Origin of the sequence: Ensifer sesbaniae (assembly GCF_013283665.1) — a bacterium.
GTDB classification, from domain to species: Bacteria; Pseudomonadota; Alphaproteobacteria; order Rhizobiales; family Rhizobiaceae; genus Ensifer; species Ensifer sesbaniae.
In genome coordinates this window covers 1-228,589 of sequence record NZ_JABEKU010000001.1, presented here as the reverse complement: position 1 = coordinate 228,589, position 228,589 = coordinate 1, and the positions used below count along the sequence as shown (strand labels likewise).

Here is a 228,589-nt window from a genome sequence, read left to right as displayed (position 1 = left end):
TCGATGGTCCCGGAGGTGCCGAAAATACCGCTCCGCACAACGCCCCTATCCGCGCCCGCCCTTTATCCGGGGTGCCGGTTCGTTGCCCAATCGCGATCAGCAGCCGGAACTGGATATCCATCACATAACGGCGGTCAGCGAATGCGCGGCAGGCAGGCAGTGAGGCTCTCGCAATTGCCGTCACCAAAGTTCCGCACGCCGGCTCGAACCATCAGAATCGTGCAATCTCAGCGTCTAGGCGGCAAAGACCTTGGCACGGCGCAGCGTAACGAAACCATTGTCGCCGGATGTCACGGCGCGTTCCGGTTCCAGGTCGAGTTCCAGATGCACGCCGTCGCGAGTGGTCGCAATCACCCGGCGACCGCCCGGCCGGTCCATGACCCGACTGATCGTGGCCGCGATGCCTGCCCCTTGCGGCGCCCAGTCGAGATCGCCAGGACGGGCGTAGAGTTCGGCCTTGCCATCTGCCAAACCCGCCGCGTCGATCACCGCGCCATCGGCATAGGCCTTGCCGTCGCGCACGTCGGCGGCGAGCATGTTGGCATCGCCCAGGAACTTCATGACAAATGCCGACTTGGGATCGCGGCAGACCGCCTCCGGCGTTCCCTGTTGGACGATGTGGCCATCCTTCAAGATCACGACGCGATCGGCGAGGTCGAGAGCCTCTTCCTGGTCATGGGTGACGAAAAGCGTCGTGATGCCGAGCGTGGTGTGGATCTCGCGCAGCCAGCGGCGAAGCTCGCGCCGGACGTTGGCGTCAAGCGCGCCAAAAGGTTCATCGAGGAGAAGCACTTTTGGATCGACCGCGAGCGCACGCGCAAGCGCCACACGTTGACGCTGTCCTCCTGAGATCTGCGCCGGAAACCGGTCACCCAGCCCTTCGAGGCGTACCAGCCGCAAGAGCTCCTTCACCCGCGCACGGATCGCGGCCTTCTCGCGTTTCACCTTCGACACGTCCATGCCGAAGGCAATGTTTTCCGCAACGGTCATATGTGGGAAAAGTGCATAGTGCTGGAACACGAAGCCCACGCCGCGGTCGCGCACCGGGATGTCGGTCGCATCCTGATCGCCGAAATAGATGTTGCCGCTATCGGCGAATTCGAGGCCTGCAACCATGCGCAGGATGGTCGTCTTGCCGGAACCGGACGGCCCAAGCAGCGCGACGAGCTCGCCGCTTTCGACCTCCAGGGAGACGTCCTTGACGGCACGAAAGGTTTCGAAAATCTTGACGACGTGATCAAGGCGGATTTTCATTATGCTTTCTCCGCAGGATTGACTGCCGGACGGACACGGCCCGCACCGCGGCGCTCCAGCGCCAGCTTGGCAATGATGGTGAAGACGGCGATGAGCGCCAGAATGGACGCGGACGCGAAGGCGCCTGCCGCCTGGTAGTCGTGGTAAAGCAGCTCGATATGGAGCGGCAGCGTGTTGGTTTGGCCGCGGATATTGCCCGAAACAACCGATACCGCGCCGAACTCGCCCATGACGCGAGCATTGCAAAGAACGACGCCATAAAGCAGCGCCCATTTGATGTTTGGCAGCGTAACGGAGAAGAAGGTGCGCCAACCGGATGCCCCGAGCGAAGTCGCGGCCTCTTCGAGATCCCTGCCCTGGGCCTGCATGAGCGGAATGAGTTCGCGAGCGACGAACGGCGCTGTGACGAACATCGAGGCCAGGATGATGCCGGGGATGGCGAAAAGGATCTTGATGCCGTGGGCGTCGAGCGTCGGGCCGAATATGCCTTGCAGCCCGTAGACGAAGAGGTAGGCGACACCCGCAACGATCGGCGAGACCGAGAACGGGATTTCGATGACGACCAGCAGGAAGGCTTTGCCGCGGAAGTCGAATTTGGTGATGGCCCAAGCCGCGGCGATACCGAAGGCGGTATTGACCGGAACGGCAACGAGCGCAGCGAGCACTGTCAGCATGATCGCGTGCCGGGTGTCGGGATGAAGGATCGTGTCGCGATAAACCTGCCACCCCTTGGCAAAGGCTTCGACGCCAATGATCAAGAGGGGTGCGAGGATGAGGAAGGCACCGACGACAAGGACGATGCTGATCAGCATGCGACGGAAGAAGGGTCCGTCGCCGACGCGGGGCGGAGTGCAGCCGGTTCGTTTTCTCACGGTCAGGTCCTCAGCGTGTAGCGCAGCGCTCTTGCCTGCAGCCAATTCGTGATGCCGAGCATCAAGAAGGCTGTAAACAACAGGACGGAGGCGATCGCTGCCGCGGCCTGATAATCGTATTCCTCCAGCCGAATGAAGATCAGCAGGGCGGTAATTTCGGTCGACATCGGCTGGTTGCCGGCGATGAAGATGATCGCGCCGAATTCGCCGAGGCAACGGGCAAAGGAGAGCGACACGCCCGCCAGAAGCGCTGGCGTGAGGAGCGGAAGAATGACCTTGCGGAAAATCGCCCAGTCCGAGCCGCCAAGCGACTGGGCCGCCTCTTCCAGCGACGGGTCGAGATCTTCCAGCACCGGCTGCACCGTGCGCACGATGAAGGGCAGCGAAGTGAAGCACATGGCGATCATGATGCCGAGCGGAGTGTAGGCAACCTTGATGCCAAAATCGCTGAGGATGGAGCCGAACAAGCCGTTCGTCGTGAAAAGAGCCGTCAGCGAAATGCCGGCGACTGCGGTGGGCAACGCAAACGGCAGATCGACCATCGCATCAACGATGCGCCTTCCCGGAAAGCGATAGCGCACCAGGGTCCAGGCGAGCGCCAGGCCCAAAAAAAGATTGAAGAAGGTCGCGGCAAGAGCGGCGAGCACTGTGACGCGATAGCTCGCGAGAGCCCGCGACGACGAGACGATCTGCCAGTAATCGGCAGGGCCAAGGCTCGCCGCCTTGAACACGAGTGCTGCCAGCGGCAGGACGACGATCAAGCTCACATAGAGCAGCGTCACACCCAGCGACAGGCGTAATCCGGGCAGGACATTGCGTCTCAAACGGCCACTTCCTTGTCATGGTGAAACCCGGCAAACGGTTCGTCCGCCGGGCTGGCTGAAAGCGAAATCGGGTGGCGCTTAGCGGCTGCCGTAGAGCTTGTCCAGGACGCCGCCGGAGGCGAAGTGTTCGGTCTGGATTTTGCCCCATCCGCCAAAGACGTCGTCGACGTTCACCAGGCGGATTGCCGGAAACTGATCCTTGAACGCGCCGGCCACCTTCTCGTTGCGGACGCGATGGCCGAATTCAGCGGCGATGCGCTGGCCTTCTTCGGTGTAGAGGAAATCGAGATAGGTCTTGGACAGGGCTTCGGTGCCGTGCTTCTCAGCGACCTTTTCGACGACGGCGACGGGGAATTCGGCGAGCAGGCTAACCGATGGGATGACGCTCTCGACCTTGTCGGCACCGTACTGCTTGACGATGCTGCGGGTCTCGGCCTCAAACGTGATCAAGACATCGCCGGTCTCGCGCTCGACAAAGGTCGTCGTGGAGGCGCGGCCGCCGGTGTCGAAGACCGGTACGTTGTCGAAGATCTTGGTGATGTAGGCTTCGATCTTCGCTTCGTCGCCCTCGTAGGCCTCCTTGGCCCAGGCGTAAGCGGCGAGATAGGTGTAGCGGGCGTTGCCGGAAGTCTTCGGATTGGGGAAGACGGCATGAACATCGTCGCGCGCCAGATCGCTCCAGTCCTTGATGTTCTTCGGATTGCCGGTGCGCACCAGGAACGACGGGAAAGAATAGAACGGCGAGGCGTTGTTCGGGAAGGCCTTGGCCCAGTCCTTGGCCACGAACCCGTTCTTGGCCAGGAACTCGATGTCAGTGGTCTGGTTGAAGGTCACGACGTCGGCCTCGAGACCTTCGAGGATCGAGCGGGCCTGCTTCGAGGTGCCGGCGTGCGATTGGTCGATCGTCACGCCCGGATGCTGCTTGATGAACGCCTCGTTCTCGGCGACGAAAAGCTCTCGCGAAACGTCGTAGGAGGCGTTGAGGAGCTTCGTAGGCTCCTCGGCCAGCGCAGGAGTCACGAAGTGCGCGGCAAGGGTAGCGCCGAGAATGAGGAGGCGTTTCATGCAATTCTCCGGTGTTGTTTTCCCTGAAAACCTATCGGCGTGCGTGTTGTCGCGCGAGGGAGCGAGCACCTTGGTTGTGCAAGGCCTTAGAAATTCCGTCTAGTTTTCGCCACAATTTGCAGAGTTTTTGCCTGCGGGCCTTGTACGGGTCAGCGCGGACAGGGTCGCCGGGCAAGCCGTATACGCCGAACCCGTCCACATGCGCTGCCTCCTTTCTAGCGCCTGGAAAGACCCGCTTCGTGAATAGGATGGCTTCCCTCGCCAGCGGTAGCCGCTGAGCGGGTGCTTTCTGGAAATCACGCCGACCAGGCGCTCGTTGCGATTGCCCGCCGGCAGCGGGAGAACCCCGCACTTGTCGCGCACGGCGTTACTGCTCTCTTGCTCCTCCAGGCAATATCTGACATCGAACGTCACCACGTCGCGAACGCTTGCAACGCCGCTCGACGGCCGCTCAGAGATCGTGTGGCCGATCTTCGCGAACATCACGAATTGCGCGGATGTCTGGGATGCAGATGCGACGTCGATCCCTGCTCCGTAGGAGGGGCTCGGCCTATTGCCGACGAGGTCCGTCTTTGCAGACCAGAGCGATCGGCCATGTCTCTGCCAATGGTCGCCCGCAGACCTCATCGAGGCCACCATCATGCCGGTTGCGTTCGGGAGGTTGCGATGAATGTCGGGGAAGTGATCGTGTTTCCTGACGTAGGAGGCCATGAGGTAGCGCGCATCATGTCCGTCCAAGCGGGCGCGGCCCATATACTGCACCCGAACCGGGGCGGTCCCACGGTGTTTCAGGTCCAGCATCTCCGCTGCCCTCCTGGAAACGTCGATGATGCGGCCCTGATGAAACGGACCACGATCGTTGACGCGCAGGATGAGCGAAGAACCGTTGTCGAGATTGGTCACCCGCACGTAGCTGGGCAAGGGAAGGGTCGGGTGCGCCGCGGAAAGTTGACCCGGGTTATAAACCTCGCCGTTTGCGGTCAAGCGCCCACGAAAGGCCGAGCCGTACCAGGAGGCGAATCCATTCTTGTCGTAGGTTGGATCTTCCTTCGGAAAATAGCGCGTGCCTTTCATCCGATAGGGCTTGCCGATAATGTAGCGACCACCGCTCTTGCGAATGTGCTTGCTGTGGGGGGCTCGGAGGCCCGCCTTCACGCCGTGGGCCTTCTCGGAATATTCCTTGATGTGGTAGCCGCCCGGAGCTTGTGTGATCGTGCAGCTGGCGCAGCAGGCGCAGACCATTACGATCGCCAGGCATCGCGCGCCTCTGACGGCCTTACCGACATCGATAACCATCTTTCCTACGCTGGCGACGGCCTTTCGCGCATCCGCGAGATCTCTCGACACGAAGGTTCATGCTGATTGCACGCTCGAAGCCAGATCGAGCGACAGACTGAAAGGCAGCCGAAGCATGCGTCGACGCATTGCCGAATCCGGGAGCGCGCCATTGATTCGCTCCATCCTTGATACGGTCGCCAAATCGGGTCTGAGGGCGAAAGTTCCATTGGGACGCACGAATTTTGCGCCGTCCTGTTGCCTGGATGGCAGCCGGGAACGCCGGCCGCCTATGCGACTGCACTTTCACCCGACCGCAAAAGCCGGCTGCCATGGCGCGAGACTGGTTCGCCGGTTGAAAGGCTTGGTACGTTTCGCCTGCGACCGCTTGTAAAAAGCAAGCCTGGGCCTCGTTGACGGGGCGGCCGCTCACCCTCCGCTGTTTTGGACGATCCTGCCGCAGCGAAGGCGGCGCACCTCTCGCCGCCTTGAAATGCTCCAGGCTACTACAAAGAGCGAAGACAGGATCCCAACCCGAGCATTGCCTTTGCGCGGGCCGGTCTGACTATTTCCCGACTGCATTTCCCGATTATTTGGTGGCTGCCTTCAGCCTTCCTTCCCGCAAATCCGCCTCATCGGCAAGAATGGCGGCAGCCTCGTCCAGCAAGACATCCTTTGCGTTCTTGCGGGCATTCTCAATGGCAAGCTCAGCACTCAGGCTGCGCTCGTTTGCATTGAGGCCATCGTCTTCGCCGGCGTCGCCGCCATCGCTTGCTTGCGCTCGAGACTTGAACCGATTTTCTCGGGCGGTCATTTCTTTGCGGCGTTCGGCCTCGTTGAGGGAGATAGTCCCTTTCTCGCGTTGCGCCTTCATGTCCGCAATGTCTTTCAACAGGCGTTGGAAGTCTGGATTGCTCTCGACCCGTGCGTCATGGCGGCTTTGCAGTTTCGGAAGCAGCGTCGCTACACTGTCTGCGGGCGCATATTTCGCGGGCTTGATCTGCGTCCACGGCAAAGCATTGTCGTAGCTAGTCTCGCCAAAGCGTGTCGGATCAGAAAGTCCCGGCAAGTTGATGTCAGGCGTCACACCGCGCAACTGCGTTGTACCGCCGTCGATCCGGAAAAACTGGGCAATTGTCACTTTCAGCTGGCCGAATTCGGGTTTGCTGTTGCGGACGAGCTGGTCGAGGTCCACGACAGTTTGAACGGTGCCCTTGCCGAAACTGGGTTCGCCTATGATCACGCCTCGACCGTAATCCTGTATGGCCGCGGCAAAAATCTCCGAAGCCGACGCCGACCCGCGGTTGATCAGAACGCCTACAGGGCCTGTCCAGACGGGCGCCGGAAAGTCTGCACTTGTTACAGCGACCTTTCCGTCGCTGCCACGCTGCTGAACGACCGGCCCCTTGCCGATGAACAGGCCGGTCAATTCAATGGCCTCGTCCAGTGAGCCGCCGCCATTGTTGCGCACGTCGACAAGAACGCTGTCGACTTTTTCGTACTTCAGTTCGTCGAGAAGCTTTCCGACATCGCGGCTTGCGCTTCTAAAATTCTTGTCTCCTTTGCGCCGGGCTTCAAAATCCTCGTAGAATGCTGGCAGAGTGATCACCCCGATCTTGCGCGTGGTTTCGCCCACTTTCACAGACAGCACCCGCTTCTGGGCCGCCTGTTTTTCGAGGCTGATTTTGTCACGCACCAGGGTCACCACGCGATGGGTGGCATCTGCTCCGGCATCCGCCGGCAGAATGTCCAAGCGTACGACGGATCCCTTTTTCCCGCGTATCATTTGCACGACTTCATCAAGGCGCGTGCCCACTACTTCTTTTATCGGCCCATCCTTGCCCTGGCCAACGCCGGTAATGCGGTCTCCGACCGCAAGCTTGCCGGACAATTGCGCCGGCCCGCCAGGCACGAGTTCACGGATGGTCGTGTAATCGTCGCGTTCCTGCAGAACCGCACCGATACCGACCAGCGAAAGCTTCATGGCGATATTGAAGTCGGCCGAGGCGGCGGTGCCGAAGTAGTCCGTGTGCGGGTCGACCGACGTTGTGTAGGCGTTCATGAACGACTGGAAAACGTCATCGCTCTTGTACTTGTAGGCGCGCTCGAGAGCGTTTGTGTATCGTTTGGCGAGCGTCTCGCGAATAGCCGCATCGTTCTTGCCGCCCAGTTTCAACCGCAACCAGTCGCTTTTTACGCGTTTGCGCCAAAGCTCATTGCTCTCGGCTTCCGATTGCGGCCAAGGCGCGGTGTCGCGCAGCACGGAATAGCTCTCCTGCGCGCGGAAATCGAAGTCCTGCTTAAGCAAGTCGCGCGCGTAGCTCATGCGGTCGACGACGCGCTTCCCATAGGCGTTGAAGATCTCAAACGGGATCGACAGATCTTTCTGCTTGATGGCGTCGTCGATCTCGCTGCGCTCAGACATGAACCTGTCGATGTCCGCTTGCAGGAAGAGCACGCGGTCTGGATCGAGTGATTTGATGAACCGATCCATGATCGTGGCCGACAAGGCGTCGTCGAGCGCAACGGGCTTGTAGCTGAAACGCGTAAGAAATTTTGCACTCAGTTGGGCAGCTTGTGCCTGTTGCTTGACCGGCTCCAAAACGGGCGGAGGCGCAACTTCGGCATAGGCGGAGTGCACGAGTGCAAGAAATGCACCAAGGAAGACGTGTGATATGCGCATTCAGCGTTAACCCAATTCTCAAATGCCGAGTGTAGATGCCAATCTTGGTGAAACAATTATGGTTTTTTGGCAACCGGGGGATCACACGCGGCAGCGGGCGTTCGACCCACGCTCGCGCAAACGCGCCATTAGGTCGGCATCGTCGTGGATACGAAAGAAGAGCGCGCCGCCCGCAGGCGAAGCCTCACTCTCGCCACTGCCGGGATCATGACGAAGCGAAATGACATCAAAACAATTTGCCATTGAAGAAACTATACAATTGTATAGCAATGATCTTGCGAGGCGGCCGTGCCCGGTTAATCTGGGCTCGCCACGCGTTGCGGCTGGCCGCCGAAAACAAATTCTTATTCATGGTAGTGACGATGTCCCGAGACCCCCGCTTCGACATTCTCTTTGAACCCGTCAAGATCGGCCCCGTCACGGCGCGCAACCGCTTCTACCAGGTGCCGCACTGTTCCGGCATGGGCTACCGGTATCCGAACGCAGAGGCGCAACTGCGCGGCATGAAGGCCGAGGGTGGCTGGGCGGTCGTCTCTACCCAGGAGGCGGAAATCCATCCAACCTCGGACCTGACGCCGGCCAACGAAGCGCGCCTTTGGGACGAGGGCGATCTGCCCGCACTCTCCGCAGTCACCGAGCGCATCCATCACCACGGAAGCTTAGCGGCCATCCAGCTCGTGCATAACGGTTTGCATGTCGCCAACCGTTTCAGCCGGATGATCCCGCTTGCCCCGTCGCATGCCATCACGGACAGCCTCGACCCCGTCCAGGCGCGCGCCATGGATAAGACCGATATTGCAGACATGCGCCGCTGGTATCGCAACGCCGCATTGCGTGCCAAGAGAGCCGGTTTCGACATCATCTATGTCTATGCCGGTCACGACATGAGCGTGCTGCAGCACTTTCTGTCGCGCCGCCACAACCAGCGCAGTGACGAGTATGGCGGCTCCTTCGAGAACCGGCTGCGGCTGTTCCGGGAGATTATGGAGGACACGCGCGAAGCGGTCGGCGATACCTGTGCGCTCGCCGTGCGCCTCGCAGTCGACGAGCTGATGGGGCCTTCCGGCATCACCAGCGAAGGAGAAGGCAAGGACATCATCTCGGCGCTCGCCGATCTTCCCGACCTCTGGGACGTCAACCTTTCCGACTGGTCCAACGACAGCCAAACAGCGCGCTTCTCCGAGGAAGGTTACCAGGAGCCCTATACGCGTTTCGTCAAATCCGTCACGACCAGGCCGGTGGTCGGCGTCGGGCGCTATACCTCGCCGGACAGCATGGTGCGGGTGATCCGCCAGGGCATTCTCGACTTCATCGGCGCGGCAAGGCCGTCGATCGCCGATCCTTACCTGCCGAAGAAGATCGAGGAGGGACGCATCGACGACATCCGCGAATGCATCGGCTGCAACATCTGTGCGTCCGGCGACAATACCAACGTACCGATGCGCTGCACGCAGAACCCGACGATCGGCGAAGAGTGGCGCAAGGGCTGGCATCCGGAAATCATGGCACCATCACGGGCGCCCGAGCCGGCGCTCATCATCGGTGGCGGTCCGGCCGGCCTCGAAGCGGCGCGTGCTCTTGCCCAGCGCGGCGTCGACGTCGTGCTCGCGGAAGGAAGCGGAGAATGGGGTGGTCGGGTCGCGCGCGAATGTCGCCTGCCGGGGCTTGCGACCTGGGGCCGTGTGCGCGACTGGCGCGTCGGTCAGCTAAGCACGCAGGTGAATGCCCAACTCTACCTGCACAGCCCGTTGAGCGCCGACGACGTTCTGCAATACGGCATGCCTCACGTCGCGATTGCGACCGGCGCGCGCTGGCGATGCGACGGCGTCGGCCGCACGCACCGGCAGCCCCTCGACTTCATTTCGCAGGGCGCTCTCGTTTCGCCCGATGCCCTTCTTGCCGACGGCGTCGCGGCCGTATCCGTCGACGGTCCGGTCGTAATCTTCGATGACGATTGCTTCTACATGGGCAGTGTGCTTGCTGAGCTGCTGGCCAGGGCTGGCCGAACCGTAACCTTCGTGACGCCCGAATCTCAGGTGTCACCGTGGAGCAAGAACACGCTGGAACAGGGACGCGTGCAACGGCGTCTCATCGAGCTCGGCGTGGACATCATCCCCGCCATGGCGCTTGCCGGCCGCACGAAGGATCGGCTCGAGCTCTCCTGCATCTATAGCGCAAAGACGCGACAGATCGACTGCGGCACACTCGTTCCGGTCACGGCACGGCTACCCGACGAAACCTTGTGGCATGAGCTGAAAGCACGGGAAGCGGAATGGGCCGATGCCGGCATCAAGACCGTTGTCCGGCTAGGCGACTGCCTGGCACCCGGCCTCATCGCTGCCGCCGTCTATTCGGGTCACGAATATGCCCGAACCTATCAGGAGCACGTCGACAGGGACATGGTCCCCTTCCGGCGCGAAGACATTGCGACCCTTCACGACAGACCTGGCGAGATTGGGATTCGCTAGGCCAAGGTGGGGCTTCATTCTATCGAAAGGACAGAGGGGCTGAGCGCTGGCGACGAGCCGCCCTTCGGTCCGCCTATCCAGTTCGAGAGTGAGAACTCCACCCTGCCGGTCGATGTCCAGATAGCCAATCCAAACGACCGCGTCGCGGCGCTCGCACGACGAGCGCCGGCATTCGGCGGCAGATTGGATGCAACCGGTCGGTTGCAGCCAAAGCGGCGCCGCCGTCACGGGACAACAAAACGCCGAAGGGCCATGGCTCAGCGCTTGCGGACGAACTCGGTACGCAGCACCAGGCCCTTGATCGTATCGTGGCGGCAGTCGACCTCTTCCGGATTGTCCGTGAGGCGGATCGACTTGATGACCGTTCCCTGCTTGAGAGTCTGACCGGCGCCCTTGACCTTCAGGTCCTTGATCAGGACGACGGAGTCGCCGTCTGCGAGAACGTTGCCCGATGCATCGCGCACCTCGGCGGCTTTTGCCTTTTCTGCAGCGATTTCGGAGGCGGGTCGCCACTCGCCTGTTGCCTCGTCATACACATAGTCGTCGTTCTGATCGCTCATTTCTTCCCTGCATCGTATCGAATTGCGCCGTGACTCTTGGTCATGCGGACGGCTCCAACCGGAGCGGCCAATGAGTGCCTCTATATCGAATGCAGCGCCGAGGCAAATCTCGGCCGAGTTGGCGTCAGATACCGAGAGGCCTTTACGCGACTTCACGTTTTGAAATGAACGGTCATTTAAAATGACTTCCCATTGCGAGCCATTGTGGTCATGTGACGATCAAAGTTCGTCTGAGCCACCGCTCGACGACCAACGGACCGAAGAGCTGACCGCATGGAAAACCCGATCGCATTCAACCGCCTTGCCGAAAACAACGTCTTTCGCAAAGGAGATGTTTTCGTCCTCTTCGGCGAGTTGTTCGGTCGCGGATACGCGACTGGCTTGCTCGACGAAGCCCGGCGGGTTGGAATGGAGATCGTGGGAATCACGGTCGGACGGCGCGACGAGAACAATGCGCTGCGTCCTCTTAACGCCGAGGAACTCTCTGCCGCCGAAGGCCGACTCGGCGGCAAGATCATCAACATACCCCTGATGGCCGGCTTCGACCTCGACGCTCCGGCAGGCGGCCCTACTGCGACCGATCTCCTGGCGAACATGACGCTGGAGAGCTGGCAAGACGACAGGCTCGACTGGGACTACCTCGAACAGTGCCGCAATATCGCCACCGAGCGGTTCACGAATTCGCTCAAACAGGTCATGGCCGTCCTCGACGGAATGATTGCCGACGGCCGTAACGTCTTTTTCGCCCATACGATGGCCGGAGGCATCCCGAAAGCGAAGGTCTTCCTGGTCATTGCCAATCGAATCTACAAGGGTCGCGGTGCCCGCCACATGTCGTCGCAAGCCCTGCTCGACAGCGACATGGGCAAGCTCATCCTGCAGAATTTCGACGAAGTCTCCGCAATCACCTTCCGGCATCTCATCGACTTCAGCACGGCGATCCGGCAGCGCATCGAGGCATCGGGCGGCCAGGTCCGCTATACGGCCTACGGCTACCACGGAACGGCCGTCCTGATTGACGGGAGCTACCGTTGGCAGACCTACACCAACTACACGCAAGGCTACGCCAAGATGCGGCTCGAAGGCATCGCGCAGGAAGCCTGGGAGGCGGGTATCAAGGCAACCGTCTACAACTGCCCCGAGATCCGGACCAATTCGTCCGACGTCTTCACGGGCATCGAGCTTCCCTTGATACCGCTGCTGCTTGCGTTGAAGAAGGAGAACGGCGGCCAATGGGCGGAGTACCAGTGGCAGGCCTGCCAGCAGCTTCTGGCAGATGGCTTCACGATGAAGGATGTGTTCCAGAAGATTACCGATATGCAGGCCAACGAGGTCATGCGTCCGTTCTACGACTTCTCGGCGTGGCCCATGGCGAACAGTCAGGCACAGTCCGACCTGACCATCGGCACGTCCAACGAGATCACACAGATGCATCGCGACAGCAAGGTGATGATCAGCGACCACCTGAGTGCTCTCGTGGTGGAGGCGACGGGGCAGCTGATCTTCGGCGCGTCTTCAGAACCGTCCGGTCCCGTCCAATGGCTTAACCACGATATCGTGGCGCGCCGGCTCAATGCTTCCCACCTGCAATGGGAGCCTCCGGCTCCGTCGATTGCGCAAGCGACGAAGGATACTCAGGTCGAGGTGGCCTAACACCTTCCCAGTGCTGGATCGGAAGCAGACATCTCCCCGGGAGCTTCAAGGGCCCGGGAGGGTCGCGCCTGCCTTCGCCTGAATGCTACGCTCGGGATCGGCATGATCCACTTCGGTCAGGATGCCGAACAATATAACTATCCCTGAAGGCCGGGCACGATTTCTCCATCGATTGCGGTGGATGTTACATGTATTGCACCGGCGAGGCGCATGACCCCTCCTCGCTACTTCGGAATGATTAAAGACCAGCCTCCTCTACCTGATGTAGAATCAGGATTCCCTAAAAAACAGGAGGAGTGCGATATGCCGAAGAGTACTCTGTGCGTCTTAACGGCGCTGACCCTCTCCACATGTGGCATTGCCCATGCGGAAACGGATGCTGTGCAGATTGCGGGCCACAAATTCAAAACCGCGGAGAATTGCGAACGCCGGGCGCCCATCGGCCAGTTCGATCAAAAATGCGACATCCCGGCTGCCGGATGGCGTGGAGCCGAGGGCATTTGGCTCCCAAATGTTTCCCAAGGTGCCGGGTAAACAAGCAGCAAATCACAAGCGTCCTCGTGCGTGGACGGATGGCCTGATGAGCTTTGGCGGTTCAGCCCTTCACTTCGATACTCCGCGGTGTCCAAACTCGCGGCTCGCGGTTGGGATTGCTGAAGAGGCGGCGCTCACCCGGCTAAAGCCGCAGTTTCTGCCCGGGGCGCTTCAACGCGATCGTTGGGAACGCCGGCAGCTCCAGTAATTTTCGCCCTTTGCCTGGACCGCGCGCCCTGGGAGCAGCCGACGCGTCAGGACGAATGGCGGACTGGGAACTCCAGTGGGATCAGCGGGGCTTGACGGTCAGCGACAGCAAGTGCGCCCTCAACGCATCAAGCTCGAGCCCGCCGACTTTTGAATCGGCGGTCACGTAGGAGAGCCATGCCCCGTCGGCCGCCAGCCGGACCACGTTAAGTGTTAGGTCGTCATCCGTGGCTCTGTGCCGTTCCAATCTTTCGCCGAACCATTCACCCCATCGGCGGCGCAGCACCGAATCGCCGATCACCGCCACAAACAGGGTCGACCACGGGGTTTCGAAGCCAAATGCCTTCCCGACAAACACGGATTTCACATAGGCGCGCGTGAAGCTTCCGTAAGGGACAGGGTCTTCTGCGATGGACGAATCTATTTCCGCGTCGAGTTTCTCGAGCAGCGCGTCGACCATACCGTCCAGCAGCGCCTGTTTCGACGGGAAATGGTGGAACAGCCCTCCCTTCGTGACCCCGGCACTATCGGCGACAGCCTGCACCGTGACGCCGGAAATTCCCTGATCCGCAGCGATCTTCGCAGCGCATTCGAGCAAGGCACGCTGTACCTGTTCCGGCTGCTTCTTTCGACTGTAGCTCATCGCCTAGTGCACCGCCGTCTGCGAGAACAGGTTGATCACGAAAACGCCAGAGACGATCAAGGCGATGCCGACGATCGCGGCGAAGTCGAGAGCCTGTCTGAATATCAGATAGCTGGCCGTCGCCGTCAGGATGATGCCTGCCCCGCCCCAGATGGCGTAAGCAATGCTCAGCGGGATTGCCTTGATTGCGTGGGTCAGGGAATAGAACGACCCCGCATAGAGCGCCACCATGGCAAGTGTCGGCCACAGGCGCGTGAACTGGACGGACTTCTGCAAGAATACAGATCCTGCGACCTCCAAGATGATTGCGAGCCCCAAAGCCGCATAGGCGAAGACGGCGGAGTTCATGGCTTTCCCTTTTTCTAACCCGACAGCCGTAAACATACCGCGCGGTCGGTATCTTTGCAAGAGGCGTTCTTTGTCGCGTATCAATGTCGATGACCGACGGGCCTGGCGCACCCTCTCAGCGCGCTCGCTGACTTAAATCGTGCTGAAGTTGCGCGCCCATAGTTCGCGCAGGTCGGGATCCGCGTCGACACGCAGCGCGATACCGAGCAGCTTTGGGCAATTTGCCGCCAGCCAGTCACGTCCCGGTCGCCAGCGCGTCATCGCTGCGATCCAGATGTCAAGCGCCGAGAACGGCTCTCCGAGCGCCCACGGCGCAGGTGCAATCTCGTCCTCCCACTGTCGCCACAGGTCCATGCGACGTCCGAGCACTCTGCCCCGCAGCTCGTCAGGCATGCTCGGAGCCCAGCGTTCCGGGTAGTCAGCGTAGGTGAACGTCCCGTACAGGGCAGTCACGAGCCAGATCAGACGACGGAGAAAGACGGGGCGAAGCGGGTCCCCTACCGGCGGTGCAAGTCCGGCTTCCGGATAGGTCTCCGCAAGATGAAGGAGTATGGCCGCGCTCTCCGTCATCACCGTGCCATCGGGAAGGACGAGCACCGGCACCTGTGCGAGCGGGTTGACGGCGAGAAGACGGTCCCGGGCCGGTCCGGGCCTATCGAACCCCGTGACGTCCTCGAGCGTATAGGGCAGCCGCGCGCGCACCAGCACCGCTTCGACAAGAACGGAGCCCCAGCCCGGAACGCCGTAGAGGCGGTAATGTGCTTGCGTATCGGCCATCGTTATTTTCCTCACAGCGCAAGGTGCCAGTTTGATCGCTACCCCGCAAGGTTGTGCCAGAAAATCCGGCTCACACATCGGCGCACGCCAGGATTGGGATCAGGAGCGGTCGCCATTGAACCTCTCCGCGCCAACGGAACAAATTTCCAGGCCAGGCGTTCTGCGCCGAACCGGAGGTCACGCAAATGCAAGCTATGATTTGGGATCGCCCCGTCAGGGTTGGCGAGAAAGGCGAGCGCTACATCAACGGGCCACAGGATGCGCTGCAATATCTCAGCGAAATGCCGCAAGGCGGATGGTTCTACGAGCGGGCAAGAAATCGCTGCCATGCTGCCTTGGAGCGCGGCGACGAGCTTCAGCTCTCGCGGAAAGCCTTCATTGGCGCAGCCATCGAATCGTCGTTCCCGGTCTCGGACGACGACGTTCCATCCTAAGCCGCAACTGGTCGCGACCACACGGGTGGCGACGATTGCTACAGGTTCTCTCCCTGCGCGCCTGCCGCCCACGCCATTGAAGGCATTGAGCCGGAACCGCACCTCGTCCCGGCGGATCAATTGACCCGCGTGCCATCGGCGGCGAACAGATGGATCTTGTCCGTCTTTGGAGCGATGTGGATCTGCTGATCGGGTTCGAGGTCCACCCGGCGATGCAGTACGATCCCAGCTGTCTGTGTACCGACCCGCACCGAAAGATGAGTTTCCGCCCCCGTCGGTTCGACGGTGAGCACCGTTGCCGGGACGCCCGTTTCGGCGAGATCGAGGTCTTCCGGACGGATGCCGTAGGTGCGGGCCGCGCTGTGGCCGATGGCAGCCGGCAGCGGCAGAAAGAGTCCACCCTCGATGCGGAAGCCATCGTCGCTTATCGCGCCGTCAAAGAGGTTCATCGCTGGTGAACCGATGAAGGTGGCAACGAAGGTATTGCCAGGGCGATCATAAAGCTCGAGCGGCTTGCCGACCTGCTCGATGCGGCCGGCGCGCATGACGACGATCTTGTCGGCCATGGTCATCGCCTCGATCTGATCGTGCGTGACGTAGACGATGGTAGTCCCCAACCGTCGGTGCAGGTCCTTGATTTCGCTGCGCATGGTTACACGCAGCTTCGCATCGAGGTTCGACAGTGGCTCGTCGAACAGAAACACCTTGGGATGACGCACGATGGCGCGCCCCATGGCGACGCGCTGGCGCTGGCCGCCGGAAAGCTGTTTCGGCAGACGGTCGAGCAACGGTTCGAGGGCCAGGATGCCGGCCGCCTCGTTCACGAGCTTGTCGATCGTCGCCTTGTCGCGGCCTTGGAGTTTCAGGGCGAAACCCATGTTCTCGGCGACCGTCATATGTGGATAGAGCGCGTAGCTCTGGAACACCATGGCTATGTCCCGTTCCTTTGGCGCCACCTCGTTGACGACGCGCCCGTCGATACGGATCTCACCGCCGCTGATGTCTTCCAGGCCGGCCAGCATGCGCAGAAGCGTGGACTTGCCGCATCCCGAGGGTCCAACGAGCGTGACGAACTCGCCGTCCTCGATATCCACGGAAACGCCGTGGATGACGGACGCTGCGCCAAATTGTTTCAGAATGCGATCGATCGCTACCGATGCCATTTTCTTCCTCCCTCAAAGCTTGAGTTGCCAGATTTTTGCGCTCACCTCGGCAGCGGTCAGCGTTGCCGAACGCGCCGCGGAAAATCCGGGGATGCGCTTGGTGCCCGTCCAGCGCCCATTGTCGGCGAAAACTTCGATGGAGCCGGCGTCGAGGAAGATGCGCAGTTCCGAAGGTTTGGCGCCGCACGCGAGGTAGCGCGGAGGCGCTTTCCCAGTACCGGCATCGAAGACGATCGCCAGGCCATCGCCATCAAGCTTCACGCCGAGCTCGACGTCCGGATGATCGAAAGTGAGCGCAAACGCGGTACCGGGCTTGGGTAACGAGAGCGCGATCTCGACCGCGCCGTTGCCGAGCGGAACCGTCTCGCCGGCGCCAAGCGCCGTTTCATCGAGCAGCACGTGGCGGAGGCTCTCGGCTGCTGCGACAGGCGGCGTCAGGACAGCGTCCCCATCGAGAAGCACACGACGCGGCAGGGTCATGGCCGTCGGAAAATCGTCCTTCTTGGAAAAGTCCGTCCAGTTGGCGAGCCAGGCAATGCCGACCGGCTCGTCGCCATCGACGAAGGCCTGGAAGGCATAGGCGTCGGAGCCGAAATCCAGTTCCTGCTCGAACTGCGCCGTGAAAGCGCGGCCATCGAAGCGGCCGACGGTGACGGAGGTGAGGTTGCGGCGCCCGGTGGCGGGGTCGCGGCTCGTGAGCAACCCGAAGATCAGCGCCCAGCGGGTATCCGGGTCTTCGGCCCTGCCGCCGACCGGCACCATGCAGGGGCATTCCGCTGCGGTCATACCGAAACGGTCCTCGCGATGAATGATGCCAAGGAACGTCCAGCCGGTGGCACCGTCAGGGTCCGTCGTCTCATAGAGCAGGACGACGCCGCCCGCCCTGTCGCGGCTGCCGAGCAGCATCTTCCAGCGGCCGTCCGGGCCCTTGAACACATAAGGGTCGCGGAAATCGGTGGTGAGGTTCAGGCCATCCGGACGCACTGGCAGGACCACCTCTGATTGACCGGCGACGATACCGTCGCGGCTGAGGGCGGAAAGCTGGATCTGTTCTTCCGGCTCGCGGTCACGGACATGCTCGGTATAGAAGACGCGGATCTCCTCCCCCTTCGAGCCGGAAATGGGGATGGCCGATCCGGAGAAGGCGCCGCCGCGGCCGTCGTCCGTCTCGCAAAGATGGTCTGCCGGGAAGAGGAACATCGGCAGGTGCGTCCAGCGGATGAAATCCTTTGAGACGGCATGGCCCCAGTGCATGGTGTTCCAGCGCAGGCCGTGCGGATAGTGCTGGTAGAAAAGATGACCGCGGCCGGCAAATCGACCAAAACCGTTCGGGTCGTTCATCCAACCGAAGGGCGGCCGGAAGTGATATCCGGCCGGCAGTTGCGGCGGTGCCGTGCGGGTATCGCAGAAGAGCACATGGATCCCCTCCTCCAGTACCATCTGCGGATGAAAGGCATAGGCGACGGAAACCGCCGTTGTGGTCGCGTCGCAGGCGAGCACCGTGCGCCCGCCTGCCTCCAGAGCGACCGCGAAGAATTCGAACTCCGCTGCGCGATGGGTCGACGGAGAGGCAAGATCATTGCCGCCAACGGTGACGAAGAGCTTCGCTTCGCTGCCAGCCGAGCGCGCCTTCAACCAGAGATGCAACACCGTCCCGGCAGGAAGGTCGGTCTCTATGATTTCAAGTGCGGCGTTCACAGGTTTTGCTTGGAGAGTCATAGTCAACCTTTCACGGCAGAGCCGACGAACGAGCTTACGAACCAACGCTGGAATGCGAGGTAGAGGATGAGGACGGGGATCATCATCAGGACAGACGCGGCCATGGCGCGGTCCCAGTAGATGCTGTCCTGTCCGAAGAAGGTCGCGATCGCGACGGCAATCGGCCTTGCATAATCGGTCTGGGTGACGAGCGTCGGCCAGAGATACTGGTTCCAGCTTTCGATCCCCATGAGGATCGAAACCGTCGCAAGCGCCGGCAGACTGAGCGGCATGTAGATCGATCGATAGATGCGAAAGATCGAGGCCCCATCCATTTCTGCGGCTTCGTAGAGTTCCTTCGGCAGTTGCGCGAAGAACTGATAGAAAAGGAAGACGTAGAGCGGGCTCGCCACCCAGGGCAGAATCTGTACGGCGAAGGTATCCGTCAAACCCGCCCGAGACATCATGACGACGAGGGGCATGATGATGCTCTCCTGCGGGATGACATAGAGCGCGACGACGAGCGCAAGCAGGATGGCTTTGCCGCGCAGTGAGCCCCAAGCCAGCACGAAGCCTGCCATGGAATTGATGATCAGTCCGGAAACGACTGTGACGACGAGGATCACCAATGAATTGAAGAGATAGCGGCCATAGGCGAGTTCGCCGGAGAAATTGGCGATCTCCCTATAGTTCGAGAGCGTCGGATCATTCACCCAGAAGGCTCGGAAGCTGCCCATGTCGGCGAGGATGCGGAAGCGATCATCCTTGAGGCTGGCGATGAGCAGCATGAAGAGCGGCGAGATCATCACCAGCGCGATAATGAAGATGCAAACGGTCTGGACGATACGCAGGCCGGTCTTGCTGTTGCCCCGGGATATGGCCAGCGGGGCGGGCTGGCTGAGCACGAGATCAGACATCGAAGCGCCTCAGGAGTTTGCGCTGGAGAAGCGCGATCAGGAGAACGATGACGAACAGGATGACGGAGACGGCGGACGCGTAACCGAGCTTCTGTTCCTCGAAACCGGCGCGCACCATGTAGTGCACCACGGTCTCCGTGCTTTCCTTCGGCCCACCCTGGGTGAGGATCGCCACCTGGGTGTAGAGCTTGAAGGCCTGGATCGTGGTGATGACTAGCACGAAAACATGGGTGGGGCGCAGCCCCGGCATGGTGACGTGCCAGAACCGGCGGAGCGCGCTTGCCCCGTCAATGCGGGCGGCGTCGTAAAGCTCCTCAGGAATACCCTGCAGGCCTGCGAGGTAGATGATCATCTGGAAGCCATAGGCCTGCCAGGCGGAGAGCAACACGATCGAGAACATCGCCCAATTCGGGTCGCCAAGCCAATCGATCGGCTGGATCGCACCGGCGGAAAGGAAACCAACGATCTGATTGAGAGGACCGCTCGGATACTGGAACAGCGTGCCCCAGATCACGCAGACCACTACCATGGAGGTGATCGCCGGCAGGAAGAACATGCCGCGTAAAAGATTGCGCATCGGCAGCTTCTGGTGGAGCAGCAGCGCCGTCAGGAAAGCAAGGCCGCATTGAACGGGCAGCACCCAGACCGTGAAACGCGTGACGTTCCAGAGCGACGTCCAGAACAACGGGTCGGTGAAGACCCGCTGAAAGTTCAGGAGGCCGACGAAACGCACCGGCGTCGGGCGCGGCACGAGCGGTTGGTTGGTCATCGCCGTCCAGAAGGACAGAAGGAACGGCGTGATCAGGAAGGTTGCGAGCAGCAGTACGGCGGGCGCGATCATGGCAACTTCCTGCCAGAACCGCTGCCGGTCGTGCCGCCTGCCCGAGCGCGGAATGGCCGGCGCGGACGTCTGTTGCAAAGTCATGGTCTCCTCCTCATCGCTCATCCTCCCGAGTGGCTGCGGGGCCGGCCAACTCACCGGCCCCGCAAAAGCGCCTTAGTGCTGTTCGTCGAAGGGCGGATAGCCAGCGTTGTCCTCGATATCCTGGTCGATTTTCTTGGCTGCAGCCGTCAGGGCTTCCTGTGCGTCGCCACCGTTGAAGATCTTGTCGACCGCCTGCATGAAGGCCGAGGTAATCGTCGGGTAGGCCGGGTGCGGCGGACGCGCGACCGCCGTCTTCGAGGCCTGTTCGAAGGCCACGGCAAGCGGCCCGCCTTCTGCGTAGAGCGGCGATTCCGCCGCGAAGCTCTTGAGGCCCGGATAGGCCGACTGGGTCTTGGCGTATTCGCGGTATTCCTTGTCCTTCAAGAGGAAACTCAGATACTTGCCGGCGGCCTCAGGGTTCTCGGATGTCGCCGAAATGCCCCAGATCCAGGTACCATTGGGGCTAACGCCCCTCTCGCCGATCTTCGGCAGCGGCATGACGACGATATCGTCCTTCATCGCCGCGGCGGCCTCCGCGTAGAACCAGTGCCCGCCCATCGCGAGTGCGGCCGGCTGACCTTCGGCATAGAACTGGTTGGTGCCGGACGACGTGGGGACGACCCAGCCATTTTTCACCCAGGTTTGCATCATGGTGAGCGCCTTGACGCAGGCTTCGCTATCGAGCGTGCCGCTCGCAGTCCAGGTCTTGCGATCGATCAGATCGCAGCCGGCGCTTTCGAGGAGCGGGCCGTAAGCATAGGTGATCCATTCCGTCTTGATGCCGTAACCGCGAAACGTGTCGATCGGCCACTTCACGCCTTCGAGCTTGGAGAGCTTTTCGAGATAACCTTCGAACTCCTCGCGCGTCCAAGCGTCATCGACGGATTTTGGAATGCGCGCGCCGATGGCCTCGAGGTATTTCTTGTTGCCATAGAGGACGACCGAGGAATCGGTGAGGCCGATCGCATAGAGGTCCTTGTCGATCGGATAGGTGCCCTGCGAGATGTTCGAGCTCGTCATGTCATCGAGGAGATCCTGATCAACGAGCGGCTTGATCGGCTGCAGGTAGCCAGACCAGACGTAGTTTGCCAGGAACGGCGCGTCGAGTTCCATTACGTCCGGAAGCTGCTTGGCCATCACCGCAGCGCTGAACTTTTCGTTATAGGCGTCGTGCGGTGCGTAGATCATCTCGACGTCAATATCCGGGTTTGCCTCCTCGAAACGTTTGGCGACATCGCCGTAGGCTTTCACCCAGCCCGGATCCCCCTGGTGCATGACATGAACGACAGTCTTTGCCTCGGCCATACCGGCAGCCCCAAGGAGCGCTGCAGTGGCAAGAAGTGTGCGAAGTAAACGATTACCCAATTGCGCAGTCATGAAAGTTCTCCTCCGTTTGAATGCGATTGAAACTGATTCCTAGACTGATGCCCGTTCGACCAGGTGGAAGGGCAATTTCCGCAGATGCGGCGGTTCAGGTTGCCCAGCCAGAAGGATCTCCATGGCGAGGCGCCCCATGGCGCGGTGCGGCAGGGCCATCGTGGTCAATGGCGGATCCAGCCGGGAGGCAAGTTCGACCTGGTTGTCAAAACTCGCCACTGCAATATCGTCAGGAATGCGACAGCCAGCGCGGGCAAGCGCCGCATAGACTTCCATTGCCACGCGGTCGTTGCCGCACAATATGGCGTCCGGCTTTTGACCGGAAGCGAGCAGCGCGTCCACATGCGAAGCGACAAGACTTGGCGCGCGGTCGCTGTAGACGCTGCGGCGCACCGCCGGGAACACGCCGAGTGGCTCAATGCTCGCCTCCTCAAGCGCAGCGCGAAAGCCCTTCTCGCGCAACGTGCCAGCGAGAATGCCCGGTAGATTGATGAAGGCGATGCGGCGTCGACCGGCGGCCAACAGGTAGCGGATGATTTCGCGCGCCCCACCCTCCTCGTCGGGCACCAGTGACGTCACCCGCCCGGCAGCCTCACGGCAATTGATCATCACGCCGACTGCGCCGGCCAGTGTCCCGGGTAAATCAACGTCCTTGTGGTACATGGCGGCGTAGGCAACGGCGCGCGGCCGGAATTGCTGCACTTCGTCGAGCACCGAGCCGATCGACTGTCCGGTGCTGTGATTGACCGCGAAGACGGCCATGCCGGCGCTGCGGGCCGCGCCGTCCAATCCCCGAACGATCTCAGTGGCAAACGGCGAGGTAATCAGCCCATCGGAAACGACGCCGACGAGCGGCAGCCACCCCTGCCGGACACCACGAGCGGCAAGGTTCGTGACATAGCCAAGTTCCTCGGCAATCGCCTTGACCTTCTGGCGCGTTTCATCCGACATGCGGGCGGAGCCGCCATGCAATGCACCGGAAACCGTCTTCACCGAGACGCCCGCACGCTCCGCGATGTCAGAAAGCGAGATTGTCAACTTGGCTCTTTCCGTTGGGTTATCGATTACCCAATATTCCAAGTATATGGCCATTGTCAAGCACCACGAACCGAACCGACCGGCCTTGAACGTATCTGTCGCCGCTGGGATTGATGCCTATGACGAGGCGGGCGTCGTGAAAGGAAGAAAAACCAAAGCCGGCGGCCCACCAAAAGCATGATAGCAACGAGGCAATAGGCTCGCTTGACGGTCGGCTTTCACCGTCAAGCACACTTCCGGAAACGCCCGCTTGTCCACGGCCGCCGTTTCGTGAGAAAATGAACTGAGTTGGAAGTTGCCCGAAGCCCTCAATCGGGAAGTTGGGCCAACTCCAGTCGCGTATCAGCCTGTTGTCGACAGCGCCGCGCTTCTGATTAGACGCGCAAAGGTCGCTGTAGCATTTTGAATTGCTGCATGTTTTTGTCCTTTAATCGCGTACGATTAAAGGAAACATACAGTAGAGCGCGTCGCGATCCTTCAAGTTCGCTTCTTGCGCTTTAGGTTTTTGATATTCCGCATGTCGTGGGCGCAAAACCGTTGCACACGTTGCGCGACATGCTCTAGGTGGCCGCGGAACATGGAAGTTCTCTTCGCCCTTGGCCTGATCGCCATCAAGATCGCGTTGCTGATCGCAATGCTGCTTCTCCTGCCTTTGCCTTTGACCTGGCTGGAACGCAAGATTGCCGGCCACATGCAGCAGCGGATGGGTCCCATGCGCGTCGGGTGGCATGGGCTGCTGCAGCCCGTGGCCGACGGTATCAAGCTCCTGACGAAGGAAGACCACATTCCCGCAGAGGCCGACCGTTTCCTGTTCAAACTGGCGCCAATCCTGGCGCTCGCGCCACCCTTTGTCGTGTTCGTCGCCATTCCCTTCGGCGAGACGATCTCAGTGCTCAATGCCGAGATCACCCTCTACGTTTCCAACCTGAACGTGGCGCTGCTTTTCGTCTTCGCGGTGATCGGGCTGGAAGTCTATGGCGTCATCTTCGGCGGCTGGGCCGCCAACAGCAAATACGCGGTCCTGGGCAGTCTCAGGACCTGCGCGCAGATGATCAGCTACGAAATCCCCATGGGTTTCGCGGTCATCGGCGTCGTCATGCTGGCGCAGTCGATGAGCCTCGTGGACATTGTGCGCGCCCAGAGCGACCTCTGGAACATCGTGTATCAGCCGATCGGGTTCTTCGTCTTCTTCGTCGCGGGATTGGCCGAAGCGCAACGCATTCCCTTCGACCTGGCCGAGGCGGAAGGGGATCTCGGCGCCGGGTTCCACACCGAGTACAGCGGTATCCGTTTCGCGTTCTTCATGGTCAGCGAATATGTCATCGTGCTTTTGGTATCGGTCCTCTCGGTCATCCTGTTTTTTGGCGGCTGGAACGGCGTCTTGATCCCGTTGCCGCCGCTTCTGTGGTTTGCGCTCAAGGTAGCATTCTTCATTTACGTATTTATGTGGTTCCGCTTCACCTTGCCCCGCTATCGTTATGACCAACTGATGGCGATCGGATGGAAGGTCTTGCTTCCTCTGTCGATGGCGAACATAATTATTACTGGTATTGCTTTTACTTAGGAGCCATGGCGGCTTCTCCACGTGTTTCCCTGGATCGGTGTCGATCTCAGGAAAGAACGTGCAGCGATCGAAGGGACTACAGCGACCCTCCTGCGGTGGAACGCACGCCGCTGTAGAACGACGCAACGATGTCACGCATAGTCGACAGAGCTGGAACATGGATCGGCTGGGCGCTTTTTGTCGATCTGGCAAAAGCTTTCATGCTGACCTTTGGCTATATGTTCTCCAGGCCCGTGACCATGCAGTATCCGGACAAGGAGAAATGGCTCCCCTACTCGCGCTATCGCGGCCATCACTTCCTGAAACGGGATGAAGAGGGCGAAATCAAATGCGTCGCGTGCGAACTTTGCGCTCGCATCTGCCCCTGCGATTGCATTGAGGTCGTCCCCTATGAGGACGAAAACGGCAACCGCCACCCAGCAAAATTCGAGATCGACACGGCCCGGTGCCTGTTCTGCGGCCTGTGCGAGGACGCTTGCCCGGCGGACGCCATCGCCCTTGGCCAGCAGTATGAGTTCTCGAGTTTCTCGTCACGCGACCTTGTGATCGGACGTGATGATCTGCTTGGCAAACCTGGAAAAGCAATGACCGGCGGTGGCGTCGTCGCTGCGCGTCTGAACACGGAACAGGATGTGCTGGTCGAGACGAGCGAGCCGCATGGCTACAACTGGTGGCGCAACATCCGGCGAACGTGAAGGAATCAAACCGGGGCGCGAAGATAGGAGGCTCAGATGTTTGTCGGTGAAATCGTGAAGGACAAGGGCGTCGGGGTGATCACAGTCGCTCCCGACCAGACGATGGTGGAGGTCCTGCGGCTCTTTCGTGACAACAACATCGGCTTCGTGGTCGTCAGCCACGCGCCAGGAAGGTATCTCGGCACGCTGTCGGAACGAGATTGCTGCAACGCGCTTGCGGAATACGGTCCCGAGGCAGCGCTGATGCCGGTTGCCGACATCATGAACCGCAATGTAGCGATCTGTTCCACTCTGGATGGCCTGCCCCTGGTGATGTCGATCATGACCCAGCGGCGGACGCGTCACGTGCTGGTGATGGAGGAGGAGGCCATTGTCGGCGTCGTCAGCATCGGTGACGTGGTCAAGCATCGGCTGGACGAGGCGCAGCGCACGGAGCGGCATCTGCACGAATACATTGCTGGCGCTGGTTATCATTGATGTCGCTTCGCGCCGGCTGGATAACGCCACGCCTTGCGAGTGTTTCGTGCCCAATCCTCACGCTCCGCGCCAGATTCGGGCGCTGGCGTCGATCTCGTGCGCAGCTTGCGCCTTTTGAACCTCGACCGGACACGGGTATTCACCTCGCCGCATCAGGCTGTTGAGGCGCAAAGACCGATAGTTTTCGGGAACGAAGACGAGGCCCTTGGGAAACGCCTTCTCGACTTTGAGCCGCGCCGTCAGCGCCCCGCGGGTCGAACGAACGACCACCTGATCGCCGTCCGAAAGGCCGAGCTGCGCAGCATTCTCAGCACTCAAAGCGACATAGGGGTCGTTGGCGACCGTGTTCAGGACCTCCGAGCGCTCCGAAAGATACCCATTGTGGAACAGGCAGTTGCCCGTGACGAGCATGAGCCCGTCGCTCGCCTGTAAGACAGGTGGCGGAGCGCGGAAAGCGCCCGCCGGCGGCGTCGGACCGGCCTTGGTAAAGGCACCGTCGGCGCCAAGCCCGGCCCAAGTCAACGCCTGATAGGCCGGGATCAGCCGGGCGATCTCTTCGAAAATCTCGACCTGCGTCGAATGCTGCAATGTTTGGCCGCGCGAAGCTGCGACAAGATCGAAGATCGCGAGATTGCCTCGCGCCTCGAACACCGGTTCCCGGAACTTGCGCACCTGTTGGACGCGTCCCTCATTGTTGGTAAAGCTGCCGGCTTCTTCACCGTAGCCCGCTGCCGGCAAGACGACTTCGGCGAGACCCGCCGTCTCAGTCAGGAAACTGTCCTGCACGATCAGCAGATCGACGGCACCGAGCGCCCGGGCCACGAACTCCCTGTCCGGATAGGCGATCAGCGGGTCGGCTCCGACGAGATAGAGCACGCCCATCTGCCCAGCGGCGCAGAGATCCAGCATCCCGTCGAGATCGGCGCCCGGCTCATGGCGGATTTCGGCCGCCAAGTTCCGGGCAAGAGCGGCACGCACCGTATCGTCGGCGATCGCCTGCAGCCCCGGCAAGGCACCCGCTGCGACCCCCATGTCCCAGGCGCCCAATTGGTTGGCGCGGTCGAAGAGGATCTGCAATGCCGGGGCCTTGCCGAGGAGGCGGAGAAGTTGCAACAGATTGCTGAGCTGCAGCAACGACGCGCGCGCTTCGGATGACCTCAGGAGGTCGACACTGACAAGCACGGTGACGGTGCTGCCTTCGTTGAGCGCGGCGGCCAGACGATCCGGTCCGTCGCTGCCATTGCCCGCCGGCCCGCCGTTTGTCACGCCCATCTCGTCAAGAGCGTCGACCGTCAGTTTCTCACCGGCCGCCACCGCAAGTCGAGCGACCACGGCCGCCAGGCTCGCGGCCTCCCCGCCGGGGGCCACGCGAACCACGACATCGGCATCGGCGTCGAGACGGGACGGCCGCGTCGTGAGCATGAGCAATCCGGTGCGCCGCCGCCGGGCGGCATCCCGCAGCAGATATTCGGTAACCGGGTTTTCCTCCGTCACATTGCCACCGATGACGAGCACGCGATCGACGCCGATCACCTCCTTCAGCGGCGCACGCGTGTAGTTCGCCATCACCGGGCCGAGCGCATCGAAGGGAGTAGACCAGCGCGACGAGCAGTCGATGTTATTGGTTCCGAAGACAGTGCGCATCAGTTTCTGGAACTGATAGAGCACCTCGTTCGGCAGGCGCGGCGAGACAATTCCGCCAGCTGCCTTGTTTTCGACCGCTGCCAGCCGCCGACGCAGATAGGCTCCTGCTTCATCCCAGGAAACCGGAACCAGGACGCCATCGCGACGGATCATCGGTCGCTTGATCCGATCATGTCCCTCGATGAAGTCGAGGCCGAAGCGGCCACGCACGCAGAGCGTTTCGCGGTTGACGCCGTGCTCCTCCTTGGAGCGGACCCGCATGAACTCGCCTTTGCGCGCCCCGACGGTCACCTGGCAGCCGGTGCCGCAATGCGGGCAGACGGTGTCGGTCTCGGCGAGGTCCCAGGGCCGTGCCTTGTAGCGATAGGGGAAGCTCATCAGTGCGCCAACCGGGCAGACCTCGATGCAGTTGCCGCACTGGTCGCAACTGGCGAGACTACCCTCGAACCCGGTGACGGCCGTATCCATGCCTTTCTCGACGGTGCCAAGGGCGACCGCGCCGACGACCTCCTCGCACATCCGCACACAGCGCTGGCACTGGATGCAGCGGTTGACATTCATGATGACGACTGGGCTCAGCCGAATGTCGCGGGAGTGGAAGACGCGCTTGGGATCACGAAAGCGGCTTTTCCCCGGGCCATAGGCCATCACCATGTCCTGAAGTTCGCATTCGCCGCCCTTGTCGCAGATCGGACAGTCGAGCGGGTGGTTGGCGAGCAGCATGTCGAGCATGGATGAACGCGTTTCATCAATCAGCGGCGTGTCGGTTCGCACGACCATGCCGTCCGTGACCGCGGTGGCGCAGGACGGCTGCAGCCGGCGCAGTCCCTCGATCTCGACAAGACACATGCGGCAGGAGGCAAGCGGCGGCAGGCGCTTCAGGTAGCAGAAGGTCGGAATCTCGATGCCCAATCGCTGCGCGGCCTGCAGCACCGTCGTGCCGGCATCAACGTCGAGTGTTTGTCCATTGATCGTAACGCTTACCATGACTTACTCGCGCCCTCGCGGAGGGCGTCCCTCAAACAAACGGGCAGCGCCGCTCCTCGATATGGGCGACGAATTCATCGCGGAAGTGCGTCAGCGAGGCCCGCAAGCCCATAGCCGCGCCGTCCCCCAGGGCACAAAAGGTATTGCCGAAAATGCCCTTGCACAGCATGTCCAGCTGCTCCATGTCGCCGGCTGCGCCCTCGCCAGCCTCGATCCGGCGGAGCACTTTCACTACCCAGTTCAAGCCCTCGCGGCAGGGCGTGCACTTGCCGCAGGACTCGTGGTGAAAGAACTCGATGATCCGGGTGGCGACCCTGACCATGCAGGTCGTGTCGTCGACGACGATCACCCCGGCCGAGCCGAGCATGGAGCCAACGGCGGCAAGCGAGTCGAAATCCATCCCGACGTCCAGGCCCTGCTCCGGGATCACCGGCGCGGAAACACCGCCTGGGATCACCGCCTTGATCTTGCGCCCGGTCGGCGGCCCGCCGGCATGATCCTCGATGAGCTCGCGAAGCGGAATTCCCATCGGCAGTTCGTAAAGCCCCGGTTTGCGCACATGCCCGCTGACGCAATAAAGCTTCGGGCCGGGGCTCTTCTCCGGCCCGATGCCGCGGAACCAATCGGCGCCGCGCGCCACGATATGCGGCACGCAGACCAGGGTCTCGACATTGTTGATGACCGTCGGGCTGGCATAGAGCCCCGCGACCGCCGGGAACGGCGGCTTCAGGCGCGGCTGCGCTCTCTTGCCCTCGAGCGAGTCGAGCATCGCTGTCTCCTCGCCGCAGATATAGGCGCCAGCGCCGCAGTGGACGTGCACGACGAAATTGAAATCCGAGCCTAATATCCGCGCTCCGAGATACCCCTTGGCCTCGGCCTCTGCGATCGCCTGTTCCAGGCGTCGGATCGCCAGCACGTACTCCCCGCGGACGTAGACATAGGCGACCTCGGCCCCGATCGCGTAGGCGCTGATGGCCATGCCTTCGATCAGCTGATGCGGGTCCCGCTCCATGATAATCCGATCCTTGAAGGTTCCGGGCTCTCCTTCGTCGGCGTTGCAGCAGAGATATTTCGGCTTATCGGCCCGCTTCGGCACGAAGCTCCATTTCATCCCCGTCGGAAACCCGGCTCCGCCGCGGCCGCGCAAGTTCGATCTCTTTACGAGCTCGACGATGTCGTGGGGCGTGTATTCCTTGAGCGCTTTCTCAAGCGCCCGATAGCCGCCGCCAGCCTCATAGGTGGCGATGAGATGTCCATCCGGCACGTACACGTTCTTCAAAAGAACCGGCTCGAACATGGCGCTATTCCCCCGGTGGTTCCGCAGCCGCAAGATCGGCGCCGATCGAGTGGGGCACCGTCGCGCGCAGCCGTGCGAGGAGCGCATCTATCCGCGCAATGTCGAGATTGCCGTGATAGTCGTCGCCGACCTGCATCACCGGGGCCATCTCGCAGGCCCCCAGGCATTCGACGGTCGAGAGCGTGAACAGGCCATCCGCAGTCGTGCCGCCCTTCTCGATCCCGAGAACGTCCTCCAGATGCCTCAGCAGATCCTCCGATCGCCGCAGCATGCAGGAAACATTGTCGCAGAGCTGCAGATGAAACTTCCCCACCGGCTCGGTGTGGAAAAGCGTGTAGAAGGTCGCAAGCTCGTAGACCCAGATCCGCTCGACACCGAGGATTTCTGCCACCTCCTCCAGCACCGGCCCAGGCAAATGGCCATGTTGCCGCTGCGCGATCAGAAGCGCGGGCATGATCGCCGACCGCCGATCGGGGTACCGCGCCGCCGCCTGTTCGATCTTTTCGCGCATCGTCATCACGTCCAAATCCCCGCTACTTGTCTACCTCCGCCATCACGGGATCAAGGCTGCCGAGCACGGCGATCATGTCCGCCAGATAACGGGCGTTCGTCACCCCGAAGACGGCCTGGAGGTTGACGAATGAGGGCGCCCTGACCTTCATGCGGAACGGCTTCGGCGAGCCGTCGCTGATGATGTAGAAGCCCAGCTCGCCCTTGGGCGCCTCGATTGCCGAATAGACCTCGCCCTTCGGCACGTTGAAGCCATAGGCCGACAGGTCGAAATGCTGGATCAACGCCTCCATCGAGCAATGCACGCGCTCCTTGTCGACGGGGAATGCGACGGTCGGCATGTCGATCTGGAACGGCCCCTCAGGCATCTGCTCGATGCATTGTTCGATGATCCGGATGCTTTCACGCATCTCATCGACCCGGCACCGCCAACGCGCATAACAATCGCCCTCCTCGCGGGTGACGACATTGAATTCAAGCCGGTCGTAAATCTCGTAAGGCTCGTCGCGGCGGATGTCCCAGTCGACGCCGGAAGCCCGCAGGTTGGGGCCACTCAGGCCGAGATCAATGGCGTCCTCGGCAGCGATCACCCCGATCCCCTGAGTGCGCTTGAGGAACACCCGGTTTTTCTCGAGAAGCCGCTCGTAGTCGCGAATCCGGTTCGGGAAGATGTCGCAAAACTCCCTGATCTTCGCAAAGAACCCGTCAGGCAGGTCCTCGCGCACGCCGCCGACCCGACAGAAGGAGGTGTGCATGCGCGCGCCGGTGATCATTTCCAGGAGATCCATGATCATTTCGCGCTCGCGCATGACGTAAAGCAGTGCGGTCATGGCGCCGAGATCCATCGGCAGCGCACCGGTGATCAAAAGATGACCGGAGATGCGCGCGAGTTCCGCCATCATCACGCGGATATATTGCGCCCGGATCGGCGCCTCGATGCCGAGCAGTTTCTCGACCGCGAGCGCGAAGGCCAGGTTGTTGGACGGTGGGCAGAGATAGTCGAGCCGATCGGTCAGCGGGAAGATCTGGGTATAGGTAAAGCTCTCCGCCAGTTTTTCGGTGCCGCGATGCAGGTAGCCGATATGGGGATCGACGCGCTCGACATACTCGCCGTCCAATTGGAGGACGAGCCGGAGGACCCCATGGGTGCTGGGGTGCTGTGGTCCGAGGTTGAGAAGCACTTCCTTGCTATTGAGCGCTTCACCTTCCGGTCTCGTGAGCTCGGTGACTTCGGTCATCTCAACTCTCCGGCGTCGATCGGCCCGCGTAGTTCACGATGATTTCGGATCCGTCCGAACGGAAAACCGCGCGCACCTTGCCTTCTCCCTCCCTATGGAATGTCCCGGGTGGCGAGGTCGGGCTGTGTCGGCGGCGGACCTTCGGCACCAAACGGGTTCAGCTTGTCCTTGTAACCCCTGAGCGGGAAATCCTTGCGCTGGGGAAAGCCCTCGAAGCCCTCCCACATGTAGATCCGGCGCAAATCGGGATGTCCCAGAAAGCGGATGCCATACATGTCCCATGCCTCTCGCTCGTGCCAGTTGGCGGTGCGCCAGACCCCGGTGACAGAGGGGACTTCGGGCGGATCGCCAAGTCGACACTTGATGCGGACCCGCCAACGATTGGGCAGTGAATAGAGGTGGTACACCGCCTCGAAGCGCGGTGTTTCGGGATAGTGGTCAACCCCGCAGATGTCGGAAAGGAAATTGAACCGGAGCTCCGGCTGGTCTTTCAGGAAACGGCAGAACTCGACGATCTTTTCAGGCGGAACGGCAAAGACATCGATGTCATGCGCGGTGCCGAGATCCTCGATCGCTTGCCCGAAGCGCTCCAGGATTGGAGCGCGATTGAGAGACGGCTCCACACTCATGATGCCGCAGCCCGATCGAGAGGCGTTCCGGCCAGTGCGCGGGACCTCTTGATCTTCTCTTGCAGCAGCAGGAAACCGTGCATCAGCGCCTCGGGGCGCGGTGGACAGCCAGGCACGTGCACATCGACCGGCACGAAGGTCTCAGAGCCTTGCACGACGGCATAGGTGTTGTAGACGCCGCCCGATATGGCACAGGTGCCCATGGCGATCACCCAGCGCGGCTCGGGCATCTGGTCGTAGAGCCGGCGCACGACAGGAGCGAATTTCCGGGTGACGGTGCCGGCGATGATCATCACGTCGGACTGCCGCGGCGACGGGCGGAACACCACGCCGAACCGATCTAGATCATAGCGCGCGCAGCCCGCCGAGATCATTTCGATCGCGCAGCAGGCGATCCCGAAGGTTTCGGGCCACAGGGCCGATCTTCGGCTCCAACTGATGACGCTGTCGGCCGTGGTGAACAGGACGCTATCCTGGATCGTGTTTCCTATTCCTCCCATTCCAGCGCTCCCTTCAGCCAGGCATAGGCGAAACCCACGAGAAGCAGCACGATGAAGACGAACATCTCAAGATAGCCGACGATACCGATCTCTTTGAGGACGACGGCCCAGGGGAAGAGAAACATCGCCTCGACATCGAAGACGACCAAGAGGATCGCGAGGATGAAGAACTGCACCCTGAACCGCCCGCCGGCTGCCTCGCCTGATGGGTCCATGCCGCATTCATAGGGCATGTTCTTTTCGGGGTAAGGATTGGACGGCCGCAACAGCGAGGAAACAAATAGCGTCACCCCCGCCACCAGAACAATTCCGGCGATCATGATAAGTACCGGCAGGAAATCCGCTGCAGACATATCGCGCAGCCCTGTCACCTATCGGGGGGCGTTGCACAAGCCGCGATCGACTCATTCAGGCCGGTAACGCGGTCGCCCCAGGGAAGCGACGAAGGGCATTCCTTTCCTAAACTGCTAGTTTATTCCGTCGGATAGGCCAATGCAAATCCGATCGCTCAGCCGCCGAAGGCCGACTGCTGCGCCAGCCTTAGAAACCACGCAGGAAACAAACCGATGCCGACAGTGCCGGCGGCAGTGACGGCGAGAGCAGCACCGACCAGGGGCGTTAGCGCCGGCTCGAACTCCCGCGCCGGCTCGCGCATGAACATCACCATGACGATACGGATGTAGAAATAGGCGGCAACAGCGCTCAAGAGCACTGCGATCACGGCCAGCAAGACGAAACCACGTTCGACGAGCGCCACCAGCACATAGAACTTGGCGAAAAAGCCGGCTGTCGGCGGAATGCCCGCGAGCGAGAACAGATAGAGCAACATCAACAATGCCAGCCCCGGATGCATCTTGGCGAAACCCGCATACTCCTCGATAACCTCGCCCGAGAAATTGCCGTTTCGCATCATGATGACGGCACCGAAGATACCGAGATTCATGAAGGTGTAGATCAGCAGGTAGAGCATCACGCTGGCGATCCCGTCGGCACCGCCGGCTACGATGCCGAAAATGGCAAAGCCAGCATGGGCGATGCTGGAATAGGCGAGCAGGCGCTTGAAATTATCCTGCACCAGCGCCACGAAACTGCCGAGCGCCATCGTCACCACCGCGATCACGGCCAATATGATCCAGACATTGGAGCCGGCAACAAGGGGGTTGAGGAACACTCTGAGGATCACCGCGAAGCTCGCCGCCTTGGGCCCGACAGACATGAAGGCGGTTATCGTCGTCGGTGCGCCCTCGTAGACATCCGGCACCCACATGTGGAACGGTACCGCGCCAATCTTGAAGACCAGTCCGGCGACGATGAAGACCACCGCCAGCAGCAGGCCCGGATCGAGCGGATCGCCGGTGACGGCCGCCGCCATCCGGTCCAGTTGCGTCGTGCCGGTGAGGCCGTAGACCAGCGAGACGCCATAGAGGAAAATCCCGGTCGAGACCGCGCCGAGGATCACGTATTTCAACGCCGCCTCGTTTGACCGTTGTTCACGCCGCAGGAAGCCGGTCAGCACGTAGGTGCAGAGCACCATCAATTCGAGGCCGACATAGATCGACAGGAGATCGATGGCCGAGGCCATGATCATCATGCCGGAAAGTGCAAGGAGCAACAGCACGTAGTATTCGCTGCCGCCGATCCCCTCAATGTCGGCATAATTACGCGAGAGCAGAAACGTCAGGACGACCGCCAGGTAGAACAGCGACTTGAAGAAGACGGAGAACGGGTCGGCCACGAACATGCCCGCATAGGCCGGCGGCCCACCCGACAGCGTGAATGTTGCCAGGGCGGCAAAGAGCACGACTGCGACCGAGGCCCAGACAATGATGGCTTCCTGTCCCTTCGGCACCAACTGTCCGACGATCAGCAGGATGCAGGCTCCCGCAACCACGGTGATTTCGGGCAGGCTCGCTAGGATCGACGGAAGGAGCGCTGCGGCGGTCATGGGCCGCTCCCCTTGTCGTGGAGTTGCTGCAAGAGATGCATCGCCGAGCTATCGATGATGGCGAGAAAGGGCTTTGGGTAGAGCCCGACCCAGAGCACGAAGACGGCGAGCGGCAGGATCGCTGCCATCTCGCGGCCATTGACATCGCGGACCTTGAACCGCGCACCGACGTTCGCCGGGCCAAGCGCCACTCTCCGATACATGCCGAGCAAATAGGCCGCGCCCAACAATGCCCCCAAAACTGCGATCGCGCCAAGGGCAAGGTTGGCCGCAAACCCGCCCGACAGCACCAGCAACTCGCCGACGAACGCATTCGTCCCCGGCAGTGCCATCGAGGACAGCACGAACAGCGCCAGAAATCCGGTGTAGACAGGCGCGACCTTCATCAGTCCGCCATAGTCGGCGATGCTGCGGGTGTGGGTCCGCTCGTAGATCAGGCCAACGAACAGAAACAGCGCGCCGGTCGTCACGCCGTGATTGAACATCTGCAGGATGCTGCCCTGGAGGCCGAGCGGGTTGAGGGCAAAAATCCCAAGCGTCACGAAACCCATGTGGCTGATGCTGGAATAGGCCACCAGTTTCTTCAGATCGTCCTGCGCCAGCGCAAGCAGGCCGCCATAGACGATCGCGAGTGCCGAGAGCGCCATCATCAGGGTCGAATAATATACCGAAGCCTCCGGCAGCATTGGCAGTGAGAACCTCAGGAAGCCGTAGGCGCCCATCTTCAGAAGCACTCCGGCGAGGATGATGCTGCCCGCCGTCGGAGCCTGCACATGGGCGTCCGGCAGCCAGGTATGGAACGGCACCATCGGCACCTTGACTGCGAATGCCACGAGGAAGGCGAAGAACAGCCAGGACTGAACCTCGAACGGCAGGTCAAGCGCCATCAAGGCGAGGATGTCGAAGGTCCTGCCGCCCTCGAAGTACAGCACGATGATCCCGACCAGGAACAGGAGGCTGCCCGCCAAGGTGTAGAGGAAGAACTTGAATGCCGCATAGACCCGACCGTCGCCGCCCCAGACGCCGATGATCAGATACATCGGGATCAGCATCGCTTCCCAGCAAACGTAGAACAGGAAGAGGTCGAGCGCCGAGAACACACCCAGCATCAGGGCCTGCATCGCCAGCAGGCTGATCGTGAACTGCTTCACCTTGCGGTCGATGGCGATCCATGAGGCGAGCACCGAGATCCAGCCCAGCAGCGCCGTGAGAAACACGAAGAGCGCGCTGATCCCGTCGACGCCGAGCGCAAAGGTAATGCCGAGCGCCGGCACCCATGGGCGCCTCTCGACGAATTGCATCCCGGAGGTCCCGGTGTCGAAACCGGCAAGCATCACGATGGCGAGCGCCAGGTCGAGTAAAGTGACGGTAAGTGCCGCCCATCGCACGAGATCGTCGCTGCGCAGGAACATCACAACCGCTGCCCCGGCGGCGGGTACGAGGACGATCAGGCTGAGCAGAGGGAACGCCATCACACCTCCTACTGCCACACGACGGCAAAAACGGCGACCGCCGCGATCACACCGGCGATCATGGCGAGCGCGTAGTGAGTGACGACGCCGGTCTGCAGACGCCGGAGCGCGCCACCGCCAACAAGGATCGCGCGGGCGAGGCCATTCACGGCGGCATCGACACCATTGAGATCGACCCGCAGTCCGGCCCGCGCCGTCCCGTGCAGGAGCGGCAGCGCAACGGAGTCGGACACGTTGCTCACTGCCTTTTCATAGCGCGCCAGCGGCTTCTCGGCGAACCACAGGAAGGCCTGCGCGCCCTTTCGGTAGAACCAGTCCGTGTCGATGCTAACAGTGTTTTCCGGATCGAGCGCTTTCAGGAACAGGACAAAGCCCAGCGCCGTAAACATCAGCAGAGCGAGGCTCTCGGTGACGTGGGCGTCCGTATAGGGCTCGAAGGCGACAGGATGGGGAAGGAGCGCGTAGAGCGGCCCCGGGAACACGCCAATCACGATGCAAAACACCGCCGCAATCGCCATGGCAACCAGCATGTTGCGAGGCGGCTCGCGCCCTTCCAGCTTTCGATCGGTTCCGAAAAACATGTAATACGGCAGCTTGAGGCCGGTGTGCAGGAACGTCCCCGACGATGCCATCGTGAGCGCCAGAACCACGAGCGCCCGGTGGTCCTGCCCGGCGGCAGCTATAACCATCGACTTGGTGACGAAACCCGAAAAGAACGGAAAGGCCGAGATCGCGAAGGCGCCGATCATGTAGAGGGCAACCGTCAGCGGCATGGTCTTGTAGAGCCCGCCCAGTTCGGTGAGCTTGCGCCGCCCGGTGACCTCGATCACCGCTCCCGCTCCCATGAAAAGAAGCGCCTTGTAGAGGATATGGGCGAAGGCGTGGCTGGCGGCTCCGTTCACGGCCATTTCGGTACCGATACCGATGCCCGCCACCATGTAACCCACCTGGCTGACGATATGATAGGCGAGCAGCCGCCGACAGTCGTTTTCCAGCACCGCGTAGATGACGCCGTAGAGCGCCATCACCGTGCCAAGCCAGACAAGAAGCTCGGTCCCCGGAAACGCGCGCGCCAACACGTAGACGGCCGTCTTCGTCGTGAAGGCGCTCATGAACACCGCCCCCGTGACGGTCGCTTCAGGATAGGCGTCGGTCAGCCAGGCGTTGAGCGGCGGCACGGCGGCATTGAGGAGGAAGCCTGCAAGGATCAGATAGCCGCCGATACCCATCGTTCCCGCAATCGGGCCGAAGAGCAGTGAGCCGGCGGCGAGCCCGTGAAGCACGATGCCGCCAAGCAGAACGACACCACCCGTGACATGAACCATCAGATAGCGGAAGGCGGCACGGATCGCCTGTTCGCCCCCTTGCGCGAAGACCAGATAGGCCGAGGCGAGCGCCATGCCTTCCCAAAAGAGGTAGAGCGTCAGGTAATCGCCGGCGAAGACCACGCCGAGCGCGCCGCCAACGTAGACGAAGGCGGCCACATGCTGGCCCGCCGTTGGCAGATGCAGCGCGTAGATCGTGCCGATCAGCGCCATGATGGTGAAAACAGTGGCAAAGACGATGCTGAGCTTGTCGACCTTTGCAAACAGGATTTCCTGCCCGATGAATTGCCCCGCGCCATGATTGCCTGGCTCCATCGTGAGGACCGCGACGATCGCCAAAGCGGGAACCAGCACCAGGTAGGCCTTGCGGATCGATCCCTTCAGGAACGGGATTGGCACGGCGCCAAGAATGAACAGAAGTGCGGGATGGACGAAGTCAATCATAATAGTCCTCGCGCCGCATGAGCCCGCCCTGATGGCCGAGGAACTTGGAAACGAAAATAAGCAGCACACAGGAGCCGAAGCCGTAGGCGGCGGACCAGCCAGGCAAACGGTCCCATAAATATTCGGCGTGTTCGCGCGCAACCAGAAGATCGGCGACAACGACCAGAACGAGCATGAGATAGAACAATCGGCGGCGCGACCTCGCATGGCCCTCGTCACCAAAGAAATCGACGACACGCTTGATCATCTGACCACTCCTTCCGCCAAGGCGAGGAAGTAACCGGGGAAGATACCCATCAGCACCGACAAGGCCGCGGTCGCGACCAGCGGGATCGTTACCAGCGGAATTTCACGGACCGGCTCCACCGCTCCCGGCGCGTCCGCTTTGAAAAAAGCGATATAGCTCACCGGCAGGAAGTAGGCGGCGTTGAGGACCGAACTCGCCAAGAGGACGGCCAGGAAAGCCATCTCGCCAGCTTCGACCGAGCCGAGCGTCAGATACCACTTGCTGACGAAACCGGCGGTCGGCGGCACGCCGATCATGCTGAGTGAAGCGACGAAGAACGCCCCCATCGTCCAGGGCAGCCGGCGGCCAATGCCGGCCATGTCGCTGATGTTTCGTTTTCCCGAGGCGCAGTAGATCGATCCGGCACAGAAAAACAGCGTGATCTTGGAGAAGGCGTGCACCGCGATATGAATGATACCGCCGACCATCGCGACGGGGGATAAAAGCACCGCGCCTAGCACCACGTAGGAAAGCTGGCTGACGGTCGAATAGGCGAGCCGCGCCTTGAGGTCATCCCGCGTCAGTGCGTAGATCGACGCCATCAAGATGGTGAAGGAGACGAGATAGGCCGTTGCAATTCCGAGCCCCAGCCTGCCGACCAAATCCACGCCGAAGACATGGAACACGACCCGCAGCACGCAGAACACGCCCATCTTCACCACCGCCACGGCATGCAAGAGCGCACTGACCGGCGTCGGTGCAACCATCGCAGCGGGCAGCCAGGCATGCATCGGCATCACTGCGGCCTTGGCGAAACCAAAGAGGTAGCAGAAATAGATAATCGTCAGCAGCGGCGCCGAGGCATCGGCCCTCGCCAGCAACCCGCCGGGTAGAAAGTCGAGCGATCCGGCAATTTGATAGGTCAGCGCCAGCGCGGCGAGAAGCACGCTCTTTGACGCCCCCATCAAGTAGACGAGGTACTTGCGGCTTCCCGCCCAGGCCTCTTCGTCCTCATGGTGATAGACGAGCGGATAGGTCACGAGGCTCAGCACCTCGTAGAAGATCACCAGCGTGAAGAGATTGGCGGCAAAAGCACCACCGACTGCCGCCGCGAGACTGGTGGCAAAGCAGGCGAAGAAGCGGGTCTGTGCGTGCTCGTTCAGGTGCCGCATGTAGCCGATGGAATAGACTGCCGCGACAATCCAAAGGAGCGACGAGACGGTGGCAAACACCATGCCGAGCGCATCGACCCGGAAAGCAAAGTCGATCCCCGGCAGGATCTCGAACAGGCGCTGTTCGACGGTGCGGCCCGCCAGCACGGTGGGCGCCATCGAGATCACGATCGCGAACATGGCGACCGCGGCCGGAGGCGAGACGGCATCCCGGATTTTCTCATGCTTGTTAAGAAGGAGAACTGCAAGTGCCGCCAGCCCGGCGATGGCGACGGCAAGTAGCGGCCGGACTGACAGCACCGGTTCCAAGCCGCTATCCTTTCATCGTCGTCACGTCGTCGATCTTGAGGGTGGACTTGTTCCTCACGAGGGCGACCAGAATGCCGAGGGCGACGGCAACCTCCGCCGCGGTGATGGCGATGACGAAGATCGCGAATATCTGTCCGCGAAAATCATCGTAGTAACGTCCGAAGGCAATGAAATTGATGTTGACGGAGTTCAGCAGCAGCTCGAGCGACATCAGCACGACCAGGATATTGCGCCTGAGCAGCACACCCGCGGCTCCGATCACGAACAGGACCACTGCGAGCGAAATGTACCACCAGAGCGGAACCATCACCCGGACTCCTTGCGCGCCAGCACGATGGCACCGACGAGTGCCGCGAGAAGGATGATCGAGGCGACTTCAAACGGCAGGAGATAGTCGGCGAAAAGTGTCGTGCTGAGCTGCCTGACTTGGTCGCCGCCACGTGGCGCGATCGGCTCAGCCGCCGAAAAGCGCCCACTCCAGAACACCAGCGCAAGCATCTCGACGCCAAGCAGGAGGAGCAGCACCAATGCAGGCAGATTTCGCCCGGGCAGAAACCGCTGCAGCATTGCTTCGCGCACGTCGATCATCATGATCACGAACAGGAAGAGGACCATGATGGCGCCGACATAGACGAAGATCTGCACAACCGCGAGCAACGGTGCCTCGAGCAGAACGAAGATTGCCGAGATTTGCAGGAAACATGCCATCAGCGCCAATGCGCTATGAACCGGGTTGCGCGCCAGGACGACTGTCAGGGCAGTGATCACGGCCCCCGCAGCAAACAAAAGGAAGAACCCCTGGCCCATTGACGCAGCCTCTCCCGCGCGAACCATTCTGCGGCGCGTGACGGCCGGAATTTAGATAGCGCCGCACTTCAGTTGCGTTCATAAATTGTGCCTTAGGGAAGGGTTTTTCACAAGAATATTGTCGGCAACACAATTCAATGGGGCCGCACTGAGCCCAAGCCGGGTTCCCATAGGCGATCTGCCGGTGCGCGACCGCCAGGACGACCTCCGTCTTGGCCAGTCTGCGCGCGCTCCAAAACTGACGATTTCATGAGCCCACGCAAATTTGCGGTCCCTTGCGCCGGAAGGCTGAGCGCTACTCGCTCTGGCGGAAATTGCGGATGCGATCGAAAAGGACCGCGAGAATCGTCGCACTGCCGATGAACGTGCCCTGCCAAAAGGCGCTGATGCCGAGAAGCCCAAGACTGTTGCGGATCACCTCGATCAGTGCTGCACCGACGAGCGCGCCGAAGGCAGTGCCGACGCCGCCGGCGAGATTCGCCCCGCCGATCACGGCGGCGGCGATGACCTGCAGCTCCATGCCGGCGCCGATATTGGTTGTCACCGCCCCGAGCCAGCCGGTTTGGATGATACCGGCGATGCCGGCCGAGAGCGCCGAGACCATGTAGACACAGACCTTGATGGGCAGTACCGGGAGGCCCGTCGCAACGGCCGCCTGCTCGTTGCCGCCAATGGCGTAAATGTAGCGGCCAATCCGCGTCCAGCGCAGCACGAACCCGGTCAAAAGTGCCAGCACGATCATGTAGATCACCGGGTTGGCGATACCGAAGACGGACCCGCCGCCGAGCGCCAGCAGCTTGTCGTGGTCTGGGCCGAACTGGAAGACCACGGTATTGTTGGACGCGACCATCGCCAGGCTCCGGGCAATCGAGAGCATGCCGAGCGTCACGACAAAGGGCGGAAAGCCGAGATAGGCAATGAGGATGCCATTGAACGCGCCGATCACCAGCGCCGTTGCGACAGAGACGGCAATTCCCGTCTCGATGCCGTATCCCGCGTGCATCGTGACCGCGAGCACCATGCTGCACAGGCAGAGGACCGAGCCCACCGAGAGGTCGATCCCTCCAGTGATGATGACGAGCGTCATACCGAGTGCGATGATTGCGACGAAGGTGACGTTGCGGGTGATGTTGTAGAGGTTCTTTGCCGTCGCGAAGCTGTCGGTGGCAAAGGACAGAAAAATGCAGGCAAGGATGACGGCAACCAGAACCCAGAAGGTCTGATTGCCAAGGATCGCTCCTCCGAGCGTGCGCTGCCTGCGGGCGATCGTCTGGTCCAGCGTCGTTGCCATCGTTCCTCCCGTTCCTCCGGTGCAGACGATTGAGTTTGCCTTCCCCTCATCCACCCTCGATGGCGCCGGTAATCAGCCCCGTCACCTCCTCCGGCGAGGTCTCTGCGATCGGCTTGTCCGCCACCTTGCGGCCCCGGCGCATGACGACGACTCGATCGGCGACCTCGAAGACATCGGGCATACGGTGGCTGATGAGCACCACCAGGATGCCGCGATCGCGCAGTTGCCGGATCAGATGCAGTACTTCGGCCACCTGGCGCACGGAAATTGCCGCTGTCGGCTCGTCCATCAAGACGATCTTCGCCTGCGAAATCATCGTACGCGCAATCGCCACCGCTTGCCGCTGCCCACCCGACATCTGCCGCACGAGGTCGCGTGGCCTGGTCTCAGAGCGGAGTTCCTTGAAGATCTCCCCGGCGCGGCGGTACATTGCCTTATAGTCTAGCACGCGCAAGGGGCCGATACCGCGCCTCAGTTCGCGGCCGAGGAAGACATTCGCGGCCGCGGAGAGGTTGTCACAAAGAGCCAGATCCTGGTGAACGATCTCGATGCCGAACTGCCTTGCCTCGATGGGGCGATGCAGGACGATATCGTTGCCGTTGAGACGCATGGTTCCGTGGCTCGGACGGAAATTGCCTGCGATCATTTTGACAAGCGTCGATTTGCCGGCGCCATTGTCGCCCATAAGGCCGACAACCTGACCGGCCTCCAACGACAGCGAAATGTCGTTCACGGCCTGTATGGCCCCGAAGTGCTTGGAAATATTGCTGAGTTCTAGCAGCACGACCAGCCTTCCAGACTCGCCAAGACGCGCCAATCCGCCAGGACGCCTCGCCGTATGCCCGCCTCCTCGCGAGCAAACGGCTGCTTATTTACGCAAATCGTCATGAACGCGTCAATGATCTCTCACCCGATAAACCTGTTTTGTATGACAAATAGACATTGACGGGCGAAGCAATCGTATATTAGCTAGTGCTTGGGAGATGAGCATGCTTATCCTTGTCACCGGGGCAACTGGCAAGGTCGGGCGGCACCTCATAGCAACGCTGCTTGATCGGCCACGTTTTTCGCAAGCGCGCATTCGCGCGCTTTGCCACAACCGCGTGCTCGCTCCGACCGAGCGGCTTGGCATCATCCGCGGCTCCATAGCCGATCGCGCGGTCGCAGAAGGTGCGATTGCCGGTGTCAGCCACGTCGTGCATCTCGCGACCTGCAAGGAAACACCCGCCGACGTCATGGACGTGACGGTCAAGGGCCTCTTCTGGCTGCTCGAAGCGTTCAGAATGAGCCCAACAGCCCGGCAGTTCATCCTGATCGGCGGCGACGCAGCGGTCGGCCATTTCTTCCATGCTCATGACGGACCGATAACCGAGGCGACACCGCACCGCGCCTATCCCGGCTGCTACGCGCTCTCGAAAGTGCTCGAGGAGGTGATCGTCGAGCAGTACGCAATCCAATACGGGATGAACGTCTGTTGCCTTCGGGCGCCGTGGATCATGGAAAAGGACGACTTCAAGTACTCGCTCTCCTTCGGCGACGACGTGTTCGGCGGACCCGACTGGAAGACTTATTTTGCGCCCGACGAAGCCAAGCGTCACGCCGAAGCCGGAACGGTGCCGCTGCTGCGCGATGCCGATGGAAGGCCGCTCAAGCGCAACTTCGTCCACGTCAGCGATCTCGTGTCGGCAGTGCTTAGCGCGATCGACAATCCGCGCGCAGCGCGCCAGTGTTTCAACATCGCCATGGACCGCCCGGTGGATTATGGCGAGGTCGCAAGCTACCTCAAGCGCACGCGCGGCTTGCCGTCCGTCGACGTTCCAAGCCATTTCCACTCAAACTGGATGGACAACAGCAAGGCAAAATACCTGCTCGACTGGCAGCCAGAATACGATCTCGAAAGGCTTATCGACCAGGCCTGGCAATACGAGCGTCCGCAAAACGATCCTCGCATCGTCTGGTATCCGGGTTGATTTGTGCCGCGGACGGATAGTGTCCGCTTGTTCAACGGGAGGATAGAATGAGGAAAGCATTGGTGCTTGCAGTTGCAGCACTCGCGCTGGCCACCGGCCCCGCCGGAGCCCAGTCGAAGAAGCAGCTCGTCATTGTCGTCAAGGGCCTCGACAATCCGTTCTTCGAGGCAATCAATCAGGGATGCCAGAAGTGGAACAAGGAAAACACAAGCTCGGAATATGAGTGCTTCTATACCGGCCCTGCGTCGACCTCCGACGAAGCCGGCGAGGCGCAGATCGTCCAGGATATGCTCGGCAAGTCCAGCACGGCTGCGATCGCCATTTCGCCATCCAACGCCAAGCTGATTGCCCAGACACTGAAGACAGCCAACCCGACAATCCCGGTCATGACACTCGACGCCGACCTCGCGAAGGAGGATGCGGGCTTGCGCAAGACCTATCTCGGCACCGACAACTACATGATGGGGGCGCGGATCGCCGAATACATCAAGAAGGCCAAACCGAACGGCGGCAAGATCTGCACGATCGAAGGCAACCCTGGTGCCGACAACATCCTGCGGCGTGCCCAGGGAATGCGTGACGTTCTCACCGGGAAAGAAGGGCTGACCGAACTGAAGGGCGAAGGCGGCTGGACGGAGGTCGCAGGTTGCCCGGTCTTTACCAATGACGACGGCGCCAAGGGCGTGCAGGCGATGACGGATATCCTCGCTGCCAATCCCGATCTCGACGCCTTCGGCATCATGGGCGGCTGGCCGCTTTTCGGGGCACCGCAACCCTATCGCGACCTGTTCAAACCGATGGCGGACAAAATCGCCAAGAATGAATTCGTCATCGGCGCGGCAGACACGATCGGCGAGGAAGTGGCGATTGCCAAGGAAGGCCTCGTAACTGCGCTCGTCGGCCAGCGCCCGTTCGAAATGGGCTACAAGGCGCCGTCGGTCATGATGGACCTCATTGCCGGCAAACCGGTGGAAGATCCGGTATTCACGGGTCTCGACGAATGCACCAAGGACACGGCGGACACCTGCATCCAGAAGTAAATCGCCGCCGGGGCGCCCTTTGACGAGTTCCCCGGGCCATCGCCCTATCCGCTACGACCGCGGTCAGCGCCCCGTCTTGCTGGCTGGCCGCGGCAACCTGTAACGACGCCGCTTGGAAGATCCCCCTTGCGAACTATCATCGATAGGGATCATCCACCAATCTTGCAGGATATGGAGAATACAATGAGCAAGCGGATCATCTTCACCGGAGGCAGCGGCAAGGCCGGCCGCCATGTCGTACAATACCTCGTCGAGCACGGCCACCAGATTCTCAACCTCGACACAAGGCCCCTCGACAACCCGAAGGTGCGCACGCTGCTCACCGACATCACAGACAGCGGCCAGGTGTTCAACGCGCTGTCGAGTTACACGGGCCTGCACGAATTCGATCCGTCGCTCGCACCACAGCCAATCGATGCCGTCGTCCACTTTGCCGCAATCCCGCGCATCCTGATCGCCCCCGACAACGAGCTCTTCCGCGTCAATGCGATGGGCACCTACAATGTCATTGAGGCGGCGGTAAAGCTTGGCATCCGCAAGATCGTCATTGCATCGAGTGAGACGACCTACGGCCTCGTCTTCGCCAACGAGCCGCGGAACCCTCGCTATTTTCCGCTCGACGAAGACTATGATGTCGACCCGATGGATAGCTATGCGCTTTCCAAGGTCGTCAACGAAAAGACCGCGCGCGCCTTTGCACTCAGGAGCGGCGCCGACATCTATGCGTTGCGGATCGGCAATGTCATCGAGCCGCACGAATACCATCTCTTCCCAAGCTGGTTCGCGGATCCGGGCTTTCGCAAGCGCATTGCCTGGAGCTATGTCGATGCGCGCGACCTCGGCCAGATCACGCTCAAGGCCGTGGAAACCGATGGCCTCGGGTTCCAAGTCTTCAACGCGGCAAGCGACGATACGTCTTCCGACATTCCCACCCTGGAACTGATCGACCGCTTCTACCAAGGCGTGCCGGTCAAGGGACAGCTCGGCGAATACGAGACGCTCTTATCAAACCGCAAAGCACGCGCGATGCTCGGTTTTCAACCGCAACACAGCTGGCGGAAATATGTTGCCGTCAGATGACGCAATGCGCGGCAGGGCGGCATAGACGCGAGAAAATGACGAAAATGGCCGAACGACAATCAGGAAAAGTCTCCACCGGAGCGGCCGCGGTGGAGGCGGCGCGTGCAAGCCGACGTCTCGACGCGCCGCGCATGTCGGGACCCAGCGTTCACATGTCGCTTGCCGATGACATAGGGCTCAAGATCGTGCGTGGCGACTATCCGCCTGGATCGATCCTGCCGAACGAGGCGCAATGGGCGGAAATCTTCGACGTCAGCCGCACTGCGGTCAGAGAGGCGATCAAGATATTGATGGCTAAGGGGCTGCTTGCCTCGCGCCCGAAAATCGGAAGTTGGGTCGAACCGAAGGAGCGTTGGAACCTGCTCGATCGCGATGTGCTTGGTTGGTACGCGGCCTCACCTGACCGACTGCAGTTCCTCAAGACCGTGCAGGAATTTCGCCACATCCTGGAGCCGGAAGCGACGGCGCTTGCTGCCACCCGCCGAAGCAGCGAGCAGATGGCCGAAATCAACGCGGCATTGAGAGACATGCAACAGGCGTCAACGTTGCAGAGCCGCATCCAGGCTGACACGCGCTTCCACCTTGCAATCCTGCATGCCTCCGGAAACGATCTCCTGGTACCACTGGGGGCGCTGATCGAATCTGCGCTCAACCACCTTTTCCAATTGGTAACTCGGGAGGACAGCAGCTCCGTCCATGCCCTGAAACTCCATGAGAACATCGAGAAAAGCATTCGCCTTCGACGCCCGAACGCGGCCCGCACCGCCGTGCGGCGGCTTCTGGCCAATACCGATGAACTCATTGCGCAGCCGGAGCGCAAGGTGTGATCGTGAGGTCATACGACAGGGAGGCGTGAGCGGCTGGCCTTGCCGCTTGCTCACGGTCGAAATCCAGACGCCAGCCCCAGAATCCTTCTTCAGTTCGCTCTCGAATATATTATAATCTACTCATATAACCTTGGAGAGAGAACCATGAAGGACTCCGAGATCACAATGAACGCCGAGTTCCACGGCAGCGCCGTCAGTGTATTGTCGAGCGACCCGCTTCTGGGCACTTTCGAACTCGCCGGCTCGACCGGCGGAACAATCGAGGTCTTGCTCGATCGCTACAGTGCGGAGGCATTGCTTTCAGCCCTGACGCAATTCCTCGCTCATGATGAGGATGCACGGGCATCCTGGTTGCAGTGAAGGAGTTGGTTTGGACTGGCTGAACAAGCAGGTTTAACTTTTACACTCCCCGAACGACTTTACGCTCCGGATGCCGTTCCCCGCCCTTTCGGATCATAAGAAGGCGTCACCGATAGCGAAGCCGGTGATCGCGTTCGCATCCGGCGCTTGGCGGCGAGAAGCCCGCAAGGTGATCCCGCGGGCTACGCGCAGAGTGCGGCAATCCGATTGCCGCCGAAGTCATCTATTGCTGTGCCGGAGCCGTCTTTTGAAGTTCTGCCTGGACCTTCTTGGCGACGGCCGGATCGCTCTGCGCCGCGGTAAGGATCGCCGAATATTCTTCGACCGAAATGGACGGCGAGGCCTTGACGGCTTCGACCATTTTCTTGCTGCCTTCGGTCTCCAGCGCTTTCTTTGCCGCCGCGTCCGATGTCGCTTCTATCTTTGCGGAATATTCCTGCCTGACCTTGTCGACCTGCAGATAGGCAACAGCAAAGGCTTCGATCTTTTGATCGCTGATGACGGCCCCCGTGCCCTTGTTGTCGGTCTGTCCCTGCGTCGGCTGCGTCTCTTGCGCCTGAGCAATTTCAAGGGCAGATGCCGGAGTGAAGACCATGACGCTGAAGATTGCAGCCGTCAGCGACGCAATGGATGTGTAACGAGTCATCATATTCGTTCCTCTGTGATGTGCATGACGTGATCGGCAGCGGAACTGCCTTCAATCGCCCCTCACGTCGGCCGGATACCGAACGCGGCCGGAACGATGAAGCCCTTGCAAGGGCTCGCTGCGGCGGTACCGGGGCAATTTGCTGACCATTGAACGGCAGCTTTGTGGCTCACGGGGCGAGCCAGAGCAGAAATAGTGGGGGGCTGGACCGGCATTCACAGCCGGTATCTGAGTGGTTTTGCAGAGTTCGTTGCTTGATCGGGTCGATCATCACTTCGCATTCCTGTGATCGGCAATAACCAGCAGGCGGCCACAGGAGGTCATCAGAATCTGCATCGCCATGCGGCTTTTCATGCGCATGGCGATGCAGATTTCCGTTACCGCTGCGCCACTGGGCGCACCAGCGGTGTCACGCGGCGGATGGTCACACGGCGGTTTTCCTCCTCCGGCTCCTGCGTGCGGATCTTCAGGAAGCGCTCACCATAGCCTTGAGTGACCAGGTTTTCCGCCGGGATGCCATAGACCTCGGTCAGGAGGACTGCGACGGACTCGGCGCGCTCGTCGGAGAGCACCAGGTTCGAGCGGTCGGAACCGACAGCGTCCGTGTGCCCCTCGATGAAGAAGGTTTCACCGGGATCCTTGTCGAGGATCTTCTGCATTGCGTCGGCGACCTTTCGCAGTGTCTTTGCCTGGGACATCGATACTTCGGCGCTACCCGTCGCGAAGTGGATCGTGTCGAGATCGATGCGCCGGACCTTGTCACGGAGGCGGGCCGAATTGCGGACCTCATCGATCGTATAGACTCGCTCGACCTGTTCGACCGGCGGCTCGGACAGAAATTCGTAGTAGTCCAGATCCGGTTCTTCCGAGTAATCGACGATGTACTCGTCGACCGGAATCGTCAGGCGCATCGGCGGCAGGTCGTAACCGACGTCGATGATCGCCGGACGTTCCTCCTGATAGTCCGGTGCGTAGATCAGCACATATTCGTTGCCGTCGCGGTCGATGCGCGAACGCTGCAGGATGTTGCCGTACCGATCGTAGACCGTGACGATCTGGTAGCCACCCGGGCGAACGATCGTTTCACGAACGCGGCCGCGCGACAGCTGATCGTAGTAGCTCTCCTCGGAATCGCGGCGGAGCCTCGGCCGATCGTCGCCACGCACGAAGATCTGGTCACCGACGCCGAGGACAACGCGATCGTCGACCCTCTCGACCACCTGCACCTCGGTCACGTTCGTCGTGTTGTTGACCGTCGTATTGTTGATCACCGTGTTGTTGACAATGTTCGTCGTCTCCGGGACGGCGAAGGCCGGCGCCGCTTCGACGCGCTCGCCCTCTTCCTTCATCGCAGCCGCGATCCTCTTTGGAGCCGCCTGCCGCACCTCGGCCGGAATCTCCGCCTGGGCCGCGGCGTCGTCGGTCGGCGGTGCTACGTTCTTCTCCTGGGCGCGCAGTTTTTCGCGCTGTTTGCGCCGGGCCTCGCGCGCCCGCTCGCCACCGGCGTTGTCGGCGTCCTTGTCACTGTCGAGCACAGCCGCGCCGTTATCGACGGGAAGCACCACGGTTTCGTCGGTCGCCGCAGGATCCTGGGCGATCTTGCGCTTCTCTTCCTTCGTGCGCTTGTCGACGACGATCGGAGCGGGCTTGGCCTGAGGTTCCTCACCCTGGCGCTGCTCGGCCGTTGCGGGTTGTTCGGTCCCCGGATCCGGCTGCTGCTCACCTTCGCCGGTCTGCGGCGTTGGCTGCTCGGCGGAGGGTTGAGCGGTTGCGCCTTTCGGTGAGGCACGCTGTTCGATGGCCTTCTGCTCCTCCGGTTGCTGTCCTTCAGCCTGCTGCTTGCGCTTCTTGGGCACAGGTACCTGCTGTTCCTCGGCCTTCTGAGGGGTGCCTTCCTCTACGCCGGGCTGCTGTTCTTCGGCCTGCTGCTGGCGCTTCTTCGGCACAGGTGCTTGCTGCTCCTCAGCCTGCCGCGGTGCGCTTTCCTCTACGCCGGGCTGCTGGTCTTCGGCTTGCTGCTTGCGCTTCTTGCGCGCAGGTGCCTGCAGTTCCTCAGCCTGCCGCGGTGCGCTTTCCTCTACGCCGGGCTGCTGGTCTTCGGCTTGCTGCTTGCGCTTCTTGCGCACAGGTGCCTGCAGTTCTTCAGCCTGCCGGGGTGCGCTTTTCTCTACGCCGGGCTGCTGTTCTTCGGCCTGCTGTTTGCGCTTCTTGCGCACAGGTGCCTGCAGTTCCTCAGCCTGCCGCGGTGCGCTTTCCTCGATGCCGGGCTGCTGTTCTTCGGCCTGCTGTTTACGCTTCTTGCGCACCGGCTCTTCTACCTGGCGCTGCGGCTCATCGGCCTGTGGTTGCTGCTGTTCTGTCTGCCCTTCCTCGGCGGCACGCTGCTTCTTGCGCTTCTTGAGCAGCAGCAAGTCCTCGGGCGACGGCTGGTCGGCCCCTTCCTGCGCTACCTGAAACGGCGCCTTCAAGCTCTCCGCCAGCGCCGGCTGCATAGCGAATGATACGGCGAATACAGGCCATGCCACCGTTGCGAAAAGTTTGGATCGAATCGACATGATCTTTCTTCCTCTTATTCTGAGGTCCCCGCGCCAGTTGCGCTTATCGCCCGCGTCAAAGCCGATCGGGCGGCGCGCCTGTTCGCGCGTCCCAAGGGGGCCATGACCCGCGGCTCCGACTTTTTTGTGTCAGCCACCGGCTAATCCCAACGCCGCAACAACCGATCGGTTCCGCTTGCGGGCCGATCCCGGACCTGCTGAAAGCAGATCGCTTCGTCCGTCGTATTGTTCCAAAAGGTGAAAATGCGGAGGCTGCCGGTCGGGGCGCGCGGGCGGGTCGCCCCGCCCATGTTGGCCGACACACCTGCCTGTGACCAACCCGCAACAGCGGTGAGGTCCGGCCGCCTACGATTGTCAACAAACCTAATGTAAACAGTACGCATAATTGTCGACAAAATCGTTGACAAACCATCCCTGTGTGCGATGGTGCCATCAGCAAGACACGAGCTAGGGAGGAGCCAGTGTTAATGCAACGTCTTTGCAGGAACATCGCGACCGCGTATCCGCGGGACTTTTGGCGACGGCCGCACATGCCGACACGCTCCGCCGGGCCGGCCCGCGAGACATCTCTCATTCGATCCCTATTCCCACGCCCGACATCGAACCGCGCGTTCCTCAACCACATTCATGAAGGATTGGTGCGGGAACGAGCCTGAGCTGAAGGTGGTGTCTGCGCCGGCTATCGACTGGCCGTCGATCGACGACGAGCTTCGACGCCTCAAGCTGTGCCAGAACGTCAAATGACGGTGCGGATTCCAACGCTGACGATTTGATGGCCTCGCTGGCCAAGGAACTCGACCGCCAAGAGCGTCTGGCATCGAAACGGCGGCGCCTAAGCTGGTGGCCAGGACGCATGATCCCGCTGCTCCTGCGGCCGATGGCCGACAGGATCGAGCAGGTCATGTCCGCGCCGACAACAAGTCGCGACACTGGCCGACCCGTGTCGCCGATTAGACATACGGCTTGCGGGTCGTCCTTGCCTTCAAAGACGAAGATCCCCCTTCACGGGATAGGTAACCTCAACCAGGGAGAACTGCAGAATGCTCAAGAAATTGACCCTCGCGGCCGTCATGTCGGCCGTGCTTTCCGCGGCTGGCCATGCGGAAACGCTGAAATGGGGCGCCTCGCGCGACATTTATTCGCTCGATCCCTATTCCTATGGTGACAGCTACACGCTGTCCTTCCTCAACCACGTCTACGAGGGGCTTGTCCGCTACGACGCCAATCTGAAGATCGAGCCGGCGCTGGCGACGTCCTGGGAAACCGTGTCGGATACGGTCTGGCGGTTCCATCTGCGCGAGGGCGTCAAGTTCCACGACGGGGCCGACTTCACCGCGGACGACGTGATCGCCTCTCTCACTCGGGTCAGCGATCCAGCCTCTCCGCTCCGCGGCAACCTTCCGGCCTACAAGTCGGCAAAGAAGGTCGATGACCACACCGTCGATATCGAACTCACCGGCCCCTATCCGCTGCTGCTGAACGACCTGACCAACATCCACATTTTCGATCTTACCTGGCTCACCGACAATAACTCGCTGAAGCCGACGGACGTCGGCAAAAAGATTGAAGGCTACGCCACCTACCACACCAACGGCACCGGTCCGTTCAGGCTCGAGAGCCGCACACCTGACAGCAAGACCGTCCTCGTCAAGAACGCCGAGTGGTGGGACAAGTCGCAGTCCAATATCGATCGTATCGAGTTCACGCCGATCGTTTCGGCCGCAACGCGGGTAGCCGCGCTGTTGTCGGGCGAGATCAACTTCACCGAGAACGCGCCCGCACAGGATATTCCGCGCCTTGTCGCGCAGCCGAATCTGAAGGTCATGGAGCGCACCGACCTGCGCACCATCATGATGGGCTTCAACCGCAAGCCGAAACTGGCTGACGGCGTCGACAACAAGTTCAACGACCTGCGTGTCCGCCAGGCTGTCGCCCATGCGCTCGACAAGGATCTCATCCAGAAGCGGGTCATGCGCGGCAAGTCTAGGACGGCGGGCGCGATCATTGCACCGGAGATTCCGGGATATGTCGAGGCCCTGGACACGGTGGTACCGTACGATCCCGAATTGTCGAAAAAGCTGCTCGCCGAAGCCGGCGCCAGCGATCTCCCCTTCACCCTCGTCTGCACGAACGAGGCTTATGTCAACGAGGAGGAGCTTTGCCAGAGCATCGTCAACATGCTGAGCCGCGCCGGTTTCAAGCCGCAGCTCGACATCGGCCCGACGGCCGCACAGGCGCCCAAGCGCACGGGTGGTCTGTCTGACGTCTACATCATCGGCTGGGCGAACGAGCCGATGCTCGACAGCTACTCGATCCTGCTCCAGATGATCGAAACGCGAAGCGACAAGGCGGGCGTCTTCAACTGGGGTGGCTGGAGCTATCCAGAGATCGACAAGCTGATCATCCAGGCATCGACCGAAATGGATCGCACGAAGCGGCTCGAGCTGCAGACCAAGGCACTCCAGATGGTCAAGGACGAAATGATCATGCTGCCGTTGCACCAGCAGCCAATGGCCTGGGTGATGAGCAACAAGATCGACCGGGTCGCCCAGCTGGCGGACAACAAGCCGCGTCACTGGCTGACTCATTTCACGGAGTAGCCCGAATGCGGAGCTGGAACGGCAATCGTTACAGCTCCTGCTCAACTTGCGAGGCTTCGGCGTGCGCCGTGGGTCGTTCTTGCCCGTGGCGATCACCTCGCATTTCTTGACTGCCACCTGCCGCATGGACGCCCCGCGGCCCCCACGGACCTTCAGTCCACACAGGGATGCCCGGCCGAAGGCACCCTCGCACGCCACTTACGCAAATAACGTATACAATACTTCCATACTATGTTGACAATACCATACATTAGCGCTTCCTTATTCTGATCCGCCGCGCCATTCGTGCCGGATGCCAAAAATGGGGAGTGAGATGATCAACAGACGCTCGACATTGAAATCGTTGGCGCTCGGCGCCGTTTCGATCCTGGCAATTGCAGTCGCAAGCACTCTTCCCGCACAAGCGGAAAACAAGGAACTCAAGATTGGCTTCGTCGGCGTGACCAGCGGTCCCGCCGCGGCCTGGGGCACATCCAACGTTCGCTCGATGCAGACACGCGCAGATTGGCTCAACGAGACTGGCGGCGTGAAGATCGGCGAGGACACCTACAAAATCACCATCGTTACCTTTGACGACCAGAAGGATCCCAAGCGGGCCATCGCCGGCATGGAGAAGATGGCCCAGGAAGGCATCCATTTTGTCGTCGGTCCGAACGTCGATGACGGCGCGGCAGCCGTTCGGCCTGTGGCGGAATCCAAGGGGATAATCTATTTCCCCTACGCGTTCCCGAAATCGCTTTATGTCGCACCTGCCTCGAATGCGATTCTCGGCATGGTCGCCAATTATCAGTCCGGGCCGGCGATCTATAAATATCTGAAGGAAAACAAGGGCGTGAAGAAGGTGGCCTTCATCGCCGCCAACGAATCCGACCCGATCAGCCAGCGCGACAGCGGGGTCGCTGCCGCTAAGGAACTGGGGCTGGAAGTTGTCGCCGAGACCGACACCTACCAGAACGACACACGCGACTTCACACCGGTGTTGACGCCTATCGTCCAGTTGAAGCCGGATCTGCTCGTCCTGTCCGGTGTGGCCCCCGCCAACGCGCCGCTGTTGATCCGCGCCGCACGCGAACTCGGTTATGAGGGTCTGATCTCGGCGGAAACGGCGCAGGACGCGACCGTGCTGCAGGAAGGTGCCGGCGAACTCGCCAACGGCTTCATCTCAGTCGGCGGCGCATCGACCCCGGAGATCCGTACGCCCCTGATGGAGGAATTCATCGAACGCTACACCAAGAAGTTTGGCGAATACAACGATGAGTCCAACACCAAGGTCTACGCGCTCGAATACATCATTGAAACGCTCAAGGCGAACCCAAAGGCGATCGACAACGTGGAGGAGTTCAAGAAGACCATCGACAGCTTCTCCGCACCCAATCCCTACGCCAAGGACAGCACGCTGAAATATGTCGGCAGCACCTCCTTCGGCCAGAAGCGCCAGCTTTCGGTACCGATGGTGGTGACCGAGTTCGAAAACGGTACCTTCAAGACTTTGTTTGTCGGCGAAGTGGACTGACGTGACCTGATTTAAAGTCAATCGAGGTTCGGGACCGGTCCCGGACCTCCCGTCGACCGGATTTGCAGCCATGGAACAAGTCATTGCCAACGGTCTCTATCTGGGTGCGCAATATGCGCTGATCGCGCTCGGTCTGACGCTGATCTTCGCGCTCATGAACGTTCTCAACTTCGCGCACGGACAAATGTACGTGCTGGGCGGCTTCGTGACATACTCGATTTACGGCCAGCTCAAGCTGCCTTTCGTGGTCGCGCTGGTCTGCTCGGGGGTGACGCTGGCGGTCGTCGGCGCGCTGATGGAGAAGTTTCTTTTCCGGCCGGTGATCCAACGCAGCAAGCGCGAGGAAAGCACGATGCTGCTCGCCGCTGCCACCGCCTTCTTCCTCGATGCCATCATCCTGCTTCTGTTCGGCGAGAAGCAGCGTGGCGTGCCGAAGATCATCAGCGGCGTTTTCATCTCCGACCGGGTGATCTTGCCTTATGATCGCATCGTCGTCGGCGTGGTCGCGATACTGATGATCGCAGCCTTCATGCTCTACATGCAATACAGCAAACCGGGCCGCGCCATGCGGGCGCTGGCGCAAGACCGCATTGCCGCACAGCTGATGGGGGTCAAGGTCGAGCGCTATTCCATGATCGGCTTCGCGCTCGGGGCGATGCTCGCCGGGGTCGTTGGCGGCTTGCTGGTGACGATCACCGGCGTCAATTCCGGTATCGGCGGACCGATCTCGATCAAGGCTTTTCTGATGGTGATGATCGGCGGTGCCGGTGTGGTTGCCGGTGCCATTGCCGGCGGCTTCATCCTCGGCATGATGGAATCGGTCGGCCTTACCGTGCTGCGCGAATACGGTGACGTCACCTACCTCGCCATTTTCGCGCTGCTGATGATCTTCCTGAGCATCCGCCCGAACGGGCTGATGGGCAAGCCGTGGGGCTGATGCGATGAAACCATCCGCAGCTCCAAAGATCGTCTCGGCCGCACTCTTCCTCATCGCCCTTCTCGTCGGAGTGCCGTTGCTCATCAACGCCACCGGGCGGACCGATCTCTATTACACGCTGACCTCGGTGGCGCTGCTCAGCATCATCAGCGCGGGCGTGTGGATCACTTTCTATATCGGCCGCATCAATATCGGCCAGGGCGCCTACGCGCTGACGGGCGGCTATGTTTCCGCCATCCTGGTGATGAACTATGGCGTGTCCTTCTGGCTGACCCTGCCTCTGGCGGGCCTCTTCTGTGCCGCGGCGAGCGTTCTCATCGGGCTGCCCATTCTGCGCCTGCGCGGCGTCTATTTCGCCATGGTGTCGCTGGTGCTGACGGAAGTCGCGCGCCTGCTTGCCCTTGCCATACCGATCACCAACGGCGCCAAAGGCATCGTCAGCATCCCGCTGCCGGGCGGCATAAGTTTTTTCGGCATCACTCTCGTTCCGGATTTCTCGAGCCTCGCCAATCCCCGGCTCGCCTTCTACATCGTCGCCGTATTGCTGATGGCGCTGTGTTTCCTCGGTCTCTATCGGCTTGCCCATTCGCGCATCGGCCAGCTCTGCCAATCACTGCAGCAGAACGAGGAGCTCGCCTCTTCGATCGGCGTCAACGTCGCCTATCTGCGCGTCGTCGCCTATGCGCTCTCATCCTTCCTCGGTGGTCTGGGTGGGGCGATGTTCGCAGCGATCTCCCAGTCAATCTATCCGTCGAGCTTCACGGTCGCCGACTCGGTGAATTTCATGCTCAATTGTTTCCTTGGCGGGCTCGGCTATGTGCTCGGGCCGATGCTTGGAACCTTTGTCCTCTATTTCGGCTGGGACGTGCTGTTCCAGACGGGCGAATACCAGCTCTTGATCTTCTCGACCGTGCTGATCGTGCTGATGCTGGTCCTGCCCAACGGTCTGTTGAGCCTCGCCTTGCCCGGCAAGAGGAGCCTCTAGCGCCATGGCCGACATTCTCGAAATCATCGGCCTTACCAAACGTTTCGGCGGGCTCGTCGCGGTCAACGACGTCTCCTTTTCGGTGCGTGAGCGCGAGATCCTTTCGGTCATCGGGCCAAACGGCGCCGGCAAGTCGACGCTGTTCAAGCTGGTGGCCTCGTTCCTCAGGCCAACCGAAGGCGAAGTAAGGTTCAATGGGAAGAGAATCTCCGGCCTGTCGCCACACGTCGTGGCTCGCAAGGGCGTCGTGCGGACCTTCCAGGAGACCACGATCTTCAAGAACATGACCGTGCGCGACAATGTCGTGACGGCGCATCACTTGCGCTCGAGCACCACCCTCGCCGGCTTCTATTTCGGCAGTGCCTCGGCACGCAGCGATCTGGACGCGTTCGGGAGATCCGCGGACGAAATCCTCGACTTTCTCGGGCTGGGAGCGATGCAAAGCGAGATCGCCAGCAACCTGCCCCACGGGCATTTGCGGGCGCTCGGCATCGCCATCGCCCTTGCCACCGATCCGTCTGTGATCCTGCTCGACGAGCCATTCGCGGGCATGAATCACGACGAGACCAGGCGTGCGGTCGAGATCGTGAGAAAGCTGCGTGAGCGCGGCCTTACCGTGCTCCTGGTCGAACACGACATGCCGGCCGTCATGAACATTTCCGACCGCATCGTCGTCCTCAACTTCGGCCTGAAGATCGCCGAGGGTACTCCGGCGGAAATCAAGCAGAACCCGAAGGTCATCGAGGCCTATCTCGGTGTCGAAGACGAATCGATCGGATTGTAGGCCATGGAACCGCTCCTCAAATTCGACGACGTTGAACTCTACTACGACCACGTCTATGCCCTGAAGGGCGTGTCGATCGAGGTCAAAGAAGGGGAAACCGTCGCCCTGATTGGGGCCAACGGTGCGGGCAAGTCGTCGATCCTGCGGGCGATCACCGGTCTCAGAAAGATTCGAAAAGGTGAGATCCGCTATCGCGGCAATCGCATCGACGGCGTCGCGCCGGACGAGATCGTCCGCATGGGTATCTCGATGGTGCCCGAAGCGCGTCGCGTCTTCCCTTTCATGACTGTGCGCGACAACCTGCTGATGGGCGCCTTTACCCGCTCAGACAAGGTCGAGATCCGGCAAAGCATGGACATGGTGCTGACGCGCTTCCCGCGACTTAAGGAGCGCTACACGCAACAGGCGGGCACGATGAGCGGCGGCGAGCAACAGATGCTGGTGATCGGGCGAGCCCTGATGGCGCGCCCGCGCCTGTTGCTCCTCGACGAACCGTCACTCGGCGTCGCGCCGAAGCTGGTGCAGGACATCGCGCGTTCGATCGTGGCCATCAACCGCGACGAAAAGGTCAGCGTTCTGCTTGTCGAGCAGAACTCGCGCATGGCGCTGCGTATCTCCCAGCGCGCCTACGCGTTGACGACCGGCCGGGTTGCGCTCAGCGGAACCTCGGCGGAATTGCTGAGCGACGATCGCGTCAAGCATCTCTATCTCGGCGGCGAAGTGTAGTCAGGACCGAATATGCGCATCCTCGTCATAAACCCCAATACGACGACCTCCATGACCGGCAAGATCGGCAAGGCCGCAAAAATCGCCGCGTCGGCCGGAACCAGGATCATCGCAGTCAATCCCAAGGACGGTCCACCAAGCATCGAGGGCTATTTCGACGAGGCCTTCGTGGTGCCTGGCATTCTCGCCGAGATGTTCGAGGCAGGTGATATGGACGCCTATGTGATCGCCTGTTTCGACGATACGGGTCTCGATGCGGCGCGCTGCGCTACGAGCGCGCCGGTGATCGGAATAGGTGAAGCGGCGTTTCACATTGCAACGCTGATTGCCGGCAAATTCAGCGTCGTCACCACGCTCGCGCGCTCGGTGCCCGCGATCGAGCACAATCTATCGAAATACGGCCTGTCTTCTCGCTGTGCCAAGGTGCGGGCATCGGATGTCGCCGTCCTTGACCTCGAAGAGCCGGGTTCTGAAGCCCGTCAAAAGATCTCGGTTGAAATTTCCCGTGCGATCACCGAAGACAAGGCGGAGGCGATCGTACTCGGTTGTGCCGGGATGGCCGATTTGGCCCACCAGCTTTCCACCGAACACGGGGTGCCGGTGATCGACGGTGTGGCCTGTGCGGTCAGGCTTGCCGAAGCCATATCGAGCTTGGGCCTGAGAACCTCGAAGGTCGGCGGTTATGCCAGCCCGCTTGCCAAGCAATTTGCCGGTCACTACGCGCCATCGTCGCCGGGGTTGAACAAGCTGCGATAAGGATGCATCGCGATGTCCAAGGACGTTGTCCGCCGGCGCAAGAGATCAGAGACGAACCCGCCAGAAGCGCCGGATATGTTGGCGGCACGCGATCCGGAACCCCATAGTCGGATACCGGCCACGCGTTGGTCGCCGATTTATCACGGCCTCCGGGACGCAATCGTCGGTCATCGGCTCGCTCCGGGCACGAAGCTGCCGGAAGACGAGCTCGCGTCGATCTATTCGGTCAGCCGCACGGTCATCCGCGCCGCTCTTCAGGCGCTCGCCCACGACCGTCTCGTGCGCCTCGAACCCAATCGCGGCGCCTTCGTCGCCCAGCCGTCAACCAGAGAGGCGCGCGAGGTTTTCGAAGCGCGCGCGCTGATCGAACCCAGGGTCGCCGCCCTTGCGGCGGAAGTGGCCAAGCCGGAGGACATCCTGCTGTTGCGGCACCACCTCGACAAGGAGCATGAGGCGTTGCATGCCGGCCGCGACAGCGACGCGATCATGCTGTCGGCGCGATTTCATGTGGGCATCGCGGAAATTGCCGGCCATTCCGTCCTGACCAGCTTCGTGCGTGATCTCGTTTCCCACTCCTCGCTGATTATCGCGCTCTACTGGAAGCGGCGCGACACGACCTGCGAAAGCCACGCGCATCATGCGCTCGTCGACGCCATCGAAGCAGGTGAAGCCGCCAAGGCCGCCGAGTTGATGAAGGAACATCTGCTCGACCTCCTGTCGGGCCTGGAGCTCTCCCCGCCGGCAAAGAAGCCGGAGAGCCTCGCAGAGATGCTGTGCTGATATCGCCGCCGGACCGTCAACAGGTCTAGCCGTGGCGGATCAGAAATTCGGCGATCTCGCTGGCAATTTCGGTTCGCGCCAATGAAACGCCGGCCGGGGCGGCAACGATGCGCCGTAGCTCAACCGGCAGGACGCCCCCGCGCTTCGCCATGAGGTCATCGAAAAACGCCGGTGCGAATTCCGGATGCGGTTGATAGGTGAGCGCGCGGTCGTCATAGCGAAGCATCGCATTGGCGCAGAACGAGCTTGAACCGATGACTTCCGCCTCAGGCGGCAGATCGACAACCTGGTCCTGATGCCAGGCGAGCAGCGTCTGCATCTTGCCGAGATCGTGCCGGTGATATTGGACCGGGCCGACCGACCATCCATCGCCGTATTTCTCGACCCTTCCGCCGAGCGCCTGCGCGATAATCTGGTGGCCGAAGCAGATGCCTACCATAGGAAGGCGCTTCGCATAGATCTCGCGCACAAGGTCTTCCAGCGGGGCGATCCAGGAATGCGGCTCGTAGACGCCGAACCTGGAGCCGGTAATGAGCCATGCATCCGCGACGGTCGCATTCTCCGGAAAGCATCCGTCAACGACGGCATAGGTTACGAACTCCACGTCGTTGCCGGCCAGCAACGCCATGAAGAAGGTGTCGTAATCACCGTGTTTTTCAATCAACCCATCCGGAGCATGCCCGGTCTGGAGAATGCCGATTTTCATCTCTACCTGCCTTGCCTTGTAGCGGCCTTGTGGACGGGAGCAAAAATCACTATCGAAGGCCATGTTTCCGTGTGTCGATCGCCGCCGTTCTATGCACGCCCGTCAAGGGTGGCAATCGGACCGTAGAGTTCGGGACGGCGATCGCGGAACACACCCCAGGAGCGGCGCTGCCTTTCGATCGCATCGAGATCGAAGGTCGCGGTGAGTACCGTTTCGTTCTGCCGGTCGGCTTCCGCCACCTTCATTCCGGTCTGATCGGTGATGAAGGAAGAGCCGTAGAAGGTGATTTCCGTTCCCGCCTTGCCGGCCTCGTTGCCTATCCGGTTGGCGGCGACGAGCGGCATGATGTTGGCGGCGGCACTGCCCTGCATCGTTCTTTGCCAATGACCGGACGTGTCCATCTCCGGTGCTGGCGGCTCGGAGCCGATCGCCGTCGGATAAAAGAGGATTTCCGCGCCGAGCAGCGCCATGGCGCGAGCGGATTCGGGAAACCATTGGTCCCAGCAGATCCCGACGCCGATCGCGGCATAACGGGTCCGCCAGACCTTGAAGCCTGTGTCGCCCGGCGAGAAATAGAACTTTTCGGTGTAGCCGGGGCCGTCCGGAATGTGGCTCTTGCGATAGACGCCGAGAATGCTGCCATCCGCATCGACAATGGCAGCGCTGTTGAAGTAGGCCTTGCCTTCGCGTTCGAAGAAGCTGATCGGCAGGACGACCTCGAGCTCGGCGGCGAGCTTGGCAAAATGCTCGATCAGCGGATTGCCGTCCGCCGGATGGGCGAGATCGAAGAATTCACCGCGCTGGTCCTGGCAGAAATAGGGCGTCTCGAACAGTTCCTGGAGCAGGATGATCTGGGCGCCGCCGTCGGCTGCTTGCCGCACCAGCCGTTCCGCGTTGGCGATGTTTGCCGCCCTGTCCCAGCTACAGGCCATCTGTGTTGCCGCTATCGTGACGTTCCGCATTCGATTGTCCTTCCGTGAGAAATCAGAGACCGAGCCTGTCGCGCAGCCCGTACCACCAGGCGCCGATCATGGTGAACGGCACGCGGAACCTCTTGCCGCCGGGAAACGGCAGGTTCGGCAACGAGCTCCAGATGTCGAAGCGCTCGGCATGGCCGGCGACCGCCTCGCCGAGGATCTTGCCCAGGAGATGCGTGGTCGTGACCCCATGGCCACTGTCGCCGTGGGAAAAGTAGACGTTGTCGCTCAAGCGGCCCATATGCGGGATGCGCGTCAAAGTCAGCGCGAAATTGCCGCTCCAGGCATAGTCGATCTTCACCTTGGCAAGCTCCGGGAAGGTCCTGAGCATGTTCGGACGGATGATCGCCGTCAGATCCTTCGGATCCTGCCCGCCATAGCCGATGCCGCCGCCATAGAGCAGCCGATCGTCGGCGGTGCGACGGTAGTAGTCGAGAATGTAATTGGCGTCCTCGACACAATAATTGGCCGGCAGAAGCCTTCGGATGAGTTGAGGATCGATTGGCTCGGTCGCCATCACCTGGCTCGACACCGGCATCATCCGGCCGCCGATTTCCGGCAGAAGCGTGCCCAGATAGGCGTTGCCGCAAACGAGCACGTATTGCGCCCGCACCGCCCCTCGCTCAGTCCGCACCAGCGGCTTTGCGCCCTTCTCGACGCTGGTCACGCGGGAGTTTTCGAAAATTCGCCCGCTAAGGCTTTCGACTGCCGCCGCCTGCCCAAGCACCAGGTTGAGTGGGTGTATGTGGCCGCCGAGCCTGTCGATCATGCCACCGACATAGCGGCCGCTGCGGACATAGTTGCCAACTTCGGCCTTCGAGACCATTTCCAGCCCGTCGTGGCCATGCTTTTGCCAATGGGCCCGGTGCGCCTCCATTTCACGCACCTGTTTTTCGGTGAAGGCGGCGAAGAACCCACCGTCGACGAGATCACAGTCGATGCCGTATTTCTTCACGCGGTCGCGAATGATCCTGCCGCCTTCGAGCGACATCGCGCCAAGCTTGGCGGCCTTGTCCTGGCCGTAACGCCCGGCGATGGTTTGAAGGTCGCGGCTATAGCCGTTGACGATTTGTCCGCCATTGCGGCCAGACGCGCCGAAGCCGATCCGATCCGCTTCAACGACGACGACCGAGTAGCCTCGTTCCGCGAGCTCCAGAGCCGCGGAAACACCGGTGAAGCCCGCGCCGATGATGCAAACATCGGCCTCCACCTGTCCCTCGAGCCTGGGGCGCACGCGCTTGTCGCGGGCGGAAGCGGCATACCAGGATGGCGCATGGCCGGAATTGGCCGTGGTTTTCGATGTGAAGGTCATATCGTTCATGTCACACAGTCCTGATATAGGCGTCATATTCCACGTCGGTCACTCGCAACGAGAACTCGGAAAGTTCCTGCTGTTTGCACGCGGTGAAGAGCGCCCGGTATTTCTGTCCGAGCGTGGCGTATGCGAAGCCGGAACGCGCGAAACGCTGGAGCGCGTAGTCCCAGTTTGTCGGTAGAGGCTCATGGCTGACGGCATGGTCGTCGCCGGCGATGGCCCCGCCGGGATTGATCCGCTCGCGCATGCCGCAGAGTGCCGCGTTGAGGATCATCGCGAGCGCCAGATAGGGATTGGTATCGGCGCCGGCGACGCGATGCTCGATCCGCGTCGCGGGTTTGCTCGCGGTGATCACCCGAACTGCCGCCGAGCGGTTGTCGAAGCCCCAGGAGGCGTAGGTCGGCGCGTGTTCACTGGGCCTCAGTCGCCTATAGGAATTGGCGTGCGGCGCAAACACCGCCATGCTCTCTCCCATGTTGGCAAGCAGCCCGCCGACCGAATGCATGAGCGTTTCGGCCGGACCATCTTCACCGACATAGATATTGCGGCCATGCTCGTCGAGGACACTGAAGTGAACATGCATGCCGGAGCCGGCCTGCACACCATAGGGCTTGGCCATAAAGGTGGCGTCGAGATCATGCTTGCGGGCAACGCCCTTGACGACGCGCTTCAGCAAAACCGCATAGTCGGCCGCCTGCAACGCATTGGGCACATGATTGAGATTGATCTCATACTGGCCCGGTCCGTTTTCGCGCAGGGTCGTGTCGGCGGCAACTCCCTGGGCCCGGCAAGCAATGGCGATGTCATGAAAGACATGCTCGAAATCCTGCAGCTCCGAGATGGAGAGGACTTGGGTTTGGCCCGTGTGCCAGCGTCCTTCCCGGCTGTTCGGCGGACGCACCGGATCGAGCGCCGAGCGGACCGGGTCGATCAGATAGAATTCGAGTTCCGTCGCGACGACAGGCGTCAGCCTAGCCTGCGCGAACCGTTCCAGCACGTCTGCCAAAATCTGGCGCGGGTCACCGTAGAAGCCGGTACCGTCCGGATTGCGCATGGCGAGCATGACCTGAGCCGTTGGCCGATTGAGCCAGGTGACACGCGAAAGCGTGTTGGGCACGGGGAAGCACAGGCCGTCAGGGTCGCCCGTCCCCTCTGCGAGGCCCGCGCTGTTGACGTCACGGCCCCAGATATCGAGGGCGTATACAGAGCGCGGGATGGCCATGCCCTTGCTCAGGACATCGAGCGCTCGCTCGCGTGGGATCCATTTGCCTCGCGGCACGCCGTTGACGTCGATCACGAACGCTTCAAGCACTTCGATATCGGGGTTTTCGCGCAGGAAGTCCTGCGCTTCGCTTTCATTGCTCATATCGCACCAGGATGGACGCGCGGGTTTTCAGGCCGAGGCGGGTTGCGCGCTGCCGCGCCGTCGGTCGCCGTTCCTCACATTTCGAGTAGCTTCGGCGCTGACAGGCTCCGGAGAACCTGCCTGCTTTCCGTGGTGTCACGCTACGTTCCGTAGCCGATGACGCCCTTTACCTCGAGGAAGTCATCAAGTCCGAACTCCGCATATTCGCGTCCGTTACCGGATTGCTTGAAGCCCCCGAACGGTGCGCCAGTGTCCCAGTCCGGATAGTTGATGTGGACGTTACCTACCCGCAGAAGGCGTGCGACCCTGCGGGCGCGACCGAGGTCGGCCGACTGGACGTAGGCCGCCAGTCCGTAGGGGGTATCGTTGGCGATGCGGATTGCCTCCTCTTCGCTGGCATACCCAAGGATGCAAAGCACCGGCCCGAAGATCTCCTCACGCGCGATCCTCATGTCCGGATCGACGTTGCCGAACACAGTGGGCTTGACGAAGTGGCCGCGGTCGAGCCCTTCGGGCCGCCCTACGCCGCCCGCCACAAGCGTCGCGCCCTCGTCGATACCCGCCCGGATCAAGGCCTGGATTTTGGCGAATTGCACATCGCTGACCACAGGTCCGAGATCCACGCCGGGCCGATCGGCCGGACCGACATTCGGCTCGGCGGCGACCGCGCGCGCCACCTCCAGCGCCTCTGCCATGCGATCCGCCGGCACCAGCATGCGGGTCGGCGCGTTGCAGGACTGGCCGGAATTGTCAAAGCAGTCGAGCACCCCCTGGCGCACGGCAGCCTTCAGGTCGGCGTCATCGAGGATGATGTTGGCGGACTTGCCGCCGAGTTCCTGGTGCACGCGCTTGACAGTGTCGGCCGCCGCCTTCGCCACCAGCACACCGGCCCGCGTCGAGCCGGTGATCGAGACCATGTCGACATCCGGATGGCGGGCGAGCGCCTCGCCGACGGTCGGGCCGTCACCGTTGACAAGATTGAAGATGCCGGCAGGGACACCCGCCTCATGCATGACCTCGGCAAAGATCATCGCACTCACGGGCGCGATCTCGCTCGGCTTCAGCACCATGGTACAGCCGGCCGCCAGCGCCGGCGCGACCTTGCAGGTGATCTGGTTGAGCGGCCAGTTCCACGGCGTGATCATCGCAACCACGCCCACGGCCTCCTTGGTGATGAGCGTCGAGCCCTTGAGCCGATCGAAACGATAGGTCTTCAGCGTCTCGATCATCGTGCGGATATGCGCTGCCCCACTCCCGACCTGGTTGTTGAGCGCCATTCGGCGCGGCGCCCCCATTTCCTGCGAAATCGCCAGGGCGAGGTCAGCCGATCGCTTCTCGTAAGCCGAAAGAACGCGCTCAAGAAGATCGAGGCGCTCCTCGCGGCTGGTCAGCGAAAAGGCCGGAAACGCCTGGCGTGCCGCGGCCACGGCGCGATCGACATCCGCCGCGCTGCCGAGTGCAATGGTGGCGAACGCCTCCTCTGTGGATGGATCGATGACGTCGAGCGTGACCGGATCGACCGGATCGACCCAGGCGCCGTCGACATAGAACTGCGGATAGTTACGCATTTTGATATCTGCCTTCGTGTCAAAATTGTAGAATTCAGGCGGCCCTCGCCTCGTAGGTGAAACGCCCATCGCAGATGGTCGCCAGCGGTCGGATCGCCGCGAGCCCTTCATAGGGTGTCGCTTCGACGTCACCATCGAGAATGACGATGTCGGCGAGATAGCCAGGCTTCAGCACGCCCTTTCGGTCTTCCATGAATTCCACCCAGGCGCCGGTGCGGGTGTAGGCGGCGAGCGTTTCGAGGAGGCTGAGCCGCTGGTCCGCCATGCCGTTCTTCCAGGTCCTGCGGGTCATCGCGTCGTGGATGCAGCTCATCGGCGGCAGCGGCGAGACCGGCCAGTCGGTGGAGAAGACGATCTTCGCACCGGCGTCCGTTAGTGTCCGCCAGGCGAAAGCATAGGGCCAACGTGCCTCACCGATGCGGCTGAGATAGGGCTCGAGCGGCAGGCCTGCGGACCCCGGCGGATGGGTCGGCTGCATCGAGGCGACGGCCCCGAGTTCGGCGAAGCGTGGGATGTCGTCCGGATGGACCACCTCGATATGCTCGATGCGGTGGCGGCTGTCGCGCCTGCCATTGGCACGGGCCGCCGCTTCGTAACCATCGAGAACCAGCCGGACGGCGCCGTCACCGATCGCGTGGACTGCGATCTGGAAGCCCAGCCGGTCCGCCTCGATGGCGATGCGGGCGAAATGCTCGCGGGCGAATAGCGGATCACCGCGCCAGCCCGGCTCGTCGGCATAGTCGTCGATGAAAACCGCGGTCCCGGATTCCGTGACGCCGTCGGCGAAGACCTTGATGAAATCCGATCGCAGCCGATCGCCATCGAAACGCGCGCGCCAGGCGGCGGCCTTTTCGGTCAGGATATCCAACGACATGAAGTTCTTCATGTGGAAAGGAATGCGGGCACGCACCGGCAGCCCGCCGTCGTGCTCGATCTCTTCAAGCATCTCGAGCTGGTAGAGATTGCCATCCATGTTCTGGATCGAGGTAATGCCGAGCGAGGCGCAATAGTCGAGGCCGCGGCGGATGGCGGCAATGTCGCCGGCGCGCGCCTCGGCCGTCACATGATCCGGCTCGCCGCCGGTACCGATGCCAAGCCCCTCGCGGCCGCCGCTCTCGCCGAGCTCAGCCACCGGCGTGATCGCATTGGTTTCCTTTAGCTCCCCGTTGGCAAGACCGTCGGCTCCCATGACGATTTCGTTACCAACGCCGACATCGCGGCCCTCGAGGATTCCAGCCGCCTTCAGCGCCGCCGTGTTCGCCCAGGCGGTGTGGTGATCGGGCGCGATCAGGAGCAATGGCCGGTCGGGAAGGATGCGATCGAGATGATGGCGCGTGACCCGTTCCGTCTCCGACAGGATCGTGTAGTCGGCGTACTGAGCGACAAGCAGTTTCAGCGCAGGATTGGCGGCCGCATAGTCGCGCACGGCGTCCTGCAGGGCGGCAAAGCCATGTACGCCGAACAGCGAAAGCTGCGTGAGCCCGACCGAACCACCGAAGATATGCATATGCGCCTCGTTGAAGCCCGGCAGCACTGTGCCGCCATGGGCGTCGAAGACCCGGGTCTTGGACCCCGCGAGGGCCATGATCGTTGACTCGTCACCGGTGGCGAATATCCGGTTGCCGACGATTGCCAGGGCTTCGGCGCGCGGCGCCTCGGTGTCCATCGTCAGTATGCGACCGTTACGGATGATGATGTCGGCGATTTGCATGAAGAGCCTCGTCAGATCGGGTGCGACTGGCGCAGCCGGCACGGGACGCGCCGGCTGCGGTTTCCATCAATGAAGGGGCGCGTCACTTGCGCAGGTTGGTCCAGATCTTGTTGTAGATCTCGACGACCTCGGCCGGGCACGGCTTGACAAATTCCGGGGCCACGCCGTCCGGGCGCTTGATTTCCGGAGCCCCGGCAAAATCGGCCGGCATGAACTTGTCCGATCCCGCAACGCCGTTGTCGTATTTGTTGTAGTCGGAGTTCATTCCGGCGTTTTCCGGGTCCATCATGAAGTTCAGGAACAGCTTGGCGTTTTCCAGGTTCGGCGCGTCCTTCAGCACGACGACGTTGTCCATGAAGCCTTCGATCCCTTCCTTCGGATAGGCGAACTTCATCGTTGGCCTTTCCAGCCGCGCGCGGTAGGCGTTGCCGTTCCACATCATCGAGGCATCGACGTCGCCCGACGTCATCAGGGACTGGCCGTCATAGCTGAAGGTGCGCCAATGTGGCTTGGCCTTGTTCAGCAGGTCGCTGATCTGCTTCAGTTGCGCCTTGTCGCCGGTGCAACGGGGAAAGCCGAGGTAACGCTCGGCTGCATGCATGACCGAGTTCATGTCGTCGAGCATGTTGATGCGGCCCTGCAGCTCCGGCGGCGGGTCGAAGAGAATGGCATAGGTGTCGATGTCGCCCTTATAGATCGCCGTGTCGACGGCAAACGCGGTCAGGCCGTGCATCCACGGGATCGAATAATGGCGGCCCTCGTCCCAATAGACATCGACCATGTCGGGCCGCAGGTTCTTGAAGTTCGGCATGGACGCGGGCTCGGCCTTCGCCAGCATGCCCTCGTCGACCATAATCTTCACGGTATAGTCGCTCGGCATGGCAACGTCGTAGCCGGAGCCGCCCGCGCGGATCTTCGACAACATGGTTTCATTGGAGTCATAGGAGTCCACCGTCACCTTGACGTCGAATTCCTTGGAGAACTTCTCGAGCATCGCGGGGCTGACATAGTCGCCCCAGTTGTAGATGTGCAGTTCGCCGGCGGCGAGGCAGGTGGTCGCCGAGAGCATCACGGCGGCGGCGGTGAGGTACGAGAGTCTGCGCATTTCAAGGACCTTTCCGTTGTGGCAAGCGTGTGGGCAAGTGTGGGGCGTTAGGCACGGCGGCGGTGCGAGAGGACGAAAGAGAGCACGATGAAGGCGAGCGAAATCAGGAGCAGCAACGTGCACATGGCGTTGAGCTCCGGTGTAAGCGTGCGGCGAATGCGCCCCCAGATGTAGAGCGGGAGCGTCGTTTCCCCCGGCCCGGCGATGAGCTGCGTGATGGTGAAATCATCGAAGGAGACGATGAAGGCGAGTGCGGCACCCGACGATATCCCGGGAACGAGCAGCGGCAGCGTTACGTAGCGGAACGTTTTCCAAGGCGTCGCGTAGAGGTCGGCGGCGGCATTGTCGAGCGTGGTATCCATGCCCTCCAACCGTGCACGGATCGGCAGATAGGCGAAGGGGATGCAGAAGGCAGAGTGCGCCAGGATGAGCTTCCAGATACCGAGATCGATGCCCGTCACGGTCGAAAGGAAGGCAAAGAAAGAAAGCAGCGAGATGCCGGTCACGATCTCGGGCACGACGAGTGGCGTCGTGATCGTGAGATAGGCGGATCCCTGGCCGCGCCAGGGGCGGCCACGCGTCGTGCCGAGCGCTGCGGCGGTGGCGAGCACCGTCGAGATCAGGGTTGCTGCGACTGCGACGATCACGGAAAGGATCGCGGAGTCGTAGAATTCACCATTGGCCAGGACCACGTTGTACCAGCTCGTCGTAAAGCCATGCCATTTGGCGGCGAGATTGTTGGCCGAATTGAACGAATAGGCGATGACCACCAGCATCGGCAGATAGAGGACGGCAACGCAGCTTGCGGCGATGAAGGCGAAACCAGACTGTTTCTTGATATCCGGCGAACGGACGACGGCGACGTCAGCCATGGCTCACTCCTCCTGCATTTTTGCGGATCTGGAAGAACAGGGCCAGCATGACGAAGGCCATTAGGATCATCGAAAAGGCCGAGCCGAGCGGCCAGTTGCGCGACGAGCCGAACTGCAGAGCGATCAGGTCCCCGATCATCAGGTGCCGGCCGCCACCGAGTAGAAGCGGAGTGACATAGGCGCCGAAAGACGGGATGAAGACGAGCAGGGAGCCGGTCGCAATTCCCGGCCAGGTCAACGGGATGATGATCCGGGTCAGGACCTGGAAACGGCTGGCATAGAGATCATAGCCCGCTTCGACCAGTCGGAAGTCCAGCTTCTCGAGTGAGGCGTAGACCGGCAGGATCATGAAGGGCAGGAAGCTGTAGAACAGCCCGAGCAGGATCGCGAAATCCGTGAAGATCATCGTCACCGGTTGGTCGACAACACCGAGCGACAAAAGGACGGTGTTGATCAGCCCCTCGTCGCGAATGATGAACATGACCGCGATCGTGCGCACCAGCAGGTTCGACCAGAAGGGAATGGTGATCAGCAGCACCCACCAGTTGCGGGTCTGTGGCGGCCGGGTCGCCATGTAGTAGGCGGTGGGGAAGCCAATCAGCAGGCAAACCACGGTGGTGGCGATGCCGAAGAGGAAAGTTCGTGCGAAGATGAGGAGATATTCCGACGAGAACGTCAGGCTATCGTCGAAGATGTCCTTCTGGAAAAGGAAGCCAACATAGGCGTCGGCCGACAATTGCCATTCGACGCCGCCATAGGTGGCCGGTTTCATGAAGGAATAGGCGAGCACGACCAGCAGCGGCAGGGCGGCGAAGGCCAGGATGAACAGCACGGCAGGCAGGGTCAGCAGCCGGCGGCGCGCGTCATCGAGGCGTTGCATGTCCTTGATCTCAGCCATCGGATCAGTCCTTCAGAACTTGTGCGACGCCATCGGGGATCGAAAGTCCCACTTCGGCTCCGACATCCGGCGGCCTCGTGCCGTCGCGGCGGTTCTGCTGGCGCACGATCACCGGGCTGCCATCCGCCAGCCGCAGATGCACATGGCTGTCGGTGCCGAAATAGACGACCGTCTCGACCGTCGCGCAAAGGGCGGCGTCCTTGTCAGCGGCGATCTGCAGGTGCTCTGGGCGCACGACAATGGTCACGTCGCCGGTGGTCGGCAGGCCTTCGGCCATAGCCGCCGCGACATCGGCTCCGGACTTCAACCGGACGCGCGCCACCTTACCTTTCGCCTCGACAATCGCGCCTTCGAGAAAGTTAGTTTCGCCGATGAAGCCGGCGACGAATCGGTCCGCGGGATGTTCGTAGATGTCGCGGGCGGATCCGACCTGCAGCACCCGCCCCTTGCTCATCACCGCGATCCGGTCCGACATGGTGAGCGCCTCTTCCTGGTCGTGCGTCACGAAGACGAAGGTGATGCCGGTTTCCGCTTGAAGCCGCTTCAGTTCGATCTGCATCGATTGGCGCAGCTTGAGGTCGAGCGCGGATAGCGGCTCGTCGAGCAGGAGCACCTTCGGTCGCGGAGCCAGTGCGCGTGCCAGCGCGACGCGCTGCTGCTGCCCGCCCGAAAGCTTGGTCACCGGACGATCGCCGGCGCCCTCCAGCCGTACCAATCGCAACATCTCTTCGACAATGGGAGCGATCTCAGCGCGGGATCGGCCCAGCATCTTCAGGCCGAAGCCGATGTTTTCGGCAACGGTCATGTGTGGGAAAAGCGCGTAGTTCTGAAACACCGTGTTGATCGGCCGCTCGTTCGGCAGCAGGCCCGCGATCGAGCGCTTGTCGAGCAGGATTTCGCCGCTCGTTGGTGTCTCGAAGCCCGCCATCATCCTGAGCAAAGTGGTCTTGCCGCATCCGGACGGCCCGAGCAGCGTGAAGAATTCGTTCGGCTCGATGTTCAGCGTCACGTGATCGACCGCCTGGAAGTGGCCGAATTCTTTCTTCACGTTCAGCATAGAGATCGCTCCGCCGGCGATCGCCGCGGTTCGCAATTGTTCCATAGGTTCCCCTACTCAAGGTCAATCGGGCGTAGTTTCGACGGCTTTTCGTCGTCGGACCGCGCATCCGTTGGCGTTGACAGACAGTCGTATTCAGATACGATCTTCAATAATTTGATCATAAGAGTCCATAATGTGATCAAATTGTAAAGAGGCAAACTTGCGCATTATCTAATTTCGCTTCAGAGCCAGCAGGGGCAAGCCGGCCTTTTGGCAGCGTGAGGTCTTTGCCGTGGAAAACGCGGGGGGTTGGATACAGTGAAATACGCAGACACAATCAGGCTGGTCTCGGACGAGAAGCGCCCGTCCGAAACGGTGAAGCAATGGGTTTATCGCGGCCTGCGTCAGGCCATCATCACCGGCCGCTTCCCGCCCGGGCAGCCGATCACCATCCAGGGTATCGCCGAACGGCTCGAAGTCAGCGCCATGCCGGTGCGCGAGGCGCTTCATCGGCTCGTCGCCGACGGCGCGCTTGAAAATCTCGACAACCGCCGCGTACGCGTCCCGGATATCGACCCGGACAAGTTCGACGAGATCATAACTGCCCGCATCGCGCTCGAGACGATCGCCGCCGAACGCGCAATGCCGTTCATCGACTACCTGCGGCTCGCACGCCTGCAGCAACTCGATGCGGAAATCGACGCGGCTTACGGCGCCGGGAATATCGAATCCGGCATCGAGAGGAATTTCGCCTTCCATCGCTGTCTTTATGAAGTTCGCGCCTCAGCAGTCCTGCTACCGCTCATCGAGTCGGTGTGGCTGCGCCTCGGTCCCTTCATGCGCGAGGCTACTGAAAACTTGGACGAGAGCTACCGCGTTGACCGTCATGGGGAGGCGATGGACGCGATCCGTCAGCAGGATGCCACTGCGCTGAAGGCGGCCATCACCGCCGATATTCAGGAAGGAGCCGGCCATCTGGGGCACAAACGGCTTCTCGATGTCGAGCTTTCTTCATCAACCTTCTCGCTTTGAAACGGTGTGACAGAACCATGATCGATCCTTTAAACATCGCAATCTCCGTTTAGCTTCCACCGTCGACGTCAGCGCTATCGGCACCTGCGTCTCGACGATGCGGAAGGCGCGCTTAATGATGGGGGCGCGGCAGGTTGCGGGGGCCTGATTACGCAGAGACTTGCACTTTCGCGCTGCAAGCGAAACCGTTGCTCCGCCATTCGCTGACCCGCGGAGGCCGAGCAGATCCGTGGGTGGCCAAGCGGGCTGGTGTAGAGCGACAATCTGGCTGAGATCACGTCTCATCTTGTCGAGCTGCAGGCTGGACGGGAAAGTGCCACTCGGACTGCGTCACAATCGCAATTCGACACCGCACTTGGCGCGCGCATCGATGAGGTCTCGACGGCAGACTTGCCCCAAATGGCGCTGCTGATTTCTCCGGCCTTTATTGATCGCGCATAAAGCCCTGCATCTCCTCGGGCGTCACCTTTCCGTCTTTGTTTGCATCGATCTGGGCGAAGATCCGCTTATGGATCGCGGTGACTTCTTCGACCGAGAGCGCACCGTCGCCATCGACATCGGCAATGGCAAACATGATTTTCATCATATGGCCGTGCATCATGCCTTGTCGCATGCCACCCCTCATGCCGTATTGCCGCCCCCCCATCATCGCACCCGGCATCATCTCGGAGTAACCAGTTTGTTCATCCTGTTTTTCGACCGGGGCCTGCTGAGCGAAGGACAGCGTCGGGTTGCTGGATAAGAACGTGGCGGTAATCGCAACATATGCGAGTTTTGCCGTGGTCATGTGGGTTCTCCCTTCAAAGGCAGGAAATCGGCGGCACCAGACGTGGATTTGCTTCGCGAGTCGGCACATTCCTGCAATCGTGCAAGCACGCATCAATTTACCTCGAGAACCGGACGGGTTCCTTGCGCTGCATCAACTGAACCCAATACTCAATCAGGATGGACATCATCACCGTGAAGCTTTGCGCTGTCTAAGGAGGGCGGACCTCACCATTGATGCGGGGCCATCCATCGGCAACGGATCTCTGCAGCTCCTCACGTGGCAACGTCGAATTGGCTGCTCGCTCGCCGTTCCACCCACCATATCAATGTGCGCGTTCGAGCTTAGGGAACGAGAACGGCTGCCCCGTTCAACCTGCCACGGCGAAGATCCTCGAGGGCTTCATTCGCTCTCTCAAGCGGGTAGATAACCGTGTGTGTCTTCACTTGAGCTTTCTCAGCGATGGGAAAGAACTCGCGGGCATCGGCGCGCGTCAGGTTTGCGACTGAAACGACTTCGCGCTCTCCCCACAGGATCGAATAGGGCATCTGAGGAATATCGCTCATGTGTATGCCACCACATACGACCCGTCCGCCTTTGCGCACCGCCCGCAGCGCCGTCGGCACCAGTTCGCCCGCCGGCGCAAAGATTATGGCGGCGTCAAGCAAATCGTCCGGCGCCTCGTCCGATCCACCCGCCCAGCTTGCACCAAGACTGATGGCGAAGCGCTGGGCCTGAACGTCGCCAGACCGGGTGAAAGCAAAGATTTCGCGCCCCTGCCATACTGAGATCTGGGCAACGATGTGGGCAGCGGCGCCGAAGCCAAAGAGACCGATGCGCCTTGCCTTACCTGCCTTTTTCAGAGCCCGCCAGCCAATCAGGCCAGCACAAAGAAGCGGCGAAACAGCCACTGGGTCTGCTGCGGGCTCCAGCTTGAAGGAAAAGCGTTGGTCGGCAATGACGTGAGTGGCAAATCCACCATCGCGTGTAAAGCCCGTGAAGAGCGGCTTATCGCAAAGGTTCTCCCGTCCGGAACGGCAATAGGGGCAATGGCCACAAGTGGAGCCCAGCCAAGGCACGCCAACGCGGCTTCCAACAAGAGACGGATCGACATCACCGCCAACCGCTTCAACGACCCCGACGATTTCGTGGCCCGGCACCAGCGGAAGTTTCGGATGATCGAGTTCTCCGTCTACCACGTGCAAGTCGGTGCGACAGACGGCGCAGGCCTCCACGCGAATTCGGATTTCGCCAGGGCCTGGCGGCGCATCGACAAGGGTTTTCAGGACCAATGGCGTCCCAGGTTTTTCGAGCACCATCGCCTTCATCACATACCTCAACTGCCACGATATGGCGAAAGAGACCTAAGCCGCGCTCCAGGACAATTTCGCTCCGCTCTGGGTCAGTCGTCCGGGGCGGAAAGCCTGAGCGGGCTCGTCAATGTGATGATCTGGCGGTGTTGATCTGAATCCACGATCTCCAGACCACGAAGCCCGTCGACCCCTTCGAGAATTGCTATGCTGGCCGGCTTGTGAATGAGATGATCAAGCCCTTCCATAGCAATCTCAAGAAGCTCTCCCTTGGGATCGAAGGTGATGCCGACCAATGGGACCGACTTCGCCTGGATCTGGTCACCCAGTCGAAGGCCGGTTATCTCGACCTGCGCCCGCTTGCCTCGAAGGGCCTTTGCCATGCGGTCGAAAAAGAAATGCCACTCGGACCGAGCTAGAATGCGACTGGTCATATTCATCACTCCTGTTGATCAGCGGGCAGAGGACGCGCAAGCCAGCGTCTCCCGATTTTCATATAGCGCCGCTTCACCGCCCCCCAGGCTATTCGATGCGAAGCCTCCTCCTGACGCGGGTCATTGGCGTGAGAGACAAACGCATGATTGAATGCCTTGCGATATATGTCTTGCGCATGCCCGGGCAAGATTCGCCTGAGGGATGCCGGCAGGTCGTCGTTGGAAACATAGGGCATCGGTTTCACTCAACGTTTGCTCCGGGGACCGAAAGTGTCCGTCCACCTTACGTCCGCACGTCCATAAGCGCATGGGCGTGCTGACGATTAGCCATCGAAGATAGGCTACTTCTGGACAGTCGGCTTTGTCGGCGATCAATGACGGAGTTAACCCGCCCCGGCAGGCAACAACCCTCAACGCAAGCGGCCCAAGACATCCCCGCGCCTGTCGAGTTCATCTCCCGGTGCCACGCCGTCGCCGCCCAGGCAGCAATGCCAAACCGAAACGCATGTTCCATTGGCCCAAACAAGTCCCCCCCCCGGCCATCAATGGTGGCGTTGAGCGCAATCGCGAGAACAGACTTCGCTCACCGCAGCGAGCCAGGAGGTGCGCAATCGGCCTCGTTGGCAATTCGAATCTCGTTTCTCACGCATCCGAGACCGCACACCGCTTCCGCCGCAACACGAGCAGCCAGGCGCTTGACACCGCTTTCGACACTGCCGCACAGGGCAACAACGCCGCCCTCCACCCTCACCTCAATAGCGCCTTGCTCGATACCAAGATCGGACGACAAGCGCGCCAGCACTGCACGCTTCATGGCTTCATCGCTGGTGGCAGGCCTGTCGGGCCTGGCCGCAACGATCGCCTCGAGAATGTCGCGACGGCTAACGATCCCAACCAGACGGCCCTGATGAACAACCGGTATGCGCTTGATGGAACGGGTCTCCATCAGGGCGGCAATATGGGCCACCGACGCATCCGCATCCACTGTCACTGCACCTGATGTCATCGCGTCTCCGACACGCCAACCGTGACCTTTGCTGTAAGGATAGGGATACGGTTGTGGAGCGCTCCCACTGGACCCCATTAATGCAGCCGAACCCAGTTCCGAGCGGTGCAGCAAGTCCCCCTCGGTCAGCATACCGACAAGGTTCCCACCCTCGTCGCACACCGGCAAGCCACCAATCCGGTTGGCGAGCATCATTCTCGCGGCATGCCGGACATTATCGTCAGGCCTGACGGTTATGACCTTTCTGGTCATGATGTCTGCGGCGCGCATCAGCGACCCCGAGCAAGACTGGAACGCTCGAAACATATCTCAACTGTCAACATGTGAGATTGACGCCGGTCAATAAAGGACCCCAAAGAGTTCCAATCGCGACCAAATGGAAAAGCATTGATCGGCGTCAACGACACGGATGCCGGGGCTCGATAGCGTGCGCGTTGGTTTCGCCGGCGTTTCGGCGCTTGAGCAGTTGCCAAAAGATAAGGCCAATTCAATCAATATCAACTCCGGGTGGAGCGAAGGGCATGCAAAGAACACTTGGACATCAATCGAGCGCAGCCTTCTGGCCCGTTCCATCTTCGAGAGTTTCCCCGATGGAAGCAGCGGGCATGCTGTGGTCGTTCGGGCGTATACAAGCCGCCACGATAGAGGCGACTCTTCGCTATCAGATCGAGGCGTTGAAGTTCCTGGAGAGCCGCCTCGAGAGCGATCTGCACTTTCTCGAAGATTGCCAATCGCCAGATCACGCGGGCGATCTGTTCGACGTCTGGTGCAGCTTCTGGCAAGACGCCGTCCTTGGCTATTTCAGAGAAGGCACGCGGATCACGGAAATTGGCTCGGCCGCCATGCGCAAGGCGGCAAAGCGGCTTCACGAAAACGAGAAGCACCTGGTCGAGAACATGGCCGCGCAAGCGGTAATTTAGATGCGGGCGGGCGGGCCGATGACGAGAAGCTGTGGTTTGAAAGTCGCGGTTGCTCTCCTTCTTCTGCAGAGCGAGCAAACTGTCGCGGCCGATGTCGCCCGCGGTCGTGCCATCGCCGCCAGGTGGTGCAACGAATGTCACGTTGTTGCACCAGGACAGGAACGCGGATCAGACTCTGTTCCGACATTTTCCGAGATCAAGAAAACAGAGCAGCTCGACGAAGCCCGTTTGTCGGCATTCCTGTCGGCGCCACAGCATTCGCGGATGCCCGATCTGTCTCTGACACGCTTCGAAATCGCTGATCTCATCGCCTACATCAAGGCGCAGCAACCGTAGCCGAGCCGGCCACATCGACTGGCGCGAGCCGTCGATGGAGACAATCGAGCGGACGAGTTGCGATCAACAGTGGCGTTGCGACGAAAAATCCGTGGTTCTGTTCATCCTCTCTTTGACGGGAATCAATGCATTCAGCACCAATTTCGAGAGACTTTACGCGATGGAGGAAGCCATAATGATCAAACATATCCTTGTGGCGACCGACGGATCCGATAAAGCCCGACAAGCCGTTGAGATCGCCGCGACTATCGCCAAGAGTTTGGACGCACGCATTACGATCCTTCACGTCATCCTGCACGGTGTGAGAGCCAAGGAAGCAACCCGGCTCGCCCGCGCCGATCCTCTCCTACGGCGCAGGTCAATCGTCCAGGAGCGGACGGTCGTCTCGGCGAATGACTTGTTCCAGAGTGTGCAAGGCGACCTTGGAGAGGCGGCATCCGTCTTGGGCGCGGTTATCGCGGAGAATGCTGCCGAAGACGCACGGTCCATCGGGGCTGGCGACGTGCACACGCGGGTCGAACCCGGCGATTATGCTGAGACCATTCTCGCCGTGGCAGAGGAGATTGGCGCCGACATGATCGTTGTGGGCAGCCGAGGGCTGGGACGATTAGCGGGCATGGTGCTTGGGAGTGTCTCGCAGAAGATCGTGGAGCATGCCGGCTGCTCTGTCACGGTCGTGCGTTGAACTATCAGAGAAAGCTACGGATCTGTCGCGTTCGGCTTCCGGGCAAACGGCCCCCTTGGCTGGAGAATGGTCAATGACGACATGCCTGCGGAAAATCACTGCCAAGCTTGCGACATCACGCACCCGCAATACCTGCTCGCCTGAAGCATTCCATGGACCCAGGCAGCGTCATTTTCGCTGTCCGAACGGTCTGATCACTACGCTGCTGGTGATCACGGTCTATTTCCCGGTTCAGTCTTTCGCACAAGCGTCAGTTAGTACAGCTTTGCCAGAGGCCGAGTTCGGTGCGCGAAAAGTGTTCCTCATGCTTTTCTTGATGCTCGGCCCGATCAAGATCTTGGTGCCGTTTGTGACGATAACAGACAACTGGGAGACCCACTTACGGCGTCGGCTGGCCCGGAGAGCTATCCTTTTCTCGGCCGGTGCTCTGGCAATCGCCGGATTTCTTGGGCGCACCATGCTTGAAAACTTTGAGATTTCACTGCCCGTTCTAGCCATGACCGGCGGCATCATCTTGTTTCTGGTGGCGCTGCGAACCATCCTGCAGCAGTCCGTCAGCTCGGTCGATCACGCGTCGGCACCCGATCGAGCACCAGACCTGAAGCTTGCCCTTGCACCACTGGCTTTTCCGACGATCGTTACGCCTTACGGGGTAGCCGCGGTAATTGTCTTCGCGACGCTGGCAGGCGGTCGCCAAGCGGAAGGCTTCACCGTGGCCGCTATCGTGTTGTTGATCCTGGCGCTCGATTGGCTCGCGATGCTGTTCGCGGAAACCATTTTAAAATGGATCGGAACCTCGCTTCAGGTCTTGGCGGTAGTGCTCGGGGTCACCCAAGCAGCACTCGGTCTTCAGATCATTCTACATAATCTTAGCATGATGGAATGGTAAGAACTCTAGCGGCATGCGATGCGCAGCCTTCGGCCGGACACTCACGTCTCCGCTGGGCCACCCAGTCCTTGCGTGTCGGCAATGCGTGCCAAAGCAGCGTCCTCCGGCAATAGGTAGGCGCGGTCGATCATTCGGTCGAGTAGATCGCGCTCAACCTGCAACGCCTGTTTCCGGCTCTCGGGCAACACATTTTCGAGATTGTCGATCATGGCGCGAAGCCTCCTTGCGATCTGAAGATTCTCTACTCCGTAGATCCTAATCTCGCGACAGGTGAGTTGTACGAAGTCTTCCCAGTCCGGTGTTGGATACACCACACGAAGCCGTCCGCCCCCATCGCAGAGATACTCATTGCGTAGATCGCGTCCGCCAACGCTGCGCAGTAAGCGATGCAGTTGGTCGACGGCCAGCACTGCAGTCGTCGCGTCGTTGATCGCTTTGGAGAGTGCCTTCGTGGCAATATCGACAATGACCCTGAGAGCGAAAGTTGGATCCTGCTCGATAGTTCGCTCACGCCCAAACGCAACGCTGTTGCAAAGTTCGCTGGCAGGAATTTTCGCGGCACCACCGTATAGCCGGAACAGGGGCTGGCCATATGCCACGAAGTCGCCGACGCGTGCTGCAAGCTCAACTACACCGTCTGCCCGGGTTGCTTGGGCCAGCAGGGACTTCACGTCCACGGCAAGAATGATATCTGATGAACCGGCATGCAAGACGACCTCGTCCGGCTTTCCAAGCGCGTCACGCGTCTGAAGTTGCCCCACAGTCTCCTTCCAGCGCTCAGGATAAACGCTTTCGATGACGGTGAACCCCTGCTCGGCGACACTATGGATGATGCTGACGGGACGTAGCAAACGAGCTGAATAATCAATCAAGTAAAGAAATGCTGCCAGCGAGAGGACGCCAAGGGCCGCCGAGATCCACACTATGGAGGCCGGAGCCGACGCGTTCACGCGACTTATCGCGCCGATGGCGAACAGCAGCGTAAAGATGAACAAGCCCACGGTAAACCGGATGACATTATCTCGCAGCAGCGTGGTCGCGATGATCCGGGGCGTAAGCTGTCCGCTTGCTATTTGTATCGCCACAAGCAGTGAGCCGAACGTGAAGACGAGAAACGAAAGCGCCAGGCTTATGATCGCCTGCATCGCAGCAACCGTGCCATCGGCCCCTAACGGCCAGGGCGGGATCCACCCTATCCATTTCTCCGAAGTAAGAACCGCGCGAAAAAAGGCCTGCTGCACGATGAGCGCAAAAAACGGGATGATCCACAAGGAGGCACGCACGTAGCTCTTGAGCGCATACAACCTGTTCCAACTCATCTCTTGTCACACCCTCCTCGGATCGGACGAGCCTCCTGTCGCACTTCTCGCAGTGTTGGCGAAGAAGCCTCATCAAGCCACGGCTTGACCCGCCGCTTCGGCGATTTGTGCCGCCTTCGCCGACTGCTGGATCTGATGGGCGGCCGCAGCCGCAGATTCGCCACTTCCTTCCACATGGACCGTCGGCACGACGATCTTGATGCCATTTTCATCGAAGGCCTTCTTGATCATCATGAAGGCGCGCCGCTTGATGGCAAACTGCGCGTTGGGCTTGGTCATGAGTTTGTGCCTCAGGACGATCGCAAAATCCCCGAAGCTATCGACGCCCTGCATTCTCAAGGGCTGCAGCGTGTCCGCCGCGAACTCTGGGTCCGCGGCCAATTCCTGGCCGATCTTCTTTATGAGCTCGCGCGCCAATTCGATGTCGGAATCGTAGGTGACGTTGATCGTCATTTTGTCGATCACCCAGTCTCGTCTCATGTTCTCGACGGGTCGAAATGCGGTGCCATTCTGGACGTCTCTGGTCGCAGCGACGAGCTGCCAACTCACAGTTCCGGCGGCCACGCTGCAAATACCGCTAAAAAAGATATTTCTAAATCTACAGCCGGACATTGACGCGGATCAATTTAAGCGAGCAGCGACGCAGGCATAGTAACAACGGCCGAGGCTCGCAATGAACAAGGATGGCGGTCAAATGGTCATCGAATTGTTCTCGAACAGCGTTCACGACAACCCGGCTCAGGGTTGGCGGTTGTCCATCTGGCGCAGTCAGTGAGGCAGATATGGCGGCAGAGATAGAGAGAAAATTTTTGGTCATTGACGATCGCTGGCGACAGCATGCCTCTGAAGGTTCCGTCCTGCAGCAAGCATATCTCGTGGCGACGAAGGGCGAAACCGTACGCATCCGGACGATAGATGGCTGTCGCGCCACGTTGACAGTCAAGATCCGAACCGGTCGCAATCGACGCGAAGAGTACGAATACGAAATTCCCTATACGGACGCGAAGGAAATGTTCGAGCACGCGCGAGGTGTCCTCCAAAAAACACGTTTTGAGGTGGAACATCAGGGTTACGTCTGGGAAGTTGATGTCTATTCCGGCCACCATCGTGGCCTCGTAGTTGCGGAAGTTGAACTCGACGGTGGCAACGATACTCCCCCGTTGCCAGATTGGCTTGGACCTGAGGTTACTGGAAATCCACGTTATTCAAACCGGGTTCTGGCAAAAGGAAAGTTTATTCCAACGAATGCGACGTCGTGCTTTAGGGTACCTAATCGTAGACGCGCTTAAGTGCCGGACTATCTCATCCTTTCCGCTCACTTTCCCCGTCGTCCGACGCCCGACCGAGGCGGTCGCGAAATTTGTGTTGACGCTCATGCAGCCTTTTCAGTTTCGAGGATCTCTTGAACGATTTTGTCAACCCCCTGCTCTGCATTGATCATGCGCCAAGTAAGCCCCTCCCTCTCACCGGAAATCTGCCGTGCCAGGACGCTCAGGTCCGCATCGGAAGGCCCCCCATCTCTATTGGCAACGCGCTTTCGCAAGATGGACGTGCCAGCATCCAACCAGACGGCTTTGCATTGGACTCCCGCGCTCTTGGCGGCACCCTCGATGAGCTGGCGGTTGGCCAACCGGTCGAACACCGCATCCGCGACAACAGATCCCCCGGCCTTCAATAGAGCCAGGCTGCGGCGGGCCATCTCGGAATAGACGGTATCGGATACGCATGAACGATAGGCATCTGCACCGAGGTGTACCTCGGCCGGAACCCCATGCAGCGCCTTCCTGATGCGGTCGCTTTCAATGATGCGAGCGCCAGGAGGGGCGCCGAGCCACGCAGCCAGCGCATCTGCCACGGTCGTCTTGCCGGAGCCGCTGAATCCGCCGATCACGATCAGGCGCGCGGGAACCGCGGCGAGCAGCGAGCGGGCGAGCTGAAAGTAGGATCGCGCCTCGGCGACAAGTTGCTCCGGGCGGCTTCCACCTTCGGCAACCTGGGTGGCAATGACATGGGCCCTGACGGCGGCCCTTATGGCCATGAAGAATGGCAGAAGCACGAAACCGTCCTCGTCATCGGCTTGGTCGAGATACCGGTTCATGACCAGATTGGCGAGTTCAGGGAAACCACGGTGCCAGAGGTCCATCAGCAGAAACGCCAGGTCATAGAGCGTGTCGACAGTGGCAATCTGATCGTTGAACTCGATGCAATCGAACAATCGGGGTTCACCGTCGAGGAGGCAGATGTTGCGCAAGTGCAAATCGCCATGGCATCGCCGAACCTTGCCGGCCGCCTCGCGGGTATCGACGAGACCCTTGAACTGGGCGAGCGTTTGCTCGAAGCGGCGCGTAATCTCTGTAAGTTCGACATCGCCGAAAACCCGGCTCGTCGCAAAGCCGGCGGCATTGATGGCGAGAACCCCCGCAATGTTTGCCGATCCCGAACCCTGATGAATGACGGGGGCCGAGTGGTGGTAGCTCGCAATCATGCGCGCCGCCTTCGTCATCAGTGTCGCATCGAGCCGGCCTTCGACCGCCATGCGATCCAACAGTGCGCCCTGGTCGAAACGGACCATCTCGACGACCGCATCGACAAGCTCACTCTCACCGAAGGCCAGTTGCCCGTCCTTGTCGCGCGCGATCCGCCGGACGCCGAGGTACAGGCCAGGCGCAGTCGCCTTGTTCAGCTCGACCTCCTTTTCGCAGGCTCTCAGCCGTAGCTCCGGCGTCGAAAAGTCCACATAGGGAAGCTTCACCGCGCGCTTCATCTTGAAGGCTCGATTGCCGGCGAGGAATATCTCGGAGATGTGAGTTTGGATATGCTCGACCCTCTCGCATCCATGCGTTTTCCGGTCGCTTAGAAATGTCACTGTAGCAGTCTGGTCTTGGACGAGCATGCATTTGCCTCGCTTGGATTGCGAATCTCGACGCCCCGGTGCCAGCCTCCGGCCTCGAACGAGGCGCAGGACCGGGGCAGAAGTGCTGGCCCGGCAATGATGGAACGCACGCGACAGTATTTCGTTGATGCGGATCAATGGTGTGCCGGTGATTTCGTGGCGTCCGACGGCACTTTCCGTGACGATTCGCCCGTTTGACACGCATCAAAGCGCAAATCCAAATTTGCGATCAGATTCAGTGTGGTTGGCGCCGCAGGGTCAACCCTACGCCGCCGGTCACTGCGCGCGTCCCGATTGCTGGCGTGGCGCTCTGGCATCTGAACGATCTGAAATTGCTAGTTGGAGAAGACAGATGAGTGGAACCTGGAACTTATCCCTCGCGCCGGAGACCGTCTGCTATCTCATCGTCAAGGCACGCGAGTTCGACGTCAAGGATGTCGCCTCGGAGCTCAATCCCGCATCGAACGCCACCGACGACAGCATGATCTCCGTTCTCGAGGATCAGCCCGACGACCCCGTCGAGTCCGAACTGGCGAGCATCATCTCTGACATGAACGAGGACGAGCAGATAGACCTCGTTGCCCTGTGCTGGCTGGGCCGTGGTGACGGCAACGTGGATGACTGGGAGAGTATCCGCGCCGATGCGGCTGAAGCCCACAATGAGCGCACCGCCGCCTACCTCCTCGGCACGCCGCTGCTAGCGGATTACCTGGAGGAGGCGATGTCCCAGTTCGGCGAGTCCTGTCAGGACTATGAGAAAGGTCACCTTTAGCCACTCCAGGCTCGCTCTCACGGGTCAATCTATCGGAATCCCTGATGAAAGTATGGCTTGCGCTTGGGAGCAAGGTCCATGGAAAACAAAATCATTCAACAACCGACTCACGCCCAGGGACAGACGTTTGCTGAAAACCTGGCGATTGCCGAAAAGCTGCGTGACTATGCCGATCTTCTCGACGAACACGGGGACGACCGTTTCCGATCGCGAGCCTATCGCCGTGCTTCCGACGTTGTCGCCGCGCTGGATCGTCCGGTTGCCACCATATTGGCCGACGAGGGACGCGAGGGCCTCGAAGCCCTGCCGGCAATCGGTCAGGCCATTGCCGGCGCCCTCGCTCAAATGGTGGCGGGAGGCCGCTGGCCCCAACTGGAAAGGCTGCGCGGCGAACTCACTCCGGAGGTCCTCTTTCGCACTATTCCCGGAATCGGAAAGCGGCTAGCGGGCCTGCTCGCCGAAGATGGCCGACTTGAGACTTTCGAGGACCTAGAGCAGGCTGTATTTTCCGGCGAACTCGCCGTAAGGGGTATCGGCCCGAGGCGAAAGAAAATGATATCTACAGCGCTGAGGGAGCGCTTGGGCCGGTGGCCGGCAGCGCGCACATGGAAACAACCGAGCCAACCACCAGCCAGGGTCCTTCTGGCGGTCGATCGCATATATCGCGCAAAGGCGGCTTCGGGTGAGCTCCGCACGATTGCCCCCAGACGCTTCAATCCGACGCACGAGGCCTGGCTTCCGATCATGCACATGAGCAAGGGTGAATGGCTTTTCACGGTACTCTTTTCCAATAGCCAACGCGCTCATGAGCTCGGTAAGACACGAGATTGGGTCGTCATCTATCACCAGCGCGATGGTGAACCGGAGGGTCGAAGCGTCGTGATCTCCGAAACGCGTGGCCCAACGGCGGGAAAACGCGTGGTTCGGAGTAACCAGGTCGGGCAAACGCTCGCCTCGCAGGAGGCGATAGCATTCCGTCGATGATCACCCCATGGCCCGTCATTGCGCCTGTCGATCTTGATCGCCGTCAAGGAACCGTAGCCGCTTTCGTACGATGCTAGAAACATGCGGATTTTTGCACTGAACGGAACGAAAGCGCTCGGACGGACCATAGCCGACCATGTTGGGGTCGCATTGGCCGAGCATGAGGAGCGCGACTTCGAAGGCGGCGAGCACAAGGCGCGCCCACTCGTCAGCGTGCGCGGTGAGGACGTCTACCTCATCCACACTCTGAACGGTGCCCCAGATGAATCGGCCAATGACAAGCTTTGCAAACTATTGTTCTTTGCCGCCACGTGCCGAGAAAACGGCGCTTCGCGGGTGACCGTCGTCACTCCCTATCTCGCTTACTCGCGCAAAGATCGACAAACCAAAGCGCGCGACCCGGTGACGACGCGCTATGTGGCGCAACTGTTCGAAGCGGTGGGGGTCAACACAGTGGTGACGCTCGACGTACACAACCTTTCGGCGTTTCAGAACGCCTTTCGTTGCTGTACCGTTCACCTGAACACCCGGCGTCTGTTCAGCGAGACCATTGCCCGCCTGGCCGGAAGCGAGCCGGTCTTGATTTTCTCCCCTGACGCAGGCGGCATCAAGCGGGCACAGCTCTTGAAGGAATCCTACGAGCTCCTATCCGGCAACGAGGCACAACTCGGGATCATGGAAAAGCGCCGCAGCCGCGGAGTCGTTTCCGGCCATCTCTTCGCGGGCGACGTGCAAGATGCCGTCGTCTTCGTCGTGGACGACATGATCGGCACTGGTGGGACCATGCTGCGGGCAGCGGAAGCTTGTCGGGAGCGGGGGGCAAAGACGGTATACGTGCTCGCCGCGCATGGTTTATTTGACCGAGGTGTAGAAGCGGTTCTTGCCCATCCTGCGATCGATCGCACGATCGTGACAGACTCCGCTTCCCCCTTCCATGTGTCGGAAGACATCCTGCGCTCCTGCGTCGAAATCATTCCAAGCGCACCGCTTTTTGGCGAAGCCATTCGCCGGCTGCATTCGGGCGGCTCCATTGCCGCACTTTCAGGCGATGATGATTGACATATGTTTTCTGGCCGCCGCCAAGTAGGCGAGTGCCAGTGGTCGCCATTTCTCCGCTTGGCGCACCGGGTGTTCGAGGAGGTGAACAAGGCAAAGTCGTGCCCGAAGCAGGGCACGAAATCCGCTGTATAGAGCCAACAAACGATCGTCCGGACGATCACCAAGCATCCTGTCCAAAGTTGAAAGAAGCAGCGGCCCAATCCAGCCTGCCCCGAGAACCTCGCATTCGAGTGCCAGATAGTTCATCTCGTCGTAGGGATCGATGATCCGCATCGAACGGTTGAATTCGAGGCAATCGATGATTTGCGGGGGGCTGATCAGGCATATGTGCTCCGGACGCAAGTCACCATGGCCTTCCACGATCTTTCCTCTCTTGATCCGCGCCTCGATCGTACCACGCATGTCGCGCAACCCTCGGCCGATCCCATCGAGCAGCATAGCGGCGCCTGACGCCGCCAGATCGAATTCGGGGTGCAGCAACGTGACTCGATTGACCTCATGCTCTTGCAATAGATGATGTATGTAAACCGGTCCGTCGGAAGGCTCGGACGGGCGGGCGAGATAGAAGTGCGCAAGGCGCTCTGCGATATCGACAAGGTCCGCAGGCGCGACCCGGTTAGCTTTGATGCGCGCGTCCAGCATGTCGTCTGCAGGAAGTCTTCGCATCTCGACGAGCCAGTCGACGACGCGCGCCGAAGGTTCAAAGGTCAACGCCCCCTTGTCGTCGCAGTAGAGTGGCTTGACGGCGCGGTACGTCTCTCGCGCCAGTTGGCGGTTGAGGCGAACCTCTTCGCCGCAGAAGAACTGGCGTGCTTCGACCGTGCTGAAATCCAGGTAGGACCGTTTGACCGGCTTCTTCAGTTTCAGCGCCCAGTCGTCGGCGACGAAGACCCAGGACATGTGGGTTTCCTTCGCCTCAATCCTGGCTGGTGGCTCGGGGTATGATGCCGGATCGCTGAGAAAGCGAAGTTTTGCGTCAAGCGCCGCCATCGATCCCCCTCTTTGCCGCCTTTCCGATAAGGATCCAGGCCAGGGCACATGCCTTGCGGATCAGGATGACATCAACCGATTGAGAGGCCCCGCACCAAGCAGTGTGCGAGTAACCCCTCCCAGGAGCCATTCGCGAAGTCTGGTATGGCCATATGCCCCCGATACGACCAGATCCGCCCCGAATTGCTTGGCGATGCCGATCAGCGTCTCGCCGTCTCCGGGCTCTAGGCGCTTGAAGATCTCTCCGCGCGCCCTTGCCCCATGGCTGATCAGGTGGCGAACAACGTCACTGGCCGATTCCATCGCGTGCTGCCTATCGTGCTCCTCGACCGTGGCGATGAGGACTTCACGCGCATGAACAAGGAATGGCATCGCATCCGCAACCGCTCGTCTCGCCTCCCGCGTATCCTTCCAGGCAACGACGATCTTGTGCGCCACAAGCGGCTCGAGATCGTCCCTCGGGATGAGGATAGGTCGGCCGGCCGAATGAATCAGCTCACCGAGATCAAGATGCTCACCACCGTCCTGTGGTGTGCTCACAATGATGAGGTCCGCCATCCGTGCTGCCGCGGCAAGCTCCTTCGTCGGATCGCCTACGGTTGTTCGTAGGGTGCCGGTGCCTCCCCCTTCCGCTTCAAATTCGCTTCTGAGCAAGTCAAGGCGGCGCTCGATGTCGACCGTTTCGAGGCGCATGAACTCGTCATCCATGAAGACCCCTGGAGGCGGCGCCGTAATGGTGCGAATGTCGCCGGCGGCGAATCCGACGAGAGTTGCCTCGAAGCGCGATGCGACGTCACGCGCAAATTTCAGCTGCCGCGCGACACTTTCGTGCATACTCAGGTTTACCAGTATCGTATTGTAAATCATCGCAACGAACCCCGTTCTGGTGTTCCGGTTGGTCCATCAAAGCACCAATCGACCGGCGTTACCTTGACCGCCGTCAAAGGACCAGAGTTGCGCGACCGAGGATGTCTTTGACGCCCATCAAGGTTGCATGTCCCCGTGTGTGCTAGAGATTGCCAATCGGAGGATTGGAGCGATGGCGCACAAGCAAGTCCTTTTCCACTCAGCCGCGCGCGAGAAGATCCTGAGGGGAACGGCCCAGCTTGCCGATGCGGTCCGGGTCACACTTGGACCTCGGTCGAAGGCCGTATTGATAGAGAGAAAATGGGGGTCGCCGATCGTCTGTAACGACGGCGTGACGATCGCCAAGGAATTCGATCTGAAGGATCCCGAGGAAAATCTCGGCGCGCGGATGCTACGACAGGCGGCGGAAAAGACCGGCGAAATCGTCGGCGACGGAACGACTACATCTACCATTCTTGCCCATGCGATCTTCGCCGACGGGCTGCGCAACGTCGTAGCCGGCGCGAGCGCGATCGATATCAAGCGAGGTCTGGATCGCGCGCTCAAGCGCGCCGTCGCGGAACTAAGAAAGAATTCGCGCCCAGTCTCTTCGAAGCGTGAAAAAGAGCAGGTGGCAACCATCTCGGCGCACAACGACACGCACATCGGCACACTCATTGGAGAAGCGATGGAGAAAGTCGGCGACGAAGGGGTCATTAGCGTCGAGGAATCGAAATCAACGGAGACGGTCCTCGATGTACTCGAAGGCATGCAGTTTGATCGCGGCTACCTTTCGCCCTACTTCGTCACCGACATGGAGCGGATGGAAGTGGCGCTCGAGAGCCCTGTCATTCTGCTTTTCGACCGCAAGATCACATCCCTTAAGGACTGCGTCGGCCTGCTCGAGGCCGTCGCCAAATCTGGCACGCCGTTGCTGATCATCGCTGAAGACGTTGAAACGGAAGCGCTTGCCACTCTGATCGTTAACCAGATGCGCGGAACGCTTCGAAACTGCGCGGTAAAGACGCCCGGCTTCGGCGACCGAAGAAAGGCGCTGCTTCAGGACATAGCCATACTCACAGGCGGTCAGCTGATTTCCGAAGAATTGGGCATCAAGCTGGAAGCGGTGACACCCGAACAACTTGGCCGTGCCGAACGAGTGATCATCACCAAGGATACGACGACGATCATCGGCGGCGCGGGAGATAAGAAGTCGATTGCCGGCCGCGCCGACCAGATAAGGCGGGAAATCTCCACGACGACGAGCGACTACGACCGAGAGAAACTTGAGGAGCGACTGGCAAAGCTCTCAGGCGGAGTTGCTGTCATCAAGGTGGGCGCGGCCACGGAGGCGGAACTCAAGTCGAAGAAGGAGGCGCTCGATGATGCGATCAGCGCGACTAAAGCGGCCGTTGCCGAAGGTATTCTACCAGGAGGCGGACTCGCTCTCCTGAGATGCATGGCTGCGGTCGCCGATGAGGAAGTGGCGTGCGAAGGCGACGAGCGCACGGGGGTGCAGATCCTTAAACGCGCGCTCGAGCTTCCGGCGCGCCAGATCGCGGAAAACTCCTCCACTGATGGCGGCGTTGTAGTGGCGAAGATGATGGAGGGGGAAGGCAACTACGGCTTCGACGCCGGACGGAAGGAATATGTCGATCTGATGTCTGCCGGGATTATTGATCCCACCAAGGTCGTCCGCGTAGCGCTTGAAAATGCCGTCTCGGTCGCCAGTGTCCTGCTGCTGACCGAAGCCACCATGACGGAAATTCCGGAGCCGACGAGGGACGCCCTCGTCGATACCACGATGCAATCATAGCCTCCCAACACATCGGAGCACCATGATGACGGCACTGAACGAACGCGAAAAGGCCCTTGAAGAGAAGTACTTTCTCGATTTCGAAAGGGCAATTAGGGTTCGAGATCGGCGTAATCGCATTCTGGCGAAATGGGCGGCCCAAGTTATCGGACGCGCAGACACGTCGGCCTATGTGGAAGAGGTGATCACGGCCGGTCAAACAGAGCCGGGAGACGATGATGTCTTGCTGAAGGTTCTCGGTGACCTCCGTGCAGCTAACGTGGCGGCCGATAAGGGAATGCTGCAGGAGAAAATGCGCGCGCTCCTGTTTGTGGCAGCCGAACAGCTCGAGGCCGAGGAATGAAGCTGGCTTGCCTCAATCTCTACCTTGTCTCGTGCGTCGCTCCGCGGCGGCGATCGTCCGTTTTACCGCGACGAAACTGTTGGGCGTGACGGAATCGATGCCGCAATCGACGAAATACCGGAGCGCTGGCCACTTTTCAATAACGACATGATTGGCAATGCCTCGCGTCGCGCTGCGTCAAAGCAGCGACACACGACCTTTGACGGGCGTCAATGCGCTGCCTTCGAGAACGCGGTCTAATTGCGAAGTCTGCTGGTCGGGCGGCACCAGGCCGCAGAGGAAGGATCGGAAGATCGGCTCTCTCACGTGTCGCCGGCCGCACGCCCACGTCCATTCAAAGGAGAAACCAGTCATGGCTGAGCCAGCAACCAAACTTCCCATCAAGCAAGACGAAAAGACAGCTCGTTCCCGTCCGGAGTCGTGGTTGCCTTTTGAAGGCCTTCGGGCCGAAATCGACCGCCTGTTCGACGACTTCACGCCGAGTTTCTGGCGGCTCCCCTTCGGGCCGGCTCAGGTTCAGCGGGCATCTCTCTTGCCGACTTGGGCAATCGCACCGGCCGTCGATCTCGTGGAAAAGGAGACAAGCTACGAGATCACCGCTGAGCTGCCAGGGATCGACGAGAAGGATATCGAGGTGAAGGTATCCAACGGAAACCTGACAATCCGCGGGGAAAAGCAGGAAGTTAAAGAAGAAAAAGACAAAGAGTACGTGCTGTCGGAGCGGCGTTACGGCTCATTCCAGCGCGCCTTCAGAATGCCTGAGGGCGTGAAGGCCGACGAGATTGCAGCGACCTTCTCGAAAGGCGTACTGACAATCACCCTGCCAAAGACCAAGGAGGCTCAACAGAACGATCGCAAGATCCAGGTGAACGCCGCCTAGCGCTCGAGCGCCCCGCTCCGCAATGAGCTCAAGCACTCTGCGGAGCGCTGCGCGTAGAAAGTAGAAAAGGGAGGAAATCATGTCATTCAAGACAATTCTGAACGTGCTCGGCGAGCATGAAAGCGCCGAAGATTTGGAGACGGCGATGAAACTCGGCGGCGAGGTGAGCGCTCATCTCAGCGCCCTTCTCGTTGCTATGGCGCCCGTGCCTACCGGGCGCTACCAGACGCTATCGCCGAGCTGGCTGGAAGTGCGCGAGCGCAACCTGCAGCAACTTTCCGAGCGCATTGTCAAGATCCGCGAGCGCCTCGCAACGGCCGAGTTGTCGTTTGATGTCGACAGCATATATGCGGAAGTCGCAGGCCCCGCCTACGACATCGGCGAAAGAGCCGTCTACGCGGATCTGGTCGTGGCCGGCCCGGGGGTCTTCGCGAACGACGACTTGAAGTCGCAGGTAGTCAGCGGTGGGCTTTTCCAAGCGGGACGGCCCGTCTTGTTCGTCCCTCGTGACGCGAACGCAACATTGAGACCGAAGACGATACTGCTGGCGTGGGATTCGCGCCCGAGCGCAGCGCATGCCGCAAGGGAAGCGCTCGAAATGATGAAGCTGGCTCAGTCCGTTCACGTCACAATGGTCGACCCGGTTGCCGCGTCGAGAGTGAGCGGCGACGAGCCGGGAGCCGATATCGCGACTTATCTCGCGCGCCACGGCGTCAACGTCTCGGTCGAGACCCTGCCGAGCGCGGGCCGCTTCGTGACCGACACCCTGCAGCGGCATGCACTGGACATCAACGCCGATATGATTGTCATGGGTGCCTACGGGCATTCCAAACTGCTGGAGCTCATCCTCGGAGGTGTCACGAAATCCATGCTCAAGGAGGCGAAATTACCGATTTTGATGGCGCATTGAACGGATGAATATCCCAGACGTTCCTAGGCAGAAAGGGCACAGTCATGAAGCCGAGAATTCCGCACGATTGCTGGGTTTTCGCATGCGACGGGGGCCGCGCCCTTGTCATACGCAATGCGGGGGATGCCGAACGCCTCAACTTTATTACGATGGATTCCATCGTAAACTTTGAACCACCGACGCGAATGATGGGAAGCGATCGCGAGGGCAGGGTTCATCAGTCGGCCGGCAGCGCACGAAGCAAGGTTGAGCAGACCGACTGGCACGAACAGGCCGAAGAACGATTTGTCGCCAACATTGCAGGCAAACTATCGGCTCTCGCACGCGACGAGGACATCAAGAATCTCGTGCTTGTTGCGCCCCCGCGCGTACTTGGCCAGCTGCGCAGGCAGCTCGACCCCCGTGCGCGGTCCGTGGTTACTGCGGAACTGGCAAAAGATCTGGTCAAATTCGAAGTCGCGGACATCGAAAGATACTTCTCTAATTAAGGCGTGGACGGCGTTAGCGTGACGTCTGGCGCCCGTAATCACAGAGCGGCACAAGGGATGGTTCAGATCATCCTTTTGGAGGGCCAGGTGCTCAAACTGCCACTACTGCATGTCTCCTTAAATCGACCTCGATTTAAGGGCGAAGACATGCAGAAAATCAAAGTCCTACAGCGACCTTTGCGCGTCTGAAAAGACGCGCGGCGCTGTAGGCGCAATGTTCCGGCAAAGGGGCAAATGGGTGGTTTTCATCGCTAAGAACGGCCACGCCCGATCAAAAAACAGTCCTTGTGGGGCAGCGCAACAGCCTGGAAGTGGAGATCCGCGACGGGATGGTTTCGGGTGAGAGGGTCATTCTTTATTCAAGTGACCGCATCGCGGAAGGGGTCGCAGTCGTCGAGCGATAGACAGCAATTGTGTGCCTATAGCGCCGTGCGTTCATGTGAATGCACAAAGGATGCCCTAGCACTTTGATTCTAGAGCATCTTTCTGCTTTCAAGCGATACCACTTGAAAGCAGAATGCTCTAGCGCGAGCGGCGCACGCGACCGCCCGGCCGAAAGCGCCCATCAGCGTTGCGAAGCATCAGCAGTTCCCCGATGGTTTCGTAATTCATGAGGCCGACAACTCGTTGGTTGTGATCTACTACAGGCACAGCCGACGTGCTTGCTTCCTGCATGAGCCTCACGCTCGCGTCGATCGGAGACTGACCATCCACCGTGGGGATGTCGCGACGCATCACCGTGATCACGGGCGCGCCAGCACCCCTTTCTCTCATCGCCTGGACTATGCCTTCGCGCGTCATCAGTCCTTCGAACCGGCCCGCCTCGTTCAAGACGGGAAACTCGCTCTGGCTCGTCGCAAGCAGGAGCTCTACGGCCTCGCCGACACAGGCCCGGGGCCCGAGCGTCGCAAAGTCGGTAATCATCACGTCAGAGACGCTCGTGCCGGCGGAGATTGCCTGAAGTTCGCTGCCTTGCGCTTCTGTCTCCGCCGCGAGATAGACGAAGATGGCAATCAGGATAAGCAATGGGTTGAAGAAGACACCAAAAATTCCCATTGCCAAGGCAATGGCTTGCCCGGTGTGAGCCGCAAGCGTGGTGGCGCGCGTCCATGACAAACGCCAGGCTAGAATTGCCCTGAGGACGCGCCCGCCATCCATCGGGAAGGCGGGGATCATGTTGAATACGACCAGAAAGATATTGACGCCCGCGAGCCGCGCCAGGAAATCGACGCGGGGGTCCTGCGGCGACAGCAGTTGTTCCCAGCCCAGTGCGCCTCCGACGACTATGATGACGAGACCAGCAATCACGACATTGACCAGCGGTCCCGCAATGGCAATCACAAATTCTTCGAGCGGCTTGGTTGGGTTGCGCTCTAACCGCGCAAGGCCCCCAATCGGCAAGAGAGTGATGTCCGGTGTCTTGATGCCAAAGTGGCGAGCAGCGGCAATATGCCCGAACTCATGAAGCACCACACAGAGAAAAACACTGATGACGAAGGCAACTCCCTCCCAGGCAGCCGGCGGGCCCCCGATCCGGTAGTGCATGACCCAGATCCAAACGAGCAGCAGGGCGAATGTTACGTGCACGCGGATTTCGGTCCCCGCGACGGAGCCAAGTTTGAAGGACCATTGCATGACGTTCTCTCGTTCTAATAATCCGTGAACTGACCCCGAGCATAGCAAAGAAAAGAGATGCGCCTAATCAGCCTCGATTCGATAGGCTGTACCTGCGCGCAAGATATCGAGCGAAATCTTACCATCAGACGCGTCCAACAGGTCTTGAATTTGCGCCGCCGAGATGGCCGGCTCGCCATTGATCGAGGTCAGATAGTCACCCGTCCGGAGGCCAGCGGCGTATGCAATGCTGTCGGATGGTACCTCCAGAAAAATCGGTCCGTTTGGCGTGCACGCGCGCGAACGTGATGAAACAGGCAAGCCAAGGGTCACCGCTTCCAAAGCGCGATGGACCGGAGCGCTTTGCACGCTACCGGGATCGGCAAGCGTCAACTCCAATCTCTGCACCCTTCCACCGCGCCGGATGTCCAGGATGACGCGGGCATCGGGCGCCAGCAGGCTGACTGCATTCTTGAAAGCGGCCTCGGTCGAGACCGCGTGGCCGTTGAGTGCTGTCACGGCATCGCCAAGCTTCACCCCTTGCCTCTCGGCCGCCGAATTGCAGACCAGCCGGTCAACGACCAGATTTTGCGTCGCGCCCACATCTGCCTGCGAAAGAGTGACTGAAACACCAAGCCATCCGCGCCGGACCTCGCCGTCCTTAACAAGAGCGCGAACGATTTTGGACGCGAACTCGGATGGAATGACAAAACCAATACCCTGGGCGCCTTCATTCGGTGGCGGCACCCCGCGTATCACGCCCAGGAGCTCGCCTGTTGCGTTGACAAGCGCCCCACCAGAGTTTCCGGGGTTGAGGGCTGCATCAGTCTGAATATAGTCCTCGTACTCATCGATACCGAGACCGGACCGCCCCAGACCACTTACGATCCCAAAAGTTGCGGTCTGTTCCAAGCCGAGCGGACTGCCGATGGCAGCCACAAAATCGCCAACCTTCAGACCGGATGAACGCCCCCAGTCAAGGGCAACCAGGCCCGGTGCACCAATCTTGATCACAGCAAGATCAGTTGGCGCATCACTGCCCACAACTTCGGCCTGCAAAACACGGCCATCCTTTAGCGTCACCACGATGTCGTCGGCATCGGCGATCACATGACTGTTTGTGACGATGTAACCGTGCTCGCTGTCGATGATCACGCCGGAGCCCGTGACGGTAGCACCGCTTTGCACGATAAGAACACCATCCGGGAGGCCCAGGATCTTTCGCACGTTCGCATCGTCCAGCAGTTCGTTCGTCAGTATGCGGTTGGCGGTGCTGCTGATACCGACAACCGCAGATCTAACTCGCGCTAAGGTGCCAGAGAAATCGGCGTCAAATCCACTTGCTGGAGTCGACGAAGCGGCGAACGCGCAGATCGCTACGGCAAGTATGAACCTCCGGAAATTCTGCATATCCTGCACTCCTGGCAAGGATATTAGGATCTCACCTGTGTGCACCCGCGCATTGACGCGCATCAAGGAAAAACCAGGATGTCAGAACGATAGTACCCGGATTTCCGCTGCGGCCAGACGACGATAGAGCCGGCGCCTTCGCATGATCGGCCACCAGTCGTAGAGAAATATCTCGAGCGCCCGCCAATTTGCGACCCAACCGAAGATGACGAGGCTTTCGCTGGTGACACGCGACAACGCACCCTCACCTGACAGGTTGGTCACAAGCTGACTTGCGATCAAACTGAATGCGAGGATCGGAATACCGATGAACAATGCTTGCCGTCCCTCCCTCAGAAGTTGACGCAGCTCGCGACTGGCTTGCTTGCAGCGGCTTTCGAAATTGTAGCGCATCGCGTCCTGAACGACACGTGTGACCGCCATGTCGGCTTCCCCTGGAGGCAACTGTACGACGATTGCAATTACTCGATCTTTAGGAGCTTCCTCAGCCCATTCGACAATGAAGCGCTCGGCGTCCTCGTCCAGATCCCGCTCATGGAAAGGTGTAGGATCAAGCGAATTGAAGAGCCGAGCCAACTGATCGATGCGGATCAGTATCGTATGGCGCTCGCCGGTTGATGATGTCTCGTCCAACGTGCCTGCTCCAGGTTGAATCGCTTCGTCGCTGGCCTGTGCGGCGGCTCAAGCGTCCGCATTCAGTGCCCGCCGCACGCGGCGAATGACCACGCCTCGTGCTTTGTCGTCGGCTGCCTTGGCCAGTTCCGCTTGCAAGTCGAGTACCAGTGATTGCAAGTCGTTGTTCCAGTCCATCCGCCCTGCGCGAAGTGGATCGATACGTGGTGGGGAGACGCCTTCGGATACTTCGACCGCTCCCTTCACGTCTAAACGGAACGCTGCGTCCAAACGCGGACGAACCACCTTGTCCTCCGGCAGGAATGTCTGAAGCCGTTGCCTCAACCCATCCAGAGCCGCATCTTCACCGTGCACCAAGAATACGCCGGCACCGATTGGCTCGCGGGACCGCACCCATTCTGCAAGCTCTCTGCCATCGGCATGCCCGCTATAGATGTCCAGCTTCCTGATGCGTGCGCGCACGCGAATGTCCTCGCCTTGAATGCGCACCACCGAGGCCCCGTCTGCAAGAATTCGTCCCAAGGTGCCGGCGGCTTGGTAACCGACAAGGAGCACCGTACCCTCGTCCCGCCAGAGCCAATTCTTCAAGCGATGCCTTATACGACCAGCCTCGCACATTCCGCTGGCGGCAATGACAATGTGAAATCCCTTGGTGAAATCGATCGCTTTCGATTGCTCGGGCGTCTCGGTAAAGCGCACGTGCTTGGCTTGCAGGGCCTTGACGAGCAGGTCACCATTCTCGAGTTCCTTGGCGTGCCTGCGAAAGATCTCGCTCGCGCGGGTCGCCAAAGGCGAGTCGATGATAATCGGACAAGTCGCGATTCTACCGGTGTCCATCAGGTGGACAAGATCAGTGAGGAGTTCCTGCGTTCGCTCCACCGCAAAGGACGGAATGATCAAAGCGCCCGCAGGATGGGTGGCTTCCGTCACTTCCGAGCGCAAAATGCGCCGCCTGGTTTCGTCGCTGGCGTCTTCCCGCTCGACATCGCCGTAGGTGCTTTCGCATACGACATAATCCCAGCCCGTCGGTGCGGCCGCGTCATATTGAAGAAGTTTGTGATGTGGGCCGATATCACCCGAAAAAAGTACCCTGAGGGGAGTGGGGGACGTGCCGAGCTCGACTTCTACCGAAGCGGAACCGAGCAGGTGGCCCGCATTCCAGAACCGAAAGCGCACCCCGTCGGCCGCTCTCTCCCACACACCAAGGCGCACCTGCCTGAATAGCGTGACCGCCACCGCTGCGTCTCGGGCAGTGTATATCGGCGTCACGGTGCCGCGTCCGCGCCTGAGGTTGCGGCGATTGAGTTGGTCGACCTCACTCTCCTGGATATGGGCAGAGTCCGGCAGCATCACGGAACACAGGTCAGTCGTCGCGGGCGTCGCGAAGATCGGCCCCTCGTAGCCAAGTTTGACGAGCTTCGGGAGCAGACCGGAGTGGTCGATATGGGCATGTGTCAGGATCACTGCGTCGATGCTGTCAACATCGAAGGGGAACGGGCGATAGTTAAGTTCCTTCTCCGTCTTGGACCCTTGGAACAGCCCACAGTCAACCAGAATTCTCGTCGCCCCCAGCTCAATCAGTTGGCATGAGCCGGTAACTGTGCCTGCGGCGCCGTGAAATCGAATGAGGGGTTGAGTGACCATCTGCACAAACTCCATTTCTTATCGTCGGGCAGGCATTCCCGGGGGACCGCGTCATTTCGAGTATAACCTGGGCGCTCGCGGAAGGGCCGGACCGCCGCGCTCAACCGGCAAGCGTGGCCACGAGAAGCGCCTTGATTGCCGGCATGCGATTTTCGGCCTGATCGAACACGATTGAGGATTTGGACTCAAAGACGCCATCACACACCTCCATGCACTCGACGCCGAAGCGCTTGGCGATGCGCGCCCGGACCTCATCTTCCCGCCAGTGCCAGGCGGGTAGGCTGTGCATCAGCTTCGTGTGCGGGTTGTAAGTTGCTTCCATTACGTTCTCTCTGACCGCAAAAGGTGCAAGGTGCCTCACCCGCTCCGCCCAACGGACGTCTCCCTCGGCAAACCAGGGAGCCGTGTAAATAAAGTCAGCGCCGAGAATGCCGGTACCGACATGCTCCAGCACGGTTATCTGCCCGCCATTGTCCCTTGCCGTCGACGTCACACGTTCGACGAAGGGGATCTCCGGCCAGAAATTTTGCGGCGATACGATGCGAAGGTCGATGCCAAGCCTTGACGCGGCCACTGCCAGTGATCTTGCGACGTTGCTGCGTCCATCCCCAAGGAAGGCCACGATCATTTCGTCGAGAGGCTTGTCGCTGCATTGCTGCATTGTCACAAGGTCGGCCAAAGCCTGCGTAGGGTGTGACTCGTCCGTCATCCCATTGTAAACAGGCACACAACTCCATTTGGCGAGCTCTTCCGCAGTGGCTTGGGAATGCCCGATATATCCAATTGCGTCGTACAGTCGGCCGAGGAAACGAGCCGTGTCCCTGACCGACTCCCGATATCGCGTGTGACCGGTTGACGGTCCAATCAACGTAACATTCGCACCTTGGTCGTGGGCCGCGACTTCAAAGGCGGCATGCGCGTGGATCGAATCTCGCTCGCACAGAAGCGCGACATTCCTGGTACTCAACTGCTTGACCTCGGTCCCGGCCCGCTTCTTTTCCTTGAGGTCAGCGACGAGCCGAAGCAAGTAGTGGATTTCCTCGGCAGTCAGATCATCGAGGGTGAGCACGCTGCGACCGCGCAGATCGATCGACATGACGCATTCTCCTTATCGAGGCGCTCTTTGAGACAAATAAAGGGCAGATATCAGTTGGCGGCATTGACGCGCGTCAATGACGGCTTCCCGGCTGACGGGAAAAGTAGTCTCGTGGTGAGCATTGCCACCATCCTGGAGAAGAGCCTGCGATCGCACGGCGCTAAGTTCCGGGTTCGGCAGGTTCGTTCAATCCGATCCATTCATCGGGAAGGATATCATGGCTTCCGCCTATGCCGTCGCCCCAATCAAAGCAGCACAGGTCGAACGGGCCTACTGCCTTATAGGCGCCCTGGGCTACGGCATCGACCGTGCTGCATGGCGGCAGACCTGTGCAGCGGCTCTCGTACGAAAGTATCCCTCTCCCTATGTGGAGGAGATTGCAGTTGCCGAGAATTCACTCGGTTACGTCAAGGGCATAGCCATCCTGCGTGTGAGGCATCGCGAATGTCTGGGCCGATACCTCTCCGTTCCGGTCTTTGTCATAGCCAGCGCCGGCGACGCGCGTGGCGTCTGCGGCGCCCTGCTCGGATATTTGAGGGTAACGGCGCTCGATAGACATTGCGGCGCCATTCATATCGCAAGTCTTACGCCGGACCGATGGCCGGTTGCCAACGGAACGTCTGATGGGGAGGCCGACGGGATAGTTATCCCGCTGCGCTGAAATCTGCGCGACCGGGTGATCGAGACGAAAGCCTAAGCGTCCTGCTTCACCGTCCGTGCGCTGAAGACATAGCCCACTCCGCGGACGGATTTGATCAGCTCCGGACGGCGCGGGTCCCTTTCGACCTTGCGGCGCAATCTCGCGATCTGGGCGTCGATCACGCGGTCGTAGGCCTCCAGTGATCTGCCGCGGGTCAGGTCCATCAATACGTCTCGTTTGAGGACACGGCCGGCATGTCTCACAAGAGTGCAGAGCATATCGAACTCGGCCGTCGTCAAGGCGATTTCGCGGCCGTCCTTAGATGTCAACCGACGACAAGCGACGTCGAGACGCAACCCTTCGAAACAAAAGGTCTCGCTCGTTTGCACTTCCGGAGCCACCGCGGCAAGAGGACGCCGACGGCGAAGCGCACCCCTCACCCGTGCGAGGACTTCGCGAAGGTGAAAGGGCTTCGTGATATAGTCATCGGCGCCGATTTCAAGGCCAACCACACGATCAACCACATCGTCCCGGCCGGTCAGCATGATAATGGGAATGTCGGAATGGGCACGAAGTTCGCGGGCCAGCGACAGCCCGTCTTCTCCCGGAAGACCCAGATCGAGCAAAACGATATCCACATGGGTTTTCTCGAGCCTGCTGCGCATTTCCCGACCATCGCCAGCGAGGCTTACCCGGTAGCCTTCCCCTTCGAAATAGCGTGACAACATCTGCCTTATACGTGGATCATCATCCACGACAAGCACGAGGTCCGGCTCGTTTCGAGCGTTCGCCATAACCTGCCCCGAAGCGCTGTTACATTCCGTCACACTATAGCACCAATTGTTGCAGGCGCGTCGATACCGGTTCACGCACAGATGTTGAAATCCTCTCTACCCAGCGTCAGATGGAGGATGTGCGATGACCCTTCAATCAGTTGCTATGCAGGACGGTCTCGGAACACTGGGATGTTCCCTCGCTCCACCGGATCTATCATCCGTCTTCAGTCTTCAACCCGTCATCGAGGCTGCGCCAGGCCAAGCGCTTTTCTGGCAAGGTGACGATGCCAAATATGTGTTTCAGGTTGAAGGCGGCATGCTGCGCGCATTGCGCCTGCTTGCCGATGGCCGCAGGGTCATCGTGGGGTTTCTGCATCCCGGTGATCTCTTGGGCGTCTCTCTCAAGGACCGTTACCTCTACACGGTCGAAGCGATAACTGAAGTCAGGCTGCGTCGATATCCTCGTCGTCGTTTTGAAGACGAGGTGGCGCTCCAGCCGCACCTTCGACAACAGCTCTTTTCCAAGCTTTGCGACGAAATGACTGCAGCCCAGGACCAGGCGGTGTTGTTGTCACGCCGCAGTGCCGACGAGAAGGTTGCGAATTTTCTGCTTCTTATGGCGAACGACAGAGACGCCGAACCAAGTGCCTTCGTCGATCTTCCAATGACCCGGCTTGATATTGCCGACTATTTGAATATGACCATCGAGACGGTATCTCGCACCATAACGAAATTCGCGAGCAAGGGTATCATCGTTGCTCCCGACCGGCGCTCGATCATAATCTTGAAAAGGCATATGCTTCAATCGATCGCGGATGGCGACGGTTGCGATTTTCGTTCGGCTCCGATGTCCAACGGGGGAAGACGAGCCGGTTTCGCCTGAGAACGTGGCGGTGATGATGACACAAACGAGGGTCGGGACAATCGTTGGTCTCCTCAAGGACGCGAACCTGATCGTGCATGAGACCAGCGGAAGGATCAGTCACTGGAGCAAAGGCTGCGAGCGACTTTACGGTTGGCCACGGGCTGAAGCGCAAGGTGAAGTCGTTCACCATCTGCTTGCCACCACATTTCCCGAACCAGTCAAAGATATCCATCAGCATATTGAACGACACGGGTCATGGTCCGGCGAACTCGCGCAAAAACGCAAGGATGGAAGCAAGGTCTTCGTTTCAAGCCTCTGGGTCGGTCTTCTAAATGGTGAAAGCGATCTTATCGTACAGCTTGACAGCGATATCACCAATTTGAAACACGCCCAGGTCGACCTCGTTTCAAGAGAATCCCATCTTAGGTCTATCCTCGACACCGTGCCGGAAGCAATGGTGGTGATTGACGAGATGGGGCTCATCACCTCTTTCAGCGCGGCGGCGGAACGGCTCTTCGGCTTTGCGGAGAATGAGGTCCGCGGGTCGAACGTGAAGATTCTGATGCCGTCTCCTGACCGCGAGGCGCATGATCGCTATCTCGCAAATTACCTGCGCACGGGGGAGCGGCGGATCATTGGAATAGGGCGAGTTGTGACTGGCAGGCGCAAGGACGGCACAACCTTCCCCATGGAACTGTCCGTCGGAGAAGCCCGATCCGCCGAAGGTCGGATCTTTACCGGCTTCATTCGGGATCTGACCAGCCGTCAACGCATTGATGAGGAACTGCGACAGGCACAGAAGATGGAGGCCGTCGGGCAACTCACCGGTGGGCTGGCGCACGACTTCAACAATCTGCTGACTGTCATCATCGGCAACCTCGAAATGATCGAGGCTCGCCTCGAGGATCAGAACCTCAGGCATCTTCTGCAAGAGGCACAGGCCGCAGCGGATGACGGCGCAAAGCTCACGGCGCAACTGCTTGCCTTTGGCCGACGCCAGCCCCTTGCTCCGAAACTCGTAGACGTCGGCGGACTAATCGGCACCTTCGCGAACCTCCTGGGTCGAACGCTCGGCGAAACAGTGGAGTTGTCGACACTGGTTCGTGGCTCCGACAACGTCGTTCTGGTTGATGTCGCACAGTTTCAGAACGCGCTTTTGAACCTCGCATTGAATGCGCGCGATGCGATGCGGGCGGGCGGGCGGCTCACGATCGAGGTCTCGAAGGCAAACCTGGACCAGGATTATGCCCTCATGTATCCGGATGTGCGAATGGGGCGCTATGTCCTCGTCACCGTCAGCGATACCGGTGTCGGTATGTCCGACGATGTCAGACGCCGCGCGTTTGAGCCCTTTTTTACGACCAAGCCCACTGGAGCGGGAAGCGGGCTCGGTCTCAGCATGGTCTATGGCTTCGTCAAGCAGTCCGGCGGCCATGTACAGCTCTATAGCGAACCGGACCGCGGCACGAGCGTACGGCTCTTCCTGCCGGCGGCGAAGGAAAAATTACAGACCGACGAGACAGGCGAGCCGAAGGATCCTGCACCCGAGCCCGTACCACAAGGACGCGAGACCATTCTCGTCGTCGAAGACGACGCCCGCGTCCGCCGCATTGTGGTCGCGCGGCTCTTGGACGCCGGCTATGGGGTTGTCGAGGCCGAGACTGGCACTGAAGCCCTTCGGCTTCTCGCCGACCACCCGGAGGTTTCTCTTGTGTTCACCGACATGGTCATGCCTGGCGGGATGACCGGTAACGAGCTCGCGCAGCACGTTCACAGACTCCGCCCTGGAATGAAGATACTCGTAACGTCGGGCTATGCAGCCCCGAGCCTCACCGAAGAAAAGCTTCCCGAAGGCGCTTCGTGGCTGCTGAAACCCTATACGACGAGAAAACTCGCAAAGCGCCTGCGCGAACTGCTCGATTGACGCGGTCGCCTTGATCGCGCGCCGGCCCCCCGCTGAACTGCGGTGCATCGAGTGCATGCCAAACACAGTCCGGGTATCTCCGATAGGCGGAGATTGGAGATCGCCACCATGACGATTCGCAACCTTCACCATGCCATCAACCCTTCATCGCTCGTCATCATCGGAGCCTCGAAACGGCCCGGCTCGCTGGGGCGTGTTGTCATGAACAACGTGCTGGAGGGCGGGTTCCCGGGTCAAATTTGGCCCGTCAATCCCAAATATGAAAAGATCGCGGGACTTCGTTGTTTTGCTCGTGTTGCGGACATTCCCGGCGTTCCCGACCTCGCTATCATCGTCACGCCGCCAAGGACGGTGCCCGAGCTCGTGCATGCGCTCGGGCTACACGGCACCCGAACAGCAGTGGTGATCACCGCCGGGCTTGGCGAGGACAGTGGCCTCAAGCAGGCCATGCTGGATGCAGCAAAGCCCTTCCTCCTTCGCATTATTGGTCCCAACACCGTCGGCATGATCATTCCGCCTGCACGGCTCAATGCGAGCTTCGCTCACTTGCTTCCTTCGCCCGGCGACATTGCGTTGCTGTCGCAATCAGGGGCGATCGCGACAGCGTTGATCGACTGGGCCGTCGAGAACAATGTCGGCTTCTCCAAAGTCATCTCTCTGGGTGACATGACCGATGTGGACGCCGGCGACTTCATCGACCTCCTCGCGACCGATCCAGGAACCCGGGCGATCGTTCTTTATCTCGAAGCAATTCCCAATCCTCGCAAGTTCCTTTCGGCCGCACGCGCCGCGGCACGTCTAAAGCCAATTGTTGCCATCAAATCCGGCCGACATCCCGAGGCGGCTAAAGCGGCAGCAACTCATACAGGTGCGCTATGTGGAGGCGATCGAGTTACCGACGCAGCCTTTAGGCGGGCGGGAATCTTGCGGATTTATGATCTGGGCGACTTGTTCGATGCAGCAGAAACGATAGGACGCTTTGCGCCGCTCGGCAGAAGCCGCGTTTCGATTATTACGAATGGCGGAGGAGCGGGCGTACTCGCTGTCGACCGGCTCATGGATCTCGGGTGCGAACTCGCCGAATTTTCCGATCAGACAATCCAGGCTCTTGATCGGCTCCTGCCTGCGACCTGGTCACGTGCCAACCCCATCGATATCATCGGCGACGCATCCCCCGAGCGCTACAGGGCGGCAGTCGAGGTGGTTGCTCAGGCGCCAGAGACAGACCTCCTCATCATCATGAATTGCCCCACGGGTCTGGCTTCCCCTGTCGATGCCGCCCGCGCTGTTGCCGGGCTCAGCCAGTCCGGTGTGATTTCGACCAAACCAACCCTCACGTGTTGGCTGGGAGGGCACACGGCCCGCGACGGGCGCCGCGTCCTGCAGGAGGCCGGACTGGCAAGCTTCGATACGCCCGCCGACGCCGCGCTCGCGGCTTCTTGTCTGCGCAATTGGTCAAGAGCTCACCAAACGTTGTTGCGCGTCCCGGAGAACCCGGTCGAAGGTATCTCCTACGACCGGAAAGCGGTTCAGGCGATCTTCCGCCAGGTCGCTACCGAAAAGCGTCAATGGTTGACCGAGCTCGAAGCAAAAGCAGCCATCGCAGCCTATGGAATTCCCGTACCGCAGACAATTCTTGCGAAGTCCTTTGACGAAGTGGAGGCGGTCGCGACCGACATGCTGCGCGAAGCACCAGCGATCGCCGTCAAGCTCGTGTCCAGCACGATCACCCATAAGTCGGATGTCGGGGGCGTGGCTCTCGACATCACCTCGCCCTTGGACGCGCGGCGGGCCGCAGAGCGCATTTCTGCACAGCTGAAGTCGAAAAGATCCGCAGCCGTCATCGATGGGTTCGCTGTTCAGCCGATGATCAAACGCGAACATGGTCGAGAGCTGATCCTCGGCATCGACCGCGATCCCGTGTTCGGTCCCTTCATCCTGTTCGGATCTGGAGGGGTCGCGGTCGAGATCCTTGCCGACAGCGCGATCGAGTTACCGCCCCTCGATGAGGATCTCGCAGGCGATCTGATCGAGCGCACGCGCATAGGCAAGCTTCTCGCTGGCTTCCGTGACGAGCCGCCGGCAAACCGGTCGGCAATTCGAAGGGCACTGCTCGCCATTTCACAAATGATAATCGACCTTCCCTGCATCGTTTCGATGGACATCAATCCGCTCCTTGCCGATGCGCAAGGCGTTATTGCACTCGATGCCAGGATCGGGTTCGATCCCAAATCGGTCGAATGTCCAGCCCCCAACCCAGCCCTCGCGATCCGCCCCTATCCGCGCGACTGGCAGAAGAACGTCGTCTTGAAAGGAAGAACCTACCGCATTCGCCCGATCAAGCCGACGGACGCCGCTCTCTACCCTGCCTTCCTGGAGAGGACCTCTAGCGACGACATTCGAATGCGCTTCCTGGCGGCGAGCAAGAGCATCTCGGACCAGATGCTCATCAGGCTCACGCAGATAGACTACGAGCGTGAGCTGGCGTTCGTCGCGCTGGATTTCGGCACTGGAGAGCTCGCAGGGATCGCTCGGTTTTCCGCCGATCCCGACCACGAGTGCGCCGAATACGGCTTGCTGGTGCGGACCGACTTGCAAGGGCTCGGAATCGGCTGGGCGCTGTTTTCGCAGTTAAAAGACTACGCGACGGCCGACGGCCTGAAGCGGATGGAGGGGATTGTTCTGGCGGAAAACACCAAGATGCTGAAACTGTGCCGGGAGTTCGGCTGCTCCATCGCCGATCATCCCTTCGATACTCGCTTGAGAATTGCGACGCTTCTGCTGAGCTCCTGAGGATGATCTTTGATTGCCATCAATGCCGTTTGCGAGACCGTGCGTAGATTGGCTGATAGCCCAAACATTAATTCGGGAGATGGAGCAATGACGTATAAGACCGTCCTATTGGTTGCCGATGCCGAAAACTATGACATCGATCTGAGAACCGCGGCAGATCTTTGCGTGGCCGGGAACGCGCACCTGTCCGTTTTTCTTGTAAAGCTTGCCGCCCCTGTACCCCTCGGTGACTACGCGGCGATGTCGGTCGCGTGGCTGGACATGCGCGCCGGCGATACCGAGAAACTCGGCGACGCCGTTATGAATTCCCGCGCAACCCTGGAAGCGCTTGGCGTCTCCTTTGATGTCTATGGGGGCTACCCTGAGGAAGCGTGGGCGGAGGATGAGATTGGAGAACGGGCACGTTACGCTGACGTGACGTTGATCGGGACAAGCCTTAAGGCGAGTTCGCGGCTGCGCTCGCACGCCATTGAGGGTGCGCTCTTTCGTTCAGCCCGGCCGGTCCTTCTATCTGGCAACCGACAATCGGTGACGCTGGCACCGAAAAAGATCCTGCTTGCATGGAATTCCACCATCGAAGCCGCGAGAGCCGCACGCGAGGCGCTTGAGATGATGAAGAGTGCCGGCAGCGTCAACGTTGTGCTGGTCGATCCCAAGGCGTTGCCTGCAAAGAACGGGGAAGAGCCGGGGGCAGATATTGCGACCTACCTCGCCAGGCACGGCATTGAAGTCACCGTGGACAGGCTCCCTAGTGCCGGGCGCCCGGTCAATGAGGTGCTCCTGCAGCATGCGCTCGACACCGCGGCCGATCTCATCGTCATGGGCGCCTATGGCCATTCACGCGTTCGCGAACGCATGTTCGGAGGGGTGACCAAGGCCATGATCGAAGCCCCGAACGTGCCGGTGCTAATGATACATTGAGCCACAGCAACAAAAGGATGAGGTGCGCCGTTTTCGAGCGGCGCACCTCTCTAGGTTCAAGCCTCAGCACGAATAGACGTCCGCCCGGTCATTTCGAGCACATCGATACTGAAGAAAAGGTGCGGGTAATGGCCGGATATTTCTTGCGGAGCCGGCTTCAGCCCACCGGGTTCCCACCAATTTGCTCTCTTTTCGAGAAGTGACCAGGCGTGCAGGTACTCCCGGTGCCACTGCCCGGTCGGGGCAAGTTCCTGATAGCGCCCGTAGATCACGACGCTTTTCCACTCGCTTCCTGAGACTGCATCTATCTGCAGGCAGACGTTGGGATTCTTGCGCATCCAGTCGATCTTCTGACCGGGCATGGAAAATGCGTAGAGGCAATTTCCGGCGTAGGCATATGTGATCGGAACAACGTAGGGCTTGTCATCCAGGCAACAGGCAAGGCGTGCCACATGGCCTTCCTGAACGACACAGCTGCAGTCGTGACGCGAGAGCTCCTTGACGATCATGATCCACCTCCTTGGACCAAACACTTCGAAATTAAGTCCTCAAGCGCCGCGGCGCTTTGACGCCCCTCAAAGACCGATGCCCGACGATGAAGCATACTTTTGGCGCAAACTGCACGAGGAGACCTTTGGAGGTGACCGCCATGAGCGACATCGATTTAAGACAGGATATTCTCGACGAACTCGAGTTCGAGCCCAGCCTCGACGCCGCGAACATCGGCGTGACGGTTGAGAAAGGGATCGTGACTTTGACCGGTCATGTCCATAGCTTTGCCGAAAAGCACGCCGCCGAGCAGGTCGCTCAACGGGTCAAGGGCGTACGCGCGATCGCAACGGAAATCACCGTACGGTTGCCGGCGCACAAAAAAGCCGCCGATGATGAAATCGCAAGCCGCGTCTTAAAAATTCTCGACTGGGGTGCGGCTATTTCCGAACCGAACGACATTCAGGTCAAGGTCGAGCAAGGGTTTGTTACGCTCGTCGGCTCCGTTGATTGGTATTTCCAACGCTCCGCGGCTGAATATTCGGTACGGCAACTTTCCGGCGTCACAGGAATAGACAATCAGCTAAGGATCCGACCCCGGATGGATGTCGTCGACATCCGCCACGGCATCAAGCAAGCCTTGCGCCGGAATGCAGAAATCGAGGCCGAGGACATCGAGGTCGAAGTTTCTGGCAGCCACGTGACCTTGCGCGGGAAAGTCCAAAGCCCGCGTGAGCGTATCACGGCCGAGCAGGCTGCCTGGTCCGCAAAAGGGGTGAGCGGGGTCACCGACTATCTGACAGTTTCGGACAAATAAGCACCCTTCATGCTTCGCCACGAGGACCCATGATGACCGACACACTGCTCGACAGCCTCGCTAGAAATAAGGAGGAAGATAGCGCCTATACCGGGCTGACAAACGAGGAAGCCGGCAGGCGGCATTGGCGTGGCGCAAACTCGAGCAGCCGAAAGCCAGCGTTGTCACAGCAAGAGCTGGTTGAACTGGAAGCAGAACACCGTAATCTCATGTCGGTCGTCGACGAGAACCGGAGCACGAAGCCGAATACACGATCGGATGGATTCGGATCACGGTGGGCCGTGCCTTGTTCACGAGTGATTTCCTGGTCGCCGCTGAACCCGTCGGTTCGCCGAAGAGTACAATTTGACCCAAGCTTGGCCGTCGCGGCCCTGCTTTCAGTCGATGTGAAGATAACAGACGATCCTTTATGCTCACGTGGGGACGAAGCGAACAGGCGTCCTCGGCGGCCATCGCTTCCGGATCCTTAACCAGCTCTCGGCAGAGCGGGTGGGTGCATCGTAGCTGCTACCACGACGCACCAAAGCGGCAGCCGATGCCTTTAAAACCGACGTCCACGCGTATGCCGGCTCGGTCGAACCCAAATACGTCCAATCGGCTTCAGTCGAACATGCAAGGCCAGTTCGCCGGCGCGGAAAGGCCGGGCGGCAGCTTCGTGGAGGCGTCGCCGCAAGCTATGTCGATTTGGTTCTGCCGCAAACCGGTTGCCCGTGACAAATCAATTCCCTCAATTCGCGTCAGGAAGAGAATAGCACGGTCGAATGCGGTCGATCCCGCGAACGATGTGCTGGTGAAGTCGACCCGAGACAAGTTTGCGAGCGAAAATCGAACGCTTTCCAGTCTCGCGCCAGTGAACCTGGCTCGGCCAAGCTCTGCTTTCTCGAAGTTGACATCGATCAGCCGCGCGAGGCTGAAATCAGCGCGCTGCAATTCGGCGCTGGTAAATGAGGTGCGCTCAGCTGAAAAGCGAACGAAGCTCGCACGGTGGCCCTCCACGCGCGAAAAGTTTGCTGATTTAGCGATGGCCCCGGCGAGCGTAGCGCGCACGAGCTTCGCCTTCTCAAGATTGGCTGTGCTTAAGTTAGCATCACGAAGATCGGTCAAGCTAAAGTTAGTGCCCGATAGGTTTGCGCCCTCCAGATCGGCCCCCCCGAGCATGAGGTGGCTCTTATTACAGCCGCTCCAGTTCAGACCAGGCGTCGGCCAGCTTTTGCAGTGCGAGGCCTGTGCAAAGTCCCAAGAGACAAGAGCCAGCATCCCCAGTGCGAGCATCAATGTGAGCGACATTGGCGTCAAGCCTTGGCGCGTTCTGGAGATGCGCGCCATGGTCATTCCGACGCCACGGGTGGACGCGGCCTCGATCTCAAAGTCATTGTGTCGCATCACGATCCCAATCCGATGACTCTTGCCACATCCGGCGCCCTTGAATCGCCAGCATAATCCAGCACCAATTTAGCGGGTTATGTTACCGAGCTTCGGTCGCGTAGACATTGACGCGCATCAATGGGAACCGATCAGTCATGCGTGCCAGAACCGCCTCCCCGGTCGACGGCTGCTGGGTGGACCGTCGCCTTGTCACCAATTGGGATTATGACCGCTTTTTCCACGACATAAGGCACGTGATGCCTGGCCGAACTGCCGGCGAATCCCGCGGACTATCCGGGGCCTTGCCGGACATGCTTGCGCCCGCGTCGTCGGTTTTTAATGAAACCGCTGCACCCGGTCGATTTGAACATTCCATATAACTGGTGGGAATACGTACCGGGAGCGGACTGGCGTCATCCGCGTGGGCCGGCGAGGGATCGGCCGCTTGCGCCGCTGTGGATGCCGCCGTCAGTCCCGCGCCGATGGTGGTCACAGCCGTCGCGGTCGCTAGAGCCTTCGGCGCGTCGCGGCGACCCATGCTGACGCTTGGTTTTTCTCCCGCGTCGTCGGTGTCTTTGCCTGATGCGCTCAACGCAACCTCCCTGGTCTATCCGAACGACCTGATGCTATTCGCCGGTGGCACGACAGGCGTCGAATTGGGCCTGGAGTTCGTGTGGAGCAAGCGAACTCGGTGCGCCGATAATGACGATGCGGGTCCGCGGCGACCTCGCGCTCCATTCACCTTGAATTGCGATATCGGTGCGCTTGCCGACAACCTGCAGCACCGCACGATGGTGGGGGTCGTCGCTGCTGTGAACCACGCCCTTGGCCCGGTAGACACTGGCGGGAAGCTTGCGGGCGACCTGAAGAAAGGCGTCGAGCGAAAGCGACTGATCCGTCTCGTAGCTCCACGTGCTGAACGTGCACGAATGGTCATGATGATGCTCGTGCCTGCAGTTGGGGTAATGGCACGTCGAAGCGTGATCCATCTCTCAATGGCAATCCTGTGTTATCAAGCAGCTAGGTTCTTCCCTCAAAATTTGCCTTAATCGCCGCCGGTGAGGCCGATGTTTACCCCCAACTTTCACCAACGATGATATGGGACAGTGCCGCTGGTCAGGCTTTGATCGAAGCTACCGGTGGAGTGGTGCTTCGCCGGGACGGTTCTCTGCTCGTCTATTCGGACAATCTTATAAATCAGGGCTTTGTTGCCGCACGGACGCGATCTCTTGCAGAAAAAGGCACTGGCCGTCCATCGATGCCCGGCGATCTTGTTGGAAGCGATCCTTCGCTGCGTAAGGAAAATCATGGTCGGTGAGCCAGTGGCCGTTCTCGAACCGGTGCCCGTAGCGGAAACCGGCCGAGGGTGAAAGCGAGGTAGACATCATGTCAACTGCAAGAGTTGCGCACAACAGGAGGGTTCTCGTGTGCGACGGAGCCAAGGCCATTATCCTATGCAATGTGGGTGATGCAGAACTACTCAATCTCGTTCCGGTCGAGATCTTGTCGGGACATCACCCGCCCGACGCGGGATCTTGGAACGGGGTTGGTGCGTCGGCCTCGTAACCCAGTTCGATTGTCGGGCTACCACTCACAAGATGCCGCGGGAGACCTCAAGTCGGTGGCAAATTCCTGTTCTTACCGTGCGAGTTGGCAGCAGGATCACTCTGTCAAATGCGTTAGCAATACTTGCAATGACTTCATGGGCGCGGCTTCACCCGCGCGGGACCGACGGGCCGAGTTGGCAGATCTGCCAAAGGAGTTTTTGTAACACCGCCGTCTGCAATAGTGAGCACGCTGTCGTAGAACTCTTCGCCGCTTGCGGATTTCGGAGGTGTGGCGTCGTGCATTACGGTGATCACCGTGGCGCCGCGACAATGATCTCGGATGGCCTGGTGAAACGCGACCGTCGCCTCGCAGTCGAGGGCGCTGGTCGGCTCATCCATAAATAGGAACCCAGGCCGCAACAGAAGGATGCGTGCCAGGACGAGTCTTTGCTTCTGACCGCCAGAAAGAAGCTGATCCCAACTCTGATGGTCGCGCCCCTCCTCGGCGAGGTCGCTGACGAAACTCGCAAGGCCGGCCGCATTTAGCGCCGCTGCGGCTTGCGCCTCCGAATGAGCTTCAGCAGCATCGGGTAAGCACATCAGTGCCTTCAACGATAATTGCGGCAGGTGAATTTCCTGCGCGGCATAGAGTGTTCGCACGTTCCGCGGCATCACGATCGTGCCGCGCCCATGCGGCCAGAGGCCGTTGATGGCTTTGAGCAAGGACGACTTGCCACTGCCCGATTCACCAACGAGAAGAGTCCATTCGCCGGACTTGAAGTGAAGATCTCCTGCGGTGACGAAAGGTTGATCATCGCCGGGATGCATGAGTTCAAGATGCTGGATCGTCAAGCCGAACTGTGCGTCCTGCTCTTCGTAATGCAACTCGGAGTGGCCGGTGCGAGCATGGAACTCGCGCGGCTGCTGTGCATCTTCGATTGCTTTTGCAAGGTCGGTGATGCGGGTTGCGTTTGCCTTGAGTCTCGCTATGTCCGGCATGACGTGTATGAACCACGAGCAATCGTTGATGATTGCGTTGGCCAGCTCGGCGCCGGTAACGTAGGCCTGTAAGCTGATCCTGTTTTCGACGTACGGGAGCAGTCCGGGCGCGTAGGCGACAATGCGCGAGCCGAAGAAGTTGTAGACAAGCTCGAAGCCCATATAGATCGCGGTTAAGATGTTGAGGTTCGCCCAGGTGCGGTTGACGTCGACATAGCGGCGCCGGTGGAGACTTTTTTGCGCCTCCTCCCCTTTGGCGGCAGCGACGTGGAAGCTCCGATGGAGAAGCGTCGCCAGTTCGCGGCGGTAGCTGCCCTCCGCCGATTGCATGCTGACGTCCAGCCTTTGCTGGATCTCTCCAAGCTTCGCCGCTAGCAGAGTGCTGATGGGAACGTAGGCGATAACGGCAGCAACGGTCAGACAGGCGCTGCCGTAACTGCCGAGGAACTCCAATCCGCTGACCTCCGTCGAGGTCTCGATGATCTTGCCGCCGACAAACAACAGCGACAAGGCCACGCCGGCGACACCCATGGCGAGGCCGATGGCGCCGCCGGTCATTCCTTTGATGGATTCCTGGATGCGCTGATCGATGTTGTCCGGTACGGCAATCTTCGTAGGGACGGCCTCCGCCGCGCCCTGCTGCAGGTGAAAATGCGTGTGGTTGCTATCGAGCAGCGCCTCGTTGAATCGTCGATCTAGCCACGCGCGCCAGTTGCGATGCAGGGTCGTAGAGAAGAAATGGCGGAAAGCTGTGAAACCGACTTCCCTGACGACGACGATCGTTGCCAGGCTCGCCGCGCTCTCCAGAATGGTCTTGAGCGTCGTCGGGTTTTCGGGATGGTGAAGAAAGGCGATCGCGCTCACAAGTTCGCCTGACGCTTCGGCGAACCAGACGCTGGCCATCGCCGACAGGGCGGTCAGCACGACAATGATCGCCGCCAGCCCCCAAGCCTCCTGCCGCCGCTCGGAACGCCAATAGGCAAACATCAGTCCCCAAAAGCTGCGCATTGAGGAGACAGAGGTTGAATGCGGCTGCTCGTCCAAATTGTGGCTCGACCAAAGCAACGCGTCCTCCCGAGCTCATGGTCTATCCATCATGAGCCACTATTTTTCAAACGACTGTATTGTGTATCACGCGGGTTGACGCAGAAATTGATGCGGCTCAATCGGAAGCGATAGTAAATTGGATGAATTGGCCTTCCTTGCCTGACAAGATCTTCCACTACTGTCACCGCCAGGTGGCCAACGTGCATGGAACGGTCGCGCGCTTTCAGCTTGGAATCCAGTTGATGCGTGCCGAGTGCTGGCAAGAAACCGCGGATGTGGAAGCTGAGTGCAAAAGCCCCACACTGCCGGAGGGGCCTGCGGCCGCTTCGCGGTCTCTCGGCCGAGGACACCATTCGCCGCCTTGATATCCCTCAATGACCGAGGCCGGAAGATCGGGGAGACGATGAACGACGACATCCGTCTACGTCAGGACATTCTGGACGAACTTGAATACGAGCCGAGCCCAGATGCCGCGAATATCGGTGTCATTGCCGAGGATGGCATCGTGACCTTAACGGATCATGTGCTCAGCTATTCGGAAAAACAAGCCGCGGTCCAGTCCAAAGGATAAGGGGTGTACGCGCCATTGCGGACGATATCGAGGTACGGCTGCCGGGACACTAGAAGACTGCCGACGACGAGATCGCGAGCCGCATCCTGAGCGAGCATCCATCACAGAGCCGAACGATATCCAGGTCAAGGTGCGGAGAGGCCTGGTGACTTTGACCGGCATGGTCGACCGTCATTTCCAGCGCTCGGCGGCAGAGAAGGCGGTGAGGGAGCTCTCCGGGGTGACGGGCATAGTCAACCAGCTCAAACTCCGCCCCCCTCGCGTGGATGTTTCTGAGATCAGGCGCGGCATAGAAGAGGCGTTCAAACGCAATGCTGAGATCAAGGCCGTGAACTGCCCCCACTTTCAATCGGACACTCAGCATTAGCAGGAAGGCTCAAGCACAGACTTGAGGATAGGCTTATGTCTAACGAGTTTCGACAGGTTGACCTGATGATCGGTGACGTCCGGAGGCGACGCTGGACAACGGAACGCAAACTGCAGATCATCGAGGAGAGCTATGCTAGGGGAGACGGTTTCTCCGCGGCTCCAAAAGACGCGATCGCGATAAGATATGAGTTCGCGTTCCGAACCCCTTCACCTGACGTTCGTGCCCCAGCGGCGATGGAGGAAGCGTTCCCAGGGCGCAAAGAGAATTCGATCCGCCAGGAGGCCTATCAGCACGATCACCACCATGGCGCCGATCACCTGGTCCATCGCGTTCAATTCGCGGCCGTAATGGAGCAATTGGCCGAGGCCGAAACCTGTCAGAATCGTGACGAAAATCTCCGCCGCCATCAGGGATCGCCAGGCGAATGCCCAACCCTGCTTCATGCCGCTCACCAGGAACGGCAGGGAAGCCGGCAACATCACCATCGTCCAGAGATGGATTCCTCGCGACCCCATGGTGCGTGCCGCACGCGCATAGATCGGCGGGATCGTGCGGACGCCATGGTTGGTAGCGATGATCACCGACCATACGGTCCCCATCACGACAACGAAGAGCATCGCACCCTCGGTTTGCCCGAACCAAAGCACGGCGAAGGGCACCCAACAGACGCTCGGTAGTGTCTGCAGGCCAAGCGCGAGAGAGCCGATCGTGTCTTCCAGGAGCTGCGAAGAACTCGTGAGGACGCCCAGAGGCAGCCCGACCGCAACGCCGATCGCATAGCCTACGAGAAGCCGCTGCATGGTAACTCGGATCGCTTCAAAAAGCGTGCCATCCATCATGGCGCCCCAAAGATATCTAGCGACACTTAAGACAGAGGGAAAGAGCACCGGCGACCAGCGCCCGCTCTCAGAGGCCAACTCCCAGCCGACCAGCAGCATCACGAGGAAACCCGACACGATTGCGAAACGCTTCATTCCGTCACCCCGCCTCCGATTGTGCCGCGAAGCGCATCAGCAACGCGTCCGGCGTGGCCGATGAGTTCCGCATCATAGATGCTTCGCGGGCGCGGCAGCGGAATCTCGAAGTGCTGGACGATCCGCCCCGGCGCCTTTGACATCAGTAGCACGCGATCTCCCAGGCAAGCCGCCTCGCGCATATTGTGCGTGACGAACACGATCGTCTTACGGCTGGCGCTCCAGATTCGCTGGATGTCGTCGTAGAGGTGCTCGCGGGTCATCGCATCGAGTGCGCCGAAGGGTTCGTCCATCAGCAGCACCTGCGGATCAGGGGCCAGCGCGCGCGCCAAGGCTACCCGCTGCTTCATCCCACCCGAAAGTTCATGGACATGCGCCCGTTCGAATTTTTCGAGGCCGACCAAGGCGAGATATCGGTGCGCGATCTCGCGCCGCTCGCCGTTGCTGAGTTCGGGGCAAAGCCTCAGGCCGAACATGACGTTGCCGAAAACGTTGAGCCAGGGAAATAGCGACGGCTCCTGGAACACGACCAGGCTCTGCCGACCCGGGCCGGTCACCGGTTGACCGTCGGCAAGCACATGACCGGCATCGGGCTTGGTCAACCCCGCTATGATGTCGAGGAGGGTCGACTTCCCGCAGCCGCTCGGGCCAACGACACAGACAACTTCGCCTGCCGCAACCTGCATCGAAACATTGTCGAGCGCGTGCACGGTCGCATGTGGTGTGCGAAACCATTTCGAAACTTGCTCGACGACGAGCTTGCTCGTTGCCGTGGCAACCGGAGTCGATGTCGACTGGTTGGTGACTTGATCAAGCATCAGGGCACCTCGATCAGTCTCGAAAGCTCCGGCATCTCCCGCAGGAAGCCGACCTGCTGAGCCTTGGTGACGACGGTCTGCAATGCGGAGGGTGAAATCTCGCTGGTAACCGCCATGCGCGCCCATGCCCGCGCAATGAGCTCCGGCGACATGCTGACCCGAAACGACGCCTTGAGTTCGTCCAGGATCATCCGCTGCGCGTCGGACGGGTGACGCTTGATCCAATCACTAAGGTCGCGATGGCCGTCAACAAAGCGTCGAACGAGATCGCGGTGTTCCGAAAGAAAGGCTGCACGCGCAACGAGCACTGTGGTGACCGCTTCCTTTTCTTCGACGAGGATCTTTCCACCCGCCTCCATTTCGAGCCGCGAAACCCAGGGTTCGACAGTCCAGACGGCATCGAGCTGTCCGGTTTTGAAGAGTGACAGCTGCTCCGGATTGGCAGTCGGAACAACCTGGGCGTCTCCGCCTGCCTGCGTTATCCGCAAGCCTCCTGCTGAGAGCCAGGCGCGTGCTGCGACGTCCTGAGTATTTCCGAATTGGGGAGTTGCGATCCGCTTACCGCGGAAATCCGCGGCGGCCGCGAGGCTTTCATACGGCTGCACGACGAGCGCAGAACCACCGTTGACGGAGCCGGCGACGATGCGAATCTCTCGTCCTCCCGAACGGGCATAGGCATTAATGGCCGGATTCGGTCCGACATAGGTAAGGTCAATGCTCTCAGCGAAGATCGCTTCCATGGCACTCGGACCGGCATTATAGGCGTACCATTCGACCTTGATCTTCGGACCGAGCCGATCGGCGTACCAATTCCGGCCCTGCCGTTCGAAGTTTCTGGCAACCAGCGCCTGCGCATGTGTCACGTTCGGGAAATGGCCAATCCGAATCTTGAGATCTTGCGCCCGAACGCCAGTCGTTCCAAACGCACAGAATCCCACCGCAATCGTCGTCACAAACAGCCGCCGCGCTCTGGACAGGAATTCATTCATGGACCGAGCTTTCTATGGAGGTCGACGGCACGCGTGGAGGCGGTTCGGTCCCCTTATAAATCTCAAAGACGTCCTCGCGCCGGCACAGCTCGGTTCCGGATGCGATGACGGCGGCTGCTCCCGCGGCGACACCAAACTGGAACGCCTCATCAATTGGCCTGCCTTCCGCCAGCAACCATGTGAGAGCGCCGATGAAGCTGTCGCCGGCACCTACGGTGGACTTGGCGACGACGTGCTTAGACGGGACGCGTAAAACGCCGAAGGCTCCAGCCAAGAGGGCACCCTCGCGGCCCATAGTGACTGCAACGAACTCTGCTGCAGTTTCCTTCACCAAAGCCGATGCGGCTTGCGCGACCCCATTCTCGTCCAGACGCCGGCCGGCCAGTGTTTCCAACTCTTCAATGCTCGGTTTGACGAGGAAAACCGGTGCCCTGCCCAAAGTGCTGCGCAATGTCGCCCCCGGGCAGTCGAGAATGAACCTGGCGCCGGTTTTCGCGGCTATGCGTCCAATTTCAGCATAGATGTCTTCGGGAGCGTTGCGCGGCAGACTTCCGCTGGCAACGACGAAGTCGCCCCTGAAGCTTTCAACGATCGCAAGGGCCTTCGCGATGTCGCCCGGCGCGACTTCCGGCCCTTCGGGAACGAAGCGATATTCGAGCCCCGTTTCCTCTTCCCGAACCATAAAGGAAATTCGCGTCAGCCCTGCTATCTGTACGGCGTGGGTTCGAATGGCTGATGTCGCAAGGGCCTCTCTAAGCATGGCTCCAGTCGCTCCGCCCTCAAGGACGAGGAGCTCCGGCTCGCCGCCGAGCTCGGCGATGACGCGTGCGACATTGACGCCGCCGCCGCCCGGTCGTTGCCGCTCGCTGTGCGTACGGGTCTTGACGGTCGGTCGTACCCGCTCAGCCTGACTCCATACGTCGATCGTAGGGTTGAGAGCCACTGCAAGGATAGGCATGGTTCACTCCACCAGGGTGCTTCAAGATCGTTCTGATAAGGTCGCGCCCGCTCCGACACGCAGCTTGTTCTTGACGCGCCCAACGCCGCTCACGCCTTCTGCGGCAACGCGAGCCGCCTCGCGCTGGACCTCACTGGCGACCTCCCCCCATAGGGAAACTGTGCCATCCTCGATTGTCACGTCGATAGCCGCCTTGTCGAGCCCGACGTCGGAACAAAGCCTCGCCAGGACAGCGCGTCGCGTGGCCTCGTCGCCCGTAGCCGTTATGTCAGGCACGGCCGCAGCGATCACCCGCAAAATATCGCCGCGGCTGACGATGCCCACCATCTGGCCGGCGCGTACAACAGGGACACGTTTGATGTCGTGCGTCTTCATAGTTGCAGCAATACGGTCAACCGGAGTGTCTTCACCCACCGTCACGACACCTGGCGTCATGACATCACCAACACGCCAGCTGTTTCCCTTGATGAAAATCTCCGGCGCCTCTTCGTGCGTGCTGCCCGTACCCCGCCACGCGGCTGATCCCAATTCTGCGCGCCGCAACAGATCTCCCTCGGTCAGAATACCGACAAGACTCCCATTGTCGTCAAGGACTGGCAGGCCGCTGACGTGGTTTTCCAGCATTACGCACGCGGCATGCTTTATGCTATGTTCGGGACTTATGGCGATGACCTTCCGGGCCATGATGTCCGCGGCTTTCATCTGAGGCTCCCCATGAAAATTATGGCGCCTAAAACATAGCTTACTTGTCGACCGCGTAGATTGACGTCGGTCAATAAGGGGAGCGGCAAGGCTGCCATACTCCCCGCGCCGCTAGAACCGTTCGGCTTTCTTGCGTCAGTTCGCGCTCACCTCAGTCTGGTCCGCGTCCAGTGTGCTCTGTGCGAAGACCCGTAACACTCTGCTGGCACGATCGTGAGGGCCGCAACGCACAGCTGGACCCCACCCACATCTTTGATTTGCGTCAATGCAGGCTAATCCAGGTAATACGACATTTGACGAATGGAGGCAGATGGGGTTTCACATGTCACAGTTCATCGCGAGTCACCATATCGACTATCGCGGCTACGGTTTGGAGGCCAGTCACTATGCTTCGGCATGGCGAGTGCACATAATACCCGGCCCGCGCTCCCCCCCAACTGACCCTGACCACGTCTTGGCAGATACTCAGGAGGAAGCGCTTACAAAGGCACGAGCAATCGTCGATCGCCACCTCCAAGGCTGAACAACTCACTTCCCTACAAAGTGCCGCGAGGGGGCACGTGCGGCCCGTCGATCAGCATCAAGGAACGAGTGCAGTTGCCCTTTAGGATGCTCCCATGCGCAACTTTGCACTGAAAGCATCACGGTTTTTTTGGCGGAAAGCTTGCTTCGCTCTCGGTGTGCCGATCGACGAACACGAGGAACGCGATTTCGAGGACGGTGAGCACGAGGCCAGACCGCTTGTCAGCGTGCGTGGCGAGAATGTCTACGTCCTGCAGCAACTGCATGGAAGTGCTCGGGAGTCTGTCAACGACAAGCTTTGCAAATTGCTGTTTTTCATCGCTGCTGTCGGGAAGGATACGCTTCATGCGTGACGGCTGTCGTTCCTTACCTCGCCTATGCGCGCAAGGACCGGCAGACGAAGGCGCGGGACCCGGTGACCACGCGCTACGTGGCGCAGCAGCTCTTCGAAGCAGCAGGCACCAATCAGGTGATGACACTTGACGTGCATAACATTGCCGCCTTCCAGAACGCCTTCCGTTGCCGGACCATTCATCTGAGTGCAAAGCGGCTATTCGCCGACGTGATTGCCCGAAAAGCCGGAGACGGGCCGGTAACGATTTTCTCCCCGGACGGCGGCGGCATCAAGCGAGCCCAGCTTCTGAAGGAGGCCTATGAGCGCCTAACTGGCGAGCCTGCAGGATTCGGCTTCATGGAAAAGCGCCGCAGCCGTGGCGTTGTTTCGGGTGAGCTCTTTGCGGGAGAGATTAAAGACGCGACGGTCTTGTCGACGACATGATCAGCACCGGCGGCTCCATGCTGAGAGCAGCGGAAGCCTGCCGGCAGCGCGGCGCCAAGGCGATCTATGCGATGGCGACGCACGGCGTTTTCAGCAAGGGCGCCGGAGCAATTCTCGCCCATCCTGCGGTCGACGGGACGATCGTAACGCGCCATACCGGTTGCCTGAACATCGCTTGCGATCGTGCGTCGAGGTCGTCCCGAGTGCGCCGCTTGTCGCCGAGGCCATTCGCCGGCTCACCACCGGCGGCTCCATAACGGAGCTTCTAGGCGACGATGACTGACAGACGCCGCTGGGCTTGTGTCAGATAGGAAAGTGCCAAAGGACGCCATTTTATTGGTTCCCGAACCGGATTCTCCAGGAGATGAGCCAGGCAGAGCCTTGCCCGCAGCAAGGCGCGAAAGCCGCCATATAGCGCAAGCACGCGATCGTCGGGACGATCGCCGAGCTCCCTTTCCAGTGCAGATAGGAGCAGAGGCCTTATTCAATCGGCCCCCAGCACCTCGCATTCGAGCGCGAGGTAACCGATTTCGTCGTACGGATCGATGATACGCATCGCGCGGTTGAATTCGAGACAATCGCTGATCTGCGGCGGCGTGACCAGGCAGACGTGCTCCGGCCGCAGGTCGCCGTGACCCTCGACGATCCTTCCTCGAAGAAAAGCACATCCTCGATTTCGAGCGGTCCTTGAGAGTTCGCGAACGGCGCGACCGCCTGCTTGCCGGATGGGCGGCACGTTCTTAGATCGAGCTGACGCGGCCGCTCACGCGGAGGAGATCGCTGAAGTCAGCCGGATCGAAGCCGGCGACGACGATGTCCTGCGCAAGATCCTTCGGGACTTCGAGAGCGCCGGAATTCCTGCGACCACTGAACAGCTTCGGGAAAAGATGCGGGCGCTGTTGTTTGATGTCGCCGCCAAACAACTGGACGCCGAAAGCAAAACGGGGAGGCTGTAGCGTGCCCGCCTCCTATATCGCTCCTCCACCCCTTTCTGCCGCTGCCACGGTCCGCTTCACCGCGACAAAACTGTCGGGCGTGACCGAAATCGAGTCGATACCGCGTTCGACAAGAAATGCTGCAAAGTCGGGATGATCGCTTGGTGCCTGGCCGCAAAGGCCGATCTTGGCGCCCGCCCGCCGAGCGTCCGTGATGACCCTGGAGATCATCCATTTCACGGCTTCGTCCTGCTCGTCGAACAAGGAAGCGAGATCCTCCGAATCCCTGTCTACACCGAGCGTCAGTTGGGTGAGGTCATTCGAGCCGATCGAGAAGCCATCGAAAAGCCGCGCGAAATCGGCTGCGAGAATGACGTTCGACGGTATCTCGCACATGACATAGAGCTGCAGTCCGTTGACGCCGCGCTGAAGACCGTTTTCGGCCATGACCTGAAGGACCTTCTCGGCTTCCTTGACCGACCGGCAAAAGGGAATCATCACGACGACGTTTCCAAAGCCCATCAGCTCGCGCAGCCGCTTGATCGCCCGGCACTCAAGCGCAAAGCCATCGCGATATTTCGGCGAATAGTAGCGCGATGCGCCGCGAAAACCGATCATCGGGTTCTCTTCTTGCGGCTCAAACTCGGCGCCGCCGCATAGCCCCGCATATTCGTTCGTTTTGAAATCGCTCATGCGCACGATGATCGGCTTGGGATAGGCAACTGCAGCAAGACGCGCGAGGCCGCGCGAAAGCTCCTCGACGAAATAGTCGGTCCGTTCCGCATAGCCCGATGTCAGCGCAGCGATCTTCTGCTTTGCCGATTGATCGCGCAGCCGGTCGAAGTGCACGAGGGCCATGGGATGGATCTGTATCGCGTTGCTGACCACAAATTCCATACGTGCAAGCCCGATACCGCCGGTCGGCAGCCTCCACCAACGAGAAGCGGATTGCGGATCGGCAAGGTTCAACATGACCTTCGTCCGCGTTTCCGGAATGTCAGTGAGGCTGATCGTCTCCTCCTTGAATTCGGCGGCCCCTTCGTAAACGCGGCCCTCGTCGCCCTCGGCGCAGGACACGGTGACGATCGCCCCCGTGTGCAAAAGCTTCGTCGCGCTCTCTGCGCCGATGATTGCAGGAAGGCCAAGCTCGCGACTGACGATTGCTGCATGGGAAGTGCGTCCCCCATGGTCGGTGACGATTGCCGAGGCGCGCTTCATGAGCGGCACCCAATCCGGGTCGGTGGTTTTGGTCACCAGAATAGCGCCGTCGCTGAACTTGCCGATGTCGTCGGGATGCTCGATGAGGCACACAGAACCCACCGCGATGGCATTGCCTATCGCAAGGCCCTTTGCCAGGAGGCGCCCCTTCTTGCCAATCCGATAGGTTGGAAGTTGATCGGAGGCTGCTTTCGCCTGGACGGTTTCGGGCCGAGCCTGCACGATGTGGAGTTGGCCGTCACGGCCGTCTTTGGCCCATTCGATATCCATGGGGCAGCCGTAGTGCTCCTCGATCGCTATTGCCCAGCGGGCGAGTTGCAGAACCTCCTCATCGGTGAGGACAAGCGTGGTCTGTTCTTCTCGGGAAGTGGAGACACCCCGGGTCGGCTCGAAACTGTTGCCATAGGTGAGCTTCCTGGTCTTCGTGCCGCATCTCTTCTGAATAATGGGCACAAGGGCAGTGTCGCTAAGCAACGGTTTGAAGACGCGGTATTCGTCGGGATCGACGGTTCCTTTGACGACATACTCTCCGAGACCCCAGGCTGCATTGATCAGAACAACCTTATCAAAGCCAGTCTCGGTCTCGATCGAGAACATGACGCCTGCGCTGCCGAGGTCGGAACGGACCATTTCCTGGACGCCGACGGACAAGGCCACCTTCATGTGATCGAAGCCATTTACCTTGCGGTAGCTTATGGCTCGATCGGTAAAGAGCGAGGCATAGCAACGGCGACTGGCGGTCATCAGTGCCCGCTCACCGACGACATTGAGAAAGCTTTCCTGCTGCCCGGCAAAGCTCGCTGTCGGGAGATCCTCGGCGGTTGCGCTGGAGCGAACGGCAACCGAGGCCGCTTCGATGTCGAGCCTACGCGACAGCGCACGATAGGCGGCAGTTATTTCCGCTTCGATCTCGGTGGGCCAGCTACCCCGGAGAATGCTCTCGCGTATTGCGGCACCCGTCTCAGCGAGCGTGGCTCCACCGGCCTCCCATTTCTCAAGCAACGCAGTAATCGGTGCGCGCAAGTCATTGGCGTCGATAAAGTTCCAATAGGCTTGCGCTGTCGTCGCAAAACCGCCCGGTACCTTGATGCCATGCGCGGAAAGTCCGGAGATCATCTCGCCGAGTGACGCATTCTTACCTCCGACACTGGCGATATCGCGCCGCGTGACATCCTCGAACCAGATGATTGAAGCGACCATTTTCACCTCCCGTGTTGAGACTGCCCGCTGGAGGCCTCCGCATCGAAACCGCGATACCCTATGCCTTCACGACATCGGTGACCTTGACGTCCATCAAAGTGCGAAGGGCTAGCCTGCTGCATACTCTCAGCAGAATATGTTGGAGGCCGAGGTGAACAAATTCACACATGAAGCTGTTGTGGCTGACATTGGCGAGACCCACATGCGCTTCGCCGTCGTCCACACTGACAGGCTGACGATCGAAGATTATGTGCAGTTCGGAAAGAACGTATTTGGATCCGTGGTCGAGGCGCTGGCCGCTTACCGGCGCTCTCTACCAATCTGTCCACCTGCCTTGGGGATCACAATCGCAAACAGCGAATTGTTGCCCGTCAGTGATTTGGAACGCAGGCTCGCCGAGGGACATGCCGGTGAATGGCACCACGTTCAAATCATCGATTCGATCGACGCGCTTTCGCTCGTCTTGCCCGATCTCGCCCCGCATGACGTCGTCCAATTCGGAGGGGCAGAGGGCCGTCGCGACGCGGCGAAGGCTGTCGCAAGCATTGGCGACGCAGTCGGCGTAGGGGTACTCACTCAAATCAATGGCTCTTGCAGCCAGTTCCACACTCGCGCCGGAAGCATGTCCTTTGCACCCCGAACGCACGAGGAACTTGACATCTTGGAGCGCGTTCGCAGCGACGCGGGCCATGTTTCCGTTGAGCATCTGTTGTCGGGTCGGGGACTAGCACAGCTTTACCAGATCCTGCTTGAGAGTTCGGGACAGCCAGCGCGCTTCCTTCAGGCCGCTGACATTGTCAGCGCCGGCTTGCAGGGGGACGATCGCTGCGCGACAACGGCGATAAACTATTTCGCCACCTGGCTTGGCAGATTTGCAGGCGATATAGCCCTCCTTTATGAAGCCCGAGGCGGAGTCTATCTGTGGGGCCCGATACTGCGGAAGATGGAGAAACTCCTCCACAACGGTGCCTTCCGTCTCGCATTCGAGGCGAAAGGACGACGATCGGACTGGCTGTCGCAAATACCCGTTTTCCTGATCAGAAGCGAAGACGCCGTACTGCGCGGAGCAGCAAAGGCACTTACTCAAGATATGCGCTGACGCGCGAGCGCCTCCATCATCGAGGCAGCGCCGGGTTTGCTTGAGTGAGCCGGATGGACTGCCGAGATTTCTGTCGTTTCCAGTCCCGTTTGCCTGCCTGCATTCGCGCAGCCTTTGATGGGCAGGACGGTGACCAGCGAGGCAATCATGAGCACGATGATGATGAGAAGCAGCCTACTAATGATGGCTGTCTGGATAGCGTGAAATAGGTTGTGCCTGGTCATTGTCGAATTCCGCTGACCTTGACCGTCACCCACCAACGACGGCTGCCGCGTTGAAGTACATCACACATCCAGGGAGCGCGCCTTGTTCTCCGTCAAAAAGGGAATGGCGGGCGGGTTTTCGGTACTACTGCTTGGCGTCTTTGACGCGCATCAATGAGCCTGGTGCCACATAGGGCTCTAATGAACACAACTGGCTGGAACACCGGGCGAGAAACGCAACAGGCTCAGCCAGGGTGGTTTTGCGGTCGTGCTTCCAACGAGCGGCCCGATGAGCCTGCAACTCTGCTCTGAAGGAGAACCAGCCATGGCCGAACCTGTAACCAAATTGCCCGTCAAGTCGGAAGAGAAAGCAGTCGAGCATCGCGGCGAGTCGTGGCTCCCGTTCGAAAGCCTCCGATCCGAAATCGACCGCCTGTTCGACGACTCCGCTACGACGCTGTGGCATCGCCCCTTTGCGTCCGCATTCATGCGTCGGATGCCGCGGCAGTCGGAGTTCAAGATCGCGCCCGCCGTCGACGTAGCGGAAACAGAGAAGAGTTACGAAATTACCTGCGAACTGCCAGGGATGGAGGAAAAGGAGATAGAGGTAGCGGTCTCCAACGGAACCTTGACGATCCGGGGTGAGAAGCAGGAGCGGAAAGAAGAGAAGAACAAGGACTACGTCCTTTCAGAGGGTCGCTACGGCTCATTCCAGAGGGCCTTCCGATTGCCTGACGGCATTGATGCCGACAACATCGCCGCCAATTATTCGAAGGGCGTTCTTTCCGTGACCCTGCCAAAGACCCCCGAAGCGCAGCAGAGCGAGCGCAAAATCCAGATCAAACCAGCCTAGCATTTCGACGAGATCGCTAGCCGCGTGATAAAAATTCTCACCTGGGGAGCCGCAATTGCCGACCTCAGGGACATCCAGTTCAAGGTCGAAAAAGGCTACGTGAGCCTGGAGGGGACAGTCGATTTTTATTCCCAGCGTAATGCGGCCGAGAGCTTGGTGCGTCGCTTGGCTGGCATCACGGGTATCGACAACCGCCAGAGGATTCGTCCCATGATGAACGTGCTCGACATCAGGCATGGCATCCGGGAAGCGCTCAAACGCAATGCTGAGATAGAAGCCGAAAACATCCAGGTAGAAGTATCCGGCAGTCACGTCACCTTGCATGGGAAGGTTCAAAGCCGGCGCGAGCGAGCCGTGGCCGAGCGAGCGGCCTGGTCGGCTCGAGGCGTGACAGCCGTCGAAGACTTCTTGAGCATCGAGGATGCTCGAGTGCGCCTGAGTCCCTGAATCGCTCGCGGACGTCGATGCGGGTGATTGAGCCAATTGAATGACGAGCCGTTATCCGATCGCAAGCCACCAGCCGAGTACCGTCTATGTGTCTATGTAAGGAGCTGTATCCATGTACGGAACGAACACTTACCCACTGATGCATCCATTTTGGCCCAATTCGATGTGGACACCGACCTCAATCGATGGTCCGAATGCCCTTTTTTTCGCTGGAGCGTCTTCAGACCGAAGCGTTCAAGGCAGTGCTTCGGTATCAAATCGAAACTGTGAAATTCCTGAAGAGAGTTCTGACAAACTGGCCTCCTCGACTACTCAAGGGAGGTAGGGCGCATGGCCGACATCGGCTCGAGCATTGCAGTCAAGGCGGCAAAGCGCTTTCATGGAAAAGAGAAGTTGTTCGCCGAGAATCTGGCCGCGCAAACGGTCGTTTAGCCGGGCGGCGGCACGGATCCGGGGGTGCCGGAGGCAATGACAAATCAGTTGCTAGTTGAGGAACCTGAGGCACACCACATGAACTCAGCAACCTCCGGCACCGCATGCCCCCACACAGATGCTGGAGTCGCTGACGGTTTCCCCATGGGGCTGAGCCAGGAGGAGGCGGATATTCGGCTCATGCAATTTGGGCCGAATACCCTTCCCGAACCGCAGGCGTCGTCCCTGCTCGCAACGTTCCTGCGCCAGTTTCGCAGTCCGCTCATCTACATCCTGCTGGCCGCGACCCTTGTGTCGCTCACGCTCGGCGATGTGCGGGACGCTCTTTTCATCGGCATTGTCCTCGTCGCGAACGGCGTTATCGGCTGCATGCAGGAGCACTCGGCCGGCAAGGCGGCGCTCGCACTGCGGAAACTGGAACAGCCAAAGTCGAACGCCGTCCGCGACGGGCAATCTCAGGAGATCGACGCCCGGCTGCTCGTGCCGGGTGATCTAGTCCTACTCGAGGCGGGCGGACGCGTGCCGGCCGACATTGGACTCACCGCCGCAACCGACCTTGTCTGCGACGAATCCTTACTGACGGGAGAGTCGGCTCCAGTCCATAAGACCATGTTGGCCGTTGAGGCTACATCCGAAGTCCACAGCCGTCCCATGGCCTTCGCGGGAACGCTCGTTACGCGTGGCCGCGGACGCGGCATCGTCGCCGCAACCGGGGCGGCCACCGAGATCGGAAAAATCGCGGCCGCGATCGGCAAGGAATCCCTTGCCAAGCCTCCCTTGATGATCCGCTTGGACCGCTTTTCGCAACTGATCGCATGGATCGTCGCGGCTGCCGTGGCTCTTCTCGTCCTCGTCGGAATAGCCCGGGCGATGACGCCGAGCCAGCTCTTCATGATGTCCGTTGGCCTTGCGGTGAGCGCGATCCCCGAAGGCCTACCGATCGCGATATCGGTCGCCCTGGCAATCAGCATGCGCCGCATGGCGAAAGCACACGTCATCGTGCGCCGAATGCCCGCCGTGGAAGCGCTTGGCTCCTGCACGATGATCGCCACCGACAAGACCGGCACCCTGACGCTCAATGAGTTGACCGTGACGGATATCCGCCTGCCGGACGGCACTGATATCATCTGCGATACCGGCACTGATCTGGACGCCTGCACGATTCGGGGCGACGGCACTCCTCCCGCGGAGGCGCGAGAACGGGCCATTGCCCTGTTAAAGGCCGCTTCGCTGCCCAACGAAGGATCGCTTACCAGGGAAGACAGCAGCTGGACCGCCGTTGGCGATACGGTCGACATTGCATTGCTGGCAGCGGCGTACAAGGCGGGGCTGCCACGTGAAGCAATCGAGGATGACTATCCTCTCATTGCCCGCATCCCCTATGAGCCGGACCTCAAATATGCTGCCTCGTTTCACCGCCACGGCGACAGCATCCGCATCTTCGTTAAAGGCGCCGCAGAGACCCTGATCGACATGGCCGATCGGATGGACATGGCCGGTCGCGCCGAGCCGATCGATCGGGACGTCCTCCTCCGGCAAAAGGAAGAGATGGCCGCGCGCGGCTTGCGAGTCCTTGCCTTTGCAGAGGGCGAGACGGCGATCGAGGCGGATGGAGGCTTCGGGCGGCACCTCCTCGTCGATCTGGTCTTTCTGGGCCTCGCCGGAATGCAGGATCCAGTGCGGCCGGAGGTGCCGCAAGCAATTCGCGATTGCCACTCAGCAGGCGTCGACGTGGCGATGGTCACCGGTGACGATCCTAAAACCGCAGGAGCAATTGCCTCCCATGCCGGGCTGATCTTCACCGAAGATCAGGTGGTCACCGGCGAAGACGTGCGCGTGGCCGAGGAAAACGGACAGGAGAGTCTCGACCACCTGACGCGCCATGGCCGCATCTATGCGCGTGTGGCGCCGTCGCAAAAACTGGAAATCATCCTGTCGCTTGCTCGCAACGGGCACTTTGTCGCCGTCACGGGCGACGGCGTCAACGATGCGCCTGCGCTGAAGCACGCGCATATCGGCGTGGCCATGGGGCGCAAGGGTACAGAGGTGGCCAAGGAGAGCGCCGACATCGTCATCACCGATGACAACTTCGCGTCGATCGTCAGCGGCATCCGGGAGGGCCGGGTCGCCTATGCGAACATCCGCAAGGTTATCTTCATGCTGATGTCGACAGGGGCCGCGGAGCTGCTGCTCTTCCTGCTGGCAATCCCTCTCGGCATGCCGATGCCCCTTCTCCCCGTGCAGTTGCTCTGGCTCAATCTCGTGACCAATGGCGTCCAAGACATCACGCTGGCTAGCGAGGGGCCGGAGGGCGACGAGCTAAGCCGCGCGCCCCGCAAGCCGAGCGAGCCGATCTTCGATCGGCTGATGATCCGGCGTATATGGCAATCCACGCTCGTCATGGGAGCCGGAGGTTTCGCGATGTTCTACCTTCTGCTCGAGCAGGGCTATAGTGAAAGCGAAGCCCGCAATCTGTTGCTGTTGCTGTTCGTGCTTTTCGAAAACTTCCAGACCCTCGCGAGCCGGTCTGAGCGCAGATCCATTTTCGCGCTCGGCGTCCTTGCCAATCCTCTTCTGCTTGCCTCAGTCGTTGCGGCACAGACGCTCCACATTGCCGCGATGTACACTCCCCTCCTCAACGATACGCTGCAAGTGTCGCCGATATCGTTGACCGAATGGGCAGTCCTGCTGGTTGCCGCTTCATCTGTCCTCCTGGTCATGGAGGTCGACAAGTGGCGAGTTCGCCGCTCGACTAGGGGACAATGAGGAAATGGACCACGCTTCCAATTCCTGCGGCGAGAAGCGATACCGCAGCGAGAGATGCCAACAGCGGAACGTTCCAGTTGCCACAGCGACCAGCACCCTTCCGCCTGCGTTTGCGAGCACCGCGGCCTCGACGATCTGCAACGGTGTCGCTCTCCAGCCCGCACGGAGTGCCGTAAGGCCCATGGCAGTCATTGCCACAAGCACCAAAGCCGAGCGCACTTCGATCTATGGAAGCCTCTTGAGGACGTTATGCATCAGATCGCGGCTGGCGAGCACCGCGGCGGGCGTCGCCCCACCCGCCGCCGCTACCCGGTGATCCTCCGCCACGGCCAGCCCGCCGAGGGCAAACACGCACAACCCAGCGACCACTCCGGTGACGCTGAAGTCCTCATCGTGCCGCGTTTCGCGCAAGCTTGAACCAGGTGAAACTCAGCGCGAAACTCATAAAACTGCCGGCAAATATCAGACCGCTCCGTCCTGTGTCGGACAGTGCCGCCAAGATCCCGCCAAGCAGGCCTGAAATACCATAAGTGCGGATACCTGCCGTTCGGCTACTTTCGGGCGTGTCTCTTTCTCTCCACCCACGCTCAAGTCTTACGAGCAGGCCTATCGCAAGTGCGAGCCCCAGGCGGAGAATAAGAGGTTCCATTTGTTTTCGGCTTCTCCCTTACAATGTGCTACTAACCGGGGGCCCCACAAAGCACAAGTCGCTGGACGCCTATCCCGGTGAGCCAGTTCGGAAAAGCGTCGCCGTTCGCGTTGTGCCTCGGCTGCCGTTCAGCGTTGCCTGCAGGGGGCTTTGCGCGGGATCAAGGTAACGGTGCCATAATCTAATATCCTTCACGAAATCCGAGGGAGAACACCTTGGGCAGGAGTCGAGCTTCCGAGCTACTTTTTCAGAAGGGAGAGCGTCTGGGCAAGCGTCTTCTCCTCGCCTCCATCGCTGCCGCATTGCTCTTAGGCACGCTCGCCTGGCTCGCGGAGAAGCCCGATCTCAGCGCCGCATCTTGGGCGGCCGGCACGGCGATCGTCCTGGCGAGCCTCGTCAAGGAGATCGTCGTCAGTATCGGCAAGAGGGAGTTCGGGCTCGACTTGATCGCTGCACTCGCGATGGTCGGCGCGCTTTTCCTCGGCGAATATCTGACCGGCAGCATTGTCGCGTTGATGTTCACGGGCGGACAAGCGTTGGAGGATTTCGCCGAAAGGCGCGCACGCCGGGAATTGACGGAACTGCTCAATCGGGTTCCGCGCACGGCCGCGCGCTACGCGGATGGGCGGTTGCAGGAGGTCTCCGTCGAAGAATTGACACCTGGCGACCGGATTCTGGTGCGCCGTGGCGAGGTGATACCTGTCGATGGGAGTGTGTTGGATGGCCATGCGGTACTGGATGAATCGGCCCTGACAGGCGAAGCCCTGCCGGTCCGCCGCCGGTCCGGCGAGCCCGTGACGAGCGGCACGACAAATGCCGGCGATGCCTTCGAAATGCTCGCTTCGAATTCGGCGAGCGACAGCACCTATGCGGCGATCGCCAGACTGGTGGAGGAGGCTAAGGCCGCGAAGGCGCCGATGGTCCGGCTTGCCGACCGTTACGCGCTGGTGTTTCTCGCGGTCACGCTCCTTCTGGCCGGAGTGGCCTGGGCCTCAAGCGGGGAAGCGATCCGAGCGCTTGCCGTCCTGGTCATTGCGACACCGTGCCCCCTCATTCTCGCGGTCCCGGTGGCGATCATTTCCGGCGTTTCCCGCTGCGCCGGCAAAGGCGTGCTAGTGAAGGGCGGAGGCGCCCTCGAGATGCTTGCACGCATGAAGACGGTGATCCTCGACAAGACCGGAACAATTACCGATGGCCGGGCCCGTCTGATCGAGGTCAAATCCCGCACCGATCGCGACCCAATGGACGTGCTGCGACTGGCGGCATCGCTGGACCAAGGCTCACATCACGTGATCGCCCGCGCGCTGGTGGCAGCCGCCAGGGAGCGAGGATTGAGCCTTTCCGCGCCATCCGGATCCCGCGAAGCGGCGGGTTCCGGCGTGACCGGCCGCATAGACGGTCACCAAATCGCGGTCGGCGGGTGGGATTTCGTCAGCACTAGGATCGATGAGACCGCCTTCTCGCGAGAGATCCGGGAGTGGATCAGGAGGGATGGCACCGTCTCGGTGCTCGTCGCCGAGGACGGAGTTCTGGCAGGCGCACTTCTGCTGGCGGACGAGGTCAGGCCGGAGGCCGGCACAGTGCTGAGGCGATTGCGCGACGCTGGCGTCGCCCGAATCGTGCTTGCGACCGGAGATCGCACTGAGCGCGCTGAAAGCCTGCAGTCATTCCTGGGGCTGGACAGCATTGTCGCGGAATTGAAGCCGGAGGACAAAACGCGGATCGTGTACGCAGAGAGGTCGGCCGGACCGGTCATGATGGTGGGCGACGGCGTCAACGACGCGCCAGCGCTCGCGGCCGCCGACATCGGCGTAGCGATGGGTGCGCGAGGGGCCGCTGCCTCATCGGAAGCGGCTGATATCGTGATCCTGGTGGACAGGCTCGATCGCCTCGTCAGCGCCATCCGCATCGCGCATCGCTCACGCGGTATCGCGCTTGAGAGCGTCTATGTGGGGATGAGCTTGTCTGTCGCAGGCATGATTGTCGCCGCCCTCGGTTACTTGACGCCGGTTCAAGGCGCCCTGCTGCAGGAAGTTATCGACGTCGTCGCCGTCTTGAATGCGCTGCGCGCGCTCGGAGATCCTTTCCGCGGCTGGCGGAAAACAACACGCATGTCGCACGCGGAACTCCTGGAACTCGAAGCCGAGCATCAGGCCCTGCTGGATGTGGTGGACGAGATCCGACATACGACCGACCGTATCCAACACGTCTCTGAATCGGAGGCTCGCAACGAGCTTGCGGACCTGGACGCCTTGCTGCGACGACATCTTCTTCCGCATGAGCGAAGGGACGACGAGGAACTCTATCCGAGACTGCGCAGACAGGTGGGCACGCCGGATGCCTTTGCCGGCATGAGCAGGACTCACATGGAGATTCAGCGTCAGGTCCACAACCTGACTTCGCTTCGAAAGGCCCTTGGCGACCATGGGCCGAGCCCGGCACAGCGTTACGAAATCCAGCGCCTGCTTCACGGGCTCGAAGCCATCACACGGCTACACTTTGCCCAGGAGCAGGAAATCTATCGATTACTGGAGGGCGAGTAGTGGACCATCTGCACTGCCCGCGATCATCGTTCCAATTGCGCGACATCAATGTCTTCTTCGCTCGGTGACCTAAGATGGCTACCCAATATACTGAACTCCCCGGATGGCGGCCATAGTCCGCCATCGATTTCCTTGCCGGGAGGATTCGCCGTCGAACACTTCGATGATCCGCCGCCGCCCGTCGAGCAGGTCCACTTCGACGGTGTCGCCCACGTTCGCATCGAGAAGCCATCCGAGATAGGCGGAAATAGCCACCCCTGCCTCCGGCAGCCTGACCGTACGCAGGTCAACATCGATGATCCGGCTGAGATCGGCTCCAGGTGGCTTGCCGCAGAGCAGCGTCCGGCACTCGCGGCTTCCGTTTCGAATGCGGATGGGAACTTGCCGATAAGGTTCGGCCGCAAATACACCGGGCGGTCTGCTCACATCGAACAGAGCCGTCTCTGGCTGTTCCTTCACAAAGCTGATCGTCGCATCCTGGCGATCGGCCATGAAGTAGGTCACGTCAGTTCTTCCATGGCATTTCCGACGAACAGCGAGACGACGAGAATGCCGGTCGCAAAGGCCATGCCGAGCGTCGCCAAGACCGCCCGGATCGGTTTCCGTGCCATGCTTCTGATCATCATCATCGTACGTTGTGAGAGCAGGGAGCCAAGCGAGGTCCGGCCGAACAGGGTGCGTCGGAACGACGGAGGAGCCGGAGGCCGCATGGCGACGGCGGCGGCCAGCGAGACGATCTCGCGAAGGGACCTGAGCGCCCCGTCGAGCGCAGCGGCGATGCTCAGAAGAGCGGCCAGAACATAAGCGTCGAGGTTCCTGGCAAAAACGAGGAACGGGAAGCGGTAATACTCGCCGAAAAGCCGCGTCACATAGACGCCGAGCCAGATTCCCGCTGCACTGCCGACGACGATGCCGATGATCGCGATGGCGGCTACGAATTTCAGATAGTGGGCGACAATGCTGGCATTGGAGCACCCGAGCGCCTTGAGCAGTCCGATTTGCTCCCGTTCGAGCGCCACTAGTCGGCTGAGGGTCAAGTTCACGAGGAAGGCGCTGACGACGAGGAAGATCGGCGGCAGTGTGTGGCTCATGTTCCTGAGCATGTCGAGGCCGTGCTCGAGATACGCATCAGAAGTCTGGTCCTTGCGTCCGTAGGCTGCGCCGCCGCCATAGGGTTCGAGCATGTCGTCGAGCGCACCGATTACCTCCGTCTCCACCGCATCCGGCATCAGCTTGAGGCTGCCCCAGGAGAACGCAGCCTCGAGACCATAGACTTCCGCCAGAGCGCGCTCCGACATCCAGATTATTGCAAATCGGCGATCGTCGGGCATCCTATCGCCGGGGCCGATCGCATAGACGTACTCCGGCGACAACACGACGCCCACGATCGTAAGCTCACGCTTGCGGCCGTTGAGCGTGGCGGAGAAGCGGTCGCCCGGTTCGAGGCCATGCGCCTTCGCAGAGCCCTCGTTGACCACCACCTCGTCCAGGTCGTTTGTGTCAGGCAGCCGGCCGCCCCGCATGTAGAGTCGGTTGAGCAGGAGGGGGCACCCTCCGGAAGTGAAATGACCCCCCGGTCGCGGGTTCGGGGAAATCCGGGATGTCGAGAAGCGCGAGTTCGGCGATCCGGACTTCGACACCCGCAACGCCGGAAATCTCGGCGATGCGAGGGACGAGCGTCTTCGGAGCCCGTGTCACCTCCGCGAAGACGGCTCTTCTGGCAAGGGGTGGGCAATTCCGTGACGCTGCGAGCGAAATGGTGGCGGCATGAAACCCGTGCGAAGGTAGCTTGTCGGCATCAGCCGACAGACAGAGGCCAAGGGGCAATGTCAATGATGACCCCCGAGGAAAGACATCCGGATTGGATCAAGACCGTGATTCCCAACGTGCTTTGAGCTCGCTGATTTGTTTAGGTCAATCCAATCGCGAACGTCATCAAGGCCGGTAGCCCAGCGCTGCGCGAAAAGGCCGGATATATGGGCGCATCAGCCCTCGGATCATCTGAGATCAGAAACACCTTGACCGCAGAGCCGTTCCACATATGAGAATCTTGAATCTCAAAACTCGCGACGCGCTTTTAGGGCGATGGCGAGGACCTGCCCCCAGAGCCGCCTCTGATCCCGCTGCAATTTGGTGTCGCGTGGCCATGCGTCACCAAGTCCGTGCGGCTGCGGTGAGCCGCCGCTCATTTACTTGAATTCTGATGTCGTGCAGGGGGAGTGCACGGCAACTTCGCCGGTCAGGTTCTCGTCAGAGACCTCGCGCGAAATAACGTCTCCGCCATCGTCTTCTCCGAGGGAGCGCGCGCATGCCGGAGTCGCAATTTTAAGCGGTGCCCGATGCGCATCGGACGCGCACGCACGAATCAGCGCCTCTGGCTCCCACCGCGCTCCCGGCCGGGCTTGTGTGCGCCATGGCCGCCATGACCACCGTGGTGAAAAATGTGCATGAGCGGACAAGCAAGGACGAGCAGGTAAGGCAGGTAGCCGAGCGCGTGCAGGCGATGCTCCGAGACAAGCAGGAGTCCACCCATCAAGAAGAAACCGAGCAATACGATCGTTGACCTCGATCGCCAGAAGCCTTTGGGCTCCTCGACGTCGCGATTGTGTCCGTCGTGCAAATCCGGCGGCGGCTGCGCCAAACGATCTTCGCTGCCCATCGGGATGACCTCCCTCCCGCTCGTTCGCTCACATCATTCCCATCATCGGCGGCACGAGCAGCCTGTCGGCCATCTGCTTCTGGGCGCCATCGAGCGCCTGATAAAGTGGAACGAGGGTTGCTTTCAACTTGCGCACACTTTCGAGCCGGCTGGCGAGCGCGCTTTCCCGAACCTCAATACGCTGCACTGGGGTCGCCGCGGCCCCACCCGTCCCACCCATCGGACCCGGCATCGGCATCATGCCCTCCCGCGCGCTACGGGCGTCGGCACGCAGAATCTCGGCGAATGCGTTCCACAACGACTCCTGCTCGGCCGTTATCTTGAGCTCCGTTTTCAGGAACGCAATGCGCCCCTCGATATGTTCGGGGGCCATCATCTGCGCCATCGCCCCCATTCCGCTCTGCCCTATGGCGCCTTGTCCGACGGCCATCATGCCCATGGGACCCTGGCCGCCGCCCATCATCCCCATCATGGCGCCCATCATGTCGCCGGACATCATGCCGTAAGGCATCATGGCGCTCGACCTTGCGGCGGGGACCAGGGTTTGCGCGCGCTCTTCGCTCGCCTGCCCGGCCGTCGGATGATGTGCATCTTCTGCAAAGCTCGGCATCCCCAGCACGAGAATTGTGCCGGTCAACAGGATCGTTCGCAGTGTCGACATGTTCGTCTCTCCGTTGGATCGCGCGGTATTGCTTCAAGGATAAACGCGTTCAAAGAAACAACCTTGACGCAGGTCAACGTCGAACGCGGGGACCGCTGACGAGCAGGCCGGACCTGCGTAGTCTCGTTAGTAGCCTTAAGACGTAGGCAAGGGTTGAAAAGCGCTCGCAACATTCCGAACAGGCCCGCGGGCCTGGCGCCGGTTGATCTTCGTCAATGACCGACTTCCGCAGCCGGCGATAATTCGGTCGTGGTCTGACAATCCGAGGTTCATCGTGCTCTGCAACCGCACACGGAGGACAAACTCGGGTGAAACTGCAGTGCGCTCGATCATCCTGAAAAGGTGGGTGGTGTAGGCATGAGCGAAGGAACCGATTCGAATATCCCCCCTCCTCCCTTGGAACCACACCGCCTCAAGGCCAGAAGGATAGGCGTGCTGGCCTCGGACGAGCCAGTCGTCTTCATGCGCGTTGACTGCCCCGTGTGCCGTTCCGAGGGGCTTTCATCACGTTCGCGCGTGCTGCTTCGTACTGGTGAAAGGAGCGTCATCTGCACCCTGTTCCAAGTCTCCACCGATTGGCTGGGCGTTGGCGAGGCCGGACTTTCGGAAACCGCCTGGGAACTGCTGGACGTCCGTGAGGGTGATCCGGTAACGGTCCAGCATCCGGTTCCCCTGACCTCCTTCAGTCAGGTCCGCGCCAGGATATTCGGCAACAGACTGAACGCCACCCAATTCCGCGAAATACTGAATGACATCGCGGCACGGCGTTACTCCGGCATAGAGACGGCCGCCTACCTCGTCTCGGGATCGTCCTTTCCCCTCGATCAGGAAGAAATGGTCGCGCTCACCCGCGTCATGGTTGACATCGGAGAGACCCTGACATGGCGGCAATCGCCGGTGGTGGACAAGCATTGCGTCGGCGGGCTGCCCGGCAACCGCACTACGCCGATCATCGTCGCCGTTGCCGCCGCGCTTGGGCTGACGATGCCAAAAACCTCCTCTCGCGCCATAACCTCGCCGGCCGGAACGGCGGACGCGATGGAAACGCTTGCGCCAGTTGATCTCGACCTTCCTTCGATCCGCAGAGTAGTCGATCTGGAAGGCGGCTGTATTGTCTGGGGTGGCGCGATTCGCCTAAGTCCGGCCGATGATCTGTTGATCAGAGTCGAGCGGGTTCTCGATCTCGATTCCGAGGGACAGCTTGTCGCATCCGTCCTGTCCAAGAAGGTCGCCGCCGGCGCGAGCCATCTCGTCCTCGATATCCCGGTAGGGCCGACGGTCAAGGTTCGGACTACCGCCGCCGGAGAAGCGCTCGCCGCCCAACTGACTAGCGTTGCCGCCAGGTTTGGCATTGCCACCGAAGTCGTGATCACCGACGGCAAGCAGCCAGTCGGCATCGGCGTCGGCCCAGCACTTGAAGCCAGGGACGTACTGGCCGTTTTGCAGCAGACCCCCGGCTTTCCCAAGGATCTGCACGCGCGAGCGTGCATGCTTGCCGGAGCGCTGCTGGAATTGTCCGGGAAGGCTGCCTCCGGCGAAGGTGCCATCCTTGCCGCCCAGACAATCGCAAATGGCGGGGCCTGGGCGAAGTTCCAGCGTATCTGCGAGGCTCAGGGCGGTCTGAGGGTTCCACCGACGGCGCAGCACCGTCGGCCGCGGCTGGCGGGTGTCAGCGGCCAGGTCATTTCCATTGATAACCGCAGGATCGCAAGGATCGCCAAACTCGCGGGCGCACCGGCCTCCAAGGCGGCAGGCGTGGAGATGCACGTGCGGGTCGGCAACGCAGTCGCCGCCGGCCAGCCGTTGTTTACCGTCTATGCCGAGACACCAGGGGAACTGGACTATGCGCTCGCTTATGCCGATGCCGGTCCGGAGGCCGTGGAGATTGGCGAGAGCGGGCCAGAAAGGAAAAAAGCATAAGGGCACGAGGTCCATGACGACACATCAACCGATCGCTGTCGTCGGCGATCGTACGACCATGGAAGGAACAAAGTTCAAGTGAGGGCCGCACAATGACTGAGTGCCGGAACCCGCCGCCGCTGCTTTTCCCACTTCCCGGCAACGAAGATCTGGCCAGGAAGCTCGCAGACCGGGTCGGTGCGGAGCTTGGAGAAATCGAGATGCGCCGCTTCCCGGACGAGGAGACCTACGTGCGGTTCATCACCTCTCCATCCGGCCGATCAATCGGGCTTGTCTGCACTCTTGACCGTCCCGACCCAAAGTTTCTCCCCCTGATTTTTGCCGCCTCCGCCGCGCGGCAGCTCGGGGCGAAGGGCGTCGGGCTGATCGCGCCCTATCTCTCGTACATGCGTCAGGACAAAAGCTTTCGGTCGGGGGAAGCGGTGACCTCCGCAGCATTCGCTGGGGCGCTGTCGCGCGAGATCGACTGGCTGACGACGGTGGACCCGCATCTGCACCGGTATCAGTCGCTCGACGCTATCTATTCCATTCCATCGAGCGTGATCGCCGCCGCCCCGGCCCTGGCTGAGTGGATCAGGGGAACGGTTGAGCGTCCGCTCCTGGTCGGTCCCGACATCGAGAGCGAACAGTGGGTGTCGACCGTGGCGGACTTGGTGGGCGCGCCTTATCGGGTGCTGCGCAAAGAGCGCTTCGGCGATCGTGACGTCAGGATATCCCTGCCGGCCATGGAGGGCTTCAGCGACCGAACGCCGGTGCTCGTGGACGATATCGTCTCGTCGGCGCAGACCATGATCGAAACCGCGCGCCAGCTCCGGTCCATTGGTCTTTCGCCCTCCGTCTGCATTGCGGTTCATGCGCTCTTTGTAGGGGACAGCTTTGCCGCGCTCGCTGAAACCGCGAAGCAGATAGTCACCACGAATACGGTTGCTCATCCCTCGAACGCGATCGACATTTCGGGTCCGCTTGCGGCGGGCATAAGGGATTTGCTGCACAACCCGTGATCAATCCGGTTTCGATCAAGACACGCGGCAGCGAGAGCAAAAGATCCGGCAGCGTGTAAGAACCGCGGCGCTGGAGCAGGCGGCAGCAATTGATGGGGATCAATGCCGCACTCCCGCATGCGGTTTAGGCTTGGTTCGCCCGTGAAGTGCCCAGTTACCGACCAGTCACCGGGAGTGCGTTTCGATGCTGCATGAACAAACCACCACGCCCCATATGCATGCCGCGACCGCGTCCACCGGTGACACGCGCGCCAAGGATCCGATCTGCGGCATGATGGTCGATAAGTCGACGGCGCTCACCTCCGAGCGCGGCGGACGCACATACTACTTCTGCAGCCAGACTTGCCTGAGAACCTTCGAGGACCCGGAGCGCGAACTCAAGTCGATGCGCACGAGGGTCGCGATCGCGCTCACCGGGGTTCTGGCGCTCGCCATCCTCCGGGCGGGAGCCTTCATCGCGCTCGCTGCCGGTGCCACGCTGCTGACCTGGGTTCCGATTCCCGCGTTGCCCTGGTTCACCTGGGGCGTTTGGCTGTTCATCCTGGTGACGCCGGTGCAGTTCATCGGCGGCTGGAGCTTCTACGTCGGTGCCTGGCAAGCCGTCCGCAGTCGCTCGATCAACATGGACTTCCTCATCGCCCTCGGCACGACCGTCGCCTATCTTTACAGCGTCGTCGTCGTCTTCGCGCCCGAAATGCTCCCGGTCAAGGTCGAAGAACGCGACGTCTATTTCGAGGTTTCAGCGGTCATCATCGCCTTTGTCCTCCTTGGCAAGTACATGGAGGAAATCATCAAGAAACGCTCGTCGGCCGCCGTACGCCGGCTTCTTGACCTGAGACCTGCCGTCGCCCATGTGTTGCGCAACGGCATCGAGACCGAGATCCCCGCCGAGTCCATCATGGTCGGCGAGACCGTCGTCGTCCGGCCCGGCGAACGCATCCCTACGGACGGCGAAGTATTGGAGGGGCAATCCTCGGTGGACGAATCTATGCTCACCGGCGAGTCCATGCCAGTGGAAAAATCTGAAGGTTCGAAGGTGATCGGAGCGACCCTCAATCGTAGCGGCATGCTCCGCTTTCGGGCCACGCATGTGGGCAAGGACACGGCGCTTTCCCAGATCATCAGGATGGTCGAGCAGGCACAGGCGAGCACCGCGCAGGTGCAACGGCTGGCCGATCAGGTGACCCGCTACTTCGTGCCGGCGGTCGTCGGCGTGGCGTTCCTTGCCTTCGCCGGCTGGTGGTCCGCCGGCAACTTCCCACAGGCGCTGCTCGCCTTCATTGCCGTCCTCATCATCTCTTGCCCCTGTGCGCTCGGCGTCGCCACGCCCGCAGCGCTGATGGTCGGTGTCGGCAAGGGCGCTGAAGCTGGCATCCTCATTCGCGGTGCCGAGGTGCTCGAACGGGCCAGAAAGCTCGAGGTCGTCGTCTTCGACAAGACAGGCACACTGACGCGCGGCGAACCGAATGTGACCGACATCGTTCCGTTTGGCGGCAACAGCGAAGCCGACGTGCTGCGCATTGCCGCCGCAGTCGAGGTCGGCTCCGAGCACCCGCTTGGCGAAGCGATCGTACGTGCCGCGAGCCATAGGCAGTTGATCTACCCCGTCGTTGCCGGCTTCGAGGCTGTGCCCGGAAAGGGCATCAGAGGAAATGTCGACGGGCGGCGTGTTGCCCTCGGCAACCGGCAATTCTTCCGCGATGAAGGCATTGCGATCGCCGACGCCGAACAGGCGATGAAGCCGCTCGAGGAAGAAGGCAAGACCGCCATGCTCGTTGCTGCGGATGGTGCGGCCATCGGTATCATCGCCGTCGCCGACACGCTCAAACCCGAGGCGAAGGAGGCGATCGCCGCGCTGCGCGGTGAGGGGATCGAGGTCATCCTGCTCACCGGCGACAATGAGCGCACCGCGACGGCGGTCGCCCGCCAGCTCGGCATCGACCGGGTCATCGCCGAGGTGCTGCCTGGCGACAAAGCTCGGATCATCAAGGAGTTGCAAGCCGGCGGCAAGATGGTGGCGATGGTTGGTGATGGCGTCAATGACGCTCCGGCCCTCGCCACCGCTGATATCGGCATTGCGATCGGTTCGGGTTCGGATGTCGCCAAGGAGACCGGCGGGATCGTTCTGATCAAGGACGACGTCCGTGAGGTCGTGATGGCCATCCGGCTGTCTCGCGCGACGCTTCGCAAGATCAAGCAGAACCTCTTCTGGGCTTTCATCTATAACAGCATCGGCATCCCCATTGCCGCCCTCGGTTTCCTCAATCCCATCATAGCCGCAGCGGCCATGGCGCTCAGTTCGTTGTCGGTGATCGTCAATTCAGCGCTGCTGAAACGCGCCAGAATCTCACTGGCGCGATGATGGAGAAGTGAGATGAGCACGGAACCCCTTCAACACGCACCGGAATCCCGCCCCGCATCAAGATCACGGTCAAGCGCAGGGCCGTATCGCCTGGCATGGGCATGCCTGCCCCTGATGTTGGCTCTCTCCGGATTGGTCCTCGTCCTGTTCGGTGTCTCGTGGTGGACGCTGCTGACCCTCGTACTACTGCTTGCATGTCCGGCGGTGATGGCGACGGTCACCTATCTCAGCCTGCAGCCGCTGCCAACGCCCGAGCAGAAGAGCGGCCCTGAGAAGTCCGACAAGTAACTCGGCTGCTTGTGCGCTCCGGCTCCCCAAGAGGTATCCATGATGGAGCACCAGTCTATCGACCAGCTTCGCCAGCTTCAGCGGGAGACGTTCGACTACTTTCTCCATGAAGTGAACCCCGCAAATGGCCTGATCCTCGACAAGACAGCGCCGAATTGGCCGGCGAGCATCGCGGCGACGGGTCTCGCCCTCGCATGCTACCCCGTGGCGGTGGAGCGCGGCCTGATGAGTCGCGAAGCGGCCGTGACACGAGCCCTGGCCACGGTCCGGTTCTTCCTCGATAGTCCTCAAGGACCCGATGCCGATGCCACTGGGTACAAGGGCTTCTACTATCACTTTCTCGATATGGTGACCGGCCGGCGCGCCTGGCAATGCGAGTTATCAACGATCGACAGCGCCCTGCTCTTGGCTGGGGCCTTGTCGGCTGCCGCGTATTTCGACGCTTCCGACGCTCGCGAACGGGAAATAGGCGAGATCGCGGACGCGCTCTATCGCCGGGCGGATTGGCGGTGGGCGCTGGATGGCGGAGCGACGGTAACGCATGGCTGGAAACCGGAGAGCGGCTTCCTCGAGTACCGCTGGGAGGGTTATAACGAGGCGCTGCTTCTCTATGTTCTCGGGCTCGGCTCGCCCACCCACCCGCTTCCGAAATCGAGCTACGCCGCCTGGACCTCCACCTATCGGTGGGAGAATTGCTACGGCTACGAATACCTCTACGCGGGTCCACTCTTCACGCACCAGCTATCCCACGTCTGGATCGATTTCCGTGACATTCAGGATACCTATATGCGTGAAAAAGGCATCGACTACTTCGAGAACAGCCGCCGCGCGACCCATGTGCAGCGGGCCTATGCCGTGGCCAATCCCCGCAAGTTCGAAGGCTACCGCGAATGCTGCTGGGGGATAACGGCTAGCGAGGGGCCAGGTCCGGCAACGCTCAAGCTGAAAGGCATTCAGCGAGATTTCTACGACTATGTCGACCGCGGCGTCCCCTACGGACCGGACGACGGCACGCTCGCGCCCTGGGCGGTCGCCGCCTCACTGCCCTTCGCACCGGATATCGTGCTGCAGGGGCTGGATTACTGCATCCATCAGGCGAGACTGAAGATGTTCAACAGATATGGGTTCAAGGCGGCCTTCAATCCCACTCATCCGGGCGAGTCCGGCAATCCCTATGGCTTTTGGGTGTCCCCCTGGCACTTCGGGCTCAATCAGGGGCCAATCGTGCTGATGATCGAAAATTATCAGAACGGCTTGTTGTGGGACCTGATGCGCAGTTGCCCCTACATTGTTGAGGGGCTGCGACGCGCCGACTTTCGTGGCGGCTGGCTTTCAGCAACGTGATCGTCGCTCCCACCACTTGATCGGCATCAATGCGCGCCGCCACGGGTTTGGTAGCGTTGTAGGCATTGGTGCCGGTCTTCAAACGTTCGCGAGGCTGCACCGGATGAGTTGAGGCCGACAATGCATGACAATGCTCCTGCCTATGGCCTTTGGTCACTGGTGATCGTCAATTCCGCGATCTTCATCATCTTCGCTTTCTCGTTCTTTCGCCCGCAGACGAATCGCGACTGGCGGTCATTCGGTGCCTTCAGCGCTTTCCTCGTTGCCCTGTTCACGGAAATGTACGGCTTTCCGCTGACGATCTATTTGCTTTCAGGCTGGCTGCAGAGCCGCTATCCGGGCGTCGACTGGTTCTCTCATGATGCAGGACACCTTCTCGAGGAGCTTTTCGGCTGGAGGACCAATCCGCACTTCGGTCCGTTCCATCTCCTGAGCTTCGTCTTCATAGGCGGCGGTTTCTGGCTGATATCCGCAGGCTGGAAGGTGCTTTACGAAGCCCAGACGCAAACAGCCATAGCCACGACCGGGGCCTATGCCTACGTCCGCCATCCGCAGTATGTCGGCTTCGTGCTGGTGATGCTGGGCTTTCTCTTGCAGTGGCCGACGCTGCTGACGTTGGCGATGTTCCCGATTCTGGTCTTCATGTACGTACGCCTGGCGCGCGCGGAAGAACGCGAAGCGCTCACCGAGTTCGGGCCTGCATACGAACAATACATGCGCGAGGTGCCGGCCTTCATTCCGCGTCTCAGCAGCTTCACACATCTTTCGAAAACGGATGTTGCGGGGCCGAAATAGACGCTGCCAAAAACCGGGTCTCTCGCGTGAGGAGGACCGCCATGTTGCACCCAGCAGGATACAGGTCTGAAGCGACCGCAGTTGCTCTGGCGCACGAGTATCGGTCGGTATGGCGGCAATGCCTGCTGACTCTGCTCGCCATCGCGTTGATGTTCGCGCTCGCGACATCTCATGCCTCGGCCGCCTCCGAGGACGAGAATTACCGGGTCGTCAATGATCTGGCCGTCTACCTTGGCGTTCTGCCCGCGGCAATAGTGCGCAGGCATCCGAAGGAGCATCCTGAAGCGAGCATGCACGATGGCGCTCCGGGCGGAGCGCACCAGTACCACATCGTCGTCGCGATCTTCGACGCACTGAGCGGAGCTCGGATCGAGTACGCCGGAGTGGCGGCGACCGTGTCGGGCTTGGGCAATGTCGGAACGAAAACGATTGAACTCCAGCCAATGACGATCGCCGAAACAGTCACTTACGGCAACTTCGTCACGCTGCTGGGCACCGACCGCTACGATATCCGTCTCCAGATCAGCATTCCCGACCGGGAGCATCCGGTTCACGTCGGTTTCGAGTATCAACACACGAGATGAGGCACGGGCAACCGCTTGACATGTTAGATGCCGATATTCCGTATGCTTCACATCGTCTTCGTGGCCATGGCGTTCGCGCTTGGAAGTGCCCTGCGCGCGCTTCGCCTCCTCCCCTCGAAACCGCCCTCCTCCAAACAATTTCGCCTTAGTCTTGAAAGCCTTGGCACGACGTTCATCAAGTTCGGCCAGGCGCTCAGCATACGCCGGGATATCCTGCCCGATGACTACGTCGTCGCATTGCAGAAGCTGCAGGACCACGTTTCGCCCTTCGCGACGAGCGTCGCGATGGAGGAGATCGAGCGCGGCCTTGGCAGGCCCGTACCGGAGTTGTTTACCGACTTGGACGAAACGCCGCTGGCTGCGGCCTCCGTCGCACAGGTGCACGGCGCACGCCTTCGGGACGGAAGAAGCGTCATTGTCAAGGTTCGCCGGCCGGGCCTGAAGCGACAGATCAATCAGGACATGCGTTCCCTGTTCTGGCTGGCGCGCGTGGCGACAGTGATCATGCCGCGCCTGCGCCACTATCAGCCGCTGCGCATCGTCACGGAGATATGGACCAACCTCTTAAAGGAGATCGATTTTTGCCGCGAGGCAAGAAGCATCAGGAACTTCGTGACGGCCTTCGCCGATTGGCCCACGCTGAAGATTCCAGATGTGATCAATGACTTGGTCTCGGAAACCGTGATCGTCCAGGAGCGAAGCAGCGGCAGGCGGATCGACGACGCATCCTTGAGATCGGACGGTCCTCGCCTCGCGGGAAATTTTGTCGACGCCTACCTCCATCAGATTTTCGTGTTGGGGGTTTTCCATGGCGATCCGCACCCTGGCAATCTCTTCGTCACCGAAGACGGGCGAATTTGCCTGCACGACTTCGGGATCGTCGGATTTCTCGATCGGGCCATGCGGCGCAAGCTCGCCGCCTTTGCCACGGCCTTCGTTCGTCAGGACGCCGACTGGCTCCTCGAGGCCGCGATCGATCTCGGAATATTGGGTGGAGAACTGGACCGGAGCGAGTTTCGCCGCGGCCTGGTGGAGATCATCGGCGACTATGCCGCGCTTCCACTCAAGGACTGGTCCCTGGCGGAAGCGTTCTTGCGAGTGACGCGGCTCGGGCAGGCACAAAATGTGTTTGTCCCGCTGGATCTTCTCGTTCTGATGCGGGCGATGTTTCTCGCCGAGCACACCGTGCGCATCCTCGACCCTGAGTTCCAACTTCTTGAATCCTTGCAGACCAAGGCTCCGGACGTGCTGAACGCCGCGATGAAAGAGGCCGACTGGACAACCACCTTCAGCCGCTGGCGGCTCGATGCAGCGTCGGCAGCGCACGACCTGCCTGCGATGCTCAGCGCATGGGTCCAGCAGCTTGCTCGGGAAGGCAGCGGCCTCGGACTCAGTCTGCATGTACGCGAACTCAAGGGCCTGCATGAGCACCTCGACAGGAGCAGCAATCGGCTCGTGCTCGCACTGATCGCTGCCGGTCTCTTCGTGTCCGGGGCGCTGCTCATGGACGCCGCGGGACCGCGTGTCTTGGGCGAGATCCCGCTGTTAGCGGCAGTTGCCTTTGCTTTGGCGCTTTGGTTCACGCTTCGCCTCGTGCAGGCGATCGCCCGCTCCGGAAAGCTCTGAAACCCGGACGGCAAGAGGCCATCAAAATGCGTGTCGCGCCACCGGTCCAACAAAAGGAGATCACCCATGCTTGCTTTGACGATTTCAGACCTCGTCACTCGGGATGATCCGGTCGAGGTCGTGGAGCGCAAGGGCCTCGGCCATCCCGACACGATCTGCGACGCCCTTGCCGAGACGCTTTCCCGCAACCTCTGCCGCGAATACCGCCAGCGTTTCGGTCGCATTCTGCACCACAATGTCGACAAGGCGCTTTTGTGCGGTGGCCGCTCCAGTCCTGCTTTCGGCGGCGGCTCGGTAGTCGCGCCGATCGACATCTACCTGGCCGGCCGGGCGACGTCCGGGATCGCCAACGAAGCCATCCCGATCGAGGAGATCGCGATCGAGGGATCGCGGTCTTGGCTGCGATCCAACTTACATGCGCTCGACGTGGGCCGCCACGTGCGAATTCACCCGCTCATCCGGTCGGGTTCACAAGACTTGCGCGATCTGTTTTCCCGCGACGACCGGACTGCGCTGGCAAATGATACGTCGTTCGCTACAGGCTATGCTCCGGCGAGTGCACTGGAAAGTCTCGTGCTTGCGGTGGAACGTCACCTCAATGGACGCGACCGCTGGCACGATCATCCGGCCTGGGGCGAGGACGTCAAGGTAATGGGTGTTCGACATGACCAGTCGGTCCGATTGACGGTCGCATGCGCCATGATCGGCCTTCATGTTGCCCACGCGGACGATTACCTGGCGGAAAAGTCCGCACTCGGTGAGACTGTGCGAGAACTTGCGCGGCGCCACGGCTTTCACGAATGCGACATCGGAGTCAACACTGCCGACGACGAGCGTTCCGGCATGTTCTATCTCACCGTAACGGGAACTTCCGCCGAGGCCGGCGACGACGGGCAAGTGGGACGAGGCAACCGAGTGAACGGCCTGATTACCCCGTGCCGGCCGATGAGCCTCGAAGCGGCGGCGGGCAAGAACCCGGCCACACATGTCGGAAAAATCTACAATGTCCTGGCGCAACGGATCGCGGAGGATATCGTCAACTCCGTCCCAGGCGTCGAGGCCACCAACTGCGTGATGGTGAGCCGCATCGGCGATCCTGTAAATCGGCCGTCGGTGCTGCACGTGAAGGTCGCGACGCACAAGGAATTGGCGGTCGCCGAAATCAGCCAGCAGGTGGCAAGCGTCGCGGAAGATCACCTCAATCGGCTGCCGAGCTTGATTGACGAGTTCGTAGACCGCACGGTCACCGTTTTTTGACGCCGCGGTCTCGGCCGCGATGAGCCGCCGCTACAAGGCTGCGCGCCTCGGCGGATGAGACGGTGTTACTCTTAATTCGGAGTCTTTGTCGTCCCGCAAAGTCGGTGCGCACGCAACATGCGAGCCTTACTGAAAATGCGAAAAAAGGGTTTCGAGATGCGTTCTGCATCAGCTTTCCTCACGAACGTCCCGGCTGGCGGCAGGCGGACCACCTTTCTGTTGGCAGCCGCCGGTTTGGCACTGATACTCGGCTTGTCAGGCAGCGAGGCGGCTATAAGAAAGATCGCTCAGGGCGGCGTCGTATTCACGGCGGACGAGTTGGGCAGCACGGTAAGCCGCCTCGACCTGTCGACTGGCAAGGTCACGACCGTTCCGGTCGCGGTTTCGCCGCACAACGTCCAGATTACGGCCAATGGGCAAACCCTGCTTGTCGTCGGAACCAAGCCCGCGAAGGAATCCGACGGACATGGCAATGGCGGCGCTCACGGCACCCTGCTTGTGTTCGATACGGCCCAGTTCCGTTCCAAATCTCCGCTTGAGGTCCAGGTCGGCGAACATCCGGCGCACGTCGTGGCCGATCCTGTAGGCAGGTACGCCCTCGTCACCAATTCGGAAGACGACAATGTCAGCGTCATCGATCTGACATCCGCCACACCGCGAGCAGTGATAGCGACTGGCGGCTTCCCGCACGGCCTCAGGATCAGCCCGGACGGAAACGAAGCCTATGTCGCCAACGTCAAGGATGGCACCGTTTCGGTCCTCGATCTCGGAGACACCAGCGAGTTGGCGAGAACCTCCGTGGGCAAAGCCCCGTGCAGGTCGGGTTCTCACCGGACGGAGGCGAGGTCTATGTCTCCCTAAGAGACGAGAACGAAGTCGCCATAATCGACACGAAAAGCCGGAAGGTCGTCAGCCGGATCGCCGTGGGCGCTGGCCCCATTCAGGTTCACGCGACGCCGGACAAGCGCTTGCGGCTCGTTGCCAACCAGGGAACCGAAGCGGTACCAGGCGACACCGTCTCCATCATCGACGTCGCAATCCGCGGCGTCGTGAAGACAATCCGGACCGGTCCCGGCGCGCATGGCGTCGCCGTCGATGACCAGGGCCAGTTCGCCTTTGTCACCAATATCTATTCCGACAACCTGTCGGTCATCGATCTTTCGACTCTTGACGTTCTGACGACCGTTCCGGTCGGCGACGGGTCGAACGGCGTTACCTATTCGAGGTGAACAGTGTACTTAAACCTGATTCGTCCGAGCGCGCCATAGGCACTTCCAGAGCGCCACCGGAAGGACGAGGACAACCACGGACAGCCACAACCCCATCCGGAGCGCTATCTCAGCCGGCTTGCGGTGTCTTTAGATTCCGCCTTCTGCCACGGCGGTTCGCCCCGTCATCTCATCGATATGGATGCTGTAGAAAAGATGCGGTGAAGCGCCAACGACAGGCTGTGGCAACGGCTTCAACCCTCCTGGCTCCCACCAGTAAGGATATTTCTTCAGCAGGGACCAGGCGTGCAGGCATTCGTGATGCCATTGTGCCGAATCCGGAAGTTCCTGATAGCGCCCGATTACTATCACGCTTCGCCAGTGCTGCCTGTCCGAAATCTCGTCGATTTGCACGCAGACACGCGGATTGGCGCGCATCCATTCGATCTTCCGCCCGGGCATCGAAAAGGCATAGAGGAATTTTCCGGCATATGCATACCAGATCGGGACGACATAGGGCTGGTCGTCTTTCGAGCAGGCGAGCCTTGCGAGCCGCCCTGCCGACACAAGGGCGATGCACTCCTCCTCGCTCATTTCCCTGACAAACATGATTTAGCCCCCCCTTTATCGAAGAGTTCACCTTATTATAGGGGCGAAATTATAGGGGCGAACCACCTTGACGTAACTTAAGTGCAAGAGGGGCATCGGCAGCGGCGAAGACCATCGTTCCATGGCTCGCGATTAATGCGGAACAATGATCGCACAGACTAGCCGTGCCCCCGACAAGATCAGCACCGCTCCGATCTGCCGCCAAACGAAACGGCGAAGCTAAGCACCCTGTCGTATGGTCTTTGCCCTGAAGACATAACCGACACCTCTCACCGATTTGATCAAGGCGGAGTCACTGGGATCATGCTCGATTTTCTGCCCTAACCGAACGAGCGGGCGTCAATGGAACGGTCGAAAGCGTCGGGATCACGGCCTCCCGTCAGTCCATGAGCAACTCGCGTTGAAGGATGCGACCCGCATATTCCCCGAGCTCATAAAGCATATTGAACTCGCCGGGCGTCAGCCGCGATATCGCTCCCCTTCAAAGTACTGCGACAGCATCTGCCGGATCCTCGAATCGTCATCGACCACGAGTATGTGCTCGGTCATGGTCCGTGTATTCATCCCCCAGCAACCCTGAACGACGCTGTTTCCCTCACCCTGTTGCTCCTTGTTACAATATCGCACCGAGTGTCGTCACCTCGTCCGGCGCGGAGGCCGGCCCCACCGGAAAGGCTCGCCACGACCGAGAGCCACATACGCTTTGAAGACGGCAAAAAGCGCCGTCTACGAAGCACTTAAAGCCGAAAAAGCAATGGGCTCCGCGGTCATTCGGACGTAAATGCACGTTCGATCTTGAGTATAGAACCGGATTGGCACTTTTTTCGCGACACCAGAAGCACTTCACGTCCCTGCCTGCATCAGTTAACCGAGGCTCGATCCTCTTTGCCGAATGCACGCCGCAGCGCGGCCGCCAAGTCGGCGATCGTGTAGGGCTTCCGCAACCACCTGCTGACCCCGGCAACCGCTTGGGCCGCGATTTCCGGTCCGGCATAGCCGGACGTGAAGAGCACAGGAATGTCGGGGAAACGCTTGCTGCTTGCCGCGGCAAGATCAGCACCGCTCATACCGCCCGGCATGACCATGTCGGTAAACAGCAGCTCGACGCCAGGCGTGCGCTCAAGAATCGAGAGTGCCTCCGGCCCGTTGCCTGCCTCAAGCACTTGGTAGCCGAGCTGCTTCAGCCGCGAGATGGTGACGCGGCGTACGCGTTCGTCGTCTTCGACGACGAGAACGAGTTCGCCCTTGCCCTTCGACAAGCTTGGTGCTGCCGAACCTTCCAATGCGTCATCACGCTTATCGGCGACCAAGGGAAGGTAGATCCGCACCGTCGTTCCCAGTCCCACCTCGCTGTACAGCGCGACGTGCCCGCCGGATTGCTTCACGAATCCATAGACCGAGCTCAGTCCCAGCCCCGTGCCGGCCCCTTGTGGTTTCGTCGTGTAGAACGGATCAAAGGCGTGCTCCCTGACTTCCGCCGTCATCCCGGTTCCGGTGTCGCTGACCGCGATCAGGACATACTGCCCCGGACGAACCTCGGGATGCTCACGTGCATAGTCTTGATCGAGTTCCGCCTTGCTCACCTCGAGCGTGAGGGTTCCTCCCTTCGGCATTGCATCGCGGGCGTTGATGGCGAGATTCAGGATCGCGTTCTTCAGCTGCCCAGCATCGACGACGGCGCGACAACCGCTGCGAACACCGGTGCGGACGACGATCGTCTCACTCAGCGTGCGGCGCAGCAGTTCACTTGAGGCCGACACCAGCTCGCCGATGTCGGCGAGTTGCGGATCCAGGGGCATTCGGCGGCCAAAGGCAAGCAGGCTGGACGTCAGCTGGGCGGCAAGATCGGCCGCCTCCTGCGCTTCCTCAATATAGATGCGGTACTTTTCGCCGACCTTCGCCTCAAGCATCTCGAGATTGCCCGTAATGACCGTCAGTAGGTTGTTGAAGTCGTGGGCGACCCCGCCGGTGAGCTTGCCGATCGCTTCCATCTTCTGCGTCTGCCGCAGCTCCTGCTCGACGCGATGCTTCTCCGTCTGGTCCTGCAGAAACCCTGTAAACCGCGTTTCGCCATCAACCTTTGCTTCACCGACATAGAGCTCGACCGGGAACTTGCTGCCGTCCTTGCGCCGACCGAGAACGACGCGCCCCTTCCCCATGATGCGGCGTTCGCCGGTGTCGAGGTAGTGCTGAATGTAGCCGTCATGAGCGCTGCGGTCCGGCTCCGGCATCAGAATGCTGACGTTCTTTCCGGTAACTTCCTCCGCGGTGAAACCAAAGAGTTTCTCCGCCGTGGCGCTGAACGACTGTATTCTTCCCCGGCTGTCGATGACCACCATCGCGCTTGGCACCGTTGCGAGGATTGAGCGCAGATGCGCTTCGCGGCGCTGCGCCTCGGTGGCTGCTGCCGCGAGAACGCGCCCGACCTCGTTGATCTCACGCACGGGCGTGGTTACGGCCGAGACTCGTTCGTTTTTCTCCAATTCGATCCCTGCATGCTGCAGGGCGCCTACAGCGCGCGTGAGATGAGACGCAGCCCAAGAGGCGAGAGCGACCGACAACGACAGAAGCAGGACACCAATCGCCGACATCGAGGCAAGCGCCTTCCAGATCGGTGCATTCAGCACGGTAGTTGGCACGGAGACCGCAGCGAACCAATTCGTGTCGGCGGAGCGAGCATAGGCGGCAATGACATCGAGGTTCAGCAAGTTCCGGCCCCGCCAAAGGCCACTCCGCCCCATAGCATGCGATATCCAATCGGTGGGTGCCTGTTTCCCGACAAATGCCTCTGGGTCAATCGAGCGCGCCCCAATCGTCCCTTTCGAGTCGACAATGGCGGCAAGCCATCCCTCGTCCAGGCTCACGCCGCTGAACACGGACTGCAGTCGTTCGACCCGTATGCCGACGGCGAGCAGATAGATGACCTCGCCTTCTCGCAAGACCGGCACAATCACCGTGGCGAGCAGGCGCTTCTGCAGAGGACCCACGATGATGTTCGTTACGGCGGGCCTTTTTTCCTGAAGCACCTGCCGGTCGAAAGCAGCAATTGCGGGATTCGGCAGCGGCAGTGCCGTTCCCCAGGGTGCCGAAGTATTAAGGAGCTGTCGCGGCTCACCAGGAGCCCGCACGACGATCGTCACGCCAAGTGCTTCGGCAATAGCCCCCGCCGTGCGGTGGAATGCCTGCAAATCACCTCTTCGCAGATCCTCGGAGGTAGCCAATGCTTCCATCACCAGACGTGGCCCGGCCAGTTCACGGTCGACCGCAGCCGACAGTTCATGTGCCAGTGCCTGCGCCCTCTCGACAGCCCGCGCTTGCTCGGCCCGTACATACGTCCAGGCGGTCAGGGAAGCGAACAGCAGGACCGGGAACACGAGAGCCGCCGCGAAGATCAGAAAGAAGGTCGATGCCGGCCTTTCCCGCCCCTGAAACGAAACGGCGATGGGTGAATGATCGACACCGGTCGCGATGGCGGGTTTCAATTCGGATTTGTTCATTATGAAGACCTTCCGCCACACGCAGCGTTGGCGCTCCATTCCTTTAGCCGAAAAAATGTCTGCCGAAATTGATGTCGCGCAAGACTGTCATTCCGCCGCTTCAATATGCGCACTCCACTTGGCCACCGGAGAGATACGGATCCGTTCGGACGCAAGAAGCCGACACCCGAAGCTATTTGCCAAGCGACAACCTGATATAGCGCCCTACGATAAGCGCTGCCGGATAGAGGACTTCCTCTTCAGTCCTGGCGTGCAGGATCAACTTCTCAGCGAAGTCTACATATTTCGGCTTGTTCTCGGCCTTCGCCGCCGCGACCAGCTCGCCGAGCGCTGCTACGATCTGCTGGTGCTCGGCCAGCATTCCCGGCAAGTCGGCCTCCAGCCTGTCCGTCAGAGCGAGGACGTCAGCCATCTCGGGCACCAAGGTTCCCTTCGCCAAGGCTGCAAGCAAGCCGAGCGGCGGGAGTGCGAATTCCTCTTCGCGGATAAAATGCGGGTGCAACAGTCTTGCGACTTCCTTGGCGGCTTCACCGACACGGCCGCCTTCATGTGTCGCATCGACCAGTTCCTTGTGAAGTTCGGAGTGCTCCGTCTTCAGCGGTTCAGGGATCTCCAATTCCATGGCTTGCTCCTTTGAGGCAGCGCCGAGCCACGGGAAATCATCGGGCGCCGGATCCGAAGCCGCGGAGGCAGCAGTTCCATCAGCGCCGTCATAGACGCTCCCGCAGATTGGGCCATCTGATGTCAGTCCATTGTACGTAATCTCGGCGACAGGCCTCGTGTTCCACCACCAGGCTCGGCTCTTGTTCGTACGATTATACAAGTGAAATCGCTCCAAGAGATATGTTTCCCCGGCTCGGCCGGCAATGCAGACGCTTGCGAGATTTCAGTCGCAGTCGTCACGCCATGGCGTGGCGACGGTCATACGCCTGCCGAAACGACGAATCCTCCAGCTCGCCACCGGCCAGCGCGATCAGCGCGTCCATGTTCATGAGAGCAATGGCACGACGCTCGACCGTCGCGATGACGCCGCAGCCAGAGAGCTTGGTGATGGTCCGTGAGACGGTCTCGATCGTCATACCGAGATAGTCGGCGATATCCAGCCTTGTCATCGGCAGATCGATGAGCATGCGCCGGTTCCGCACATGGCCGCGTGCCATCAGCAAGAGAAAGCCAGCCAGCTTTTCCTCCGCACTCCTTCGCGAAAACAGCACCATCTGGTCCTGAGCCGCAGCCATCTCATCGCAGAGTTTCGAGAAGAGCTGTTCCTTGAGGTGCGGCTCGCGCTCGCTCAGGCTCTCGAAGTGGTGTTTCGGCAAGCGACGGAGTTCGACGGGCGTGATCGCCTCGACGGTATAAAGGTAATGCCCCTTCAGCGAAACGCCGAGCAGATCTCCCGGGCGGACGAAGCCAAGAATGACGCGGCGGCCGTCATTGAGAATCCTGTACACCCTGAGCATGCCTTCGACGACCTCGAAGATGTTCCTGGCCTCATCGCCTTCCCAGAAGACGGCGAAGCCCGGGGCAAGTCTCTCGATCGGCTGCCTGCGAAACAGCGATGAAAGGGTAGGTTTCTCTACCGCGAAGTTCGTCGACTGACCGGTAATTAGCTGAAGGCTCATGGGCAAATCTCCGCCTATTGGATGTTGGCGGGATTTGATCAACTCGCAGTAACGGCAGAATGCCTCCAGTGTAACAGTATTCAGGAAATTGTAACAGTTTGTAACAAGGAAGGCGAAGCTCGGCCAACTGGTGAGCACTAGCATCGGGCGAGCGAGCTTAAACGTCACAATCTATAGAACATTTTTGATGAATTATTCGGCTCTTCTTTGATTCAACTCAATGACCGCCGCCGACTCAGACGGAATCAATTCGCACGCATTTTTCGATGAGCCGAGGTCGTTCCATGGCAACAAAGAACTTTGCGGCAAAACGCAATCGTCACCTTTCATTGAGTTCGCTGGGATCCGGTCTGGCGGCAATTGATATAGAACGGCATTTGCGGCCTTTCGGGCGTGTGAAGCACTTTGAGGCTGCCTCCGTGCTTTTCGGGAGCGGCAAGACGTCCTTCTCCCTCGCCGTTTTGGTCGATGGCGTGGTTGCGATCCGTCGGCTTCGCAGAGACGGCAACAACCGCATTCTCCAATTCCTCGGACCTAATGACCTCGTCTATCCGACTCTTTGCAGCCGCCCGGATATTGAATTCGAGACACTGACCCCGGCGACAGTCCGATGCCTGAATCCAGCACAACTATCGGCAGCACTCAACAGCGATCCGGAATTGGCAAGCGCCGTGCTGGCTGCGGCAACCTCGCAGTTGCAAAGCTACCTTGGTCAGGTCGCCTTCATGAGCGAGCGCCCGATCGATCGTCTCGGCTTTTTTCTCCTGCGTGCCATCTATCGTCCGTTCGACCAGGATCGAACAGTTGTGTCGATAAAGCGCAATCCGATCGCTGTCGTGACGATAAATCGTACGGCATTGGCAGCGCACATCGGCACCACGACAACGAACCTCGCCCATTTGCTTCTGGCTCTACAGGAAGAGGGCATCATCCGTGTGCTCACGCCACGCCGCTTTGAGATACTCGAAGAAGCACGGCTCGCCGCGTCGCAAGAGCGCCTCCGGGCAAGGGAGCACCTGACCACCAGTCTCTAATCGCTTGCAAAATAGGAGGAGCGTGAACATGGCCCACGCAGATCAAGCTTTTGCGCCTGCCAAGGCAAATACCGTTGAACTGAGCGAGCCAGCCTCTGCCGATGCGGATTTCCGCGTCGAAAGACAGGAGGCGCGGAACTGGCGGATCACCGTGCTGTCTGCACGCGCGAGCCACTGGTTCGATGCAAACTTCGCGAGGGGCAGCGAAGACGCCCGCGTTTTCGAGACAACTCTTTGCCGGGGCGAATGACTTCATTCGCAAGGCCCGGGTAGATGGCTTCAGAACCGAATACATCGGTCCCATCGCTCGGTAATCGGAGAAACAGAAAGCCGGGACTGCGATGCAGGCTTTTATTTTGCGACAGAACATCGCGAGATACAAAGCGCTCCTCAAGGAGGAAGAGCGTGAATGTGACCAGCGTATTCTCAAAGAGCTGCTCGCAGGCGCACTGCGGCAACAGGCCATTCTTGAAGCGCAGCGTGAGGGCCTGCAGCCTGAAATCGGGCTGACAGAGGCCGCCGCTCAACGATTGATTTTTCGCGACGAGTTCATGGCCTCGCCCGAGCCCTACCTGCTCCTCGACCCTCGCAAGGGCCTGCACATCATCGACATCAACGACGCCTACGGACTGGCGACCATGACATCTTCGGCAAAGATTGCCGGCAGTCCTCTGTTCGATGTCTTTCCGGACAACCCGGCGGACGCGACCGCCGACGGCGTCAGCAATCTTTTCGCCTCATTGAAGCGGGTCACTGAAACCGGCGCCATCGATGCGATGCCCATACAGCACTACGACGTCCGCGACCCGAATGGCGTGTTCGTCACGAAGTTCTGGAAGCCGGTCAATCGCCCGATATTCGACAGCGAGGGAAGACTGGTCTATCTGCTTCATCACGTCGAAGACGTCACCGAATTCTGGCGGGAGAGTAACTGACGACCTCCCCGTGCACAGGACAACATCCGGCGCGCTTGAGTGTCGGAGCGTCGTTGACCCGTCGCCCGTCATGGCGATAGACAGGGCATTCGCCTGAAAGGCGCTGACGAGACGTCAGCTTGTGTTCTGGGTCGGTGCGGGTAAACACGTCCCCCCCGCGACCTCGAGCACCAATTGTGCGTTATCGAGCCCGTCGAGATCCGCGCATGAGCGACAATACGCTTCGGGCGATCCCCTCTAACCTCGGCAGCGCCACCGCAAGAGAGCCAAGGCGGTCGCCGGTGACATTCTGACGAAATTGCTCCCTGCCTGCTAGGGCGACAGTACACGCGATCTTCGGGGTCTGGCAGTTCTGATGGTCGTATTCGCCACCGGCGGCCGACGGCGTCCGTCATGCCGGCAACCGCCCTTGCGCGTCGCATATCCGCTGCTTTTACAGCCCTTGCCTCAATGATCTTTGACCATCGTCAATGCTGCTGGCCCGCATTCCGGTCACGCTCTCGGTTTGAAGAGGAAGCGCTCATGGGGACGGTTACAGACAGGCGAATGAACGACAACAACCGATCGGCGCCGAACCTTGCCGACTATGAATCTGTCCGCCAAGGCTTTGTCTGGCCGACGCCGGAGGAAGCTTTCAGTCGCCGCGCTGACGCACCCGGCTGCTTCAATATCGGCTACGAAGCGACCGATCGCCATGTCGCCGCCGGACGTGGCCGGCGTGTTGCCCTGCGCTCGATCGCTGCGAACGGTCTGGCGACGACATTGACCTATGCAAGGCTTGCAGAAGACAGTGCCCGATTTGCCAATGTGCTCGCCGATCTGGGGATTGTGGCGGGCGACCGCGTCTTTACCCTTCTCGGTCGCGTGCCTGCTCTTTACATCGCTGCCCTCGGGACCTGGAAAAGAGGTGCCGTGTTCAGCCCTCTCTTCTCCGCCTTCGGCCCGGAGCCGATCAAAGCGCGCATGCAGATCGCCGAGGCCAAAGCGCTGGTCACCACCGCACGGTTCTTCGAGCGTAAGGTCAAGCCGGTTCTCGCCGACCTGCCGAGCCTAAAGACGATCATCCTGGTCTGCGGCGGCGATGGCGGGGTGGATTTCGATGCGGCGCTCGCCGGACGACCGACAACCTGCCACATCGCTCCGACCCGCGCAGACGATCTCGCCGTCATTCATTTCACCAGCGGCACCACGGGCCGGCCGAAGGGAGCGATGCATGTGCACGGTGCGGCTGTCGCGCACAAGCTGACGGCGGCCTACGCACTGGACCTGAAACCGGATGACATCTTCTGGTGCACGGCCGACCCTGGTTGGGTAACGGGCACCTCCTACGGAATCATCGCGCCACTCTTGATCGGCTGCACACTCGTCTCCGACGAGGAGGAATTCGACGCTGAAAGGTGGTACGGCAATCTCGAGCGAGATAGGGTGACCGTCTGGTACACGGCACCAACCGCGGTCCGCATGCTTATGAAAGCTGGCGACGACCTGCCGCGGCGCTACGACCTCAGCCGTTTACGGCTGATCGCCAGCGTCGGCGAGCCACTCAACCCACAGGCGGTGATCTGGGGTCGTGATGTCTTGAAGCGCCCGATCCACGACAACTGGTGGCAGACCGAGACAGGCGGCATCATGATTTCCAATTTTCTCTCGATGCCGATCAGACCAGGCTCGATGGGCCGGCCGGTTCCGGGGATCGAAGCGGCCGTGGTCAGACGCGAGGCGTCCGGGGCGATGACCTTCGTCGAAACGCCTAATGAGCAGGGCGAACTGGCGCTGAAGGCGGGATGGCCCTCGATGTTCACCGGCTACCTCCACGAGGAGAAGCGCTATCGCCAGTGCTTCGTCGATGGCTGGTACCTGACCGGCGACCTCGTCAGGCGCGACGCCGACGGCTATTACTGGTTCGTCGGCCGCGCCGACGACGTCATCAAATCGGCCGGGCATCTGATCGGACCTTTCGAGGTCGAAAGTGCATTGTTGGAGCATCCCGCCGTCGCGGAGGCCGGCGTGATAGGCATACCGGATCCGGTTGCAATGGAAGTGGTCAAGGCGTTCGTGGCGCTGCGCCCCGGCCACACCACCGACGAGAGCTTGCGCAAGGATCTGCTCGCCCACGCCCGCAAGCGGCTTGGGCCTGCCGTTGCGCCCCGCTATATCGAGTTCTGCAAGAGCCTTCCGAAGACCCGCTCCGGAAAGGTGATGCGGCGGCTCTTGAAGGCCCGCGAACTCGGCCTGCCCGAGGGTGATACCTCAATGCTCGAGGTGGAAAAATGAGGAACATCGCTGACGACCGCGTCCACCTGACCCGCGAGCATGCCGTCGAGCTCTTGCGCCAGATGACCCGCGTCCGTCGTTTCGAGGAAAAGTGTGCCGAACTCTACACGCAGGAGAAGATCCGTGGCTTCCTGCACCTCTATATCGGCGAGGAGGCGAATGCCGTCGGCGTGATCTCGACGCTTACGGGAGATGAAGCAATCGTCGCGACCTATCGGGAGCATGGGCATGCCCTGGTCCGCGGCCTGCCGATGAACGAGGTGATGGCCGAAATGTTCGGCAAGGCGGTGGGCTCCAGTCGGGGCCGCGGCGGTTCCATGCACATCTTCTCGGCCCACCATCGCTTTTTCGGCGGCAACGCGATCGTCGCCGGCGGACTGCCGCTTGCCGTCGGCCTTGCGCTCGCCGACAAGATGTTGGGGATCGAACGGGCGACCTGCTGCTTTTTCGGCGAGGGAGCGGCCGCGGAAGGCGAGTTCCACGAGTCCCTGAACCTCGCAGCCCTCTGGCATCTGCCGGTGCTGTTCGTCTGCGAGAACAATTTCTATGCCATGGGCACGGCGCTCGCCCGGTCGCAGTCCAATCCTTCCATCAGCGCACGCGCTGCCGTTTATGGCATCGCGTCGGAGGCGGTCGACGGGATGAACGTCGTGGACGTCGAAGCTGCGGCGCGCCGTGCCGTGCACGCGGTGCGCCGTGGCGAGGGGCCACGTTTCATCGAGACCAAAACCTATCGCTTCCGCGCGCATTCGATGTTCGATCCGGATCTCTATCGCGAGAAAGCCGAAATCGAGACCTGGAAGAAGCGGGACCCAATGGTGCTGTTCGCTGACTGGGCCCTATCTGCCGCGCTCCTTAACTTGGACGACCGGGAAGCGATCGAGGCGGACGTCGCACAGGAAATCGAAGCGGCCGTGGCATTCGCCGAAGCTGCGGATTTTGAACCCGTCGAGGACCTGATGAAGGACGTCGTCTCTCCACCGTCGGAGTATATCCGATGACGAATAGTCGCCTGACTTATCGCGAAGCCGTGCGTGAAGCGTTGCGCGAGGCGCTTGCCAGAGACAAGCGCGTCTTTCTCATGGGCGAGGATGTCAACCGCTACGGCGGCGCCTATGCCTGCTCACTCGGCCTGCCGGCGGAGTTCGGCGACGAGCGCGTTCGCGATGCGCCACTCTCGGAATCGGCCTTCGTCGGCGCAGGTATCGGGGCCGCGCTTGGCGGTATGCGGCCGATCGTCGAAATCATGACGATCAATTTCAGCTTGCTGGCGCTCGACCAGATCGTCAACAGCGCTGCAACGCTCCGGCATATGTCGGGCGGGCAGTTCTCCGTGCCCATCGTCATCCGCATGGCGACCGGCGCCGGACGCCAGTTAGCGGCGCAGCACTCTCATAGTCTGGAGGGATGGTACGGTCACATCCCCGGCATCCGGGTTCTCGCGCCGGCGACAGTCGCGGACGCCCGCCGCATGCTCTGGCCTGCCCTTGAGGACCCGGACCCCGTGATCATCATGGAACATGCTACGCTTTACAATGACGAAGACGAACTCCCCGCGGACGGAGACATGTCTGTCGACATCACCAAGGCGGCGACGCGCCGCCAGGGCTCGGATGTGACCGTCATCGCCCACAGTGCCTGCGTCAAGAAGGCGCTGAACGCGGCCGAGATGCTTGTCGGCGAAGGCATTGACTGCGAGGTGATCGACCTCAGGATCCTGCGGCCGCTCGATGATGAGACGATCATCGCGTCGGTCAGGAAAACGCACCGCGCCGTCGTCGTCGACGAAGCCTGGCGCAGCGGCAGCCTTGCGGCGGAAATTTCCAGTCGGATCACGGAGCAGGCCTTCTACGATCTCGACGCTCCGGTGGAGCGGGTCTGCGGCGCCGAGGTGCCGATCCCCTATCCGAAGCACCTCGAACAGGCGGCACTTCCCCAGCCGCAATCAATCGCCGCTGCCGTCAGGAAGGCAATGCGACGATGATCGAGTTCAAGATGCCGTCGCTCGGCGCCGACATGGAGGCCGCAACGCTTGTCGAGTGGTTCAAGCAGCCGGGCGATCGCGTCGAGCGCGGCGATATCATCGCGCTCGTCGAGACGCAGAAGGGCGCGATCGAGATTGAGGTCTTCAACGAGGGTGTCATCGGCGAGCAGCGGGTTCAGCCGGGACGAAAGGTTCCTGTCGGCACCGTGCTTGCGACGATCCTCAGCCCTGCGAAAGAACCACCATCTCGTCCCGCCGCGACAACTACCGAGGCGATCGAACCGAAGGCGCCAGAGCGGCGGGTGAGCATTGGAGAGACGCCGGCCCTGGCCGCACCGCCCCGCTTGCGCATCACGCCCGCGGCGCGCCGGCGTTCCGCCGACCTCGGCATATCGCCGGAGCGATTGTCCCCTGGCCCCGACGGTATCATCGGCCTCGAACAGGTGCCCTCCGGTGTCGAACGAGAACCCGGCCTGGAAAGGGCCCCGCGCAGCCGCGGAGCAGGCCTCGACCTCGACGAGATGCGCAAGGCGATCGGCGCCGCCATGGTCCGCTCCCATCGCGATATTCCGCATTACTGGGTCGTGCATGCGATCGACGCCACACCCGTCTTCGAATGGCTGGAGAAGCAGAACGCCCTTCGTCCGATCGAAAGACGGCTCCTTTACGTCGCACCGCTGATGAGGGCGGTGGCACTGGCGATGAAGCAAGTGCCCGAGCTCAACGGCCATTATGAGGAAGGTGTCTTCCGGCCGTCGCCGGCCGTCCATATGGGGCTTGCGACCGCCTTACGCGGCGGCGGACTGATCGCGCCGGCGATTCGCGACGCGGATTCGAAAAGCGTCGACGAACTGATGAGCGCGATTGCCGACCTCGTGCCCCGCGCCCGGCTCGGCCGGCTGCGCAGTTCCGAGATGACCGACGGCACCGTCACTCTGAGCAATCTCGGCGAGGGAAATGCCGACAGCGTCTTTCCGCTGATCTACCCGCCACAGGTCGCGATTGTCGGCTGTGGCGCGGCAACCCTGCGCCCCTGGATCGCCGGCGACGTTGTGGCCGTTCGCCGGGTGGTCCACGTGACGCTCGGTGGCGATCATAGGGTGAGCCACGGCCGGCACGCAGCCCAATTCCTCACCCGCCTGTCCGAACTCCTTGCACATCCGGAGGCCCTATGACCGATGCCGAACTCTCCGACCTCGTGGCGAGGTCCCTCTATGCAGTTGCTCCGGATATCGAAGGCGAGCCCATTGATCCGAACAAGTCGTTTCGTGCGCAATTCGAGATCGACTCGATAGACTTCTTGAACTTCGTCATAAGCCTTCACCAGGCGACAGGCGTCGAGATCCTCGAACGGGACTATCCGGACCTGCAAACGCTGTCCGGCGCCGTTGCATTTCTCCGGCAGAGGCTTCCGTAGCTCGGCTCCTTGTGCAGGCGGCAAATCGCGGCCGCGCCACCCTACGACGCCTTATGGACTTCTGGCGAAACGGACCCTGACAATCCATTTACGCAGCTCCTCACCAGCCAACATGGCCGCCGCAAACGGTCCGGCGAACAGCCATGCCTGCCATCCCAAAGGTGCGGTGCCGAAGAGGGCATTGCCCGGCTGCGTGTAGACGACGGCGAGGATCATCGCGAACTCAAAGGCGATCCCGACGAAGATCAATGGATTTGCGAAGGGTGCTCGGGCAAATAGGGAAGTCCGTTCGTCCCGGCACAGAAACACGTTGACGATTTGGAGAAGGACGATGGCTACTAGGCATGCTGTTGTGGCTTGAAGATAAAGGGGCGCGCCAGCCGTCAACTGCTCGCCAAACGACCAGTCGCCTTGCCAGAGGACAAAGGAAAATGCCGCCACTCCGGCTGCCGCCTCGAACAGACCGAGGAACCCGTAGGCGCGCAGAAGCAAACGATGATCCAGCAGCCGTTCCGTACGCGAGCGCGGCGGCCTGTGCATGACGTCAGCACACGGCTTTTCCGCTCCCAGCGCGAGCGCGGGCACCAAATCGGTGCCCAGATCCACAGCCAGGATCTGAATGATGGTTAGCGGCAGCGGAATGCCAAAGAGAACGAAGGCGAGATAAGGGACAAATTCGGCGATGTTCGATGTGAGCACATAGGTTAGAAATTTGCGGACATTGTCGAAGACCGCACGGCCCTCCTCGATGGCATCGACAATGCTGACGAAGTTGTCATCGACGAGGATCATGTCGGCCGCTTCGCGGGCGACATCGCTTCCGGTACGGCCCATGGCAATGCCTATGTCCGCCTCTTTGAGCGCCGGCGCGTCGTTCACGCCGTCGCCGGTCACCGCCGTAACATGCCCCTTGGCTTTCAGAGCGCGAACGAGGCGCAGTTTCTGATCGGCGGCGAGACGCGCAAAGATGAGACGCGGTGCATCGAGTGCGGTCCGCAGTTGAGATTCGGACAAGTGGTGTAGACGCTCGCCGGTAATCACCCGCGGAATCTCCTCTTCGCCTACTAGCCCGATCTGACGGCCGATGGCGATGGTGGTATCGGGATGATCGCCTGTCGCGATGACGATCTTGATGCCCGCCTGCAGAGCGCTCCGCACGGCTTCAGCGACGCCCTTGCGCGGGGGGTCTTCGAAAGCGACCAGCCCGAGAAAGACGAGGCTCGCCTCATTCGTCGGCAAGGGCGCTTCGGCCGGCAGACGCCGGTAGGCAAGGGCGAGCAGACGCAAGCCCTGTTTTGCCAAAGCTTCCTCCGCCTCCTTAAGGCGCTGGCGCAAGTTCCGCGTCAAAGGCGCTACCCGTCCATGGGCCTCCAAGTGCGTGCAGAGGGGGAGCACCGTTTCGGGAGCGCCCTTCGTGTACATAAACGTCCCATCAGCCATCTCGTGGAGGGTCGACATGCGCTTCCGGTCGGCATCGAAGGGAATCTCACTGACGAGCGAAACGCCGGCCGAAGCAGATCCCGTTCGTTCCGCCATCTCGACCAGAGCCACTTCCATGGGATCGCCCAGCCACCCACCGTCCGTTGCCCACTGGACTGTCTGGCATCGTCGTGAAACTTCGCAGAGCAGGCGGTCCGCCGTATACTGCTCCGGCTGGAGATCCGCCGGGTGGGCAGCCGCTAATGTTCGCGACAGGAAGAGCTCCCTGACGGCCATACGGTTTTCAGTCAGTGTTCCTGTCTTGTCGGTGCAGATGACCGTGACCGCCCCAAGTGTCTCAGTGGCTGGGAGATGGCGAACAAGTACCTTTCGGCGTGCCATCCGTCGGGCTCCCATCGCCAACGTCAGCGTGATCGTGGGCAGGAGCCCCTCAGGAACGTTCGCCACAATCGTGCCGATGCCGAACATCGATGCCTGCCAGACCGATAGCCCTGACTCAAATCCGATACCAAAGAAGGCCAAGCCGAGCCCGAACGCAAGCACGGCGATCACACGGCTCACGGAATCGACTTCGTCCAGTAGCGGCGAACGGTCCTCTGTCCCGCCCTGTGCCAGTCGCGCGATCTTGCCGAACTCGGTGTGCGAGCCGGTGGCGAAGACGACGGCGACGCCATCTCCGGCAAGGACGGACGTGCCGGCAAACAGGGCGTTGGTGCTGTGCAGGATATCCGATGCATCGGAGGGAGCGGCAGAACGGCCGAGCGGCATCGCTTCGCCGGTCAAGGTGGCATTGCTGATGCGCAGTGCAAACGCCTCGATCAGGCGGCAATCTGCCGGCACCCGATCACCCTGCCCAACCACGATGACATCCCCAGGCACCAATTCCTCGGCGGGCACGGTGGCGACACCTTCCCCGCGCATCACGTTGACCTGCGCCGGAAGCAGCTTCGCCAGCTCCGACAGTGTCCGTTCGGCTCGAAACTCTTGCCAGAAGGCAAAGAGCCCGTTCACGAGGATAACGCCGACAATCGCATTGCCCAGCGTCGCCATTCCGAGTCCTGGCTCGATCAGGTGCGCGACAAAAGCGATCCCCGCGGCAAACCACAGCAAAAGCGCGAACAGATGCGTGAGGGTTTCGAGCGCACGTTTATGAAGAGGCTTGCCGCGGACCCTTTCGACCGCGTTGGGTCCATACTCCGCCAAGCGTCTCGTAGCCTCCTTCGAAGATAGCCCGGCTCGACTGGTCCCAAGGCTTGCAAGGACCTCGTCGGCGGTTGCGCGATACACGTTCATTGGCCAAGTCCCGGAACGACCCGAAGGGCGCTACAGAGGGGCTGAGGTGCCGGTTTCGAGCCTCCCAGCTTCCACCAATTGATATGCTTCTCGAAAAGAGGCCATGCATGCGGGCACTCACGATGCCATCGTGCCGTAACGCGAAGCTCCAGGTAGCACCCATACATCACTACACTCCCCCGTTCCGGTGTCGGTCCATCGCTGGTGGCGGAAGCCTCAGCCTCTCCCTCGGAAAGTCATGGTCTTCTTCCTGTTGCGGAAGATTTCCTGTACGGCAGCGAGTTCGTCCATGCGGCCCATTTCATAGGCTTGCTGGCAAATCCGCCGCATCTCATCAGCAAGGACATAGGGATCGGAAGAGAAGCTCTCCGGCAGCTGGATCGGGGTCCTTGTGCCGCCACCGATCTGTTCAATCCAAATCTCGTGAGCCATGGTCAATCTCCGATCAACATTATCCGCTAGTTTCGCCTGGGTGACGCCTCAATCGCATCGAGCAACCTATTGCCGATCTTGACCCTTCGAAATCGGTGCGATTGGCGGCAATCGTGTAGCGCAACAGAACGGCTTCGAGATAATCGACATACAGGACGGCCCTTTGCCGGTTGGAGATTCGGCTCGTCGCCCGCAGCACGAGCTGCTTTCCGGCAAAGAGATCAATTGGCGCATCAACTGCCAGAAGCGCGCGAAGCTGTATGACAGCGGCGGTTGACGAAACATCGCGCATGGTAACCCTCATCCGCGGTTCGTTGGTCTACGAGTGGAACAAGCGTGATCCCGCGCGAAACGTCGATCACGACGACAGTCACGGCGCCCACATGCACACTGCCCTTCAACGAAGGTGGGCAAACTGACATCTTGGTTACATAGATAGCACCGTACGTCGATTTCGCATTGATACGTCTCAAAGTCGGACCTTGATTTACCTCCACTCCGACATCGCTGCCCGTTCAACCGAGTGGCAGATGTGCTGGTTGTCGAAACGCGCAAGGCCATGGAGTTTTACGCCGACCGACGCTGGAATCTCGACGGCGACGAGGCAAGGCTTGAGCGGGTCGGCACTGAATATATCGAGTTAGAATCCGCCGACGATATCGCCTCGGGAGATCACCGGGAATGATCATCATCCCCGGCTTGTTGTTCGTGGGCAGCGAGCGCAATCGCGAAGCGCCTTAGCGCCCTTCCGGCGCCCTCGCCACGTTCCTGCCCTCCATCGAATCCCGAACCAGTCCCCCGAGAAAACGCGCAACCGGAGCGATATTCTGCTGCACGCTCGCCTGTTCCAGCGCCGCCGTATAGGCATCTCGCCGCTGCACCGGGATCACTGTCCACGGATACCCGCTCGCCGCCAGCATGACATTCATCAGGAAGCGCCCCATGCGGCCGTTCCCGTCCATGTAAGGGTGGATATAAACGAAGATGAAATGTCCCAGCGCCACGCGGACTGCAGCATCCTCCTCCTGCTCCAGCATCTCGAAGAACACCGGCATGGCATCGCGCACCGCATGGGGCGCGAGCGGCACATGCATCGAGTTGCGGATATAGACCTGGCCGTCGCGGTATCCGGCAAGGCTCGCAGCTGGAATGAGGCCCGCGCTCACGCTTGGCGCAAACATCTGCCTGTACCATTCGCCATGGTCGCGGTCGGCGACCGCGCCGGGGTTCTCATTTACGAGGACGGCGCGAACGCTTTGCTTGACCGCCTGAAAGGCCTGCCAGTAGCCGCGCGCCGCCAGGGCGTTGCTGAGTTCGCGGTCGCCGGCATCGCCATCGGGGTTCCAGGCCCCGCCGCGCACACGCTCGATCAGATCGACGCTGACCCGGTAGCCCTCTATCGAGAGGGAGTGGTAGGCATCGGTGGTATATGTCTCATCGACGCGCGCGAGATAGCGATCGATGTCATTGGGGCGGCCTGGCGCGCGCGGAAACTCCTCGATTACCGCTCCGCGCATCAGGCCCCACATCAGCCGGATGCGGCCGGCATAGGGAGAAGTTTCCCGGCGGGGCAGCGCAAGATCGATGCGCTCATCGAAGGGGTCCCGCTCCCTGACCGTGTAACCGGCCGCCTTCATCGTCCTGAGAATATCATCGGCAATGCGCTCGCGCCCCACATTGCGAAACGCGCCCGCGAGCCGTCCGGCGATCACGCTGTGGTCCCCGCGCAGCAATATCTCCAGCACGCCGGAGGCATCGGTGACCATCGCAAGCGCGGTTCGCGCATCGATCGGGTTTTGCCTGAATACCGTTGGCGAGCAAGCAACAAGGGCGGCCGGCAGCGAGAACAGGATCAGCCCGTCGCGCTCTTCGCGCGCGCCGCCTTCCGGCAGGCTCGCCCTGACATCGAAAACTGAATTGTTATGCGCGAGCGAGGTCGCCCGGTTCCTCGCCTTTGGCGAGCGCACGAGAAGCTGCGCCGGCACGGCGCGGTTGCCGGCATGAAAGGAGAGCGATTGCTCGGGCGAGAGGCTCCACTCGCTGCCAAAACGCTCGCGCAGATAAGCCGCGCAAAAATCCCAGAACGAAGCGTACCAGGCGGTCGTCTCCCCTGCCTCGTCGGGCCTGCCCGGAATGTACCAGCCTTTCATGACCTCTTGCAGAAAGCCGTTCTTGAGCAGGCGTTCGCGGTGTGTGCGGGTGAGGTCGGCGGCGCGGATTGCGACCGCGCCGCGATCCTGAAGCGCCTTGAGCGCCTCCAGCGATTCCGCAAGTTTTTGCTGCGGGCTTGCCATGAGCGGGCCGTCCTCTCCTATAGAAGTTAGCTTTTCGTGCAAGACGCTCCTTAGCTTATTAAGCTATACAGTTCTTAGCCTATTCTGTCGAATGGATTTTAGCTTATTTTACAAAATATGCCGCGAACGTTCCGGGACGCCATACACAAGACTGGCAATTTGCCACGCCTATTTCGATCAGATGTTCGACGAACCGCCTCGCAAGATTGGGAACGTTAATCTGGGCTTTGGCTGTTGTTGGCAAGCTGCGCTCCATCGCGGATGCCCAAAGGGTCAAGACATTGATCCCGGAATAGGTCTCGCCGTTAAAGCGGAGCGGGCGCGACACCGGGCCTGCGGCGTGGCTTGAATTCCAGGGCTGCGCTTGACCATGTCCTTCACATCGATCTCAAAATCGTAGGGAAAGTTCCTCACCGGTTCGCGCTAGACATCCTTCGGATAGTAGAGGTGCAGGTCGAACTCCTGATCGCGGACGAACTGTTCCTGAACGGCCTCGACACTGTGGCGCGGACTGGGGAACTTCACCTCTGTGTTTTTAAGGGACAAATCGAACAGTGCGATCGCCTCGCTTGGGCTGGGCCTGACGGGCGAGGCCGAATCCGGCAACGCCGCCTTCCGCGTCCAGATCGCATCCATCGTCACGTTGACGACGACGTCGTCGGGCGCGCCAAACTGGAAGAGTCCCGGCCAGTGCACGCGAAATCCCGCAACAATCTCGGAAACCTCGCCCTCGTCAAAGGCGACGTGGGTTGCCATCGCCGCGCGCGGATTGACCTGTTTGAACAGATAGCCCGTCGCGTAGTGGGGCGTGTGCGCCGAATCGATCGTCATGTTGGTCATGATCGGCGGCATGCCGTATTTCAGCGTGGTCAGCCGCGTCTCGGTGACGAACACATCGACGCCCTTCGCGAGCATCGCCGTCAGCGCATCGGGCTTGCCGTCACCGGTCCAGACGAAGGAAAGCCCGTTCCAGTCCAGCCGGTGGGCAGAGGCTCCATCCTTCGTGTCCTCGACCTCATAGCCATCGCCGATCGGAAAGCTGTTGAAACTGTCCGTATGCCAGTGGGTCATGATCTTCATGCCGTCGATCATGGCTCTGGTTCCATCCTTCGGCGTGCGGCCGGAGGGACCATGCACACGCAACAGCTTCCATCGGCCCATCCACGGCGCGAAGCCGAAGAGATAGGGCAGGTCGGCGTAGTGATCGATGTGCAGGTGGGTCAGAAGATGTCGTTGACCGTCTGGAACGGCACCTGTGGAATCGGCGTGCTGCCGCGGCGAGTTCCTCCGTTCCAGGAAAATAGGTGTTGTTGTTCTTCAGGCTCGGCGTCGGCTGGTAGTAAGGCGGATAAGTAAGACCCGTGCCGGGGCCGCCACCGTAGGGGTTGCGAGCCTCTGGGCCCTGGGCGTCCTGTGCTGAAGCCGTGCCTGGCACCGCCGCCGCCGCCAGGGTGGCAGCCGCCGCGTTGCCTATGGTCTTGAAGAACTCGCGGCGCCCGGCGAGCGTCGCTCGATTATGATCTATCTAGAGGGTTTTGCATCGTCATCGTCGTCCATGGCATGCCCCCGTACAGGACATCAAGAACGCGTAAGTGAGCGCGGCAGGGCCGAGGCCATGCACCCTGTCAATGCAGCAGCATCAGGCGGCTCAATAGCAGGTCGTCACCGCGCGGCCGTAGGCATCGTAGACGGTCCGGCAGCCGGTCGTCGCCGCCGCGCCCACGGCAACGGTTCGGCGTGTCGTTCGCCTTGCCACGCCTGCGTAGCTCATCGGAGTTGCCGGCCGGCCGACGCGCGCCTCGGCCTTGCCGATCCAGGTCTCGGGGTTCGACATTGAGGCGTTGTCGGCCACGAACAGAGCGCTGAGGCCAACCATGCCAGCGATCATCGTTTTCGTGATGTTCATTGTTGCGCTCCTTCTGTCGCGGCAGGCGGCACCTCGTCCAGAGCCGAAAGGTCCTTGATCTCCACCTTCTTGCCCGCGCCATCCGCCTTGAATTCAAACGCCGCGGCCTCGATTGCCTCGCCCGGCTTCCAATCCCGGATCTCGACCGTGTATTGCGGCGCGCCGGTCACCGACTTGCTGGTGATCACCATTTTGCAGGGGATCGGTTCAGGCCCTGTCCTGACCCAGAGCTGCCAGTCGGTTTCCGCGTTCCTGAAGGCGAGGTGTTCGCACTCGACCCCATCGATGACGCCCTGGCCGATGTATTTTGCGGCCAGCACGTCTTCGCTCAAGGCGGTATAGACATCGCTTAAGAGCAGATCAGCACCCGGCGCGCCGATACCGAACTCATGGCGCATCCGATCGACCAGGGCATCAATCGTCCCGCCGGCGCTCGCCTGCGCATATTCCTTCTTGTCGATGTCATGGATCGTCAGCGTGGTCCCGTCGAAGATCATCTCCACGGCCGCATAACCGCCAAGACGCTCCACTCTCAGTTTGTCGGGACGCTTCACCTGCAAGGTCGTCGAACTGTCGAACTGGATCTTCTCAAGCTCTGGCGTGATCACCTCGATGCTCGAGTTGAACCTCGCCGAGATCGTCGATTGCCTTGCCAGATAGTCCGACATCGACTTGAGAACGGCTTTGGGATCGACTTCGCTGCCGTTCGCAAACGAGGGCGCGATCACTGCGCTTGACAGGCCCAAGGCGATGATTGCCCTGCGACACGCCCGCAGGCCCAAGAGCTCTGATCCCAGATATGGTAGTCGGATATCCATCAGTCTTCTCCTTCGTCCGGGCAAAAAACCAACCATCGATGCCGTCTTCGCCTTAGAAACGGATCGAACATGCTCGATCGGGTAGCGTGGTCGACGCGAGCAATATGTTCAGGGAGTCTGGAGCAGCAGCGCCGATATTGTGCGCTCTCGCCAGTTCGATTGACAAAAGGGCTTTCAGTAATGCCACGGCAAGACCACATTCTCCTTCCCCTCCAAAGGAAATGCCGTGGAGTCGCTTCTTGACAACCCCAATTTCGGCTCCGCGCCAGACGCGAGTTGCGTCGCGAATCCGAACCACTCTTCAACCAAAGGTATCGCGAAAAATTAGAATGCCAACCGGTATTTCCGACTTTTCTAATCTAGCTGCTCGCCGATATCATCGACATTGACGTGGATCAATTCGACAGGACTTCCCGCCTATATTTTCATGGCCGCATAGACGCCGAATAACTTTGCGTGTTTCGCCATGTTGAGGTCAGAACGAGAAGAGTACGTTCATGGTCATCGTGCCGGTCGAGCTTGGTAACGATCAGAACATCGCCGGACTCCAGCTTCTACATGAGCCGGCGAAGCATGGTGGGATCAGGCGACAGCCATGCCGGACGACGAAAGGGAGATCGCCAAGCATTATGCGCTCGACCGGTCAGGTCTCGACCTGGTCATGCGGCAGAACCGGCCACACAATCGCCTGGGGCTCGCCTGCGTTCTGGCGATGCTTCGCTACCCCGACCGACCGCTCGCAGATAGCGGGATCCTCCCGCATGGTGTCCTGAAATATCTGGCGCGGCAGATCGGTGTCGATCATCGTGAGATTCACAAGTTTTTCGAGCGGCCGCGGACGAGACGCGGAACGTCGCAAGGCGGTTCACGCCGGAGAGGGATACGTTTCTGTCTTCGATATGGGAACAGGGAATCACGCTCACAAGGATGCGTCAATTGAGGGTCCAGCTTTGTGCTAGTTGTGTGCAAGGACATTTTGAATGCAAAATGGGCTGCGAGGAGCCCCTCGATGGATTTGGAAGAATTTGGTTGCGTGGGCCTGATTACACCGAGACTTGAGCTTTCGCGCGACATTCGGAACCGGTGACACCGAAACGTACCGAGATTCGCAATCAGACTGAAAGCCATGCACATTCAGGCAGGTTCAGCATGAGTTAGTCGATCGATCACGCATCCCACCACAGGGGTCGCCAGCATTTTTTTTGTCAACATCTCTCGGTATCAGAGGCTTGCGCTCGGAGGGCTATTCAAACTGCCTTGACGCAGATCAAGGCCGAGGCACGCTCGAGAGACTAAGGCTTGTTTAGGGCGCGTGGCAGCCCAGGGGCCTGCTGGTTTGCGCTCAACGCCGTCGATGAAACTGGGCTTCGGCATGCGATGATACTTCAGGCGTTCCTACTGCGGATTCAGGCGGTCTTCGGCGGGCACGGACCGGTGGGGACCGACTCACGGCGCTTCCCGGTTCTCGCGAGTTTTCGAGGCTACCAGCCAGACTGGCTCGGGAGCGACATCTCCGCGGGGCTGGCGATTGCCGCAGTTGGGTTGCCGAGCGCCATCGCCTACCCCGCGATCGCCGGCCTGCCGCCCGAGACGGGTCTTTACGCTAGCATAGCGCCGCTTGTGGCCTATGCGGTCTTTGGCCCGTCGCGACAGTTGATCGTAGGACCGGATGCGGCGACGATGACGGTGCTGGCGGCGGTGCTGGCGACAATCTACGAGGCGCCAGGGGTGACGGCCGACCGCGTCGCAGTAGCCGCGCTGCTGGCGCTCGCCGTGGGAGTGTTCTGCCTCATCGCCCGCGCGCTACGGCTGGGGGTACTCGCGACCCTCCTGTCTCGGCCGATCCTGACCGGCTTTCTCGCCGGTATTTCGCTCTCTATCATGATCGGCCAGATCGGGCGGCTCACCGGCGTGAAGATCGAATCCGCGGGGCTGATGGGGCCGATACTCGAGATCGTCGACAAGGCCAATTTCATCCACTGGCCCTCACTCGCGCTCGGGGCGGCGATGTTCCTCGTCCTCCAGGCGGTCCGGATCTGCAAACTGCCGCTCCCCGGGCCGGTGATCATCGTGGTGCTCGCGGTCGTGCTATCCGCGCTCTTGGACTTCGAGGCGCTCGGGATCGCCGTGGTCGGCGACATTCCGAGCGGCCTGCCGCAGTTTGCCCTGCCGGCCCATTCCGGCATGCCCGTCGACACCATTCTGCTAGGTGCCGCCTCGATCTTCCTCGTCAGCTTTGGCTCGGGCATCGTAACGGCCCGCAGTTTCGCTACTCGCGGCAGCTATGAGGTTGACCCCAACCTCGAGTTGACCGGCTTCGGCACTGCCAATGTCGCGGCCGGGTTCTTCGGCGCCTTTCCGGTCACCGCGTCCGACTCGCGTACCGCAGTGAACATGAGCGTAGGTGGCCGCACCCAGGTCGCCTCTATCGTCGCTGCCGTCACCCTCATCGCAACGCTTCTCTTTCTCGGGCCAGCTCTGCGGATCCTTCCGATCCCAGCGCTCGGCGCCATCCTAGTAGCGGCGGCGCTAAGTTTGATCGACGTCGAGGCTCTGGGCGAAATCAGGCGCATCAGCCGTATCGAGTTCCTGTTCGCGATCATTGCACTGATAGGGCCGCTCAGCCTCGGCGTGTTGCAGGGGATCGTCATCGCGGTCGGGGCGACCCTTGTCTACCTCCTCTACAAGGCGGCGCATCCCCGCGACGCGATGCTCGGGCGCGTTTCGGGTCGCGACGGCTTCTATAAACTGCACCGCTCGCCAGAGGCCCGACCCGAGCCCGGCCTCGCACTCTGCATCGTTCAGGGCAACCTGCTGTTCTTCGACACCGATTATGTCAGGGCGCGGCTGCGCACCATCGCGTCCGAACTCCCGCCGGGTACCGAGTGGTTTGTGCTGGACGCAAGCGCGGTCGCCCAGATCGACTGCACTGCCGCCGCGATGCTCGCGGGGCTTGCCAACGAGTTCGCCGCGCGCGGCCTCGCTCTCGGTTTTGCCGAGGTCCACAGCGAAGCTCTCGAACTGCTGCAACGCGCCGGCGTGATAGACCAAATTGGCACCACGATGGTGTTCGACGATCTCGACGACGCTCTGCGCGCCTTTAGAGCACGCTCGTCCCTCACACACATTGCCTCGCCAAATTAAGCAACTCTCGAGTTAGGAGGAAGCCATGGCCAAAAAGCACAAGAACGACAACCACCCGGGCGACGTGGCGGCCGGCTCCGCCGAGGCGAAAAAGGAGCGCAAGAGGGCCTACGAGAAGGAGATCGCCCGCTTGCAGGTCGAGATCGCGTACCTCCAATCCTGGGTGCAGGCGTCGGGCGCGCGGATCGTCATCATATTCGAAGGCCGCGACGCTGCAGGCAAGGGCGGGGTCATTAGGCGGTTCGTCGAGCGAGTCAGCCCGCGGGTGTTTCGGGTCGTGGCGCTACCCGCACCGAGTGACCGCGAGAAGAGCCAGATGTACTTCCAGCGGTACATGGCGCAACTGCCAGCGGCCGGCGAGGTGGTGATTTTCGACCGCTCCTGGTATAACCGCACCGGTGTGGAGCGGGTGATGGGCTTCACCACTGAGGACCAGGTCAAGCGTTTCATGCAGGTGGTTCCGCATCTCGAGGGGCTGATCATCGAGAGCGGCGTCATCCTCCTGAAATACTTCCTCGACGTCAGCGAGAATGAACAGGAGCGGCGTTTCCGCCAGCGCATCGACGACCCGGTCCGTCAGTGGAAGTTGAGCGCGATGGACCTCGAGAGCTATCGTCGCTGGTGGGACTACACCAAGGCCTACGACGAGATGATCCGCGCGACCGACTCGCCACACGCGCCCTGGTGGATCGTGGACTCGAACGACAAGAAATCGGCGCGCATCAACTGCATCACCCACCTTCTGAAGTCCATCCCCTACGAGCGGGTGGAGTTCGATGAGCCGAAGCTCGGGAAACGGCAGAAGCGTCCTGACGACTACGTCGCAGACAGCATCGCCCGAAACTTCGTGCCGCGCGTGTTCTGAATGGACGTACAGTTCGATTCGTGCGGTTGCTGTCGCCAACACCCCCGGTGAGCAACAGCTTTGTCCGCTTGGCATCTCGCTTTGTCCGTCACTAAAGGTGGCAAAAAGGTGGTCTTTTCTGCCTATTCGGCTCCGGGATTCGCTCCGCCTGCGTGAAGCAGCCCGGACTATCTGACGTGCACGAGCGACTTAAGCGGCTGGGCGATATCGGCGGTCAGCTCAAGCGTTCTCGGCGGTCGTCCCGAGAGACCGATCCTTGCCAGTTTCCACCACTCGCCGGCATCGTCTCCAGCTAAGTATAGAAAAGAGCACGTCAGGCTTGACTTCCATCCTTGTCGACACCCTGGTTTTTTCGTTCGCTCATCATGGCCGGGAACACTGACCACGCCGCCAAGAACAAAGCTGCGATCATCGGACCGACGACGAAGCCGTTGGGCCCGAAGGTGGCGATGCCACCCAAGGTCGAAACAAGGATCAGATAGTCCGGGATCTTGGTCTCCTTACCGATAAGGATTGGTCGCAAGAGGTTGTCCACAAGCCCAATCACAAGGACTCCGAAAGCAAGCAGAACTGTGCCGTCCCAGATGTCTCCTGACGCCAGTAGATAGATGGCGGTTGGTCCCCAAATAAGACCCGTGCCCACCATTGGAAGAAGCGCAAAGATAGCCATGACGGCGCCCCAAAGCGCGGGAGCACGGATATCTAGCACCCAGAAGATCAGCCCACCGAGTGTTCCCTGCGCGAGCGCCACCACGATGCCGCCCTTCACGATTGCATTGACGGTGAGCACGAACCGCCCGAACAGGGCCTGGCGTAGGCTACCGCTGAGCGGCAGAGCATCACCGATCAGTCGCGCCAGCTCGCGCCCGTCGCGCAGCAAGAAGAACAGCAGGTAGAGCATTACGAATGCGCTTAGCACCAGGTGGAAGGTCGACTGCCCGATGTTGATCGCTTGGCCAGCCAGGAACTGGCCACTTTCCGCAAGCGCATTCAACAGCCGCCCCCGAAGCGCACCGGCATCTGGCAGCCCAACGCTGTCGACCAGCGCCTTGAGCCAGTCGGGCAGCATCTCGCGAAGCGTCTGAACCTCGATGCCGGGGGCAAATTGGCCCGTCGCTATACTATTGTAAACTGTGGCCGCCTCGCGAAGGACAAAGCTCGCAATCAGCACAAAGGGCAGGATGACCATCACGAGAACGATGGCCAATGTGAACAGAGCTGCGAGGTTGCGTCGGCCCGCGATGCTCTTGAGGATCGCGTCATTGACCGGGGCAAACAGCACGGCGAGCACGGCCGCCCAGAGGATCGCGCCGGACAAGGGCCATAGCATCCACACGAAGGCCAAAGATACCGCTGCGGTCAGCCAGATGAAAGTGTTGTCTCTATGTTGCCGCACTCTTGGCTCCCCGGTTGCGCCTGACAAGCCCCCACGCAAATCGAAATCGCAGGCACCTGTGGCATTTCCGCCGCAGCACCATGTCGGGACTCTCCCGATTTCACCCCTTCAACGCGAGGTCCGGGACATTCGACTCGCCCGGCGGAGGGCCTATCCATACGCCTGACGGTATCGCGGGGATACTGTTTGCCAGTCCATTGAGCATGCCTTGCAAGACGCTCTCGCTCAGTTCATCCATCTTCTCGCGGGGGCCGACGAGGCGGTCTACCAGCAGCAATGTGAGACCATGCATTTGCGACCAAAAAATTAGAATGGCACCGTCAATCTCACGCGTGTTTGCCGCGGCGGTTGGAATGAGGCGCCCGAGAGCGCCATCACTTATCGCGTCCACCAGAAGCGCTTTCATGTTCTCAGCCGCAGTTCTTTCGATCGCAGGGCGTTCATCATCCTGACCGGTAAGATAACCGCCGAACATCAATCTGTAGAGCGCAGGATTGTTGACGCCGCCGCGCACATAAGCGCGCGCCATGGCTGCCAGCCGCTCGCGCGGACTGTCGTGTTCCTTCGTCGCATCGGTCATCTGCTTTGCCAGGAGCTCGAACCCAACGGCCGAGACGGCCGCCAACAAATCACGCTTGTCAGCGAAGTGTTTGTAAGGGGCGTTGTGACTGACGCCCGCTCGTCGAGCGAGCTCCCGAAGCGAGAACTCTGTGCTTTGGGATTCGCTGAGGACATCGAGTGCCGCACCTACGATCGTCCTGTGCAGGTCACCATGGTGGTAGGGGCGCGGATCTGCGGTGATGGTGGCTTTGGTCATACTCGTCCGTCTAGGCCCTTATGTTGCGCTCGTCAACATTTCTGCCGGAGTGATGTTGACGTCGTCCACTTTAGCCCTTAAGTGGACGCTGTCAACATCTGGCCATAGCCCTTAGAGCCATCAGATTTGAAATCCGAAGGCGAACCGCCGGCTCTCTGATGGTTGCAAATGGCAACGGAGAAAAAATGAAGCCCCTTCGAATTCTGGGAATTGGTCTCGCCTGCGCCTATCTCGCCGCCTGCGACGACAAAACTGAAGCCGCGTCGCCGCCGCCGCAACAGGTTCGGGTCATCGCGGCCACCTCGGTTCAATATCAACCGAGCGCGGAAATTACCGGTGAGGTGAAGGCGCGGATCCAGACCGAACTCTCATTTCGCGTCAGTGGCAGAGTGATCGAGAGGCTGGTTGACGTGGGTGCACACGTTCGCGCCGGCGAGATCCTGGCGCGCCTCAACGATACCGAACAGCAGGCAGATGTCAGCGTCGCAAGAGCTGCATTGGAATCGGCTCGGGCGGTAGTCAAACAGAGGGCGCTGGCATTCGAGCGATCAAAGGCCCTCGTGCAATCCCAGGTCATTTCGCAGGAGACCTTTGATGAGGCTCGAAAAGACCTGACGAGTGCTCAAGCCTCCTTGGAAGCTGCCGCAGCCGCGCTGGCCAGCGCCGAGGATGCGCTGTCCTATACGGAATTGAAGGCTGAAGCCGACGGGATCATCACCGCCCGCGGCTTGGAAATGGGGCAGGTTGTCTCGGCGGCGCAGTCGGTCTTCACGCTCGCTCATGACGGCCCGAGAGATGTGGTGTTCGATGTCTTCGAGGCTTTCTTTCTGGACGGCCCGCCGTTGTCGGATGTCGCGGTGGCACCAGTTGGGGACCGGGCACTCGAAGTGCACGCGAACATCCGGGAAGTCTCTCCGGTGATAGACACCAAGGGCGGCACAATCCGGATCAAGGTGGGGCTCGAGGGGAACTCTTACTGGCCTCTTGGTACACCGGTGGTCGGCATACTCCGCTCTGCACCGCGCGACGGAATCGTGCTGCCCTACACGGCGATTGCTTCCGCCAAGGGAGAACCCGCCGTGTGGCTGATCAACAACAAGAACCTCTCCGTTACCCTTCGCAAAGTTGCGGTCACTCGTTACCGCAAAAGCGACTTCGTCGTGACCGGCGGCATCGCCCCGGACGACCTGATCGTCACGGAGGGCGGAAAGTTCCTCAAGGAAGGCCAGGCAGTAGCTTGGGAAGGCAAGTGACGATGATCCCCAGTCGCATATACACCACTTTTCCACTTTTTCTGTCGATCTCGCTCATTGTTGGCTGCGAGCAGAGCTCGACCTCAGGGGAAGAGACCAGCACCCGTCCCGTCAAGTCCGTAATTGCCCGAGGAGAGCGGGAAGCTGTCGAGCGCTTGCCTGGCGTCGTGCGGGCCCGCATCGAGACCGACCTGGCGTTCCGAACGCTTGGACGAATCGTATCCCGTAAGGTCGACGTTGGCGATCTCGTGCGGAAAGGTGATGTCGTAGCGGAGATCGATCCGCTCAGTCTCCAGCTCGCAGTCAGGAGCGCAGACGCAAACTTGCGCGATGCCCAGGCGCACTTGGCAAATGCCGTGTTGACCGAAGGGCGTAAACGAACGCTCGCCCACAAGAGCGCCTCAAGCGTTGCCGATCACGAACTTGCCGAACAACAATTGAAGTCGGCTGAGGCCAACGTCGCAAGAGAGACGGCCAGCCTCGCCAAGGCGCAGGAGCAGCTTGGCTACGCGACACTGAGGGCGGAATTCGACGGTGTCGTCACGGCCACATACGCAGAAACGGGCCAGACAGTCTCGACCGGTCAACCGGTCTTGAAACTGGCGCGTCTCGAACAGCGTGACGTGGTCCTCGATGTTCCCGAAGCGCAATTTCGATCCGCGCGCCTAAACGATAAATTCAGCATTGCCCTTCAACTCGACGGTACTGCGCAGGCTGTTGGCGTCGTTCGCGAAATCGCGCCACAGGCTGATCCCACTACCCGCACCCACAGACTGAAGGTCGCCATAGACCAGGCGCCGGAGGTTTTCCGTCTGGGTGCAGTGGTGACTGCGACACCCCTTGTCGCAGGGCAAAAGCGCGCAGTCGCCCTGCCCGGCTCCGCCATCAGTGACAGGGATGGCAACCTCTATGTCTGGGTCGTGGATCAAACAACCGGCACCGTCTCGCCAAGACCGGTCCAACTTGACAATCAGGCGACTGGCTCCCGTTGGGTGCAGGTTCTGTCGGGGTTGCAGGAAGGAGAAGAGGTCGTGGTCGCTGGCGTCAATGAACTCGCCGAAGGACAGAAGGTAAAACGCGTACAGGAGCGCCACCCGTGACAAAATTCAATCTCTCAGACTGGGCGCTCGAGCATCGTTCTCTCGTCTGGTACTTCATGATCATCTTCGTCGTGGCGGGTGCCTATGCCTATATGGCTCTCGGCCGCGAAGAAGACCCATCCTTCACCATCAAGACGATGGTCATCCAGGCCCAATGGCCTGGCGCCTCTGCCCAGGAAGTGACGCAGCAGGTGACCGACCGTATCGAAAAGAAACTGCAGGAACTCAACAATCTCGAACATACCCGCAGCATCACCACTGCCGGCCAGACGATCGTCTTCGTCGATCTTCTTCCGGAGACGAATGCGCGGGATGTTAAGCCCACCTGGGCACGGGTGCGCAACCTCATCGACGATATTACGCACGAGTTTCCGCAGGGCGTTATCGGGCCGTTCTTTGACGATCAGTTCGGTGACGTCTATGGCAACATTTATGCCTTTACAGCCGACGGGCTCAGCTTCAGGGAACTTCGCGATTTCGCGGAGGACACACGAACGCAGATCCTCAGGATTCCGGATGTAGGCAAGGTTGACATCGTCGGCGCGCAGGACGAGGTCATCTATCTCGAATTCTCGACCCGCAAGATCGCCGCCCTTGGCATCGATCGCGCCGACATCATTTCCACGTTGCAGGCACAGAACGCCGTCACCCAATCCGGTTTCGTCCAGACGGGACCGGAACGCATCGCCCTGCGCGTCGGCGGACGCTTCATCTCCGAAGACACATTGCGGGGAATTAATCTCAGGGTGAACGACCGCTTCTTCCCGCTGACCGACGTCGCCAACATCACGCGCGGCTATGTCGACCCGCCACACTCGCTCTTCCGCTTCAACGGCAAGCCTGCAATTGGGCTGGCGATCGGCATGAAGACGGGCGGCAACGTGCTTGCCTTCGGCGAAGCACTTGAAAAAACCATGGTGAGAATCATTCGGGATCTTCCGGTCGGAGTCTCGGTGGAACAGGTCTCCGACCAGCCGGAAGTCGTTCACGAGGCCGTGGGGGGATTCACCAAGGCCCTGTTCGAGGCCGTCGCCATCGTGCTCGCGATCAGTTTCATCAGTCTCGGGGTCAGGGCTGGCCTGGTGGTCTCGATCGCGATCCCGCTGGTCCTGGCCATCACTTTTTTGGTTATGCTGTATTCGGGCATTTCGCTGCAACGCATCTCGCTCGGGGCCCTCATCATCGCGCTCGGCTTGCTCGTTGATGACGCCATGATCGCCGTCGAGATGATGGTGGCGCGGCTGGAGATGGGTGACAGTCTCAGGAAGGCCGCCACTTATGTCTACACGTCCACGGCCTTTCCGATGCTGACTGGCACGCTCGTGACCGTCGCGGGCTTCATCCCGGTCGCCTTCAACAAAAGCAGCGCCGGCGAGTTCACCTTCACCCTCTTCGTCGTCATCGCCGTATCGCTCATCGTGTCCTGGATCGTTGCTGTATTGTTCACCCCGCTCATCGGCGTAACCATCCTGCCGAAGACGATGAAGAAGCATGCCGAACACAAAGGCTGGTTCGCGAAGGCATTTTCGGGGCTGCTTCAGTTCTGCCTGCGCTGGCGCTGGATGACGATCATTGCGACGGTCCTGCTGTTCGCGGGATCGGTCGCCGGCCTGACGATGGTCCAACAGCAGTTCTTCCCGAGTTCCGACCGGCCGGAACTCATCATCGACTGGAACTTGCCGCAGAACAGCTCGATCGCCGAGACGAGCCGCCAGATGGGGCAGTTCGAGCGTGAGATGCTCGTCGGCAACCCAGCGGTCGAGCACTGGTCGACCTACGTCGGACGGGGCGCACCGCGGTTCATCCTTTCCTTCGACGTGCAGCCGGCTGACGCTTCATTCGGCCAGACTGTTGTCGTTACCAAGGGCCTCGAGGATCGCGACGGGCTGAAGCACGAGGTGGAGACTTACCTTCAGAAAACGTTCCCCGGAACTGATGCCTATGTGAAGCTTCTGGAAATCGGGCCGCCGGTCGGTAAGCCGGTTCAGTACCGCGTATCGGGCGAGGATCTCCAGACGGTGCGCGAACTGGCACAGAAATTGGGGGCCGTCATCAGCACCTATCCCTCGTTGAAGAACCTCGCCTTCGACTGGAATGAACCGGCCCGCGTCGTCAAGGTCGACGTCCTGCAGGACAAGGCGCGACAGCTCGGCGTTTCGTCCCAGGACATCGCGATGGCACTCAACACCGTCGTGCAAGGCAACGCTGTCACGCAGGTAAGGGACGACATCTATCTGATCGATGTCGTCGGCCGCGCCTCGGAAATGGAGCGCCGTTCGATCGACACTCTGCTCGACCTGCAACTGCAGAGCAACAGCGGCCAGTCCGTCCCGCTGTCATCGGTCGCAACCTTCCGCTATGAGCTCGAACAACCGACGATCTGGCGTCGCAATCGCGTCCCAACCATTACGATCAAAGCCGGAATTGCCGACGCGACTCAGCCGGCGACAATTGCGAAGGCACTCGCCGACAAGGTTGCGGCCTTCGAAAAGACGCTGCCGGTCGGATACACCATCCAGGTTGGAGGAGCGGTCGAGGAGAGCGCCAAGTCCCAGGGTCCGATTGCAAGCGTAGCCCCCGCTATGCTTCTCATCATGGCAACGCTGCTGATGATCCAGCTTCAGAGCTTCCACCGCCTGTTCCTGGTCTTCTCGGTCGCTCCGCTGGCACTCATCGGCGTCGTCGTGGCGCTGCTGATAAGCAACGCCCCGCTTGGCTTCGTTGCGCTCTTGGGCGTGCTCGCCCTCGTCGGTATCCTCATCCGCAACTCGGTGATCCTTATCGTGGAAATTGAGGAATTGCGGGCTGCTGGAAAGTCCCCATGGAAGGCGGTCGTCGAGGCCACCGAACATCGCATGCGGCCGATCATGCTCACGGCCGCTGCGGCCACATTGGCATTGATCCCCATCTCGCACGAAATCTTCTGGGGCCCCATGGCCTACGCGATGATGGGGGGCATTGTCGTGGGAACGGCGTTGACACTTCTCTTCCTGCCGGCACTCTATGTCGCCTGGTTCCGGATCCCGCGTGAAGTCGAGCAACACTGATATGACAATTTCCAGCTTCTCTTTCCCCGGGCGAAACGACGCCCGGGGACAGCAACGGACTGCCCATGTGTTCTCGCGAAGGGCGCTTGCTTCCCTGCTGGTGCTGTGCCTTCTCGCACCCGGCTGCGCGACGCGGGTAGAGAATGTCCTTCAGCCTCCCGAAGTGGCCGCCCGCGACGCCAGCAGGGTGAACATGCTGGTTGCTACAACACGCAAGCCTTCGGAGAGCCCCGGCAAACTCTATACAGGCGAGCGTGGAACGGCGATCTCGCTCAACAGCGTCGCCGTCTCCATTCCTCCGGATCGGAACCGCAAGATCGGCGAGGTGCAGTGGCCTTCGCGCGTGCCGCCGAATCCGGAAAAAGAATTCGCGGTACTCGAGGTTACCAAGGCCGACTCCGAACGTCAGGCGCTCGAGTGGTTTCGAAAGAATCGAAACTCCAAGCGTCAGGTGCTCATCTTTGTACACGGCTTCAACAACACCTATGCCGATGCCGTCTTCCGCCTGGCGCAAATCGTTCGCGACTCGGGAACGGACGCGGCGCCAATCCTGTTCACTTGGCCGTCGCGAGGGCGCGCGTTCGACTATCTTTATGACAAAGAGAGCGCCAACTATTCGCGTCGCGCCTTGGAGGATCTGATCCTTCAGGTCGCAAAAAGTCCCGATGTTCAAGACGTGACGATTCTCGCTCATTCCATGGGAGGTTGGCTCGCAGCAGAGGCGCTGCGGGGCGTCGCAATGCGCGAAAAATCAATCCCGGCGAAGGTCAGGAATGTCATTCTGGCATCGCCGGACATCGACATCGACGTATTTCGTCGTCAGTTCGTTGAGATGGGGCCAAAGCGACCGCACTTTGCTATCTTGACATCGACACGCGACAAGGCACTCGAGGCCTCTCGCTGGCTCTCGGGCGGGGTGGACCGTGTCGGTGGATCCGATCTTAGGCCCTATGCCTCCATTCTTGAAGAACTGGGGGTCTCGGTCATCGACACCAGTGCCGTCGCGACCAAAGATCCGCTCGGCCACAATACCTTCGCCGACAGCCCTGAGATCGTACGCATGCTCGGGCGTCGGCTGGCCGGTCAGACGCTGGTGGGTGGAGAGGCAACGTTGGCGGATCGTGTGGGGGTCGCTGCCGCCAATTTCGCCGGGTCGGCAGCGCGCGTGGCCGTGGCCGCTCCAGTCGCTGTCATCAGCGGCGAGGCTCGCGAAGTCTTGAAGCGCGAGCTGACCCCGTCAACCGGCCAGATGGTGGACGGACAGATCGCGTACTAAAGTCAGGACTGGCTAGGCAGGCGGTCAATGTGGTTGGCCCTCGCTGTCGCGGGGGCCTTTTGCTTCACGAGGCAACGCCATGACCCGCAGGGTACGTGCCCGTGCTGGCTGTCCCCTGCATCCAAAGCGCCTGACACTCCCGGCAGCACTTCGCATGGTCGTGAGCATGCGCCAGGGGGTGGCGCGCGGGCCGCGCCGGCGCAGGTCTCCGTGGGAACTCTCGCTTCTTACGAAAATGAGCCGCCGCACACGGATGTCTGTTGCGCAATGTGTTGCGTCCCGCCTCGTCGGTCCACGCGGCTGCGTCAACCGGCGCACACCCCATAGCGCGCAAAACGGCACGCACAATGCCGGCACGGCCATCGCGTCGATCCTGCCGCGCTGAAAAGCCACGAAGTCTGCTCGACAAGCGCGACGAGGGTGGACGGAACGATAATCGCCCGATCTCGCGCCTAAAGCGGTAGCGCTTTGACGCAGGTCAATGTCCAATCGCCCTGTGGTCCTATGCTTCAACCAAGTCGTTGTGAGAGGAAGCATGTCATGGCGATCATTCATCTGCCGGCCGCGAACGCGCAGCAGTCCGCGGCTCCGGACACATCATCGAAAGCGCCGGCGCCACCTCCCGTCAAACCTGAGAAGAAATTCAAGCTCAAGCGGTATCTGACCATCGCGGTCGTGGTGGTCGGGCTCGGCCTCGCCGCCGGCGGCGGTTACCTCTACTGGAAACAGCAGACTGCCAGCGCCTTGCCGGAGGGCATCGTCAGCACCAACGGTCGCGTCGAGGCAACTCAGGTCGACATCGCGACCAAGATCGCCGGTCGGGTGATCGAGATCATGCCCCACGAGGGGGACATCGTAGAGGCAGGGAGCATTGTCGCCAGGATCGATCAGGCCGAGCTCGAAGCTGGACTGCGTCAGGCGAAAGCCGAGGCACAACGTGCGCGGCAATCGCTCGCGGCGGCACAAGCCCTTGTCAAGAGCCGTGAGGCCGAACTGACCTTTGCCAATCAGGAACTCGAACGCGCCATACAGTTGCTGGATAGAGGCTATGGAACGGTCGAAAAGGTCGACCAGCGGAGGCAGGAGGCAGACAGTGCGACCGCGGCGCTCAGGGCGGCAAGCGCGCAGGTTGATGAGGCCCGTGCCGCGGTCGCGGCGGACGATGCGCAGGTCGACCGACTGGGGACGAACCTCGCAGACGCGACGATCATCTCGCCCGTACGGGGCAGAGTGCAGTACAGGCTCATCGAGCCGGGAGCAGTATTGAACGCAGGCGGACGCATTGCCACTGTGCTCAACCTATCGGACGTCTATATGACGATCTTTCTCCCGGCTAGTGTCGCTGGCCGGCTCGCGATTGGCGACGAGGCGCGTGTAGTGGTCGATGCCGTTCCGGAATTCGTCTTTCCGGCCGCCGTCTCGTTCGTTGCGCCCGAATCGCAGTTCACTCCGAAGACGGTGGAGACCCAGTCGGAGCGCGAACAGCTCTATTTCCGGGTGAAGCTCCACGCGCCATCCGATTTGCTCAAAGGGCTTGAAGAGCAGGTCAAAGCGGGCCTGCGCGGCATGGGCTATGTTCGGGTCGATCCGGCGGCCGTCTGGCCCGCCAAGCTCGCTGTCAGGCTTCCGCCGCAATGAACGGGGCGAAGGACCAACGCTCAGGCACTGAGCTTGCCGCATCGCTCGCGAGTGTCTCGCACCGTTACGGCAAGACCGTCGCCCTCGACAATGTGACGGTGGAAATCCCGGGCGGCTGCATGGCAGGGCTCATCGGCCCTGACGGCGTTGGCAAGTCTACTTTACTGGGCCTGGTCTCGGGCGTGCGGAAGATCCAGACAGGATCGGTGTCGGCGCTTGGCGGGGATATGTGTGACGGAGCGCACCGTCGGCGCAGCTATGCGCGCGTGGCCTATATGCCGCAAGGGCTGGGCCGAAATCTCTACCCGACGCTCAGCGTGTTCGAGAACCTCGATTTCGTAGGCAGGTTGTTTGGCCAGTCGGCCGCCGAGCGGAAGGCGCGCATCGACGATCTCTTGCGTAGTACCGGTCTCGACCCATTTCCGGATAGGCCGGCCGGCAAGCTTTCTGGCGGCATGAAGCAGAAGCTGTCGCTATGCGGTGCGCTGATTCACGATCCGGACCTTCTGATACTCGATGAACCGACGACCGGAGTCGACCCGCTGTCGCGCCGGCAGTTCTGGGAGCTGATCGATCGCATCCGCGCGCGCCGGCCGCAGATGAGTGTCATAGTGGCGACAGCCTACATGGAGGAAGCCGACCAGTTCGCCTGGCTGGCCGCCATGGATGCCGGCCACGTGATCGCAACGGGCTCGCCTGCCGAAATCAAGGGACGCACCGGCGCCAAGACCCTCGAGGAAGCGTTTATTTCCCTTCTACCCAGGGAAAAACGGGGGGAGCACAAGGGCCTCACTATACCGCCTCGCGCGCCGCAATCCGGGCCGCCGGCAATCGGGGCCGAAGGGCTGACTAAGCAATTCGGTCCGTTCGTAGCCGTCGATCACGTGAGCTTCCGCATCGAAAAGGGCGAGATTTTCGGATTTCTCGGCTCCAACGGCTGCGGCAAATCCACGACAATGAAGATGCTCACCGGTCTGCTGCCTGCATCCGAAGGCACAGCATCCCTGCTCGGTCGATCGGTGGATGGGCAAGACATTGAGACGCGCCGGCGGGTCGGCTACATGTCGCAGGCGTTCTCGCTCTACACCGAGCTTACGGTTCGGCAGAACCTTGTCTTGCATGCGAAGCTCTTCGACCTGCCCCCGGCCGAGCAGGGCCCGCGCGTCGAAGAAATGCTCGACCGGTTCGGGCTCAGAGAGGTGGCCGACACCTCACCGGAGAGCCTTCCCCTCGGCATACGTCAGCGCCTGCAGCTCGCAGTCGCTGTGCAGCACCGCCCCGAGGTGCTTATCCTTGATGAACCGACATCCGGTGTCGATCCGGTCGCTCGTGACCAGTTCTGGGAGAATTTGATCGATCTCTCTCGCAAGGACGGCGTGACGATCTTTCTTTCCACACATTTCATGAACGAGGCGGAGCGTTGCGATCGCGTGTCGCTGATGCATGCTGGCAAGGTGTTGGCGGCGGACACTCCGCGGGCGCTTACTGAGGTCCGCCACTCCGAGACGCTCGAAGAGGCATTTATCGCCTACCTCGAGGACGCGACCGCCGCCAGCAAGAAGCCGCCGATAGCGGGCGAGGCTAAAGTCGCACGGAATATGGCCGCTTACACATCCGCCCCGACTAGCGGCTCCGGTTTCAGCCTTGCCCGGTTATGGGCCTGTGCGCGCCGGGAAGCCGTCGAAATCATGCGCGATCCGGTGCGCATCGCCTTCGCGCTACTCAGCCCCGTGCTCCTGATGTTCGCGTTCGGATACGGCATCTCATTTGACGTCGAGCATTTACGGTTCGCAGTCTTGGACCAGAACCGGTCGCTCGAAAGCAGGGAGTTTCTGGAAAGCTTCGAAGGCTCACGCTTCTGGAGCCGGCAGCCCGATATCATCGCGCCCGACCAGATACAGAACCGCCTGCGTAGCGGCGAATTGAAATTTGCGATCGAAATCCCGCCTCTCTATGGCAGCGATCTTCTGAGGGAACGCCGCCCGGAGATCGGGATCTGGATCAACGGAGACATGCCGAACAGGGCCGAAACCACGCGCACTTATCTGGGCGGACTGACACTCGATTATCTGGCCAAGCTCGCCGTGCGTCACTTGGGCAGCGCCTCTGCCTTGCCCAGCACCAGCACCGAGCCGTCGGCCCTGCCCATCAATTTGGAAACGCGCTTCCGCTATAATCAATCCCTGAAAAGCGTGTACTCGATGGTACCCAGCGTCATCATGATGATGCTGATCCTGATACCAGCCATCATGACCGCGCTCGGCGTCGTGCGCGAAGTCGAAACCGGATCGATCGCCAATTTTCGCTCCACGCCGCTGACCAGCCTGGAGTTCCTCCTCGGAAAGCAGGTGCCGTATCTGGTTATCGGTCTCATCAGTTTCGCGACCCTGATTGCGCTGGCCCTGTTCGTGTTCACCGTGCCCGTCACCGGCTCGTGGTTGGCCCTGATCGTTGGCGCTTTCGTCTATCTCGGGGCCTCCACCGCGTTTGGCCTGGTGGTGTCGACCCTCACCCGCACTCAGGTCGCCGCAGTCTTTGCCACCTCGGTCATAGCGTTGATTCCGACGTCACAGTTCTCCGGGCTGTTGGTTCCCGTCTCATCTTTGTCCGGTGCTGGACGCGCCATCGGCCTCGCATTCCCGGCGTCGTGGTTCCAGCAGATAAGCATGGGCACATTCAGCAAGGGGCTCGGATTCGGGGACCTTTGGCTCAACCATCTGGTGCTTGCAGGTTTCGTCCTCTTCTTCATCACGGCGGCAAGCCTGATCCTCAGGAAACAGGAGTCGTGATGCGCACGCGGCTGATCAACATCCTATCGCTTGGCGTCAAGGAACTGTACAGCATCCGGGCCGATCCAATCATGCTGGTGCTGATCATCTACACCTTCAGCTATGCGGTGTATGCGGTGGCGACCGGCGCCAAGCTCGAGGTGCATAACGTCTCCGTCGCTATCGTCGATGAGGACCATTCGGAGATCTCGCGGCGCATCAAGGAAGCGATCCTGCCGCCATTCTTCAAGGAGCCGCAAGAAATCTCGGCCAACGAAATCGGGCCGGTTATGGATTCCAACCGTTTCATCTTCGTCATTGAGATCCCGCCGAAATTCGAATCCGACCTGGTCTCGAATCGCAGGCCAAATATAGGGATCAACGCCGACGCAACCGCGGTCGCGATCGCCGGCAACGGCTCAGGCGATCTGCAGCAGATCATAGGCCAGCAGGTTCTGACCCACCTGAGCAGTGCCCGTGGATCGGCCGACCTCCCGGTCAATTTCGTCACCCGCGTCATGTTCAACCCGAACCTGTATTCGCACTGGTTCACGTCGGTGATGCAGATCATCAACAACATCACAATGCTGTCGGTCATATTGACGGGCGCCGCCTTGATCCGCGAACGCGAACACGGCACCATCGAGCACCTGCTCGCCATGCCGGTGACGCCAAACGACGTCATGCTCGCCAAGATTTGGGCGAACAGCCTCATCATCATCGTCGCAGCCGCATTGTCGGTGAAGGTCATGGTACAAATGGTGCTCCAGGTCCCGATTGCGGGATCGCTCTGGCTGTTCCTGGCCGGAGCACTGCTGTACCAGTTCTCGGTGACGGCCCTCGGCATCCTGATCGCCACCTTCACCACGTCAATGGCGCAGTTCGGGCTCTTGTGCATCCCGATCCTCGTCATCCTGCAGCTGCTTTCGGGTTCCAGCACGCCACTCGAGACGATGCCGGTCTGGCTGCAGAACATCATGCAGATCGCTCCCACGACGCATTTCGTCAGCTTCGCACAGGCTGTGCTCTATCGTGGGGCCGACATCAGGATTGTGTGGCCGCAACTCGTGGCGCTGGTTGTCATTAGCGGTGTGATCTTCGCCGTCTCGGGCCTGCGTTTCCGCCGGACCCTCGTCGCCAGCCAGTAGCCAGCCAGTAGCCAGCCGGCGAGTGAGCCAAGAGCGCAGAACTTCGACGTCTATCGTAGGCAGCGACCGGTGGCTCACGGACGAGAGCTGCCCCTGTCCTCCGTTTGGTTGCCTCTGCCGGGTCTGCCGTTGCTGTTTTCGTCCGCCAGCTGCTTTTGCGCCTTTTCCAGCGCTCTCAATGCGTCCTGGTCAAGATCGGGAAATTTCGGGTCGAGCTCCTCCAGCCGGTCGACGATCGCCGCGGCGATGACAAGGCGCGAGAACCATTTGTTGTCGGCGAGCACCACATACCACGGTGCATGTTTGGTCGCGGTGCTACGGATTGCATCCTCGTACGCGTCCATAAAGTCGGTCCAATGTTGTCGTTCCGCAACGTCGCCGACTGCGCACTTCCATCGCTTGTCCGGCTCTTTCATGCGGTTCCAGGAAGCGACGGCGCTGCTCGTCCCTAGAGACGTGGAGGAAGAATTTCAGGATGGCGGTGCCGTTGCGCGCCAGATGGCGTTCGAAGTGGCGGATGCTGTTGAAGCGGTCCTCCCAGAGATCGTCATCGACCAGCTCCGGCGGCAGTCCCTGTTTGTCCAGCAGCTCGCGGTGGACCCGAGCGACCAGGACCTCCTCGTAGTACGAACGGTTGAAGATACCGATCCTGCCGCGCTCCGGCAACGCGCAGGTTGTCCGCCACAGGAAATCGTGGCGGAGCTCGGTGAGGCTTGGAGTCTTGAACGCGGTCACGTGGCAACCCTGCGGATTGACGCCGGACATGACGTGCTCGATAGCGCTGTCCTTGCCTGCCGCGTCCATGGCCTGCAGGATGATGAGCAGCGACCAGCGTGCCTCGGCATAGAGCCGCTCCTGAAAGCCGCGTAGCCGCTTCACGCCGGCGCCGAGCAGCTGCTGCGCTAAGTCCTTTTCAATGTCGAGGCCGAGCGTGTCGTTCGGATCGTAGTCAGCAAGAGGGAACTTGTGCCCGTCCTTCACTCGAAACCGTTTGACTATGTCACCAGGCCCCATCGTCAGTGCCTTCCCGTACGCATCATGTCGAACCTTGCTTAGCCGAGCATACAGTTTTTGCCTGAGCCGCGTGAACAGCTCGAGGCGCGCAGCGCAGTGGCACACCGGCTCGATTGTGGATCGTTTTTGGGGGAAGCTGGCCGAATGTCATCTTAGCGTGGAAAGTTCTGCGCGGCACGGTTCTGCGAAGGCACGCAGGATGTCGTGCGTGACAAGCCCATCCGCTGTCGCGGCCTGCGGCGAGGCCGGTGGCACTTGGTAGGTCTCGATGATGCCCTCCAGAACTGCCTCCGCAGCTCTAATCGTAGGGGGCGTGGCGAAAAGGCAAAGTTTGCTCATTGTGGCATACATCGGAACCAGCTTTGCCGGGCTATCCAAGCCATCCTGAACTATTGCATCGACAAAGATGTGCGACGCCTGGTCCACAAACTCGGCGAACAGCCGCGACGCGTGGCCACCTTGTTGAGGCGCTCCGCGCGGTCTTGGTGTAGCTGGGTGAGCCAGGTTGTGCCGAACGAAGCCAGAGCGCCGATTGCGGAGCCGGCTAGCGCCGAAATGTAGGCTGGGTTCATTTCCACGTAAATCCTCGTTTCCCGCGGTAGGCGCTCGCAGGCCCGCGACCTTTTATGACAAGCCGGCTTAATTTTGAGCATGTTCCCGGAAACAGCGATGTACTGCTTTGATCTTTGATCCCAATCAAGGTGAGGCGAATCCCCCTTGTGCATCATTGCTAAAATCGTCGTTAGGAGGAAGTCATGCCAGAGCAAAGCGCCATGCAGTCTTACCTGAGCTGGACGAAGGAGCGAATCGACGAGATGGATGCCACATTGGCGTCGCGTGAAGCCATCGCCAGCCAAGTGAAGGCCGATTCGAAGGCAAAGGCCGAACAACTGGCCGACGACTTGAGGAAGCGGCGCGATGAGTTCCAAGCCAAAGTCAAGGCACAGGCTCAAGCGGGTGAAGCCGCCATGCAGGCCGGTAAAGCTCAGCTGGAAGCGCAGTGGCAGGGCTTCGAGGCGCAGGTCAATACTTATTTCCAGACCGTCGGCAAGCAGATCGAACAGCAACAGGCCACTTTCCAGCAGGTTGCCGCTGCGCAAGCGAAAGCCTGGCGCGAGGCGGCGGATAAGCTGCATGCCGAAGCCAGCAAGGTCGCCACGGCAAGGCGCGCCGACATCGATGCTGCGCTGGAGCAGATGAGGGCGGATGCGGCGGATGCGGAGGCACGATTGCAGACGCTGAAACAGGCGGGGAGCGACTCCTGGGTGGCGCTGAGCGCGGCCTTGGCAGAGGCGCGCAAAGCCTTCGACCGTGCAAACCGGGTGGTTTGGGACGCATTCAAGCGCGCCTCTCCCCCGAAATCCTGACCCGACTTGACGCGCTCGCGCCCTAGGTCAATGTTGCCGCTATGGCCGCTGATGTGGTCGTGTCCGCGCGAGTTGGTTGCAAGACGAACTCTCTGCTGTACAGCGAGAGCGGTTGGCGGTGTCTCCCGCGCCGCCGCAGTCGGTGCCTCCCGGCCGCGCCGAGCCTGTCGACGACACGGCGGACGAACGAGAATTGCGTGATCAGCTAAGCCAGTTGGCAAACGAGGTCACCGATTTGTTCCAGGAAACCGAAAAAACATCGCCCTGCGTCCCGCCCAGGTGTCATCGGCGTGCTGCTTGTCGGGATATTGATCGGGCGGCTGCTGGGAAGGCGCTGAGGAGCGGCACTATGATCGACCATCTTCTTCGCGACCTCCGGGTGCTGCGGAAAGCGGATCTTCTTATCGGGAAGATTTGGCTGAACGTTCTGCTGCGCCGATTTGGCTTAGTTGCATTTACAGGTCTGATTGCGGTGTTCGGGCTTGGAATGGCAAACGTTGCCGGCTTTTACGCCTTGCAGGCTTCCGTTGGGCCAGTTTGGGCCGCCGCCATCATCGCGCTGATCGACATTGTGATCGCGGCAGTGGTCCTGTTGGTCGCCGGCAAGTCACACCCTGGACCGGAACTTGATCTGACTTTCCAGGTCCGCAACATGGCTGTCGAGTCTATTGAAACGGATGCGCGCGACTTCAAGCTCGCGCTCGATGCCCTGGGCGAGGAAGTGAAGAACGTCAGGGCCAGCATCACGCAGCTGGTGCAGCATCCACTGTATACTGCCGCACAGAAGCTGCTCATCCCCGCAGCCTTATCGGTTCTACGAGGAATGGGGGACGACATGTCGGAGATCACCGGCTGCAAATGGGCTGTCAAAGTTCAGGTCGGGGCTGCCGGCAAGACTTCGACCAAAGGATATGTGAATGGAGTCGCGAGATGAATACGGCACCCGCACGACCTCCGTCCGATAGTTGGTAGACAGCATGCGCGAAATACTGCCGACTGATGCTGACCTCCCAGGGTTGCCGACGGACGACGACTGGCGCCGGCTACAGTTCACCACGATGCTGTACTATCTCCATGAAACCAACCCGGACAACGGGCTGGTTCGCGACAAGACGGAACCGAATACCCCGGCAAGCATCGCCGCAATCGGCATGGCGCTGGCCGCGACCCCCGTCGGTGTCGAACGCGGCGTCATTATCCGCGAATTTGCGGCGAAGATCACCCGCAAGGTACTGCGATACTTGGTGGAACTTCCGCAGGGACCAGAGCCGGACGCCTCCGGCTACAAAGGCTTCTTCTATCATTTCCTGGGCATCGAAACCGGTCGCCGCGTCTGGCAGTGCGAGCTATCGACGATCGACTCGGCGTTTCTATTCGCAGGTGCCCTGACGGTCGCGACCTACTTCGATCGGGACACGCCGGACGAGGCCGAAATCCGTCAGCTCGCCACTGAGCTCTACGAGCGCGCCGACTGGAACTGGGCCTGCGACGGCGGTGCGACCCTCACGCATGGCTGGCGCCCGGAAAGCGGGTTCATCCCGCATCGCTGGCGCGGGTACGATGAAGGCCTGCTGCTTTACCTTCTCGGCCTGGGCTCGCCGACCCATCCGCTGCCGCCCGAGAGCTACGCCGCCTATACCGAAACCTACCAGTGGAAAGAGATCTACGGTCGCGAACTGCTCTATTCGGGACCGCTCTTTACCCATCAGCTGTCGCATATGTGGGTCGATTTTCGCGGCATCCGCGACGCCTTCATGCGGCAGCACGACAGCGACTATTTCGAGAACAGTCGGCAGGCGACGTTCGTGCAGCAGGAATATGCAATCCGCAACCCGATGAATTGGGTCGGCTACGGGGAATATTGCTGGGGATTCACCGCGTGCGACGGGCCCGGCTGGGTCACGCGGGAGATCAACGGCGTCAAACGGGAGTTCTTCGATTACATCGCTCGCGGCGCTCCCTTCGGCCCCGACGACGGGACAGTGGCCCCCTGGGTTGTCGTCGCTTCGCTGCCCTTCGCACCGGAGATCATCATCCCTACGGCTCGCAACTTCGCCCGGTTGAACCTTGGCATGACGCATCTCTACGGATTCAGGCCGTCATTCAACCAGTCGTTTCCGGTGGAGGATAGTCCCGCCGGGTGGTGGGTAACGCCCTATCACTTCGGCATCGACCAGGGACCGGTCGTGCTGATGGTCGAAAACTACCGCACGGGCCTGCTCTGGAACATCATGCGCCGCTGTTCGCCGATAGCGGCCGGGTTATGCAAGGCGGGTTTCACGGGAGGGTGGCTGGAACAGGGACAAAGTTGACCCTCCTCTGCCTCGAGCCCTCCTGCCAGGCAAGCTGCCCCGGCCGAAATCGCGTCCGGTTCAGGCTCCATGTCCACCGACCATCGTCACCGTACTCAAGGATCGCGTGGAAGAGTTCACGTGCTCCAGAGACCTCCCCGTGGTGGATCCACGCGATCGAACGTTTGGAAAGTAGGTGCAGGACTTTGGGGAATTCTTCCGAACCCAGCGTCGTCTCAACCCTATCCAGGAACCGCGGTTCAACGAGAGGAAGCGCCAGCCGTTCTTCGATAAATCGGGCGGTCACCGAAACAACTGTCAAGGCGGCGAAGACGCCGATGTAAAAAACGGTTTGCCGAATGAATTCACTGGTCTGACGATCGGCAATCGCCGTCATGAAGGTTCGTCCGACGTAGTTGTTGACCACGTTCAGGCCGCTTAACCCGCACAACAGTGTGAAAAGCCCCGCAAACATCAACTGGGCCTTCCAGCCGACTTCAGATCTCGTGAAGGTTCCGATCGCGCGCACGAAGTGACCCGCGGTCACCTTGAGCGGAATTTTCTGCTGGTCCATGTCATTTCCTTCGCAAGCTCAAAGACTTACAACTCCTGGTCCGGTACCCGCGGTAGCGCACCCGGCCCGCGAGGTGGCGGGCAGTCATTTGCATTCCAGACGCATGATCCTGCGTGCCGCGCCTGCCTTGCTCACTGGACTGGGTTGCGAGGGCACCGAACGGCTTGGCCAAGGTGGGAATGGGATGGTCAGCTGCGAAAGCAGTTTGCCGTGGGCGACCCGCGTCGCCACGATGTTCCCGGATGGTAGCTCATCGTGGGAGCCTCCCGTCTATTCCCCGTTCTGCGCCCTCACGGGGAGCATCGTAACCGCAAGGTCAGAATTAGCTTTGACTTGTGTCATGATGACGCGAAGGGACCATCGCAACGATCCAGAAGTTCGAGGCGCCAGGTGGGGCGCCTGCCGGCATGCAACGGCAGGACAACGCCGGAACCAAGCATCGACAAAGCCACACTGCCTGATGTGGCCGAAAAGGGTGTCTCTTCCCTCATCAAGGCGGACGGGATCGGCGATCTCTACCGGCTTTACGCGATCTCGAAGCGCGACGGCATCGACTACGACTACATCGAAATACCGGCCGACTTCACTGTCGAAGCAAAAAAGCCCGTTCGACAACAGGTACATGCGTGCGTTGTACGAAGAGGGCTATGAAATGGGTCGCAACGGCGTACCGTGGAATGAAGCGCCACCCGGATTTTCGAGGTGAGCTGATCCCGATGGCATCGTTCAGGGCCGGCTGCCCGACCTTGCAACCAGGTTCCGATTTACGCCGCATGAGCACGCTTCGCCTCCGGCCCGGAAACGAGTCATCTTTGCGCCGGCAACCCGACTGCGAGCGGCCCGCACCGGCCAATGTCCGCAGGATATCAGCGGCGTTCTGACAGATTTCATGCGTGCGCTCGAGCGTCGACAGGATGTTGACGGCAGCATCGTAACGATCAGCGGTTAGGCGTAGGGCCAGATATCGACCAATAGGCATAGCTGATCGGCCGCTGCGTCCTGAGGCCGGAGCCCGACGCCACGATGGCGCCGAGCAACTCGTCCAATTCCACACTGCCCATCACCAGCGCCGATACCCTGCCAGAAATGGCTAATTCGACGGAGCGAGCTGCTGCGGCATGACGCGCGCAACGGGCTTGACCACCACCGCATCCAAGGCACCTACGCTGCCTCGGTTGTGGTGCGGATTTTCGCGTCCGGTCCGACGAAGAGTGGCTTGAGCAAGCCTTGCTGGTGGGACCTCAGCGGCTGCAGCGACGCTTCCCGCCTCCTTCACGAAGCTTCGTAGCGATCATGCAGCCTTCATTGGGCAGCCGCTTGGCCCTCGCTGTCGCGGGGGGCCTTTTGCTTCGCGAGGCAACGCCATGACCCGCAGGGTACATATCCCCGTGCTGGCTGCCCCTGCATCCAAAGCGCCTGAGACTCCCGGCAGCACTTGGCATGGTCGTGAGCATGCGCCAGGGGTGGCGCGCGGGCCGCGCCGGCGTAGGTCTCCGTGGGAACTTCGCTTCTTACGGGGATGAGCCGCCGCACACGGATGTCTGTTGCGCAAAGGCGTCGGCGTTGCGTCCCGCCTCGTCGGTCCGCGCCGCCGCATCGTCCGGCGCACACCCCATAGCGCGCAAAACGGCGCGCACAATATCCGGCACGGCCATCGCGTCGATCCTGCCTGCGCTGAAAAGCCACGAAGCCTGCTCGACAAGCGCGACGACGATGCGGACGGCGAGGTCAACCGATCCAATCGCCAGCAGGCCGGCTGACTGGGCATCGGCCAGATCCCCCCGCAGGCGAGCCTGCACTGCCTGCGCGACGTCCGGTAGCATAACGGCTGCGCGGGCGGCGAGACGCGCCTGCGTCGGCGCGGCCGCCAGGTCGCGGAGCAAAATGGTCACGGCGGTGGCCATGCGGGTCAGCGGATCGGCGACGGCGAGCCGGGCGGGCTCAAATCGCTCGCTCAACTCAGCGATAAGCGCGTCACCCAGTTCTGCCTCCAGAGCCTGAAGGTCTCGAAAGTGCAGGTAAAAGGTTCCCTTGGCCAGCCCTGCGGCTTGGGTCACCGCCTCCACTGTCGCGGGGGATGTGTTCGGGTCGGCATAGCAGGCGCGCGCGGCTTCAAGGATCGCTGCACGCGTGCGGGCACGCTTCGCCTCACCGATTGCCGCCCGACGCTCAAGGCTGACTCGTGCCATCACCGCTCCTTTGTCAGTGCGTCAATCGCGCCCGGCCTCCAGTTCGGTCTGATCGGCAAAAGGCGGCCTCGGCAGAATTCCTCTTTTCATCTCCGGTCGAATCGGGAGCTTTTGATAATCCTAGCCGCGCACGTTGCACCGTCAATGCTCTGTCCGCGAACGCAATCCCGTCTCTCGGGCCACGTTGACCAGACCTGGTGGATGACCGCCGGGATCGGGTTTCTGGGCTTGAAGTACCCCGGCCTGCAACCTCGCCGGTGGTTTCCGGCCGGGAAGAGGATCGCGCGAGCTGCCGCGCGATCTCAATTTCTGTTCTGTCCAACGAGTGCACGCGACGAGGCCGTCGGAGGCGATCACCTCACTTGGCGGAGGCAAGTTCCGGAGCCTTCGCCACTCCCCGGTGAAAGTTGCGATCCAGCACTGACCCAAGGGCGCCGCTCAACGCGGCCAGCGGATCCTGGGAAGCTCCGACATGACGCCAGCAGACTACCCGGTCGGGCCTCACCAACACCGCACCTTTTTCCGAGATACCACGGAACTGTGCCCAGGCCAGACGCGGATCGAACAAGTCACCATCGATATGACCGATCCGGACCGTATCGATCGGTAGGTCGTTCTCCGCGATAAGCTTCGCTGCCGCGGCGCACCAATTCTGCCCTTCTTCGCCAGCGATCAGCAGGAAACGGCCCGGTTTGACGAGCTCCTTCATGGGCAACCGCCGCCCGGCCTCATCGTCGACCCAGGCATGAGGCAACGGGCTGCCGGGATAAGTGCTCGGCTGGTAGACGCGGATGTCGTCGATCGGCTCGGGCACCGGCGACCCGTCCGGGATAATTGCTGCCGACTGATAGCGGTAGCCGTACTCCACGTTCAACTCATTCGCTTCCATGCTCAGTCGTCGGATGGCGCGGAGCGCTGCGCTTCGATGCCCAGCATCTTCTGGCTTGTCGCTCAGGATGCGGCGAAACTGTGTCCAGTTCTCCTCGGCCGACGCGCCGGGATTGAGGCCGAAGGCTGCACCCGCTTCCATATGCGCCATCGAGTTCTCCATCGAACGTTGGACGTTGCGCGCATCCACGGGGCGCCTTTCGGCTTCGTAGGTGTCAAGCAGGTTCTCTCCGGCCTCGCCCTTCAACACCGCGGCCAGCTTCCAGCACAGATTGTGCGCATCCTGGATGCCGCTTGTCAGACCGAGACCACCGGTGGGCGGATGCCGATGCGCCGCGTCACCGACCAGAAACACGCGCCCGGCCCGGAACTTCAATGCCAGTACCCCTTCAAGAGCCCAGCGGGTGACCTTGTGAACAGTCATCGGCAAATCAGGGATGCCCAGTGCAATTCGCATGTTCTTTTCGATCTGCTCGTCCGTCAGATCCTTCGGGCCTTCGCCCCGATAAGTCACATGAAAGACCCACTCTTCACTGTCCGGACCCCAGTGATCCGGCCCCATCGGCACCAGCACGGCCATCTCGCCGATCGCGGGACACCAGATCCAGCGGATCAACACGTCCGGATCCCGCGCCAGCTTCGACAGGTCGGCAGAAATGTGAGCCGTTGCCGTCTGGGCGATCACACCAAGTCCTTCATGCGAGATGCCAACAAGCCGCGGAACAGTGCGACCACCGTCACAACCAAGAACGTAGCGAGCGCGGACCGTGTATTCGGCGCCCGTGTCGCGGTTCGTGACCCAAGCGGTGACGCCGTCGCCGTCCTGCTCCAGCCTGGTCAGTTCGTGGTGGAAGCGGACGTTGCCCGGATTGAGCTCATCAGCACGCGCCTTCATAATCGGCTCGAGGCGAATTTGCGGAAGATTGGCGCTGCGGCATGGGCTGGCCTGCACCCAGTTAACATTGGTGTAGCCGCAGCCCCAGGTCTCCAGCTTCGTGATCAGCCGACCGAGGTCCGGATCCGGTCCGGCGAACCCCGCGTACCAGGCCATCGCACGCATGTTCTCGGCGGGCGTACTTTTAGCAAAGATCGGTTCAGCGACGCCTACGTCATCAAGTATTTCCATCGTGCGCTGATTCAGCACGTGCGCTTTTGGCAGGATCGACGTCGTGGGCAACGCGCTCACAAGGAGCGTCTCGATGCCGAGCTGCGAGAGCAGCATCGAACAGACTAAGCCGGCCCCGCCACCGCCCACGATGAGGACCGGCACGTCGATGTCAGCAGTTTTCTCAGTAATTGCAGAGTTCATTTCCAGGCTCCTCCTCCGATGCCATGGCCGAACGAACCGCATCCGGAGCCTCCGACGTTGATCTCAGGCTGTAGCGACACGGTCGCCGTTCTGGCCTGCTCACGCCCTCATCCCGCGGATATCTGATCCTTTCCGCTCCTCTTCCAGTTTCGAATTGACTATAAGGTCATTATGACTATATAGTCAATATTGAGAGATGGCTTGGAGGAGAACCATCAGATGAAGCTGCCAGCCTTGCGCGATGTCGCGATGTCGGTTTTTCCCGGCCTCCAAGTGGAACACTCAGACTCGCGGAACGCCTCGACATGTTAATAAGACCTCGAATGAACCGGCTGGTTCTCAGAACCGTCCTCTTTGCCCTGCCCAAAGTGATGAACCTCACCGCCTCCCGCGCGCCGGCGTTCGCTGCACGGCTGAAACAGCGCGACCTCGTCGCTTGGATCGGTCTCCAGGACGGTAGCATCGGGCGTATTGTGGAAATCCGAGGCGGCAGATTCCGTTCCCATGCAGGCTCGCCGGCCGAGGCCGAAGTGGCCATGTCTTTCAAGGACGCGAAGACGGCCTTGAAGCTCCTGATGCCCAATCGCGATCAATTGGAAATCATCCACGCGGCCAAGAACTTCAAAGTCGTGACCACGGGACCAGACGATCTGGTCGTCTGGTTTACGCAGACGCTCAACATGAGTGAAACCTCGGGGCTTTCCATGGGGACGCCGATGCCCGACGGAAGCCTTCGCTACACCACCTGCACCAACGGCGGTCCCCTGTTCGTATACGTCAAGGACGGCAGGATACTGCGGGTTACTCCTATCGAGTTCGACGACAGCGACCCGTCCACCTGGGTGATCGAAGCCCGCGGGCGCAAGTTCAGCCCGCCCCGCCGCGCGCTGGTAGCCCCCCACGCTCTGACAATGAAATCGCTGGTCTATTCGGACAAGCGCATCCTTTACCCAATGAAGCGGGTGGATTTCGATCCCGATGGCGAACGCAATCCGCAGAACCGCGGAATATCCGGCTACGTGCGGATCGACTGGGACGAGGCGCTGGACATCGTCGCCAAGGAGATCAACCGGCAGAAACGCGTCCACGGGCCCGGCTCCATCACGTTCCCCATGTCGTCCCATCACCAGTGGGGAAACGTGGGCTATTACCTGAGCTCGCTGACGCGGTTCGCCAACCTGATCGGCTTCACCCGGGTCGCGGCCAATCCGGACAGTTGGGAGGGCTGGTACTGGGGCGCGATGCACCATTTCGGCAATTCAATGCGTGTCGGCGTGCCTGCGGGCTATGGCGGAGTGGAGGATTGCCTCAAGGAAGCCGAGATGATCGTCTTCTGGTCCTGCGATCCCGAAAGCACCAACGGAGCCTATGCGGGGTTCGAGGGCACCACGCGTCGTCTTTGGGCCAAGGAACTCGGCATCGAGTTCGTGCATATCGACCCGCATTGCAATCCGACAGCCCAGTTGCTGGGCGGACGCTGGTTTCCCGTTCGGCCGCAGACCGACGCGGCTCTGGCCCAGGCGATCATGTATGTCTGGGTCACGGAAGGCCTTTATGACGAGGAGTACGTCGCGACCCGCACCACCGGCTTCGACGAATGGAAGGCCTATCTGCTGGGCGAAACCGATGGCGTTCCCAAGACACCCGAATGGCAGGAGGCCGAGACCGGCATACCTGCCAGAGACGTGCGCGCCTTGGCCCGCAAGTGGGGTGGCAGGAAAGTCTATCTCGCCGTCGGCATGACCGGCACCGGCTTCGGCGGCGCAGGCCGCGGCGCTACCGGTGCGCAATGGGCCCGTTGCATGGTCATGATGATGGCGATGCAGGGCTGGGGCAAGCCGGGTATCAATTTCGGCGGTCTCCAGATTGGCGTCCCGCACGACCTGCATTTCTATTTTCCGGGCTACGCGGACGGGGGGATTTCCGGCGACCTGGCGTGGACAGGCAATGCGGTCAACAATTATCAGCGCATGCCGCACATTCTGACGATGAACCCCGTCAAGCAGATGGTGCCGCGCCAGCAACTGCCCGATGCGATCATCAATGGTCACGCCACCGGCTATCTCTGGGACGGCATGGCCCAGGAGGCCCAGTTCGCACCTTTCAGCTATCCCATGGCGGGCTACTCGCCGATACACATGATCTACCGCTACGGCGGCTCGTCGCTCAGCACCGTTACTCGATCGGGACGCTGGGTGGATGCCTATCGGCACGAGAGCGTCGAGTTCGTGGTGAACCAGTCCATCTGGATGGAGGGCGAGGCGCAGTTTGCCGATATCATACTGCCGGCCTGCACCTCGCTGGAGCGCTGGGACATAGGCGAATGGGCGAACTCCGGCGGCTACGCCCATCACGGGGTTAACGTCGTCAACCATCGCGTCATCACCCTCCAGCATAAGTGCATCGAGCCCTTGGGTGAGTCGAAGTCCGACTACGACATATTCACCGCCATCCTGACCCGCCTGGGCCTGGGAGCTGTGTTCACCGAGGGCTGCAGCGAGCTCGACTGGGTCAAGCGCGTATTCGATTCATCCGATCTGCCCGGCGAAATCTCCTGGAAGAAATTCTGTCGCAAGGGCTACTACGTCGTGCCGCCCGAAAAGCCGGAATTGCGCCAGCCCGTCGACATGCGCTGGTTTGCCGAGGGCAGGCGCAAGGATCTGCCGGAACCGGCTCCGATGCCATCCCAGTATGCCGAAGAATTCGGCATGGGCCTGCAGACCCCGAGCGGAAAACTTGAATTCGTGCCCGAGATCCTCAAGCGGAACACGGCAGACAATCCGGACCGCCCACCGGTCAATTGCTACATCCCCTCCTGGGAAGGGCTGAGCAATACCGAACTGAAGGAGCGCTATCCGCTTCAGATGATCGCCACGCATAGCCGCTACAGCTTCCACACCAGCATGGATGGCAAGAACAGCGCGGTAAATCAGGTCGAGGACCACCGTGCCTTGGTTGGAGGCCATCGCTTCTGGCTGCTGCGGCTCAACCCGGCCGATGCTGCCGCCCGGGACATTCGCCAGCGCGACCTTGTGAAAATCTTCAACGGCCGCGGCGCCGTGATCTGCGCCGCCGACATATCGCCGCTGGTGACCCCAGGCGTCGTCAAGTCCTATGAAGCCAGCGCCGAGTTCCAGCTTGTCGACGTTGCTGGGGAGACCGTCGAGGTCGGCGGCTGCCTGAACATCCTTACCCCGGACCGATCGCAGACCCGCGGAACCAGCAGCATGGCTCCCAATTCCTGCCTGGTACAGATCGAGAAGTGGCGCAACGCCGAAGCGTTCAAGTTGGATCGCGCAGCTTAGGAGGAAGCCCGTGAGCAAGTGGAACCTGATCATCAATGTCGGCCGCTGCGAGAACTGCCACAACTGCGTCATCGCGAACCGGGATGAACATGTCGGAAACGACTTCCCGGGCTACGCGGTGCCGGCCGCTGCCGTCGGCGATAACCCCATCCGCATCCTGCGACGCACGCAGGGCAGCGCGCCCATGGTGGAGACCACCTACTTGCCGGTGATGTGCAATCACTGCGATGACGCGCCCTGCATTCGTCGCGCCGGCGACGCCATCCGCAAACGCGACGATGGCATCGTCATCATCGATCCGGTGAAATCGCGCGGCCGCAAGGACATCGTCCGCTCCTGCCCCTATGGCGCAATCGTCTGGAACGAGGAGCAACAGGTACCGCAAACATGGTTCTTCGACGCCCACCTGCTGGATCAGGGCTGGCAGCAGCCCCGCTGTCAACAGGTCTGCCCGACGAACGTCTTTGAGGCGGTGAAACTCGATGACGCCGCGATGGAGAAAAAAGCAGAGAAGGAAGGGCTCAAGGTGCTCAAGCCCAACCTCGCGACCAAACCCCGCATTTGGTACCGAGGATTGGAGCGGTGGGAGACGTGTTTCATCGGTGGGAGCGTCAGCGCCGAATTTGCCGGGGTGGTCGATTGCGTTCAGGGGGCGGAGGTGACCCTTTCCTGGGGAAGCAAGCGTCTCGCGAGAGCCACGACGAACAATTTCGGCGATTTTGCCTTCGATGGTTTACGGGGTGACGGAAGCACATATCGTGTCGAAGTATCCCACGCAAATGGCAGCGTCTGGCGCGACTGCGTCCTAAGCGAAAGCATCTATCTGGGCGAATTGCGGTTGGCCCGCCCCGGCGCGGATGCGCGTGGAGGACCCGATGCTTGATAGTGATCATTGCCGCTCGGATGTGACCAATCGGCGAACAAGACGACAGGAGAGCCGGGGAACGCACGCTGCCAGCATTCTCAGTGCGGCAGAGACATTGTGCGCGCTCTATGGAATCGGGAAGTTGAACGTGTGCGACATCGCGAGCTACCTCAAGATGTCGACAGCAAATGTCTACAGGTTCTTCCCTTCCAAGCTGGCGATACACGACGCGCTTGTTGCGCGCGTGCTCGATGACAATTTTCCCCCCACGCATCCAGATTTCGGAAGGTTCACGAGTGCGCAGAGGCTCCGAGAGTTCATGCTGGGGCTGCATCGAAGTGCTCTTGCACTCATGCGGGATGAGGAAAAGCTCTTCGAGCTGCTCACGGTCGCAGACGAGGAACGCTGGACCGCCTTTGAGGCACACGTAATACGCGTGAGAGACGTCATCGCTGAATATGTCTTGGAGGGCGTCTGCGCTCAGGAATTTCGCCGACAGGACAGTCTGCGAGCCGCGGAGTGCTTTTGCGCGTCAACGGCCGCACTCTGGGAGCCGAAAGCCATCAAAAACTTCCAGTTCAGGCGCTCGCTCATCACGGCTGAAGGCTTGATTTCCTTCTGTATTGAGCCTCTCCGGAACGGGACCTTCAATGCTGAACGATGATTGCCGGCACAGGTCTGGCTGCAGTTTTTCTGGCGCCGCAAGGCGATAGAACGTGGCGGGATGCAGGATTGGCGGCGGCGCAGTTCATGCGTCCAGCCCTGAAGGCCGAACCAGAGAAAGCTCGGCAGGCTACAATTTTAAGGTGCTTTCGCTGCCGATGTTGGCCAGCGCGGATCTATTGGGAGGAAGATGACAATGCTCGCAACAACCCCCTACGATGTCGGGCGTCCGATTGTTGCTCTTCGCGACGTCGAGGCGTTCGAGCAGGTGCCACTTTCCGAGCGCGGCTTGCCGGGCAGCACCTACGAGGTGCTGGTGCGCGGCGCCGCTATCGCGCCGGATCAACCTGCCCTCTCCTTCTTTCCGCGCGTCGACGATTTCCGTGATCCCTTCGTCTGGACGCACGCGGAGCTCCTCGCTGACATCACGAGGACAGCCAATGCCCTGCGGCGGTTGGGAATAGGTCGCAACGACGTCGTCGCGTTCGTGCTGCCCAACCTGCCCGAAACGCATTTCGTAATCTGGGGCGGCGAGGCAGCGGGCATCGCCTTTGCCATCAATCCACTTCTTGAGGCGGAACAGATCTCCGAGCTTCTTGTTACCGGGAAGGCAAAATGGCTCGTCACTTTGGCCCCTTTACCGGGAACCGACATCTGGCAGAAGGCGATCAGGGCCGCCGCAAATGCGCCGGACCTGCAAGGGGTTCTGACCGTCAGTCTCGCCCCATATCTCGGCAACACCGACGCCGACGTGCCCCAGGTCCTCGACGGCGTCGCCGTTCCTGTTCTCAGTCTGCGCCAGGAGATGGCTGGAAACCCTGGAGATCGGTTGACCTTCGACGCGCCCAAGGCTGAAGACATTTCCTCGTATCTGTGCACAGGCGGCACGACCGGGCTGCCCAAGATCGCCGCGCGCACCCACTTCTCGGAAGTGTTCGATGCCTGGTCAAGCCGATCCTTCATTGGCGACGCCTTCGCGCCAGGCAAGACGATTTTCTGCGGCCTGCCGCTTTTCCACGTCAATGGGCAGTTGGTGACGGGCCTGATCCCCTGGGCGCAGGGCGCACATGTCGTCATGGGGACGCATCAGGGCTATCGCGGAGAGGGGATTATTCCGTCCTTCTGGGAGATCGTTGAACATTATCGCGTAGTGGCCTTCTCGGGCGTGCCTACTGTCTACTCCGCACTGCTGCAGGTGCCGGTCGGCGGCCGCGACATTTCGAGCGTTTGCTACGGCTTTTGCGGCGCCGCACCGATGCCCGTGGAACTGTTCCGCAATTTCGAAAAAGCGACGGGAATTCGCATTCTGGAGGCCTACGGCCTGACGGAAGGCGCCTGTGTTTCCAGTATCAATCCTCCCGAAGGCGAGCGACGCATCGGCTCTATCGGCCTGCGCCTCCCCTACCAGCAAATGGCAGTGATCAGACTTGACGATTCCGGCGGCTTCACCGGATTCGCCGGAACGGAAGAGGTCGGCGTGCTCGCGATCCATGGGCCGAACGTCTTCGCCGGCTATATCAATGCCGAACACAACAAGGGTCTTTGGCTTGAGATCGACGGCGAGCGCTGGATGAACACGGGCGATCTCGCCCGCCAGGATGCGGACGGCTATTTCTGGCTGACGGGTCGCAAGAAGGAACTCATCATCCGGGCCGGCCATAACATCGATCCCAAGCTAATCGAAAATGCAGTGCAGGATCACCCGGCGGTGCAACTCGCCGCAGCGGTTGGACGGCCCGATGAGCGTGCTGGAGAACTGCCGGTCCTCTACGTTCAGCTGAAGCCGGGAACAACGGCATCGGAGGCGGATCTGCTTGCTCATGCTGTCGGCCGAATTCCAGAGCGCGCCGCACATCCCAGATCAGTCAGGATTCTGGCCGCGCTGCCGATCACATCCGTCGGCAAGATCTTCAAACCAGCATTGTCGATGCTGGAGATCGAGGATGTCGTACGTCAGGAGGCGGCATCTGCCGGCGTGAAGCTCGAATCGCTCTCGGTTGTTCAAGACGCCCGGCTCGGGCTTCTCGCAAGAATTGCAACAGAGGGCGATTCGAGCCCTCTCCGTGAAAAGCTGGGTCGCTACGCCTTCAAGGCGCAGTTCCTCTGAAAATCAGCGAGAAGAAGAGGACGTCGACCATGGCGATCAACCTTGCCCGTTACGAGAACGTGGCGCCAGCACTCTCTTGGGCAAACTATCAGTCAGGAAACCAGTCATGAATGCTCCAACTCGGATCCCCGTGACCAAGCTTCAGCACCACGTCTTCTACGTGACCGACCTGGAGCGCTCAAAGGCTTTCTATATCAAGCTTTTCGACTTGCAGTTCTCCGCTCTCAACCACCCAGACAGCAGCGCAGCAATGCGCTTGTCGCAGCAGGAAATGCACTTCTTCTCGTTCGGCTTCCACCATCACGACCTCTGCCTGGTGAAGCACCACAAGCTGAAGATGGACAACAATTCCATGCTGCACTTCGCGTTAGCGGTGAAGGACGCAGAGGCATTCGACGACGTCAGGCGCCGCGCAGGAGAGATGGGCCTCTCCGTCCGCGAAGGGCGCATGCTTGCCTCCGCGCGCCCTGTCTCGCGTGCCTTTTGCGTCCGGGACCCAGACCAGCATTGGATTGAGATCATTGAGGAGCCCAGCAGATGACCAGCACCGCATTCGTTCCCCCGAACGTCCTGCCCCCCTTCAAGCTACGTTTCGCGGGCCTCCTGAAGCGGAAATGGTTCCGCGAACTGGTGCTGTTGTGGCCGACGCTGACGAAGCGGCGGTTCTCCAACAAGACGGAAGACTACGGCGTCTTCAGGCCTTCACTCGTTTCTCACATTGGGGAGCTCTCGATCTATGTGCGCGACATCGCGCGAAGCCGAGCCTGGTACGAGAAGGTTGCCGGCATGATCCACAGCCGCACCTGCGAGCCCGAACCACATCCCTTCAAGGAAGGGTGGCGCATTCGCTGCTGCTACATGAGCGCAACCGACCACGAGGAATGCCTCGTGCTCGTCGAGGAGTACGACCCCTCCGGCAGGATCACCGTGCCTTCGGGCATGAGCTTCTTCCATTTCGCGCTCGAAGTGAAAGGAAACCAACTGGAGGATGTCCTGACCTTTGCCAAGCAACAGCAGACCCACGGTTTCCAATTGAACTACGGTCCGGTCCGCCACAACAGCGAACCGCCTTTGGGCGACGGCGAAACCGGTGGCAACGTCGCCTGCTATCTCTACGACCCCGACTGGCACAATGTCGAGTTCTGCGGTGCGATGGACACGATCGAGAACTATCGCGAGCGATACGGGAACCTCAAGGGCAAGGACCGCGCTTGACCGCGCTTCGATCCTCAAAGAGCGCTCTGAGTCGACATTCGGACCGCTTTCGATGCAGCCCCCTCCAAGGAAAGGAAATGAAATGGTAGTGAAAGTGGCCCGATTTACGATTGGCGGCGAACCCTTGTGGGGGATAGTTGACGGAGACGAGATTGCACCGCTCGGGGGCACCTTCGTCTCAACAGCCGACATCCTGCGCCTTACTCCTGCAGAGCTCAAGGCGCGGGCAGGCGCTGAGCGGTTCGCGACCAGTTCAGCAAACATTCTGAGCCCCGTCACGGCGCCGGCGCAGATCGTCTGCCAGGGTCTGAACTATGCAGATCACGCCGATCAATCGGGGCATGCTCCACGTCAGACGAACCTGCTGTTCATGAAGGCCGCGTCATCGCTGTCGGGAGCATTCGAACCGGTTATTCGGCCCGCCGGGTGTCAGATGCTCGACTATGAAGTGGAACTCGGGCTTGTCCTGAAGCGATCACTAAGTGCAGGCGATCACGTCACCCGAGGGACCCTCGGCGATTTCATCGGTGGACTCGTCTTGTGCAACGACGTGTCCGCCCGCGACGTCATGTTCGGCGAAGCCTTCTTGCAGTGGTTCCGTGGAAAAAGCGCCCGCACCTTCTGCCCATGCGGGCCTTGGCTGGTCATTCCGGAGCCTGACGAGGTCGCTGATCTGCTCGACAGGATCGAGATCCGTCTCTGGCTGAATGACGAACTGCGGCAGTCCGCTCACACGCGGGACCTCATCTTTCGCCCGGAAACCTGCCTCAACGACATTTCGTCCCTGATGGACCTGTCGGCAGGCGACCTCATCCTGACCGGAACGCCGGGCGGTGTGATCCTGCAAGCGACCGCCCCTCTCGGCCAAATTCTAACGACCAGGCTCTTCAGGGATTCGGAGCGGAAGGTTGCGATCGTCCAGGAAGCGACTGCACATGCACATTACCTCGCGCCGGGCGACATTGTGCGTGCCGAGATGCGCAGCGATGACCGCACCGTCGATTTCGGCAGGCAACTGCTCGAAATCGTAGACGCGTGACCTCGGCGGGACCAGGACGCGCGCACGTCGCCGCCCTCACCACAGCCCATCACCCGGGGGTGAAGGGCCGAAGTGTGACCTGATCCAACCCCTGGCCTGAAGCAGCCGCCTGGCTGGAGGCGGAGGCGCAGGTGCTGCAGCCAAAGTGAGAAATGCCGATTGCCTTGGGCTTCGCGCAAAAGCGACGCGTCTCTGAGGAGGGAGACCCGCATGAAAGCTATCAATTTGCTGACTGGATTCTTTAGCTGTCTGTTCGTAGCACCCGCGGTCGCGGGAGGGTTCGATATTCTGGGGCAGCCGAATGACATCCTCTTCGAGCCAGGACGCTACGTCGAGTTTGGGTTAGGTTTTGCCAGTCCGAGCGTGGAGGGGCAGATCACAGCCGTTGGGCCCCCTTTTGCTTCGGGCGACACCGCACCCACGCTTCCATTTTACACTGGCGGCTTCAAGGCCGATATCAATGAGCAATTCTCGGGAGCGGTCATCGTAGACAATCCTTACGGGCGCAACCTCGAGTACAATAGCGGGCCGCTGTCCGGGCTGACGGGAGAAGTCGAGTCGTTCGCGATCACAGGCTTGCTGCGCTACAAGCTCACGGATCGTTTCAGTGTCTTCGGCGGCCCCAGACTTCAGCGTCTCGGCGGCAACACTGATATCTCAGTCTTTACAGGCGGCGTGCCAGCGGGTTTCGCCAACGTCGACTTTGAAGACAAATGGGCGGCGGGCTACGTGGTCGGGGGTGCGTTTGAAATTCCGGAGGCCCATGTTCGGGTCGCAGTCACCTATAGCTCGGCGATCGACTACGATCTCGACACTTCCGGCGCTTACGTAGGGACGACGAACGTCGAGACCCCCCAATCAGTTAACATCGATCTTCAGGCCCCGATCAGTCATTCGACGCTGCTCTTCGCGACGGTTCGCTGGGCCGAATGGAGCGAAACCACAATCAGTCCACCGGGTTATCCTTTGGGCTCACTGACCCACTTCAACGACACGACAACGTACAGGCTCGGCGTAGTGCAGATGCTCAACGAGAATTGGGCGGGTTTCACGGCTGTGACCTACGAGCCAAAGACCGACATATCGGCTGACGCGCCAATCGACGCAACGGACGGTTTGTGGGGGGCAACGCTCGGGGCGATCTACACGAAGAACAAACTGAAAGTGACGACCGCTGTCTCGTATTACCAGTTCGGTGACGCTTCGGGTTCGTTCGGCAGCTTCGCGGACAATGATGTGGTCAGCGCCGCCGTCAAGGTGGGGTACTCGTTCTGACCCGGCTTCTGGAAACGCCTCGAGTGCCTAGCTTCGCGGTTGCTCGTGAGTGAAGTTCGGCAGTTTCCATGCCGCATATCGTCTGGACGGCCATAGTTCGGCACCCAGACAGCACCAAACATGAATGGAGAAAACTATGCAGAAACAATTCGCCCCGAGAGTGTTCCAACTGGGATATGTGGCGTTGGAAACGCCCGATATCGTGCGCGCCAAGGATCACTACGCAGAAGCAATCGGCATGACGGAGACTGCAACCGGTCATGAGGGAGAAAGCTATCTGTCTATTGGCTATGAGCACCACAACATCGTCCTGCGTCAGGCCAAGCGGAAGGCGATGGGCCATCTCGGCTTCCAGCTCAATCCCGGCACTGATCTGAAGGAGCTTGTAGGAGAACTCGGCGCTTACGGCCTGAGCGCTCAGATCAAGTCCGACAGCCAGCCGGGGATCCGCGAGTTGGTCGAGGTCGAGCCGGTGCCAGGCACCACGCTCCAGCTCTATACCGACATCGATGCTCCTGCACCCGGCTTCAAGCGCACCGGCGTGTCGCCGCTCCGGCTCGGACACGTGGCTGTGATCTCGCCCGAAGGTCCGAAGCTGAAGACTTTCTTCATGGACTTTCTGGGCTTCTGGTTCACCGACACGATCGCCGGCATCTCCAACTTCATCACCTGCAACCGCGAACACCATGTCGTCAATGTGGTGAGCATGCCGGACAACCGGGTCCACCACATCGCCTTCCAGCTCAAGGGTAATGCCAGCCACGCCATGGCGTGCGATCTGCTGGCCGAGCGCGGTCTTCCGGTGAAATGGGGCCCGTCGCGCCATACCGCCGGTCACAACATTGCCGGCTATCACTACGACCCCGATCAGGTGCTGATCGAACTCTATACAGATATGGACGTATTCATCCCGGAACTGAACATGTGCGAGGCGCGTCCCTGGCACGGGCACTATCCCATGGCTCCGCGCGAGTGGAAGCTCACGGAACTCGCTGCCTGGGAAACCGAGTTCGCCTTCAGCCTCGCGCAGGCCTAAGAGCGCCGGTCAAGTCAACTTCAGAAGCAAAGGTCAGATTTATGCAACTCTTTCATGCTCCCCGATCCTGTTCGCTGGGGATCCGGATCCTTCTCGAGGAAATCGGCGTTCCGCACCAGGTCGCCATGATCGATCTGTCATCTGGACAGCAGCGCGACGCCGCATTCCTGGCCGTCAACCCCAAGGGCAAAGTGCCCGCACTGCTTCGCGATGACGGGACGGTGTTGACCGAGTTCCAGGCCATTGCTCTCTGGCTTGCGTGGCGCTTTCCAGAGGCTGGGCTCATTCCTAGCGGCTCCGACGCCGCGGCGCGGGTGATCGAGGCAATGGAGTTCATTGTGGGCACGGTTCACATGCGCGGCTTTGCGCTCGCCCTCATGCCTGGCAAATTCGTTTCGTCTCCGTCCGCTCAGGAAGAATTGCGCGCCCATGGACTGCGGGTGGCGACAGACGGTCTGCACCACGTCTCCACTCTATTGGGCAAGACCCCGTGGCTCTCGGGCTCCCGGCCCGGTGTGGCCGATGCTGCGCTGTTTTACGTCACATACTGGGCAAAAGCGCTGAACATCGATCTGCCCGCCGCGTTGGGCTCCTTCTACGACCAAATGCTGAAACGCCCGAGCGTGCTGCGAGCAATCGACGCGTCCGTCGCTTAAGCTCGTCCCGAGAAAAGTGGTCGCTGACGCTTCTCGCTTTGGTCTCGAGTGTCGGGGTCGGACGTCAATGCTTCTAAGGGCGTCGGCATGTTGACCCTGACACTCGTCATCGGTGTTTCTGTCGAACATATCGAGGACCAGCCAGCGTCTCACGATTAACGCGCCGAGCTGCGTGCACTGCAAAACCTGCGGCATCAACGATCCGCCGCATAACTCCATCTGGGTCCTGCCCGAGGGCGGCGGCCCGAGCTATCCCCGCATGTGACGCGTCCGTCACGCACAAGAAAAGAGCCATGACCGCAATCTACGTTGTCGACTACCTGCGCAGCCCCTTCACGCCCGCTCACCGCGGCGCGTTTGCCGGCGTCCGCCCGGACGATCTGGCTGCCAGCGTCATCAAGCGGCTGGTCGGTCGCTCTGGTATCGACCCGGCAGAGATCGAGGACGTCAACCTCGGATGTGCCTTCCCGGAAGGGGAACAGGGTTTAAACATTGCCCGTTGCGCGGCCCTAATCGCCGGTTTGCCGCAATCAGTTGGCGGCTCGACCGTCAACCGCTGGTGCGGTTCTTCCATGCAAGCGGTCCAGATGGCGGCCGGCGCCATCTCCTTGGGTGCAGGCGACGCCTTCATTGCCGGCGGCGTCGAGAGCATGAGTCGCGTGCCCATGATGGGTTTCACCCCCCTGCCGAACACGGTCTGGAACGACGGTCAACGCACCGCCTTCCTCAACATGGGCCTGACCGCCGAGAACCTCGCCGATCGCTACAATATTTCGCGCGAGGAACAGGACGCCTATTCGCTGGAGAGCCAGCAGAAGGCGCTCGCAGCCCGAGCCGACGGCCGGCTTGCCGCCGAGATCGCGCCAGTGGACGACGTGACCTCCGACGGCTGCCCGCGCGAGACGGATGCCGAAAAACTTGCGGGCCTCAAGACCGCCTTCAAGGTTGACGGCTCGGTCACGGCCGGCAATTCCTCTCCGCTCACCGACGGCGCCTCCGCCACTCTCGTCTGCTCGGAAGCCTTCGTGAAGCGCCACAACTTGGTTCCGCTTGCCCGCGTCGCCGGCTATGCCATTGCCGGCTGCGCGCCTGAAATCATGGGGATCGGCCCGGTCGAAGCCACCCGCAAGGCGCTGAACCGCGCCGCTATCTCCGCGGCCGACCTCGACGTGATCGAGATGAACGAGGCCTTCGCCGTGCAGGTGCTCGCCTGCTGCCGCGACCTCGACATCGACCCGGCCCGCCTCAACCGCGATGGCGGCGCGATCGCGCTTGGTCATCCGCTCGGCGCGACAGGGTCGCGCCTCGTCGGCAAGGCATCGCTCCTCCTGAAGCGCGACGGCGGGCGTCATGCGCTCGCCACCCAGTGCATTGGCGGCGGTCAGGGTATCGCGATGGTGCTGGAGGCCGCATAGTCATGTCCACGATCAAGAAGGCCGCCGTCATAGGCGCGGGCATCATGGGGTCAGGCATCGCCGCCCATCTCGCCAATGCGGGACTCGACGTCCGGCGAAAATGTCTGCAAGCGCCTTCGAAGCCCGCAAGCTCGGCTTCCTCCGACCGTCCGACAACATCAGCATGAACCGCAGTCGACTACTCGCCGATGCCAAGGTAAGGCGCTGGAGCTGGCGGAAAACTATGTCGCGCCAGAACCGCCGGTGGTGTCGATGGCCGGTTCGTCCGGGGCGTCCGCGATCGGCAACATCATCGACGGCGAAGCGCTGGCCGGACGCACCACCGCCCATGACGGCGTGGTCGGACGCGCGCTCGCCAACGTGCTGACCGGCGGCGCGTCCGCCGGTCCCCTGAGACCGCTGACAGAAGACTAGGTCATCGCGCTGGAGCAACAGACCTTCATCGAACTTATCGCAACGCCGGCAACCGTCGATCGCGTCAAGCACATGCTGGTGACCGGCAAGCCGCTGCGCAACTGAACTAAAGGCAAGGAAATCCCATGACTGGCTATACCCCCCTGTTGACGACATGACATTCCTGCTCGGCGAGGTCTTCGACTTCGATGCACAGATGACGGCACTTCCGGGCTGCGAAGAGGTCAACACCGAGCTCGCAACAAGCGTTCTCGAAGAAGGCGGCAAGTTCTGCGCCGAGATACTCGAACCGCTCAACCGCTCCGGTGGTGAGGAAGGCTGCAAGCTAGAAGATGGGCTGGTGACGACACCGAAAGGCTTCGCCGACGCCTACAAGGCTTTCGCCGAAGCCGGTTGGCCCGGGCTCTCCGGCGATCCGGAATATGGCGGTCAAGGCTTGCCGCGCGTCTTGCAGATCCTGTTCGATGAGATGCTGTCCTCCAGCAACCTCTCCTTCGGTCTTTTCTCGGGTCTCACCCGTGGCGCGGTCGAGGCGATCGCCGACCACGGCAACGAGCAACTGAAGCAGAAGTATCTGCCGAAAATGATCTCCGGCGAATGGACCGGCGCCATTATGACGTCGGCGATCAACCTCAACAGCGGAACCGCCAGAGCGCGGTCGTTGACCGCCCGCAGCCGGTTGCTTCGTCATTTGAGCGTTAACGTTTTCGACAGCCGCAACATCCAAGGAGACTGTGTTGGGATTTGACCGCTGGACCGTTGCCTTTGTTGCCCTTTGCGCTTCTCTGCCGCCGACGGCTGAAGCTAGCGAGATACGGCTCCTTGAAACGGCGCAGAAGCCGAAAATCTGGCACACGTCGCCCGTCACCGGTCGGTGCAGCGAGTCTCAAGCCGAGTATCTTGCTGCTCGATCCGGACTCCTGTTTCCCCACGTCATTGGCTCCGATGAAAACGAAGTCGTGCTCGAGGGAAGGACCATAGATGGAGATCGAGAAATTCTTCGATTTCGAAATGTCAGGGGATGTGGTTCACGCATGTGAGGTGAGGCTGGCTGGCCGCAATGGCTTTCGAAATTCCTAAGAAACATTCAGCCGGATGTCGGCGCGGGCTGTAGGGTATACCCGAACGACTTTGCTCTTCGCTTGAGATTGGTGAGGACGCGTCGACGGTAATGCTCCTCGTAGTGGAAGGCTCCCGTATCGCTGTATTCCATACCGTGCCGCAGGGTATTGTAGAACAAGACGGCGATTTTGCGGGCCGTGGCAGTGACCGCCGAGGAGGGGTCAGTTTTTCATTTCGCCCGACAAGGCGGACGGAAGTCGATCCTGTGAAACCGTCCGGGAATTAATGAAACGACTGTCCGCGATTTACCGGAATCGGTGCCCCGTTAATCCGAAATCCGCAGTTCGATAGCAAATTCCACCAGTATCTGCTGTCCCATGGCCAAAGGCCGCGCACAGATCGCCCTTTAGAAGGAAGGTCCTCCAAACCCATCCGGGTCGTCGAAATGATAGCATCTGATGGCACATGATGCAGATCCACGGCCGTCGGTCGACGGCGGTCCTTTCCTAACCGGAAGCTCACAAGTACCCACGCGTCATCGCGCCCACGCCTGCTTTTGCGGAGCGGTGCAACCTAGCTATCACGTACCGTGATGTGCCTGAAAGTGATCAGCGCGCCATTAAGCCTCGTCTGCTTCGCCGCCCAGTGCTGCGCGGTCAAAGGCTGCGGCGAACCGGCGTTGTCAACAAGCCCTATTGCTTTGCACTGCACAGTGCAGTATAAACAATTTGCACTAGTTAGTGCAAATGTGATCGTGAAGGGTATTGAACATGGAAGTTTGCAATGGTTCAGACGTGGCCGTCCTGAAGGCTGCGTGTGATCCGGCCGCCGCGGATTCATCGGCCGACGGCGAGCGCCGGAATAGCAGCCTTGCGAGATGTGAACGCACCGGTATCGCGGCCGCGACGACACCTCTAGCCAACAACGCATCTACGACGGCCGGCTCGTTGCCACCATGGCGGGCACTGGTGATTACTAACTTACAAAACGCCGTTCGGATCGTTGGCTTCGGCGTGTGTGTGGGTTTCGCCGCGTTGCCGGTAGCCCGAGCAGAGGAATCAGTTTCGCGATTCAAGCCGGCGATCAGTGATGAAGCCGCGGCCGCCGTTTCGCAAATGAGCAAGACACTCCTGGCCAGAGACTTGTCGATAACGGCCAAAACCATCAGAGTCTATTTGGACGTGTCCGGGCAGCCGCTTCACATTTTTCATACGATGAAGATCGTCGTGCACCGTCCCAACCAAATCGCCGTCGAATCGACCGGCGATGACGGTAGTCACAACCTGTTTTACGACGGCAAGTCCGCCTCGATCTTCTTCCCAGACAGCAAGGAATACGCGGTGATTGCCGCATCGGGCGACATTCCGTCGGCACTCAATGAGGTCCTGGAGAAGACAAATGTCGATTATCCTCTCACCGGCCTTTTTACCAACGCTCCCGACAAAGTGCTGTTGAGCGATGCCATCGCCGCTTGGCAGGTCGGGACAGCCAACGTGGATGGTGTCGAGTGCCGGCACCTGTACTTCATCCAGAAGTCTGGCATCGACTTGGAACTGTGGGTGGAAAAGAGTAAAGCAGCCACCCCCCATCGGTTGATCGTCACCCACCGGTCACTGCCGGGCCAACCCCGTTTCATCGCTGAGTTTACGAGCTGGAAAACGCAACCCACTCCATCCGGAACCGGATTCGCCTTCCGGCCTCCCGCTGACGCGAAACGGATTGAGCTCACCGCGGCCAGTGCGCCGGAAGCGGAAAGGAGCAAGTGATGAACCATGTGACACGGACCTTGTCGGCCCTTCTCGTACTATCTATCGCTACACCGGACCTTGCTTTCGGCCAATTTGCTCCGCCGCCGGGCGGACTGCCGCGCCTGCCGGAGGGCGGACTGGCGCGTCCACCGATAGAGCGTTTGGCTCGCCCGCCGATGGAGCGCCTGGACCGCGCACCGACTGAGCGCCAGACCCGTGCGCCGATGAAGCACCCGGCCCGCACGCCGATGGAGCGCCTGACCCGTGAGCCAATTGGCAATGCCCCCCAGCGGCGACTTGTAGAAGGGCGCGGGGGTAAAAGCTCCCCCCGCAACATCAGTCGCGACACGTTTCCTCCCGGCGATAAAATCAATGTGAACCGCACCTTCGTGAATTCCGGCGGCAATATCGCCGCGAGGGACTCGGGCAACGTGACTATGAACAATTCCGGCGATATCAACGTTTCTGGTAACGGTAACGGATACTTTGGCCGTGGATACTATAGCCGCGACAGCTTTGGCGGCGGCTATGGCGAGGATGTGAGCGGAGACTATAGTTATGGCCGTGGCAATTATCGCCGCGCGGCCTACGCGCTTGGCGGATATGCGGTCGGAGTAACCACGGGTGCCGCGATCGCTTCGAGCGGAAGTGGGAACACATATTATTACCCATCAGGGTCTGGCTCTTCCCAGGGTTCCTCTCGCTCCAGTTACTCGAGTTCGTCCCCTTCGGGTTCGTCTGGGGGGACATCTTCGAGCGCGGTCTACGCGACTTCATCGGGGTCTACCGGCGCAGCCTATGCGGCTTCCTCTAAAGGGATTTATGCGGGCACCTATAATCAGGGCCAACCCGAGCCGTCCGCTGGCGCTGGGAACAGCGGCTCGAACCAGCGGGACGGCAGCGCGCCCCCCCAAACTGTGAACCTGATGATGGTGGGCCTGTTTGAGAGCCTGCCACCGGATGGCACGGTATGGACAACGGAAGCTGCAGTCGCCTGGCTTCAGGCTGCCGCCGCCAATTTGCGAATCGCGTACAAGGTCTCGGGAAACATCTCCGTCGCGGGCGAATATCCGCCGCCTGATAGCAACACCGGTTACGGCGGGAATTAGAGCCGATTAGAAAATGGCGACCCTGGAGCTTCAGCATGAAGGACCGGATCGGTCAGACGACCTACTTGGTCCTTGTGTTGCACTACACCATGCAGTACATGAAGTGGAGCACTCGTGAGTGCAACGGGGGCGATCATGAATGTCAGCAGAGCTTCAAATGGCGCCAGTCCGAAACTCCGGCATGCCGGGTCGCGGCAGGCGATCATCGAGGCGGCTGGGCGGCTGTTCCTGGAACGGGGCTTCGGTTCCGTCAGCATGGACGAACTAGCGGCGGCGGCCGGCGTAGCGCGCCGGACGCTCTACAACCAGTTCGCAACGAAGGAAGAGATCTTCCGGGAGATGCTCCGCGGGGTGTCGCGGCAACTCGAGGCCGCGCTTCCGACCGGCCTCGAGCCACACCGCGACGTCGAGGACGTTCTCCGTGTCGTCGCGCACGCGATTCTAGAGCTGCACAGGCACCCGGAATACTGTGGCTTTCTTCGGATGCTGGTGGCCGACTCCCGCCACTTCCCTTGGATCGCCGAGGAGTTTGCCGCGGTCATGGAGCCCCAGACCGAGAGGCTCGTGCACTATCTCACCCATCTCACTACGGCTGGCATCCTGGACTGCCACAACCCGTCGCTTGCGGCCCACCAGTTCATGGGGATGCTGAACGAGCTATCTCTATGGCCCTGGATGATCGGTCGCGAAAGCCTACCCTTTGCGGCTGACGAAGTCGTTGACGAGACGATTCGGATGTTCCTGCAACGATATCGGCGCCTGCAATCAAGGGGGGTCGGTACTGTCGACGCAGGATAGAGAGTAGGGCAGCCGCGGCAAACGGTCTTCTCTTTGGTTCTGTCCAATTCGGTATCTTCATCAACGATTCTACGTGACTCGAACTATCTCCGGTATTCCCGATCTCTCAAACATCGGCGCGCAAACATACAAGGTGACAGAGAACGCCAATCGCTGCGTCTCTGCCGGCCAGTTGGTGTTGTACTTGGCCGCCGGGTGCAATCATGTCCCCGGCCTGAGCGCGCCCATGTTAGGGGACTGTCGGATGCTGATGTCTCGTTCCGGATCATCACCGTCAAGTATCGGCGGCCCCAACGCAACTCCGACGGACCCAAGACAAGATGCGCCTCAGCGTCTCACGTTGATCGAGCGGCGCTGTAGTGGATGACGTCCCAGGGAGTGGTGTAGCTTCGGCGATCGCCGTGCTTTCACAAGGACGCGTCAAATGGGGGGCCAGTTCTGTGCTAGCGTTGTGCTAGGGGTAAAAAACGACTTCGGCCTCCCGAAGGAGGCCGATCAAAGTGTTGAAAGTCTTATGAGAGTTTGGTTGCGGGGGCCTGATTGCACCGAGACTTGTACTTCCGCGCCGCATCGAGAACGGTTTACCGGACGTGGTCGCCATTCGAGAAACGATCCTAGAACAGCCCCTAACTTGCAACGGCGGCGCGGCATGACGAGAGTATCTCCTCCCATGGGCGCTTGGCGCCTTTTTCGCTCGCGTGGGCGAATCGCTTGTTTCCTGATGCCTTGCGAACCGCAGACACGATTCTTTGAAAATCGGCATCGTCTGTCGGTTCAAACCGGACGCCCAGGCGAGCAAGACGACCATTCACTGCCCCGATGATTTCAGCAGCACCGTCCCAATTCTCTTTCGCTGCGAGCACTCCGCTTATCGCTGCGACAGCAAGGTTCACCACCATCGGGTAGTCATATCTCTCGCCGATGGCCAGGGCCTCGCCAGCGAGCGCCGCCGCGTTCCTCCAATCACCGTTGTGCAGTCTGAAATGGGCAAGGTTTTGCAACAGGTGGCCATGCCAATAGGTGTCACCCAGTTTGTCGAGCAGTTTGAGGGCATCCAGATAGTAGGCCTCGGCGGCCGCGTCGTCCCCTTCGGCGCGTGTTCCTTCCCCAATTGCAATAAGGGCAACCACGGTTCCATGGTCGTCACCGATCAGCTTCGCCAGTTCGAATGACTCCACGATCAAAGCACCGCCTGCCTCGGGGTCACCTGTGGTGGCTTTGGCAATGCCGGCAATGATCCCGGCATTCGCAATTCCGGCCTTGTGCCCCAACTCGCTGTAGATACGGTGACTTTCAACGCCATTTTCACGCGCTGTTTCAGGATCACCGGACATGTACCGGATGAATGCGGCCGAGTTCAAAATGCGCGCCAACGGCTCTGGTTCGCCTGTGGTCCGCGCATGTTGCAAAGCCTTGTCCGACCATGTTCTCGCTTCCGAAAACTGGCCTCTCGATATCCAGAGCCACGTCAGCGCCTCGATGAGCTTGGCGGATTGAAAGGCGCTGGATTGCTTCATTCGCCATTCGAGTGCCACCCGAATGTTCCCGGACTCTTGCATCAGGTGCTCGACCGAATCGCGCTGGTTGAACCTCATCACGTTTGGCGCTGCGGATAGGACGAGCTCGGTAAAATAGTCCGCCTGACGGTCGCGGATCGTTTCGTACCCATCCGACCCTTGCAGTTTGTCGAGCGCATAATCGCGAACCGTGTCCAGCATGTTGAGACGCGGATGGCCCAGAGCCGTCGTTCTGAACAAGAGGCTTTTGTCCAGAAGAGCTTCCACGTGGTCAACGACATCGATGTCGTCCTCGAACAAGGAGGCGACGGCACGAAGACCGAACCCGCCGTTGAAGACGGCCGACGCATAAAAAACCCGACGCTGGCTTTCCGTCAGGAGATGGTCGCTCCATCCGATCATCAGACGAAGGGTACGGTGACGGGGATCAATATCCCGCGCCTTACTGCGAAGGTCTTGCATACTGCTTTGAAGGCGGTCCTCCAGCTCGGCTACACTGAGGAGTCCTACCTGCGAGGCTGCCAATTCAAGCGCCAGTGGTAGCCCGTCAAGTTTCCGGCATATTCTGGATACCGGCCCCAATGTGTCATCCCCCAGGCTGAAGTCCGGCCGCTCGCGGCGTGCGAACTTCTCGAAGAGCTGCACGGACGGGTTCTCCAGCATCCGATCGAAGCCCTCCCCTTCGTCCGGTACGCTGAGGGGAGGCACGACGAATTCCGTCTCCGCGCGCAATTTGAGGGGCTCACGACTGGTGCTCAGAACGGTGGTCGCCGGACATGTTTTGCGAATGGCATTGATGACCGGTGCCGCTTCGACCAGATGCTCAAAGGTGTCGAATATCAACAACACCTCAGCGCCGCCCAGCGAGTTGCACACCGTTTCGATGGCGGAGATACCGGGTGCCTCTTGCAGGCCTATGGCCTTGCAGATCTCCGAACCGATCAGGTCCGGATTGTCAATTTCTCTCAACTGTATGAAAAACACGCCCCGTGAAAACAAGCTCAGCGCCGATCTGCCAGCGTGCATCGCCAGGCTTGTCTTGCCCACGCCGCCGGCGCCCGTCAGCGTAACAATACGGCTCTTTTTATCCGCCAGGATTTGATTTAGCCGGGCTAATTCCAGGCGCCGACCGTAGAGAACCGGCAAATCGGACGGGAGGTTGGTGCGATTGGCGCCGATCGATGAGATAGGTGCAAATTCGCTTTGTAGTCCCGGGACCACCAGATCGAACAGCGCTTCAGGATAGCGAAGATCCTTGAGGCGATGAAATCCGAGATCGCGGACCTTCACGGTCGCTCCGATGAGGCCTTCTGCCAGCTCATCGCGGACAACGTTCGAAATGACGATCTGACCTCCGTGTGCCACCGATGCGATACGAGCCGCACGATGCACCTCTATCCCGGTTATGGTGTCGTCGTGTCTTCTCACAGGTCCGGAATGCAGGCCCATCCGCACCAGTGGCTTGCATCCTTGAGCCCATACTTCTTTCGTTAGAGCAAATTGGGCGTCAATCGCTGCCTGAACCGCTTGGGTGGAGGCGGGAAAGAGTGCGAATACAGAGTCGCCAACAACGTTTATTTCCTCGCCACCATAGGAGTGGATGGCGTTGCGCAGCAACTCGTTGTGCCGAAGGAGCATCTCATCGTAGAGGTCGGGATAAGAATCCACCAGGTTTGTCGAACCCTCGATGTCAGTGAAGAGCATGCAAACGCTGTTGCCCGGCGTCTGGCTTTCTACTAGGGGTGCCATAACAAAACCTCTCTCGGCTTCGTTGACGGAGCCTCTCCGAACAAGGATGTCCGTCGAAGGCATTTGGTCAGAGCAAGTTGAGTACAATGTATGCTCAGGCGCTTGGAGAAGGACGAACCACTTCCTTTGCAATCGAGGAGCTCATTCCATGAGCCCACACGATGGGCGTTGGCCAGTTGAAGTTCCGCTTGCCGGAAGTCCTCGATTTCCGGCCGAAGGCCGCATCGCCGAGCTTCGGCGACAGCCCTGCAAAAGACGTTGAACCTCATCAGCTCGGCCTCTAGCTCACCCGAGCCGTCAAGGATATTCCAAACCGACGCGGTCGGCACCGTCAATTCTCCGCTGAGCCAGTCAATTTCCTTGTCGAGCCGTGGGTAGCCCCTCCCGGAACAGCAAAGCCACTCGATGAACTCGGCTTCGATCTGTTGCCGATCCGCGCCACTCAACGCATTGGGGGCCCGCCCCCTGCCATCGCCGAGCAGTCCAAACAGCTGAGGTGATCTGGAAGCGCGGGGTGGACCTCGATCGACTTCCAGTAATTTCAAGACCTTGTTTGCGGCCTGAACTGCGTCGGTGCGCTTTGTATCGATCGCCCTTAAGAAGTCGAGCAGTTCGCCCGAGAGGTGGTGCCCGGCTTTCCGATAGGCGCTGGGCCATGTCCTCAGACTAAAATGAAGCGATTGAGCTGCCGAGATGACGTCCTCGGCTTCGGCTGCTCCCACGAGACCGATCCTCGTAGCCCGCCGCAGCGCGATCCGCATATTAATCAATGGTTCTGTAAGGGCCGGAAAAGCCCTGTCCTCGCGGAAGAGGACTGCCACCTCGTCCTCCGTGGAGATGATCCGGTCCTTGAACAGCCGAAATATGATCCCCGCGCCATGCACACCTGCCGGCGCGCAGTCCGCCGCCCGGAGCGCCCCCATGCTGGAGGCACCGACCACGACCGCCCCGTCCTGGACAATGTCAACGACTTCCCGCGGCGAAATGGCAAGGACATTGCCGAATGCGCCATCCAGGACCAGAAAGAACTCGTGCTTCAAGATGCGACAGGCATAAAGATCCCCCCGCCTCGCCGGAGGTCTGATGATCGCATCGGGCAAGATGGACAGGATGTCCGAAGCGGGTGCGCTCGGCCCCAGGAACACGACCGGCGGCATCCGCAACGTGCCCATTAGAGCAAGTGCCTTGCACTTCGCCAGCCAACCCGGCGGGGGTCGACCGTAAAGAGCGACAGACCGGGTACGCGCACCCTCACAACGGGCAGGTCCAGTGACTTTCGGCTCAGGTCAATCACTATGACCTGCGTAAGTCCGGCGGATTTCAGCCTCTCCAGGACAAATTCGAATTCTGACTCGAGGTCTGGCGAGATTGCATTGGGAATGGTGGAGAAGTCATGCTCGGCTGCAGGAACCCCGGGCGCGGATAGGCTGGCCCGCCGCGAAGAGGGTACCTGGTTGTAGGAGTCACGGGCACCGTGAATGACCCCGAGCCTCGACTGGAATGACTCAAGGATAGCGTGTGTAACAGCGGCACTGGCCAAAAGGTCAGCGCCCCACCCCGCAACGACCAGCGGCATCGGCCCCGCGGCACTACAAAAGTGCGGGTCTATCAGCGTGCTCGAGATGACCGGTATCTCAAGGTCGCTCGTCAGATCTTCCAGGATGAGTTCCAGGTTTGCTTCCCTGGCGCGCTCGGCAAGCGCCTTGGGTGCTGGAGGAAGTGATTCCACATCAATCCTGCGTCCGGCAGGCCCGGCGTCCCCCGCATGTCCATACTGTTCAAAGAAGTGGTGCTGACTGACGGCATCCCGTTCGACAACCTCCAGAAGCGCGCTGCGCACGGCCTGGCCACGCGTGAACCCGGCAGCCAGGCCGTTGGTATCGACCTGATCCAGTATGCCTTCCTTTGCGGGAGACCTCGCCAGGTCGGCTGGAACCCAGATCGGACGAGCGCTGATGAATTCCCAACCCTCGACCCATTCAATCCGCGAATCCGGACGATAACTGGTCAGCGGGGGAAGATCGAAGGTTAGAGGATCGGCAACCTCGGCACCGGAAGCCTTAAGCTCGAGATAAGTAGCATACCGGGACTGGCACTCGAACTCCTCTGCGCAAACTCTCTCGATCGACTCCATGATGGCACTGACGCGGGCCGTCTCCTTGTCCACCCCTTTGCCCAGATGGGTGGTCAAGTCTCGGGCCAGGGGAGTGACCGCTGCAAACACAGGAATGCCCAGGACGTCGAGTGGCGTGATGTCGGCTATGCGTGTGACCGGGACCTGCTCGATCGTTGATTTGAGGAGCAGCTTGTGTCTGGCTTCTTCTAAGGCGCCATGCCCCTCATTGCGGCGGTCGTACAGCGGCCACCGGTCCAGCAAACCGGACAACACCACGACTTCAGAGTCCACAGATGACCTGGTGGTTCTTGTTGATGTAAATGTGGGCCCCAGTCGATTTACTTATGTTTTCGAGAACCGCCATTTCGGCGTCGCCTAGGTTTGCGATCGCATCACGTACCGCTTGCGGGAGCAAATTCTCGTCCACATCGGGAATGACATTCGAAGTCTTCAGCCTGTTAAAATTTGTCTGGAAGTCCGCCATTTGTGATCTCCTCAGGCCCTGAGCAATTTTTCGATGTTTGCTAGATTTCTGTCAGTGATCTTGGGATTGTGAGAGGATGTCTCGCCAGTAACAATAGGACGACACTCTGTTAACTGTCCAGTACTACTCTTTAATACTAAAGAGCTATCCATCTTTTGACTGAGACGAACTTGAAAGGCATCTGGAATGAGATAGGATCTCCCGGGTTTGTTTGTTGTTCTCCGGGGTGTCGCTATGGGTATGTTTGAAAGACAAGCAAATAGTGGTGTTGTGAGAGGCAGAATCGAACTCTGCATGCCCGCTCTGAGGGCGGCTTTTGGCGACCTTTGGCGAACCGACCCTCCGCGGGAAATGACGATCGCTTTCCTGGTCTTGCTGCATCAAATCATGCGGGCGTCGGTTCCCCTCATGCAATCCGCAGCGGTCAAATGCGATCAACTGGAAGGAACCGATAAGCTTGCTCCTTTGCTCGGAGAATACTATCGGCATCATGTTTCCGAAGAACTGCATCACGATACCTGGGCACTCGAGGACCTTGAGACTGCAGGGTGCGATCCCAGGCGGCTGCTATCCATCACCCCTTCCGTCGAAGTCGCGCGGTTGGTCGGCACCCAGTATTATTGGCTTCATCACCATCATCCGCTCATGCTTCTCGGATACATCACGGTTCTCGAGGCGTTTCCTCCCGCCGACAGCATGATCGATGAAATTCGAGATCGTTCAGGCCTGCCGGACTCGACGTTCAGGACTTTGAGAATTCATGGGGACCTCGATCCAACCCATAGCGCTGAGATCGACCAGACGTTTGATGCGCTGCCGCTGGATCAGGAACACTTGGAAATGGTTGGTTTGAGCGTTCTCCATAGCTGCGATGCACTCGCGGCAAGCGTGCGAGTTCTGCGTCCACTCTACCTTTTTAGCGGATCGACATCCGACTGACTCCGCCATTTGCCGTCGGTTTGATACCCCGTCAGAGACATCCCTGTCGATAAAGTCAGCACCAACCCACTACCGCATGTTTCCTTGTGGTGGATGGCGCCTCACCGCTGGGTGTCGAAACTGACGCCGTGGCGGAAGGACCCGCTGCGAACGATCGGCTACAAGCTATAGTGGCTGGATGATGCCGATCAACGACCCCATTGCGACTTTATACGCATGCGGCGTCTCCGCCCCATTGATTTTGCGGTTGCAACGGTGATGTCGATCGCTCGCGGAAGGTCCTGTGAGCTCGTCGGGGAGTCCCGGACGAGCTCATTGTGAGGCGCTGGTCCGTTGCGCATAGGCCCAGGGCATGAGGGCGTCGATGTCTTTGGCGAGGTGGCCGTTGGCGAGGCTGATGAAGAGATCGCGCAGGTAGGCGTAGGGTTCAACGCAGTTCATCTTGCATGTGCCGATCAGACTGGCAAACCGGGCCCAATTGCGGCCGCCCTCATCATGACCGGCAAAGAGCGCATTGCGGCGGTTCATGGCCGGGCTTCTGATCGCGTTTTCGACCAGATTGGTGTCAATGTCGGCGCGGCCGTCGTCCAGGAACAGACCAAAGCCATCCTGGCGTTTGAGCATGTAGGCCATGGCTTCGCCGAGGTCGGACTTGCGCGAGACGCGCGCGGCCTGAGCTGCCAACCAGGTGAAGAACTCGTCCACCAGCGGACGGGACAGGTTCTGGCGGACAGCCCGGCGATGATCGGGATCACAACCGCGGATGCTGTCCTCGATCTTGTAGAGGGCGGCGATGCGCAACAGCGCCTCGTCGACGATGGGCGACCCCTTCATAGGCTTGGCCTTGATCCAGGAAGCTGGACTCGATGGCTTCTGGCTGGGGCGAGTGCTCAGCAAGGAAACCTGGATCGAGAGCCATATTGTCGAGGCGGCATCCATCGCCATACTGCGCCGTCATCGCCGCGCAAAGACGGACGCATCGATGGCGAAACATTGATACGCGCCTTGATGGCCTGGAAACGCGGCGAGCCGCGTGCTTGCTCAATGATCAAGTTGCTTACGCCGGATGAACGGAATCGAACGCTGGCCCGTTTCTGCCGAACCGGGGTTGCGCTCCCACGGCATGGCGCCCGACGATTACGTTGTTCTTACATCGACCAGAGAATCGATAGCGGAACGGCGTGCAGCTTCTCTCCGAACGGGGTTACACGATCATGATCGTGAAGCACCAGGCCACGGATAAAGCGATCCCCGACGGCTTCCTGTAGTTGCCTCAAACCTTTGAAGTCGTCCGATTTGACCGTCGCTGACGCCTTCACTTCAATTCCGATGATCCGGCCGCGACGGTCCTCGATCACGACATCCACCTCATCTTGATCCTTGGTCCGGTAATGCGAGAAGGATAGGCGACGCTCCGACCAGGATGCGAGTTTCAGAAGCTCGGAAACCACAAAGCTTTCCAAAAGCGCGCCAAACCTGGTTCTGTCGCGTCGCAGCGTTTCGAGATCGTCATCGCGCAAACTTGCGAGGAGACCGGTATCGATGAAGTGGAGCTTTGGGGTCTTCACGAGCCGGCTAAGGCGGTTGTTCGACCAGGGCGCGATCGTGCGCACCAGAAAGAGGCGCTCAAGGAGCGCCACATATTTCTGGGCCGTGACGCTAGACAATCCGAGCGCCGCGCCGAAGCTGCTGTTGTTTACCAGTTGTCCGGAATGCTCGGCGAGAACATCGAGCAATCTCGGCAGGCGATCGAGCTGGTCTATGTTGGCGATATCCCGCACGTCACGATCGAGAATAAGAGAAACGTAGTCCTCAAGCCATGCCGTCCGACGGGCGGGTGCCGATCGGCGTAGAACCTCAGGATACCCCCCCTTCAGCACGACATTCATCAATTCTTCACCGAACACGGCCCCTTCCCCGATCGTCGGCTCATCGCCAGCAAACAGACCATCAAGCATCTGCCCAGGGGTCGAGTGGATTTCGGATTGTGCAAATGGAAGTAGTGAAACGACTGCCATTCGTCCGGCGAGGGAATCGGCAATGGCTGGCACCGTTGCAAGGTTAGCGGATCCAGTCAGCAGGAAACGGCCGGGCTCTTCGTAACGATCCACACTCTCTTTGATGGCGAGCATCAGATCAGGAGCACGTTGAACCTCGTCGATAACGGCACGGTCGATCCCGCGAATGAACCCGGTTGGATCGGACCTCGCGGCGCTCAGTGTACCAGCGTCGTCCAGCGTTATGTAGGGGCGACTGGCATCCGCGAACTGACGTGCAAGCGTTGTCTTCCCGGCTTGACGCGGGCCTGATATGAGCACGACGCGCGTGTCGGCGAGCGCGGTTTCCACAACTGGTCGTGCTTTTCGATAGATATAGGATTTTGCCATTGGGTCGGCCTTCATCCGACCATTCTTAATTCAATTCCCGTCTGATTCAAAGCCTGACAGCGGCCAATTTGAAGTTCTTCACGTAAGCCGCGAGGTTGGCCGACGCGGTATGAAATCACGCTCAGCATAAAACTGCTAAATGCCGCGCGGCGCCTTTACCTGCACGTCGCCAACATCGACGAGTAAGTCGGCAGCGCCAATGAGATGAATTATGGATCGAACCGCTGCAGTTGCTCCTGATCGGCCATTATCTTCGTGATCGCCGATCCATCACAGTATATCATACACGCCAGGTGACCTCGTCGTAGAACACACCGCGGCTATGGTCTCTCTTTCGCGGCCGGTTCAGGTTTGTCGCCTTTGCCGTCCCAGCTCCTCGATGACGGCAGCGCCCCCCACGCCTCCATCGGCTATCGGATCGCGGGTACCCATTTTCAGAACACTCCTTCCCTGCGCTCGGGGTAGGGTTTGAACTCGTCCCATCATGGCTGGCGTTGCCTATTACAACGTTGGGGAATTTCGCGGGCCTGTGGCGTGATTTTCGAGGACCGCTTGAAGAAGCAATCGGGAAGGGATGGAATACGACCAACGTTGGCCGGCTCTGCGACTTCATCGCATGATGGTATAGACGTGGTCGAAACACCGGCCCGACCATCAATCCGCGACCACGACGAGGGCTCAGGTGGTGCTCGCCGCCCGCTCCAATTCCGCTAGTCGTTCCTGGCAGATGGTCTCGACGAGGCTGTGCAGATGCTCCGTCCGCTCGAGAAGCCAGCCGAGCGCTTCCCCGGAAATCTCGAAGTGCTTTGAATAGCGCGCCTTCACATAGGCTTCGTTGAGAATGTTGTACCAGGCGGTAAGCGGTGCTGGTCACGCGGCCACACTTCGATGAGACGTCGGTCCTGGTCGTCGGCTAGACCACGCAGGAATTTGAGGTTGTGCAACGGCGGGCTGTAGTTCGTAAGGACTAGTAGACTCGGTTGAAGGTGATGTGCTGGTTGTCGAAACGCGCAAGGCCATGGAGTTTTACGCCGACCGACGCTGGAATCTCGACGGCGACGAGGCAAGGCTTGAGCGGGTCGGCACTGAATATATCGAGTTAGAATCCGCCGACGATATCGCCTCGGGAGATCACCGGGAATGATCATCATCCCCGGCTTGTTGTTCGTGGGCAGCGAGCGCAATCGCGAAGCGCCTTAGCGCCCTTCCGGCGCCCTCGCCACGTTCCTGCCCTCCATCGAATCCCGAACCAGTCCCCCGAGAAAACGCGCAACCGGAGCGATATTCTGCTGCACGCTCGCCTGTTCCAGCGCCGCCGTATAGGCATCTCGCCGCTGCACCGGGATCACTGTCCACGGATACCCGCTCGCCGCCAGCATGACATTCATCAGGAAGCGCCCCATGCGGCCGTTCCCGTCCATGTAAGGGTGGATATAAACGAAGATGAAATGTCCCAGCGCCACGCGGACTGCAGCATCCTCCTCCTGCTCCAGCATCTCGAAGAACACCGGCATGGCATCGCGCACCGCATGGGGCGCGAGCGGCACATGCATCGAGTTGCGGATATAGACCTGGCCGTCGCGGTATCCGGCAAGGCTCGCAGCTGGAATGAGGCCCGCGCTCACGCTTGGCGCAAACATCTGCCTGTACCATTCGCCATGGTCGCGGTCGGCGACCGCGCCGGGGTTCTCATTTACGAGGACGGCGCGAACGCTTTGCTTGACCGCCTGAAAGGCCTGCCAGTAGCCGCGCGCCGCCAGGGCGTTGCTGAGTTCGCGGTCGCCGGCATCGCCATCGGGGTTCCAGGCCCCGCCGCGCACACGCTCGATCAGATCGACGCTGACCCGGTAGCCCTCTATCGAGAGGGAGTGGTAGGCATCGGTGGTATATGTCTCATCGACGCGCGCGAGATAGCGATCGATGTCATTGGGGCGGCCTGGCGCGCGCGGAAACTCCTCGATTACCGCTCCGCGCATCAGGCCCCACATCAGCCGGATGCGGCCGGCATAGGGAGAAGTTTCCCGGCGGGGCAGCGCAAGATCGATGCGCTCATCGAAGGGGTCCCGCTCCCTGACCGTGTAACCGGCCGCCTTCATCGTCCTGAGAATATCATCGGCAATGCGCTCGCGCCCCACATTGCGAAACGCGCCCGCGAGCCGTCCGGCGATCACGCTGTGGTCCCCGCGCAGCAATATCTCCAGCACGCCGGAGGCATCGGTGACCATCGCAAGCGCGGTTCGCGCATCGATCGGGTTTTGCCTGAATACCGTTGGCGAGCAAGCAACAAGGGCGGCCGGCAGCGAGAACAGGATCAGCCCGTCGCGCTCTTCGCGCGCGCCGCCTTCCGGCAGGCTCGCCCTGACATCGAAAACTGAATTGTTATGCGCGAGCGAGGTCGCCCGGTTCCTCGCCTTTGGCGAGCGCACGAGAAGCTGCGCCGGCACGGCGCGGTTGCCGGCATGAAAGGAGAGCGATTGCTCGGGCGAGAGGCTCCACTCGCTGCCAAAACGCTCGCGCAGATAAGCCGCGCAAAAATCCCAGAACGAAGCGTACCAGGCGGTCGTCTCCCCTGCCTCGTCGGGCCTGCCCGGAATGTACCAGCCTTTCATGACCTCTTGCAGAAAGCCGTTCTTGAGCAGGCGTTCGCGGTGTGTGCGGGTGAGGTCGGCGGCGCGGATTGCGACCGCGCCGCGATCCTGAAGCGCCTTGAGCACCTCCAGCGATTCCGCAAGTTTTTGCTGCGGGCTTGCCATGAGCGGGCCGTCTTCTCCTATAGAAGTTAGCTTTTCGTGCAAGGCGCTCTTTAGCTTATTAAGCTATACAGTTCTTAGCCTATTCTGTCGAATGGATATTAGCTTATTTTACAAAATATGCCGCGAACGTTCCGGGACGCCATACACAAGACTGGCAATTTGCCACGCCTATTTCGATCAGATGTTCGACGAACCGCCTCGCAAGATTGGGAACGTTAATCTGGGCTTTGGCTGTTGTTGGCAAGCTGCGCTCCATCGCGGATGCCCAAAGGGTCAAGACATTGATCCCGGAATAGGTCTCGCCGTTAAAGCGGAGCGGGCGCGACACCGGGCCTGCGGCGTGGCTTGAATTCCAGGGCTGCGTCCAGGGCTTGATGCCCTTTTCCAGCGAGGCTGCAAATTCCGAGGCAATCCGCCCCCTGATTCCAAGATGATGCCGCCCCCTTCGGACGGCGTCTGGCATGGGTGTTCTGCTGGTGTCAAGTTTCTTCCTTCGACTGTGACGCCGAAGGAACGGGATGCCTGCGGAGAGACAGGAGATGCGGCGTGTCCGCGAGATATTGAGATATCGTTTCGAACAAGGACTTGGCCTCCGCGTGGCAAGGGGCGTTTTTTGGCGCTGCTGACGGGCTGGTCGGGTGCAGGCATGAATACGGCCTTTAGTTGCGGCGCGTTCATGCCGCTGGCCCTGTTGAAGTCCGCAGATCGGATCCCAGACTGGTCAACGCGCTTCTAAGCGGCACCCACTGAGCGGGTTTGTCCGATCCCGGCTCGACCGTTCGTCATCACACCATCAGCACCTCACCGACTTCTGTATCCATCGCGAATGCTCAGTTGGCTGTGGTGGCCTCAAAGCGGTTGCCCGTCGTCATCAACGCCCAGACGATCCGGGCCATCTTGTTCGCCAAGGCAACAGCGACCACGTTGTACGGCTTCTTCGTCAGAAGCTCAGCCGCCCAGACTGTCGGCGCAGCTTCTGCCTTGCGGCTGAAGCGGAGGACCTGCATGTGCCCCGACGACGAGAAGCCGGCGGAGAATCGCCCTGTTTGCTGATCCTTCCGAGGCGGTCCTTGCCACCCGGTGAGTTCTGCCGCGGCACCAAAGGTCACCGGAAGAAAAATGGGCTCTGCCGGAAACGAAAAAAGCCCCTGAGGTCAGGGGCTTATTCGTTGTAAGATTTTGGTTGCGGGGGCAGGATTTGAACCTGCGGCCTTCAGGTTATGAGCCTGACGAGCTACCGGGCTGCTCCACCCCGCGCCAAGTGTAAATCCCGAAGGGATTTATCACGGTAACGCAAATCCGTTGGATTTGCGGTCTGTGCCGAGCAAATTGCTTCAGCAATTTGTCTCGCGTAAGGGACGTCCGAGCAAATCCGAAGGATTTGTCTCGTTACCGGTCCGGGTTTTGCGTCAGCAAAATCCCGTTTGTTTCTCCAAACGTACAGAATCAAAAAGGCCGCTTGTTGGCGGCCCGTTGTTTCGGCTGGGCCGAGGCTTGTGTCGAGAAGGTGATCTTTGTTTCGCCGCTGCCTTGTCCTTCTCGGCCTTGCCTCGAAGGGGAGCGGCGTTTGCGGTTTGTTATCTTGCGTTTTGCAGACCTGGCAGCGACCTACTCTCCCGCGTCTTAAGACGAAGTACCATCGGCGCTGGGGCGTTTCACGGCCGTGTTCGGAATGGGAACGGGTGCAGCCACCCCGCCAGAACCACCAGGTCGGCAAAGCGCAAGATTGTGCCTGCGATGCAGGCTCAATCTCGCTCTTTGCTGGCGCGGCTAAGCTTGTCCTTCTCGCTAGTCGCTCGAAGGGCAGCCGCGCTGGCCATCCGGGCACCTCACGAGGAGGCACCGTTGGATCAGAACGAGTTTCGCATGCATGGCATGGCAAAACCGTATTGAGAAGCTGGTGAGGCAGAGCCTCTTTTTGATTTGAACACGTCTTTGCGTCTTA

General features: G+C 60.6%; 201 protein-coding genes, 1 tRNA gene, 1 rRNA gene and 12 pseudogenes. 108 read left to right on the top strand and 107 right to left on the bottom strand.

Features of this window, described 5'->3' with window-relative positions; translation table 11 throughout:
• Window positions 1-234: 234 nt before the first annotated feature.
• The 6 genes from BHMPCIPO_RS01040 to BHMPCIPO_RS01015 form a co-directional block, all read right to left on the bottom strand.
• Window positions 235-1,254, bottom strand: a complete 1,020-nt coding sequence (locus BHMPCIPO_RS01040; RefSeq protein ID WP_173515042.1) for a sulfate/molybdate ABC transporter ATP-binding protein — start codon at window positions 1,252-1,254, stop codon at window positions 235-237.
• Complete coding sequence (cysW, locus tag BHMPCIPO_RS01035; protein ID WP_246304356.1) at window positions 1,254-2,066, bottom strand: sulfate ABC transporter permease subunit CysW; 813 nt, start codon at window positions 2,064-2,066, stop codon at window positions 1,254-1,256. Before cysW ends, BHMPCIPO_RS01040 begins: the two co-directional genes overlap by 1 nt.
• Window positions 2,067-2,128: 62 nt before the next feature.
• Window positions 2,129-2,950 (bottom strand): sulfate ABC transporter permease subunit CysT, encoded by an 822-nt coding sequence (gene cysT, locus BHMPCIPO_RS01030; protein WP_173515040.1) that lies wholly within the window; start codon window positions 2,948-2,950, stop codon window positions 2,129-2,131.
• Window positions 2,951-3,028: 78 nt separating this feature from the next.
• Window positions 3,029-4,015, bottom strand: coding sequence for a thiosulfate ABC transporter substrate-binding protein CysP (gene cysP, locus BHMPCIPO_RS01025; protein WP_173515039.1), 987 nt, complete (start codon window positions 4,013-4,015; stop codon window positions 3,029-3,031).
• 99 nt (window positions 4,016-4,114) lie between these two features.
• Window positions 4,115-5,311 carry a septal ring lytic transglycosylase RlpA family protein gene (locus tag BHMPCIPO_RS33415; protein ID WP_282439000.1) on the bottom strand — a complete coding sequence of 399 codons (1,197 nt, stop codon included), beginning with the start codon at window positions 5,309-5,311 and terminating at the stop codon, window positions 4,115-4,117.
• Window positions 5,312-5,879: 568 nt separating this feature from the next.
• Window positions 5,880-7,973: a carboxy terminal-processing peptidase gene (locus tag BHMPCIPO_RS01015; RefSeq protein ID WP_173515038.1), complete on the bottom strand. Its 2,094-nt coding sequence runs from the start codon at window positions 7,971-7,973 to the stop codon at window positions 5,880-5,882.
• Between the two features lie 362 nt (window positions 7,974-8,335).
• Here BHMPCIPO_RS01015 and BHMPCIPO_RS01010 point away from each other — a divergent pair, with 362 nt between their 5' ends.
• The gene (locus BHMPCIPO_RS01010) at window positions 8,336-10,441 is read left to right on the top strand and encodes an oxidoreductase (protein WP_173515037.1); all 2,106 of its coding nucleotides are present in this window, start codon (window positions 8,336-8,338) and stop codon (window positions 10,439-10,441) included.
• Between the two features lie 257 nt (window positions 10,442-10,698).
• On the opposite strand, the gene BHMPCIPO_RS01005 is transcribed toward BHMPCIPO_RS01010, so the two are convergent.
• Complete coding sequence (locus tag BHMPCIPO_RS01005) at window positions 10,699-11,001, bottom strand: alkylphosphonate utilization protein (protein WP_173515036.1); 303 nt, start codon at window positions 10,999-11,001, stop codon at window positions 10,699-10,701.
• 273 nt (window positions 11,002-11,274) lie between these two features.
• Between BHMPCIPO_RS01005 and BHMPCIPO_RS01000 the strand changes: the two genes are divergently transcribed.
• Complete coding sequence (locus BHMPCIPO_RS01000) at window positions 11,275-12,654, top strand: enoyl ACP reductase FabMG family protein (RefSeq protein ID WP_173515035.1); 1,380 nt, start codon at window positions 11,275-11,277, stop codon at window positions 12,652-12,654.
• An 823-nt stretch (window positions 12,655-13,477) separates the two neighbouring features.
• Here the strand turns inward: BHMPCIPO_RS01000 and BHMPCIPO_RS00995 are convergent.
• From BHMPCIPO_RS00995 to BHMPCIPO_RS00985, 3 genes are all read right to left on the bottom strand, one after another.
• Window positions 13,478-14,038, bottom strand: coding sequence for a TetR/AcrR family transcriptional regulator (locus BHMPCIPO_RS00995; RefSeq protein WP_173515034.1), 561 nt, complete (start codon window positions 14,036-14,038; stop codon window positions 13,478-13,480).
• Window positions 14,039-14,041: 3 nt separating this feature from the next.
• The gene (locus BHMPCIPO_RS00990) at window positions 14,042-14,386 is read right to left on the bottom strand and encodes a DMT family transporter (RefSeq protein WP_173515033.1); all 345 of its coding nucleotides are present in this window, start codon (window positions 14,384-14,386) and stop codon (window positions 14,042-14,044) included.
• Between the two features lie 132 nt (window positions 14,387-14,518).
• Window positions 14,519-15,163 carry a glutathione S-transferase family protein gene (locus BHMPCIPO_RS00985; RefSeq protein ID WP_173515032.1) on the bottom strand — a complete coding sequence of 215 codons (645 nt, stop codon included), beginning with the start codon at window positions 15,161-15,163 and terminating at the stop codon, window positions 14,519-14,521.
• Between the two features lie 185 nt (window positions 15,164-15,348).
• Here BHMPCIPO_RS00985 and BHMPCIPO_RS00980 point away from each other — a divergent pair, with 185 nt between their 5' ends.
• Window positions 15,349-15,597 (top strand): DUF982 domain-containing protein, encoded by a 249-nt coding sequence (locus BHMPCIPO_RS00980; protein WP_173515031.1) that lies wholly within the window; start codon window positions 15,349-15,351, stop codon window positions 15,595-15,597.
• Window positions 15,598-15,713: 116 nt separating this feature from the next.
• On the opposite strand, the gene BHMPCIPO_RS00975 is transcribed toward BHMPCIPO_RS00980, so the two are convergent.
• The 6 genes from BHMPCIPO_RS00975 to BHMPCIPO_RS00950 all read right to left on the bottom strand — a co-directional run bounded on the left by BHMPCIPO_RS00975 (window position 15,714) and on the right by BHMPCIPO_RS00950 (window position 22,769).
• Window positions 15,714-16,760, bottom strand: coding sequence for an ABC transporter ATP-binding protein (locus BHMPCIPO_RS00975; RefSeq protein ID WP_173515030.1), 1,047 nt, complete (start codon window positions 16,758-16,760; stop codon window positions 15,714-15,716).
• 12 nt (window positions 16,761-16,772) lie between these two features.
• Window positions 16,773-18,479, bottom strand: a complete 1,707-nt coding sequence (locus BHMPCIPO_RS00970; RefSeq protein ID WP_173515029.1) for a GH32 C-terminal domain-containing protein — start codon at window positions 18,477-18,479, stop codon at window positions 16,773-16,775.
• A 2-nt stretch (window positions 18,480-18,481) separates the two neighbouring features.
• A complete protein-coding gene (locus BHMPCIPO_RS00965; RefSeq protein ID WP_173515028.1) occupies window positions 18,482-19,375 on the bottom strand; it encodes a carbohydrate ABC transporter permease in 894 nt (297 codons plus the stop codon).
• A complete protein-coding gene (locus BHMPCIPO_RS00960) occupies window positions 19,368-20,300 on the bottom strand; it encodes a carbohydrate ABC transporter permease (protein WP_173515027.1) in 933 nt (310 codons plus the stop codon). The genes BHMPCIPO_RS00965 and BHMPCIPO_RS00960 overlap by 8 nt, the downstream gene beginning before the upstream one ends.
• A gap of 72 nt (window positions 20,301-20,372) precedes the next feature.
• A complete protein-coding gene (locus BHMPCIPO_RS00955) occupies window positions 20,373-21,665 on the bottom strand; it encodes an ABC transporter substrate-binding protein (protein WP_173518046.1) in 1,293 nt (430 codons plus the stop codon).
• 51 nt (window positions 21,666-21,716) lie between these two features.
• On the bottom strand, window positions 21,717-22,769 hold the full coding sequence (locus BHMPCIPO_RS00950) for a LacI family DNA-binding transcriptional regulator (protein WP_173515026.1): 1,053 nt from the start codon (window positions 22,767-22,769) through the stop codon (window positions 21,717-21,719).
• Here BHMPCIPO_RS00950 and BHMPCIPO_RS00945 point away from each other — a divergent pair.
• The 4 genes from BHMPCIPO_RS00945 to BHMPCIPO_RS00930 all read left to right on the top strand — a co-directional run bounded on the left by BHMPCIPO_RS00945 (window position 22,717) and on the right by BHMPCIPO_RS00930 (window position 25,451).
• On the top strand, window positions 22,717-22,896 hold the full coding sequence (locus BHMPCIPO_RS00945; protein WP_173514873.1) for a hypothetical protein: 180 nt from the start codon (window positions 22,717-22,719) through the stop codon (window positions 22,894-22,896). The two genes, BHMPCIPO_RS00950 and BHMPCIPO_RS00945, sit on opposite strands and share 53 nt — an antisense overlap.
• A gap of 396 nt (window positions 22,897-23,292) precedes the next feature.
• Window positions 23,293-24,279 carry an NADH-quinone oxidoreductase subunit NuoH gene (gene nuoH, locus BHMPCIPO_RS00940; RefSeq protein WP_173515025.1) on the top strand — a complete coding sequence of 329 codons (987 nt, stop codon included), beginning with the start codon at window positions 23,293-23,295 and terminating at the stop codon, window positions 24,277-24,279.
• A gap of 128 nt (window positions 24,280-24,407) precedes the next feature.
• Window positions 24,408-24,974, top strand: a complete 567-nt coding sequence (locus BHMPCIPO_RS00935) for an NADH-quinone oxidoreductase subunit I (protein ID WP_173515024.1) — start codon at window positions 24,408-24,410, stop codon at window positions 24,972-24,974.
• Window positions 24,975-25,010: 36 nt separating this feature from the next.
• Window positions 25,011-25,451, top strand: a complete 441-nt coding sequence (locus BHMPCIPO_RS00930) for a CBS domain-containing protein (protein ID WP_173515023.1) — start codon at window positions 25,011-25,013, stop codon at window positions 25,449-25,451.
• Window positions 25,452-25,508: 57 nt separating this feature from the next.
• Here BHMPCIPO_RS00930 and nuoG read toward each other — a convergent pair whose 3' ends face one another.
• The 16 genes from nuoG to BHMPCIPO_RS00850 form a co-directional block, all read right to left on the bottom strand.
• Entirely contained in the window at window positions 25,509-28,082 is a 2,574-nt protein-coding gene (gene nuoG / locus BHMPCIPO_RS00925) for an NADH-quinone oxidoreductase subunit NuoG (protein WP_173515022.1), read from the bottom strand.
• 31 nt (window positions 28,083-28,113) lie between these two features.
• Window positions 28,114-29,379: an NADH-quinone oxidoreductase subunit NuoF gene (nuoF, locus tag BHMPCIPO_RS00920; RefSeq protein WP_173515021.1), complete on the bottom strand. Its 1,266-nt coding sequence runs from the start codon at window positions 29,377-29,379 to the stop codon at window positions 28,114-28,116.
• A 4-nt stretch (window positions 29,380-29,383) separates the two neighbouring features.
• Complete coding sequence (gene nuoE / locus BHMPCIPO_RS00915; protein WP_173515020.1) at window positions 29,384-29,896, bottom strand: NADH-quinone oxidoreductase subunit NuoE; 513 nt, start codon at window positions 29,894-29,896, stop codon at window positions 29,384-29,386.
• Between the two features lie 16 nt (window positions 29,897-29,912).
• Entirely contained in the window at window positions 29,913-31,127 is a 1,215-nt protein-coding gene (nuoD, locus tag BHMPCIPO_RS00910) for an NADH dehydrogenase (quinone) subunit D (protein WP_173515019.1), read from the bottom strand.
• Between the two features lie 92 nt (window positions 31,128-31,219).
• The gene (locus BHMPCIPO_RS00905; RefSeq protein WP_173515018.1) at window positions 31,220-31,756 is read right to left on the bottom strand and encodes an NADH-quinone oxidoreductase subunit C; all 537 of its coding nucleotides are present in this window, start codon (window positions 31,754-31,756) and stop codon (window positions 31,220-31,222) included.
• On the bottom strand, window positions 31,753-32,256 hold the full coding sequence (gene nuoB, locus BHMPCIPO_RS00900) for an NADH-quinone oxidoreductase subunit NuoB (protein ID WP_173515017.1): 504 nt from the start codon (window positions 32,254-32,256) through the stop codon (window positions 31,753-31,755). The genes BHMPCIPO_RS00905 and nuoB overlap by 4 nt, the downstream gene beginning before the upstream one ends.
• The gene (locus BHMPCIPO_RS00895) at window positions 32,244-32,609 is read right to left on the bottom strand and encodes an NADH-quinone oxidoreductase subunit A (protein WP_173515016.1); all 366 of its coding nucleotides are present in this window, start codon (window positions 32,607-32,609) and stop codon (window positions 32,244-32,246) included. Before BHMPCIPO_RS00895 ends, nuoB begins: the two co-directional genes overlap by 13 nt.
• 155 nt (window positions 32,610-32,764) lie before the next feature.
• A complete protein-coding gene (locus BHMPCIPO_RS00890; RefSeq protein WP_173515015.1) occupies window positions 32,765-34,201 on the bottom strand; it encodes an NADH-quinone oxidoreductase subunit N in 1,437 nt (478 codons plus the stop codon).
• Window positions 34,198-35,673: a complex I subunit 4 family protein gene (locus tag BHMPCIPO_RS00885; RefSeq protein WP_173515014.1), complete on the bottom strand. Its 1,476-nt coding sequence runs from the start codon at window positions 35,671-35,673 to the stop codon at window positions 34,198-34,200. The genes BHMPCIPO_RS00890 and BHMPCIPO_RS00885 overlap by 4 nt, the downstream gene beginning before the upstream one ends.
• 8 nt (window positions 35,674-35,681) lie before the next feature.
• Window positions 35,682-37,442, bottom strand: coding sequence for a Na(+)/H(+) antiporter subunit D (locus BHMPCIPO_RS00880; protein WP_173515013.1), 1,761 nt, complete (start codon window positions 37,440-37,442; stop codon window positions 35,682-35,684).
• Window positions 37,435-37,689: a hypothetical protein gene (locus BHMPCIPO_RS00875; RefSeq protein WP_173515012.1), complete on the bottom strand. Its 255-nt coding sequence runs from the start codon at window positions 37,687-37,689 to the stop codon at window positions 37,435-37,437. Before BHMPCIPO_RS00875 ends, BHMPCIPO_RS00880 begins: the two co-directional genes overlap by 8 nt.
• Window positions 37,686-39,149 (bottom strand): monovalent cation/H+ antiporter subunit D family protein, encoded by a 1,464-nt coding sequence (locus BHMPCIPO_RS00870; RefSeq protein ID WP_173515011.1) that lies wholly within the window; start codon window positions 39,147-39,149, stop codon window positions 37,686-37,688. The genes BHMPCIPO_RS00875 and BHMPCIPO_RS00870 overlap by 4 nt, the downstream gene beginning before the upstream one ends.
• 4 nt (window positions 39,150-39,153) lie before the next feature.
• Window positions 39,154-39,456, bottom strand: coding sequence for an NADH-quinone oxidoreductase subunit NuoK (gene nuoK, locus BHMPCIPO_RS00865; RefSeq protein WP_077965613.1), 303 nt, complete (start codon window positions 39,454-39,456; stop codon window positions 39,154-39,156).
• On the bottom strand, window positions 39,456-39,956 hold the full coding sequence (locus tag BHMPCIPO_RS00860; protein ID WP_173515010.1) for an NADH-quinone oxidoreductase subunit J family protein: 501 nt from the start codon (window positions 39,954-39,956) through the stop codon (window positions 39,456-39,458). Before BHMPCIPO_RS00860 ends, nuoK begins: the two co-directional genes overlap by 1 nt.
• 295 nt (window positions 39,957-40,251) lie before the next feature.
• The gene (locus BHMPCIPO_RS00855; protein ID WP_173515009.1) at window positions 40,252-41,247 is read right to left on the bottom strand and encodes an ABC transporter permease; all 996 of its coding nucleotides are present in this window, start codon (window positions 41,245-41,247) and stop codon (window positions 40,252-40,254) included.
• A gap of 46 nt (window positions 41,248-41,293) precedes the next feature.
• Window positions 41,294-42,064, bottom strand: coding sequence for an ATP-binding cassette domain-containing protein (locus BHMPCIPO_RS00850; RefSeq protein WP_173515008.1), 771 nt, complete (start codon window positions 42,062-42,064; stop codon window positions 41,294-41,296).
• Between the two features lie 172 nt (window positions 42,065-42,236).
• Between BHMPCIPO_RS00850 and BHMPCIPO_RS00845 the strand changes: the two genes are divergently transcribed.
• The 5 genes from BHMPCIPO_RS00845 to BHMPCIPO_RS00825 all read left to right on the top strand — a co-directional run bounded on the left by BHMPCIPO_RS00845 (window position 42,237) and on the right by BHMPCIPO_RS00825 (window position 46,524).
• On the top strand, window positions 42,237-43,217 hold the full coding sequence (locus BHMPCIPO_RS00845; RefSeq protein ID WP_173515007.1) for an NAD-dependent epimerase/dehydratase family protein: 981 nt from the start codon (window positions 42,237-42,239) through the stop codon (window positions 43,215-43,217).
• A gap of 47 nt (window positions 43,218-43,264) precedes the next feature.
• On the top strand, window positions 43,265-44,257 hold the full coding sequence (locus BHMPCIPO_RS00840) for a sugar-binding protein (protein ID WP_173515006.1): 993 nt from the start codon (window positions 43,265-43,267) through the stop codon (window positions 44,255-44,257).
• A gap of 183 nt (window positions 44,258-44,440) precedes the next feature.
• Window positions 44,441-45,337 carry an NAD-dependent epimerase/dehydratase family protein gene (locus BHMPCIPO_RS00835; RefSeq protein WP_173515005.1) on the top strand — a complete coding sequence of 299 codons (897 nt, stop codon included), beginning with the start codon at window positions 44,441-44,443 and terminating at the stop codon, window positions 45,335-45,337.
• 44 nt (window positions 45,338-45,381) lie between these two features.
• Window positions 45,382-46,164, top strand: a complete 783-nt coding sequence (locus BHMPCIPO_RS00830) for a FadR/GntR family transcriptional regulator (protein ID WP_173515004.1) — start codon at window positions 45,382-45,384, stop codon at window positions 46,162-46,164.
• Window positions 46,165-46,308: 144 nt separating this feature from the next.
• On the top strand, window positions 46,309-46,524 hold the full coding sequence (locus BHMPCIPO_RS00825; protein ID WP_173515003.1) for a hypothetical protein: 216 nt from the start codon (window positions 46,309-46,311) through the stop codon (window positions 46,522-46,524).
• Window positions 46,525-46,747: 223 nt separating this feature from the next.
• On the opposite strand, the gene BHMPCIPO_RS00820 is transcribed toward BHMPCIPO_RS00825, so the two are convergent.
• Together BHMPCIPO_RS00820 and BHMPCIPO_RS00815 are read right to left on the bottom strand one after the other, a co-directional pair.
• Window positions 46,748-47,173 (bottom strand): DUF4168 domain-containing protein, encoded by a 426-nt coding sequence (locus tag BHMPCIPO_RS00820; protein WP_173515002.1) that lies wholly within the window; start codon window positions 47,171-47,173, stop codon window positions 46,748-46,750.
• A 374-nt stretch (window positions 47,174-47,547) separates the two neighbouring features.
• Window positions 47,548-49,725 carry an OmpA family protein gene (locus tag BHMPCIPO_RS00815; RefSeq protein WP_173515001.1) on the bottom strand — a complete coding sequence of 726 codons (2,178 nt, stop codon included), beginning with the start codon at window positions 49,723-49,725 and terminating at the stop codon, window positions 47,548-47,550.
• Window positions 49,726-50,765: 1,040 nt separating this feature from the next.
• Here BHMPCIPO_RS00815 and BHMPCIPO_RS00810 point away from each other — a divergent pair.
• The 8 genes from BHMPCIPO_RS00810 to BHMPCIPO_RS00775 all read left to right on the top strand — a co-directional run bounded on the left by BHMPCIPO_RS00810 (window position 50,766) and on the right by BHMPCIPO_RS00775 (window position 58,806).
• The gene (locus tag BHMPCIPO_RS00810) at window positions 50,766-52,325 is read left to right on the top strand and encodes an ABC transporter substrate-binding protein (protein ID WP_173515000.1); all 1,560 of its coding nucleotides are present in this window, start codon (window positions 50,766-50,768) and stop codon (window positions 52,323-52,325) included.
• Between the two features lie 313 nt (window positions 52,326-52,638).
• Window positions 52,639-53,838: an ABC transporter substrate-binding protein gene (locus tag BHMPCIPO_RS00805; protein WP_173514999.1), complete on the top strand. Its 1,200-nt coding sequence runs from the start codon at window positions 52,639-52,641 to the stop codon at window positions 53,836-53,838.
• 70 nt (window positions 53,839-53,908) lie between these two features.
• Window positions 53,909-54,775: a branched-chain amino acid ABC transporter permease gene (locus BHMPCIPO_RS00800; RefSeq protein WP_173514998.1), complete on the top strand. Its 867-nt coding sequence runs from the start codon at window positions 53,909-53,911 to the stop codon at window positions 54,773-54,775.
• Window positions 54,776-54,779: 4 nt separating this feature from the next.
• Window positions 54,780-55,760, top strand: a complete 981-nt coding sequence (locus BHMPCIPO_RS00795; RefSeq protein ID WP_173514997.1) for a branched-chain amino acid ABC transporter permease — start codon at window positions 54,780-54,782, stop codon at window positions 55,758-55,760.
• 4 nt (window positions 55,761-55,764) lie between these two features.
• Entirely contained in the window at window positions 55,765-56,544 is a 780-nt protein-coding gene (locus BHMPCIPO_RS00790; RefSeq protein WP_173514996.1) for an ABC transporter ATP-binding protein, read from the top strand.
• Window positions 56,545-56,547: 3 nt separating this feature from the next.
• Window positions 56,548-57,270, top strand: a complete 723-nt coding sequence (locus BHMPCIPO_RS00785) for an ABC transporter ATP-binding protein (protein WP_173514995.1) — start codon at window positions 56,548-56,550, stop codon at window positions 57,268-57,270.
• Window positions 57,271-57,282: 12 nt separating this feature from the next.
• Window positions 57,283-58,026, top strand: a complete 744-nt coding sequence (locus BHMPCIPO_RS00780) for an aspartate/glutamate racemase family protein (protein ID WP_173514994.1) — start codon at window positions 57,283-57,285, stop codon at window positions 58,024-58,026.
• Between the two features lie 75 nt (window positions 58,027-58,101).
• Complete coding sequence (locus BHMPCIPO_RS00775) at window positions 58,102-58,806, top strand: GntR family transcriptional regulator (RefSeq protein WP_173518045.1); 705 nt, start codon at window positions 58,102-58,104, stop codon at window positions 58,804-58,806.
• 25 nt (window positions 58,807-58,831) lie between these two features.
• Here the strand turns inward: BHMPCIPO_RS00775 and BHMPCIPO_RS00770 are convergent, their stop codons facing one another.
• From BHMPCIPO_RS00770 to BHMPCIPO_RS00725, 10 genes are all read right to left on the bottom strand, one after another.
• Window positions 58,832-59,512: a type 1 glutamine amidotransferase gene (locus BHMPCIPO_RS00770; RefSeq protein ID WP_173514993.1), complete on the bottom strand. Its 681-nt coding sequence runs from the start codon at window positions 59,510-59,512 to the stop codon at window positions 58,832-58,834.
• Between the two features lie 89 nt (window positions 59,513-59,601).
• Window positions 59,602-60,474, bottom strand: a complete 873-nt coding sequence (gene aguB / locus BHMPCIPO_RS00765; RefSeq protein ID WP_173514992.1) for an N-carbamoylputrescine amidase — start codon at window positions 60,472-60,474, stop codon at window positions 59,602-59,604.
• A gap of 22 nt (window positions 60,475-60,496) precedes the next feature.
• The gene (locus BHMPCIPO_RS00760; RefSeq protein ID WP_246304355.1) at window positions 60,497-61,801 is read right to left on the bottom strand and encodes an NAD(P)/FAD-dependent oxidoreductase; all 1,305 of its coding nucleotides are present in this window, start codon (window positions 61,799-61,801) and stop codon (window positions 60,497-60,499) included.
• Between the two features lie 10 nt (window positions 61,802-61,811).
• Window positions 61,812-63,170, bottom strand: a complete 1,359-nt coding sequence (locus BHMPCIPO_RS00755) for a glutamine synthetase family protein (protein WP_173514990.1) — start codon at window positions 63,168-63,170, stop codon at window positions 61,812-61,814.
• Window positions 63,171-63,310: 140 nt separating this feature from the next.
• Window positions 63,311-64,738 (bottom strand): aldehyde dehydrogenase family protein, encoded by a 1,428-nt coding sequence (locus BHMPCIPO_RS00750; RefSeq protein ID WP_173514989.1) that lies wholly within the window; start codon window positions 64,736-64,738, stop codon window positions 63,311-63,313.
• Window positions 64,739-64,772: 34 nt separating this feature from the next.
• The gene (locus tag BHMPCIPO_RS00745) at window positions 64,773-66,449 is read right to left on the bottom strand and encodes an amidohydrolase (protein WP_173514988.1); all 1,677 of its coding nucleotides are present in this window, start codon (window positions 66,447-66,449) and stop codon (window positions 64,773-64,775) included.
• Between the two features lie 82 nt (window positions 66,450-66,531).
• The gene (locus BHMPCIPO_RS00740) at window positions 66,532-67,554 is read right to left on the bottom strand and encodes an extracellular solute-binding protein (protein ID WP_173514987.1); all 1,023 of its coding nucleotides are present in this window, start codon (window positions 67,552-67,554) and stop codon (window positions 66,532-66,534) included.
• A gap of 47 nt (window positions 67,555-67,601) precedes the next feature.
• On the bottom strand, window positions 67,602-68,426 hold the full coding sequence (locus BHMPCIPO_RS00735) for an ABC transporter permease (protein ID WP_173514986.1): 825 nt from the start codon (window positions 68,424-68,426) through the stop codon (window positions 67,602-67,604).
• On the bottom strand, window positions 68,419-69,324 hold the full coding sequence (locus tag BHMPCIPO_RS00730; RefSeq protein WP_173514985.1) for an ABC transporter permease: 906 nt from the start codon (window positions 69,322-69,324) through the stop codon (window positions 68,419-68,421). The genes BHMPCIPO_RS00735 and BHMPCIPO_RS00730 overlap by 8 nt, the downstream gene beginning before the upstream one ends.
• 4 nt (window positions 69,325-69,328) lie before the next feature.
• On the bottom strand, window positions 69,329-70,426 hold the full coding sequence (locus BHMPCIPO_RS00725) for an ABC transporter ATP-binding protein (RefSeq protein WP_173514984.1): 1,098 nt from the start codon (window positions 70,424-70,426) through the stop codon (window positions 69,329-69,331).
• A gap of 255 nt (window positions 70,427-70,681) precedes the next feature.
• On the opposite strand from BHMPCIPO_RS00725, the gene BHMPCIPO_RS00720 reads away from it, so the two are divergent.
• A complete protein-coding gene (locus tag BHMPCIPO_RS00720) occupies window positions 70,682-71,395 on the top strand; it encodes a GntR family transcriptional regulator (protein WP_247959893.1) in 714 nt (237 codons plus the stop codon).
• A gap of 424 nt (window positions 71,396-71,819) precedes the next feature.
• Here BHMPCIPO_RS00720 and BHMPCIPO_RS00715 read toward each other — a convergent pair whose 3' ends face one another.
• From BHMPCIPO_RS00715 to BHMPCIPO_RS00695, 5 genes are all read right to left on the bottom strand, one after another.
• Window positions 71,820-72,182, bottom strand: coding sequence for an EF-hand domain-containing protein (locus BHMPCIPO_RS00715; protein ID WP_173514983.1), 363 nt, complete (start codon window positions 72,180-72,182; stop codon window positions 71,820-71,822).
• 323 nt (window positions 72,183-72,505) lie between these two features.
• The gene (locus BHMPCIPO_RS00710; RefSeq protein ID WP_173514982.1) at window positions 72,506-73,489 is read right to left on the bottom strand and encodes a zinc-dependent alcohol dehydrogenase family protein; all 984 of its coding nucleotides are present in this window, start codon (window positions 73,487-73,489) and stop codon (window positions 72,506-72,508) included.
• A 74-nt stretch (window positions 73,490-73,563) separates the two neighbouring features.
• Window positions 73,564-73,905: a DUF5335 family protein gene (locus BHMPCIPO_RS00705; protein ID WP_173514981.1), complete on the bottom strand. Its 342-nt coding sequence runs from the start codon at window positions 73,903-73,905 to the stop codon at window positions 73,564-73,566.
• 5 nt (window positions 73,906-73,910) lie between these two features.
• Window positions 73,911-74,141, bottom strand: coding sequence for a ChaB family protein (locus tag BHMPCIPO_RS00700; protein WP_173518043.1), 231 nt, complete (start codon window positions 74,139-74,141; stop codon window positions 73,911-73,913).
• 347 nt (window positions 74,142-74,488) lie between these two features.
• Window positions 74,489-75,181: a CBS domain-containing protein gene (locus tag BHMPCIPO_RS00695; RefSeq protein WP_173514980.1), complete on the bottom strand. Its 693-nt coding sequence runs from the start codon at window positions 75,179-75,181 to the stop codon at window positions 74,489-74,491.
• 320 nt (window positions 75,182-75,501) lie between these two features.
• Between BHMPCIPO_RS00695 and BHMPCIPO_RS00690 the strand changes: the two genes are divergently transcribed.
• The 4 genes from BHMPCIPO_RS00690 (at window position 75,502) to BHMPCIPO_RS00675 (ending at window position 77,741) form a co-directional block, all read left to right on the top strand.
• Entirely contained in the window at window positions 75,502-75,831 is a 330-nt protein-coding gene (locus BHMPCIPO_RS00690) for a hypothetical protein (RefSeq protein WP_173514979.1), read from the top strand.
• A 36-nt stretch (window positions 75,832-75,867) separates the two neighbouring features.
• Window positions 75,868-76,167: a c-type cytochrome gene (locus tag BHMPCIPO_RS00685; protein WP_246304230.1), complete on the top strand. Its 300-nt coding sequence runs from the start codon at window positions 75,868-75,870 to the stop codon at window positions 76,165-76,167.
• A 34-nt stretch (window positions 76,168-76,201) separates the two neighbouring features.
• Window positions 76,202-76,852 (top strand): universal stress protein, encoded by a 651-nt coding sequence (locus BHMPCIPO_RS00680; RefSeq protein ID WP_246304229.1) that lies wholly within the window; start codon window positions 76,202-76,204, stop codon window positions 76,850-76,852.
• 73 nt (window positions 76,853-76,925) lie between these two features.
• The gene (locus BHMPCIPO_RS00675) at window positions 76,926-77,741 is read left to right on the top strand and encodes a MarC family protein (protein ID WP_173514978.1); all 816 of its coding nucleotides are present in this window, start codon (window positions 76,926-76,928) and stop codon (window positions 77,739-77,741) included.
• Between the two features lie 41 nt (window positions 77,742-77,782).
• On the opposite strand, the gene BHMPCIPO_RS00670 is transcribed toward BHMPCIPO_RS00675, so the two are convergent.
• Together BHMPCIPO_RS00670 and BHMPCIPO_RS00665 are read right to left on the bottom strand one after the other, a co-directional pair.
• Complete coding sequence (locus BHMPCIPO_RS00670) at window positions 77,783-79,060, bottom strand: DUF2254 domain-containing protein (RefSeq protein WP_173514977.1); 1,278 nt, start codon at window positions 79,058-79,060, stop codon at window positions 77,783-77,785.
• 72 nt (window positions 79,061-79,132) lie between these two features.
• A pseudogene (locus BHMPCIPO_RS00665) lies at window positions 79,133-79,549 on the bottom strand (mechanosensitive ion channel family protein); the annotation flags it as partial.
• Window positions 79,550-79,842: 293 nt separating this feature from the next.
• Between BHMPCIPO_RS00665 and BHMPCIPO_RS00660 the strand changes: the two are divergent.
• Window positions 79,843-80,349, top strand: a complete 507-nt coding sequence (locus BHMPCIPO_RS00660) for a CYTH domain-containing protein (RefSeq protein WP_173514976.1) — start codon at window positions 79,843-79,845, stop codon at window positions 80,347-80,349.
• An 83-nt stretch (window positions 80,350-80,432) separates the two neighbouring features.
• Here BHMPCIPO_RS00660 and BHMPCIPO_RS00655 read toward each other — a convergent pair whose 3' ends face one another.
• Window positions 80,433-81,953 carry a bifunctional aminoglycoside phosphotransferase/ATP-binding protein gene (locus BHMPCIPO_RS00655; RefSeq protein ID WP_173518040.1) on the bottom strand — a complete coding sequence of 507 codons (1,521 nt, stop codon included), beginning with the start codon at window positions 81,951-81,953 and terminating at the stop codon, window positions 80,433-80,435.
• Between the two features lie 352 nt (window positions 81,954-82,305).
• Here BHMPCIPO_RS00655 and BHMPCIPO_RS00650 point away from each other — a divergent pair, with 352 nt between their 5' ends.
• The 3 genes from BHMPCIPO_RS00650 (at window position 82,306) to BHMPCIPO_RS00640 (ending at window position 84,768) form a co-directional block, all read left to right on the top strand.
• Window positions 82,306-82,725: a DUF3775 domain-containing protein gene (locus BHMPCIPO_RS00650; RefSeq protein WP_173514975.1), complete on the top strand. Its 420-nt coding sequence runs from the start codon at window positions 82,306-82,308 to the stop codon at window positions 82,723-82,725.
• Window positions 82,726-82,803: 78 nt separating this feature from the next.
• Window positions 82,804-83,709, top strand: a complete 906-nt coding sequence (locus BHMPCIPO_RS00645; protein WP_173514974.1) for a nucleotidyltransferase family protein — start codon at window positions 82,804-82,806, stop codon at window positions 83,707-83,709.
• An 81-nt stretch (window positions 83,710-83,790) separates the two neighbouring features.
• Complete coding sequence (locus tag BHMPCIPO_RS00640) at window positions 83,791-84,768, top strand: ribose-phosphate diphosphokinase (protein ID WP_173514973.1); 978 nt, start codon at window positions 83,791-83,793, stop codon at window positions 84,766-84,768.
• Here BHMPCIPO_RS00640 and BHMPCIPO_RS00635 read toward each other — a convergent pair.
• Window positions 84,751-85,758 (bottom strand): hypothetical protein, encoded by a 1,008-nt coding sequence (locus BHMPCIPO_RS00635; RefSeq protein ID WP_246304228.1) that lies wholly within the window; start codon window positions 85,756-85,758, stop codon window positions 84,751-84,753. The two genes, BHMPCIPO_RS00640 and BHMPCIPO_RS00635, sit on opposite strands and share 18 nt — an antisense overlap.
• 60 nt (window positions 85,759-85,818) lie before the next feature.
• On the bottom strand, window positions 85,819-86,625 hold the full coding sequence (locus BHMPCIPO_RS00630; protein ID WP_173514972.1) for a universal stress protein: 807 nt from the start codon (window positions 86,623-86,625) through the stop codon (window positions 85,819-85,821).
• Window positions 86,626-86,797: 172 nt separating this feature from the next.
• Between BHMPCIPO_RS00630 and groL the strand changes: the two genes are divergently transcribed.
• From groL to BHMPCIPO_RS00605, 5 genes are all read left to right on the top strand, one after another.
• On the top strand, window positions 86,798-88,420 hold the full coding sequence (gene groL / locus BHMPCIPO_RS00625) for a chaperonin GroEL (RefSeq protein ID WP_173514971.1): 1,623 nt from the start codon (window positions 86,798-86,800) through the stop codon (window positions 88,418-88,420).
• Between the two features lie 25 nt (window positions 88,421-88,445).
• Window positions 88,446-88,763 (top strand): ATPase inhibitor subunit zeta, encoded by a 318-nt coding sequence (locus tag BHMPCIPO_RS00620; RefSeq protein WP_173514970.1) that lies wholly within the window; start codon window positions 88,446-88,448, stop codon window positions 88,761-88,763.
• A 352-nt stretch (window positions 88,764-89,115) separates the two neighbouring features.
• Window positions 89,116-89,643: an Hsp20/alpha crystallin family protein gene (locus tag BHMPCIPO_RS00615; protein WP_173514969.1), complete on the top strand. Its 528-nt coding sequence runs from the start codon at window positions 89,116-89,118 to the stop codon at window positions 89,641-89,643.
• 79 nt (window positions 89,644-89,722) lie between these two features.
• Window positions 89,723-90,553, top strand: a complete 831-nt coding sequence (locus BHMPCIPO_RS00610; RefSeq protein ID WP_173514968.1) for a universal stress protein — start codon at window positions 89,723-89,725, stop codon at window positions 90,551-90,553.
• Window positions 90,554-90,597: 44 nt separating this feature from the next.
• On the top strand, window positions 90,598-91,041 hold the full coding sequence (locus BHMPCIPO_RS00605; RefSeq protein ID WP_173514967.1) for a baeRF12 domain-containing protein: 444 nt from the start codon (window positions 90,598-90,600) through the stop codon (window positions 91,039-91,041).
• Between the two features lie 522 nt (window positions 91,042-91,563).
• Here the strand turns inward: BHMPCIPO_RS00605 and BHMPCIPO_RS00600 are convergent.
• The 5 genes from BHMPCIPO_RS00600 to argF all read right to left on the bottom strand — a co-directional run bounded on the left by BHMPCIPO_RS00600 (window position 91,564) and on the right by argF (window position 97,438).
• Window positions 91,564-92,676, bottom strand: a complete 1,113-nt coding sequence (locus BHMPCIPO_RS00600; protein ID WP_173514966.1) for a site-2 protease family protein — start codon at window positions 92,674-92,676, stop codon at window positions 91,564-91,566.
• A gap of 63 nt (window positions 92,677-92,739) precedes the next feature.
• Window positions 92,740-94,065, bottom strand: coding sequence for a trypsin-like peptidase domain-containing protein (locus BHMPCIPO_RS00595; protein WP_173514965.1), 1,326 nt, complete (start codon window positions 94,063-94,065; stop codon window positions 92,740-92,742).
• An 81-nt stretch (window positions 94,066-94,146) separates the two neighbouring features.
• Window positions 94,147-94,698 (bottom strand): hypothetical protein, encoded by a 552-nt coding sequence (locus BHMPCIPO_RS00590; RefSeq protein ID WP_173514964.1) that lies wholly within the window; start codon window positions 94,696-94,698, stop codon window positions 94,147-94,149.
• 48 nt (window positions 94,699-94,746) lie between these two features.
• On the bottom strand, window positions 94,747-96,342 hold the full coding sequence (locus BHMPCIPO_RS00585; RefSeq protein WP_173518039.1) for an MBL fold metallo-hydrolase: 1,596 nt from the start codon (window positions 96,340-96,342) through the stop codon (window positions 94,747-94,749).
• Window positions 96,343-96,442: 100 nt separating this feature from the next.
• Entirely contained in the window at window positions 96,443-97,438 is a 996-nt protein-coding gene (argF, locus tag BHMPCIPO_RS00580) for an ornithine carbamoyltransferase (RefSeq protein WP_173514963.1), read from the bottom strand.
• A gap of 217 nt (window positions 97,439-97,655) precedes the next feature.
• Between argF and BHMPCIPO_RS00575 the strand changes: the two genes are divergently transcribed.
• Window positions 97,656-98,099, top strand: a complete 444-nt coding sequence (locus BHMPCIPO_RS00575; protein WP_173514962.1) for a hypothetical protein — start codon at window positions 97,656-97,658, stop codon at window positions 98,097-98,099.
• 32 nt (window positions 98,100-98,131) lie between these two features.
• Here BHMPCIPO_RS00575 and BHMPCIPO_RS00570 read toward each other — a convergent pair whose 3' ends face one another.
• The gene (locus BHMPCIPO_RS00570) at window positions 98,132-98,872 is read right to left on the bottom strand and encodes a response regulator (RefSeq protein ID WP_173514961.1); all 741 of its coding nucleotides are present in this window, start codon (window positions 98,870-98,872) and stop codon (window positions 98,132-98,134) included.
• Between the two features lie 124 nt (window positions 98,873-98,996).
• On the opposite strand from BHMPCIPO_RS00570, the gene BHMPCIPO_RS00565 reads away from it, so the two are divergent.
• The 4 genes from BHMPCIPO_RS00565 to BHMPCIPO_RS00550 all read left to right on the top strand — a co-directional run bounded on the left by BHMPCIPO_RS00565 (window position 98,997) and on the right by BHMPCIPO_RS00550 (window position 105,357).
• Window positions 98,997-99,737 (top strand): helix-turn-helix domain-containing protein, encoded by a 741-nt coding sequence (locus tag BHMPCIPO_RS00565; RefSeq protein ID WP_173514960.1) that lies wholly within the window; start codon window positions 98,997-98,999, stop codon window positions 99,735-99,737.
• 13 nt (window positions 99,738-99,750) lie between these two features.
• A complete protein-coding gene (locus BHMPCIPO_RS00560; protein WP_173514959.1) occupies window positions 99,751-101,643 on the top strand; it encodes a hybrid sensor histidine kinase/response regulator in 1,893 nt (630 codons plus the stop codon).
• Between the two features lie 108 nt (window positions 101,644-101,751).
• Complete coding sequence (locus tag BHMPCIPO_RS00555; protein ID WP_173514958.1) at window positions 101,752-104,436, top strand: bifunctional acetate--CoA ligase family protein/GNAT family N-acetyltransferase; 2,685 nt, start codon at window positions 101,752-101,754, stop codon at window positions 104,434-104,436.
• 87 nt (window positions 104,437-104,523) lie between these two features.
• A complete protein-coding gene (locus tag BHMPCIPO_RS00550) occupies window positions 104,524-105,357 on the top strand; it encodes a universal stress protein (protein ID WP_173514957.1) in 834 nt (277 codons plus the stop codon).
• A gap of 56 nt (window positions 105,358-105,413) precedes the next feature.
• Here the strand turns inward: BHMPCIPO_RS00550 and BHMPCIPO_RS00545 are convergent, their stop codons facing one another.
• Window positions 105,414-105,866: a pyridoxamine 5'-phosphate oxidase family protein gene (locus BHMPCIPO_RS00545; protein WP_173514956.1), complete on the bottom strand. Its 453-nt coding sequence runs from the start codon at window positions 105,864-105,866 to the stop codon at window positions 105,414-105,416.
• A gap of 140 nt (window positions 105,867-106,006) precedes the next feature.
• On the opposite strand from BHMPCIPO_RS00545, the gene BHMPCIPO_RS00540 reads away from it, so the two are divergent.
• On the top strand, window positions 106,007-106,663 hold the full coding sequence (locus tag BHMPCIPO_RS00540; protein ID WP_173514955.1) for a BON domain-containing protein: 657 nt from the start codon (window positions 106,007-106,009) through the stop codon (window positions 106,661-106,663).
• 600 nt (window positions 106,664-107,263) lie between these two features.
• Here BHMPCIPO_RS00540 and BHMPCIPO_RS00535 read toward each other — a convergent pair.
• Window positions 107,264-107,989 carry a pentapeptide repeat-containing protein gene (locus BHMPCIPO_RS00535; RefSeq protein WP_376741645.1) on the bottom strand — a complete coding sequence of 242 codons (726 nt, stop codon included), beginning with the start codon at window positions 107,987-107,989 and terminating at the stop codon, window positions 107,264-107,266.
• Window positions 107,990-108,564: 575 nt separating this feature from the next.
• Here BHMPCIPO_RS00535 and BHMPCIPO_RS33985 point away from each other — a divergent pair.
• Together BHMPCIPO_RS33985 and BHMPCIPO_RS00525 are read left to right on the top strand one after the other, a co-directional pair.
• Window positions 108,565-109,077, top strand: coding sequence for a hypothetical protein (locus tag BHMPCIPO_RS33985; protein WP_432704735.1), 513 nt, complete (start codon window positions 108,565-108,567; stop codon window positions 109,075-109,077).
• Window positions 109,078-109,121: 44 nt separating this feature from the next.
• On the top strand, window positions 109,122-109,346 hold the full coding sequence (locus BHMPCIPO_RS00525) for an inositol monophosphatase family protein (protein ID WP_246304227.1): 225 nt from the start codon (window positions 109,122-109,124) through the stop codon (window positions 109,344-109,346).
• Window positions 109,347-109,728: 382 nt separating this feature from the next.
• On the opposite strand, the gene BHMPCIPO_RS00520 is transcribed toward BHMPCIPO_RS00525, so the two are convergent.
• Window positions 109,729-111,561 (bottom strand): ABC transporter ATP-binding protein/permease, encoded by a 1,833-nt coding sequence (locus tag BHMPCIPO_RS00520; RefSeq protein ID WP_246304226.1) that lies wholly within the window; start codon window positions 111,559-111,561, stop codon window positions 109,729-109,731.
• Between the two features lie 463 nt (window positions 111,562-112,024).
• On the opposite strand from BHMPCIPO_RS00520, the pseudogene BHMPCIPO_RS33765 reads away from it, so the two are divergent.
• Window positions 112,025-112,526: pseudogene (locus tag BHMPCIPO_RS33765) on the top strand (BON domain-containing protein); the annotation flags it as partial.
• A gap of 242 nt (window positions 112,527-112,768) precedes the next feature.
• Here BHMPCIPO_RS33765 and BHMPCIPO_RS00510 read toward each other — a convergent pair.
• Genes BHMPCIPO_RS00510 through BHMPCIPO_RS00490 form a run of 5 tightly spaced genes read right to left on the bottom strand, consistent with a single transcriptional unit; the run spans window position 112,769 to window position 117,003 of the window.
• Window positions 112,769-113,536: an ABC transporter permease gene (locus tag BHMPCIPO_RS00510; protein ID WP_173514953.1), complete on the bottom strand. Its 768-nt coding sequence runs from the start codon at window positions 113,534-113,536 to the stop codon at window positions 112,769-112,771.
• Entirely contained in the window at window positions 113,533-114,354 is an 822-nt protein-coding gene (locus tag BHMPCIPO_RS00505; protein WP_173514952.1) for an ABC transporter ATP-binding protein, read from the bottom strand. Before BHMPCIPO_RS00505 ends, BHMPCIPO_RS00510 begins: the two co-directional genes overlap by 4 nt.
• The gene (locus tag BHMPCIPO_RS00500; RefSeq protein WP_173514951.1) at window positions 114,354-115,343 is read right to left on the bottom strand and encodes an ABC transporter substrate-binding protein; all 990 of its coding nucleotides are present in this window, start codon (window positions 115,341-115,343) and stop codon (window positions 114,354-114,356) included. Before BHMPCIPO_RS00500 ends, BHMPCIPO_RS00505 begins: the two co-directional genes overlap by 1 nt.
• Window positions 115,336-116,301, bottom strand: a complete 966-nt coding sequence (locus tag BHMPCIPO_RS00495) for a 1-phosphofructokinase family hexose kinase (protein ID WP_173514950.1) — start codon at window positions 116,299-116,301, stop codon at window positions 115,336-115,338. Before BHMPCIPO_RS00495 ends, BHMPCIPO_RS00500 begins: the two co-directional genes overlap by 8 nt.
• Before the next feature lie 21 nt (window positions 116,302-116,322).
• A complete protein-coding gene (locus tag BHMPCIPO_RS00490) occupies window positions 116,323-117,003 on the bottom strand; it encodes a CBS domain-containing protein (RefSeq protein ID WP_173514949.1) in 681 nt (226 codons plus the stop codon).
• Between the two features lie 617 nt (window positions 117,004-117,620).
• Between BHMPCIPO_RS00490 and BHMPCIPO_RS32720 the strand changes: the two are divergent.
• From BHMPCIPO_RS32720 to BHMPCIPO_RS00480, 4 genes and pseudogenes are all read left to right on the top strand, one after another.
• Window positions 117,621-117,925: pseudogene (locus BHMPCIPO_RS32720) on the top strand (ribose-phosphate pyrophosphokinase-like domain-containing protein); the annotation flags it as partial.
• A gap of 15 nt (window positions 117,926-117,940) precedes the next feature.
• On the top strand, window positions 117,941-118,303 hold the full coding sequence (locus BHMPCIPO_RS32715) for a ribose-phosphate diphosphokinase (RefSeq protein WP_247961063.1): 363 nt from the start codon (window positions 117,941-117,943) through the stop codon (window positions 118,301-118,303).
• On the top strand, window positions 118,300-118,560 hold the full coding sequence (locus tag BHMPCIPO_RS32710) for a hypothetical protein (RefSeq protein ID WP_312032934.1): 261 nt from the start codon (window positions 118,300-118,302) through the stop codon (window positions 118,558-118,560). Before BHMPCIPO_RS32715 ends, BHMPCIPO_RS32710 begins: the two co-directional genes overlap by 4 nt.
• 468 nt (window positions 118,561-119,028) lie before the next feature.
• Window positions 119,029-119,259: an ATPase inhibitor subunit zeta gene (locus tag BHMPCIPO_RS00480; RefSeq protein ID WP_246304220.1), complete on the top strand. Its 231-nt coding sequence runs from the start codon at window positions 119,029-119,031 to the stop codon at window positions 119,257-119,259.
• 12 nt (window positions 119,260-119,271) lie between these two features.
• On the opposite strand, the gene ppsA is transcribed toward BHMPCIPO_RS00480, so the two are convergent.
• Window positions 119,272-121,656 carry a phosphoenolpyruvate synthase gene (gene ppsA / locus BHMPCIPO_RS00475; RefSeq protein ID WP_173514948.1) on the bottom strand — a complete coding sequence of 795 codons (2,385 nt, stop codon included), beginning with the start codon at window positions 121,654-121,656 and terminating at the stop codon, window positions 119,272-119,274.
• A 151-nt stretch (window positions 121,657-121,807) separates the two neighbouring features.
• Here ppsA and BHMPCIPO_RS00470 point away from each other — a divergent pair, with 151 nt between their 5' ends.
• Entirely contained in the window at window positions 121,808-122,755 is a 948-nt protein-coding gene (locus BHMPCIPO_RS00470) for a glucokinase (RefSeq protein ID WP_247961064.1), read from the top strand.
• Here the strand turns inward: BHMPCIPO_RS00470 and BHMPCIPO_RS00465 are convergent.
• Complete coding sequence (locus BHMPCIPO_RS00465) at window positions 122,740-122,979, bottom strand: hypothetical protein (protein ID WP_173514946.1); 240 nt, start codon at window positions 122,977-122,979, stop codon at window positions 122,740-122,742. The genes BHMPCIPO_RS00470 and BHMPCIPO_RS00465 overlap by 16 nt on opposite strands.
• A 304-nt stretch (window positions 122,980-123,283) precedes the next feature.
• On the opposite strand from BHMPCIPO_RS00465, the gene BHMPCIPO_RS00460 reads away from it, so the two are divergent.
• From BHMPCIPO_RS00460 to BHMPCIPO_RS00445, 3 genes and pseudogenes are all read left to right on the top strand, one after another.
• Window positions 123,284-123,811, top strand: coding sequence for an Hsp20/alpha crystallin family protein (locus tag BHMPCIPO_RS00460; protein ID WP_173514945.1), 528 nt, complete (start codon window positions 123,284-123,286; stop codon window positions 123,809-123,811).
• 6 nt (window positions 123,812-123,817) lie between these two features.
• Window positions 123,818-124,258, top strand: a pseudogene (locus tag BHMPCIPO_RS00455) (BON domain-containing protein); the annotation flags it as partial.
• Window positions 124,259-124,834: 576 nt separating this feature from the next.
• Entirely contained in the window at window positions 124,835-127,456 is a 2,622-nt protein-coding gene (locus tag BHMPCIPO_RS00445; RefSeq protein WP_246304350.1) for a cation-translocating P-type ATPase, read from the top strand.
• Window positions 127,457-127,621: 165 nt separating this feature from the next.
• Here BHMPCIPO_RS00445 and BHMPCIPO_RS32705 read toward each other — a convergent pair.
• A pseudogene (locus tag BHMPCIPO_RS32705) lies at window positions 127,622-128,105 on the bottom strand (MgtC/SapB family protein); the annotation flags it as partial.
• 302 nt (window positions 128,106-128,407) lie between these two features.
• Between BHMPCIPO_RS32705 and BHMPCIPO_RS00440 the strand changes: the two are divergent.
• Window positions 128,408-130,648 carry a heavy metal translocating P-type ATPase gene (locus BHMPCIPO_RS00440; protein ID WP_246304348.1) on the top strand — a complete coding sequence of 747 codons (2,241 nt, stop codon included), beginning with the start codon at window positions 128,408-128,410 and terminating at the stop codon, window positions 130,646-130,648.
• A 78-nt stretch (window positions 130,649-130,726) separates the two neighbouring features.
• On the opposite strand, the gene BHMPCIPO_RS32700 is transcribed toward BHMPCIPO_RS00440, so the two are convergent.
• From BHMPCIPO_RS32700 to BHMPCIPO_RS00425, 4 genes are all read right to left on the bottom strand, one after another.
• Window positions 130,727-131,152 (bottom strand): hypothetical protein, encoded by a 426-nt coding sequence (locus tag BHMPCIPO_RS32700; protein ID WP_246304219.1) that lies wholly within the window; start codon window positions 131,150-131,152, stop codon window positions 130,727-130,729.
• Window positions 131,149-132,126: an ABC transporter permease gene (locus BHMPCIPO_RS33595; protein WP_312032933.1), complete on the bottom strand. Its 978-nt coding sequence runs from the start codon at window positions 132,124-132,126 to the stop codon at window positions 131,149-131,151. Before BHMPCIPO_RS33595 ends, BHMPCIPO_RS32700 begins: the two co-directional genes overlap by 4 nt.
• An 887-nt stretch (window positions 132,127-133,013) precedes the next feature.
• Window positions 133,014-133,307 (bottom strand): DUF2933 domain-containing protein, encoded by a 294-nt coding sequence (locus tag BHMPCIPO_RS00430; protein ID WP_173514942.1) that lies wholly within the window; start codon window positions 133,305-133,307, stop codon window positions 133,014-133,016.
• 28 nt (window positions 133,308-133,335) lie between these two features.
• Window positions 133,336-133,968 carry a Spy/CpxP family protein refolding chaperone gene (locus BHMPCIPO_RS00425; RefSeq protein WP_173514941.1) on the bottom strand — a complete coding sequence of 211 codons (633 nt, stop codon included), beginning with the start codon at window positions 133,966-133,968 and terminating at the stop codon, window positions 133,336-133,338.
• Window positions 133,969-134,325: 357 nt separating this feature from the next.
• Here BHMPCIPO_RS00425 and BHMPCIPO_RS00420 point away from each other — a divergent pair, with 357 nt between their 5' ends.
• The 11 genes from BHMPCIPO_RS00420 (at window position 134,326) to BHMPCIPO_RS00365 (ending at window position 146,374) form a co-directional block, all read left to right on the top strand.
• On the top strand, window positions 134,326-135,888 hold the full coding sequence (locus BHMPCIPO_RS00420; RefSeq protein ID WP_173514940.1) for a thymidine phosphorylase family protein: 1,563 nt from the start codon (window positions 134,326-134,328) through the stop codon (window positions 135,886-135,888).
• A gap of 92 nt (window positions 135,889-135,980) precedes the next feature.
• Window positions 135,981-136,889, top strand: a complete 909-nt coding sequence (locus BHMPCIPO_RS00415) for a ribose-phosphate pyrophosphokinase (protein ID WP_173514939.1) — start codon at window positions 135,981-135,983, stop codon at window positions 136,887-136,889.
• Between the two features lie 184 nt (window positions 136,890-137,073).
• Window positions 137,074-139,251: a heavy metal translocating P-type ATPase gene (locus BHMPCIPO_RS00410; RefSeq protein ID WP_246304218.1), complete on the top strand. Its 2,178-nt coding sequence runs from the start codon at window positions 137,074-137,076 to the stop codon at window positions 139,249-139,251.
• Between the two features lie 114 nt (window positions 139,252-139,365).
• Window positions 139,366-139,539, top strand: coding sequence for a hypothetical protein (locus BHMPCIPO_RS00405; protein ID WP_173514938.1), 174 nt, complete (start codon window positions 139,366-139,368; stop codon window positions 139,537-139,539).
• Window positions 139,540-139,578: 39 nt separating this feature from the next.
• Entirely contained in the window at window positions 139,579-140,883 is a 1,305-nt protein-coding gene (locus BHMPCIPO_RS00400) for a glucoamylase family protein (RefSeq protein ID WP_173514937.1), read from the top strand.
• A 120-nt stretch (window positions 140,884-141,003) separates the two neighbouring features.
• On the top strand, window positions 141,004-141,678 hold the full coding sequence (locus tag BHMPCIPO_RS00395; protein WP_173514936.1) for a methyltransferase family protein: 675 nt from the start codon (window positions 141,004-141,006) through the stop codon (window positions 141,676-141,678).
• 41 nt (window positions 141,679-141,719) lie between these two features.
• Entirely contained in the window at window positions 141,720-142,262 is a 543-nt protein-coding gene (locus BHMPCIPO_RS32690; RefSeq protein WP_246304217.1) for an iron transporter, read from the top strand.
• A 42-nt stretch (window positions 142,263-142,304) separates the two neighbouring features.
• Entirely contained in the window at window positions 142,305-143,888 is a 1,584-nt protein-coding gene (locus tag BHMPCIPO_RS00380; RefSeq protein ID WP_246304216.1) for an ABC1 kinase family protein, read from the top strand.
• Window positions 143,889-144,008: 120 nt separating this feature from the next.
• The gene (locus BHMPCIPO_RS00375) at window positions 144,009-145,145 is read left to right on the top strand and encodes a methionine adenosyltransferase (protein ID WP_312032932.1); all 1,137 of its coding nucleotides are present in this window, start codon (window positions 144,009-144,011) and stop codon (window positions 145,143-145,145) included.
• Between the two features lie 117 nt (window positions 145,146-145,262).
• Window positions 145,263-146,006, top strand: coding sequence for a YncE family protein (locus BHMPCIPO_RS00370; RefSeq protein ID WP_173514933.1), 744 nt, complete (start codon window positions 145,263-145,265; stop codon window positions 146,004-146,006).
• Window positions 145,958-146,374, top strand: a complete 417-nt coding sequence (locus BHMPCIPO_RS00365; protein ID WP_173514932.1) for a YncE family protein — start codon at window positions 145,958-145,960, stop codon at window positions 146,372-146,374. The genes BHMPCIPO_RS00370 and BHMPCIPO_RS00365 overlap by 49 nt, the downstream gene beginning before the upstream one ends.
• Window positions 146,375-146,503: 129 nt before the next feature.
• On the opposite strand, the gene BHMPCIPO_RS00360 is transcribed toward BHMPCIPO_RS00365, so the two are convergent.
• From BHMPCIPO_RS00360 to BHMPCIPO_RS00345, 5 genes and pseudogenes are all read right to left on the bottom strand, one after another.
• Complete coding sequence (locus BHMPCIPO_RS00360; protein ID WP_173514931.1) at window positions 146,504-146,962, bottom strand: pyridoxamine 5'-phosphate oxidase family protein; 459 nt, start codon at window positions 146,960-146,962, stop codon at window positions 146,504-146,506.
• 219 nt (window positions 146,963-147,181) lie between these two features.
• Window positions 147,182-147,425 (bottom strand): annotated as a pseudogene (locus BHMPCIPO_RS33760) (winged helix-turn-helix domain-containing protein); the annotation flags it as partial.
• Between the two features lie 397 nt (window positions 147,426-147,822).
• Window positions 147,823-150,459: a PAS domain S-box protein gene (locus BHMPCIPO_RS33590; RefSeq protein WP_312032931.1), complete on the bottom strand. Its 2,637-nt coding sequence runs from the start codon at window positions 150,457-150,459 to the stop codon at window positions 147,823-147,825.
• A 172-nt stretch (window positions 150,460-150,631) separates the two neighbouring features.
• Window positions 150,632-151,081 carry a hemerythrin domain-containing protein gene (locus BHMPCIPO_RS00350; RefSeq protein ID WP_173514930.1) on the bottom strand — a complete coding sequence of 150 codons (450 nt, stop codon included), beginning with the start codon at window positions 151,079-151,081 and terminating at the stop codon, window positions 150,632-150,634.
• 277 nt (window positions 151,082-151,358) lie between these two features.
• Entirely contained in the window at window positions 151,359-152,081 is a 723-nt protein-coding gene (locus BHMPCIPO_RS00345; protein WP_173514929.1) for a Crp/Fnr family transcriptional regulator, read from the bottom strand.
• 284 nt (window positions 152,082-152,365) lie between these two features.
• Between BHMPCIPO_RS00345 and BHMPCIPO_RS00340 the strand changes: the two genes are divergently transcribed.
• The 8 genes and pseudogenes from BHMPCIPO_RS00340 to BHMPCIPO_RS00305 all read left to right on the top strand — a co-directional run bounded on the left by BHMPCIPO_RS00340 (window position 152,366) and on the right by BHMPCIPO_RS00305 (window position 159,725).
• Entirely contained in the window at window positions 152,366-153,115 is a 750-nt protein-coding gene (locus tag BHMPCIPO_RS00340; protein WP_173514928.1) for a Crp/Fnr family transcriptional regulator, read from the top strand.
• 28 nt (window positions 153,116-153,143) lie between these two features.
• Window positions 153,144-153,429: pseudogene (locus tag BHMPCIPO_RS00335) on the top strand (hypothetical protein).
• Between the two features lie 27 nt (window positions 153,430-153,456).
• Entirely contained in the window at window positions 153,457-154,050 is a 594-nt protein-coding gene (locus tag BHMPCIPO_RS00330; protein ID WP_173514927.1) for a PAS domain-containing protein, read from the top strand.
• A 522-nt stretch (window positions 154,051-154,572) separates the two neighbouring features.
• On the top strand, window positions 154,573-156,324 hold the full coding sequence (gene acsA, locus BHMPCIPO_RS00325; protein ID WP_246304213.1) for an acetate--CoA ligase: 1,752 nt from the start codon (window positions 154,573-154,575) through the stop codon (window positions 156,322-156,324).
• Window positions 156,321-157,325 carry a pyruvate dehydrogenase (acetyl-transferring) E1 component subunit alpha gene (gene pdhA / locus BHMPCIPO_RS00320; RefSeq protein WP_173514926.1) on the top strand — a complete coding sequence of 335 codons (1,005 nt, stop codon included), beginning with the start codon at window positions 156,321-156,323 and terminating at the stop codon, window positions 157,323-157,325. Before acsA ends, pdhA begins: the two co-directional genes overlap by 4 nt.
• Window positions 157,322-158,308: an alpha-ketoacid dehydrogenase subunit beta gene (locus BHMPCIPO_RS00315; RefSeq protein WP_173514925.1), complete on the top strand. Its 987-nt coding sequence runs from the start codon at window positions 157,322-157,324 to the stop codon at window positions 158,306-158,308. Before pdhA ends, BHMPCIPO_RS00315 begins: the two co-directional genes overlap by 4 nt.
• Window positions 158,305-159,483, top strand: a complete 1,179-nt coding sequence (locus BHMPCIPO_RS00310) for a dihydrolipoamide acetyltransferase family protein (protein ID WP_173514924.1) — start codon at window positions 158,305-158,307, stop codon at window positions 159,481-159,483. Before BHMPCIPO_RS00315 ends, BHMPCIPO_RS00310 begins: the two co-directional genes overlap by 4 nt.
• A complete protein-coding gene (locus tag BHMPCIPO_RS00305; protein WP_173514923.1) occupies window positions 159,480-159,725 on the top strand; it encodes an acyl carrier protein in 246 nt (81 codons plus the stop codon). Before BHMPCIPO_RS00310 ends, BHMPCIPO_RS00305 begins: the two co-directional genes overlap by 4 nt.
• Window positions 159,726-159,776: 51 nt before the next feature.
• Here BHMPCIPO_RS00305 and BHMPCIPO_RS00300 read toward each other — a convergent pair whose 3' ends face one another.
• Entirely contained in the window at window positions 159,777-162,458 is a 2,682-nt protein-coding gene (locus BHMPCIPO_RS00300) for a cation-translocating P-type ATPase (RefSeq protein WP_173514922.1), read from the bottom strand.
• Window positions 162,459-162,674: 216 nt separating this feature from the next.
• Window positions 162,675-162,890, bottom strand: a complete 216-nt coding sequence (locus tag BHMPCIPO_RS00295; RefSeq protein ID WP_173514921.1) for a hypothetical protein — start codon at window positions 162,888-162,890, stop codon at window positions 162,675-162,677.
• Between the two features lie 532 nt (window positions 162,891-163,422).
• Here BHMPCIPO_RS00295 and BHMPCIPO_RS00290 point away from each other — a divergent pair.
• Window positions 163,423-163,575 carry a hypothetical protein gene (locus BHMPCIPO_RS00290; RefSeq protein ID WP_173514872.1) on the top strand — a complete coding sequence of 51 codons (153 nt, stop codon included), beginning with the start codon at window positions 163,423-163,425 and terminating at the stop codon, window positions 163,573-163,575.
• 52 nt (window positions 163,576-163,627) lie between these two features.
• Here BHMPCIPO_RS00290 and BHMPCIPO_RS00285 read toward each other — a convergent pair whose 3' ends face one another.
• The 3 genes from BHMPCIPO_RS00285 to BHMPCIPO_RS00275 all read right to left on the bottom strand — a co-directional run bounded on the left by BHMPCIPO_RS00285 (window position 163,628) and on the right by BHMPCIPO_RS00275 (window position 166,276).
• Window positions 163,628-165,184, bottom strand: a complete 1,557-nt coding sequence (locus BHMPCIPO_RS00285; protein WP_173514920.1) for a Fic family protein — start codon at window positions 165,182-165,184, stop codon at window positions 163,628-163,630.
• Window positions 165,185-165,287: 103 nt separating this feature from the next.
• The gene (locus tag BHMPCIPO_RS33755; protein ID WP_376741609.1) at window positions 165,288-165,512 is read right to left on the bottom strand and encodes an ArdC-like ssDNA-binding domain-containing protein; all 225 of its coding nucleotides are present in this window, start codon (window positions 165,510-165,512) and stop codon (window positions 165,288-165,290) included.
• Window positions 165,513-165,607: 95 nt separating this feature from the next.
• Window positions 165,608-166,276, bottom strand: coding sequence for a hypothetical protein (locus tag BHMPCIPO_RS00275; protein WP_173514919.1), 669 nt, complete (start codon window positions 166,274-166,276; stop codon window positions 165,608-165,610).
• A 39-nt stretch (window positions 166,277-166,315) separates the two neighbouring features.
• Here BHMPCIPO_RS00275 and BHMPCIPO_RS00270 point away from each other — a divergent pair, with 39 nt between their 5' ends.
• Window positions 166,316-166,540, top strand: a complete 225-nt coding sequence (locus BHMPCIPO_RS00270; RefSeq protein ID WP_173514918.1) for a hypothetical protein — start codon at window positions 166,316-166,318, stop codon at window positions 166,538-166,540.
• Window positions 166,541-166,832: 292 nt separating this feature from the next.
• Here BHMPCIPO_RS00270 and BHMPCIPO_RS00265 read toward each other — a convergent pair whose 3' ends face one another.
• Both BHMPCIPO_RS00265 and BHMPCIPO_RS00260 read right to left on the bottom strand, forming a co-directional pair.
• Window positions 166,833-167,090, bottom strand: coding sequence for a hypothetical protein (locus tag BHMPCIPO_RS00265; RefSeq protein WP_312032930.1), 258 nt, complete (start codon window positions 167,088-167,090; stop codon window positions 166,833-166,835).
• Entirely contained in the window at window positions 167,087-167,908 is an 822-nt protein-coding gene (locus tag BHMPCIPO_RS00260) for a DUF2092 domain-containing protein (protein ID WP_246304212.1), read from the bottom strand. The genes BHMPCIPO_RS00265 and BHMPCIPO_RS00260 overlap by 4 nt, the downstream gene beginning before the upstream one ends.
• A gap of 595 nt (window positions 167,909-168,503) precedes the next feature.
• Between BHMPCIPO_RS00260 and BHMPCIPO_RS00255 the strand changes: the two genes are divergently transcribed.
• From BHMPCIPO_RS00255 to ppk2, 3 genes are all read left to right on the top strand, one after another.
• Window positions 168,504-168,848: a DUF4158 domain-containing protein gene (locus BHMPCIPO_RS00255; protein WP_246304211.1), complete on the top strand. Its 345-nt coding sequence runs from the start codon at window positions 168,504-168,506 to the stop codon at window positions 168,846-168,848.
• A 437-nt stretch (window positions 168,849-169,285) separates the two neighbouring features.
• The gene (locus tag BHMPCIPO_RS00250) at window positions 169,286-171,052 is read left to right on the top strand and encodes a SulP family inorganic anion transporter (RefSeq protein WP_173514917.1); all 1,767 of its coding nucleotides are present in this window, start codon (window positions 169,286-169,288) and stop codon (window positions 171,050-171,052) included.
• A gap of 25 nt (window positions 171,053-171,077) precedes the next feature.
• Window positions 171,078-171,917, top strand: a complete 840-nt coding sequence (ppk2, locus tag BHMPCIPO_RS00245) for a polyphosphate kinase 2 (RefSeq protein ID WP_173514916.1) — start codon at window positions 171,078-171,080, stop codon at window positions 171,915-171,917.
• A 313-nt stretch (window positions 171,918-172,230) separates the two neighbouring features.
• On the opposite strand, the gene BHMPCIPO_RS00240 is transcribed toward ppk2, so the two are convergent.
• Together BHMPCIPO_RS00240 and BHMPCIPO_RS00235 are read right to left on the bottom strand one after the other, a co-directional pair.
• Window positions 172,231-173,313: an AI-2E family transporter gene (locus BHMPCIPO_RS00240; RefSeq protein ID WP_312032929.1), complete on the bottom strand. Its 1,083-nt coding sequence runs from the start codon at window positions 173,311-173,313 to the stop codon at window positions 172,231-172,233.
• Between the two features lie 100 nt (window positions 173,314-173,413).
• On the bottom strand, window positions 173,414-174,130 hold the full coding sequence (locus BHMPCIPO_RS00235; protein WP_173514915.1) for a TetR/AcrR family transcriptional regulator: 717 nt from the start codon (window positions 174,128-174,130) through the stop codon (window positions 173,414-173,416).
• 185 nt (window positions 174,131-174,315) lie between these two features.
• On the opposite strand from BHMPCIPO_RS00235, the gene BHMPCIPO_RS00230 reads away from it, so the two are divergent.
• The 7 genes from BHMPCIPO_RS00230 to BHMPCIPO_RS00200 all read left to right on the top strand — a co-directional run bounded on the left by BHMPCIPO_RS00230 (window position 174,316) and on the right by BHMPCIPO_RS00200 (window position 186,360).
• The gene (locus BHMPCIPO_RS00230; RefSeq protein WP_173514914.1) at window positions 174,316-175,383 is read left to right on the top strand and encodes an efflux RND transporter periplasmic adaptor subunit; all 1,068 of its coding nucleotides are present in this window, start codon (window positions 174,316-174,318) and stop codon (window positions 175,381-175,383) included.
• A gap of 2 nt (window positions 175,384-175,385) precedes the next feature.
• Window positions 175,386-176,483, top strand: a complete 1,098-nt coding sequence (locus BHMPCIPO_RS00225; protein ID WP_173518028.1) for an efflux RND transporter periplasmic adaptor subunit — start codon at window positions 175,386-175,388, stop codon at window positions 176,481-176,483.
• Window positions 176,480-179,530, top strand: a complete 3,051-nt coding sequence (locus tag BHMPCIPO_RS00220; protein ID WP_173514913.1) for an efflux RND transporter permease subunit — start codon at window positions 176,480-176,482, stop codon at window positions 179,528-179,530. Before BHMPCIPO_RS00225 ends, BHMPCIPO_RS00220 begins: the two co-directional genes overlap by 4 nt.
• The gene (locus BHMPCIPO_RS00215; RefSeq protein ID WP_376741608.1) at window positions 179,511-180,806 is read left to right on the top strand and encodes an alpha/beta hydrolase; all 1,296 of its coding nucleotides are present in this window, start codon (window positions 179,511-179,513) and stop codon (window positions 180,804-180,806) included. The genes BHMPCIPO_RS00220 and BHMPCIPO_RS00215 overlap by 20 nt, the downstream gene beginning before the upstream one ends.
• 540 nt (window positions 180,807-181,346) lie before the next feature.
• Window positions 181,347-182,444 (top strand): HlyD family secretion protein, encoded by a 1,098-nt coding sequence (locus tag BHMPCIPO_RS00210; protein ID WP_173514911.1) that lies wholly within the window; start codon window positions 181,347-181,349, stop codon window positions 182,442-182,444.
• Window positions 182,441-185,233 (top strand): ribosome-associated ATPase/putative transporter RbbA, encoded by a 2,793-nt coding sequence (gene rbbA / locus BHMPCIPO_RS00205; RefSeq protein WP_173514910.1) that lies wholly within the window; start codon window positions 182,441-182,443, stop codon window positions 185,231-185,233. Before BHMPCIPO_RS00210 ends, rbbA begins: the two co-directional genes overlap by 4 nt.
• Entirely contained in the window at window positions 185,233-186,360 is a 1,128-nt protein-coding gene (locus tag BHMPCIPO_RS00200) for an ABC transporter permease (protein ID WP_173514909.1), read from the top strand. Before rbbA ends, BHMPCIPO_RS00200 begins: the two co-directional genes overlap by 1 nt.
• A gap of 74 nt (window positions 186,361-186,434) precedes the next feature.
• On the opposite strand, the gene BHMPCIPO_RS33585 is transcribed toward BHMPCIPO_RS00200, so the two are convergent.
• Window positions 186,435-186,776 carry a polyphosphate kinase 2 family protein gene (locus BHMPCIPO_RS33585; protein ID WP_312032928.1) on the bottom strand — a complete coding sequence of 114 codons (342 nt, stop codon included), beginning with the start codon at window positions 186,774-186,776 and terminating at the stop codon, window positions 186,435-186,437.
• A complete protein-coding gene (locus BHMPCIPO_RS00195) occupies window positions 186,676-187,374 on the bottom strand; it encodes a PPK2 family polyphosphate kinase (RefSeq protein WP_312032927.1) in 699 nt (232 codons plus the stop codon). The genes BHMPCIPO_RS33585 and BHMPCIPO_RS00195 overlap by 101 nt, the downstream gene beginning before the upstream one ends.
• Window positions 187,375-188,129: 755 nt before the next feature.
• Between BHMPCIPO_RS00195 and BHMPCIPO_RS00190 the strand changes: the two genes are divergently transcribed.
• The 3 genes from BHMPCIPO_RS00190 (at window position 188,130) to BHMPCIPO_RS00180 (ending at window position 191,053) form a co-directional block, all read left to right on the top strand.
• Complete coding sequence (locus BHMPCIPO_RS00190) at window positions 188,130-188,741, top strand: sll1863 family stress response protein (protein WP_173514908.1); 612 nt, start codon at window positions 188,130-188,132, stop codon at window positions 188,739-188,741.
• A gap of 349 nt (window positions 188,742-189,090) precedes the next feature.
• Window positions 189,091-189,675, top strand: a complete 585-nt coding sequence (locus tag BHMPCIPO_RS00185; RefSeq protein ID WP_173514907.1) for a hypothetical protein — start codon at window positions 189,091-189,093, stop codon at window positions 189,673-189,675.
• Between the two features lie 43 nt (window positions 189,676-189,718).
• On the top strand, window positions 189,719-191,053 hold the full coding sequence (locus tag BHMPCIPO_RS00180) for a glucoamylase family protein (protein WP_173514906.1): 1,335 nt from the start codon (window positions 189,719-189,721) through the stop codon (window positions 191,051-191,053).
• On the opposite strand, the gene BHMPCIPO_RS32685 is transcribed toward BHMPCIPO_RS00180, so the two are convergent.
• Entirely contained in the window at window positions 191,019-191,606 is a 588-nt protein-coding gene (locus BHMPCIPO_RS32685; protein ID WP_246304210.1) for a hypothetical protein, read from the bottom strand. The two genes, BHMPCIPO_RS00180 and BHMPCIPO_RS32685, sit on opposite strands and share 35 nt — an antisense overlap.
• A 390-nt stretch (window positions 191,607-191,996) precedes the next feature.
• Between BHMPCIPO_RS32685 and BHMPCIPO_RS00170 the strand changes: the two genes are divergently transcribed.
• Entirely contained in the window at window positions 191,997-192,257 is a 261-nt protein-coding gene (locus BHMPCIPO_RS00170; RefSeq protein ID WP_173514905.1) for a hypothetical protein, read from the top strand.
• Between the two features lie 860 nt (window positions 192,258-193,117).
• Here the strand turns inward: BHMPCIPO_RS00170 and BHMPCIPO_RS00165 are convergent.
• A complete protein-coding gene (locus tag BHMPCIPO_RS00165) occupies window positions 193,118-193,795 on the bottom strand; it encodes a TetR/AcrR family transcriptional regulator (protein ID WP_173514904.1) in 678 nt (225 codons plus the stop codon).
• 358 nt (window positions 193,796-194,153) lie between these two features.
• Window positions 194,154-195,992, bottom strand: a complete 1,839-nt coding sequence (locus tag BHMPCIPO_RS00160) for an FAD-dependent monooxygenase (protein ID WP_173514903.1) — start codon at window positions 195,990-195,992, stop codon at window positions 194,154-194,156.
• 323 nt (window positions 195,993-196,315) lie between these two features.
• Here BHMPCIPO_RS00160 and BHMPCIPO_RS00155 point away from each other — a divergent pair, with 323 nt between their 5' ends.
• The 15 genes from BHMPCIPO_RS00155 (at window position 196,316) to BHMPCIPO_RS00090 (ending at window position 210,730) form a co-directional block, all read left to right on the top strand.
• The gene (locus BHMPCIPO_RS00155) at window positions 196,316-199,297 is read left to right on the top strand and encodes a molybdopterin-dependent oxidoreductase (protein ID WP_173514902.1); all 2,982 of its coding nucleotides are present in this window, start codon (window positions 196,316-196,318) and stop codon (window positions 199,295-199,297) included.
• 10 nt (window positions 199,298-199,307) lie between these two features.
• Window positions 199,308-200,180, top strand: coding sequence for a 4Fe-4S dicluster domain-containing protein (locus tag BHMPCIPO_RS00150; RefSeq protein ID WP_173514901.1), 873 nt, complete (start codon window positions 199,308-199,310; stop codon window positions 200,178-200,180).
• A complete protein-coding gene (locus BHMPCIPO_RS00145) occupies window positions 200,173-200,826 on the top strand; it encodes a TetR/AcrR family transcriptional regulator (RefSeq protein WP_173514900.1) in 654 nt (217 codons plus the stop codon). Before BHMPCIPO_RS00150 ends, BHMPCIPO_RS00145 begins: the two co-directional genes overlap by 8 nt.
• 195 nt (window positions 200,827-201,021) lie before the next feature.
• Entirely contained in the window at window positions 201,022-202,932 is a 1,911-nt protein-coding gene (locus BHMPCIPO_RS00140) for an acyl-CoA synthetase (protein WP_173514899.1), read from the top strand.
• A 130-nt stretch (window positions 202,933-203,062) separates the two neighbouring features.
• Complete coding sequence (locus BHMPCIPO_RS00135; protein WP_312032926.1) at window positions 203,063-203,473, top strand: VOC family protein; 411 nt, start codon at window positions 203,063-203,065, stop codon at window positions 203,471-203,473.
• Window positions 203,470-204,147, top strand: coding sequence for a VOC family protein (locus BHMPCIPO_RS00130; protein WP_173514897.1), 678 nt, complete (start codon window positions 203,470-203,472; stop codon window positions 204,145-204,147). Before BHMPCIPO_RS00135 ends, BHMPCIPO_RS00130 begins: the two co-directional genes overlap by 4 nt.
• Window positions 204,148-204,199: 52 nt before the next feature.
• On the top strand, window positions 204,200-205,186 hold the full coding sequence (locus BHMPCIPO_RS00125; protein ID WP_246304209.1) for a fumarylacetoacetate hydrolase family protein: 987 nt from the start codon (window positions 204,200-204,202) through the stop codon (window positions 205,184-205,186).
• A gap of 210 nt (window positions 205,187-205,396) precedes the next feature.
• Entirely contained in the window at window positions 205,397-206,461 is a 1,065-nt protein-coding gene (locus tag BHMPCIPO_RS00120; protein WP_173514896.1) for an OmpP1/FadL family transporter, read from the top strand.
• Window positions 206,462-206,597: 136 nt separating this feature from the next.
• Window positions 206,598-207,497, top strand: coding sequence for a VOC family protein (locus BHMPCIPO_RS00115; RefSeq protein ID WP_246304208.1), 900 nt, complete (start codon window positions 206,598-206,600; stop codon window positions 207,495-207,497).
• Window positions 207,498-207,538: 41 nt separating this feature from the next.
• A complete protein-coding gene (locus BHMPCIPO_RS00110) occupies window positions 207,539-208,153 on the top strand; it encodes a glutathione S-transferase family protein (RefSeq protein WP_173514894.1) in 615 nt (204 codons plus the stop codon).
• 112 nt (window positions 208,154-208,265) lie between these two features.
• Window positions 208,266-208,418, top strand: a complete 153-nt coding sequence (locus tag BHMPCIPO_RS00105) for a 4Fe-4S dicluster domain-containing protein (protein WP_173514893.1) — start codon at window positions 208,266-208,268, stop codon at window positions 208,416-208,418.
• Between the two features lie 28 nt (window positions 208,419-208,446).
• Window positions 208,447-209,568 carry a thiolase family protein gene (locus BHMPCIPO_RS00100; RefSeq protein WP_173514892.1) on the top strand — a complete coding sequence of 374 codons (1,122 nt, stop codon included), beginning with the start codon at window positions 208,447-208,449 and terminating at the stop codon, window positions 209,566-209,568.
• Between the two features lie 2 nt (window positions 209,569-209,570).
• Window positions 209,571-209,735 carry a 3-hydroxyacyl-CoA dehydrogenase NAD-binding domain-containing protein gene (locus BHMPCIPO_RS32680; RefSeq protein ID WP_312032925.1) on the top strand — a complete coding sequence of 55 codons (165 nt, stop codon included), beginning with the start codon at window positions 209,571-209,573 and terminating at the stop codon, window positions 209,733-209,735.
• An 85-nt stretch (window positions 209,736-209,820) separates the two neighbouring features.
• Entirely contained in the window at window positions 209,821-209,982 is a 162-nt protein-coding gene (locus tag BHMPCIPO_RS32675; RefSeq protein ID WP_246304207.1) for a hypothetical protein, read from the top strand.
• A 154-nt stretch (window positions 209,983-210,136) separates the two neighbouring features.
• A complete protein-coding gene (locus BHMPCIPO_RS00090) occupies window positions 210,137-210,730 on the top strand; it encodes an acyl-CoA dehydrogenase family protein (protein ID WP_446661669.1) in 594 nt (197 codons plus the stop codon).
• A 339-nt stretch (window positions 210,731-211,069) separates the two neighbouring features.
• On the opposite strand, the pseudogene BHMPCIPO_RS33980 reads toward BHMPCIPO_RS00090, so the two are convergent.
• A pseudogene (locus BHMPCIPO_RS33980) lies at window positions 211,070-211,261 on the bottom strand (IS110 family transposase); the annotation flags it as partial.
• Between the two features lie 553 nt (window positions 211,262-211,814).
• On the opposite strand from BHMPCIPO_RS33980, the gene BHMPCIPO_RS00085 reads away from it, so the two are divergent.
• The 3 genes from BHMPCIPO_RS00085 to BHMPCIPO_RS00075 all read left to right on the top strand — a co-directional run bounded on the left by BHMPCIPO_RS00085 (window position 211,815) and on the right by BHMPCIPO_RS00075 (window position 214,699).
• A complete protein-coding gene (locus BHMPCIPO_RS00085; RefSeq protein ID WP_173518026.1) occupies window positions 211,815-212,810 on the top strand; it encodes a DUF2092 domain-containing protein in 996 nt (331 codons plus the stop codon).
• A complete protein-coding gene (locus BHMPCIPO_RS32665) occupies window positions 212,810-213,901 on the top strand; it encodes a hypothetical protein (protein WP_246304205.1) in 1,092 nt (363 codons plus the stop codon). The genes BHMPCIPO_RS00085 and BHMPCIPO_RS32665 overlap by 1 nt, the downstream gene beginning before the upstream one ends.
• Window positions 213,902-214,036: 135 nt before the next feature.
• Entirely contained in the window at window positions 214,037-214,699 is a 663-nt protein-coding gene (locus BHMPCIPO_RS00075) for a TetR/AcrR family transcriptional regulator (protein WP_173514891.1), read from the top strand.
• Window positions 214,700-215,325: 626 nt separating this feature from the next.
• Here BHMPCIPO_RS00075 and BHMPCIPO_RS00070 read toward each other — a convergent pair.
• Genes BHMPCIPO_RS00070 through BHMPCIPO_RS00055 form a run of 4 tightly spaced genes read right to left on the bottom strand, consistent with a single transcriptional unit; the run spans window position 215,326 to window position 220,565 of the window.
• Window positions 215,326-217,965, bottom strand: coding sequence for an ATP-binding protein (locus tag BHMPCIPO_RS00070; RefSeq protein ID WP_173514890.1), 2,640 nt, complete (start codon window positions 217,963-217,965; stop codon window positions 215,326-215,328).
• Complete coding sequence (locus tag BHMPCIPO_RS00065; protein WP_246304204.1) at window positions 217,953-219,137, bottom strand: TfuA-like protein; 1,185 nt, start codon at window positions 219,135-219,137, stop codon at window positions 217,953-217,955. The genes BHMPCIPO_RS00070 and BHMPCIPO_RS00065 overlap by 13 nt, the downstream gene beginning before the upstream one ends.
• Window positions 219,137-220,354: a YcaO-like family protein gene (locus BHMPCIPO_RS00060; protein WP_312033037.1), complete on the bottom strand. Its 1,218-nt coding sequence runs from the start codon at window positions 220,352-220,354 to the stop codon at window positions 219,137-219,139. The genes BHMPCIPO_RS00065 and BHMPCIPO_RS00060 overlap by 1 nt, the downstream gene beginning before the upstream one ends.
• A 7-nt stretch (window positions 220,355-220,361) precedes the next feature.
• Complete coding sequence (locus tag BHMPCIPO_RS00055; protein WP_173514888.1) at window positions 220,362-220,565, bottom strand: hypothetical protein; 204 nt, start codon at window positions 220,563-220,565, stop codon at window positions 220,362-220,364.
• A 234-nt stretch (window positions 220,566-220,799) separates the two neighbouring features.
• On the opposite strand from BHMPCIPO_RS00055, the gene BHMPCIPO_RS00050 reads away from it, so the two are divergent.
• Complete coding sequence (locus BHMPCIPO_RS00050; protein WP_173514887.1) at window positions 220,800-221,504, top strand: iron-containing redox enzyme family protein; 705 nt, start codon at window positions 220,800-220,802, stop codon at window positions 221,502-221,504.
• A gap of 312 nt (window positions 221,505-221,816) precedes the next feature.
• Here BHMPCIPO_RS00050 and BHMPCIPO_RS00045 read toward each other — a convergent pair.
• Window positions 221,817-222,353 (bottom strand): annotated as a pseudogene (locus tag BHMPCIPO_RS00045) (IS66 family transposase); the annotation flags it as partial.
• Between BHMPCIPO_RS00045 and BHMPCIPO_RS32660 the strand changes: the two are divergent.
• A pseudogene (locus BHMPCIPO_RS32660) lies at window positions 222,328-222,617 on the top strand (IS110 family transposase); the annotation flags it as partial. The pseudogenes BHMPCIPO_RS00045 and BHMPCIPO_RS32660 sit on opposite strands and share 26 nt — an antisense overlap.
• A 35-nt stretch (window positions 222,618-222,652) precedes the next feature.
• Here BHMPCIPO_RS32660 and BHMPCIPO_RS00040 read toward each other — a convergent pair.
• Entirely contained in the window at window positions 222,653-223,891 is a 1,239-nt protein-coding gene (locus tag BHMPCIPO_RS00040; RefSeq protein ID WP_173518023.1) for an ATP-binding protein, read from the bottom strand.
• Window positions 223,892-224,569: 678 nt separating this feature from the next.
• Window positions 224,570-224,865: pseudogene (locus BHMPCIPO_RS00035) on the bottom strand (HEPN domain-containing protein); the annotation flags it as partial.
• 17 nt (window positions 224,866-224,882) lie between these two features.
• On the opposite strand from BHMPCIPO_RS00035, the gene BHMPCIPO_RS00030 reads away from it, so the two are divergent.
• Window positions 224,883-225,035 carry a hypothetical protein gene (locus tag BHMPCIPO_RS00030; RefSeq protein ID WP_173514872.1) on the top strand — a complete coding sequence of 51 codons (153 nt, stop codon included), beginning with the start codon at window positions 224,883-224,885 and terminating at the stop codon, window positions 225,033-225,035.
• 52 nt (window positions 225,036-225,087) lie between these two features.
• Here BHMPCIPO_RS00030 and BHMPCIPO_RS00025 read toward each other — a convergent pair whose 3' ends face one another.
• From BHMPCIPO_RS00025 to rrf, 5 genes and pseudogenes are all read right to left on the bottom strand, one after another.
• Entirely contained in the window at window positions 225,088-226,644 is a 1,557-nt protein-coding gene (locus BHMPCIPO_RS00025) for a Fic family protein (protein WP_173514886.1), read from the bottom strand.
• A 103-nt stretch (window positions 226,645-226,747) separates the two neighbouring features.
• Window positions 226,748-227,107: an ArdC family protein gene (locus BHMPCIPO_RS33575; RefSeq protein ID WP_312032924.1), complete on the bottom strand. Its 360-nt coding sequence runs from the start codon at window positions 227,105-227,107 to the stop codon at window positions 226,748-226,750.
• 367 nt (window positions 227,108-227,474) lie between these two features.
• Window positions 227,475-227,746, bottom strand: a pseudogene (locus BHMPCIPO_RS00015) (transposase); the annotation flags it as partial.
• 78 nt (window positions 227,747-227,824) lie between these two features.
• A tRNA-Met gene (locus BHMPCIPO_RS00010) sits at window positions 227,825-227,901 on the bottom strand.
• A gap of 338 nt (window positions 227,902-228,239) precedes the next feature.
• Window positions 228,240-228,354: ribosomal RNA gene (gene rrf, locus BHMPCIPO_RS00005) — 5S ribosomal RNA — on the bottom strand.
• Window positions 228,355-228,589 lie beyond the last annotated feature (235 nt).

Bases quoted from the DNA above. Each gene is read 5' to 3' on its own strand.
- BHMPCIPO_RS01040 (WP_173515042.1), bottom strand. From the start codon at position 1,254: ATGAAAATCCGCCTTGATCACGTCGTCAAGATTTTCGAAACCTTTCGT.
- cysW (WP_246304356.1), bottom strand. From the start codon at position 2,066: ATGCTGATCAGCATCGTCCTTGTCGTCGGTGCCTTCCTCATCCTCGCA.
- cysP (WP_173515039.1), bottom strand. From the start codon at position 4,015: ATGAAACGCCTCCTCATTCTCGGCGCTACCCTTGCCGCGCACTTCGTG.
- BHMPCIPO_RS33415 (WP_282439000.1), bottom strand. From the start codon at position 5,311: ATGGTTATCGATGTCGGTAAGGCCGTCAGAGGCGCGCGATGCCTGGCG.
- BHMPCIPO_RS01015 (WP_173515038.1), bottom strand. From the start codon at position 7,973: ATGCGCATATCACACGTCTTCCTTGGTGCATTTCTTGCACTCGTGCAC.
- BHMPCIPO_RS01010 (WP_173515037.1), top strand. From the start codon at position 8,336: ATGTCCCGAGACCCCCGCTTCGACATTCTCTTTGAACCCGTCAAGATC.
- BHMPCIPO_RS01005 (WP_173515036.1), bottom strand. From the start codon at position 11,001: ATGAGCGATCAGAACGACGACTATGTGTATGACGAGGCAACAGGCGAG.
- BHMPCIPO_RS01000 (WP_173515035.1), top strand. From the start codon at position 11,275: ATGGAAAACCCGATCGCATTCAACCGCCTTGCCGAAAACAACGTCTTT.
- BHMPCIPO_RS00995 (WP_173515034.1), bottom strand. From the start codon at position 14,038: ATGAGCTACAGTCGAAAGAAGCAGCCGGAACAGGTACAGCGTGCCTTG.
- BHMPCIPO_RS00990 (WP_173515033.1), bottom strand. From the start codon at position 14,386: ATGAACTCCGCCGTCTTCGCCTATGCGGCTTTGGGGCTCGCAATCATC.
- BHMPCIPO_RS00985 (WP_173515032.1), bottom strand. From the start codon at position 15,163: ATGGCCGATACGCAAGCACATTACCGCCTCTACGGCGTTCCGGGCTGG.
- BHMPCIPO_RS00980 (WP_173515031.1), top strand. From the start codon at position 15,349: ATGCAAGCTATGATTTGGGATCGCCCCGTCAGGGTTGGCGAGAAAGGC.
- BHMPCIPO_RS00975 (WP_173515030.1), bottom strand. From the start codon at position 16,760: ATGGCATCGGTAGCGATCGATCGCATTCTGAAACAATTTGGCGCAGCG.
- BHMPCIPO_RS00970 (WP_173515029.1), bottom strand. From the start codon at position 18,479: ATGACTCTCCAAGCAAAACCTGTGAACGCCGCACTTGAAATCATAGAG.
- BHMPCIPO_RS00965 (WP_173515028.1), bottom strand. From the start codon at position 19,375: ATGTCTGATCTCGTGCTCAGCCAGCCCGCCCCGCTGGCCATATCCCGG.
- BHMPCIPO_RS00960 (WP_173515027.1), bottom strand. From the start codon at position 20,300: ATGACTTTGCAACAGACGTCCGCGCCGGCCATTCCGCGCTCGGGCAGG.
- BHMPCIPO_RS00950 (WP_173515026.1), bottom strand. From the start codon at position 22,769: ATGGCCATATACTTGGAATATTGGGTAATCGATAACCCAACGGAAAGA.
- nuoH (WP_173515025.1), top strand. From the start codon at position 23,293: ATGGAAGTTCTCTTCGCCCTTGGCCTGATCGCCATCAAGATCGCGTTG.
- BHMPCIPO_RS00935 (WP_173515024.1), top strand. From the start codon at position 24,408: ATGTCACGCATAGTCGACAGAGCTGGAACATGGATCGGCTGGGCGCTT.
- BHMPCIPO_RS00930 (WP_173515023.1), top strand. From the start codon at position 25,011: ATGTTTGTCGGTGAAATCGTGAAGGACAAGGGCGTCGGGGTGATCACA.
- nuoG (WP_173515022.1), bottom strand. From the start codon at position 28,082: ATGGTAAGCGTTACGATCAATGGACAAACACTCGACGTTGATGCCGGC.
- nuoF (WP_173515021.1), bottom strand. From the start codon at position 29,379: ATGTTCGAGCCGGTTCTTTTGAAGAACGTGTACGTGCCGGATGGACAT.
- nuoE (WP_173515020.1), bottom strand. From the start codon at position 29,896: ATGACGATGCGCGAAAAGATCGAACAGGCGGCGGCGCGGTACCCCGAT.
- nuoD (WP_173515019.1), bottom strand. From the start codon at position 31,127: ATGACCGAAGTCACCGAGCTCACGAGACCGGAAGGTGAAGCGCTCAAT.
- BHMPCIPO_RS00905 (WP_173515018.1), bottom strand. From the start codon at position 31,756: ATGAGTGTGGAGCCGTCTCTCAATCGCGCTCCAATCCTGGAGCGCTTC.
- nuoB (WP_173515017.1), bottom strand. From the start codon at position 32,256: ATGGGAGGAATAGGAAACACGATCCAGGATAGCGTCCTGTTCACCACG.
- BHMPCIPO_RS00895 (WP_173515016.1), bottom strand. From the start codon at position 32,609: ATGTCTGCAGCGGATTTCCTGCCGGTACTTATCATGATCGCCGGAATT.
- BHMPCIPO_RS00890 (WP_173515015.1), bottom strand. From the start codon at position 34,201: ATGACCGCCGCAGCGCTCCTTCCGTCGATCCTAGCGAGCCTGCCCGAA.
- BHMPCIPO_RS00885 (WP_173515014.1), bottom strand. From the start codon at position 35,673: ATGGCGTTCCCTCTGCTCAGCCTGATCGTCCTCGTACCCGCCGCCGGG.
- BHMPCIPO_RS00880 (WP_173515013.1), bottom strand. From the start codon at position 37,442: ATGATTGACTTCGTCCATCCCGCACTTCTGTTCATTCTTGGCGCCGTG.
- BHMPCIPO_RS00875 (WP_173515012.1), bottom strand. From the start codon at position 37,689: ATGATCAAGCGTGTCGTCGATTTCTTTGGTGACGAGGGCCATGCGAGG.
- nuoK (WP_077965613.1), bottom strand. From the start codon at position 39,456: ATGGTTCCGCTCTGGTGGTACATTTCGCTCGCAGTGGTCCTGTTCGTG.
- BHMPCIPO_RS00860 (WP_173515010.1), bottom strand. From the start codon at position 39,956: ATGGGCCAGGGGTTCTTCCTTTTGTTTGCTGCGGGGGCCGTGATCACT.
- BHMPCIPO_RS00855 (WP_173515009.1), bottom strand. From the start codon at position 41,247: ATGGCAACGACGCTGGACCAGACGATCGCCCGCAGGCAGCGCACGCTC.
- BHMPCIPO_RS00845 (WP_173515007.1), top strand. From the start codon at position 42,237: ATGCTTATCCTTGTCACCGGGGCAACTGGCAAGGTCGGGCGGCACCTC.
- BHMPCIPO_RS00840 (WP_173515006.1), top strand. From the start codon at position 43,265: ATGAGGAAAGCATTGGTGCTTGCAGTTGCAGCACTCGCGCTGGCCACC.
- BHMPCIPO_RS00835 (WP_173515005.1), top strand. From the start codon at position 44,441: ATGAGCAAGCGGATCATCTTCACCGGAGGCAGCGGCAAGGCCGGCCGC.
- BHMPCIPO_RS00830 (WP_173515004.1), top strand. From the start codon at position 45,382: ATGGCCGAACGACAATCAGGAAAAGTCTCCACCGGAGCGGCCGCGGTG.
- BHMPCIPO_RS00825 (WP_173515003.1), top strand. From the start codon at position 46,309: ATGAAGGACTCCGAGATCACAATGAACGCCGAGTTCCACGGCAGCGCC.
- BHMPCIPO_RS00820 (WP_173515002.1), bottom strand. From the start codon at position 47,173: ATGATGACTCGTTACACATCCATTGCGTCGCTGACGGCTGCAATCTTC.
- BHMPCIPO_RS00815 (WP_173515001.1), bottom strand. From the start codon at position 49,725: ATGTCGATTCGATCCAAACTTTTCGCAACGGTGGCATGGCCTGTATTC.
- BHMPCIPO_RS00810 (WP_173515000.1), top strand. From the start codon at position 50,766: ATGCTCAAGAAATTGACCCTCGCGGCCGTCATGTCGGCCGTGCTTTCC.
- BHMPCIPO_RS00805 (WP_173514999.1), top strand. From the start codon at position 52,639: ATGATCAACAGACGCTCGACATTGAAATCGTTGGCGCTCGGCGCCGTT.
- BHMPCIPO_RS00800 (WP_173514998.1), top strand. From the start codon at position 53,909: ATGGAACAAGTCATTGCCAACGGTCTCTATCTGGGTGCGCAATATGCG.
- BHMPCIPO_RS00795 (WP_173514997.1), top strand. From the start codon at position 54,780: ATGAAACCATCCGCAGCTCCAAAGATCGTCTCGGCCGCACTCTTCCTC.
- BHMPCIPO_RS00790 (WP_173514996.1), top strand. From the start codon at position 55,765: ATGGCCGACATTCTCGAAATCATCGGCCTTACCAAACGTTTCGGCGGG.
- BHMPCIPO_RS00785 (WP_173514995.1), top strand. From the start codon at position 56,548: ATGGAACCGCTCCTCAAATTCGACGACGTTGAACTCTACTACGACCAC.
- BHMPCIPO_RS00780 (WP_173514994.1), top strand. From the start codon at position 57,283: ATGCGCATCCTCGTCATAAACCCCAATACGACGACCTCCATGACCGGC.
- BHMPCIPO_RS00775 (WP_173518045.1), top strand. From the start codon at position 58,102: ATGTTGGCGGCACGCGATCCGGAACCCCATAGTCGGATACCGGCCACG.
- BHMPCIPO_RS00770 (WP_173514993.1), bottom strand. From the start codon at position 59,512: ATGAAAATCGGCATTCTCCAGACCGGGCATGCTCCGGATGGGTTGATT.
- aguB (WP_173514992.1), bottom strand. From the start codon at position 60,474: ATGCGGAACGTCACGATAGCGGCAACACAGATGGCCTGTAGCTGGGAC.
- BHMPCIPO_RS00760 (WP_246304355.1), bottom strand. From the start codon at position 61,801: ATGACCTTCACATCGAAAACCACGGCCAATTCCGGCCATGCGCCATCC.
- BHMPCIPO_RS00755 (WP_173514990.1), bottom strand. From the start codon at position 63,170: ATGAGCAATGAAAGCGAAGCGCAGGACTTCCTGCGCGAAAACCCCGAT.
- BHMPCIPO_RS00750 (WP_173514989.1), bottom strand. From the start codon at position 64,738: ATGCGTAACTATCCGCAGTTCTATGTCGACGGCGCCTGGGTCGATCCG.
- BHMPCIPO_RS00745 (WP_173514988.1), bottom strand. From the start codon at position 66,449: ATGCAAATCGCCGACATCATCATCCGTAACGGTCGCATACTGACGATG.
- BHMPCIPO_RS00740 (WP_173514987.1), bottom strand. From the start codon at position 67,554: ATGCGCAGACTCTCGTACCTCACCGCCGCCGCCGTGATGCTCTCGGCG.
- BHMPCIPO_RS00735 (WP_173514986.1), bottom strand. From the start codon at position 68,426: ATGGCTGACGTCGCCGTCGTCCGTTCGCCGGATATCAAGAAACAGTCT.
- BHMPCIPO_RS00730 (WP_173514985.1), bottom strand. From the start codon at position 69,324: ATGGCTGAGATCAAGGACATGCAACGCCTCGATGACGCGCGCCGCCGG.
- BHMPCIPO_RS00725 (WP_173514984.1), bottom strand. From the start codon at position 70,426: ATGGAACAATTGCGAACCGCGGCGATCGCCGGCGGAGCGATCTCTATG.
- BHMPCIPO_RS00715 (WP_173514983.1), bottom strand. From the start codon at position 72,182: ATGACCACGGCAAAACTCGCATATGTTGCGATTACCGCCACGTTCTTA.
- BHMPCIPO_RS00710 (WP_173514982.1), bottom strand. From the start codon at position 73,489: ATGAAGGCGATGGTGCTCGAAAAACCTGGGACGCCATTGGTCCTGAAA.
- BHMPCIPO_RS00705 (WP_173514981.1), bottom strand. From the start codon at position 73,905: ATGACCAGTCGCATTCTAGCTCGGTCCGAGTGGCATTTCTTTTTCGAC.
- BHMPCIPO_RS00700 (WP_173518043.1), bottom strand. From the start codon at position 74,141: ATGCCCTATGTTTCCAACGACGACCTGCCGGCATCCCTCAGGCGAATC.
- BHMPCIPO_RS00695 (WP_173514980.1), bottom strand. From the start codon at position 75,181: ATGCGCGCCGCAGACATCATGACCAGAAAGGTCATAACCGTCAGGCCT.
- BHMPCIPO_RS00690 (WP_173514979.1), top strand. From the start codon at position 75,502: ATGGAAGCAGCGGGCATGCTGTGGTCGTTCGGGCGTATACAAGCCGCC.
- BHMPCIPO_RS00680 (WP_246304229.1), top strand. From the start codon at position 76,202: ATGGAGACAATCGAGCGGACGAGTTGCGATCAACAGTGGCGTTGCGAC.
- BHMPCIPO_RS00675 (WP_173514978.1), top strand. From the start codon at position 76,926: ATGACGACATGCCTGCGGAAAATCACTGCCAAGCTTGCGACATCACGC.
- BHMPCIPO_RS00670 (WP_173514977.1), bottom strand. From the start codon at position 79,060: ATGAGTTGGAACAGGTTGTATGCGCTCAAGAGCTACGTGCGTGCCTCC.
- BHMPCIPO_RS00660 (WP_173514976.1), top strand. From the start codon at position 79,843: ATGGCGGCAGAGATAGAGAGAAAATTTTTGGTCATTGACGATCGCTGG.
- BHMPCIPO_RS00655 (WP_173518040.1), bottom strand. From the start codon at position 81,953: ATGCTCGTCCAAGACCAGACTGCTACAGTGACATTTCTAAGCGACCGG.
- BHMPCIPO_RS00650 (WP_173514975.1), top strand. From the start codon at position 82,306: ATGAGTGGAACCTGGAACTTATCCCTCGCGCCGGAGACCGTCTGCTAT.
- BHMPCIPO_RS00645 (WP_173514974.1), top strand. From the start codon at position 82,804: ATGGAAAACAAAATCATTCAACAACCGACTCACGCCCAGGGACAGACG.
- BHMPCIPO_RS00640 (WP_173514973.1), top strand. From the start codon at position 83,791: ATGCGGATTTTTGCACTGAACGGAACGAAAGCGCTCGGACGGACCATA.
- BHMPCIPO_RS00635 (WP_246304228.1), bottom strand. From the start codon at position 85,758: ATGGCGGCGCTTGACGCAAAACTTCGCTTTCTCAGCGATCCGGCATCA.
- BHMPCIPO_RS00630 (WP_173514972.1), bottom strand. From the start codon at position 86,625: ATGATTTACAATACGATACTGGTAAACCTGAGTATGCACGAAAGTGTC.
- groL (WP_173514971.1), top strand. From the start codon at position 86,798: ATGGCGCACAAGCAAGTCCTTTTCCACTCAGCCGCGCGCGAGAAGATC.
- BHMPCIPO_RS00620 (WP_173514970.1), top strand. From the start codon at position 88,446: ATGACGGCACTGAACGAACGCGAAAAGGCCCTTGAAGAGAAGTACTTT.
- BHMPCIPO_RS00615 (WP_173514969.1), top strand. From the start codon at position 89,116: ATGGCTGAGCCAGCAACCAAACTTCCCATCAAGCAAGACGAAAAGACA.
- BHMPCIPO_RS00610 (WP_173514968.1), top strand. From the start codon at position 89,723: ATGTCATTCAAGACAATTCTGAACGTGCTCGGCGAGCATGAAAGCGCC.
- BHMPCIPO_RS00605 (WP_173514967.1), top strand. From the start codon at position 90,598: ATGAAGCCGAGAATTCCGCACGATTGCTGGGTTTTCGCATGCGACGGG.
- BHMPCIPO_RS00600 (WP_173514966.1), bottom strand. From the start codon at position 92,676: ATGCAATGGTCCTTCAAACTTGGCTCCGTCGCGGGGACCGAAATCCGC.
- BHMPCIPO_RS00595 (WP_173514965.1), bottom strand. From the start codon at position 94,065: ATGCAGAATTTCCGGAGGTTCATACTTGCCGTAGCGATCTGCGCGTTC.
- BHMPCIPO_RS00585 (WP_173518039.1), bottom strand. From the start codon at position 96,342: ATGGTCACTCAACCCCTCATTCGATTTCACGGCGCCGCAGGCACAGTT.
- argF (WP_173514963.1), bottom strand. From the start codon at position 97,438: ATGTCGATCGATCTGCGCGGTCGCAGCGTGCTCACCCTCGATGATCTG.
- BHMPCIPO_RS00575 (WP_173514962.1), top strand. From the start codon at position 97,656: ATGGCTTCCGCCTATGCCGTCGCCCCAATCAAAGCAGCACAGGTCGAA.
- BHMPCIPO_RS00570 (WP_173514961.1), bottom strand. From the start codon at position 98,872: ATGGCGAACGCTCGAAACGAGCCGGACCTCGTGCTTGTCGTGGATGAT.
- BHMPCIPO_RS00565 (WP_173514960.1), top strand. From the start codon at position 98,997: ATGACCCTTCAATCAGTTGCTATGCAGGACGGTCTCGGAACACTGGGA.
- BHMPCIPO_RS00560 (WP_173514959.1), top strand. From the start codon at position 99,751: ATGATGACACAAACGAGGGTCGGGACAATCGTTGGTCTCCTCAAGGAC.
- BHMPCIPO_RS00555 (WP_173514958.1), top strand. From the start codon at position 101,752: ATGACGATTCGCAACCTTCACCATGCCATCAACCCTTCATCGCTCGTC.
- BHMPCIPO_RS00550 (WP_173514957.1), top strand. From the start codon at position 104,524: ATGACGTATAAGACCGTCCTATTGGTTGCCGATGCCGAAAACTATGAC.
- BHMPCIPO_RS00545 (WP_173514956.1), bottom strand. From the start codon at position 105,866: ATGATCGTCAAGGAGCTCTCGCGTCACGACTGCAGCTGTGTCGTTCAG.
- BHMPCIPO_RS00540 (WP_173514955.1), top strand. From the start codon at position 106,007: ATGAGCGACATCGATTTAAGACAGGATATTCTCGACGAACTCGAGTTC.
- BHMPCIPO_RS00535 (WP_376741645.1), bottom strand. From the start codon at position 107,989: ATGGCGCGCATCTCCAGAACGCGCCAAGGCTTGACGCCAATGTCGCTC.
- BHMPCIPO_RS33985 (WP_432704735.1), top strand. From the start codon at position 108,565: ATGCTGACGCTTGGTTTTTCTCCCGCGTCGTCGGTGTCTTTGCCTGAT.
- BHMPCIPO_RS00525 (WP_246304227.1), top strand. From the start codon at position 109,122: ATGATATGGGACAGTGCCGCTGGTCAGGCTTTGATCGAAGCTACCGGT.
- BHMPCIPO_RS00520 (WP_246304226.1), bottom strand. From the start codon at position 111,561: ATGTTTGCCTATTGGCGTTCCGAGCGGCGGCAGGAGGCTTGGGGGCTG.
- BHMPCIPO_RS00510 (WP_173514953.1), bottom strand. From the start codon at position 113,536: ATGAAGCGTTTCGCAATCGTGTCGGGTTTCCTCGTGATGCTGCTGGTC.
- BHMPCIPO_RS00505 (WP_173514952.1), bottom strand. From the start codon at position 114,354: ATGCTTGATCAAGTCACCAACCAGTCGACATCGACTCCGGTTGCCACG.
- BHMPCIPO_RS00500 (WP_173514951.1), bottom strand. From the start codon at position 115,343: ATGAATGAATTCCTGTCCAGAGCGCGGCGGCTGTTTGTGACGACGATT.
- BHMPCIPO_RS00495 (WP_173514950.1), bottom strand. From the start codon at position 116,301: ATGCCTATCCTTGCAGTGGCTCTCAACCCTACGATCGACGTATGGAGT.
- BHMPCIPO_RS00490 (WP_173514949.1), bottom strand. From the start codon at position 117,003: ATGAAAGCCGCGGACATCATGGCCCGGAAGGTCATCGCCATAAGTCCC.
- BHMPCIPO_RS32710 (WP_312032934.1), top strand. From the start codon at position 118,300: ATGATCAGCACCGGCGGCTCCATGCTGAGAGCAGCGGAAGCCTGCCGG.
- BHMPCIPO_RS00480 (WP_246304220.1), top strand. From the start codon at position 119,029: ATGGGCGGCACGTTCTTAGATCGAGCTGACGCGGCCGCTCACGCGGAG.
- ppsA (WP_173514948.1), bottom strand. From the start codon at position 121,656: ATGGTCGCTTCAATCATCTGGTTCGAGGATGTCACGCGGCGCGATATC.
- BHMPCIPO_RS00465 (WP_173514946.1), bottom strand. From the start codon at position 122,979: ATGACCAGGCACAACCTATTTCACGCTATCCAGACAGCCATCATTAGT.
- BHMPCIPO_RS00460 (WP_173514945.1), top strand. From the start codon at position 123,284: ATGGCCGAACCTGTAACCAAATTGCCCGTCAAGTCGGAAGAGAAAGCA.
- BHMPCIPO_RS00445 (WP_246304350.1), top strand. From the start codon at position 124,835: ATGGGGCTGAGCCAGGAGGAGGCGGATATTCGGCTCATGCAATTTGGG.
- BHMPCIPO_RS00430 (WP_173514942.1), bottom strand. From the start codon at position 133,307: ATGGGCAGCGAAGATCGTTTGGCGCAGCCGCCGCCGGATTTGCACGAC.
- BHMPCIPO_RS00425 (WP_173514941.1), bottom strand. From the start codon at position 133,968: ATGTCGACACTGCGAACGATCCTGTTGACCGGCACAATTCTCGTGCTG.
- BHMPCIPO_RS00420 (WP_173514940.1), top strand. From the start codon at position 134,326: ATGAGCGAAGGAACCGATTCGAATATCCCCCCTCCTCCCTTGGAACCA.
- BHMPCIPO_RS00415 (WP_173514939.1), top strand. From the start codon at position 135,981: ATGACTGAGTGCCGGAACCCGCCGCCGCTGCTTTTCCCACTTCCCGGC.
- BHMPCIPO_RS00410 (WP_246304218.1), top strand. From the start codon at position 137,074: ATGCTGCATGAACAAACCACCACGCCCCATATGCATGCCGCGACCGCG.
- BHMPCIPO_RS00405 (WP_173514938.1), top strand. From the start codon at position 139,366: ATGTTGGCTCTCTCCGGATTGGTCCTCGTCCTGTTCGGTGTCTCGTGG.
- BHMPCIPO_RS00400 (WP_173514937.1), top strand. From the start codon at position 139,579: ATGATGGAGCACCAGTCTATCGACCAGCTTCGCCAGCTTCAGCGGGAG.
- BHMPCIPO_RS00395 (WP_173514936.1), top strand. From the start codon at position 141,004: ATGCATGACAATGCTCCTGCCTATGGCCTTTGGTCACTGGTGATCGTC.
- BHMPCIPO_RS32690 (WP_246304217.1), top strand. From the start codon at position 141,720: ATGTTGCACCCAGCAGGATACAGGTCTGAAGCGACCGCAGTTGCTCTG.
- BHMPCIPO_RS00380 (WP_246304216.1), top strand. From the start codon at position 142,305: ATGCTTCACATCGTCTTCGTGGCCATGGCGTTCGCGCTTGGAAGTGCC.
- BHMPCIPO_RS00370 (WP_173514933.1), top strand. From the start codon at position 145,263: ATGCGAGCCTTACTGAAAATGCGAAAAAAGGGTTTCGAGATGCGTTCT.
- BHMPCIPO_RS00360 (WP_173514931.1), bottom strand. From the start codon at position 146,962: ATGTTTGTCAGGGAAATGAGCGAGGAGGAGTGCATCGCCCTTGTGTCG.
- BHMPCIPO_RS33590 (WP_312032931.1), bottom strand. From the start codon at position 150,459: ATGAACAAATCCGAATTGAAACCCGCCATCGCGACCGGTGTCGATCAT.
- BHMPCIPO_RS00350 (WP_173514930.1), bottom strand. From the start codon at position 151,081: ATGGAATTGGAGATCCCTGAACCGCTGAAGACGGAGCACTCCGAACTT.
- BHMPCIPO_RS00345 (WP_173514929.1), bottom strand. From the start codon at position 152,081: ATGAGCCTTCAGCTAATTACCGGTCAGTCGACGAACTTCGCGGTAGAG.
- BHMPCIPO_RS00340 (WP_173514928.1), top strand. From the start codon at position 152,366: ATGGCAACAAAGAACTTTGCGGCAAAACGCAATCGTCACCTTTCATTG.
- BHMPCIPO_RS00330 (WP_173514927.1), top strand. From the start codon at position 153,457: ATGCAGGCTTTTATTTTGCGACAGAACATCGCGAGATACAAAGCGCTC.
- acsA (WP_246304213.1), top strand. From the start codon at position 154,573: ATGGGGACGGTTACAGACAGGCGAATGAACGACAACAACCGATCGGCG.
- pdhA (WP_173514926.1), top strand. From the start codon at position 156,321: ATGAGGAACATCGCTGACGACCGCGTCCACCTGACCCGCGAGCATGCC.
- BHMPCIPO_RS00315 (WP_173514925.1), top strand. From the start codon at position 157,322: ATGACGAATAGTCGCCTGACTTATCGCGAAGCCGTGCGTGAAGCGTTG.
- BHMPCIPO_RS00310 (WP_173514924.1), top strand. From the start codon at position 158,305: ATGATCGAGTTCAAGATGCCGTCGCTCGGCGCCGACATGGAGGCCGCA.
- BHMPCIPO_RS00305 (WP_173514923.1), top strand. From the start codon at position 159,480: ATGACCGATGCCGAACTCTCCGACCTCGTGGCGAGGTCCCTCTATGCA.
- BHMPCIPO_RS00300 (WP_173514922.1), bottom strand. From the start codon at position 162,458: ATGAACGTGTATCGCGCAACCGCCGACGAGGTCCTTGCAAGCCTTGGG.
- BHMPCIPO_RS00295 (WP_173514921.1), bottom strand. From the start codon at position 162,890: ATGGCTCACGAGATTTGGATTGAACAGATCGGTGGCGGCACAAGGACC.
- BHMPCIPO_RS00285 (WP_173514920.1), bottom strand. From the start codon at position 165,184: ATGGCAAGCCCGCAGCAAAAACTTGCGGAATCGCTGGAGGCGCTCAAG.
- BHMPCIPO_RS00275 (WP_173514919.1), bottom strand. From the start codon at position 166,276: ATGATCGACGGCATGAAGATCATGACCCACTGGCATACGGACAGTTTC.
- BHMPCIPO_RS00270 (WP_173514918.1), top strand. From the start codon at position 166,316: ATGCACACGCAACAGCTTCCATCGGCCCATCCACGGCGCGAAGCCGAA.
- BHMPCIPO_RS00265 (WP_312032930.1), bottom strand. From the start codon at position 167,090: ATGAACATCACGAAAACGATGATCGCTGGCATGGTTGGCCTCAGCGCT.
- BHMPCIPO_RS00260 (WP_246304212.1), bottom strand. From the start codon at position 167,908: ATGGATATCCGACTACCATATCTGGGATCAGAGCTCTTGGGCCTGCGG.
- BHMPCIPO_RS00255 (WP_246304211.1), top strand. From the start codon at position 168,504: ATGCCGGACGACGAAAGGGAGATCGCCAAGCATTATGCGCTCGACCGG.
- BHMPCIPO_RS00250 (WP_173514917.1), top strand. From the start codon at position 169,286: ATGATACTTCAGGCGTTCCTACTGCGGATTCAGGCGGTCTTCGGCGGG.
- ppk2 (WP_173514916.1), top strand. From the start codon at position 171,078: ATGGCCAAAAAGCACAAGAACGACAACCACCCGGGCGACGTGGCGGCC.
- BHMPCIPO_RS00235 (WP_173514915.1), bottom strand. From the start codon at position 174,130: ATGACCAAAGCCACCATCACCGCAGATCCGCGCCCCTACCACCATGGT.
- BHMPCIPO_RS00230 (WP_173514914.1), top strand. From the start codon at position 174,316: ATGAAGCCCCTTCGAATTCTGGGAATTGGTCTCGCCTGCGCCTATCTC.
- BHMPCIPO_RS00225 (WP_173518028.1), top strand. From the start codon at position 175,386: ATGATCCCCAGTCGCATATACACCACTTTTCCACTTTTTCTGTCGATC.
- BHMPCIPO_RS00210 (WP_173514911.1), top strand. From the start codon at position 181,347: ATGGCGATCATTCATCTGCCGGCCGCGAACGCGCAGCAGTCCGCGGCT.
- rbbA (WP_173514910.1), top strand. From the start codon at position 182,441: ATGAACGGGGCGAAGGACCAACGCTCAGGCACTGAGCTTGCCGCATCG.
- BHMPCIPO_RS00200 (WP_173514909.1), top strand. From the start codon at position 185,233: ATGCGCACGCGGCTGATCAACATCCTATCGCTTGGCGTCAAGGAACTG.
- BHMPCIPO_RS33585 (WP_312032928.1), bottom strand. From the start codon at position 186,776: ATGAAAGAGCCGGACAAGCGATGGAAGTGCGCAGTCGGCGACGTTGCG.
- BHMPCIPO_RS00195 (WP_312032927.1), bottom strand. From the start codon at position 187,374: ATGGGGCCTGGTGACATAGTCAAACGGTTTCGAGTGAAGGACGGGCAC.
- BHMPCIPO_RS00190 (WP_173514908.1), top strand. From the start codon at position 188,130: ATGCCAGAGCAAAGCGCCATGCAGTCTTACCTGAGCTGGACGAAGGAG.
- BHMPCIPO_RS00185 (WP_173514907.1), top strand. From the start codon at position 189,091: ATGATCGACCATCTTCTTCGCGACCTCCGGGTGCTGCGGAAAGCGGAT.
- BHMPCIPO_RS00180 (WP_173514906.1), top strand. From the start codon at position 189,719: ATGCGCGAAATACTGCCGACTGATGCTGACCTCCCAGGGTTGCCGACG.
- BHMPCIPO_RS32685 (WP_246304210.1), bottom strand. From the start codon at position 191,606: ATGGACCAGCAGAAAATTCCGCTCAAGGTGACCGCGGGTCACTTCGTG.
- BHMPCIPO_RS00165 (WP_173514904.1), bottom strand. From the start codon at position 193,795: ATGGCACGAGTCAGCCTTGAGCGTCGGGCGGCAATCGGTGAGGCGAAG.
- BHMPCIPO_RS00160 (WP_173514903.1), bottom strand. From the start codon at position 195,992: ATGAACTCTGCAATTACTGAGAAAACTGCTGACATCGACGTGCCGGTC.
- BHMPCIPO_RS00155 (WP_173514902.1), top strand. From the start codon at position 196,316: ATGAACCGGCTGGTTCTCAGAACCGTCCTCTTTGCCCTGCCCAAAGTG.
- BHMPCIPO_RS00145 (WP_173514900.1), top strand. From the start codon at position 200,173: ATGCTTGATAGTGATCATTGCCGCTCGGATGTGACCAATCGGCGAACA.
- BHMPCIPO_RS00140 (WP_173514899.1), top strand. From the start codon at position 201,022: ATGCTCGCAACAACCCCCTACGATGTCGGGCGTCCGATTGTTGCTCTT.
- BHMPCIPO_RS00130 (WP_173514897.1), top strand. From the start codon at position 203,470: ATGACCAGCACCGCATTCGTTCCCCCGAACGTCCTGCCCCCCTTCAAG.
- BHMPCIPO_RS00125 (WP_246304209.1), top strand. From the start codon at position 204,200: ATGCAGCCCCCTCCAAGGAAAGGAAATGAAATGGTAGTGAAAGTGGCC.
- BHMPCIPO_RS00120 (WP_173514896.1), top strand. From the start codon at position 205,397: ATGAAAGCTATCAATTTGCTGACTGGATTCTTTAGCTGTCTGTTCGTA.
- BHMPCIPO_RS00115 (WP_246304208.1), top strand. From the start codon at position 206,598: ATGCAGAAACAATTCGCCCCGAGAGTGTTCCAACTGGGATATGTGGCG.
- BHMPCIPO_RS00110 (WP_173514894.1), top strand. From the start codon at position 207,539: ATGCAACTCTTTCATGCTCCCCGATCCTGTTCGCTGGGGATCCGGATC.
- BHMPCIPO_RS00100 (WP_173514892.1), top strand. From the start codon at position 208,447: ATGACCGCAATCTACGTTGTCGACTACCTGCGCAGCCCCTTCACGCCC.
- BHMPCIPO_RS32680 (WP_312032925.1), top strand. From the start codon at position 209,571: ATGTCCACGATCAAGAAGGCCGCCGTCATAGGCGCGGGCATCATGGGG.
- BHMPCIPO_RS32675 (WP_246304207.1), top strand. From the start codon at position 209,821: ATGGCCGGTTCGTCCGGGGCGTCCGCGATCGGCAACATCATCGACGGC.
- BHMPCIPO_RS00090 (WP_446661669.1), top strand. From the start codon at position 210,137: ATGACATTCCTGCTCGGCGAGGTCTTCGACTTCGATGCACAGATGACG.
- BHMPCIPO_RS00085 (WP_173518026.1), top strand. From the start codon at position 211,815: ATGGAAGTTTGCAATGGTTCAGACGTGGCCGTCCTGAAGGCTGCGTGT.
- BHMPCIPO_RS32665 (WP_246304205.1), top strand. From the start codon at position 212,810: ATGAACCATGTGACACGGACCTTGTCGGCCCTTCTCGTACTATCTATC.
- BHMPCIPO_RS00075 (WP_173514891.1), top strand. From the start codon at position 214,037: ATGAATGTCAGCAGAGCTTCAAATGGCGCCAGTCCGAAACTCCGGCAT.
- BHMPCIPO_RS00070 (WP_173514890.1), bottom strand. From the start codon at position 217,965: ATGGCACCCCTAGTAGAAAGCCAGACGCCGGGCAACAGCGTTTGCATG.
- BHMPCIPO_RS00065 (WP_246304204.1), bottom strand. From the start codon at position 219,137: ATGGGCACGTTGCGGATGCCGCCGGTCGTGTTCCTGGGGCCGAGCGCA.
- BHMPCIPO_RS00055 (WP_173514888.1), bottom strand. From the start codon at position 220,565: ATGGCGGACTTCCAGACAAATTTTAACAGGCTGAAGACTTCGAATGTC.
- BHMPCIPO_RS00050 (WP_173514887.1), top strand. From the start codon at position 220,800: ATGGGTATGTTTGAAAGACAAGCAAATAGTGGTGTTGTGAGAGGCAGA.
- BHMPCIPO_RS00040 (WP_173518023.1), bottom strand. From the start codon at position 223,891: ATGGCAAAATCCTATATCTATCGAAAAGCACGACCAGTTGTGGAAACC.
- BHMPCIPO_RS00025 (WP_173514886.1), bottom strand. From the start codon at position 226,644: ATGGCAAGCCCGCAGCAAAAACTTGCGGAATCGCTGGAGGTGCTCAAG.
- BHMPCIPO_RS33575 (WP_312032924.1), bottom strand. From the start codon at position 227,107: ATGCCAGACGCCGTCCGAAGGGGGCGGCATCATCTTGGAATCAGGGGG.